At 69.8% G+C, this 225,983-nt stretch carries 206 protein-coding genes, 4 tRNA genes and 1 pseudogene (1 of these 211 only partly in view); 101 read left to right on the top strand and 110 right to left on the bottom strand.

The annotated features are described in order from the left end of the window. Nucleotides 1–438 precede the first annotated feature (438 nt). Together ITJ57_RS05820 and ITJ57_RS05815 are read left to right on the top strand one after the other, a co-directional pair. Complete coding sequence (locus ITJ57_RS05820) at nt 439–2,031, top strand: DEAD/DEAH box helicase (RefSeq protein WP_194669259.1); 1,593 nt, start codon at nt 439–441, stop codon at nt 2,029–2,031. 107 nt (nt 2,032–2,138) lie between these two features. After that, nucleotides 2,139–2,633 (top strand): GNAT family N-acetyltransferase, encoded by a 495-nt coding sequence (locus ITJ57_RS05815; RefSeq protein ID WP_194669258.1) that lies wholly within the window; start codon nt 2,139–2,141, stop codon nt 2,631–2,633. Nucleotides 2,634–2,698: 65 nt separating this feature from the next. Here ITJ57_RS05815 and ITJ57_RS05810 read toward each other — a convergent pair whose 3' ends face one another. After that, nucleotides 2,699–3,268, bottom strand: coding sequence for an NUDIX hydrolase family protein (locus ITJ57_RS05810; RefSeq protein WP_056008317.1), 570 nt, complete (start codon nt 3,266–3,268; stop codon nt 2,699–2,701). Between the two features lie 150 nt (nt 3,269–3,418). On the opposite strand from ITJ57_RS05810, the gene ITJ57_RS05805 reads away from it, so the two are divergent. Both ITJ57_RS05805 and ITJ57_RS05800 read left to right on the top strand, forming a co-directional pair. Beyond that, nucleotides 3,419–8,257, top strand: coding sequence for an ATP-dependent helicase (locus tag ITJ57_RS05805; RefSeq protein ID WP_194669257.1), 4,839 nt, complete (start codon nt 3,419–3,421; stop codon nt 8,255–8,257). Between the two features lie 80 nt (nt 8,258–8,337). Continuing rightward, the gene (locus tag ITJ57_RS05800) at nt 8,338–9,111 is read left to right on the top strand and encodes an Fpg/Nei family DNA glycosylase (protein WP_194669256.1); all 774 of its coding nucleotides are present in this window, start codon (nt 8,338–8,340) and stop codon (nt 9,109–9,111) included. Nucleotides 9,112–9,118: 7 nt separating this feature from the next. Here the strand turns inward: ITJ57_RS05800 and ITJ57_RS05795 are convergent, their stop codons facing one another. Beyond that, nucleotides 9,119–9,772: a TMEM175 family protein gene (locus ITJ57_RS05795; RefSeq protein ID WP_194669255.1), complete on the bottom strand. Its 654-nt coding sequence runs from the start codon at nt 9,770–9,772 to the stop codon at nt 9,119–9,121. A 2-nt stretch (nt 9,773–9,774) separates the two neighbouring features. Continuing rightward, nucleotides 9,775–10,677, bottom strand: coding sequence for a hypothetical protein (locus ITJ57_RS05790; RefSeq protein WP_194669254.1), 903 nt, complete (start codon nt 10,675–10,677; stop codon nt 9,775–9,777). 73 nt (nt 10,678–10,750) lie between these two features. Between ITJ57_RS05790 and ITJ57_RS05785 the strand changes: the two genes are divergently transcribed. Further along, nucleotides 10,751–12,355, top strand: coding sequence for an AMP-binding protein (locus ITJ57_RS05785; RefSeq protein ID WP_370582218.1), 1,605 nt, complete (start codon nt 10,751–10,753; stop codon nt 12,353–12,355). A 147-nt stretch (nt 12,356–12,502) separates the two neighbouring features. On the opposite strand, the gene ITJ57_RS05780 is transcribed toward ITJ57_RS05785, so the two are convergent. From ITJ57_RS05780 to ITJ57_RS05765, 4 genes are all read right to left on the bottom strand, one after another. After that, the gene (locus ITJ57_RS05780; protein ID WP_194669253.1) at nt 12,503–13,492 is read right to left on the bottom strand and encodes an SDR family oxidoreductase; all 990 of its coding nucleotides are present in this window, start codon (nt 13,490–13,492) and stop codon (nt 12,503–12,505) included. Nucleotides 13,493–13,520: 28 nt separating this feature from the next. After that, nucleotides 13,521–13,694: a hypothetical protein gene (locus ITJ57_RS05775; RefSeq protein ID WP_194669252.1), complete on the bottom strand. Its 174-nt coding sequence runs from the start codon at nt 13,692–13,694 to the stop codon at nt 13,521–13,523. 68 nt (nt 13,695–13,762) lie between these two features. Further along, a complete protein-coding gene (locus tag ITJ57_RS05770) occupies nt 13,763–14,596 on the bottom strand; it encodes an SDR family NAD(P)-dependent oxidoreductase (protein ID WP_194669251.1) in 834 nt (277 codons plus the stop codon). Next, nucleotides 14,593–14,952 (bottom strand): hypothetical protein, encoded by a 360-nt coding sequence (locus ITJ57_RS05765; RefSeq protein WP_056778890.1) that lies wholly within the window; start codon nt 14,950–14,952, stop codon nt 14,593–14,595. The genes ITJ57_RS05770 and ITJ57_RS05765 overlap by 4 nt, the downstream gene beginning before the upstream one ends. A 369-nt stretch (nt 14,953–15,321) precedes the next feature. Between ITJ57_RS05765 and ITJ57_RS05760 the strand changes: the two genes are divergently transcribed. The 9 genes from ITJ57_RS05760 to ITJ57_RS05720 all read left to right on the top strand — a co-directional run bounded on the left by ITJ57_RS05760 (nt 15,322) and on the right by ITJ57_RS05720 (nt 24,514). After that, nucleotides 15,322–15,915 (top strand): GtrA family protein, encoded by a 594-nt coding sequence (locus ITJ57_RS05760; RefSeq protein ID WP_194669250.1) that lies wholly within the window; start codon nt 15,322–15,324, stop codon nt 15,913–15,915. Continuing rightward, complete coding sequence (locus ITJ57_RS05755) at nt 15,915–17,435, top strand: glycosyltransferase family 2 protein (RefSeq protein ID WP_194669249.1); 1,521 nt, start codon at nt 15,915–15,917, stop codon at nt 17,433–17,435. Before ITJ57_RS05760 ends, ITJ57_RS05755 begins: the two co-directional genes overlap by 1 nt. Further along, the gene (locus ITJ57_RS05750) at nt 17,432–19,462 is read left to right on the top strand and encodes a glycosyltransferase family 39 protein (protein ID WP_194669248.1); all 2,031 of its coding nucleotides are present in this window, start codon (nt 17,432–17,434) and stop codon (nt 19,460–19,462) included. Before ITJ57_RS05755 ends, ITJ57_RS05750 begins: the two co-directional genes overlap by 4 nt. Before the next feature lie 80 nt (nt 19,463–19,542). Next, on the top strand, nt 19,543–20,391 hold the full coding sequence (locus ITJ57_RS05745; protein WP_056008349.1) for a DUF4397 domain-containing protein: 849 nt from the start codon (nt 19,543–19,545) through the stop codon (nt 20,389–20,391). Between the two features lie 2 nt (nt 20,392–20,393). Further along, nucleotides 20,394–21,569 (top strand): glycosyl hydrolase family 8, encoded by a 1,176-nt coding sequence (locus tag ITJ57_RS05740; RefSeq protein ID WP_194669247.1) that lies wholly within the window; start codon nt 20,394–20,396, stop codon nt 21,567–21,569. Further along, entirely contained in the window at nt 21,566–22,237 is a 672-nt protein-coding gene (locus ITJ57_RS05735) for a class F sortase (RefSeq protein ID WP_194669246.1), read from the top strand. The genes ITJ57_RS05740 and ITJ57_RS05735 overlap by 4 nt, the downstream gene beginning before the upstream one ends. A gap of 97 nt (nt 22,238–22,334) precedes the next feature. Beyond that, entirely contained in the window at nt 22,335–23,102 is a 768-nt protein-coding gene (locus tag ITJ57_RS05730; RefSeq protein WP_194669245.1) for a polyprenol monophosphomannose synthase, read from the top strand. A 74-nt stretch (nt 23,103–23,176) separates the two neighbouring features. Beyond that, nucleotides 23,177–24,160, top strand: a complete 984-nt coding sequence (locus tag ITJ57_RS05725; protein WP_194669244.1) for an SDR family NAD(P)-dependent oxidoreductase — start codon at nt 23,177–23,179, stop codon at nt 24,158–24,160. Between the two features lie 114 nt (nt 24,161–24,274). Further along, nucleotides 24,275–24,514 (top strand): hypothetical protein, encoded by a 240-nt coding sequence (locus ITJ57_RS05720; protein ID WP_194669243.1) that lies wholly within the window; start codon nt 24,275–24,277, stop codon nt 24,512–24,514. Between the two features lie 110 nt (nt 24,515–24,624). Here the strand turns inward: ITJ57_RS05720 and ITJ57_RS05715 are convergent, their stop codons facing one another. Both ITJ57_RS05715 and ITJ57_RS05710 read right to left on the bottom strand, forming a co-directional pair. After that, nucleotides 24,625–26,361: a sodium:proton antiporter gene (locus ITJ57_RS05715; protein ID WP_194669242.1), complete on the bottom strand. Its 1,737-nt coding sequence runs from the start codon at nt 26,359–26,361 to the stop codon at nt 24,625–24,627. A gap of 65 nt (nt 26,362–26,426) precedes the next feature. Next, nucleotides 26,427–30,062 (bottom strand): DEAD/DEAH box helicase, encoded by a 3,636-nt coding sequence (locus ITJ57_RS05710; RefSeq protein WP_194669241.1) that lies wholly within the window; start codon nt 30,060–30,062, stop codon nt 26,427–26,429. A 109-nt stretch (nt 30,063–30,171) separates the two neighbouring features. Here ITJ57_RS05710 and ITJ57_RS05705 point away from each other — a divergent pair, with 109 nt between their 5' ends. The 4 genes from ITJ57_RS05705 to ITJ57_RS05690 all read left to right on the top strand — a co-directional run bounded on the left by ITJ57_RS05705 (nt 30,172) and on the right by ITJ57_RS05690 (nt 33,004). Beyond that, the gene (locus ITJ57_RS05705; RefSeq protein WP_194669240.1) at nt 30,172–31,665 is read left to right on the top strand and encodes an SDR family NAD(P)-dependent oxidoreductase; all 1,494 of its coding nucleotides are present in this window, start codon (nt 30,172–30,174) and stop codon (nt 31,663–31,665) included. A 33-nt stretch (nt 31,666–31,698) separates the two neighbouring features. Next, nucleotides 31,699–31,950 (top strand): ferrous iron transport protein A, encoded by a 252-nt coding sequence (locus tag ITJ57_RS05700; protein ID WP_194669239.1) that lies wholly within the window; start codon nt 31,699–31,701, stop codon nt 31,948–31,950. Between the two features lie 9 nt (nt 31,951–31,959). After that, nucleotides 31,960–32,265, top strand: coding sequence for a hypothetical protein (locus ITJ57_RS05695; protein WP_194669238.1), 306 nt, complete (start codon nt 31,960–31,962; stop codon nt 32,263–32,265). A gap of 76 nt (nt 32,266–32,341) precedes the next feature. Then, a complete protein-coding gene (locus tag ITJ57_RS05690) occupies nt 32,342–33,004 on the top strand; it encodes a pentapeptide repeat-containing protein (RefSeq protein ID WP_194669237.1) in 663 nt (220 codons plus the stop codon). Nucleotides 33,005–33,205: 201 nt separating this feature from the next. Here the strand turns inward: ITJ57_RS05690 and ITJ57_RS05685 are convergent, their stop codons facing one another. From ITJ57_RS05685 to ITJ57_RS05640, 10 genes are all read right to left on the bottom strand, one after another. Further along, nucleotides 33,206–34,489 (bottom strand): FAD-binding protein, encoded by a 1,284-nt coding sequence (locus ITJ57_RS05685; RefSeq protein WP_194669236.1) that lies wholly within the window; start codon nt 34,487–34,489, stop codon nt 33,206–33,208. A 56-nt stretch (nt 34,490–34,545) separates the two neighbouring features. Then, nucleotides 34,546–34,902 carry a DUF6804 family protein gene (locus tag ITJ57_RS05680; protein ID WP_194669235.1) on the bottom strand — a complete coding sequence of 119 codons (357 nt, stop codon included), beginning with the start codon at nt 34,900–34,902 and terminating at the stop codon, nt 34,546–34,548. Nucleotides 34,903–34,952: 50 nt separating this feature from the next. After that, nucleotides 34,953–35,444 carry an SRPBCC family protein gene (locus tag ITJ57_RS05675; RefSeq protein WP_194669234.1) on the bottom strand — a complete coding sequence of 164 codons (492 nt, stop codon included), beginning with the start codon at nt 35,442–35,444 and terminating at the stop codon, nt 34,953–34,955. 16 nt (nt 35,445–35,460) lie between these two features. Beyond that, nucleotides 35,461–35,709 (bottom strand): DUF1653 domain-containing protein, encoded by a 249-nt coding sequence (locus ITJ57_RS05670; protein WP_194669233.1) that lies wholly within the window; start codon nt 35,707–35,709, stop codon nt 35,461–35,463. A 9-nt stretch (nt 35,710–35,718) separates the two neighbouring features. Continuing rightward, nucleotides 35,719–36,321, bottom strand: coding sequence for a GNAT family N-acetyltransferase (locus ITJ57_RS05665; RefSeq protein ID WP_370582215.1), 603 nt, complete (start codon nt 36,319–36,321; stop codon nt 35,719–35,721). A 42-nt stretch (nt 36,322–36,363) separates the two neighbouring features. Beyond that, nucleotides 36,364–37,329: a nuclear transport factor 2 family protein gene (locus ITJ57_RS05660; protein WP_194669231.1), complete on the bottom strand. Its 966-nt coding sequence runs from the start codon at nt 37,327–37,329 to the stop codon at nt 36,364–36,366. A gap of 115 nt (nt 37,330–37,444) precedes the next feature. After that, complete coding sequence (locus ITJ57_RS05655) at nt 37,445–37,642, bottom strand: hypothetical protein (protein WP_194669230.1); 198 nt, start codon at nt 37,640–37,642, stop codon at nt 37,445–37,447. A 1,365-nt stretch (nt 37,643–39,007) separates the two neighbouring features. Beyond that, nucleotides 39,008–39,490: a hypothetical protein gene (locus tag ITJ57_RS05650; protein ID WP_194669229.1), complete on the bottom strand. Its 483-nt coding sequence runs from the start codon at nt 39,488–39,490 to the stop codon at nt 39,008–39,010. Nucleotides 39,491–39,561: 71 nt separating this feature from the next. Then, nucleotides 39,562–40,440 (bottom strand): hypothetical protein, encoded by an 879-nt coding sequence (locus ITJ57_RS05645; protein WP_194669228.1) that lies wholly within the window; start codon nt 40,438–40,440, stop codon nt 39,562–39,564. A 75-nt stretch (nt 40,441–40,515) separates the two neighbouring features. After that, complete coding sequence (locus ITJ57_RS05640) at nt 40,516–41,607, bottom strand: site-specific integrase (protein WP_194669227.1); 1,092 nt, start codon at nt 41,605–41,607, stop codon at nt 40,516–40,518. 288 nt (nt 41,608–41,895) lie between these two features. On the opposite strand from ITJ57_RS05640, the gene ITJ57_RS05635 reads away from it, so the two are divergent. The 5 genes from ITJ57_RS05635 to ITJ57_RS05615 all read left to right on the top strand — a co-directional run bounded on the left by ITJ57_RS05635 (nt 41,896) and on the right by ITJ57_RS05615 (nt 46,883). Beyond that, complete coding sequence (locus ITJ57_RS05635) at nt 41,896–42,123, top strand: AlpA family transcriptional regulator (protein ID WP_194669226.1); 228 nt, start codon at nt 41,896–41,898, stop codon at nt 42,121–42,123. Between the two features lie 14 nt (nt 42,124–42,137). Continuing rightward, nucleotides 42,138–43,931 (top strand): RNA helicase, encoded by a 1,794-nt coding sequence (locus tag ITJ57_RS05630; protein ID WP_194669225.1) that lies wholly within the window; start codon nt 42,138–42,140, stop codon nt 43,929–43,931. A gap of 348 nt (nt 43,932–44,279) precedes the next feature. Further along, nucleotides 44,280–45,476 carry a plasmid recombination protein gene (locus ITJ57_RS05625; RefSeq protein ID WP_194669224.1) on the top strand — a complete coding sequence of 399 codons (1,197 nt, stop codon included), beginning with the start codon at nt 44,280–44,282 and terminating at the stop codon, nt 45,474–45,476. Nucleotides 45,477–45,822: 346 nt separating this feature from the next. Beyond that, nucleotides 45,823–46,491 carry a hypothetical protein gene (locus tag ITJ57_RS05620; protein ID WP_194669223.1) on the top strand — a complete coding sequence of 223 codons (669 nt, stop codon included), beginning with the start codon at nt 45,823–45,825 and terminating at the stop codon, nt 46,489–46,491. Nucleotides 46,492–46,550: 59 nt separating this feature from the next. Continuing rightward, nucleotides 46,551–46,883 carry a hypothetical protein gene (locus tag ITJ57_RS05615; RefSeq protein ID WP_194669222.1) on the top strand — a complete coding sequence of 111 codons (333 nt, stop codon included), beginning with the start codon at nt 46,551–46,553 and terminating at the stop codon, nt 46,881–46,883. Nucleotides 46,884–46,960: 77 nt separating this feature from the next. Here ITJ57_RS05615 and ITJ57_RS05610 read toward each other — a convergent pair whose 3' ends face one another. From ITJ57_RS05610 to ITJ57_RS05595, 4 genes are all read right to left on the bottom strand, one after another. Beyond that, nucleotides 46,961–49,180 (bottom strand): ATP-binding protein, encoded by a 2,220-nt coding sequence (locus ITJ57_RS05610; RefSeq protein WP_194669221.1) that lies wholly within the window; start codon nt 49,178–49,180, stop codon nt 46,961–46,963. A gap of 99 nt (nt 49,181–49,279) precedes the next feature. Continuing rightward, nucleotides 49,280–50,008: a GIY-YIG nuclease family protein gene (locus ITJ57_RS05605; RefSeq protein ID WP_228506511.1), complete on the bottom strand. Its 729-nt coding sequence runs from the start codon at nt 50,006–50,008 to the stop codon at nt 49,280–49,282. A 55-nt stretch (nt 50,009–50,063) separates the two neighbouring features. Next, nucleotides 50,064–51,227 (bottom strand): DNA cytosine methyltransferase, encoded by a 1,164-nt coding sequence (locus ITJ57_RS05600; protein ID WP_370582213.1) that lies wholly within the window; start codon nt 51,225–51,227, stop codon nt 50,064–50,066. A 187-nt stretch (nt 51,228–51,414) separates the two neighbouring features. Further along, nucleotides 51,415–51,504: transfer RNA gene (locus ITJ57_RS05595), tRNA-Ser, on the bottom strand. A 108-nt stretch (nt 51,505–51,612) separates the two neighbouring features. On the opposite strand from ITJ57_RS05595, the gene radA reads away from it, so the two are divergent. Then, on the top strand, nt 51,613–52,989 hold the full coding sequence (radA, locus tag ITJ57_RS05590) for a DNA repair protein RadA (protein ID WP_194669218.1): 1,377 nt from the start codon (nt 51,613–51,615) through the stop codon (nt 52,987–52,989). A gap of 189 nt (nt 52,990–53,178) precedes the next feature. Here the strand turns inward: radA and ITJ57_RS05585 are convergent, their stop codons facing one another. From ITJ57_RS05585 to ITJ57_RS05565, 5 genes are all read right to left on the bottom strand, one after another. Next, nucleotides 53,179–53,583, bottom strand: a complete 405-nt coding sequence (locus ITJ57_RS05585) for an SseB family protein (RefSeq protein ID WP_194669217.1) — start codon at nt 53,581–53,583, stop codon at nt 53,179–53,181. Between the two features lie 58 nt (nt 53,584–53,641). Continuing rightward, a complete protein-coding gene (locus tag ITJ57_RS05580; RefSeq protein ID WP_194669216.1) occupies nt 53,642–54,313 on the bottom strand; it encodes a hypothetical protein in 672 nt (223 codons plus the stop codon). Nucleotides 54,314–54,424: 111 nt separating this feature from the next. Then, on the bottom strand, nt 54,425–59,350 hold the full coding sequence (locus ITJ57_RS05575; RefSeq protein ID WP_194669215.1) for an ExeM/NucH family extracellular endonuclease: 4,926 nt from the start codon (nt 59,348–59,350) through the stop codon (nt 54,425–54,427). Nucleotides 59,351–59,610: 260 nt separating this feature from the next. Next, complete coding sequence (locus ITJ57_RS05570; RefSeq protein ID WP_056914186.1) at nt 59,611–60,129, bottom strand: amino-acid N-acetyltransferase; 519 nt, start codon at nt 60,127–60,129, stop codon at nt 59,611–59,613. Nucleotides 60,130–60,207: 78 nt separating this feature from the next. Continuing rightward, nucleotides 60,208–61,584, bottom strand: coding sequence for a glucose-6-phosphate dehydrogenase (locus ITJ57_RS05565; protein ID WP_194669214.1), 1,377 nt, complete (start codon nt 61,582–61,584; stop codon nt 60,208–60,210). Between the two features lie 82 nt (nt 61,585–61,666). Between ITJ57_RS05565 and ITJ57_RS05560 the strand changes: the two genes are divergently transcribed. Then, nucleotides 61,667–62,593 carry a Ppx/GppA phosphatase family protein gene (locus ITJ57_RS05560; RefSeq protein ID WP_194670315.1) on the top strand — a complete coding sequence of 309 codons (927 nt, stop codon included), beginning with the start codon at nt 61,667–61,669 and terminating at the stop codon, nt 62,591–62,593. A 62-nt stretch (nt 62,594–62,655) separates the two neighbouring features. Here the strand turns inward: ITJ57_RS05560 and ITJ57_RS05555 are convergent, their stop codons facing one another. From ITJ57_RS05555 to lysS, 6 genes are all read right to left on the bottom strand, one after another. Continuing rightward, nucleotides 62,656–65,184, bottom strand: coding sequence for an ATP-dependent Clp protease ATP-binding subunit (locus tag ITJ57_RS05555; protein WP_194669213.1), 2,529 nt, complete (start codon nt 65,182–65,184; stop codon nt 62,656–62,658). 172 nt (nt 65,185–65,356) lie between these two features. Next, nucleotides 65,357–66,490, bottom strand: coding sequence for a hypothetical protein (locus tag ITJ57_RS05550; protein WP_194669212.1), 1,134 nt, complete (start codon nt 66,488–66,490; stop codon nt 65,357–65,359). A gap of 187 nt (nt 66,491–66,677) precedes the next feature. After that, on the bottom strand, nt 66,678–68,147 hold the full coding sequence (gene cls, locus ITJ57_RS05545) for a cardiolipin synthase (protein ID WP_194669211.1): 1,470 nt from the start codon (nt 68,145–68,147) through the stop codon (nt 66,678–66,680). A gap of 77 nt (nt 68,148–68,224) precedes the next feature. After that, on the bottom strand, nt 68,225–68,422 hold the full coding sequence (locus ITJ57_RS05540; RefSeq protein ID WP_370582211.1) for a hypothetical protein: 198 nt from the start codon (nt 68,420–68,422) through the stop codon (nt 68,225–68,227). Between the two features lie 98 nt (nt 68,423–68,520). Then, entirely contained in the window at nt 68,521–68,667 is a 147-nt protein-coding gene (locus ITJ57_RS05535; protein WP_153303387.1) for a hypothetical protein, read from the bottom strand. A 42-nt stretch (nt 68,668–68,709) separates the two neighbouring features. Continuing rightward, nucleotides 68,710–70,230, bottom strand: a complete 1,521-nt coding sequence (gene lysS / locus ITJ57_RS05530; RefSeq protein ID WP_194669210.1) for a lysine--tRNA ligase — start codon at nt 70,228–70,230, stop codon at nt 68,710–68,712. Nucleotides 70,231–70,448: 218 nt separating this feature from the next. Here lysS and ITJ57_RS05525 point away from each other — a divergent pair, with 218 nt between their 5' ends. Beyond that, entirely contained in the window at nt 70,449–70,955 is a 507-nt protein-coding gene (locus tag ITJ57_RS05525) for a DoxX family protein (RefSeq protein ID WP_194669209.1), read from the top strand. 85 nt (nt 70,956–71,040) lie between these two features. On the opposite strand, the gene ITJ57_RS05520 is transcribed toward ITJ57_RS05525, so the two are convergent. From ITJ57_RS05520 to tilS, 11 genes are all read right to left on the bottom strand, one after another. After that, nucleotides 71,041–71,754 (bottom strand): Rossmann-like and DUF2520 domain-containing protein, encoded by a 714-nt coding sequence (locus ITJ57_RS05520; RefSeq protein ID WP_056008421.1) that lies wholly within the window; start codon nt 71,752–71,754, stop codon nt 71,041–71,043. After that, nucleotides 71,751–73,553, bottom strand: coding sequence for a PH domain-containing protein (locus ITJ57_RS05515; RefSeq protein ID WP_194669208.1), 1,803 nt, complete (start codon nt 73,551–73,553; stop codon nt 71,751–71,753). Before ITJ57_RS05515 ends, ITJ57_RS05520 begins: the two co-directional genes overlap by 4 nt. Continuing rightward, nucleotides 73,550–74,161: a PH domain-containing protein gene (locus tag ITJ57_RS05510; protein ID WP_194669207.1), complete on the bottom strand. Its 612-nt coding sequence runs from the start codon at nt 74,159–74,161 to the stop codon at nt 73,550–73,552. The genes ITJ57_RS05515 and ITJ57_RS05510 overlap by 4 nt, the downstream gene beginning before the upstream one ends. After that, on the bottom strand, nt 74,121–74,600 hold the full coding sequence (locus tag ITJ57_RS05505) for a DUF3180 domain-containing protein (protein WP_194669206.1): 480 nt from the start codon (nt 74,598–74,600) through the stop codon (nt 74,121–74,123). The genes ITJ57_RS05510 and ITJ57_RS05505 overlap by 41 nt, the downstream gene beginning before the upstream one ends. Further along, a complete protein-coding gene (folK, locus tag ITJ57_RS05500) occupies nt 74,597–75,094 on the bottom strand; it encodes a 2-amino-4-hydroxy-6-hydroxymethyldihydropteridine diphosphokinase (RefSeq protein ID WP_370582210.1) in 498 nt (165 codons plus the stop codon). Before folK ends, ITJ57_RS05505 begins: the two co-directional genes overlap by 4 nt. A gap of 62 nt (nt 75,095–75,156) precedes the next feature. Beyond that, on the bottom strand, nt 75,157–75,546 hold the full coding sequence (folB, locus tag ITJ57_RS05495; RefSeq protein ID WP_194669204.1) for a dihydroneopterin aldolase: 390 nt from the start codon (nt 75,544–75,546) through the stop codon (nt 75,157–75,159). Beyond that, entirely contained in the window at nt 75,539–76,330 is a 792-nt protein-coding gene (folP, locus tag ITJ57_RS05490) for a dihydropteroate synthase (protein ID WP_194670313.1), read from the bottom strand. The genes folB and folP overlap by 8 nt, the downstream gene beginning before the upstream one ends. A 70-nt stretch (nt 76,331–76,400) precedes the next feature. After that, on the bottom strand, nt 76,401–77,063 hold the full coding sequence (gene folE, locus ITJ57_RS05485; protein ID WP_194669203.1) for a GTP cyclohydrolase I FolE: 663 nt from the start codon (nt 77,061–77,063) through the stop codon (nt 76,401–76,403). A gap of 5 nt (nt 77,064–77,068) precedes the next feature. Continuing rightward, nucleotides 77,069–79,081: an ATP-dependent zinc metalloprotease FtsH gene (gene ftsH, locus ITJ57_RS05480; RefSeq protein WP_194669202.1), complete on the bottom strand. Its 2,013-nt coding sequence runs from the start codon at nt 79,079–79,081 to the stop codon at nt 77,069–77,071. Nucleotides 79,082–79,234: 153 nt separating this feature from the next. Further along, nucleotides 79,235–79,786, bottom strand: a complete 552-nt coding sequence (hpt, locus tag ITJ57_RS05475; protein WP_056008438.1) for a hypoxanthine phosphoribosyltransferase — start codon at nt 79,784–79,786, stop codon at nt 79,235–79,237. Between the two features lie 62 nt (nt 79,787–79,848). Continuing rightward, a complete protein-coding gene (gene tilS / locus ITJ57_RS05470; RefSeq protein WP_370582208.1) occupies nt 79,849–80,856 on the bottom strand; it encodes a tRNA lysidine(34) synthetase TilS in 1,008 nt (335 codons plus the stop codon). A 129-nt stretch (nt 80,857–80,985) separates the two neighbouring features. Between tilS and ITJ57_RS05465 the strand changes: the two genes are divergently transcribed. Then, nucleotides 80,986–81,477 carry an inorganic diphosphatase gene (locus tag ITJ57_RS05465; RefSeq protein ID WP_056008441.1) on the top strand — a complete coding sequence of 164 codons (492 nt, stop codon included), beginning with the start codon at nt 80,986–80,988 and terminating at the stop codon, nt 81,475–81,477. Between the two features lie 106 nt (nt 81,478–81,583). On the opposite strand, the gene ITJ57_RS05460 is transcribed toward ITJ57_RS05465, so the two are convergent. Further along, nucleotides 81,584–82,879: a M23 family metallopeptidase gene (locus ITJ57_RS05460; protein WP_228506510.1), complete on the bottom strand. Its 1,296-nt coding sequence runs from the start codon at nt 82,877–82,879 to the stop codon at nt 81,584–81,586. A gap of 289 nt (nt 82,880–83,168) precedes the next feature. On the opposite strand from ITJ57_RS05460, the gene ITJ57_RS05455 reads away from it, so the two are divergent. The 9 genes and pseudogenes from ITJ57_RS05455 to ITJ57_RS05415 all read left to right on the top strand — a co-directional run bounded on the left by ITJ57_RS05455 (nt 83,169) and on the right by ITJ57_RS05415 (nt 88,280). Next, a tRNA-Glu gene (locus ITJ57_RS05455) sits at nt 83,169–83,244 on the top strand. A gap of 117 nt (nt 83,245–83,361) precedes the next feature. Further along, nucleotides 83,362–83,435 (top strand) — tRNA-Asp (locus tag ITJ57_RS05450). Nucleotides 83,436–83,513: 78 nt separating this feature from the next. After that, nucleotides 83,514–83,586, top strand: a tRNA-Phe gene (locus ITJ57_RS05445). A 256-nt stretch (nt 83,587–83,842) separates the two neighbouring features. Continuing rightward, complete coding sequence (locus ITJ57_RS05440; RefSeq protein WP_194669200.1) at nt 83,843–84,223, top strand: hypothetical protein; 381 nt, start codon at nt 83,843–83,845, stop codon at nt 84,221–84,223. 221 nt (nt 84,224–84,444) lie between these two features. Further along, entirely contained in the window at nt 84,445–85,776 is a 1,332-nt protein-coding gene (locus ITJ57_RS05435; protein WP_194669199.1) for an HNH endonuclease signature motif containing protein, read from the top strand. 557 nt (nt 85,777–86,333) lie between these two features. Continuing rightward, nucleotides 86,334–86,792: a hypothetical protein gene (locus ITJ57_RS05430; protein WP_194669198.1), complete on the top strand. Its 459-nt coding sequence runs from the start codon at nt 86,334–86,336 to the stop codon at nt 86,790–86,792. A gap of 63 nt (nt 86,793–86,855) precedes the next feature. After that, on the top strand, nt 86,856–87,455 hold the full coding sequence (locus tag ITJ57_RS05425) for a TetR/AcrR family transcriptional regulator (RefSeq protein WP_194669197.1): 600 nt from the start codon (nt 86,856–86,858) through the stop codon (nt 87,453–87,455). After that, nucleotides 87,452–87,862 (top strand): annotated as a pseudogene (locus tag ITJ57_RS19305) (arsenate reductase ArsC); the annotation flags it as partial. The gene ITJ57_RS05425 and the pseudogene ITJ57_RS19305, both read left to right, overlap by 4 nt. A gap of 277 nt (nt 87,863–88,139) precedes the next feature. Then, on the top strand, nt 88,140–88,280 hold the full coding sequence (locus tag ITJ57_RS05415) for a hypothetical protein (protein ID WP_194669195.1): 141 nt from the start codon (nt 88,140–88,142) through the stop codon (nt 88,278–88,280). Between the two features lie 26 nt (nt 88,281–88,306). Here ITJ57_RS05415 and ITJ57_RS05410 read toward each other — a convergent pair whose 3' ends face one another. From ITJ57_RS05410 to ITJ57_RS05390, 5 genes are read right to left on the bottom strand one after another with little or no spacing between them, the layout of a single operon-like run. Further along, entirely contained in the window at nt 88,307–89,068 is a 762-nt protein-coding gene (locus tag ITJ57_RS05410; protein ID WP_194669194.1) for a GH25 family lysozyme, read from the bottom strand. A gap of 34 nt (nt 89,069–89,102) precedes the next feature. Next, entirely contained in the window at nt 89,103–90,185 is a 1,083-nt protein-coding gene (locus ITJ57_RS05405; protein WP_194669193.1) for a sulfate/molybdate ABC transporter ATP-binding protein, read from the bottom strand. Further along, nucleotides 90,182–91,024, bottom strand: coding sequence for an ABC transporter permease (locus ITJ57_RS05400; RefSeq protein ID WP_194669192.1), 843 nt, complete (start codon nt 91,022–91,024; stop codon nt 90,182–90,184). Before ITJ57_RS05400 ends, ITJ57_RS05405 begins: the two co-directional genes overlap by 4 nt. A gap of 4 nt (nt 91,025–91,028) precedes the next feature. After that, nucleotides 91,029–91,844 carry a molybdate ABC transporter substrate-binding protein gene (modA, locus tag ITJ57_RS05395; protein WP_194669191.1) on the bottom strand — a complete coding sequence of 272 codons (816 nt, stop codon included), beginning with the start codon at nt 91,842–91,844 and terminating at the stop codon, nt 91,029–91,031. Next, nucleotides 91,841–92,245 (bottom strand): molybdopterin-binding protein, encoded by a 405-nt coding sequence (locus ITJ57_RS05390; RefSeq protein ID WP_194669190.1) that lies wholly within the window; start codon nt 92,243–92,245, stop codon nt 91,841–91,843. Before ITJ57_RS05390 ends, modA begins: the two co-directional genes overlap by 4 nt. 126 nt (nt 92,246–92,371) lie before the next feature. On the opposite strand from ITJ57_RS05390, the gene ITJ57_RS05385 reads away from it, so the two are divergent. Further along, nucleotides 92,372–93,019 (top strand): SGNH/GDSL hydrolase family protein, encoded by a 648-nt coding sequence (locus tag ITJ57_RS05385; protein ID WP_194669189.1) that lies wholly within the window; start codon nt 92,372–92,374, stop codon nt 93,017–93,019. 27 nt (nt 93,020–93,046) lie between these two features. On the opposite strand, the gene ITJ57_RS05380 is transcribed toward ITJ57_RS05385, so the two are convergent. Next, nucleotides 93,047–94,345 carry a M23 family metallopeptidase gene (locus tag ITJ57_RS05380; RefSeq protein WP_194669188.1) on the bottom strand — a complete coding sequence of 433 codons (1,299 nt, stop codon included), beginning with the start codon at nt 94,343–94,345 and terminating at the stop codon, nt 93,047–93,049. A 63-nt stretch (nt 94,346–94,408) separates the two neighbouring features. Beyond that, nucleotides 94,409–95,662, bottom strand: a complete 1,254-nt coding sequence (gene coaBC, locus ITJ57_RS05375) for a bifunctional phosphopantothenoylcysteine decarboxylase/phosphopantothenate--cysteine ligase CoaBC (RefSeq protein ID WP_194669187.1) — start codon at nt 95,660–95,662, stop codon at nt 94,409–94,411. 80 nt (nt 95,663–95,742) lie between these two features. On the opposite strand from coaBC, the gene ITJ57_RS05370 reads away from it, so the two are divergent. From ITJ57_RS05370 to ITJ57_RS05360, 3 genes are all read left to right on the top strand, one after another. Continuing rightward, a complete protein-coding gene (locus ITJ57_RS05370) occupies nt 95,743–96,492 on the top strand; it encodes an NRDE family protein (RefSeq protein ID WP_194669186.1) in 750 nt (249 codons plus the stop codon). Between the two features lie 86 nt (nt 96,493–96,578). Further along, nucleotides 96,579–97,484, top strand: a complete 906-nt coding sequence (locus tag ITJ57_RS05365) for a LysR substrate-binding domain-containing protein (protein WP_194669185.1) — start codon at nt 96,579–96,581, stop codon at nt 97,482–97,484. 204 nt (nt 97,485–97,688) lie between these two features. Next, nucleotides 97,689–98,678: an MBL fold metallo-hydrolase gene (locus tag ITJ57_RS05360; RefSeq protein WP_194669184.1), complete on the top strand. Its 990-nt coding sequence runs from the start codon at nt 97,689–97,691 to the stop codon at nt 98,676–98,678. A 9-nt stretch (nt 98,679–98,687) separates the two neighbouring features. On the opposite strand, the gene ITJ57_RS05355 is transcribed toward ITJ57_RS05360, so the two are convergent. From ITJ57_RS05355 to ITJ57_RS05340, 4 genes are all read right to left on the bottom strand, one after another. Then, nucleotides 98,688–99,164 carry a hypothetical protein gene (locus tag ITJ57_RS05355; protein WP_194669183.1) on the bottom strand — a complete coding sequence of 159 codons (477 nt, stop codon included), beginning with the start codon at nt 99,162–99,164 and terminating at the stop codon, nt 98,688–98,690. A 145-nt stretch (nt 99,165–99,309) separates the two neighbouring features. Beyond that, nucleotides 99,310–99,825 carry a DUF427 domain-containing protein gene (locus ITJ57_RS05350; protein ID WP_194669182.1) on the bottom strand — a complete coding sequence of 172 codons (516 nt, stop codon included), beginning with the start codon at nt 99,823–99,825 and terminating at the stop codon, nt 99,310–99,312. Nucleotides 99,826–99,876: 51 nt separating this feature from the next. After that, entirely contained in the window at nt 99,877–100,275 is a 399-nt protein-coding gene (locus tag ITJ57_RS05345; protein ID WP_194669181.1) for a hypothetical protein, read from the bottom strand. Between the two features lie 91 nt (nt 100,276–100,366). After that, on the bottom strand, nt 100,367–100,975 hold the full coding sequence (locus ITJ57_RS05340; protein ID WP_056008494.1) for a helix-turn-helix transcriptional regulator: 609 nt from the start codon (nt 100,973–100,975) through the stop codon (nt 100,367–100,369). A 107-nt stretch (nt 100,976–101,082) separates the two neighbouring features. Here ITJ57_RS05340 and ITJ57_RS05335 point away from each other — a divergent pair, with 107 nt between their 5' ends. Both ITJ57_RS05335 and ITJ57_RS05330 read left to right on the top strand, forming a co-directional pair. Beyond that, nucleotides 101,083–102,069, top strand: a complete 987-nt coding sequence (locus tag ITJ57_RS05335; protein WP_194669180.1) for an NAD(P)/FAD-dependent oxidoreductase — start codon at nt 101,083–101,085, stop codon at nt 102,067–102,069. 90 nt (nt 102,070–102,159) lie between these two features. Beyond that, complete coding sequence (locus tag ITJ57_RS05330; RefSeq protein ID WP_194669179.1) at nt 102,160–102,534, top strand: iron chaperone; 375 nt, start codon at nt 102,160–102,162, stop codon at nt 102,532–102,534. 24 nt (nt 102,535–102,558) lie between these two features. On the opposite strand, the gene ITJ57_RS05325 is transcribed toward ITJ57_RS05330, so the two are convergent. From ITJ57_RS05325 to ITJ57_RS05310, 4 genes are all read right to left on the bottom strand, one after another. After that, nucleotides 102,559–103,743, bottom strand: a complete 1,185-nt coding sequence (locus ITJ57_RS05325; RefSeq protein ID WP_194669178.1) for an SLC13 family permease — start codon at nt 103,741–103,743, stop codon at nt 102,559–102,561. A gap of 100 nt (nt 103,744–103,843) precedes the next feature. Further along, nucleotides 103,844–104,221 (bottom strand): DUF1801 domain-containing protein, encoded by a 378-nt coding sequence (locus tag ITJ57_RS05320; protein ID WP_194669177.1) that lies wholly within the window; start codon nt 104,219–104,221, stop codon nt 103,844–103,846. A gap of 4 nt (nt 104,222–104,225) precedes the next feature. After that, entirely contained in the window at nt 104,226–105,545 is a 1,320-nt protein-coding gene (locus ITJ57_RS05315; RefSeq protein ID WP_194669176.1) for an NlpC/P60 family protein, read from the bottom strand. A gap of 336 nt (nt 105,546–105,881) precedes the next feature. Continuing rightward, the gene (locus tag ITJ57_RS05310) at nt 105,882–106,367 is read right to left on the bottom strand and encodes a MarR family winged helix-turn-helix transcriptional regulator (protein WP_228506508.1); all 486 of its coding nucleotides are present in this window, start codon (nt 106,365–106,367) and stop codon (nt 105,882–105,884) included. A 486-nt stretch (nt 106,368–106,853) separates the two neighbouring features. Here ITJ57_RS05310 and ITJ57_RS05305 point away from each other — a divergent pair, with 486 nt between their 5' ends. From ITJ57_RS05305 to ITJ57_RS05285, 5 genes are all read left to right on the top strand, one after another. Then, nucleotides 106,854–108,398, top strand: a complete 1,545-nt coding sequence (locus ITJ57_RS05305) for a sugar transferase (protein WP_228506506.1) — start codon at nt 106,854–106,856, stop codon at nt 108,396–108,398. Nucleotides 108,399–108,882: 484 nt separating this feature from the next. Beyond that, nucleotides 108,883–110,151: a glycosyltransferase gene (locus tag ITJ57_RS05300; protein WP_194669175.1), complete on the top strand. Its 1,269-nt coding sequence runs from the start codon at nt 108,883–108,885 to the stop codon at nt 110,149–110,151. Then, a complete protein-coding gene (locus ITJ57_RS05295) occupies nt 110,148–110,918 on the top strand; it encodes a CDP-alcohol phosphatidyltransferase family protein (protein ID WP_194669174.1) in 771 nt (256 codons plus the stop codon). Before ITJ57_RS05300 ends, ITJ57_RS05295 begins: the two co-directional genes overlap by 4 nt. Before the next feature lie 123 nt (nt 110,919–111,041). Then, nucleotides 111,042–111,509 carry an adenylyltransferase/cytidyltransferase family protein gene (locus ITJ57_RS05290; protein WP_194669173.1) on the top strand — a complete coding sequence of 156 codons (468 nt, stop codon included), beginning with the start codon at nt 111,042–111,044 and terminating at the stop codon, nt 111,507–111,509. Nucleotides 111,510–111,612: 103 nt separating this feature from the next. Continuing rightward, nucleotides 111,613–112,335 (top strand): polysaccharide deacetylase family protein, encoded by a 723-nt coding sequence (locus ITJ57_RS05285; RefSeq protein WP_194669172.1) that lies wholly within the window; start codon nt 111,613–111,615, stop codon nt 112,333–112,335. Between the two features lie 93 nt (nt 112,336–112,428). On the opposite strand, the gene pip is transcribed toward ITJ57_RS05285, so the two are convergent. Both pip and ITJ57_RS05275 read right to left on the bottom strand, forming a co-directional pair. Further along, nucleotides 112,429–113,388 (bottom strand): prolyl aminopeptidase, encoded by a 960-nt coding sequence (pip, locus tag ITJ57_RS05280; RefSeq protein ID WP_056008522.1) that lies wholly within the window; start codon nt 113,386–113,388, stop codon nt 112,429–112,431. Nucleotides 113,389–113,493: 105 nt separating this feature from the next. Then, nucleotides 113,494–114,381, bottom strand: coding sequence for a neutral zinc metallopeptidase (locus ITJ57_RS05275; RefSeq protein WP_194669171.1), 888 nt, complete (start codon nt 114,379–114,381; stop codon nt 113,494–113,496). Nucleotides 114,382–114,634: 253 nt separating this feature from the next. Here ITJ57_RS05275 and ITJ57_RS05270 point away from each other — a divergent pair, with 253 nt between their 5' ends. Beyond that, a complete protein-coding gene (locus ITJ57_RS05270) occupies nt 114,635–115,609 on the top strand; it encodes a DUF6492 family protein (protein ID WP_194669170.1) in 975 nt (324 codons plus the stop codon). Between the two features lie 5 nt (nt 115,610–115,614). Here the strand turns inward: ITJ57_RS05270 and ITJ57_RS05265 are convergent, their stop codons facing one another. After that, nucleotides 115,615–116,253, bottom strand: a complete 639-nt coding sequence (locus ITJ57_RS05265) for a hypothetical protein (protein WP_194669169.1) — start codon at nt 116,251–116,253, stop codon at nt 115,615–115,617. Nucleotides 116,254–116,344: 91 nt separating this feature from the next. On the opposite strand from ITJ57_RS05265, the gene ITJ57_RS05260 reads away from it, so the two are divergent. Genes ITJ57_RS05260 through ITJ57_RS05250 form a run of 3 tightly spaced genes read left to right on the top strand, consistent with a single transcriptional unit; the run spans nt 116,345 to nt 120,375 of the window. Then, nucleotides 116,345–117,736 (top strand): polysaccharide biosynthesis tyrosine autokinase, encoded by a 1,392-nt coding sequence (locus ITJ57_RS05260; protein WP_194669168.1) that lies wholly within the window; start codon nt 116,345–116,347, stop codon nt 117,734–117,736. Nucleotides 117,737–117,739: 3 nt separating this feature from the next. Beyond that, the gene (locus ITJ57_RS05255; protein WP_194669167.1) at nt 117,740–119,071 is read left to right on the top strand and encodes a hypothetical protein; all 1,332 of its coding nucleotides are present in this window, start codon (nt 117,740–117,742) and stop codon (nt 119,069–119,071) included. Continuing rightward, complete coding sequence (locus ITJ57_RS05250) at nt 119,068–120,375, top strand: oligosaccharide flippase family protein (protein WP_194669166.1); 1,308 nt, start codon at nt 119,068–119,070, stop codon at nt 120,373–120,375. Before ITJ57_RS05255 ends, ITJ57_RS05250 begins: the two co-directional genes overlap by 4 nt. Here ITJ57_RS05250 and ITJ57_RS19740 read toward each other — a convergent pair. From ITJ57_RS19740 to ITJ57_RS05230, 4 genes are all read right to left on the bottom strand, one after another. Continuing rightward, nucleotides 120,329–121,411: a glycosyltransferase gene (locus ITJ57_RS19740; RefSeq protein ID WP_194669165.1), complete on the bottom strand. Its 1,083-nt coding sequence runs from the start codon at nt 121,409–121,411 to the stop codon at nt 120,329–120,331. The two genes, ITJ57_RS05250 and ITJ57_RS19740, sit on opposite strands and share 47 nt — an antisense overlap. A gap of 5 nt (nt 121,412–121,416) precedes the next feature. Further along, nucleotides 121,417–127,164: a LamG domain-containing protein gene (locus ITJ57_RS05240; RefSeq protein WP_194669164.1), complete on the bottom strand. Its 5,748-nt coding sequence runs from the start codon at nt 127,162–127,164 to the stop codon at nt 121,417–121,419. Nucleotides 127,165–127,376: 212 nt separating this feature from the next. Next, entirely contained in the window at nt 127,377–127,985 is a 609-nt protein-coding gene (locus ITJ57_RS05235) for a hypothetical protein (protein ID WP_194669163.1), read from the bottom strand. After that, nucleotides 127,982–128,962 (bottom strand): glycosyltransferase, encoded by a 981-nt coding sequence (locus ITJ57_RS05230; protein WP_228506809.1) that lies wholly within the window; start codon nt 128,960–128,962, stop codon nt 127,982–127,984. Before ITJ57_RS05230 ends, ITJ57_RS05235 begins: the two co-directional genes overlap by 4 nt. Before the next feature lie 86 nt (nt 128,963–129,048). Between ITJ57_RS05230 and ITJ57_RS05225 the strand changes: the two genes are divergently transcribed. The 3 genes from ITJ57_RS05225 (at nt 129,049) to ITJ57_RS05215 (ending at nt 132,239) form a co-directional block, all read left to right on the top strand. Beyond that, nucleotides 129,049–130,149 carry a glycosyltransferase gene (locus ITJ57_RS05225; protein WP_194669161.1) on the top strand — a complete coding sequence of 367 codons (1,101 nt, stop codon included), beginning with the start codon at nt 129,049–129,051 and terminating at the stop codon, nt 130,147–130,149. A gap of 76 nt (nt 130,150–130,225) precedes the next feature. Then, a complete protein-coding gene (locus tag ITJ57_RS05220; protein ID WP_194669160.1) occupies nt 130,226–131,272 on the top strand; it encodes a glycosyl transferase in 1,047 nt (348 codons plus the stop codon). A 19-nt stretch (nt 131,273–131,291) separates the two neighbouring features. Then, nucleotides 131,292–132,239, top strand: a complete 948-nt coding sequence (locus ITJ57_RS05215) for a glycosyltransferase family 2 protein (protein WP_194669159.1) — start codon at nt 131,292–131,294, stop codon at nt 132,237–132,239. A gap of 54 nt (nt 132,240–132,293) precedes the next feature. Here ITJ57_RS05215 and glf read toward each other — a convergent pair whose 3' ends face one another. The 3 genes from glf to recQ all read right to left on the bottom strand — a co-directional run bounded on the left by glf (nt 132,294) and on the right by recQ (nt 137,800). Continuing rightward, complete coding sequence (gene glf, locus ITJ57_RS05210) at nt 132,294–133,460, bottom strand: UDP-galactopyranose mutase (protein WP_194669158.1); 1,167 nt, start codon at nt 133,458–133,460, stop codon at nt 132,294–132,296. Nucleotides 133,461–133,553: 93 nt separating this feature from the next. Further along, nucleotides 133,554–135,635, bottom strand: a complete 2,082-nt coding sequence (locus ITJ57_RS05205) for an acyl-CoA dehydrogenase (RefSeq protein WP_194669157.1) — start codon at nt 135,633–135,635, stop codon at nt 133,554–133,556. A 161-nt stretch (nt 135,636–135,796) separates the two neighbouring features. Continuing rightward, a complete protein-coding gene (recQ, locus tag ITJ57_RS05200) occupies nt 135,797–137,800 on the bottom strand; it encodes a DNA helicase RecQ (RefSeq protein WP_194669156.1) in 2,004 nt (667 codons plus the stop codon). 210 nt (nt 137,801–138,010) lie between these two features. On the opposite strand from recQ, the gene ITJ57_RS05195 reads away from it, so the two are divergent. From ITJ57_RS05195 to ITJ57_RS05185, 3 genes are all read left to right on the top strand, one after another. After that, a complete protein-coding gene (locus ITJ57_RS05195; RefSeq protein ID WP_056008590.1) occupies nt 138,011–138,667 on the top strand; it encodes a fasciclin domain-containing protein in 657 nt (218 codons plus the stop codon). 139 nt (nt 138,668–138,806) lie between these two features. Next, nucleotides 138,807–139,418, top strand: coding sequence for a hypothetical protein (locus ITJ57_RS05190; RefSeq protein ID WP_194669155.1), 612 nt, complete (start codon nt 138,807–138,809; stop codon nt 139,416–139,418). A 214-nt stretch (nt 139,419–139,632) separates the two neighbouring features. Further along, complete coding sequence (locus ITJ57_RS05185) at nt 139,633–141,711, top strand: cytochrome c oxidase assembly protein (protein ID WP_194669154.1); 2,079 nt, start codon at nt 139,633–139,635, stop codon at nt 141,709–141,711. Nucleotides 141,712–141,774: 63 nt separating this feature from the next. Here the strand turns inward: ITJ57_RS05185 and ITJ57_RS05180 are convergent, their stop codons facing one another. From ITJ57_RS05180 to ITJ57_RS05160, 5 genes are all read right to left on the bottom strand, one after another. Beyond that, nucleotides 141,775–142,461, bottom strand: coding sequence for a copper resistance protein CopC (locus ITJ57_RS05180; RefSeq protein WP_194669153.1), 687 nt, complete (start codon nt 142,459–142,461; stop codon nt 141,775–141,777). Further along, nucleotides 142,461–143,228: a YcnI family protein gene (locus tag ITJ57_RS05175; RefSeq protein WP_194669152.1), complete on the bottom strand. Its 768-nt coding sequence runs from the start codon at nt 143,226–143,228 to the stop codon at nt 142,461–142,463. Before ITJ57_RS05175 ends, ITJ57_RS05180 begins: the two co-directional genes overlap by 1 nt. Nucleotides 143,229–143,372: 144 nt before the next feature. Further along, the gene (locus tag ITJ57_RS05170) at nt 143,373–143,987 is read right to left on the bottom strand and encodes a hypothetical protein (RefSeq protein WP_194669151.1); all 615 of its coding nucleotides are present in this window, start codon (nt 143,985–143,987) and stop codon (nt 143,373–143,375) included. A 142-nt stretch (nt 143,988–144,129) separates the two neighbouring features. After that, nucleotides 144,130–144,564: a hypothetical protein gene (locus ITJ57_RS05165; RefSeq protein ID WP_194669150.1), complete on the bottom strand. Its 435-nt coding sequence runs from the start codon at nt 144,562–144,564 to the stop codon at nt 144,130–144,132. 47 nt (nt 144,565–144,611) lie between these two features. Next, a complete protein-coding gene (locus ITJ57_RS05160; protein ID WP_194669149.1) occupies nt 144,612–145,730 on the bottom strand; it encodes an AI-2E family transporter in 1,119 nt (372 codons plus the stop codon). 117 nt (nt 145,731–145,847) lie between these two features. On the opposite strand from ITJ57_RS05160, the gene ITJ57_RS05155 reads away from it, so the two are divergent. The 4 genes from ITJ57_RS05155 (at nt 145,848) to ITJ57_RS05140 (ending at nt 150,072) form a co-directional block, all read left to right on the top strand. Further along, nucleotides 145,848–146,798, top strand: coding sequence for a pirin family protein (locus tag ITJ57_RS05155; RefSeq protein ID WP_194669148.1), 951 nt, complete (start codon nt 145,848–145,850; stop codon nt 146,796–146,798). Nucleotides 146,799–146,911: 113 nt separating this feature from the next. Further along, nucleotides 146,912–147,493 carry an ECF transporter S component gene (locus ITJ57_RS05150; protein WP_194669147.1) on the top strand — a complete coding sequence of 194 codons (582 nt, stop codon included), beginning with the start codon at nt 146,912–146,914 and terminating at the stop codon, nt 147,491–147,493. A 45-nt stretch (nt 147,494–147,538) separates the two neighbouring features. Then, nucleotides 147,539–149,242 carry an ABC transporter ATP-binding protein gene (locus tag ITJ57_RS05145; RefSeq protein ID WP_370582205.1) on the top strand — a complete coding sequence of 568 codons (1,704 nt, stop codon included), beginning with the start codon at nt 147,539–147,541 and terminating at the stop codon, nt 149,240–149,242. Continuing rightward, entirely contained in the window at nt 149,239–150,072 is an 834-nt protein-coding gene (locus tag ITJ57_RS05140; protein ID WP_194669145.1) for an energy-coupling factor transporter transmembrane component T, read from the top strand. Before ITJ57_RS05145 ends, ITJ57_RS05140 begins: the two co-directional genes overlap by 4 nt. A 45-nt stretch (nt 150,073–150,117) precedes the next feature. Here the strand turns inward: ITJ57_RS05140 and ITJ57_RS05135 are convergent, their stop codons facing one another. After that, the gene (locus ITJ57_RS05135; protein ID WP_194669144.1) at nt 150,118–150,597 is read right to left on the bottom strand and encodes a GNAT family N-acetyltransferase; all 480 of its coding nucleotides are present in this window, start codon (nt 150,595–150,597) and stop codon (nt 150,118–150,120) included. Nucleotides 150,598–150,660: 63 nt separating this feature from the next. On the opposite strand from ITJ57_RS05135, the gene ITJ57_RS05130 reads away from it, so the two are divergent. Continuing rightward, on the top strand, nt 150,661–151,752 hold the full coding sequence (locus ITJ57_RS05130; protein ID WP_194669143.1) for an Rv2578c family radical SAM protein: 1,092 nt from the start codon (nt 150,661–150,663) through the stop codon (nt 151,750–151,752). 68 nt (nt 151,753–151,820) lie between these two features. On the opposite strand, the gene ITJ57_RS05125 is transcribed toward ITJ57_RS05130, so the two are convergent. After that, nucleotides 151,821–152,240, bottom strand: coding sequence for a GNAT family acetyltransferase (locus ITJ57_RS05125; protein ID WP_194669142.1), 420 nt, complete (start codon nt 152,238–152,240; stop codon nt 151,821–151,823). 98 nt (nt 152,241–152,338) lie between these two features. On the opposite strand from ITJ57_RS05125, the gene ITJ57_RS05120 reads away from it, so the two are divergent. Continuing rightward, nucleotides 152,339–153,856 (top strand): carboxylesterase/lipase family protein, encoded by a 1,518-nt coding sequence (locus tag ITJ57_RS05120; protein ID WP_194669141.1) that lies wholly within the window; start codon nt 152,339–152,341, stop codon nt 153,854–153,856. Between the two features lie 97 nt (nt 153,857–153,953). Here the strand turns inward: ITJ57_RS05120 and ITJ57_RS05115 are convergent, their stop codons facing one another. After that, nucleotides 153,954–156,356 (bottom strand): DEAD/DEAH box helicase, encoded by a 2,403-nt coding sequence (locus ITJ57_RS05115; protein ID WP_194669140.1) that lies wholly within the window; start codon nt 156,354–156,356, stop codon nt 153,954–153,956. A gap of 305 nt (nt 156,357–156,661) precedes the next feature. Here ITJ57_RS05115 and ITJ57_RS05110 point away from each other — a divergent pair, with 305 nt between their 5' ends. Continuing rightward, complete coding sequence (locus tag ITJ57_RS05110; RefSeq protein ID WP_194669139.1) at nt 156,662–158,437, top strand: glycoside hydrolase family 15 protein; 1,776 nt, start codon at nt 156,662–156,664, stop codon at nt 158,435–158,437. Between the two features lie 15 nt (nt 158,438–158,452). On the opposite strand, the gene ITJ57_RS05105 is transcribed toward ITJ57_RS05110, so the two are convergent. Then, nucleotides 158,453–158,938, bottom strand: coding sequence for an NUDIX domain-containing protein (locus ITJ57_RS05105; RefSeq protein ID WP_194669138.1), 486 nt, complete (start codon nt 158,936–158,938; stop codon nt 158,453–158,455). A 64-nt stretch (nt 158,939–159,002) separates the two neighbouring features. Here ITJ57_RS05105 and ITJ57_RS05100 point away from each other — a divergent pair, with 64 nt between their 5' ends. After that, nucleotides 159,003–159,617 carry an antibiotic biosynthesis monooxygenase gene (locus ITJ57_RS05100; RefSeq protein ID WP_194669137.1) on the top strand — a complete coding sequence of 205 codons (615 nt, stop codon included), beginning with the start codon at nt 159,003–159,005 and terminating at the stop codon, nt 159,615–159,617. Between the two features lie 31 nt (nt 159,618–159,648). On the opposite strand, the gene ITJ57_RS05095 is transcribed toward ITJ57_RS05100, so the two are convergent. Then, nucleotides 159,649–160,611, bottom strand: a complete 963-nt coding sequence (locus ITJ57_RS05095; RefSeq protein WP_194669136.1) for an AraC family transcriptional regulator — start codon at nt 160,609–160,611, stop codon at nt 159,649–159,651. Between the two features lie 99 nt (nt 160,612–160,710). Here ITJ57_RS05095 and ITJ57_RS05090 point away from each other — a divergent pair, with 99 nt between their 5' ends. Next, nucleotides 160,711–161,193 (top strand): pilus assembly protein CpaE, encoded by a 483-nt coding sequence (locus ITJ57_RS05090; RefSeq protein ID WP_194669135.1) that lies wholly within the window; start codon nt 160,711–160,713, stop codon nt 161,191–161,193. Between the two features lie 44 nt (nt 161,194–161,237). Here ITJ57_RS05090 and ITJ57_RS05085 read toward each other — a convergent pair whose 3' ends face one another. Next, complete coding sequence (locus ITJ57_RS05085; protein ID WP_194669134.1) at nt 161,238–161,990, bottom strand: IclR family transcriptional regulator; 753 nt, start codon at nt 161,988–161,990, stop codon at nt 161,238–161,240. Between the two features lie 135 nt (nt 161,991–162,125). Between ITJ57_RS05085 and hutH the strand changes: the two genes are divergently transcribed. After that, nucleotides 162,126–163,751, top strand: coding sequence for a histidine ammonia-lyase (gene hutH / locus ITJ57_RS05080; RefSeq protein WP_194670309.1), 1,626 nt, complete (start codon nt 162,126–162,128; stop codon nt 163,749–163,751). 40 nt (nt 163,752–163,791) lie between these two features. Here the strand turns inward: hutH and ITJ57_RS05075 are convergent, their stop codons facing one another. Then, nucleotides 163,792–167,808 carry an efflux RND transporter permease subunit gene (locus ITJ57_RS05075; protein ID WP_194669133.1) on the bottom strand — a complete coding sequence of 1,339 codons (4,017 nt, stop codon included), beginning with the start codon at nt 167,806–167,808 and terminating at the stop codon, nt 163,792–163,794. Nucleotides 167,809–167,950: 142 nt separating this feature from the next. Next, entirely contained in the window at nt 167,951–169,393 is a 1,443-nt protein-coding gene (locus ITJ57_RS05070; RefSeq protein ID WP_194669132.1) for a PLP-dependent aminotransferase family protein, read from the bottom strand. Nucleotides 169,394–169,456: 63 nt separating this feature from the next. Here ITJ57_RS05070 and ITJ57_RS05065 point away from each other — a divergent pair, with 63 nt between their 5' ends. Further along, complete coding sequence (locus ITJ57_RS05065) at nt 169,457–170,116, top strand: YitT family protein (RefSeq protein WP_194669131.1); 660 nt, start codon at nt 169,457–169,459, stop codon at nt 170,114–170,116. Nucleotides 170,117–170,301: 185 nt separating this feature from the next. On the opposite strand, the gene ITJ57_RS05060 is transcribed toward ITJ57_RS05065, so the two are convergent. Beyond that, entirely contained in the window at nt 170,302–171,624 is a 1,323-nt protein-coding gene (locus tag ITJ57_RS05060; protein ID WP_194669130.1) for a cation:dicarboxylate symporter family transporter, read from the bottom strand. A gap of 217 nt (nt 171,625–171,841) precedes the next feature. Here ITJ57_RS05060 and ITJ57_RS05055 point away from each other — a divergent pair, with 217 nt between their 5' ends. From ITJ57_RS05055 to ITJ57_RS05030, 6 genes are all read left to right on the top strand, one after another. Then, nucleotides 171,842–173,485, top strand: a complete 1,644-nt coding sequence (locus ITJ57_RS05055) for a sensor histidine kinase (RefSeq protein WP_228506497.1) — start codon at nt 171,842–171,844, stop codon at nt 173,483–173,485. Next, the gene (locus ITJ57_RS05050; RefSeq protein WP_194669128.1) at nt 173,482–174,189 is read left to right on the top strand and encodes a response regulator; all 708 of its coding nucleotides are present in this window, start codon (nt 173,482–173,484) and stop codon (nt 174,187–174,189) included. The genes ITJ57_RS05055 and ITJ57_RS05050 overlap by 4 nt, the downstream gene beginning before the upstream one ends. A gap of 103 nt (nt 174,190–174,292) precedes the next feature. After that, on the top strand, nt 174,293–174,529 hold the full coding sequence (locus ITJ57_RS05045; protein WP_194669127.1) for a hypothetical protein: 237 nt from the start codon (nt 174,293–174,295) through the stop codon (nt 174,527–174,529). A gap of 69 nt (nt 174,530–174,598) precedes the next feature. Beyond that, entirely contained in the window at nt 174,599–175,240 is a 642-nt protein-coding gene (locus ITJ57_RS05040) for a hypothetical protein (protein ID WP_194669126.1), read from the top strand. Nucleotides 175,241–175,369: 129 nt separating this feature from the next. Continuing rightward, complete coding sequence (locus ITJ57_RS05035; RefSeq protein ID WP_194669125.1) at nt 175,370–176,221, top strand: DUF4097 family beta strand repeat-containing protein; 852 nt, start codon at nt 175,370–175,372, stop codon at nt 176,219–176,221. Further along, nucleotides 176,218–176,850: a PadR family transcriptional regulator gene (locus ITJ57_RS05030; protein ID WP_194669124.1), complete on the top strand. Its 633-nt coding sequence runs from the start codon at nt 176,218–176,220 to the stop codon at nt 176,848–176,850. Before ITJ57_RS05035 ends, ITJ57_RS05030 begins: the two co-directional genes overlap by 4 nt. A 63-nt stretch (nt 176,851–176,913) precedes the next feature. Here ITJ57_RS05030 and ITJ57_RS19295 read toward each other — a convergent pair whose 3' ends face one another. After that, the gene (locus tag ITJ57_RS19295) at nt 176,914–177,420 is read right to left on the bottom strand and encodes a septum formation family protein (protein WP_370582201.1); all 507 of its coding nucleotides are present in this window, start codon (nt 177,418–177,420) and stop codon (nt 176,914–176,916) included. A gap of 261 nt (nt 177,421–177,681) precedes the next feature. Between ITJ57_RS19295 and ITJ57_RS05020 the strand changes: the two genes are divergently transcribed. Further along, a complete protein-coding gene (locus ITJ57_RS05020) occupies nt 177,682–179,685 on the top strand; it encodes an APC family permease (protein WP_228506495.1) in 2,004 nt (667 codons plus the stop codon). Nucleotides 179,686–179,738: 53 nt separating this feature from the next. Next, entirely contained in the window at nt 179,739–180,026 is a 288-nt protein-coding gene (locus tag ITJ57_RS05015) for a hypothetical protein (RefSeq protein WP_194669122.1), read from the top strand. Nucleotides 180,027–180,036: 10 nt separating this feature from the next. Here the strand turns inward: ITJ57_RS05015 and crcB are convergent, their stop codons facing one another. Genes crcB through ITJ57_RS04995 form a run of 4 tightly spaced genes read right to left on the bottom strand, consistent with a single transcriptional unit; the run spans nt 180,037 to nt 181,994 of the window. Continuing rightward, the gene (gene crcB, locus ITJ57_RS05010) at nt 180,037–180,417 is read right to left on the bottom strand and encodes a fluoride efflux transporter CrcB (protein ID WP_194669121.1); all 381 of its coding nucleotides are present in this window, start codon (nt 180,415–180,417) and stop codon (nt 180,037–180,039) included. Beyond that, entirely contained in the window at nt 180,414–180,884 is a 471-nt protein-coding gene (locus tag ITJ57_RS05005; protein WP_194669120.1) for a CrcB family protein, read from the bottom strand. Before ITJ57_RS05005 ends, crcB begins: the two co-directional genes overlap by 4 nt. Further along, a complete protein-coding gene (locus ITJ57_RS05000) occupies nt 180,881–181,405 on the bottom strand; it encodes a universal stress protein (protein ID WP_194669119.1) in 525 nt (174 codons plus the stop codon). The genes ITJ57_RS05005 and ITJ57_RS05000 overlap by 4 nt, the downstream gene beginning before the upstream one ends. A gap of 4 nt (nt 181,406–181,409) precedes the next feature. Then, nucleotides 181,410–181,994: an HhH-GPD-type base excision DNA repair protein gene (locus ITJ57_RS04995; RefSeq protein ID WP_194670307.1), complete on the bottom strand. Its 585-nt coding sequence runs from the start codon at nt 181,992–181,994 to the stop codon at nt 181,410–181,412. Nucleotides 181,995–182,201: 207 nt separating this feature from the next. Between ITJ57_RS04995 and ITJ57_RS04990 the strand changes: the two genes are divergently transcribed. Both ITJ57_RS04990 and ITJ57_RS04985 read left to right on the top strand, forming a co-directional pair. After that, nucleotides 182,202–182,417 (top strand): DUF3073 domain-containing protein, encoded by a 216-nt coding sequence (locus ITJ57_RS04990; protein WP_056008702.1) that lies wholly within the window; start codon nt 182,202–182,204, stop codon nt 182,415–182,417. A gap of 120 nt (nt 182,418–182,537) precedes the next feature. Beyond that, on the top strand, nt 182,538–183,728 hold the full coding sequence (locus tag ITJ57_RS04985) for a 2TM domain-containing protein (RefSeq protein ID WP_194669118.1): 1,191 nt from the start codon (nt 182,538–182,540) through the stop codon (nt 183,726–183,728). 78 nt (nt 183,729–183,806) lie between these two features. Here ITJ57_RS04985 and purF read toward each other — a convergent pair whose 3' ends face one another. The 3 genes from purF to ITJ57_RS04970 form a co-directional block, all read right to left on the bottom strand. Continuing rightward, nucleotides 183,807–185,264, bottom strand: a complete 1,458-nt coding sequence (purF, locus tag ITJ57_RS04980) for an amidophosphoribosyltransferase (protein ID WP_056008709.1) — start codon at nt 185,262–185,264, stop codon at nt 183,807–183,809. A gap of 73 nt (nt 185,265–185,337) precedes the next feature. Then, nucleotides 185,338–186,456 carry a phosphoribosylformylglycinamidine cyclo-ligase gene (gene purM, locus ITJ57_RS04975; RefSeq protein ID WP_194669117.1) on the bottom strand — a complete coding sequence of 373 codons (1,119 nt, stop codon included), beginning with the start codon at nt 186,454–186,456 and terminating at the stop codon, nt 185,338–185,340. Beyond that, nucleotides 186,453–186,911, bottom strand: a complete 459-nt coding sequence (locus ITJ57_RS04970) for a hypothetical protein (RefSeq protein WP_194669116.1) — start codon at nt 186,909–186,911, stop codon at nt 186,453–186,455. The genes purM and ITJ57_RS04970 overlap by 4 nt, the downstream gene beginning before the upstream one ends. Before the next feature lie 83 nt (nt 186,912–186,994). On the opposite strand from ITJ57_RS04970, the gene zapE reads away from it, so the two are divergent. Continuing rightward, nucleotides 186,995–188,140 carry an AFG1/ZapE family ATPase gene (zapE, locus tag ITJ57_RS04965; RefSeq protein ID WP_194669115.1) on the top strand — a complete coding sequence of 382 codons (1,146 nt, stop codon included), beginning with the start codon at nt 186,995–186,997 and terminating at the stop codon, nt 188,138–188,140. Between the two features lie 33 nt (nt 188,141–188,173). On the opposite strand, the gene ITJ57_RS04960 is transcribed toward zapE, so the two are convergent. Further along, entirely contained in the window at nt 188,174–189,232 is a 1,059-nt protein-coding gene (locus ITJ57_RS04960; RefSeq protein WP_370582198.1) for a glycosyltransferase family 2 protein, read from the bottom strand. Between the two features lie 57 nt (nt 189,233–189,289). Next, the gene (locus ITJ57_RS04955) at nt 189,290–189,655 is read right to left on the bottom strand and encodes a sterol carrier family protein (protein ID WP_194669114.1); all 366 of its coding nucleotides are present in this window, start codon (nt 189,653–189,655) and stop codon (nt 189,290–189,292) included. A gap of 38 nt (nt 189,656–189,693) precedes the next feature. Between ITJ57_RS04955 and purD the strand changes: the two genes are divergently transcribed. Genes purD through ITJ57_RS04935 form a run of 4 tightly spaced genes read left to right on the top strand, consistent with a single transcriptional unit; the run spans nt 189,694 to nt 192,832 of the window. Next, nucleotides 189,694–190,959, top strand: coding sequence for a phosphoribosylamine--glycine ligase (gene purD / locus ITJ57_RS04950; protein WP_194669113.1), 1,266 nt, complete (start codon nt 189,694–189,696; stop codon nt 190,957–190,959). A gap of 19 nt (nt 190,960–190,978) precedes the next feature. Further along, entirely contained in the window at nt 190,979–191,830 is an 852-nt protein-coding gene (locus ITJ57_RS04945) for an alpha/beta fold hydrolase (RefSeq protein WP_194669112.1), read from the top strand. Nucleotides 191,831–191,882: 52 nt separating this feature from the next. Continuing rightward, entirely contained in the window at nt 191,883–192,332 is a 450-nt protein-coding gene (locus ITJ57_RS04940) for an MSMEG_6728 family protein (protein ID WP_194669111.1), read from the top strand. Next, the gene (locus tag ITJ57_RS04935) at nt 192,332–192,832 is read left to right on the top strand and encodes a 2'-5' RNA ligase family protein (RefSeq protein ID WP_194669110.1); all 501 of its coding nucleotides are present in this window, start codon (nt 192,332–192,334) and stop codon (nt 192,830–192,832) included. The genes ITJ57_RS04940 and ITJ57_RS04935 overlap by 1 nt, the downstream gene beginning before the upstream one ends. 28 nt (nt 192,833–192,860) lie before the next feature. Here the strand turns inward: ITJ57_RS04935 and ITJ57_RS04930 are convergent, their stop codons facing one another. Both ITJ57_RS04930 and ITJ57_RS19610 read right to left on the bottom strand, forming a co-directional pair. Continuing rightward, the gene (locus tag ITJ57_RS04930) at nt 192,861–194,432 is read right to left on the bottom strand and encodes a DHA2 family efflux MFS transporter permease subunit (RefSeq protein ID WP_194669109.1); all 1,572 of its coding nucleotides are present in this window, start codon (nt 194,430–194,432) and stop codon (nt 192,861–192,863) included. A gap of 62 nt (nt 194,433–194,494) precedes the next feature. After that, nucleotides 194,495–194,620 (bottom strand): hypothetical protein, encoded by a 126-nt coding sequence (locus ITJ57_RS19610; RefSeq protein ID WP_255515303.1) that lies wholly within the window; start codon nt 194,618–194,620, stop codon nt 194,495–194,497. A 43-nt stretch (nt 194,621–194,663) separates the two neighbouring features. On the opposite strand from ITJ57_RS19610, the gene ITJ57_RS04925 reads away from it, so the two are divergent. Next, complete coding sequence (locus ITJ57_RS04925) at nt 194,664–195,608, top strand: phosphoribosylaminoimidazolesuccinocarboxamide synthase (RefSeq protein ID WP_194669108.1); 945 nt, start codon at nt 194,664–194,666, stop codon at nt 195,606–195,608. 2 nt (nt 195,609–195,610) lie between these two features. On the opposite strand, the gene ITJ57_RS04920 is transcribed toward ITJ57_RS04925, so the two are convergent. Both ITJ57_RS04920 and ITJ57_RS04915 read right to left on the bottom strand, forming a co-directional pair. Continuing rightward, entirely contained in the window at nt 195,611–196,315 is a 705-nt protein-coding gene (locus ITJ57_RS04920; RefSeq protein ID WP_194669107.1) for a hypothetical protein, read from the bottom strand. A gap of 181 nt (nt 196,316–196,496) precedes the next feature. Further along, a complete protein-coding gene (locus ITJ57_RS04915; protein ID WP_194669106.1) occupies nt 196,497–197,624 on the bottom strand; it encodes an alcohol dehydrogenase catalytic domain-containing protein in 1,128 nt (375 codons plus the stop codon). 189 nt (nt 197,625–197,813) lie between these two features. Here ITJ57_RS04915 and ITJ57_RS04910 point away from each other — a divergent pair, with 189 nt between their 5' ends. Beyond that, a complete protein-coding gene (locus tag ITJ57_RS04910) occupies nt 197,814–198,962 on the top strand; it encodes an alpha/beta hydrolase (protein WP_194669105.1) in 1,149 nt (382 codons plus the stop codon). A 20-nt stretch (nt 198,963–198,982) separates the two neighbouring features. Here the strand turns inward: ITJ57_RS04910 and ITJ57_RS04905 are convergent, their stop codons facing one another. Further along, on the bottom strand, nt 198,983–200,554 hold the full coding sequence (locus tag ITJ57_RS04905; protein WP_194669104.1) for a PucR family transcriptional regulator: 1,572 nt from the start codon (nt 200,552–200,554) through the stop codon (nt 198,983–198,985). A gap of 158 nt (nt 200,555–200,712) precedes the next feature. Between ITJ57_RS04905 and gabT the strand changes: the two genes are divergently transcribed. The 11 genes from gabT to ITJ57_RS04850 all read left to right on the top strand — a co-directional run bounded on the left by gabT (nt 200,713) and on the right by ITJ57_RS04850 (nt 214,405). Then, on the top strand, nt 200,713–202,074 hold the full coding sequence (gene gabT, locus ITJ57_RS04900) for a 4-aminobutyrate--2-oxoglutarate transaminase (RefSeq protein ID WP_194669103.1): 1,362 nt from the start codon (nt 200,713–200,715) through the stop codon (nt 202,072–202,074). A 177-nt stretch (nt 202,075–202,251) separates the two neighbouring features. Continuing rightward, nucleotides 202,252–203,718, top strand: a complete 1,467-nt coding sequence (locus tag ITJ57_RS04895) for an NAD-dependent succinate-semialdehyde dehydrogenase (RefSeq protein ID WP_194669102.1) — start codon at nt 202,252–202,254, stop codon at nt 203,716–203,718. A gap of 281 nt (nt 203,719–203,999) precedes the next feature. Next, nucleotides 204,000–205,358 (top strand): NAD(P)/FAD-dependent oxidoreductase, encoded by a 1,359-nt coding sequence (locus ITJ57_RS04890; protein WP_194669101.1) that lies wholly within the window; start codon nt 204,000–204,002, stop codon nt 205,356–205,358. Nucleotides 205,359–205,621: 263 nt separating this feature from the next. Next, on the top strand, nt 205,622–206,518 hold the full coding sequence (locus tag ITJ57_RS04885) for a universal stress protein (protein ID WP_194669100.1): 897 nt from the start codon (nt 205,622–205,624) through the stop codon (nt 206,516–206,518). Further along, on the top strand, nt 206,515–208,092 hold the full coding sequence (locus ITJ57_RS04880; RefSeq protein WP_194669099.1) for an APC family permease: 1,578 nt from the start codon (nt 206,515–206,517) through the stop codon (nt 208,090–208,092). Before ITJ57_RS04885 ends, ITJ57_RS04880 begins: the two co-directional genes overlap by 4 nt. 104 nt (nt 208,093–208,196) lie before the next feature. Further along, entirely contained in the window at nt 208,197–208,457 is a 261-nt protein-coding gene (purS, locus tag ITJ57_RS04875) for a phosphoribosylformylglycinamidine synthase subunit PurS (protein ID WP_194669098.1), read from the top strand. Then, entirely contained in the window at nt 208,454–209,155 is a 702-nt protein-coding gene (gene purQ / locus ITJ57_RS04870; RefSeq protein ID WP_194669097.1) for a phosphoribosylformylglycinamidine synthase subunit PurQ, read from the top strand. Before purS ends, purQ begins: the two co-directional genes overlap by 4 nt. Nucleotides 209,156–209,348: 193 nt before the next feature. Further along, a complete protein-coding gene (locus ITJ57_RS04865) occupies nt 209,349–210,056 on the top strand; it encodes a FadR/GntR family transcriptional regulator (protein WP_194669096.1) in 708 nt (235 codons plus the stop codon). 564 nt (nt 210,057–210,620) lie between these two features. Further along, nucleotides 210,621–212,054, top strand: coding sequence for an HNH endonuclease signature motif containing protein (locus ITJ57_RS04860; protein WP_194669095.1), 1,434 nt, complete (start codon nt 210,621–210,623; stop codon nt 212,052–212,054). A gap of 160 nt (nt 212,055–212,214) precedes the next feature. Continuing rightward, the gene (locus tag ITJ57_RS19665) at nt 212,215–213,102 is read left to right on the top strand and encodes an NAD(P)-dependent oxidoreductase (protein WP_194669094.1); all 888 of its coding nucleotides are present in this window, start codon (nt 212,215–212,217) and stop codon (nt 213,100–213,102) included. A 49-nt stretch (nt 213,103–213,151) separates the two neighbouring features. Continuing rightward, on the top strand, nt 213,152–214,405 hold the full coding sequence (locus tag ITJ57_RS04850) for a four-carbon acid sugar kinase family protein (protein WP_194669093.1): 1,254 nt from the start codon (nt 213,152–213,154) through the stop codon (nt 214,403–214,405). Here the strand turns inward: ITJ57_RS04850 and ITJ57_RS04845 are convergent. After that, on the bottom strand, nt 214,402–214,773 hold the full coding sequence (locus ITJ57_RS04845) for a helix-turn-helix domain-containing protein (RefSeq protein WP_194669092.1): 372 nt from the start codon (nt 214,771–214,773) through the stop codon (nt 214,402–214,404). The two genes, ITJ57_RS04850 and ITJ57_RS04845, sit on opposite strands and share 4 nt — an antisense overlap. 114 nt (nt 214,774–214,887) lie before the next feature. Here ITJ57_RS04845 and ITJ57_RS04840 point away from each other — a divergent pair, with 114 nt between their 5' ends. Continuing rightward, nucleotides 214,888–215,745, top strand: a complete 858-nt coding sequence (locus tag ITJ57_RS04840; RefSeq protein WP_194669091.1) for an SDR family oxidoreductase — start codon at nt 214,888–214,890, stop codon at nt 215,743–215,745. A gap of 125 nt (nt 215,746–215,870) precedes the next feature. Here ITJ57_RS04840 and ITJ57_RS04835 read toward each other — a convergent pair whose 3' ends face one another. The 6 genes from ITJ57_RS04835 to ITJ57_RS04810 form a co-directional block, all read right to left on the bottom strand. Further along, entirely contained in the window at nt 215,871–216,089 is a 219-nt protein-coding gene (locus tag ITJ57_RS04835) for a hypothetical protein (protein WP_194669090.1), read from the bottom strand. A gap of 143 nt (nt 216,090–216,232) precedes the next feature. After that, nucleotides 216,233–216,856 carry a hypothetical protein gene (locus ITJ57_RS04830; RefSeq protein WP_194669089.1) on the bottom strand — a complete coding sequence of 208 codons (624 nt, stop codon included), beginning with the start codon at nt 216,854–216,856 and terminating at the stop codon, nt 216,233–216,235. Beyond that, complete coding sequence (locus ITJ57_RS04825) at nt 216,853–217,461, bottom strand: DUF6286 domain-containing protein (RefSeq protein WP_194669088.1); 609 nt, start codon at nt 217,459–217,461, stop codon at nt 216,853–216,855. Before ITJ57_RS04825 ends, ITJ57_RS04830 begins: the two co-directional genes overlap by 4 nt. After that, nucleotides 217,458–217,871: a hypothetical protein gene (locus ITJ57_RS04820; protein WP_194669087.1), complete on the bottom strand. Its 414-nt coding sequence runs from the start codon at nt 217,869–217,871 to the stop codon at nt 217,458–217,460. Before ITJ57_RS04820 ends, ITJ57_RS04825 begins: the two co-directional genes overlap by 4 nt. After that, nucleotides 217,868–218,059: a DUF2273 domain-containing protein gene (locus ITJ57_RS04815; RefSeq protein WP_056008790.1), complete on the bottom strand. Its 192-nt coding sequence runs from the start codon at nt 218,057–218,059 to the stop codon at nt 217,868–217,870. The genes ITJ57_RS04820 and ITJ57_RS04815 overlap by 4 nt, the downstream gene beginning before the upstream one ends. Continuing rightward, on the bottom strand, nt 218,056–218,514 hold the full coding sequence (locus tag ITJ57_RS04810) for an Asp23/Gls24 family envelope stress response protein (RefSeq protein ID WP_056008793.1): 459 nt from the start codon (nt 218,512–218,514) through the stop codon (nt 218,056–218,058). The genes ITJ57_RS04815 and ITJ57_RS04810 overlap by 4 nt, the downstream gene beginning before the upstream one ends. 241 nt (nt 218,515–218,755) lie before the next feature. Here ITJ57_RS04810 and purL point away from each other — a divergent pair, with 241 nt between their 5' ends. Further along, nucleotides 218,756–221,089 carry a phosphoribosylformylglycinamidine synthase subunit PurL gene (purL, locus tag ITJ57_RS04805; RefSeq protein ID WP_194669086.1) on the top strand — a complete coding sequence of 778 codons (2,334 nt, stop codon included), beginning with the start codon at nt 218,756–218,758 and terminating at the stop codon, nt 221,087–221,089. 214 nt (nt 221,090–221,303) lie between these two features. On the opposite strand, the gene ITJ57_RS04800 is transcribed toward purL, so the two are convergent. Then, nucleotides 221,304–221,747 (bottom strand): FCD domain-containing protein, encoded by a 444-nt coding sequence (locus ITJ57_RS04800; protein ID WP_194669085.1) that lies wholly within the window; start codon nt 221,745–221,747, stop codon nt 221,304–221,306. Nucleotides 221,748–222,077: 330 nt separating this feature from the next. Between ITJ57_RS04800 and ITJ57_RS04795 the strand changes: the two genes are divergently transcribed. Beyond that, the gene (locus ITJ57_RS04795; RefSeq protein ID WP_194669084.1) at nt 222,078–222,764 is read left to right on the top strand and encodes a GntR family transcriptional regulator; all 687 of its coding nucleotides are present in this window, start codon (nt 222,078–222,080) and stop codon (nt 222,762–222,764) included. Nucleotides 222,765–222,872: 108 nt separating this feature from the next. Then, nucleotides 222,873–223,538, top strand: coding sequence for a nicotinamide riboside transporter PnuC (gene pnuC, locus ITJ57_RS04790; RefSeq protein ID WP_194669083.1), 666 nt, complete (start codon nt 222,873–222,875; stop codon nt 223,536–223,538). Here the strand turns inward: pnuC and ITJ57_RS04785 are convergent. Together ITJ57_RS04785 and ITJ57_RS04780 are read right to left on the bottom strand one after the other, a co-directional pair. Then, nucleotides 223,469–224,803, bottom strand: coding sequence for a cell wall metabolism sensor histidine kinase WalK (locus tag ITJ57_RS04785; RefSeq protein WP_194669082.1), 1,335 nt, complete (start codon nt 224,801–224,803; stop codon nt 223,469–223,471). The genes pnuC and ITJ57_RS04785 overlap by 70 nt on opposite strands. Next, a complete protein-coding gene (locus tag ITJ57_RS04780) occupies nt 224,803–225,465 on the bottom strand; it encodes a response regulator transcription factor (protein ID WP_194669081.1) in 663 nt (220 codons plus the stop codon). The genes ITJ57_RS04785 and ITJ57_RS04780 overlap by 1 nt, the downstream gene beginning before the upstream one ends. A 203-nt stretch (nt 225,466–225,668) precedes the next feature. Here ITJ57_RS04780 and ITJ57_RS04775 point away from each other — a divergent pair, with 203 nt between their 5' ends. Further along, nucleotides 225,669–225,983, top strand: the 5' portion of a protein-coding gene (locus ITJ57_RS04775; protein ID WP_194669080.1) for a hypothetical protein. 210 nt of this gene lie beyond the right edge of the window; 315 of the gene's 525 nt are visible here — the first part of the coding sequence; its start codon is at nt 225,669–225,671; its stop codon lies beyond the right edge, outside the window.

The raw sequence follows: 225,983 nt of genomic DNA, 5'->3' as shown, positions 1-225,983 counted from the left end.
ACACATTACTCACCCGGTCCAGCGGACTGTCAAGCACCGACGACCGATCCCAGGAGATGGAAACACCGCCGTAACGAGCGCCACTCAGCGAGTGCGGAGCCTCATGCGCTAGGGTTGGACCACTTGCGTTCGATCGCACCATCCGGTGCGGGGTTCGCTTGCGTCGTAGAACGCTCCCTCTCTCCCCTACATGGCATCCCAGCGGTGCATGCCAGGGTCGATGACACTTCATACGGCGAACGGATGCGCGACCCTGCGCCTTCGCCACCTCCCACCAGCGACGACGCCGACGGAAGCACGCCGTATCACCCATGCGATCACTCGCGTGGGCGATGCAGCCCGTGAGGAATCACGACGGCCGTGCCCGCCACTGCAGCACTTGTGCGCCCGGCAGCCGTCATCGAAGCTCGTGGCCGTGCCTGAAAGAGACACACACCCATGACCGAAGCAGCACCCATCACCTTCGACGCCCTCGGCGTCCCGGCACCACTCGTCGCCTCCCTCGCGAAGGACGGCAAGACGAGCGCGTTCCCCATCCAGATCGACACGCTCCCCGACACCCTCGGCGGACGCGACGTCCTCGGCCGCGGCAAGACCGGCTCCGGCAAGACCCTCGCGTTCAGCATCCCGATGGTCGCCCGGCTCGGCGGCGCACTCGCCGGCGGCAAGCGTCGCCCGGGTCGCCCGCTCGGGCTGGTCCTCGCGCCGACGCGTGAACTCGCCACCCAGATCGCGGCGGTCATGCAGCCGCTCGCCGACGCCTACTCCCTGAAGACCACCACGATCTTCGGCGGCGTCTCCCAGAAGCGTCAGGAAGAGGCCCTCCGCGCCGGCGTCGACATCGTCATCGCCTGCCCCGGCCGCCTCGAAGACCTCATGAAGCAGGGCTTCGTCAACCTCGACGCCGTGGAGATCACCGTCCTCGACGAGGCCGACCACATGGCCGACCTCGGCTTCCTGCCGGTCGTCACGCGCATCCTCGACAAGACGCCTCGCGGCGGACAGCGTCTGCTGTTCTCGGCGACGCTCGACAACGGCGTGGACAAGCTCGTCCGCAAGTTCCTCCAGAACGAGGTGCTCCACTCGGTGGACGAGGCGAACTCGCCCGTCGCCGCCATGACGCACCACGTCTTCACGACCCCCTCGGTCGAGTCGAAGAAGGACCTGATCCAGGCCCTCGCCTCCGGCAGCGGCCGTCGCATCCTCTTCATGCGCACGAAGCACCACGCGAAGAAGCTCGCGAAGCAGCTCACCGACTCCGGCATCCCCGCCGTCGACCTGCACGGCAACCTCTCGCAGGTGGCTCGCGACCGCAACCTCGCCGCGTTCAGCGCCGGGACCGCCAAGGTCCTCGTCGCCACCGACGTCGCCGCCCGTGGTGTGCACGTCGACGACGTCGAGCTCGTCATCCACGTCGACCCGCCGACCGAGCACAAGGCGTACCTGCACCGCTCGGGCCGCACCGCTCGTGCGGGCAGCGCCGGTGACGTCGTCACCCTCGCGATCCCCGGCCAGATGGACGACCTGAAGAAGCTCCTCCGCAAGGCCGAGATCAACGTCACCCCGCAGGCGGTCACCGCGACCTCCCCGGCGGTCCTCGAGCTCATCGGCGACGTCGCCGCCTACGTGAAGCCGGCGCCCCGCGCAGCCGTGCAGCCGCAGGGTGGTGGCGGCGGTGGTCGCTCGCAGGGCGCCAACGCGCAGCGCAAGCGCGCCGCGCGCGACGGCAACGGCCTCGGCAACGGTCACCGCGACCGCGATGGCGCCCGTGCCGGCGCGAGCCGCGACGGCGCACCCCGTGAGGGCGGCCAGGGCGGCGGCGGTCGTCGTGGCGGTCGTCCCGCCGGCGGTCAGGGTGGCCAGGGTGGTCAGCGCTCCGGCGCCGGCCGTTCCGGTGGCGCCCGCGCCGGTGCCGGTGCAGCCACCGGTGGCAGCCGGACCCACTACAGCACCGGCTACGCCGCGAACTCGGGCGCTCCGGCGGAGTCCTCGCGTCCGCGCACGAACCGTCGCGCGTCCAGCAGCAACTAGCGGCGACCCGCTCGATCGAAGCGCCGTCCACCTCCGGGTGGGCGGCGCTTCGCCGTTCCCATGGCCCCGATTTCGCCGGACGGGTGCTGTCGGGATACGGTTCCACCATGAACGCCACCGCAGTCGTCCGCCCGATCCGAGACGTCGACGCCGAGTCCTTGGGGCGCGTGCACGCCACCGCCTGGCACGAGACCTACGACCACCTGATCAGCTCCGCCACCCTCGCGAACCTCTCCCCTCGCCGCATGGCCGAGCTGTGGACCCACTGGGCCGCGCAGGGTCCCGAATACACGCACTTCGCCGCGCTCGTCGACGGCGAGATCGTCGGGTTCTCGGGTTCAGGCCCCGGCCGCGACGAGGACATGCCGCGCGAACGCGAGCTGTACTTCATCTACCTGCTCGACGCCTGGCACGGCACGGGCATCGGGCAGCAGCTCTTCGACGCCGCGATCCCCGACGGCCAGCCCGCCTACCTGTGGGTCGCGGCGGACAACCCGCGCGCGCACCGTTTCTACGAGCGCAACGGGTTCCACGCCGACGGCGCGGCGCGCACCGAGCCGTTCCTCGGCGAGACCATCGACGAGGTCCGCCTCACCCGCTGACCCCGCCCGGCCCTGAGCCGGCCCCGGTCCCTGAGCCGGCCCCGGTCCCTGAGCCTGTCGAAGGGCTAGCGCAGCCGGCCGACGGAGGCGAGGGCCGCGCGCAGCAGGGCGCCGCGGCCGCCCTCCATCTCGGCGGCGATCGCATCGGACGACGCCGCCTCGGGGGTCATCCAGGTGAGCTCGAGGGCGTCCTGACGCGGCTCGCACGTCCCCGTCACCGGCACGACGTACGCGAGCGCGACGGCGTGCTGCCGGTCGTCGGAGTACGGCGAGAGCCCGGGGAGCGGGAAGTACTCGGCCACCTGGAACGGCACGGGCGACGCCGGGAGCAGCGGGAACGCCATGGGACCGAGGTCCTTCTCGAGGTGGCGGAAGAGCGCGTCGCGGATGGTCTCGCCGTACATGACACGACCGGAGACGAGCGTGCGCGTCATCTCGCCGAGGGCGGTGGCCCGCAGCAACACTCCGACCTCGGTCACGACGCCGAAGCCGTCGACCCGGACGGGCACGGCCTCCACATAGAGCAGCGGGAGGCGGCGTCGGATCTCCTCGAGTTCGACGTCCGACAGCCAGCCCGGATTGGAATTGCCGGGGAGATCGGGTTCCGGGTTGGGATCTGGGGTGCGAACGCTCATAGCTCCTTCATACCGCATGGAGCCGAACGGCGATCCAGGCGGGCGGCGGTTCGACGCGGCGTCCCCCGGTCGATCCCGCGATCATAGGGGCCCCGCCCACCGGACGCGACGCAGGTCGCGGTGTCGGTGGTGTGCTGGATGATGGAACCCATGACCGAGGTGCTCGAGCGCTTCTCCCCCGCCACGCGCGACTGGTTCGAGGGGGCGTTCGTCGCGCCAACGCCGGCTCAGGCGGGTGCGTGGGAGGCGATCTCGCGGGGTGCCAACGCCCTCGTCGTCGCGCCGACCGGGTCGGGCAAGACCCTGTCGGCCTTCCTGTGGTCGATCGACCGCCTGCTGTCCGAGGCGATCGCGGAACACGGGGCGAAGCGGCGGACGGGCGTGCCGCTCAGCGGGCTCGAGGCCGACGAGGCGGAGGCTGCTGCCGCCCAGCGCGACCGCTCGCGCGGCACCCGCGTCCTCTACATCTCCCCGCTGAAGGCGCTCGGGGTCGACGTCGAGCGCAACCTCCGCACCCCGCTCGTGGGCATCGCCCAGGCGGCACGACGCCTCGGCACCGAACCGCCGACGATCAGCGTCGGGGTCCGCTCCGGCGACACCCCGTCGGCCGACCGCCGGGCCATGGCCAAAGAGCCGCCCGACATCCTCATCACCACGCCCGAGTCCCTGTTCCTCATGCTCACGAGCGCGGCCCGGGAGACCCTCCGCACGGTCGACACCGTCATCATCGACGAGATCCACGCCGTCGCCTCGACGAAGCGCGGCGCGCATCTCGCGGTCTCGCTGGAGCGGCTCGACGCCATGCTCGACAAGCCCGTGCAGCGCATCGGGCTCTCGGCCACCGTGCGCCCCGCCGAGGAGGTCGCGCGGTTCCTCGGCGGCCGGGCTCCGGTGGAGATCGTCTCGCCGCCGGCGGCGAAGACCTTCGACCTCCGGGTCGTGGTCCCCGTCGACGACATGACCGACCCCGACGCCGGCATGCGGACACCGGGCGAGCCAGACGACGACGGCAGTGGCGGCGGCTTCACCGGCTACACCCCGAACAGCGACGGCGGTGGCGAGGACCGCGTGGGCAGCATCTGGCCGCACGTCGAGGAGGCCATCGTCGACCGCGTGCTCGCGCACCGCTCCACGATCGTCTTCGCCAACTCGCGGCGGCTCGCCGAGCGCCTCACCGCACGACTCAACGAGATCAACGAGGCCCGGCTCAGCGAGAGCGCCCTCGTGACGCCGGGCGCCGGGCGCCCGCCCGCCCAGCTCATGGCGCAGAGCGGCCAGACCCGCGGCTCGGCGAGCGTGGCGGCCGCAGCGGCCCGCCCCGCCACGGAGGCGAGCGACGACGACATCCCGCTGCTCGCCCGAGCCCACCACGGCTCCGTCTCGAAGGAGCAGCGCGCCGGCATCGAGGAGGACCTCAAATCCGGTCGGCTGCGGTGCGTCGTCGCGACCTCCAGCCTCGAGCTCGGCATCGACATGGGCGAGGTCGACCTCGTCATCCAGGTGGAGTCCCCGCCGAGCGTCGCCAGCGGCCTGCAGCGCGTCGGACGCGCCGGCCACCAGGTGGGCGAGGTCTCGCGGGGTGTCCTGTTCCCGAAGCACCGGGCCGACCTCATCAGCACCACGGTCGCGACGGAGCGGATGGAGGCCGGGCTCATCGAGGCGATCGAGGTCCCGTCGAACCCGCTCGACATCCTCGCGCAGCAGACGGTCGCGGCGGTCGCACTCGACGAGCTCGGCGTGGAGGACTGGTTCGAGACCGTCAAGCGCAGTGCTCCGTTCGCCTCCTTGCCCCGTTCGGCCTTCGAGGCGACGCTCGACCTCCTGGCCGGCCGCTACCCCTCCGACGCCTTCGCCGAGCTGCGCCCGCGCATCGTCTGGGATCGTGACGCCGGGGTCCTGACGGGTCGGCCGGGGGCCCAGCGCCTCGCGGTCACGAGCGGTGGCACCATTCCGGACCGCGGCCTCTTCGGCGTGTTCATGGTCGGCGAGTCCGGTGCCGGGGCCCGCGTCGGCGAGCTCGACGAGGAGATGGTCTACGAGTCCCGCGTCGGCGACGTCTTCGCCCTCGGTGCGACGAGCTGGCGCATCCAGGAGATCACCCACGACCGCGTGCTCGTGACCCCCGCGTTCGGCCAGCCGGGGCGGCTGCCGTTCTGGAAGGGCGACGGCATCGGCCGACCCGCCGAACTCGGTCGTGCCATCGGCGCGTTCGTCCGCGAGCTCGACACCACGGGAACCGGGTCGACCCCACGCCTGGAGGCTGCGGGACTCGACGAACGGGCCATCAGCAACCTCGTCGCCTACGTCCGTGAACAACGCGAAGCGACGGGCGTCGTCCCGAACGACACCACGCTCGTCGTCGAGCGCTCGCGCGACGAACTCGGCGACTGGCGGGTCATCCTCCACTCCCCCTACGGGCTCCGCGTGCACGCGCCATGGGCGCTCGCGGTCGGTGCCCGGGTGCAGGAGCGGCTCGGCGTCGACGGCTCGGCGGTGGCGAGTGACGACGGCATCATCGTCCGATTGCCCGACACCGAGAGCGAGCCGCCGGGAGCCGAACTCTTCGTCTTCGAACCGGAGGAGCTCGACGCCCTCGTGACGCAGGAGGTCGGCGGGTCCGCCCTGTTCGCCTCCCGGTTCCGCGAGTGCGCCGCGCGTGCCCTCCTGCTCCCCAACTACTCGCCGCAGAAGCGCTCGCCCCTCTGGCAGCAACGCCAGCGCTCGGCTCAGCTGCTCGAGGTCGCCAAGCAGTACCCGACCTTCCCGATCATCCTCGAGACGCTGCGCGAGTGCCTGCAGGACGTCTACGACCTCCCGGCCCTCGACCAGCTCGCGCGCGAGCTGCAGTCACGCGCGATCCGCATCGTCGAGACCACGACCGATCAGCCGTCGCCCTACGCCCGGTCCCTGCTCTTCGGCTACGTCGGCGCGTTCATGTACGAGGGCGACAGCCCGCTCGCCGAGCGCCGGGCTGCGGCTCTCGCGGTCGACAGCACGATGCTCGGCGAGTTGCTCGGGCGGGTGGAGCTCCGCGAACTCCTCGACCCCGGTGTCATCGAACAGACCGCCCTCGAACTGCAACGACTCGACCCGGAGCGACGACTCAAGGGGGTCGAGGGGGTCGCCGACGCGCTGCGCATGCTCGGTCCGCTCACCGTGGACGAGATCGCGGCCCGCACGACGTTCGACGGGGTCGCCGTGTCGACCGACGGCGAGGCGAGCCGCGGTGACGACCCGGACGCCTGGGTCCCCGACCCGGCGCGCTCCGCCGCAGCCGTCGCGGAGCTCGAACGCACGAAGCGCGTCATCCGCGTCCCGATAGCCGGGGAGGAACGCTTCGCCGCCATCGAGGACGCCGGCCGTCTCCGCGACGCCCTCGGAACGCCCTTGCCCATCGGCGTACCGGTGGCGTTCACGGAGCCGGTCACCGATCCGCTCGGTGACCTCCTCGCCCGGTACGCCCGCACCCACGGCCCGTTCACGACCGGACAGGCCGCCAGGCGGTTCGGGCTCGGGACGGCGGTCGTCCAGCACACCCTCGCGCGCCTCGCCGACGCCGGACGCGTGGTCAAGGGCGAGTTCCTCCCCGCCGGCCGGCAGCAGTCGGGCGACGACGCCGACCGCGGCCCGACCGACGCCACCGAGTGGTGCGACGCCGGCGTCCTCCGCAAGCTGCGCATCCGCTCGCTCGCCGCGCTCCGCCACGAGGTCGAGCCCGTCGAGCAGCAGGCCTTCGCCCGCTTCCTGCCCGTGTGGCAGCACCTCGGTGGAACGCTCCGCGGGGTCGACGGCGTCGCGACGGTCATCGACCAGCTCGCCGGCGCGCCCATCCCGGCCTCGGCCTGGGAGTCGCTCATCCTGCCCTCGCGGGTGGCCGACTACAGCCCGGCCATGCTCGACGAACTCACCGCGACGGGGGAGGTCGTGTGGTCGGGCAGCGGCTCCATCCCCGGCAACGACGGCTGGGTGGCGCTCCATCTCGCCGACACGGCGCCGCTCACCCTGCCACTGACGCCCACCCCGCACACGCCGGACGCCCTGCAGACGGAGCTGCTCGCGACGCTCGGCGGGGGTGGCGCGTACTTCTTCCGGCAGCTCGCGGAATCGGTCGGGTCGACGGACGACAAGCTCCTCGTCGACGCCCTCTGGGAACTCGTGTGGGCAGGGCTGGTGACCAATGACACCTTCTCCCCGCTGCGCACCCTCGTCGGGTCCGGAGGCGGTACCTCGGCCCACCGGGTGCAGCGGCAGACCCCGCGCGCGAAGCTGTACCGCGGACGCAACCTGCAGCGCCCATCGATGTCCACGCGCGCGAGCCAGACCCTCGGCGGCCGGTGGTCGATCCTGCCGCTCGCCGAGCAGGACGCCACCATCCGGGCCGTCGCGACCGGCGAGACCCTGCTGGAGCGCTACGGCGTCGTCACCCGGGGTTCGGTGGTGGCCGAAGGTGTCGTCGGCGGATTCGCCCTCGCCTACCGGGTGCTGAAGCAGTTCGAGGAGAACGGCCGCTGCCGACGCGGGTACTTCGTGGAGCGCCTCGGGGGTGCCCAGTTCGCCTCCTCGGGCACGGTGGACCGCCTGCGGAGCTTCATCCGCACCGACGACGACCCACCGCTCGCCGCCGTGACGCTCGCCGCGACCGACCCCGCGAACCCGTACGGTGCCGCGCTCGGTTGGCCCAGCCAGGAGGTCACCGGCGTGAAGCACCGGCCGGGGCGGAAGGCCGGCGCGCTCATCGTCCTCGTCGACGGTGCGCCCGTATACTACCTCGAGCGGGGTGGCAAGACCGCACTGGTGTTCACGGAGGACGAGGACCAGCTCCGCGCGGGTGCACGGTCTCTCGCGTCGACGGTGACGGCGGGGCGCATCGAGAAGCTCGGGATCGAGCAGGTGAACGGCACCTTCGTCCTCGGCACGCCGACGGGCCACGCCCTGCGCGAGGCCGGATTCGTCGAGACGCCGCGCGGATTGCGGCTTCGGCGTGGCTGAACCGCGGTGGCTCGTCGCCGCCACGGGTTGCGCCGGACACCGTGCCGGTGGCACCGTAGCCGGAACGGACGGAGCGGTTCATGCCAGAGGGTGACACGGTCTTCCAGGCCGCGCATCGGTTGCGACAGGCGCTGGCCGGCGAGGTCGTCTCCGGCTTCGACCTCCGCGTCCCCGCCTTCGCGACCGTCGACCTCCGCGGCGAGGTGGTCCACGACGTCATCCCGCGCGGCAAGCACCTCCTGCACCACATCGGCGACCACACCCTCCACACCCACCTGAAGATGGAGGGGCTGTGGCACGTCTACCAGCCGGGCGAGCACTGGCGGCGCCCGGCGTGGAAGGCGCGCGCGATCGTGTCGACCGAGCACTGGGTGACGGTCGGGTTCGAGCTCGGCCTCGTCGAGGTCTTCCCGTCCCGCGAGGACGAGGAGCGGTTCGGCTGGCTCGGCCCGGATCTCCTCGGGCCGGATTGGGACGAGGCTCGCGCCATCCGGAACCTCGAGGCCGACGGGCGCGAGATCCACGTCGCGCTCCTCGATCAGCGCAATCTGGCAGGGCTCGGCAACGAGTACGTCAACGAGCTGTGCTTCATCCGCGGCGTGCTGCCCACGAGACCGAGCGCCGAGGTCGACCTCCCGGGCGCCGTCCGGCTCGGCTACCGCCTCATCAACGCGAACCGCGACCGCCGCAACCGGGTCACGACGGGCGACACGAGGCCGGGCCGGAAGACGTGGGTGTACGGACGCGACGGCCAGCGCTGTCTGCGCTGCGGGACCCGGATCCAGCGCGGCAAACTCGGTGCAGACCCGACGGCGCTCCGCGACACCTACTGGTGTCCCCACTGCCAGACCTGACCCCTGCTCAGTCGCCGCGGTGCCGCCGACCGCCGACCCAGCCGAGCGGGATCGACAGCAGGAGCAGGAACAGCGCTTGCGTGCCGAGCCCCGGCACCGTCGCGGCGAGGATGAAGGCGAGCAGCATGAGCCCGGTCGGCGCCCAGACGAGCGCCCAGGGCCGGGGCGGCATCGCCGCGGCCTCCTCGCTGAGCAGCCCGTCCCGCTGGATCACCAGCTGTTGGAGTCGCACCGCGATCATCGACACGAGCATCGTCGCGATGTACAGCATGGGGGCGCCTCGGTCGTTCCCCGAGGAGTCGAAGAGGAGCACCGTCGGCAGCGGCAGGAAGACGATGCCGGCCAGCCAGACGAAGTTGAGCGACACGAGCCGCTTCGAGTAGCCGACGGTCCGCTCGAAGATCCGGTGGTGGTCGCGCCAGAAGTTCGCGATGACGACGAAGCTCAGGGCGGCCGCGGCCAGCCCCGTCCAGTTCTCGGCGAGGAACGCGGCCACGGGACCGCCTCCGTACTCCTGCGCCAGGTCGACGAGCGGCAGGATGATGAGCGTGATGGCGATCGCGACGACGGCGTCGCTGAAGTTGACGACGCGATCGAGACCACGTTCCGTCGTCGGGCCGTGGTGAGGGACCCTCGGTGCGCCGTCTCCGTCGTCGGCCATGGTCAGCTCACGTCCGCGTCGTCCGTCGCGGTCCCCTGCACCATCTCGACCCACCGGGCCAGGAAGGCCGCGCCGGCCTCGTCGTGGATGAGCGTCGGGTGGGTCAGGATCGGGTACGGCTTCTCCGGGACGCCGTCGGCGGGCCGCACGTCGACGTGCGCGACCGTGTAACCGTGTTCGAAGAGCCAGTCGGCCATCGCGTAGTCGCTGCGGGAGTCCCCGACCGTCCGCCAGGCGAGCGGAAGCGCACCGCCGTCGGCTTCGAGGAGTTCGAGCGCCCGCCGAGCCCCGAGGTCCTTCCCGAGCCGCACCGACTCGATGTCGGTGGAGATGATGGTCGGGTCGATCCGGTATTGGACGAGGCCGGCGTCGTCGGGGTAGCGGCCGGGCGCGTGGTCGACCCCGAACCCGCGACGGGCGAGTTCGGCTCGGGCGTCGTCGTCGAAGTGCTTCCGCACGACCGCGTAGTCCGCCGCCGGCACCTCCACGTGCTGTTCGACGGAGACCATCGCGCGCTTCGTGTGGTCGAAGAAGACCGTCTCCGCGTACCGTTCGTCGACGAGGCGCTCGATGGCGGCCCCGTACCCGTCGGGCATCGCCACCTCCTCGTCGAGCTGCAGCTCGTCGACGCCGGCCGCGGAGAACCCGAACCAGACGGCGCCCTTCTCGCAGATGCCGTAGAGCCGGACGTCGTCGTCGAGCCCGGCGGCGAGCAGCGGCGGGACGACGACCGCCCGGAGGAACGCGTCGCTGCGGCCGGTGTTGAAGGCGATCGGGATGCCGGCGTTCGCGAGGGTCGCGAGGTCCTGAGCGATGCTCGGGACGTTGATCGTCCGCGTGATGGGACTGGCGATGGGGCCGTCGACGTCGAGCAGGAGACCGAGGATGGGGCGGGGCGCGTTCACGGGTCTCAGCCTAACGAGCACCCGGCGTGAGTAGACTCACTCCACCATCACCGGTGTTCGAAGGAGATCACTCGTGTTCACCAGCCCGCATCCCGACGTCGAGATCCCCGATCTGAGCGTCTACGACACCCTGTTCGGCGGCATCGCCTCGAGCGACCTCGATCGCGTCGCCCTCCGGGACGGCACGACCGGCGCCGAGACGAGTTACCGGCAGCTCATCTCGCAGATCAACGCGCTGGCCGGTGCCCTCGCGGCGGCCGGGATCGGCATCGGGGACGTCGTCGCCCTCCACGCCCCGAACATCCCCGCCTTCGCGACCGTGTTCCACGGGATCCTCCGTGCCGGAGCGACGGCGACGACGGTGAACGGCCTCTACAACGCGGAGGAGATCGAGGCACAGCTCCGTGATGCCGGCGCGACGATGGTGTTCACCGTCTCCGCCCTCCTGCCGCAGGCGTGGGCTGCGGCGAGCGCCTGCGACATCCCCTCCGACCGCGTCGTCGTCCTCGACGGTGCAAAGGGGCACGCCTCGCTCAGCGATCTCCTCATCCGTCGACTCCCCGCACCGGACGTGTCCTTCGACCCGGCGACGCACGTGGCGGTGCTGCCCTACTCGTCCGGCACGACCGGCCGACCGAAGGGGGTGATGCTGTCGCACCGGAACCTCGTGGCGAACGTGCGGCAGTCGATCCCGCAGCTCGGGATGCAGCCAGATGACCGGATCCTCGCGGTCCTCCCGTTCTTCCACATCTACGGCATGACGGTGCTGCTGAACCTCGCCCTCGCGTGCCGGGCCTCCCTCGTCACCATGCCACGGTTCGACCTCGCGGAGTTCCTCCGGATCATCCAGGACTTCCGGTGCAGCTACGTGTTCATCGCCCCGCCGATCGCGGTCGCGCTCGCGAAGCATCCACTCGTCGACGAGTTCGACCTGTCGAGCGTCCACACGATCTTCTCCGGTGCAGCACCGTTGGACGCGACGCTCGGACGGGCGGTCGAGGAGCGCCTCGACTGCCGGCTGCGGCAGGGGTACGGCATGACCGAGCTCAGCCCGGTGAGTCATGCGATCGCCTTCCAGGCGGAGGGCGTCTCCCTCGACAGCGTCGGGACGAGCCTGCCCAACATGCGGTGCCGGATCGTCGACCCGGAGACCGGGGTGGAGGTCGAGTACCCCGCGGCCGGGTCGGACGAGGAGAGCGCACCCGGCGAGCTGCTGTGCGCCGGGCCGAACGTCATGCTCGGGTACCTCGGCAACGAGGAGGCCACGCGCGCGACGCTCGAGGATGACGGCTTCCTCCACACCGGCGACATCGCGACCGTCCGTGGCGACGGCACCGTTCGCATCATCGAGCGGTTGAAGGAGCTCATCAAGTACCACGGCTACCAGGTGGCGCCCGCGGAGCTCGAAGCGTTGCTGCTCGGACATCCGGCGATCGCCGACGCCGCCGTCATCGGGGTCTCCGACGAGGACGGCCAGGAGGTGCCGAAGGCCTTCATCGTCCCGCAGGCCGGGCAGGACGTGACCGGGGAGGCACTCATGGCGTGGGTCGCGGAGCGCGTCGCCCCGCACAAGAAGATCCGCCGGGTGGAGGTCGTCGACGTCATCCCGAAGTCGGCCTCCGGCAAGATCCTCCGGAAGGACCTCCGCGCTGCGGAAGCACTTCGACAGGCTCAGTGACCGCGCTTCGACCACCTCGGTCCCTGAGCGACCACCCCGGTCCCTGAGCTTGTCGAAGGGCGCACTTCGACAAGCTCAGTGACCGGTGACGGCTCGGTGACCGGTGGCGACTCAGTGACCGGTGGCGACTCAGTGACCGGTGGCGACTCAGTGACCGGTGGCGGCGACCATCCGGTCGAAGGCGGCGTCGAGCTCCGGGTCGGCCGGCTGCCACTGCGGGTTCGCGTCGTGGAACGCGACCATCTCGGCCGCGCCGTCCCAGAACGGGATCGACGGGCGGAACTCGGGCACGAGGCTCCGGATCCGGGTGTTGTCGAAGATCATCGGGAACGCCTTGTCGCCGAGGAGCGTCGGGCCGAGCGCCGGGTGGATCTCGTCGATGAGGTCGGACGGGACGTGCACGATCTGTGCCTCCACCCCGGCCGCGTCGGCGATCCATCGGGTGATGTCGTTCCAGCTCGGCGCGTGGTCACCGGTGATGTGGAAGGCCTCACCGAGCACGTCGCGGCGGCCGAGGAGCCCGACGAACCCGACGGCGAAGTCGTCCGTGTGCGTGATGGTCCAGAGGGTCGTCCCGTCGCCGTGCACGACGACGGGCTTGCCGGCGCGCATGCGGTCGAGGTCCGTGCGGCGGCCCATGGTGGGGATGAGCGTGCGGTCGTAGGTGTGGGACGGCCGGACGACCGTGGCCGGGAACCCCTGCTCGCGGTAGGCGTGGACGAGGACGTCCTCGCAGGAGATCTTGTCGCGCGCGTACTGGGAAAACGGGTTGCGGAGCGGGGTCGACTCGACCACGGGGAGGCGCTGTGGCGGCTTCTGGTACGCCGAGGCGGAGCTGATGAACACGTACTGACCGATGCGTCCGGCGAACCGGTCGATGTCGGCCTGCACGTGCTCCGGCGTGAAGGCCGTGAACTGCGCGACGACGTCGAACTCGCGGGAGCCGAGGACCTCGGTGACGGCGTCCGTGTCGCGGATGTCCGCACGGAGGAGTTCGACCTCCTCGGGGAGCGGGCGGACGTGGGACAGCCCGCGGTTCAGGACCGTCACGTGGTGGCCGAGCGACACGGCTCTGGCGACGGACGCCGAGGAGATGATGCCGCTGCCGCCGATGAACAGGATGCGCTTCGTCGTCATGGCGTCCATCCTCGCGCACGAGGGCCGGTCAGCGCTCGCGCTTGACGAACGCCATGGTGGCCACGACGAGGGCGAGCATGACGCCGGATACGAGCCCCCACACGACCGGCGCTTCAGGCCCGAGGATCAGGAGCATGAGCACCGCGGCGATCGCGAGGACCCCGGCGACGGCGAGGGCCACCGTCCATTCGTTCCATCGCATCCCCTCAGCCTAGGCTGCCGGTCGGCGGGACGCCGAGCCGCGGGGCAGCCGGCTGCCGAGGAGTCAGGTCAGTGGTGCTCGGCGAGCAGCTCCTCGGTCCGCTCCCACAGGCGTCGCGCGAGGTCGACATCGGCAGCGAGCTTGTTGGCCCGCGCAGGCTTCCGCTTCACGAAGTAGCCGCCCGACGCCCAGTCGATGCCCGGCTGGCTCTCGGCCAACCAGAACAGGGTGTCGGCGCCCTCCTCGGGGGTGTTCAGGAGGTGGCGGCCGAGCGGCGTCGCGTACAGGAGTCGCATCGCGCCGTCCGGTGAGCTGGAGAAGTTCGTGGAGATGACGCCGGGGTGGAACGCGGCCGCGGACAGCCCTCGCGAGCCGTAGCGGCGGTCGAGCTCCTTGGTGAAGAGGATCTGCGCGAGCTTCGCGTTGCCGTACGCGCGCGTCGGTGAGTAGGACCGCTCGGCGTCGAGGTCGTCGAGGTCCAGCTTCCCGAAGAGGCGGTTGGCGACGCTCGAGGTGTTGATGACGGTCGCGTCCGACTCGATGAGGCGGTCGAGCAACAGGTGGGTCAGGAGGGCCGGAGCCAGGTAGTTGATCTGGAACGTCTGCTCGTGGCCGTCCGTCGTGACCCGACGGTCGGCGCCGAAGATGCCGCCGGCGTTGTTGGCGAGGACGTCGATGCGCGGGTAGCGCTCGAGGAGCTGCTCGGCGAGGAGGCGGACCTGCGCCAGCTCCGCGAAGTCGCAGATGAACGACGCCGCCCCGACCCGTTCGGCGACGGCGGCGGTCTTCTCAGGCGACCGGCCGACCACGACGACCTGTTCCCCGGCTTCCGTCAGGGCCTTCGCTGCTGCAGCGCCGATCCCGTCACTCGCCCCGGTGAGGACGATCACCCGGTCGCTCACGCGGAGGACTTCCGGGGCCGAGGCTCGTTCACGGGCGCCGGTCTCGTCGGCATCGCCTCGGGGACCTCGCGACCGATGGCCAGGTCACCCGTCTTGTTGGCCTCCTGCATCATCGACTCGAGCCAGCTGCGGTTGAGTTCCGGACGCTGCTCCTGGTCGAACTCGAACTGCAGGGAGATCGACGGGTGCACCCAGATCGTCACGCGTCCACCACCGGTCTCGAGCGAACGGGGCCAGGAGATCGTGAACGACTCGTTGCGACGCAGTTTCATCACGGCGATCGACTTGACGTGCGCGAGCATCCGGTCGTCGAGTTCGAGCTCCCGCGACGAGCTCCCGTAGATCAGCTTTCCCACCAGATGTCTCCCTCTGTGCCGGTCGTCCTCGCGCACCCGCGGATCCGGGCCACACGACGCCCGAGCACGACGGGCGTTGTCCCCATCGTAGGCGACCGGGTGATCGCCGTCGTGCCGGTTGACGGGCTGGCGACAGCCCAGTTCAGGGGACCAGGGTGTTGCCCCCCGAGGCCTCGCGAGTACGTCGACTTCCCTGGAAAATCAAGGAATTTCGGTCCTGTTTCGTGGACCTGGCAAAGCTCTGGGCGTCGGCGTCCACGACCAAACCACGGTTCGCGACGAGCCCGAACGGCGTGCATGACCGTGAAGCCCGAATCTTCCGTCGTGCACCCGAGCAAGTCGTCCCTCCCCGAACGATCCGTCGCTCCCATGGCGCGTCCCCGCCGTGCACGCCAGCCGTTGCGTCTCCCCAAGCTCGTCTCCCAGCTGGCCACCTTCGGCCTCGTCGGCGGCACCGCGTTCGTCGTGGACGTCGGCGTGTACAACCTCCTCCGGTTCACCGTGCTCGACGACAAGCCGATCGGCGCGAAGGTGATCTCCGTCGCCGTCGCCACGATCGTCGCGTGGCTCGGCAACCGGGCGTTGACGTTCCGGACCGAGCACCGCCGCGGGGTGTGGAAGGAGGGTGCGTTGTTCGCCCTCATGAACGTCCTCGGCCTCGGGATCGCTGCGGGATGCCTGTTCGTCTCGCACTACGTCCTCGGCTACACGACCGCCCTCGCCGACAACATCGCCGGGAACGGTGTCGGGCTCGTCCTCGGGATGGTGTTCCGGTTCCTCGCCTACCGGTACGTCGTCTTCCGGCCCGCCCAGTCGGCGAGCAGCCGCAGGCACCACGCCGCGACACCGACGACGCCCGAGCACCCGACGGCCGCGGAGACACCCGCCCCGGCCGCCCGAGCCACGCCCGCTCGCCGATCCGCACCGACCCATGCCCTGCCGACCTCTGGAGGCCTGTCCTGATGGCACCCGTCCTCGCACCGCTCATCGGAGCGCTCACCCATGCGTCCGTCCGCCCGTTCGCCAGCGCGGACGAACCCGCTCCCCTGCTCACCCCGCAGCCCACGGCACCAGCGGAACCACTGCCGAACCGCGGCACCCTCGTGGACCCGACGGCGGTCGCCGATCCCGGTTCCTGGAGCGTCGGCGAATGGCTCGGCTATGGAACCCTGCTGCTGTTCGCCGCAGCGCTGACGATCATCGCGGTCACGACGCTCTACTGGATGCTCCACGCCTGGCGCTCGACCGGCCACCTGAAGAACACGGGCTTCGCAGCGGTCCCGCTGCCCGCGAAGCACTCCTTCACCCTGCTCGTCCCCGGCCGGCACGAGGAGGAGGTCATGGGCCAGACGCTCGACCGCCTCGCCGAACAGGACCACCCCGATTTCGAGATCATCGCGATCGTCGGCCATGACGACCCGGGGACCGAGCGCGTCGTCCGCGAGGCCGCCGCTCGGCACCCCGAGCTGATCAAGGTCGTCGTCGACGACAGCGTGCCGAAGAACAAGCCGAAGGCCCTCAACCGCGCCCTGCAGATCGCCCGCGGCGACGTCGTGGGCGTGTTCGACGCCGAGGACGAGGTGCATCCGCGCCTGCTCACCCTCGTCGACTCCCGCTTCACCGAGAGCGGTGCCGACGTCGTGCAGGGCGGCGTGCAGCTCATGAACTTCCAGTCCAGCTGGTGGTCGCTGCGGAACGTGCTCGAGTACTACTTCTGGTTCCGGTCCCGGCTGCACTTCCACGCGAACTCGCGCTTCATCCCGCTCGGCGGCAACACCGTGTTCGTGAAGAAGACCTGGCTCGACTGGTCGGAGGGCTGGGACGACGGCTGCCTCGCCGAGGACTGCGAGCTCGGCGTCCGGCTCTCGAGCGCCGGCGCGACGGTCGTCGTCGCCTACAGCCCGGAGGTCGTCACCCGTGAGGAGACGCCCGGCACCCTGAAGTCCCTGTACAAGCAGCGCACGCGCTGGAACCAGGGCTTCCTGCAGGTGCTGAAGAAGGGCGAGTGGCGGAAGCTGCCGACCTTCCGTCAGCGGATGTTCGCCCGGTACCTGCTGTCGATGCCGTTCCTCCAGGCGGCGACCGGACTCCTCATCCCCGTCTCAGTCCTCCTCGTGCTGTTCGCGAAGGTGCCCGCCCCGATCGCGCTGCTGACGTTCATCCCGCTCGCGCCGACGATCGTCACCCTCGCGGTGGAGGCCTCCGGGCTCGGCGAGTTCGGTCGCCTCTACGGTCAGAAGGTCCGCCTCCGCGACTACGCCCGGCTGATCCTCGGCACGTTCCCGTACCAGATCTTCCTCGGCGCAGCAGCCGTCCGCTCCGTCTTCCGCGAGTGGAAGGGCGACCACTCCTGGGAGAAGACCGAGCACACCGGCGCCCACCGCAGCGACGAGGTCACAGAGGCGACCGAAGCCGCACCTGTCGCCGTCGACCTGCCCGACCGCGCACCCGAGCTCGCCCTCCAGAACGGAGCAACCCGATGACCGGCATCCTCGAACGCCCGGCCGCCCCGGGCCGACCGCAACTTCACCTGGAGAGCGACCGCCTCGGTTGGCTCGCCTCCGGGCCTCCGCCCCAGCGAGGCCCAGGCATCGTGCGCCGCTGGCTCTCGCGCCACGGTCGCACCCTGGCCTTCCTCCTCCCCGTGCTCGCCATCGCCGCCGTCGTGCAGGCGATGAACCTGGGCGGATCCCCGCAGCGCATCGACGACGAGGGCACCTACACCGCCCAGGCGTGGAGCGTGCTGAAGCTCGGTGAGCTCGCGCACTACACCTACTGGTACGACCACCCGCCGCTCGGCTGGCTGCAGATCGCGGCATACACCGGGCTGACCGGCGCGTTCGACCGCTACGACATCGCCGTGATCGCGGCGCGTGAAGCCATGCTGGTCGCGACGCTCATCGCCGTCGTCCTCGTGTGGGTCCTCGCCCGCCGCCTGCACCTCAGCCGGGCGATGGCCGCCGTCGCCGCGCTGGTGTTCGCGATCTCACCGCTCGCCGTGCAGTTCCACCGCACCGTCTACCTCGACAACGTCGCGGTGCCGTGGCTCCTCGGCGCCTTCGTCCTCGCCACCAGCCGCAAGCACCAGCTCGTCGGCTTCGCCGGGTCCGCTGCCGCGTTCGGTATCGCCGTGCTGAGCAAGGAGACCTTCCTGCTCGCCCTGCCCTTCCTCGCCTGGACCATGTGGCGCGCGGCCCGCACGGCGACCCGGCGGTACACGCTGCCGGTCGCCGCGACCATCGTCGTCGTCATCGGCTTCACCTACGTGCTCTTCGCCGCCATCAAGGGCGAACTCTTCCCGGGCCCCGACCGGGTGAGCCTCCTCGGCGGCGTCTTCTTCCAGCTGGGATCGCGCGTCGCGAGCGGCTCGCTGTTCGACCCCGAAAGCCTGTCGGCCAAGACGCTCGGCATGTGGTGGCAGTTGGATGCGGCACTCCTCATCGCTGGAGCGGCCGCTGCGATCGCCGGACTGGTCATCTCGCGGCTGCGCGTCATCGCCGCGATGACCGTCTTCCTCGGCCTCTTCATGCTGCGTCCGGGCGGATACCTGCCCGTGCCGTACGTCATCATGCTGCTGCCGTTCATGACGATCCTCATCATGGGGGTGACCGGGGTGGCCGTCCGTCGACTCCGTCGGCGCTCCGCGGTCGAGGCCGGTGCATCGCGCCATCGCCGCATCGGAGGACGCGCTGCGGGCGCGGTCTGGATCGCCGGCGTGCTCGCGGCAGCCGTCGTCGCCGTCCCGAACACCGCGACCCAGCTCCGCGGATTCCTCCTCGCTGACCTCGACAAGCCCGTCCGGCAGGCCCAGCAGTGGGTGCAGACGAACGTGCCCCAGGAGTCCCGGGTGATCGTCGACGACGCGATGTGGGTCGACCTCGTCGAGAGCGGCTTCGACCGCGACAACGTCATCTGGTACTACAAGATGGACACCGACTCGGCCGTACAGGCCAAGTCGCCGAACGGCTGGCGCGACGCCGACTACATCGTCACCACCGACTCGATGCGGACGTTCCCGACGACGTTCCCCGAGGTGAAGGGTGCGATCGACAACTCCGAACTCGTCGCGACCTTCGGCTCCGGAACGCAGGCCGTCGAGGTCCGTCGCATCGACGCCGACGGCCTCGACGCCGCAGCGGAGCGGGCGGCCGGACGCACGGCGGCTCGGGCGGCGCTCGGTGCGCAGCTCCTGCAGAACCCCGCGCTGAGTGTCTCGGCCGAGGCGGCGCAGACGCTCAGCGACGGTCAGCTCGACTCCCGCGCCCTGCTCGCCCTCGGACAGGTGCTCGCCACGACGCCGGTCCGGCTCGAGAGCACCCCGGTGCTGGACGGCGAGACCGGAGACGTTCGCCGGACCATGGTGCTCCGCACCGGTGACGAGGCGGGCGACAGCCGCCTGGCCGATTCGATCCGGTCGATCCAGGGCGAGTACGCGGCCGACCAGGTCGAGCAGACGGCCGCGGGCGTCCGCGTCACCTACTCCGTCGTCGAACCCGACGTCGTCCGCTGACCACCCACCCGAGCCCCGGCTCCCGCCGGACATCCGAACCGACCGAACCCCCGAACCACCCGAACAACAGGAGTTCCACCATGCGAACCACCACCACGAGGCGAATCGCCCTCAGCGGCCTTGCCGCCGTCGCGACGGCAGCACTCATCGGCTTCGGCACCACCGCGGCGAACGCCGCCACCACCGACGCGTCCGGCGGCGGCTGGATCCGCGTCGGCCACCTCTCCGCCGACACGAAGTCCGTCGACGTGAAGCTGTCGGCGCTCTCCGGGGGTGCCGCCGTCTTCGAACTCGACGACGTCGCCTACGGACAGGTCTCGCCGTACACCGATCTCGCCGCAGGCACCTACGTGGTGTCGATGGTGCCCGCCGGGTCACCGGACAGCACGAAGCCGGTCATCAGCACCAACGTGACCATCACGGCCGGTGAGGCGGCGACCGTCGCCGCCTACGGTCCCAACAAGGACCTCCAGACGAAGGTGTTCGAGGACGACCTCACCGGTCCGACCGAGGGTGCGGCGCGCATCCGGCTCATCCAGGCGTCGACCGACGTCAAGAGCGTCGACGTCAGCACCTCGACCGGCATGCCCATCGCGAAGGGCGCCACCACCGGCACGGCGACCGACTACGCCAGCGTCCCCGCCGGCCCGTGGGATCTCAAACTGACCGGCGGCAAGCAGGCGGCCGAAGCCTCCGTGAACCTCGCACCCGGCACCGTGAGCACGCTCTTCGTGCTCGACAACGCAGCCGGCGGCGTCACCCTCATGCCCGTCCTCGACAGCTCCGCCGCCGGGAACGCGCCCGAAGGGCCGGTCGAGACCGGTGGCGGCGGGCTCGCGAAGGACTCGTCGGCGCTGCAGAGCGTGTTCGACGACCTCGACGCGAAGCTCGTGCGGCTCGTGCAGGAGATCGGGACGGCGGCGAGCTGAGTATGAGCGCCAAGAAGACGATCGGCGTCGCGGTGACGGCGGTCGCCGCGGTCGCCGCCGCCGCCGTGATCGCCTCGCTGGCCACCGGGTTCCCGGCGAACCTCCCAGGGCCACCGGCGGCGTCGCCCGGCGCCGTCGAGGCGGGCAGCGGTCCGCAGCCGACCGCGGAGGACCGCTCGGCCACCCAGGCCGCCGAGGCGTTCCTCGCGGACTGGGTGGACGACGGCCGGGTCGTGCGCCGCGACCAGGGCGACGACACCGTGAGCGAGGGTCAGGCCTACGGGCTGCTCATCGCTGCGGGCGTCGGCGACGAGCAGGCGTTCACCGGGATCTGGGACTGGACCGAGGCGAACCTGCAGCGACCGGACGGACTGCTCGCCTGGCGGTGGAGTGACGGCGAGGTCGTCGACGCGGAACCCGCCAGCGACGGGGACCTCGATGCCGCCCGTGCCCTCGTCATCGCCGGGAAGCGCTTCGACGAGCCACGGTTCACCGACGCGGGCGTCAAGCTCGCCGGGGTGATCGCGGACCGCATGACCGTCGAGACCGCCGCGGGTCGCATCCTGCTGCCCGGCACCTGGGCCGCGGCGACCGAACCCTACGCGTACAACCCGTCGTACGCCTCCCCCGTCGCCTTCTCGGTGCTGGGCGCGGCGACGGGCGATCCCCGATGGGCCGAACTGCAGGCCGGTTCCGCCGCGGTCACGTCCGCCCTGCTCGACGAGAGCCCGCTCCCACCGGACTGGGCACAGGTGCACGCCGACGGCACGGTCGACGCGATGCCCGGTGCCGCCGGGACGGGTCAGAGCGTCCGCTACGGCTACGACGCGGCCAGACTCCCCATCCGCTACGCCGAGTCCTGCATCCCTGCCGACCAGGCGACGGCCGCTCGACTCGTCTCGACCCTGGCACGCTCGAAGGAGCTGCGCGCGGAGACCGACCTCGGTGGTTCGCCGCTGACCTCCGACCAGCACCCGCTCGCCCTCGAGGCCCGGGCAGCCGCGCGCGCCGCGGTGGGCAACCTGCCGGAGGCGGCGGACGACCTGCGGGCGGCAGACGTGCTCGCGCAGGAGGTGCCGAGCTACTTCGGTGCCGCCTGGGCCGCCCTCGCCCCCATGATGCTCACGACCGACGACCTCGACGGCTGCCCGCCACTCACGAACGGAGCCACCTCATGACCAGGGCACCACGCGCGAGGATCAGTGCGCTCGCCGTCGCCGGAGCGCTCATCACGGCACTCGCCCTCTCGGCGTGCGGCACCACGCACTCCGGGCAGACGCCGTCGTCACCGAACGCCGCCGACGGGCCGCTCACCTCCTCGGAGGCGACCGACCGCGGGGCCGCCGGGGCCAAACAGGACCCGGCGACCCAGGCGCCGACCGCCGACGTCAGCGCCCTGAGCGTCAGCCGCGTGCAGATCCCGTCGATCGGCGTCGACGCGGCGGTCGAACCGCTCGAACGCGATGCGTCCGGTGTGCTCCTGCCACCCGTCGAGTGGGAGGACGCCGGGTGGTACCGCGCCGGCGTCCTGCCCGGCCAGGTGGGGCCGGCGGTGATCGCCGGGCATCTCGACACGACCCTCCGCGAGGCGGTCTTCGTCCACCTCAAACAGCTCGTCGCGGGCGACCAGGTGACGGTGACGATGTCCGACGGCTCGACCGTCACCTACGCGGTGGACCGAGCGATCGACGTCGAGAAGAAGACCTTCCCGACCGAGGAGGTCTACGGACCGACGCCTGATGCGCAACTGCGGCTCATCACCTGCAACGGCCCCTTCGACGACGCGGCGGACACCTACGCCAACAACTACGTCGTCTTCGCCTCGCTCGTGGGCAAGACCCCGTAAGCCCTCCTCCGGTCCCCGATCCCCTCCCTCCGGTCCCTGAGCCTGTCGAGGGGCCGCTCCGCTCCGAACCACTCCAACCGACCCGAAAGGAACCGACGTGAACCGCTCCCTCGTCGTCATCCCCACCTACAACGAACTCGACAACCTGCAGCCGATCGTCAACCGGACGCTGGCCGTTCCGGGGGTCGACATCCTCGTCGTCGACGACTCGTCGCCGGACGGCACCGGCTTCCTCGCCGAGCAGCTCGCCGCGCAGCACCAGCAGGTGCACGTGTTCCACCGAGCCGTGAAGGACGGGTTGGGCGGCGCGTACCTCGCCGGGTTCGCCTGGGCGCTCGCCCGCGGGTACGAGGTCATCGTCGAGATGGACGCGGACGGCTCCCACCACCCCGAGGACCTCCCGAGACTGATCGCGCTGCTCGACGAGCACGACCTCGCCCTCGGCTCGCGCTGGGTCCCCGGTGGCGTCGTCGAGAACTGGCCCGCCCACCGGCTCGCGCTGAGCCGCGGCGGCAACCTCTACACGCGTCTGGCCCTCGGCATCGGTGTCGCCGACGCGACGGGCGGGTTCCGCGCGTTCCGGAGCGAGGCGCTGCGCCGGATCGACCTCGCCGACGTGGCGTCCCAGGGATACTGCTTCCAGGTCGAGCTCCTCTGGCGGGCGTTGCAGCGCGGCCTGCGGGTCGTGGAGACACCCATCGTCTTCACCGAGCGCGTGTCCGGTGAGTCGAAGATGAGCGGCGGCATCGTGTCGGAATCGCTGAAGAAGGTCACGATGTGGGGCGCGCGTCGCCGCCTGCAGGAGCTCCGCGCGCTGCTGCACGGTCACCCGCTCCCCTCCGTGCGCGTGCTGTCCACCCGCTGAGCGGTGCCGATACCTGCACATGTTCCCAGGTCCACCCGGTTCCCCCGTCGTCGCCTGCGTCGTACCGTGAGGGCATGACCACTCCCACGCGCACCCCGCAGCATCCCATCGACTCCGGCTTCGGCCACTCGAGCACCGCTACGGAGGTGCTCGAGGGCATCGACCTCTCGGGCAAGCTCGCCATCGTCACCGGTGGCTACTCCGGCATCGGTCGCGAGGCCGTCCGCGCCCTGGTGGACGCCGGCGCCCAGGTGATCGTCCCGGCCCGACGCCCGGACACCGCCCGCGAGGAACTCGCCGGCATCGACGGTGTGGAGGTCGACGAACTCGACCTCGCCGACCTCGCCAGTGTCGAGGCCTTCGCGGAGCGCTTCCTGGCGAGTGGTCGTAGCATCGACCTGGTCATCACCAACGCCGGCGTCATGGCCGCTCCCGAGACGCGCGTCGGCCCCGGCTGGGAGCTCCAGTTCGCGACGAACCACCTCGGGCACTTCGCGCTCGTCAACCGCCTCTGGCCCGCCATCGTGAAGGGCGGCTCCTCGCGGGTCGTCGCGCTGTCCTCGAGTGGCCACAAGCGCTCGGGCATCCGCTGGGACGACGTCCAGTTCGAGCACGGTTACGACAAGTGGGAGGCGTACGGGCAGGCGAAGACCGCCAACGCGCTCTTCGCGCTCCAGCTCGACGCGCTCGGCGCCGAGGAGGGCGTCCGCGCGTTCTCGGTCCACCCGGGTGGCATCCTCACGCCGCTGCAGCGTCACCTGCCGCGCGAGGAGATGATGGCGCTCGGCTGGGTCGACGCCGACGGCAAGCTCCTCGTCTCCGGATTCAAGTCACCCGAGCAGGGTGCCGCGACCGAGGTTTGGGCGGCGACCTCACCGTCCCTCGAGGGCCTCGGCGGCGTGTTCTGCGAGGACTGCGACATCGCCGGCCCGGCCGACGCCGCCGTGTCCCCGGCCTCGGGCGTCGCCGACCACGCGACCGACCCGGACGAGGCCGCCCGACTCTGGGCGCTCTCCGCTGACCTCACCAGCGTGGACGCTTTCGCCACCCGCGCCTGAGCGGGCGGCACCACCCCTTGCACCCACCCGCCCACGGACCTACCGTGAGAGCGGATCAGCGCGACGATGCGCGAGACAGAGTCCGTCCCAGGCGGATCTCGGAAGGAGCACCCCATGAGTGACCAGAACGCCGACATCAACAACCCGGGTCCGCACGACGAGGCCGTCGACGACGCGGCAGCCGAGCGCGTGGCATCGACGACGAACCCCGGCCCGGACGTCCGTGCCGACGACCCTGCGGCGAGCGGCGAGGCCGACATCACGAACCCCGGTTCGGAGGCCGAGCGCGACGCCGCCGCCGAGCGCGAGGCGGAGCGCGTCGCGGACGTCACCAACCCCGGCCCGCACAGCTGAACCACTCGGTTCACAACTCAGGACGCAACCGGCGTGTCCGCCCCGACGTCTGGTTCGGTGTGCCGACCCGCCGGGCGGCGCCTGAGTTGTGGACCGGCACCGACCGCCGGCTAGTGGTCGGCCCGCGGCGGGCGCAGCCGGGTCTCCTCGATGTCGAGCATGGTCTGCGCCTCCGCGAGGATCCGCGACGGGTACGCACCGCGCGCCCGGGCGTCGAGCAGCCGCTCGCGTTCGGCCTGCACGACGGCGAGCCGCAGCTGCCGGTAGAGCCGGTGCGGGGTCTCGGCGTGCGTCTCGCTCGGTGAGACCGACTCCCGCGAGCGCTCCCAGGCGGCCTCGGCCCGGAGGAAGGTGGACTGTCGGACCCGTTCGAGCAGGTCGGGGTCGATCTCCTCCTCGATGCCGACGGACGTGGCCGGATCCTCCAGCACGGTGATCCCCGCGTAGCTGATCTCGTCGAGCAGGGTCGCGAGCTGGCGGCGGTCCTCCGACTCGTCGATCCCCTGCACGCGCAGCAGTCGGATGAGCCAGGGCAGCGTGCCGCCTTGGACGACGAGCGTGACCACGGCGACCGTGAACGCGATGAGGACGAGCTGTTCGCGGTACGGCGTGTTCTCCGGGAGCGACTGCGCGGCGGCGAGGGTCACCACACCCCGCATCCCCGACCAGCTGAGGATGACCCCGCCGCGCCAGTCGATCTGTTCCTGTCGCAGCTGCTCGAGGTCGGCGCGCTGCCGCTCGTAGGCCCGTTCGCGGCGGCGTCGGCGATGCCATCGACGGTTCTGTCTCGGGAACCGTTCCGAGTAGCCCATCGACAGCCACCGTTGCAGCGTCTGGCGTTCCGCCCAGCGTTCCCGGGCGCGGAGTCCGAGGACGAGCGGGCCGACCCAGAGGAACCGCAGTGCGATGAGCGCGGCCGTCGCGACCAGGCCGATCCCGATGGAGTCCTCGACCGACAGGATCTCGGCGTCGACGGCACCGATGAGCGTGCGGATCTCGAGTCCGATGAGCAGGAAGACCGCGTTCTCGAGGAGGAACTGGATGGTCCGCCAGTTGATGCGGTCGCTGATCCGCGCCTGCGCCGAGAACGCGGCTGAACTCGCATGCCCCGTGTAGAGGCCGGCGACGACCACCGCGAGCACGCCCGAGCCGCCGAGCGCCTCCGTCGGCATGAACGCCACGAACGGGACGGCGATGGAGATCGCCGTGTCGAGGACCGAGTCGTTGAGCTTCGACCGCAGCCAGACCGTCGCATACCCGGCGATGAACCCGATGATGATCGCGAGCACGACCGCGTAGAGGAAGTCGCCGACGGTCGCCCACGGCGTGAGCAGGCCGCCCGCAGCCGCCGCACTGGCCGAACGCAGCAGCACGAGCGCGGTCGCGTCGTTCACGAGGCCCTCCCCCTCGAGGACCGTCAGGAGTCGCGGTGGGAGCCCGAGTCGGCGCCCGATGGAGGTCGCGGCGACGGCGTCGGGCGGGCTGATGATCGCACCGAGGGCGATGGCGGCAGCGAGGTTGAGGTCGGGCAGCAGGCTGAAGAGGAGGAACCCGGCACCGAACGCCGTGACGATGACGAGGACCACGGACAGGCTCGTGATCGTCGCGAGGTTGCGGCGGAAGTCCATGATGGGCACGCTGATCGCCGCTGCGTAGAGGATGGGCGGGAGCACGACGTCGAGCACGAGTTCCGGCTCGACCTCGATCTCCGGGACACCGGGGAGGTAGGAGAGGCCGACGCCGACGATCACGAGGATGATGGGCGCGGCGACCCCGAGCTTGCGGGAGAAGGCCGCGACGGCCACGATCACGGCGATGCCGACGACTGCATACACCCCGAGTTCCATACGCTTCAGGCTATCGCCCGAGTCGCCCGACGCACTCCCCGCAACCGTTGGTCAGCGGCCGACAATCACTCCAGGAGACCTCGGATGTCCTCTGCGGTGAGGGCCTGACTGAACACCGCGTCGTCGTCGAGGACGGCGGCGAACAGCTCCGACTTCTTCGCCTGGAGCGCCATCACCTTCTCCTCGATCGTGTCGGCGGCGACCAGCCGGTAGACCATGACGTTCTGCTGCTGGCCGATGCGGTGCGTGCGGTCGATCGCCTGCGCCTCGGCCGCGGGGTTCCACCAGGGGTCGAGCAGGAAGACGTAGTCCGCCTCGGTCAGGTTCAGACCGAAGCCACCCGCCTTCAGGCTGATCAGGAAGACCGGGGCGTCGCCCTGGCGGAACCGGTCGATGACCTCGCCGCGTCGACGCGTGGACCCGTCGAGGTACTCGTAGGCGATGCCCTGCTCCTCGAGCCGACGCGCGGCGATGCCGAGGAACGACGTGAACTGGCTGAAGATGAGCGCGCGGTGCCCCTCGGCGACGACGTCGTCGAGCTGCTCGAGCAGGGCGTCGAGCTTGCTCGACGGGATGCCCGCGTGCTCTTCGGCGTCGATGAGGCTCGCGTCGAGGCTCAGCATGCGCAACAGGGTGAGCGACCGGAACACGATGAACCGGTTGCGGTCGAGGTCGTCGACGAGGCCGAGGAGCTTCTGCCGTTCCCGCTGCAGCACGAGGTCGTAGAGCTTCCGGTGCGCCGGTGCGAGTTCGATGCGGAGCACCTGCTCCTGCTTCGGCGGGAGCTCCGGTGCCACCAGCTCCTTCGTCCGGCGCATGAGCAGCGGACGGATGCGTCGTCGGAGCGTCTGGAGACGGCTCGAGTCGAGCCCCTTGCCGATCGGCTTGACGTAGTGCTCCGTGAACCGCGAGGCGGAGGCGAAGAGACCCGGCGCGACGATCGACAACAGCGACCACAGTTCCATGAGGGTGTTCTCGATCGGCGTGCCCGTGATGGCGAGCTTGAACGGCGCACGGAGGTCGACCGCGCAGTCGTGCAGCTTGGCCCGATGGTTCTTGACGAACTGGGCCTCGTCGAGGATGAGCCCCGACCAGTCGCTCGCCTGGTACGCCGAGGCGTCGAGCCGGAACAGCGCGTAGCTGGTGACCACGACGTCGGCACCGTCCGCGAGTTCCGCGATGGACGCACTGCCCTTCGCCTGCGTCGCGGTGATGCTGCGGACGACGAGACCCGGGACGAATCGGGCGGCTTCGGCGACCCAGTTGGACACCACCGAGGTGGGCGCGACCACGAGGAACGGCGGCGTCGGAGCACCGGTCGTCTCGCGGGCATGGGCGACGAGGGCGAGGGTCTGCAGCGTCTTGCCGAGACCCATGTCGTCGGCGAGGATGCCGCCGAGGCCGTGCTCCCAGAGGAACGCGAGCCAGCGGAACCCGTCGAGTTGGTAGGGGCGGAGCTCCGCCTGCAGCCCGGCCGGCAGCGGGGTGTCCGGCACGGCGTCGATGGCGTTCAGCCCGGCCGCGGCCTCACGCCAGGAGACGGCCTGCTCGGTCTCGTCGGCGAGGTCCTCGAAGTCGGCCCAGAGGCTCGCCTGGTAGCGACTGATGCTCGGTTTCGTCTCCCATTCGGTGAGCGCGGCAGCCTCGGTGAGCAGCTCACGCAGGCGGTCGAACGCGGGGTGTTCGAGCGAGAGGTAGGTGTGGTCGACCATGAGCAGCTTCGTGCGGCCCTTCGACAGCGCCTTGAAGAGCGGTTCGAAGGGGATGCTGTAGTCGCCGATGTGGATGACGATCCCGAGGTCGAACCAGTCGCGCTGCTCGGTCTCCACGGTCGTGACCGAGATGTGCGGGGTCCCGGTGAGCTCCGTGTACTCCGGGCGTTCGCCGACGATCTCGACGAGAACGTCGTCGAGCGACTCGAGCACCGGGAGGGCCCGTTCGGTGACGAGCGCCGCGTCGAACTCCTTCAGCTGTTGCGCTCGGGGCGGCCAGATGCTGGGCGTGATGAGCTCGTCGAGTGCTCCGGCGGTGATCGCGCGTCGCTCCGGCTCAGCAGCTGCGGCGAGGGCGGCACCGACGCGTTCGAGGATCGATCGTTCGGCCCGTTCGTCGCGGAGGACGTCCCCGCCGTTCCCGGAACCGGACGACACCGAACCGGTCGACGCGGTGCCGGTGTCCGCGACCGTCGCCGGCATCGATCGACCTGCGGCGAGCGCCGAGGACGTCCCACCGATCGGGACGCGTTGTGCCGGAGCGTACTGCCAGGCCCAGGCGAGCCGGAGGGACTGCTTCGGCTCGAAGGAGGCGGTGAGCACGAGCACGGGCGGCACGATCTCCGGGAGCACGACCGCGCCGTCGGTCGAGCTGAGCTCGATCGTCCGGCGGAGTCGGGGCACGTAGTGCTCCAGGAACTCCGGCACCTCGGCCGCTGGCACGAGGACGGGCTCGCCCGGGCCGAGCAACCCCCGCGCTTCGTCGGACGACGGTTCCGCGAGTGGCGCGAGGACGATCGCCTGCCGCGGCTCCAAGGAGTAGTGGTACAGGCCGTGGTCGCCGATGGCGCCGCTCGTGGAGGCGTCGACGTCCGTGCCGTCGATCGTCACGACCGGGCGGAGGACGACTCCACCCTCGGCATGTGCGGCGTCCAGCCGGATGGCGGCGGTGCCACCGAGGGCGACCGTGCCCTTGCGCGTGCCGACGAGTTCGATGCCGAGCTGTTCCGCCTCCTCGAGGAGATGCCAGAGGACCGGGCTGCCGAAGTCGTCGATGACGAGCCAGTCCGCGTCGCCCGCTCCGGCGAACGCCCCGGCCGGTGGACGGGTCGCGCGCAGGAGCGCCTGGAACTGGGTGAACCACTGCTGGTGCGCCGGGTCGAGCGCCAGGCGGTGGCCCTGGTGCGTGAACGACGTCCAGGAGATCGTCGATTTGACGAAGCCGCCCCCGACCTTCCGGACGACCGGTCGGACGGCGATGCGGCGCGGGTGCCGTGGGTCGGGCGGACCGTCGGCCGTACGGGACGTCGGGCCGCGCCAGCGCTCGGCCGTGCGCGGGATGCTCTCCTGGACCTCGAACTGCAGGCCCATCGCGGTGGGTGCGACGGCGCGACCGCCCTCGCCCGTGAGGGAGTCGAGGCGGTTGCGCCAGGTGGGTGGTTCCGGGGGTGTCGGTGGACTCGGCGCCCATCGCGCGGGGCGCTGGCCGACGGCCGGACGCCATGCCTCGGGCAGGGCTTCGAGCTCGTCGTCCGCGTACATCGGGCGATGCTCGGCCGGCTCGTCGAGGACGGGGTCGTTGATCGGCGCGGTCCACCGCCGGTCGGAACGCCAGGACGCTTCCCGCTCCGCAGGCGGCCGTTGTGGAGCCACCCAGCGGTCGGAGCGGCCCTCGGCACGGAGGTGGGCCGCGTTGCTCTGGAGCAGGGTGGCGACGATGTGCTTGCAGTCACCGCGCAAGGGGCACGAACAGGCACTGCCTTCGATGCGTGCGATCCCGCCGGAGTCGTCTCCGAGGTCGATGATGCACGCATAGGGGATGTCGGTCGATCCTTCGACGATCCCGTGCACCCGGCGCTTGTCCGCGTTCCAGTCCACCGACGTCACGCGGCCGTCCCTCGCGTATCCGCGCCCGCGATCGAACGCCACCCGGCCGACGAGTCTGACGAGGTCGGCCACGTCGACGAGTGGTGCGGGATCGGGGGTCACTGCCCCATGGTCTCACGCACGCCGGACACCGCCCTCCGTCCCCTGGATCCGGTGACGGAGGCGCCGGCCCGCGGACCGGTGGAGCGCGCTCGGCTCGTAGAATGAAGCAATGACCTCCCTCCCCCACGACGAGCCGACGAGCCCTACGACCGGCGACGACGCGGGCATCGATCCCTCCGATCTCGAGGTCACCCTCCGCGTCCTCCAGCACATGGCGACGATGGACGAGGAGCACCCCGACTATCTCCAGGTCCGTCGTGCCACCGCCAAGATGTTCAAGGCGGTCAAGAAGGAACGCCGTCTCGACCGCCGCGCCCGGATCGCGGACGCCGACCGCGCGGTGATCGCCGCGACCGCGACCGGTGCGCCCGACCGCATCGACGACGAGACGCGGGGCATCCCGCTCGCGACCACGACCACCGCACCGACGGCCGGCGAGCTCCTCGTGCCGCGCAACTGCTACATCTGCAAGCAGCCCTACACGACGGTCGACGCGTTCTACCATCAGCTCTGCCCGCAGTGCGCCGCCATGAGCCACGCGAAGCGCGACGCCCGCACCGACCTCACGGGCAAGCGCGCCCTGCTGACCGGTGGTCGCGCCAAGATCGGCATGTACATCGCGCTACGGCTCCTGCGCGACGGCGCCCACACCACGATCACGACCCGCTTCCCGCGCGACGCCGTCCGCCGGTTCAGCGCCCTCCCCGACAGCGGCGACTGGTTGCACCGCCTGCGCGTCGTCGGCATCGACCTCCGCGACCCGGCCCAGGTCATCGCGCTCGCGGACTCCGTCGCCGAGCAGGGGCCACTCGACATCCTCATCAACAACGCCGCCCAGACCGTGCGCCGCACGAAGGGCGCCTACCAGCCGCTCGTCGACGCGGAGCTCGCGCCGCTGCCCGACGGCCCGCTGCCCGAGCTGGTCACCTTCGGCCACACGAACGACGCGCACCCCTTGTCACTCGCGGCGTCGGTCTCGGCGCACCCGATCCTCGCTGCCGCCGCGGCGAAGGCCGACGCACTCACCGAAGCCGCGATGACCGCCGGATCGTCGTCGCTCGAGCGGCTCGCCGCCGGGACCGCGATCGACGCGGGCGGACTCGTGCCCGACGTCGACCACAGCAACAGCTGGGTGCAGAACGTCGACCAGGTGGAGCCGATCGAGATGCTCGAGGTCCAGCTCGCGAACGCCACCGCCCCGTTCATCCTCATCAGCCGTCTCCGTGCGTCGATGGCGGCGTCGGACTTCGACCACACCTACGTGGTGAACGTCTCCGCGATGGAGGGCGTCTTCGGTCGCGGCTACAAGGGACCCGGCCACCCGCACACGAACATGGCGAAGGCGGCGCTCAACATGCTCACCCGCACGAGCGCACGTGAGATGTTCGAGACCGACGGGATCCTCATGACGAGTGTCGACACGGGGTGGATCACCGACGAGCGACCGCACCCCACCAAGGTCCGGTTGGCCGAGGAGGGCTTCCATGCCCCGCTCGACCTCGTCGACGGTGCGGCCCGCGTCTACGACCCGATCGTCCGCGGCGAGGCCGGCGAGCACCTGTTCGGTGTCTTCCTCAAGGACTACCGCCCGAGCTCCTGGTGAGGTCCAGGTGAGCGTCTGGTCGGCAGCGACGCGATGATCGGTCCGGCCGCCGTCCGGTTCCTCCACGACGCACCGCTCGGCACCCGTGTCGTCGTCCGCTACCGGCTGCCCGAGGGGTCGGAGGCAGGGGCGACCGACGCACTCGGTGAGCTCGTCGAGCGGACGCCCGAGAGCAGCACGATCGAGACCAGACGCGGATCGGTCACAGTCCCGGACGCCGACGTCGTCGCGGCGAAGGCCGTCCCTCCCGCACCGGCGCCCCGCGGACATCGCCGCTCGCCCTAGGCTGAGCGGATGAGCACCGAGGCTTCCGAGGACACCGTGCCGATGCCGGACCGGATCGAGGTCACGCTCCGTCGCCCCTGGTACGGCGCGCTGCAGCGTCCGACGGTGGTGTTCGACGGGCGCGGGCAGCCGGCGCAGTGGGGCACCGGCAGCTGGCGGATCACCGGCACCGAGGTGTCGTTCGAGGTCTTCCTCTTCAACCGCATGTGGCGGTACGGAGCCGCCAGCACCACGGTCACCGCGGGGGTCGACACCTCGCTCGTCTACCGCGCTCCCCTGCTCCCGTTCCTGCCGGGTCGGTTCACAACGAGCTGAGCAACCGCCCCGAGGGGCGTCGGTGGCCCCGCTTAGGCTGGTCCTCGACCCTCAGGCATCAGCATCGGAGCACGACATGGCGAAACGCACGGGAACGACCGCACCACGACTCGACCCGGTCCGGCTCATCGGGCTGACGGACGGCGAGGAACGCGACCTCGAGGCCCACGACGCCGTCGAGGGCCTGCGGTTCGCCGACCTCGACCTGTCGCACCGCGACCTCTCGGGCATCACCATCTCGGAGTCGTCGCTCTCGGGGATCACTGCCGATCAGACGGACTTCCGTGCGGCGTCGTTCCTCGACACCCGACTCGAACGGTGGGACGCGCCCATCCTGCTGGCTCCTCGGAGTCGGCTGCGCGACGTGGAGCTCGACGGCTCTCGGGTCGGGTCTGCGGACTGCTACGACGCGAACTGGCAGTCCGTGCGGGTCAGCGGGTGCAAGCTCGGGTTCGTGAACCTGCGCGGTGCCGTGCTGCAGGACGTCCTCTTCGAGGGCTGCACGATCGACGAGCTCGACCTCGCGGACGCGACGGCCACGCGGGTCCGGTTCGTCGACTGCACGCTCAACAGCCTCGACGTCACACGGGCGAAGCTCGCCGACGTCGACCTCCGCACCCTCGAGCTGCGGCGGATCGCCGGGGTCGAATATCTGCGGGGCGCGACGATGACGCCGTTCCAGGTCGGTGAGCTCGCGGCGATGTTCGCCGAGCAGTTCGGTATCCGAGTCGAGGACTGAGCTTCGGGGTTGCGCCAGCGCGGTGCGCTGACGTCACCGCGGGTCTGGCGAGTGAGCGCGGGCCTCCGGAGACCCGCGCTCACGCGCGTGCCTCGCGCCCACGCCGGTTCCCCCGCGCTCACGCCAGCGCACCGCGCTGACACCCGATGACCCGCGCTCGCGTCAGCGCACCGCGCTGGCGTCCGACACCATCGGAGCCGACTACCGGGGCAGACGCACCCCGATGCGTTCGAGGTGCGCGTTCGTGAAGGTACCGGCGGGGTCCAACCGCTCGAACAGGTCCCTGGCGTCGGCGAGCCGCGGCGTGACCTCGGCGATCCGTTCGGCGGTCAGGAGGTTGAGCTTGCCCCAGTGCGGGCGGGCACCGAACGGCGCGAGGGCCTCCTCGATCGCGGGCAGCACCCCGCGCACCTCGTCGGGCAGGTTCCGCCAGGTGAAGTGCACGGCGAGCATGTCGCGGTGGTAGGCGCCACTCAGCCAGAGCTTGTCCGGCGCTGCGGTGCGCAGTTCGGTCACGAGGAGCAGCGGGGCGATGCGATCGCCGAGCGCGCGCAGGGCCGTGATCGCCGCGGGACCGTCGGCGCGATCGATGAAGTACTCGGTCTGGATCTCGTCGCCGTTGCTCGGTGTCGACTCGAGTCGGAAGTGCGGCAGTCGCTCCCACCAGTCGCCGGGCACCCCGCCCTGCAGGGTGAGGTTGGCGGGGTCCGTCTCGACGAGGTTGCCGGTGGTCAGAACGTCGCGCGGCACCCCGAGCCACGACTCCGGGACGACGGGGATCGTGTCGTCACTGGCCGACAGCCGGGTCTTCCACCAGATCTGCTCGATGGTGTCGCCGAGCCAGTTCGTGAAGATGCTCACGCTGTACGCACCACCGGTGACGCCGTCGAAGTCAGCGAGGACCGCGTCCCACGGCACATCGCGGTAGACGTCCTGGCGCACCCGGTAGGCGGGCTGAACGTCGACGGTGACCCGGACGACGATGCCGTACGCACCGAGACCGATGACGAGGCCGTCGAACCCCGGGTCGCCGCGACGGACGTGGACGAGTTCGCCGATGGCGTCGACGTATTCGAGACCGCTCACGGCGGAGGAGAGGATGCCGTTGTCATTGCCGGAACCGTGGGTGCCGGTCGCGATCGCGCCGCCGATGGAGATGTGCGGGAGCGACCCCATGTTGTGGAAGGCGAGGCCGTGTTGGGCGAGCCACGCGGCGGCGATGCCGTAGCGGGTGCCGGCGCCGATCGTGACGGAGCCGGCCGCTTCGTCGAACACCGGGTCCGCGGGGATGTCGATCACGGTGATGAGCGTGCCGTCGGAGTCGGCCAGGTCGGTGAAGGAGTGGCGGGTGCCGAGGGCGCGGACGCGCGTGCCGTTGCGGGCCGCGTCCGCCACCAGGGTGCGGACCTCGTCGATCGACGTGGCGTTCACGATCCGCGGCGCTGCGAAGGTGTGTGTGCCGGCCCAGTTGCGTTCAAGCGTCATGAGCGCAAGCTTGCCAGAGCGAGGACGACCCGCCGGCGTTCCCGAAACATTTCCGCTCAGGTGGCGGGTGGGGTGGCGGCGTGCTTGTTCTCGAGGAGGATGCCGACGGCGACGAGGACGACACCGCCGAGGAACTGGGCGATGACCCAGGGGATGCCGCTGAAGGGGAACGGGATGACAGGGTTCCAGACGATCGCGACGAGCAGGGTCGGGATCATCCAGAGCGGCTGCTTCGCCTGCCACGCGAACACGGCCATGATGAGCGCGAGGATGCTCACGACGAACCGGACGATCGTGAACGCGTCGAGTTCGAGCAGCGCGAGTCCGAGCATGAGCGCGACCGCCCCCAGGATGCCCGGGATGAGCGCCGGACGGAGGGCGAAGGGTGCGGGTGCTGGGGTCGGACTGGGCATCCCCCGAGTTTACGCGGAGGGAGGCGGTGTCGGCCGTCGGGTCGCGCTCCTCACGCCTGCTCGACGAGCGTGGCGAGTTGCTCGGTGACGATCCCCCACCCGGCATGGAAACCGAGCTCCAGGTGGTGGTCGCGTTGCGCGATGTCACGGTGGAGCGCGGTCGCCCGGTACCGGGTGCCGTCGGGGTGGTCCTCCATCTCGATGACCGCCGTGATGAACGGGTCCTCGGCGGGCCGCCATCCCGCGACGAGCGCCGTCGTCCACACGAGGCGCTGCTCGGGGACGACCTCGAGGACACAGCCGGTGATCTGCGGGACGAACGCTTCCCCGTCCTCACTGAACTCCGTGCGGAACGACCCGCCCGGCCTCAGCTCGAGGTCGAGGACCCGGCACACCGAAGGCGCGGGCACCCACCAACGGCCGAGTGTCGCAGCGTCGGTCCACGCCGCCCAGACGATCGACCGCGGGGCGCGGATGATCCGCTCGACCAGGAGGTCTCGGGCGTCGGCGGGTTCGGGTTGCGGATCGGAAGTCTCGTCCATGGGTGGTCCTCCTCGTTCAGTCGCTGACGCGGGCGAAGCGCGGGCCGTTGTAGCCGTCGCGCGAGACGGGTTCGACGAACATCGCGAGCGGTCGCACCCAGGACGTCGGCGGGGTCGTCGTCGTCCGGTAGAAGACGTACGGCTCCTCCGTCTCGCTGTGACGCCCGACGCCGATCACCTCGTACAACGCACCCTTGAAGTGCCGGTACGTGCCGGGTTCGACGCCGAAGGCCTCGTCAGAACCGGTGGTCGTGTCGTCGCTCATGCCGCGATTCTAGCCAGCGGGCGTCGCGGAGGAAGGGACATGGAGGTCCCGCTGGTACTGCCTGCACACGTACACCCGGGCGAAGCGGGACCTCACTTCGGCTTCGCGCTCGATCCCGACGTGCACGAACGCCGACACGGGATTACTGAAGCCGGGCGGGGTGACGAAGCCGTCGGCGTCGTCACCGTCTGACAGGTGGACGTGCAGGTACCGGTCCTGTTCGGTGAACCCCATCCGTCGATACCACGCGTTGGCAGCCGGGTCCTCTCTGGTCCAGGCGTCGAGACTGCTGACGCCGCTGCCGCTCAGTCGCGCGAGCGCAGCATCCAGGAGTCCCGTTGCGATGCCGCCGTCCTGGTGGTCCGGATGCACGGCTACGGTGTCGATCGTCGCCTCGGCGCCGTCGACACGGACGTCGAGCAGCCCCACCACGCACTGCTCGGCGTCCACGGCGACGAGGCCGAACGACGGCTCCGACAGCTGAGGACGATGTTGCCAGACGTCGTCGTAGTACTGCGTGGAGAGGAACGCCAGCACACGACAGCGCAGCCAGCCCGTCTCGTCAGCTGGTGAGAACGCGCGGATGGTGACGTCGTTCGGGTGGGTGGTCACGATGCCGTCCATCGTAGGCGCGCCGCCCGCCCGCGGCCAGGCTCAGCCGGCGGTCGGCACGACGTCCCAGTGCTCGCGGATGAGCTTGTCGTCGACGCGGAAGAGGTCCGCCGCGAGGATCGGGGCATCCGACTTCGCTCCGACGCTCTGCGAGAAGGTCCAGACGATGTCGCCGTCGCTGAGCGAGATGACCGACTCTTGCGGCGGGAAGGTGGAGGGTCCGGAGAAGAACGACTTGAGCGCCGCCGTGCCGTTCGGTGCGACCGGGTTGTGCTGCAGGTACGCGGGGTCGAACGCCTTGTCGAGGATGGAGACGTCCTGATCGCGGAAGAGGGTGTTGTACGCACTCACGGCGAAGGTGCGGTTCTGCTCCTCCTGCTCCTCCGACGGTGCGACGGCGGGCTTCGGCGGGTTGTAGAGGTCACTGAACATCGTGTTGGTGTTGCCGCTCGCCGGGGTGCCCGTTGCGATGGGCTGATCGAAGGACCATCGTTCGACCACGGCTCCGTCGCGGAGACGGAACAGGTCGACGGCTGCCTCGCCGGTCCGCTCGTCGGCCGGATCGGAGGCGACCTGGTAGTGCACGGCGACGAGGTCACCGTCGGCAGCCGTGTGCTTGACGACCGCCTGCGCCCCGGGGACGCGACCCCGGTCGGCGGTGAACTCGCTGAGCAACCCGCCCGGCCCGGCCTTCTGCCCCGAACCGTGCGCGACGGCGTCGGCCGCGACCAGCTTGTCTGCCGTGGCCACCGCCTTCGAGGAGGCGGGGTCCGGAAACGCGTCCGTGTACAGCTTGAGGACGGCGGCGAGGTTCTTCTGCTCGGTCTGGGAATCCGCGCGGTCGCCCATCGCGCCGCCGTCGTCGCGGCCGTTCGTCGCCGACGAAGCGGACGACGAGGGGTCGGCGGTGGCCGCCGAGGTGGCTTGGCAGCCGGCGAGCATCGCGACGCCGGCGAGGACGACGGCGGTGCGGGCGAACGGAACGAGGACGGCGCGTGATCTGGTCATGACTTCACTGTGCGACGCGGTGCTGTGCCTCAGATGAGGCGTCCCTGGGCGAAGCTGGGAATCGGTGTTTTTCAGTTCGGCGACGGGCGAGCAGCGGACCGCTCTCCAGCGATCGTCAGCCGAGTGGCCCGCGCCCGCGATCGATCTGAGCCTGGATGTCCCGCAGTGCTGCAGCCGCTTCTGGGTCGGTCGCCTGCAGGTGCGGATCCGCCGACCGCGGGTGGGAACTCCTCCGCGACACCACGGCGAGCACGACGGCGACAGCGACACCGACACCTCCTGCGAGCGCCAACAACATCGATCCGGTCACCATCAGCACACCTCCTCGATCGCTCTCAGCCTGCCACGGAAGGTCCGAGAACGCACGGAATCGAGAGCGAATCAGGGACCGAAATGCGAGTGCCAAGGAGACGGGCAACGGGGTCTGGGTGGTGCGCGGAGACGATCGGAGCGGCCCGCCGCGGTGAAGCGCTGGCAACGAAGAAGCCCCCTCCGTCCCGGTGTTGCTCGGGTGGAGGGGGCTTCTGCTGGCGGTACCGGTGGGATTTGAACCCACTGCCGGAGGCAGACGCCGCCTGGAGCCGGCCTTGGAACACCGATTTTCACGCACATTTTCCCGCGAGTATGCACGGCTGCACTCACTTGCTCACATGCACTCCTGCACCAAAACGCACCACGGATTGCGATCAACACCTACCGGTTCCGGCGAGTAGAGAATCCAAAAAGAGCGCCGAGGAGAAAACTGGCAAGCGCGCACAGCGATAACGAAACGCGCTCCCTGGTCGTCGACGTGAAGCTAGCGTCCTCGGTCCGCCTACTCCTGACGACCGCGGCAGTCTCATAGCGCCGGCCAGTCCGGGCCAGCGGTCCGGACCCTCCCAGTGGGGTTGTCCGTCCGCCATCTGTCGCCGCCTCGGGCTCCTCCATCTGCAACACGCCAACAGTCGAGGGCGGTACGTCGCCAACGACGCTCGTCGACGGGCTTGCGTCAGACAGACCTTCATCCGACTGCGGCTGGGTGGCACCGTCTACGTCGTCGTTTCCGCTCTGCTCCTGATGTCGCGGGTGCTCCCCTACTGCCCCGTCATCTGCAGCGCCACAAAGCGGTCGCCTCCCACATGGCGAGGCGGCGAGGGTCGCGAAGAACGCAATCAAGACCGCGAAGCCCGCCGTCAGGAAGTTACGCAAAATCAGCGGTCCTGGATCACTCCTGACCGTCTGAGGATCTACCACCACCAGTGGAATGATCAGGGCGGCAAGACCGGCAAGTAGTAACCCGACGAGCACGAATACGTCTGCACGGACCGTTGGGGTAGATCTCGGAGCGCGTACGAACGAGACTCCCGCCAGCGTGGCCGCCACGCCCGCGGCCGGCAGAAATGCGGGCGCTAACTGCCAATCCTCGCGCGGAGCATTGACGACGAGCAACAATGCGACCAACGCATTAATGCCCGAGAGCGCATAGGCCCATGCAGGCGAGACGCTTCCATCTTTCTCTGTACATCCCACTTCGCTGACCCCCGATTGTAAGAGTATTGGCGTACCAACCCTAAGAGGCAGGTCGCCTCGTCCAGTCTGCGCTCCCAGGCCCTTAGACCTTGGCAGACTCCACCAGCGCTTGCTCGGAGCGTCTACGTGGTTGTGAGCTGTCGCACTGCTGTGCAACAGACCCATTGTTTTACGCTCGAATCTTCAGCACAGTCCGCGCGGCTAGGACGAAAGCACGCTCGGCTTCCCTCAGCGCCTCATAGTCACTGGCCTCGAATGCAGCCTGCATGGCATCCGCGTGTTCCGAAACGGACGTTGGCCCGAGGATGACGAGCGGCGCGAGAGTCTCAGCCACCGTAATGTACAGCTGGTCCGATTCTGCCAGGAGCGCCACCAGCTCAGGGCTGTCCATCTTCATTCCCTTTTGTTGTGCGAGCTTCATGGACTTGGAGTGAATCAGCTGAAACCCCTTCATTAGGGCGAAAGCTTTCACGAACGCTTCGTAACGGTGCGCGGACACCCAACGATTGTGCTCGCGCCGCCCCTGGATTCCAGCGCCGATGAAACCAGCCAAAATGGTCACCCCAGCACCGCCAAAGATCGACAATAGCGCGAGCGCCGTACTGTCAATCGCGGCGGCCGAATCTGAGGCAAGAGCGATGTGCATGTGCATGGTGCCATTCTGCCGTGTCGAGGGTTCCTCGCACGAGGAGCGCGGGCGTAGGATAGGAAGCAGAGTTCCGGCTACGTACGCGGGGAAGGTACCGGCCGCTCCCCATTCACCATCGCTTTCGTTACACGGAGCATTGCGATCGCACGTAGCGTCATGACTTGAGCAGCAGTCGCCGTCGATGTGATCCACGCCGGATCGCCAGTCAGACGCCCCCTGACCTCATGAGCTCCCTCAGCATCACCAGAGTCTGCGGTTTGTAGGAACTCATGCGCGACCAGACCGCGCATAAACGACGGGTGGGTCAGTCCGCTCGTAAACTTCCATGCACCGACAAGGAGCGATGAGGAGTTCACGTTAAATAGGTCACCCGCTTCGTCCACAACCTTCTCCCAACCGGGAAGCCCTCGTTCATACTCAGCCCATTCGATGCCCGATGCGTCGGCAACCCGCCTCATCTGACGCCTCGTTTCTCTCGCGCCTTTGGCATTCACACGCTTCATGGACTCTCTTGCACTCGCCTGCTGTGACGCACTGGCCGCCACAATGAACGACTTTTCGTAGGCGAGTTCGTCCTGGGTAGCCTGCAGACGCCGAAGCACCCGCTCTCTCCGAGCGGGCGGACGCATCACCCAGAGCGCCGTACAGGCAGATTCGATCGCCGTTCGCGCAAGCGGATAAGTAGCCACCAACGGTATTGCAAGACCGCGAGGCGTCGACACCAGGTGCTCTATGCCAACGCAAGCGTCCACAGCCTGCGCAAGACAATACTGCACATACTGACCGATCGAAAGCGACCCTGTCGCTATATCGTCTGCGGCTCGAATCGACTCTCTGAGCGGCTTCACTTCATAAGCGCGCTCGTATGCCCTGGGGAGTTCTTGAATCTTGCCAACCAGCTGCGAGAGCTCGAGACCCCACTCGTCTTCAGTGCGTATCGCGTTTTCCGCCATTTCCGCTTCCATCGACCTTTTAATCCAAACCTTGAGTTCTGCACTGTCTGGTGGCGCACCGCCACGAGAGACGGATCAGAGTTGCTCAGCACGCTGACGGCTCAGCGCATCTGTCACGTTGTCCAGATCGTCAGGAAACAGCGCAGCGTAGGTGTCCAGAGTGACCTTCGCAGACTTATGACCGAGCATGCGCTGCACTACCTTGACATTAGCGCCCGCACTGATCGCGAGCGAAGCGGCGGTATGACGCAGGTCATGCGGCGTGATCCGACGGAAGTGTGGATCGACGTCCATGCAGCGCTTGACCGCTCTCGCAAACCAGCCGTTGTACGCGTGGCCCGGTCGGAGAAAAGTACCATCGTCTGCGGTCCAAACTAGATCGTCGGGTGCCTTGTTCTTGCATGCCGCAGCCACCTCGGTGTCGAGGAAATCGGGGTAGGCGACTGTCCGCCGTTCATGGGACTTTACACTCCCTAAGATCTGCCGATAATTGACTTCCGCGACCGCCTCTCGGATGTTCACGCGCCTCCGCACAAGATCGATGTTGCGCACGCGGAGCGCAGTCGCCTCTCCCCATCTGAGCCCGGTGTAGGCCAGGAAGCGGACTACGCTCGACTCCCTCGCCGCACCGGCGAGCTCCTCCACCTGCGCATGCGTGAGGAACACCTCGTCGGGAATCGGCTTTTTCTTGATCGTGATCCCCCGCGACGGGTTCTTTGTGACGCGGTTGTCCTCGATCGCATCGTCGAAGATGCCAGCGAGGAGATCTCGTGCTCGCGCGACTGTCGTATGCGATCGCGTCTCACCAAGTCGCGTGAGCCACGCCTCGACCTGCCGTTTGGTCACTGCGCCAACGGCGTATCCTCCCCACTCCGGCAGCACGTGCACCCGCCAGGCACTCTCAACCGAGTGATGACTGCTGGGGGTCACCTTGGTCTTATGGCGCGCAATCCACTCGGCGCCCAGTTGCGCGATCGTGGCCCTAGCGTCCGCCCGATCCACATACGATCCCTTGAGCTTCGAGACCTCCACGGTCGCGAGGTGAGCCTCGGCGTCACGCTTCAGCTTGAAGCCCCGGTCGTGACCACGTGAGCCGTCTGGCTTCGTGTACCAGACCTCGTAGAGCCGGCCCTTGGTCTTGGTCTCGTACGACTTGACCGTGCCCATAGATCTCCCGTGGGTATGAATTGGCGTGAACAATTGTGAGCTTAGTCGGCGTCTCGTGCTACATTGTGGGCAGCCCGAATTGAAGGGTCAGAAGATGCCGCACTACGGGGCGGCGGAGCTTCCTTCGCTAGGAAGCGTCACGTTGGAGAACAGGTCCGCATAGCGGGTGACTCGAACGCTGGCTTCGAAGAGCGGACAGCACAAGATGTGCACGCACGCCAGATACGGAACGGCTACACGACCAGGCGGATGCGGTCCCCATGAGAGCGAACTCATGAGGACTTTTCTATGCCCGCCAACTCTCCCGCCAGTACCTCTCTGCTCGATGCGCTTGTAGCCCCCGCGACGCTCGCCGAGCGTCTTGGAACGACCGAGCGCAGCCTGAGCGAATGGCGCATCAAAGGCCGAGGCCCGAAGTTCATCCGCGTCGGTCGCGGTGTCCGGTATCGCCCAGAAGCTGTCGATGCCTGGCTGCTGTCGCAGGAACACACGAGCACCTCTGAGGAGGTGCGTTGATGTCCGATGCAAACGTGAGCGACAAGACCCTTCCCGCAGAAACTCCCGTTTCTCCCGTCGCAGCCGCCCAGCAGACGCAAAAACCGCATGAATACGCTGCAGAACCGGCGGGGGGCCTCCTTGGGTCCCCCCGCCCAGAAACTCCCGTTTCTCCCGTTACTCCCGCAGCCACCCGTGTAGCGGATACTCAACTCGAAGCTGTTCGCACCTTCTTCGAGGCCGCGAAGGCTGCCGAGACAGATAGCCAGATAAAGCGCGCGTCGTTGTCGGCGACAGTGTTCTCGATCATGCAGTACGAGGTGCACCCCGACACAGGCGAGGCGATGATCACCCAGGCCCAGATCGACCAGGGCCTATCGATGGACTCGATCAAGCGGTACGCCTACGCATGGCACGACCTCGACCGATTCGACGCACAAGAGGCTGCAGAGCAACAAGGCAAGGGGCGCCAGGTCGCCGCCGGAGCGTTGAAACCTCGCCATGTCCACCTCGTCGTTCAGTGCGACCATGACTACACGATTCGGCAGATCTCCAACTGGTTCATGGTGCCGGCGGCCAGAGTGAAGATGCCGCGAGAGTTCGCGCAGGCGGAGGGCCGGAAGTCCTACCTAGGCAACGGCGCGCGCGAGAAGGCGTTCTTCGACCTCTGCCAGTACCTCACCCACGAAGGCAGTAAGCAGCGGCAGAAGCACCAGTATGACCGCGCGACCGTGGTTGCCAATTTTGACTTCGGCGCGGAGCTCGACGATCACATGGCGTCGCGCGCGCCTGGCAGCAAGAGCAACGACCAGAAGCAGCTGGATTCGTTGATGCTCGCGACCATGCACGGCGAGATCACCCTGCGGGAACTCCGTCGCGACTACCCGATCTACTACGGCAGGTATATTGACCGTTTCACGAAGTGGCGAGGCGATTTCCTCCACCACCAACCCGCACCGCCGTATCGCATCTGCTTCTACTTCGAGGGCCAGGGCGGTGTGGGGAAGGATCTGCTGGCGAAGGCACTCGCCCGCACATTGGTCCCTGGTGACTGGGTGCCAGGCGTGCACGATCCCTTCTTCACTATCGGCGGCGAGAACGTGACCTGGCAGGGCTACGACGGCCAGCCTGTCGTCATCTTCGAGGAGGCCCGCGTCGAGAACCTCATCCATTCGATGGGGCGCAAGGAACTGTTCACGTTCATGAATCCGTTTCCGGAGAAGCAGTCGATGAATGTGAAGTACGGCTCGACTCAGCCCGTCAACACGATCACCATCTTCACCGGCCCAGATCCTTACGACGTGTTCCTCGACGGGCTAGCGGGTGAGTACGTCGACAAGGCTGGGATCCAGCACAAGGCGGAGAACAAGGCTCAGTCGCGCCGGCGAGTGCCGTTCGTCATCCCGGTCCGCGAGGGTGAGTTCGACCTGCTGGTCAACAAGGGGTTCGCGGACAACACCAGAGAGTTCCACGAGTACTACGCGTACAGAAACCTCCGTCAGAACATCGAACAGGTGCAGATTCGACTCAAGGGCATCTCCGACGCGCCCCGCCGCATCGAGACGCATCTGGCGATTGAGGCGCATCAGGTCGCTCCGATCAAGGATCAGTTCGAGAAGGTGCTGGCCGCGAAGTCATCCATCGACGAGTACCCACAGTCGTTGATCTTGGAGTTCGCAGAGCTCGGAAAGCCGATTCCTGAAGAGGAGATCGCTCAGCGCGCCCTCGAGTCCCAGCGCAAAGCGGCGTTGGCAGCCGCGGCCGAGGAAGCCCGCCACGCTCGCACCTGGGGCATTGGACATGAGGAGGTGACCACTCATGTCGCGTGACGTCATCGCGGAAGCGGATGGCTGCTTCGACGCTCAGCGTCCGGCAGCCGCCGACCCATCACGCGTCCAGCGCGATGGGTCGCTCGGACGCCCGCCAGGGCGTTCCCGACGGGCGGAGCACGGAGGCGCCCCGCAGGGCACCAGGAACTTTGAGGAGCGCAGCGATCGCAAAGTGTATGGGGCTACACCTTCGACTACCGCGAAGGAGACAACCACCCTCCCGAAGGCACACAGGGGTGGTTGGCTCCTTTGCGGTAGTCGAAGCCCCTCGGGAGAGCCGCCGGAGGCCCAGCGTGGTGCCGCGTCGAAGACGGGGCACCACGCTGGACGCGCTGAGAGGAGGGCCGCATGAGCTACACGATGACCTTCGACGCGTCCCACAAGGTGGGACGTTCCGGCTCGCACGCACGAAGCTTCTTCCGCCACATCGCGCGCGATGCCGATCTGGCCGCCGGCTTCACGTTCACGCACAGCAACAAGAACATCGTCCCGTCGCGCACATCCTCCAACTTCACACGGGTCAACGATGGAGCGGGTGGCTTCCGCGAGCTCGTGTCCGTCGACGGCGAGGCTCCATCTCAGGAACTCGAGAACTACCTCGAGGAACGTCTCGCGTCGGTGAAGAAACCTCTTCGCAAAGACGCCGTCGTGATGCGAGGTCTCATCCTGCAGCTCGACCCGAAGTGGTTCGATGACCACAATCCAAGCTGGCGCGAGGATGGCCTGAACGAGGAGGCAGCCGCCCACACCGTCGCATCACTCAACTGGGTCAGCCAGGAGTTCGGCGCCAGCAACATCGTCGGCTTCTCTCTTCATCTGGACGAGTACAACCCCCAGCTGCAGGTGATGTTCACCCCCGTCACCAAGGACGGGCGCCTCGCCCAGAAGGAGTTCTTCAAGGGTCCACAAGACCTCAGGCGTCAACATGCAGAGCTGCGCCAACACATGGCCGAGGCAGGCTACGACGTCGAGCACAAAGTCACGGAACGATCGACGGAACACCTCAGCAGCAGTGAGTTCCAGGCGAAGACAGATCGAATTCGCTACGCCCTGCAGGATGTCGAGACGAAGAAGACGACATACGAGAGCATGACGATCGGCCTCGGGAAGAGAGCTGCGGCCCTCGACGGACGCGAAACCAGCATCGTTCTGCAGGAGCAACAGGTGGCCGCGGCCCGTGAGGAGGCGAGGCTGGCTAGCCTGGCCGCAGAAGCGTCCATGACCGCGGCGCAGACGGCGCAGCACGCGGCCCGACGCGCGAAAGAGGAGGCCGAGCGCGAGCGCGAGAGCCTTCGCACCACGAATGCGCGGCTGGAGTCCATCCCGCCGGACGTGGAGCGGTGGCTCGATAAGGCGAGATTCGGCGGGAAGCCGGCGCGCGACTACTTCAATGAAGCTGCAGCCCAAGCTCGCGCCACTCGCGCTGAGGTGGGGCGTCTCATCGAAGGTGACGGAGCCTTGGGCTCTCCGAGTCGCCGCACGCCGCAGGCTGGGAAGTGGCCAGGCGGCGGTCCGACCGCGCCCAGCGCAGGGCCATCTTTGTGATGAAGGACCAGCAGGTCTGAGAGGAGGGCAGCCGCGGGCCAGCTGATGGTCAGCGCTGTGACACGAGGCGGACCGCATCAGTTCCTGTGGTCCAGCAGCTGGCCGTTAGGTGGTCGGTTGCTGGACCACCCGCCAAAGAGCGGGTCGGGAGTCTGCGAGTATCCCGAGAGCTGAAACAAACCGAGAGCAGGTGCTGTCTCAAAACCGCCGCACCTAGAGGTCGCCGAGCCTGCTCGGAAACGAGCAGATTCGTTCAGCGGCTGACACTTCGGCTGGCGCAAGACGCTGCTTCAGAGAGACTAACCCCACGGTTGCATTCATCCCGCAGTCCCGCCACGCTGGCGCCATGTGTACTCCCGAAGTCCCCGACGACTCCCGAAACACAGAGGTTTCTGAGACGTACAGCTATCGAGCCTCCGACAAGTCCGTGAGACAGCTTGCGGATGCCGTCGCCCGACTCGGCGCTGACGGCCAGTTCATGGTGGACGCGCTCATCGAGACGGTGCTCTCGCTGCGGCCCATCACAAAAAGCACCATGGCGGAGGGCCGGAAGGCCTTCCTCGTCGAGTCCGGCGTGTTCACAGTCGAGAGCTTGGCGGCCACGACCGCGAAAGTAGCCAGGGGATCGCTGGCTCGCCGCAGCATTGAGACCGAGATCTCGCTGCTCGTTCGCACGCTATCCCTGGAAGACACGTGTGCATATCTCAAGTGGGAAGCGGACGCCGTGCTTCGGGCTGTCGCCGATGGCCGTCTATACGCACTCGAGATCGCCGGCCGACCACGATTCCCAGACTGGCAGTTTCACAGGCCATCGCCCGACGGCTTGTTACCCCACTTAGCCGAACTGATCGCTCTGGTCTCCGCTCGTTGGACGCACTATGCGGTCTGCGGATTCATGGGGACGAGTCATTCGAGTCTTGTCGCAGAGGGCCCCATGCGACCCGCCGAGTTCATCATCCGCACGGGCGACTTCGACAGAGTGCGGCGCGCCATCGAAGTATCTGACTTTGAGTGACCTGTTCGTCGCTGACGATGCAGCGTCGGGCCCTCCACCGATAGTTAGGAATCAACGAAATGGAAATGAACACATGGATGGGCCCGGCAGGTAGGCCCGTGCAAGACCCAGACAAGTGGGAGCCCTCTCACGAGGAGTGGATCATCGAGGTGGCCAAGTGCGCAACGGACCGCCGCGCAGCACTGACAGAGGGGCACGACCCGCGTTGGGAGTCGCTCTCCACACCGCAGCGTGAGTATCTGGAGCAGGCCGCAGATGACTTCCTGCACGCCTATCAGCAGGCCCAGGTCAACTTTCTGCGATACCAGAGGGATGGCCCGCTGGAGCGTCGCGAGTATGTCGACGGTGCCCTCCGTCAGATAGCCAATCCATGGCAGCCTGGGCGCCGCTGACTAGTTCCTCGCTGCTCGGGCTGAGAGCTGGCCGTGCCCGAGTACCCTTCGCATGACAGCCGTTGACGACAACAAAGTCACACGGAGCTGGGCGCATCCGTTTGGGGCACTGGGTCGACAGCAGGAGGAGCAGGTACAGCCGTCACATCGGCAGTCTCTTCGGCCGCTGATTCGGTGGCATCCTCGTTCAGCGCCTCGGTGGCCACTTCATCCGCCTCGTCAGGGTCTTCGGGCTCGTCGACAGGTGGGTCCAGAGAGGCAAGCACCTTCGCCAGATCGCCCTGCTTCTCTGCCAAGACGGTCTCGTACTCCACATATTGACGTCGCGCGTTAGCGAGCATCTCGTCGTAATAGAAGACGCGCCCGTTGATACCGTCCAGACGATCGGCAATGGTCTCTTCTGCTGTCTTCTTACCGATCGGCCCCGGGTTCATTGGCTGGCCGAGCACGAAGATCACCTCAACGTTCGATCCATTCGAGGGCATCCCCTGCTTCTCAAGCACGTCCCGCGTGGCTTCCCAGTACTTTGCTCCTTGTGTGAAGAGCTCGTCCAGCGTCGTCTTCCGGCCGTAGCGCTTGAGCTCCACGATCAGGTGTGAGCCGGCGGCACTCTGGTACTTGATGTCGATTCGCCCCTGCGCCTTATTCTCTTCCTCCGAGGGCTCGAAAACGTCGCCACGGATTCGCTTCAGGCTCTTCTCCATCTCAGGATTCGCAGTCGGATGCTCCCAGGACGGGTCGAGTAGCCACATGTTCTCGAACAGATGCTCCTGCAGAGCACGTTCCTTGTCGTCATCGTTGATGAGACGCTCGAGTTGCTCGATGGCCGCGATACGAGACCGGAGAATCTGAGCGTAGAGCGCATCTTCGAGCGTGCGCTGCGACGCTAGGACAGGGAGGATGTCGTCGACCGTGACTGCATCGACGAATTCGTTAAGTTGGGCCGTCGTCGCATCTAGCGCGACACGTTCGAAGCCAAGAATTCCAGCCCGGAAGAGCTCGCGCCGAGGAGATTCATCCTCAAACGGTAAGGCAGCGATGGTCTGGATCAGTTTCTGCGCTGCCTGGCGATGGCTGGCCGGTCGCTCATCCACCCAGGCGTGTACCTCTGGATAGGACTGCATCAGACCTTTGAACTTGTCGATCGGGCGCTGCGCGGTCCACTGGCGTTCCGCCTCCAAGAAGCGTTCGCGGAGCACGGTTCTTAGAAGGGTGACACGCTCATCGTCCTCAATGAGTCGCTGCCGATCGCTCGTAGCGATGTCGGGAGTCTCCTCCCCGTCGAGGTCGAGGAACTCGGCGGTAATCTGGCCAGTCACGTAGCTTCCGAACAGTTTGTTGAAGTGTAGCTGGTCCAGAATTCCTTCCTGGATTGGACGTTTGCGAGCAAGGATAATGATGTTTCGTAGGGACTCGCGCTCATCCTCCTCGTCTTGAAGATCGTTCGGCGTTGCAACTGAGCCGAACCAGCCGCTGAGTCGCCAACCTCGCTTTTCATCTACGAGGCCGTCAAGTTCCCATCGCCGCTTCACGGCCGGAGTTTGGGTGGCCGGAATAGGGGACGCCCCGAGCGACCAGAAGTACTCTATTCGGGCCAGATCCTCGCGGTCGTCAAAACCGACGCGCTCGCCATTGATTACGATCGCGAAGCGATCGGCCGCTGCTGGATCAAAGCTGAGAACGTCGAACCTGCGGGCAATGCGGCGTCGCAAGGCCCGGATCGTCACACCCGCCCGCTTCGTGTTCAAATTGGTCAGAGTCAATCTGGTGCCGTGCGGCGGGAGATCTGCTGGCACCTCCACTGGCTCTGGATGGTAAGCGATGCCTCCCGCTATCGCGGTCTCGAGGCTTACTCGATCGATTCGAAAGGCTTCTGGCTGCATGTCCTTCTTGCGCGTTGCAACGACGATGTCGTTCGCCAGAGAGAAAACGGAGAGTTTGCCGATACCCTTGCGCCCCATGAACGGGCGCCTGTGTTCGCTCGACCGGAGTCCCTCGTTGCCAGGCTCGCGTTTCTGGTAGCCCACCTTCAAATACCGGCCGTTGACGTCATCCAGGCTCATACCTGAACCATCGTCTTCGATGACGATGGAACCCGCGTCCTGGCTCCACGTGATGCTGATCTTGTTCGCGTCGGCGTCCCAAGCGTTCGCGACAACCTCGGACAGAACGGCGGCGGCGTTGCTGTATAAGTTGATGCCCAGAGATTGGAGGACGGCGAGGTCAACCTTCATCTCGAAGCGCTCGGCGTCAGCGTTTGTCGGTGTCGCTGATTCGGTCGGTTCCGCAGATTCCATCTGTTCCCCTATCGTCTTGGGCGAGGTCCGCGGGACCGAACCAGCCATCGTCCTTGCTGATGCTAGGGCGTTATCGGGTCGACGTAACGGGAGCTGACCCTAATTCGCGTCCACCTGATCTTCGTCGTCGTCGCTAAACTCAGCCATCACATTGCCAACGAGCTCATGGACGTCGATCGCCGCTGGCGCTGGGCGCGCTCGGCCTTCAGCGAAAGCGAGGCGCGCCGCCGCGAGGTCTGCTAGCCGGACGGCTTGTATGACGATGACTCGACGTAGTCCAGCCGATACTTCACCACGTTCGTGGGCAACAGCCGCGACCCGGGCTAGCGTTTCAGCCCGTCTGGCGATACGAACGTCCGGATGCTCACGCTCCTCACGGAGTTCGGCAGGCACCAGCGGAAAGCGGTATGAGGGTGGAAGTTCGATTCGCGGTGAGACCGGCGGGATCTTCTCATTCAGGATCGCGTGATACTTGGATCCGTCGATCGCCGCCAGATAGACGGAGTACTCGAGCGCGTCCAAAGCGGCTGTCTTCGCTGCCTTCGCCAACTGGCGTGAGCCCTCCGCAGGGTATAACTCGATCTCGGCCACTTCAAACGGGTCGAGGATGCGATAGGCCAATGTGTCAGAGCGCTGGCCAGTCAGGTGCCGCCCAATCCGAGTGCCGAACGTCTCCCAAGTCTGCCCGACGTAGATGGGCTCTCCGTCATAGTCGTAGAAGGCGTAGACACCGATGCACTGCCCTAGCTTCTTTCCCGACTCAGCATCCACAGTTGCCATGGCCGCGCGCAGCAGCCCACGAAACTTCTGCACGAAGCTCGTCGGCATCGACCTCTTGGCCGGTGGCGTCTGATCGGGATCGTTGTAAGAAGCGATCCCCCGACTAGCCACGAGCGCTCGCAACTCCAGAGACCGCGACGTCAAGTTGGCCGCGAACGAGCGGCATGAGGTAGTTTTCGGCAAGCCAGCTCACAGCGGGAACGGCCACTGCATCTCCGAAAGCGAAGAGCGCCTGATTGGTGCGAGCAGCCGAGAGATCGTAGTCGCCGGCTCCCATGAGGCGAGCGTACTCGAGAGGCGTCATCCATCTGACTTGGAGCCGTCTGTTCCCGAGTTTCACTACGGCTTGCTTTGACGAACCTCCGCGCGCTGTGCGCAGACACCCAGAAATATCGTCTGGTCTCACCTCCCATACGGGCACGCCATTTCGAGTCCGCCGGTAGGCCGTTCTGTACTTCACACCCGGGCTCCGGCGCATCGCAGCGATGCGCTCAAGCTGCACTGGAGCGAGGGAGTTCACGAAGGCTTCCGTGCGCTCAGCACCCCACCACCGTTCGTCACCAACAGGCATTGCTTCTACGAGTTCTCCAAACCCCTCGAGCAGAGGTGCCGGAGGGGCGGGAAGAGCTGCTCGGTGCGTCCGCAGAGTTGGGTCGCCGTAGACGGCTTGGAGCCAGTCTGGCCGCAACTCGCTGTTCGGTTCGGCCGTGTCCATTGGAGGGTTCAGGGCACCTACGAGGAAAAGCCGGGGACGTGACTGTGGGATGAACCGCCTCGCGTCGATAGCGAGAACGTCTACGGAGTAACCAAGATCGTTGAATGCACGAACCGCGGCCGCAAGGTCATCTCCGCCGTGAGAGGTAGCGAGCCCCACCACATTCTCGAGAACCGCGACCTCGGGTCGGTCCTCGCCCAGCTCCTCAAGCAGACGAATGTACTGCCAGAAGGCGTTAGATTCGCCCGCCCGTAGCCCGCCACGCGAGCCGGCGAGAGATAGGTCAGTGCAAGGGGACGACCCCCACGCCAAGGACGCATCGCGTGGGAGGTCGCTGACGCTCACTTGGCTGATGTCACCGAGGGCAAACTTGTGGTCGCCCGACTCGTCGTCGAAGTGGTTTCGGTAGAGGTCCCATTTGTCTTGCTCGTAGTCATTCGCCCACGCCACGCGAAATCCACCTCGCTCGAGGCCGATCCGCGCAAGCCCGATGCCGGCGAAAAACTCCAACACTTTGGGCCGGGCGGAGTTCAGTTTCACGATGTCTGGCACGCTTGAAAGCATAACCGCGGACACTGTCAGAGCATGCCGGCACGGCGGCCAAGCGCACTCCGGGACGACTCTGCCAGGAGCCCCATCGAGGAGTTGTCGAGACCGGTATCGCGATGAACTCGCACCACGCATGCACCACAGCCCCAAAACAAAAGAAGAAAACCCCCGGCTAACCAGGGGTTTTCTATGGCGGTACCGGTGGGATTTGAACCCACGGTGCTCTTTCAAGCACACAACTTTTCGAGAGTTGCACCTTCGGCCGCTCGGACACGGTACCGGGGTCGAGTGTAATAGAAGACGAGCGCCGACGCGAATTGAGCGAGACCCTCCTCCACAGGCGGCGCGGAGGGCAGGCGGTGTCGGCGGCCACGCCTAGGCTGGCCGCATGGCCAAGGCACACTCCCCTGCATTCCGCTGCACCGAATGCGGCTGGACCACCGCCAAGTGGGCCGGCCGGTGCGGCGAATGCCAGCAGTGGGGAACGGTCGTCGAGGCGACGGCCCCCACCGGCGTGCTCGGCAAGTTGACCCCGATCCGCGCGACCGACGAGCGCGCCGCCCGCCCCATCACCGAGGCCCGCTCCGACGAAGCGCCACGGTGGTCGAGCGGGATCGCCGAATTCGACCGCGTCCTCGGCGGCGGCATCGTCCCGGGCGCAGCCATCCTGCTGTCCGGCGAGCCGGGTGTCGGCAAGTCGACCCTGCTCCTCGAGGTCGCGTCACGCGCCGCGAAGACCGGCGCCCGCGTGCTCTACGTGAGCGCCGAGGAGTCGGTCAGCCAGGTGCGCCTCCGAGCCGAACGCACCGGCGCCCTCCACGACGACCTGTACCTCGCCTCCGAGACCGACCTCGCCACCATCCTCGGCCACATCGACCAGGTCGAGCCGAAGCTCCTCATCGTCGACTCTGTGCAGACGGTCTCCTCCTCGCAGTCCGACGGCCTCGCCGGGCAACCCGGTCAGGTCCGCGAGGTCTCGGCCGTCCTCACCCGCATCGCCAAGGAGCGCGACCTCCCGATCCTCCTCGTCGGCCACGTCACCAAAGACGGCTCGATCGCAGGCCCCCGCCTCCTCGAACACCTCGTCGACGTCGTCTGCCAGTTCGAGGGCGACCGCCACACCGCACTCCGCTTCCTCCGTGCGCAGAAGAACCGCTTCGGCGCGACCGACGAGGTCGGCTGTTTCGAGATGGCCGGCGACGGCATCGCCGAAGTCCCCGACCCGAGCGCCCTCTTCCTCAGCCAGAACGAACCCGTGGCCGGCACCTGCGTCACCATCGTCATGGAAGGCCGCCGCGCCCTCCCCGTCGAGGTCCAGGCGCTCATCAACAAGACGCAGGCACCGAACCCGCGGCGGGTCACCAACGGCGTCGACCCGTCACGCGTGGCGATGATCCTGGCCGTCCTCCACGGGCGCTACTCCTACGACCTCAGCGACCACGACGTCTACATCTCCACGGTCGGCGGCGTGAAGATCACCGAACCGGCGGCCGACCTCGCGATCGCCCTCGCCCTCGTCTCCGTCATCCGCGACCTCGCCCTCCCCCGCGACCTCGCGGCCTACGGCGAGATCAGCCTGAGCGGCGAAGTGCGCCCGGTGAGCGTCGCGAAGCAGCGCGGTTCCGAAGGCAACCGGCTCGGCTACAAGCTGCTGCTCAACTCCGACGTCAGCAACGACCTCAAATCGGTGCTCGGGATCGCTAAGACGGCGGCCGAAGCCGCACGGCCCGCCCGACGCGAACGGGAGCTCGACGCAGCCTTCTGAGCCGACCGCCCGCACCTGATCCACGAACCAGGATCGGGGTGTGCTGTTCACAACTCCTGCGAACTGGTCCCGCAAGGTCCCAGACCGGGACCTGTCCACGTTCGGACGACGACGTGCAGGAGTTGTGAACCGCGGACGCCGCCGAGAGCAAGACCCGCGATCAGGATCGAGCTCTTCGGCCGCCCGCGCCTACTCCGTCGGCGCCTCGAGTTCGAGGACGCGCAGCAGCTCCTCCGGCGACGCCTGCAGCGAGTGCGGACCGGCGACGTCGAAGAGCACCGTCTCGATGTCGTCACCGTAGGTGCGGAGGAAGCTCGCGAGCCACGCGCCGTCGTGCAAGCCGACGTAGGGCGGCAGGGCGGCCGGCTTGTTCTTCGCGTCGGAGAAGAGGAGCAGTGCGAGCCTCGCGGTCTCCGGTTGCCGGAACATCCAGACCTCGCCGGTCTCCGTCGGCTTGTCGGGATTGCCCGGCTTCATGAGCGGGACGACAAACCGCCCGTTGCGCAACGCGAGTGCCACCGCCACCATGTCGCCGGCGGCGAGGGCCGCGGCCAAGGGCTCGGAACGGAACTCGGGTCGCTTCTGCTTCGCCATGCCTCCATTGTCGCAGGCCGGTGCCGGGCGACTGGGTGGCCCCGCGAGCCCCCTCGGCTCAGTTCAGGAGGAACTGCGCGCTGTCGGCGGAGGCGAACCCACCGATGGAGGTGTTGAGGTGGTACGACGCACCGGCTGCCGGCACCGGATCGCGCGGCGCATCGCAGGTGTCAGGGGCGGACCGCGTGCGGTCCCAGGTGATCGGCGGGTTCGACGAGACCGTCTTGCCCGGCTCCAGGAGCACCTGCTGGTCGCTCGGCGCCGTCTGGCAGTCGGTGGACGTCCAGTACGGTTCGTCACCACTGGAGACGGTGAACACCTGCTGGCTCGTGCCGGCGTTCATCGTGCAGACGGCCGAACCCGTGTTCGTCACGCTCAGCGACAGCTGGGGCAGCTCCCCCGCCGCGAAGCTCGTGCCGTTGACGACCGCCTCGACCCGGATCTGATCCGCGGTGCACGCAGCCGCAGAACCGGGGTCCGTGGTCGCGGCCTCGTCGATCGGCGCGGTGGTCGACGTGTCGGGCGCAGCGCTTGCGACCGGCGGCGCGGACGCCGACGGGGTCGGTGACGACGACGAGGCAGCGGGCTCGGCACCGGAACCCGATGCCAGCCGGACGATCAGCACGACGACCAGGATGACGACGGCGAGGAGGACACCGAACACGATCAGCCTGCGTCGCCAGTAGACGGCGGGCCGCTCCGGTCCGCGGGGATTCGTGAGGCTCGACATGCTCACAGATTAAGTGCAGTCGCGCGGAAACGCCCGATGCCCCGCCGTCGGTGCGGACCGTGGTCCGACCGATGACGGGGCATCGGGATGGTGCTGACGTGTCGCGAGCGCCTAGAGCTGCTGCGCCGAGCGACGACGGGCGATCACGAGCGCGAGACCACCGACGAGGAGCAGTGCGGCGAGCGCCGCGTTCCCCCACGGCTCGGCACCGGTGTTGCTCAGGCTGCCGTCCTGGCTCCCGCCGGCCGTACCGGAACCGCTGCCGGTTCCGCCACCCGCACCGGGCTGGGTGCCCGGGTCGGTGCCGGGGTCGACCGCCGCGGCCTGCACGACGATGTCCTGCCAGCCGATGACGTTCCCGTCGGCGTCCTGGACGACCAGGCGGTGCGCACCGACCGGGGCGTCCTCAGGCACGGTGACCTGCACGTTGCCGTCCGCGTCGACCTGCACGAGGCCGTCGCTGACGAGGATCGGCTCGGAGTGCAGCCAGACGCTCACCCAGGTGCCGGCGTACTCCTTGCCGACGTGGATCGTGGCGAGCTTGCCGATGATGAAGTCGGTGATCGCCTTGATGAGGTCCTTGAGCGCCTGGATGAGTGCCGAGTCCGGAGCGGGCGTCGGCGGCGTGACCACCGGCGGCGTAGCGACCGTGAGCGGCACCGTCAGCGTGGTGCCCGACTCGAGTGCCGTGAGGCGGACCGTCGCCGCACCGTCAGCGGTACCAGCCGGCAGCGTGAACGACACCGTTGCGGCACCGGCGCTGACCGGGACCGTTCCGACGGCTGCACCGTTGACCTCGATGGCGAGCGAGGTGTTCACCGGGCTGCCCGTGGAGGTCAGGTCGAGCTTCGCGACGTCGAACGTGACCTTCCCGCCGGCAGCGATCGCCGCGGTCGGTACGTTCGTGACCTGCACGCTCTGGCGGGCGAAGTCCGGAGCGACCGGGCTGTTCGCGGTGAGATACGAGACCCACGCGTCGCGGTCGACGAGACCGGAGTCGCGCGTGTCGGTGCCGTTCGCGAACTCTCGGAAGTTGTCGCCGCCCTGCAGCAGGAAGCTGAAGGAGCCGATCCGGTAGCTCTTCGCCGGGTCGATCGGCGCACCGTTCACCGTGATGCTCGTGATGCGCTCGCCCTGGGCCTTCGTCGGGTCGAAGGTGTACTGCACGTTCGACGACAGGCCGAGCTGCAGGTACGGACGAGACGGCACGTTCCCGGCCGCGTCGAGCTGCCACTGCTGCTCGAGCACCGTCTTGAACTGGGCACCCGTGAGCGAGGTCGTCCACAGGTTGTTGAGGAACGGCAGCACCGCGTTCGCCTCGGCGTACGTGATGTCACCGGCGAGGATCTCCTCACGCATGCCGCCCGGGTTGACGATGCCGATGTCGGCCCCGCCGCGGTCCGCGCTCGAGAGCGAGGCCCGGAGGGAGTCGGCGACGAGGGCACCGAGCGTGGACTCCGCACCGCGGTCGTCCTTCACCCCGTTGTTGAACGCGCGGGTGATGTCGGCCTTCGCCTCACCGATCTTCCGGTTGCCGATCTCCGCCGCGACCGCGAGGGCCTTGTCGGTGATCGTCTTGACCGTCGCGACGGCCGGGTACTGCTTGACGAGGTCGGCTTCGGCCACGGTGGTGCGCGCGACGTTCTTCGCCGTGTAGGCGGTGACGTCACCCGAGGCGCGGTCGACGGTCAGCGTGATCTGGCCGATGAACTCGCCGTAGCTACCGGTCTGGAGCACGGGGCGGGTCTTGCCGGTGACACCGGGGACCGGAGCGTCCCACGCGTACTGCTTGTGCGTGTGACCGGTGAAGATCGCGTCGACCTCGGCGCTCGTCGTGGTGACGATCGAGGTGAAGGCGCTCTGCTCGGCGAGCTCCTGCTCGAGGGTCGCGCCGTCCGGCGTGCCGGCTCCAGCGCCCTCGTGGTACTCGGCGACGATGACGTCGGCCTCACCGTTGGACTCGTCGCCGTCGCTGAGCTGGGCCGCGACGCGGTTCACGGCCTCGACCGGGTCCCCGAAGTCGAGGTCGGCGATGCCTGCGGGCGACACGAGCGTCGGCGTCTCCTGCGTGATGGCACCGACGATGGCGACCTTCACCCCGTCGATGTCGAGGATCGTGTACTCCTTGAGCGCGGGCTGCTTCGTGCCCTTCTCGTAGACGTTGGCGCCGAGGTACGGCCAGGCCGCGTTCTTCCCGTCGGCCATGACGCGGTCGACGAGGTCGCCGTAGCCCTGGTCGAACTCGTGGTTGCCGACCGCGGAGGCCTTCAGTCCGAGCGCGTTGAGCACGTCGATCGTCGGCTGGTCCTGCTGCGACGACGAGGCGAAGAGCGAGGCGCCGATGTTGTCTCCGGCGGAGATGAACGCCGTCTGGTCGGGCGCGAACATCGACTTCAGCTGCTCGATCGTGCCGGCGAACTTCGTCGTGTTGGCGTCGATCCGACCGTGGAAGTCGTTGATGTTGAGCAGGTTGACGGTCGCGGACTCGCTCGCGTCGGCGCTGATGCCGACGATCACGGGGTCGTGGTCACTCGAACGGAACATGTCCGGCACGTTGAAATCGGTCACGTTCGCGTTGTACCGCGAGTACTCGAGGGCGATCGACTCGACCGAGTTGATGTTCCACACGTCGGCGCCGGTGACGCTCTGGTCGGCCTCCGGCGACGCGAAGATGTGGTCGAGGGATCCGACCGCGCCGTCGTAGGCGTAGGTGTACTCGCCGGTCTTCGCCTCCTGGCTGAGGTAGCCGGCGTCGCGGAGCACGTCCAGCGGGTCCTCGGCGTCGTAGGAGTTGAAGTCACCGACGAGGAAGACCTTCTTCGTTCCGATGTCCTTCGAGACCGTGTCGGCGAAGGTCACGAGGGCCTTGGCCTGACGCGTACGGTCGCCGGTGAAGGCGCCCTGACCGGTGTTGGCGTTGTCGCCCGTCGCGGCCTTCGAGGTGCTCTTCGACTTGAAGTGGTTCGCGATCACGAGGAACGTCGCCGCGTCGTCCGCGCCCTTCGGCTTGAACGCCTGGGCGTCGGGCTCGCGGGCGTTGTCGAAGGCGGGCTCGTCGAGCAGGATGCGCGACTCCCCGACCGTCTCGACGGTGGCGGACTTGTAGATGAACGCCGTGCGGATGACGTCCTCGTCCGCGGGGACCTTCGCAGGCGACGGGACGAACGTCCAGGTGCCCTCACCGGCGGCGGCGTTGAGGGCCGCCGTCAGGGTCTTCAGGGCGTCGTCGCGGTCGAGACCGATCGACGCGGAGTTCTGGATCTCCTCGAGCGAGACGACGTCGGCGTCCAGCGCGTTGATCGCCGAGACGATCTTCGCCTGCTGACGCGCGAGGCTCTCGGCCGTGGCCGCTCCGCGCACGCCGCACCCGGCGGCGTCGGAGTCGTCGACGGTCGTCTTGCCGCCCTCACGATCGGTGTAGAAGGTGCAGCCGGTGCGCGAGTCACCGGTGGTGGCGAAGTAGTTCAGCACGTTGAAGGTCGCGAGCGAGACGTCGCCGCCGACCCCGCGAGGCGAGGTGGTGCGCGTGTTCTCGAACGTCGCCGGCTGCGCCTCGGCCGCGTTGGCGCCGGTCAGGTGCTGCGTGGGCTGGAACTTCCAGTTGCTGTTGCGGAAGTCGAAGACGACCGGCGCGGTGAACGCGACGGCTGCACCGACACGGACCGGTGCGGTGGTCGAGACGTACGGGAGCGGGATGCCGGTGTTCTCCGCCTTCGAGAAGTCGACGGTGGAGCCGTCGTCGAGGACGACCTTCTCCGCCGGGACCCGGGCAGCGGCAGCGAGGGCCTCGGCGGACCCGGGCTTGCCGAGCACGGTCGGGGTGACGAACGGGCTGTCCGAAGCGGCCAGGCCGACCTCGCCGTAGCGGTTGGTGGCGTAGGTGTCGGTGACCGTGTAGTCGCCGGCGGGAGCCAGCAGCATGCCTTCGAGGCGCTCGCGCTCCTCGTCGGTGGCCGGGAAGGCGACCGTCGCCGCGGTCGGGGCCGTGACCCCGGTCGCGTCGAGGGGGGTGACCGCGGCGGCGTCGGTGACCTTCAGCTGCGTGAGGCCGTAGTACTCGTCCACCACGCCGGTGACCTGCACGTACTGTCCGACAGTGACGGAACCGACGGTGGCCGGCGAGTAGACGAAGACACCGTCCGACGCGAGGTGGGTCGCCGGGTCGATCGCGCCGCCGGTCCCCTCGGTCTGGAGGTAGTACCCGTTGAAGCCGCCCGTGGGGAAGCTGGCGGTGACGAAGCCCTTCGTGGTCACCGTCTGGCCGACCATCGTGCTCGCGGCCGCAGTGCCCTGGATCTCGGCGATCGTCGCGACGCCGGGCTCGGCCGGGGTGGTCGGGTCGGTGGGCTCGGGGCTCGGCTCCGGGTCGGGGGTCGGCTCCGGGTCGACGGGGGTGTCGCCGGCGCTGTTCTGCGGGGTCACCGTGTCGCTGAGGCCGAAGTCCGCAGCGTTGCTATCGGTGTCGGCGAAGTCGGTGCGCACGATCGACTGCGGCACGGCGTTGCCCGACGGCGACGGGGACGCGGCCGTCTCGAAGGTGTTCGAGGTGCCGTAGCCGAGGAGGTCGACGATGGTCGGGTCGGCGACGACGGAACCGGTCGGCAACGTCACGGCGGCCGTCGAGGCGACGAGCGCGAGCGTGCCGTTCTGCCCCTGCGGGCTCAGGGAGCTCGTCACGTCCGGGGTCGGCAGCGCGACACCGTTGGCGCCGTTCGACGATCCGGAGACGAGGTAGTACCCGCCGGCTGCGATGGAGCCGGTGAGCGGGACCACGGTGGACGAGGCGCCGACACCGTCGAGCTTCCGGTACTGGATGGACCAGCCGCTGACGTCGACGGGCGTCGCGCCGGGGTTGTACAGCTCGACGAACTTGTTCAGGTAGGGCGCGTTGGCGCTCCCACCCGAGAGGTAGGCCTCGTTGATGACGACACCGAGGCCGTCCGTCGAGGCGAGTGCGGGTGTCGCCACGAGCGGTGCGGCGACGAGCCCGGCAAGGGCGGCGAAGGCGGACAGCCTCCACGGGTGTTTGAACGACATGTGGCTCCGAATCGAGGGCCGTCCTCGTTCGGGGCGCGCGACAACGCACCCCCCATTCGAGGCACAGACGATGGGTAGTGCCTCACAAGCTAACCGACATGCGTGACGGAAGACCACCGGAAATGTGAACGGCACGTAAACCCGGGCGTGCTCATTCGAGCAGGCTTCATCCGGTCGAGATCGGCGAAATACCCGATCAGCAAGAGGTTGTGAACGGTCTCATCGCCTCTGCGGCGTACACCCAACCTTCAAGCGGTGGTTCAAAGCAGCTTGAGCATCCGGGTGTTACCGAGCGTATTGGGCTTCACCCGCGCGAGGTCGAGGAACTCGGCCACACCCTCGTCCGAGGAGCGCACGAGCTGCGCGTAGACCTCCGGTGGGACGATCTCCTCGCCGATCTCCTGATAGCCGTGCCGCGTGAAGAAGCCGGTCTCGAACGTCAGGCAGAACAGGCGACGGAGGCCGAGCTCGATCGCGTCGTGCTCGAGGCGCTCGACGAGCGCGTGGCCGACACCGGTACCGAGGTGGTCGGCCGAGACGGCGAGCGTGCGGACCTCGCCGAGGTCCTCCCAGATGACGTGGAGGGCGCCGCATCCGATGAGCTCGCCGTCCGCCGTCTCAGCGACGCGGAACTCCTGGACCGCCTCGTAGAAGACGACGTCGTCCTTGCCGAGGAGGATGCGTTGCTGCACGAGCGGCTCGACGAGCTGCTGGATGCGGCGGACGTCACCGGTGCGGGCGCGACGGACGGTGTATCCCTGCGGAGCCTGCTCGACCATCTCGCCTCCCAGCGTCAGAACCTCCGAGAAGTCTACTGACGCCAGCGCGGTGCTCCCGACCGGGCGCGGGTCTCCGGCTCAGTGCCAGGACCTCGGGCCCGCCGTGCCGGCCGCATAGGTGTCGATCGCCACCTCGTCCTTGCGCCACGCCTTCAGGACCGGCGCGACGATCCGCCAGCATTGCTCCGCGACGTCGCCCCGCACCGACAGGGTCGGGTCGCCCTCGAGGATGCTCGACAGGACCTCGCCGTACGCACTGAGCTGCCCGGCCTGGAGCTCCGCGTGCAGAGCGACGGGGTCGAGCTCGAACGGGTCGTCCTCGCCGTTGATCATCAGGTCGAGGTCGAGCGACGCCGGCTTCAGGCCGATGCGGAGCCGCGCCGGGGTCTTCATGCCGTGCAGGCCGGACGGAAGGTGCGGCACCGGCTTGAAGGTGAAGACGATCTCCTGCCGTGTCCCGGACAACGCCTTCCCGGAGCGCAGGACGAACGGCACGCCAGCCCAGCGCCAGTTGTCGATCGCCAGGGTCATCTCGGCGAGTGTCTCCGTGTGGTGAGACGGGTCCACGCCCTGCTCGTCGATGTAGGCGGGCAGCTTGCGGTCGCCGATCGTGCCGGCGCCGTATCGCGCCCGCCGACTCTCCGTGCCGTTCGCCTTCCACGGTCGGGTCGCTCGCAGCACCTGGGCCATGCCGCCGCGCAGATCCTCGGCGTCGACGCTCGCCGGTGGCTCCATGGCGGCGAACGCGAGAACGAGGAGCAGGTGGCTCTGGATCATGTCGATCAGGGCGCCCGCGCGATCGTAGTACCCGGCGCGACCCTCGAGCGCCAGCTGCTCGTCGAAGACGATGTCCACGCGTTCGACGTTGTCGGCCGAGAGGAGCGGTTCGAAGATGCGGTTCGCGAAGCGCAGGCCCAACAGGTTGAGCACCGTCGACTTGCCGAGGAAGTGGTCGACGCGGAACACCTGCTCCTCCGGCACCAGGTGCTGGAGCAGGCGGTTGAGCGACCGGGCGGAGGCGTAGTCGGTCCCGAACGGCTTCTCCAGGGCGAGCATGATGCCCTTCGGGAGTTCGAGCTTCCGCAGCGCCTTGCAGGCGAGCAGCGTGACGGCGGGCGGCAGCGCGAAGTACAGCGCGACGTTCGGGCCGGCGGCCTCGAGGACCCGCTCGAGCGACGCGGGGTCGGAGACGTCGCCCTGCAGGTAGGTGGTCTGCTTGACAATCTCCTCGGCCAGTTTCGAGGGGGCGTCGGCGAAGGAGGTCGCGACCCGCTTGCGCCAGGCTTCGTCGGTCGACTCCGAGCGATCCACCCCGATCAGTCGTACCGCCTCGCCGCGCGGCGACGCGAGGAGTGAGGCGAGCCCTGGCAGCAGGAGTCGTGCCGTCAGGTCTCCCCCGGCGCCGAGGATGACGAGCGTGCGAGGGGCTGTGGCTTCGGAGGTGGCGGCGGTCATGCCGCGATCCTACGGGGTGCGGTCGATCGTCTGCGCGACCTTGCGCGCCGTCGGCGATGCCCCGGCCCGCTACGGTGAGGGCATGCGACTCGGAGTCCTCGACGTGGGATCGAACACCGTCCACCTGCTCATCGTGGACGCCCACCCCGGCGCTCGCCCCATCCCCCAGTCGTCACACAAGTCGGTCCTGCGGCTCATGCGGTATCTCCTGCCGGATGGCTCCATCAGCGAGGAGGGCGTCTCCGTCATCCTCGAGTCGATCGGCGCGGCGGCGGCGATCGCCCGGGAGAGCGGCCTCGACGAGCTGCTCTCGATGGCGACCTCCGCCATCCGCGAGGCCACCAACGGACCCGAGGTCCTCGCCCTGGTCGAAGCACGGACGGGCATCGCGCTCCAGGTGCTGTCCGGGGACGACGAGGCCAAACTCACCTTCCTCGCCGTCCGCCGCTGGTACGGCTGGTCAGCCGGCGAGATGTTGCTGCTCGACATCGGCGGCGGATCCCTCGAGATCGCCGCCGGCGGCGACGAGGTCCCCGACGTCGCCATCTCCCTCCCGCTGGGTGCCGGGCGGTCCACCGTCGGGTTCCTCCACGACGACCCGCCGACCGCGGCCCAGCAGGAGGCGCTCAGGCTGCACGCCCGCCAGGTGCTCGCGGACGCCCTGCCGGCCTTCGCCGCCGAACCCGACGCGCATCACGTCGTCGGGTCGTCGAAGACCATCCGCTCCCTGGCGCGGCTCGCCGGCTCGGTCGCCGACGGCATCGGCGGCACCGAACGGTCCCTGCTGCGCCGCAGCCAGCTCGACGATTGGATCCCGCGGCTCGCGAGGATTCCGGCCGAGGCACGCCCTGCACTCCCGGGCATCACCGCCGACCGCACCTTCCAGATCGTCGCCGGCGGGATCGTGCTCTCCGAGGCGATGGCCGCCTTCCGCGTGCGCGAGCTCGACGTCTCCCCCTGGGCCCTCCGAGAGGGCATCATCCTCCGCTACCTCGACCGCCTCGGCTGACCGCCGCCGACACGACGAAGGCCCCCACTCCGCGGAGTGGGGGCCTTCGGTGGTGCTGGTGACTACTCGCCCGTGATCGCGAGGTCCGGCGTGGCCGAACCCGTCCCGAGCGCCGCCTGCGAGTTCACGCCGGCACCGACGGACTCACCGCGTGCCGAGGTCGTGAACGCGAACGCGCCGTCCACGAAGTCGACGTGCACGTGGTCGCCCGCGTTCAGCTCGCCGTGGAGGATCTGCTCACTGAGCTGGTCCTCGACCTCGCGCTGCATGGCACGACGCAGCGGACGCGCACCGAGGGTGGGGTCGAACCCGACCTCGATGAGCCGCTCCTTCGCGGGGAGCGTGAGCTCGATCGTCATGTCGCGGTCGAGCAGACGCTCTGACAGGCGCTTCGTGAACAGGTCCACGATCTGCAGGAGCTCCGGCTTCGACAGCTGCGGGAACACGATGATGTCGTCGACGCGGTTGAGGAACTCGGGCTTGAAGTGCTTCTTCAGCTCCTCGTTCACCTTGCCGCGCATGATGTCGTACCCGGTCGAGGCGTTGCCCTCGATCTGGAAGCCGACGGGGCCACCGGCGATGTCGCGAGCACCGAGGTTGGTGGTCATGATGATGACGGTGTTCTTGAAGTCGACGACACGACCCTGGCCATCGGTCAACCGGCCCTCTTCCAGGATCTGGAGGAGCGAGTTGAAGATGTCGGGGTGCGCCTTCTCGATCTCGTCGAAGAGCACGACGCTGAAGGGCTTGCGGCGCACCTTCTCGGTGAGCTGGCCGCCCTCTTCGAAGCCGACGAACCCGGGAGGAGCACCGAACAGTCGCGAGACCGTGTGCTTCTCGCCGTACTCCGACATGTCGAGCGAGATGAGCGCGCCCTCGTCGTCGAAGAGGAACTCGGCGAGCGCCTTGGCCAGCTCGGTCTTACCGACACCCGTGGGGCCGGCGAAGATGAACGAACCGGACGGACGCTTCGGGTCCTTCAGGCCGGCACGGGTGCGTCGGATGGTCTTCGAGAGGGCCGAGATGGCCTCCTCCTGACCGATGACGCGCTGGTGCAGGGCCTTCTCCATGAAGACGAGCCGCGAGGACTCCTCCTCCGTGAGCTTGAACACGGGGATGCCGGTCGCCTGGGCGAGCACCTCCGCGATCAGACCCTCGTCGACCTCGGCGGTGGTCTTGACGTCGCCGCTCCGCCACTGCTTCTCGAGACGCAGACGCTCGCCGAGGAGGTTCTTCTCCTCGTCGCGGAGCGAAGCGGCCTTCTCGAAGTCCTGCTCCTCGATCGCCGTCTCCTTGGCCTCGCGGACGCCGGCGATCTTGTCGTCGAACTCGCGGAGCTCCGGCGGGCTGGACAGGATCGACAGGCGCAGGCGTGCGCCGGCCTCGTCGATCAGGTCGATGGCCTTGTCGGGCAGGAAGCGGTCGGAGATGTAACGGTCCGCCAGGTTCGCGGCCGAGACGAGCGCACCGTCGGTGATGGACACCTTGTGGTGGGCCTCGTAGCGGTCGCGCAGCCCCTTGAGGATGTTGATCGTGTGGGGCAGCGACGGCTCCATGACCTGGATCGGCTGGAACCGGCGCTCGAGTGCGGCGTCCTTCTCGAAGTGCTTGCGGTACTCGTCGAGCGTGGTGGCACCGATGGTCTGGAGCTCACCGCGTGCGAGCAGCGGCTTGAGGATGGACGCTGCGTCGATCGCGCCTTCAGCGGCACCGGCACCCACGAGGGTGTGGATCTCGTCGATGAAGACGATGATGTCGCCGCGGGTGCGGATCTCCTTGGTGACCTTCTTCAGGCGCTCCTCGAAGTCACCGCGGTAGCGGCTTCCGGCGATGAGCGAGCCGAGGTCGAGCGAGTACAGCTGCTTGTCCTTCAGCGTCTCGGGGACGTCGCCCTTGACGATCGCCTGGGCGAGGCCCTCGACGACCGCGGTCTTACCGACGCCGGGCTCACCGATCAGGACCGGATTGTTCTTGGAACGACGGGAGAGGATCTGCATGACCCGCTCCATCTCCTTGTCGCGACCGATGACCGGGTCGAGCTTGTTGTCGCGCGCGGCCTGGGTGAGGTTGCGACCGAACTGGTCGAGGATCTGGGATCCGCCCTGGGCCTGCTGCTCACTCTGGTTGCCACCGACGGGCGCGGCTTCCTTGCCCTGGTAGCCGGAGAGCAGCTGGATGACCTGCTGGCGCACCCGGTTGAGGTCGGCGCCGAGCTTGACGAGGACCTGGGCGGCGACGCCCTCACCCTCGCGGATGAGGCCGAGCAGGATGTGCTCCGTGCCGATGTAGTTGTGGCCGAGCTGCAGCGCTTCGCGCAGGCTCAGCTCCAGCACCTTCTTGGCGCGCGGCGTGAACGGGATGTGTCCCGTCGGCTGCTGCTGGCCGGTGCCGATGATGTCGGTGACCTGCTCGCGCACGGCATCCAGGGAGATCCCGAGGGACTCGAGCGCCTTGGCGGCCACTCCTTCGCCCTCGTGGATGAGGCCGAGCAGGATGTGCTCGGTCCCGATGTAGTTGTGGTTGAGCATCTTGGCCTCTTCCTGGGCCAGGACGACGACACGACGCGCACGGTCGGTGAATCTCTCGAACATGATCACTCTCCTCCGGCACCGGGCAGGGTGGTGATGCCGTTAGTAGGAGCGTAACGACCACCGCAGCTCTCATCGCCCCTGTTCGCCGTGGGCGTGATGCCGGGGGTCCGGGAACGCCGCAGCGCACGTGCACCTGGCACGTGCGCTGCGGGGTGGACCGATCGCGGGTCGCTCAGACGGGGAACCGGACGGTCGCGGCGAGCGCACCACCGCCGGGGACGTCTTCGGCTCGGACGGCGAGGATCCTGGCGTCCGACAGGAGCGCCCGTCGGAGGATCTCGTCGATCACGCCGTAGTTCGAGGCGTCGGCCTCGTCGTCGAGCGTGACGACACCGGTGGCCTCGTCGACCGTGCCGGGCAGGTTGGTGTCGATGTCGACGAACAGGGTGTCGACGGCGTTCGCTGTCGCGGCGCGTGCCACGTCGCCCAGGTCGGTCACCGCGCGTCCGTTCGACGCCCGGGTACCGAACTCCTCGCAGAGCGCGTGGAGCTCGGCCGCGTACAGCTCGTCGAGGATCGGTCGTGCCGCGGCGGCGAGCTGTTCGTCGGAGCGTTCCTGCTGGTTGCCCTCGATCTCGGGCTTCACCAGCTGCTTGCAGGTGCTCACCGAGCGGAAGATCCCCGTCATCGGTTCGGCACCCGCGAGGATGAGCGGTTCCTTCGAGTTCGCGAGGATCGGCGCGAGGGCCTTGTCGATGATCTGCGCGTACTCCTGCATGCGGATCTTCTGCCCCTCGGACCCCTGGATGCGTCCGAGCTGTTCCCGGCCGTTCGAGCCCCGCCCACGGATGGAGTCGACGTGCGCGGCAGCCGCGACGTCCTCGGGGATGTCCAGCTCGATGCTCGTCGCCGGCAGGTCGCGGGCGACCGCCACGAGCCTGACCCCGCTCTGCGCCAGGGCCAGCACGTAGGCGGACTGCGGGAAGGTGAGCGCCCGCATGAGCGGCTTGATGTAGAAACGGTCCGACACCTCGGTGCACGAGCGCAGCACGTTGGGTACGCGGAAGTACCGTGTCGTCGACGGGCTGACGAAGATGGCCAGGCTCGAGGACAGGTACCGGAGGAAGTCCGGGTCCTCGAGGAGGCGGTCGATCTCGTCGGTGAACCGCCCGACCGCGGCACGGTCCGCTCCCGCCGCAGCCAGCTGCTCCGCCGCCTGTTTGACCTGGTTCTTCAGGTCGAGCCGGATGTGGCTCGTGTCCGCGGGGTTGGTGCTCGTCTCGAGGTAGATCGACACGCTCGACGCTTCTCGGGCGTTCGCGAGCTCGACGATGTCGGAGCGGGTCGGAATATCGGTGTGGTGCACTGATGCCTCCTTCGATCGCGTCAGGCGAAGGGTCGACCGGGAGCAGGCGACGCCGTCGTGGGCCTGACTTGCCCCCAGTATAGGGACGCGGTAGCCGCACGGCCCTGGCGGATTCGCCGGGGATTCGGAGGCGGAGCGGACGTCGTCGGACTCGCTCGGCGCACCCGGCGCCGGGCCGCGCTGGCCGCTACTGGAGCGCCGAGGTGAGCCGCGCGAGGTTGTCGAGGACGGTCGAGCGCAGCGGCTGCTTGAGCCACTCGGCGAGCGTCAGCTCCTTGCTGATCTCGCGGTACCCGTCCTCCACGGCACGCATCTCCCGGACGAACTCCCGCCCGCGGACCATGAGTGACACCTCCAGGTTGAGACCGAAGGACCGCATGTCCATGTTGCTCGAGCCGATGACCGCGACATCGTCGTCGATCGTGAAGTGCTTGGCGTGCAGGATGTACGGCGCCGGGTACTGGAAGATCCGCACCCCGGCCCGCAGGAGCGCCTCGTAGTACGAGCGCTGCGCGTGCCACACCACCGCCTGGTCGCCGATCTCCGACACGAACAGATCGACCGGGACCCCGCGCTGCACGGCGGTCGTGACGGCGGCGAGCAACGACTCGTCGGGGACGAAGTACGGACTCGTGATCACGATCCGCCGTTGCGCCGCGTAGATGAGCGCGAGGAAGAGCTTGAGGTTGTTGTCGCCGTCGAACCCGGGCCCGCTCGGCACCACCTGCAGCTCCAGGTCGCCGACCGGGCGGGCGTCGAGCAGCCCGACCTCCTGCGACAGCACGTCGCCCGTCTCGCTGTACCAGTCGCTCAGGAAGATCGTGTTGATGCCGGCGACCCCCGGACCCTCCACCCGGGTCATGAGTTCCTGCCATTGGAGCCCGCGTTTGATGTTGCCAGGCTTGTTGTAGCTCCGGTCGATCATGTTCTGCGACCCCATGTACGCGACGGCGCCGTCGACGATCACCATCTTGCGGTGGTTCCGGAGGTCGGGACGTTGGAACTTCCCCTTGAAGGGCTGGAGCGGCAGCATGAGCGCCCACTGCGCCCCCATCGCCGTGAGCCGCTGCAGCGTGTGCTTGTAGTCGGGGGTCCGCCAACTCGCGAAGTGGTCGAGCAGCACCCGGACGGTGACGCCGCGCTCGATCGCGCGTTCCAGCGCGTCGAAGAACGGCTTCGTCGTCCGATCGCAGGTGAGGATGTAGAACTCGACGTGCACGAAGTGCTGCGCACGGTCGACGTCGCCGGCCATCGCGTGGAGCGAGGCCTCGTAGTCGCCGATGAGGCTCGCGGCGTTCCCGCCCTGGAGCGGCATCGAGCCGAGGTTGCGGTTGAGCGTCACCACCGAGCGGAACCACGCCGGCGCGTTCGAGGTCAGGTTCGCCTTGACGAGGTCGCGGGTCGTCTGACGGATGTACACGTTGATGTCGTACTGCTTCCGCCGGCGCACCCGCGGCAGCTTCGGGTTGCCGATGAGCAGGAAGACGATCACCCCGAGGTAGGGGATGAGGAAGATGGCGAGCAGCCAGGCCATTCCGGCGGTCGGGCGCCGGTTGCGCGGGACGACGATGACCGCGATGACACGGATGATGAAGTCCAGGACGAGGGCGGTGATGCCCAGCCAGTTCCAGGAGAACTCGATCGTCATGTCGCCCATCCGCTCACGTGCCGAGGCTCCAGCCTACTGACCGCCCCGGACTGCGGGCATGCGACACCGCGGCGTCGGACGGGCGTTCAGACCTCGCGGGGGGCCGTTGGATCGGCCGGGGGCAGACCCAGCTTGGCCCGCTGCTCCGCCTCGACCTGCGCGTACGCCTTACGCTCGTTGCGGTCGGAGCGCAGGATGGCGCGCATCACGACCCAGAAGATGACGCCGACGACCACGGTGGGCAGCAGCGACCAGAGCGCATTCAGCCAGTAGTCCTCGATCACCCGTCAATCGTACCGCCCTTCGACAGGCGCATGGACCGGAAGGGCGGGTCGCTCAGGAACCACCCTTCGACAGGCTCAGGAACCGCCCTTCGACAGGCTCAGGAACCACCCGCGAGGGCGCCCCAGAGGCCGCTCACGACGAGGTACAGGCCGATGCCGCCCACCACGATCCAGATCGTGATCCGTGCCGTCGTCGGTCCTTGCTTCTTCGGGTCCTGGTGGTCGCCCGGGTCCATCATGCTCATCGTCGCGCCTGACTGTTCGTGGTCGTGCTGCCGGGTGGGCCGCTACTTGACCAGGGGGAAGAGGATCGTCTCGCGGATGCCGAGACCGGTGAGCGCCATGAGGAGGCGGTCGATGCCCATGCCCATGCCACCCGAGGGCGGCATGCCGAACTCGAGAGCGCGCAGGAACTCCTCGTCGAGACGCATCGCCTCGACGTCGCCCTGCGCGGCGAGCTTCGCCTGCTCGATGAACCGCTCGCGTTGGACGACCGGGTCGACGAGCTCGGAGTAGCCGGTCGCCAGTTCGAAGCCGCGGACGTAGAGGTCCCACTTCTCGACGGCGCCCTCGACGGAACGGTGCGCCCGGACGAGGGGGCTCGTGTCGACCGGGAAGTCCATCACGAAGGTCGGGCGCTCGAGCCCGCCCTTCACGAAGTGCTCCCACAGCTCCTCGACATACTTGCCGTGGATGGGGTGGGGCACCTCGACCCCCTCGCGCTCCGCGAGGGCCTTGAGCTCCTCGATCGGGGTCTGCGGGGTGATCTCCACACCGGCTGCGGCGGAGAGGCTCTCGAACATCGAGATGCGGTCCCAGTCGCCGCCGAGGTCGAACTCGGTGCCGTCCGCCCAGGTGACGACATGGCTGCCGCTCGTGGCCAGTGCGGCGTTCTGGATGAGTGTCTGGGTGAGGTCGGCCATGGTGCCGTAGTCGCCGTAGGCCTCGTACGCCTCGAGCATCGCGAACTCCGGGCTGTGCGTGGAGTCGGCGCCCTCGTTGCGGAAGTTGCGGTTGATCTCGTAGACGTGGTCGATCCCGCCGACGACGGCACGCTTCAGGTAGAGCTCCGGAGCGATGCGCAGGTAGAGCTCGGTGTCGAACGCGTTCGAGTGCGTGACGAACGGCCGGGCCGACGCCCCGCCGTGCATGACCTGGAGCATGGGCGTCTCGACCTCGACGAAGTCGCGCTCCGTGAACGTCTGGCGGAGGCTCGCGACGGTCTTCGCCCGGTCGAGCACGTTCTTGCGCGCCTGGTCGCGGGCGATGAGATCGAGGTATCGGCTGCGGACCCGGGTCTCCTCGTTCAGCTCGTTGTGGAGGTTCGGCATCGGGAGGATCGCCTTGGCGGCGATGGTCCACTCGGCCACCATGATCGACAGCTCCCCACGGCGGCTGGAGATGACCTCGCCGGAGACGAAGACGTGGTCGCCGAGGTCGACGAGCTCCTTCCACGCGGCGAGCTGCTCGTCGCCGACGCTCGCGAGGCTCACCATGGCCTGGATGCGGCTGCCGTCGCCCGATTGCAGGCTCGCGAAGCAGAGCTTGCCGGTGTTGCGCAGGTGCACCACCCGCCCGGCGACACCGACAGTCACGCCGGTGGCCTCGTCGGGCTGCAGCTCGCCGTAGCGGGCGCGCACGGCCGGGATGGTGTCCGTGATGGGCAGGGTGACCGGGTAGGCGCCACCGGCACCGGAGGTCGCCTCGTCGATGAGGCGCTGGCGCTTCGCGAGGCGGACGGCCTTCTGCTCGGAGAGCTCTGCCTGCTCTGCTGCGTCGTCGATCGGCTCTGGCGTCGTGTCAGTCATGCGGTGCGATTCTCCTCGTGCGGTCACTGGAGTTTACCGGGGACCGCGCTCGGCCTGCGCGCACGGCGGGTTTCCTATGAACCCGCTATCGACGGCCTGACAAGGGTCTCGAAGAACCGTTCCGAGCACCCCGTCGCGCCCGCGGCCCGTGCTTGGCTCGGAGGCCAGGAGTCCCGATCGGGGGCACCGACGCCGGAAACGAACTCGAAAGGCTCGTCATGACGACGCTCTCCGACCACCAGCACACCGACGATCAGCACACCGACCGCCGCGACGCCACCGTCGTCCCACCGGTACCGGCCTCGGCCGCCGCCGCTCGGCACTCCGTCGGCCTCGACGCCGGACTCGTCCTCCTCCGCGTGGTCCTCGGCGTGGTCTTCATCGCGCACGGGCTGCAGAAGTTCCTCGTCGACACCATCCCGGGCGTCGCCGCGGGCTTCGGCGGGATGGGCATCCCGCTCCCCGACGTGACCGCGGTCGTCGTCGCCGGACTCGAGCTCGTGGGTGGACTCCTGCTCATCGTCGGACTCGGCACCCGCGTCATCGGCGCGCTCCTCGCCGTGACCATGGCGGTAGCCCTGGTCCTCGTGCACCTGCCGGCCGGCTTCTCCGCCGCCGAGGGTGGATTCGAGTACGTCATGGTGCTCGGCGTCGCAGCCCTCGCGGTCGCCCTCACGGGCCCAGGTCGGTTCGCGGTCGACGCGCTCATCCGCCGTCGCCGCTAACCCCGGCGCCACGACGTCGCCCGCTCCGTCGGGCGCGACCACGGCCGCTCGCTCGCCCTCCCCGGGCGTGTGAGCGGCCGCGCAGCTAGAGCAACTCGTCGACGTCGGGCGTCGTGGCGCCGCGCAGGGCCTCGTCCACCGATGACCGGACGAGCGAGGAGAGGAAGCCGCCGGCGTTCTCGATCCCGATCTCCTGGAGGAGTCCCGTCGCCTGCTGCACGACGGCCCGAGAGAAGCTCGCAGCCGTCTCGACCGCCTCGGCGTACGCCTCACGATCGGCCTCGGCGATGATCACCGGTTCCGCGCCCATCTCCACGACCAGCGCCTGGCCGATCGGTTGGACGGGTGCCGGAGCAGTGACCGCGAAGGACGTCTCGTGCAGGCGGGCGAGGTCGAGGCTCGTCCCCGTGAACACCATCGCCGGGTGCAACGCCAACGGGATGGCGCCCGCGCGCGCGGCCGGAGCGAGGACCGCGGTGCCGAAGCGGGCGGAGGTGTGCGCCACGAGCTGACCCGGCTGCCACGCACCCACCGCCGCGAGCCCCTCGACCAGCGACGCGAGTTGCTCGTCCGGCACGGCGATCACGACGAGTTCGCTCCGCTCGACGACCTCGGTCGGATCGAGCACGGGGACGTCCGGCAACAGGGCGTTCGCGCGGTCGAGACTCTCCTCGGACACCGCGGTGATGCCGACGATCGCGTGTCCGGCGCCACCGAGGGCTGCCCCGATGACCGGGCCGACCCGACCGCTGCCGATGATCCCGACACCGAGGCGGGCATTCCGTCGGTCGGCGCTCACCGCATCGTCCCATCGCCCTCGGCCGCCGCTGGCCCGGCGAAGGGCTCGCGCGGTCCCGCGGCCTCCGGCATCGCCACGCCCTCCGGCTGTGCCGACGGTTCCTGAAGGTACGGGGCCGTCACCGGCTCGTCGCCGGGCCGGTGTTCGGGGTCGAAGCTCGCCCACCGGTGACTCCGGTCGGTCGCCTGCGCGACCACGATCGCCTCGGAGGCCGCCTCGAACATGCGAACCGCCTCGTCCCGCGCCATGGCCGGGAGCTTCGCGACCACCGGACCGGGCACCGTGTGCGCGGTCGCGGAGGCCAGGTCGAGTGCCCGCAGAAGCGGCCCCTGGTTGATCCGAATGCTCTGCAGCCGGGCGAGCGGCAGGATGTGGAGCTTCCGCCAGACGACCCCCTGCCGGAAGAGCAGCATCCCGTCCCGCAGTGCATAGCCGGTGCGCCGCCATGAGAACCAGTTGATCCACATCGAGCGTCGGGGCGACCCGACGAACCCGACGCCGTCACGCGTCGAGAGGGCGGACTGCAGTGGCGCCCAGGCGCTGCCGTCGATACGACCCGCGAGCATCAGCTCCACGACCTGGGCGGCGTCGACGAGCGACCCGACCGGCAGCACCGTGTTGTTGCTCGCACCGCGGGCGGCCTGCTCGAGCGAGAGACCGGCCTTGTTGATCCGGACCTTCCACCAGCCGAAGGGACGCCAGATGATCGGCTGCGACACCTCGATCGCGTGGATGCGACCCGGGGGGATGGTGTCGTTCGTCGTCGAGAACAGTCCGAACCCGACGCGCACGCCCGAGGGGGTCGCGGCGATGCTGTAGCGGAGCGACTTCGTCACGCTCGACCAGATGTAGGCGCCGAGGCTCAACACCATCGGCACCAGCCAGAACCAGGCCCAGTCGAGACCGTTCACGAGCAGGACGACCCCGACGACGACCGAGATCAGGACGATGACGGTGAAGGGACTCACCACGGTCGAGCCGACGAGGCGCCAGAGGGTCAGCCGTACGACCGAATCCGGCACCGCCTCCTGGGGGTCCAGTTCCGGCGAGATGAAGTCGTCCACCCGCTCGGTGACGAACCGTGAGACGCCACCACCGTCCGTCGTGACGGCCTCGCCCTCCGGCAGGTTCGGATCGACCGGGCCCGCTGCCGGTCGCTGCTGTCGCTCGGCGAGCTTCACGCCGCTCGCGAGGGTGAGCACGTCGCGGCGCAGGCCGTCGGCGTCTGCCGTGTAGAGGTACTCGAGCTTGACGTTCGCGTCCTGCCCGGCGACGCTCACGTTGATGCGGGAGGCGCCGATGAGCCGGGCCAGCAGCGGCTTCTCGATGGAGACGCCCTGAATACGGTCGAGCTTGGCCTTGCGGTTCGTGCGGAAGAGGATGCCGCTGCGGACCTCGACCGCCTCGTCCGTCACGCGGAAGGTGTGCATGCGCCACGAGAACCAGAACACGGCGATGATCACGATGAGCCCGACGGCGATCGCGAGGAGCACCCAGCCGACGAACCCGTGGTTCAGGATGTAGTCGATCGGGTCGGTCGGCTGCTCCATGCCCGGCGCCGGGATGAAGAACTCGATGAGGCGCTCGCGCAGGTTGGCGATGACGATGCCGAGGATGGCGACGAACGCGATGCCGCCGCGGAGCAGAGGTGTCGCCGGGTGCAGGCGGTGCCACTGTCCGTCGACCAGGCTCTGCCCGGCGACGCGCGGCACGATCGCCTCAGCGGTCGGTTTGACGCGTGGCCCGGCCGCGGGCACCTCGAACCGGGGTGGCGGTCCCTGTGGCTGCTGCTCGCTCACAGGCCGGTCCGCCGGCTCTCCGCCACGGCGACCAGGTGATCGCGCAGTCCCTCCGCCTCGGCCTCGGGCAGCCCGTTGATCACCACGCCGGTGGAGGCGGAGGCTGTCACGAACTTGAGGTCGGCCAGGCCGAACGCACGAGAGAGCGGCCCGCGGTTGATGTCGACGAGCTGCATGCGGCCGTACGGGACGGCGACGAAGCGCTGCCACATGATCCCCCGGCGGAACAGGAGGTCGTCAGCGCGGAGCTGGTAGCCGATGGCCCGGATCCGACGGGGGATGAACGCCGCGGTGATCAGCGAGATGACCGCGAAGGCGGCGAACGGCCACCAGATCCACGTCCAGTCCCAGACGAGCGCGACGAACACGACCGCCGCGGTGATGATGAGGAGCCCGGCACCCTCCGAGATGAACTCGATGGCGATGAGTTTGCGGCTCACCCGCCGCCATTCGACGTCAGGGAGGTCCAGCCGGTGCCCGACGGGGGCGGAGGAGTCAGTGTGCGCGACCTCCGGGGCCGGCGTCTCCTCGAGCGGCGTGTCGATCAGCGGCCGCTCGATGAGCGGTTCAGGTGTGGGACGGGGCTCCCCCGGGTGCGGCGTCGTCATCATCATCCTTCGGAACGGTGCAGAACCACTCGGCCACCAGAGCGGCGACGACGAGCGCGACGGATCCCACGATGGACGCGATCACCAGCCACAACGAGCCTAGCGCGGGCAGGATCGGGCGGGTCAGGAGGAAGAGCAGGATACCGACGGTGGCACCGGCCACGAGGGCACCCGCGTGGCTCGACGCCTTCGCGAGGGCGGCAACGCGCATCGCCCGGAACGGGTCGATCCGTCGGGTCGCGTGCCCGGTCGTGCTGCGCCGGATCGGCCAGGACAGGGCGATGAGGATGATGGCGACGGCGACGAGTGAGATCGTGAGGGTGACGGGCGGGATGATCGAGGCACGCCCGGCGGACACCGACGCCACCTCGATGAGGAACCCGAAGACGACGCCGACCCCGGCGAGGACGATGAGCGGTGTCGCGGTGGTGCGTCTCACGGCTGTGCTCCGTCGTCAGGGACCACGGATCCGTCCTTGGCGGCGGCCAGGGTGTCGAGGCGACCGACACCGGGCAACGTCGCATCGGGGTCGAGCAACAGCCACGGTACGACGACGAAGCCGCGCTCGGCGGCACGCGGGTGCGGGACCGTGAGGCGGTCGTCGTCGATCGTCTCGTCGTCGTAGGCGAGGAGGTCGAGGTCGAGCGTCCGGTCGCCCCAGCGCTCCTCACGGACGCGGCCGTGGGCCAGCTCGATCCGCTGGAGTTCGTCGAGGAGCTCGAGCGGCCGGAGCCGGGTCCGGACGATGGCGACACCGTTCAGGTACGCGGGTGCCGACTCGTCGACACCCGACGGCTTGACGGCAGCGCTCGAGACGAGCGGCGAGGGCCGGACCTCGAGCACGCCGTCGACGGCGGCGAGGTCTTCGCACGCCTGAGCGATCGTCGCGCGGCGATTCCCGAGGTTCGCCCCGAGGGCGACGACGGCCTGCACTGCGCGTGGCTTCGGGGGCCCCGGGCGTCGTGCCGGGTCGTGGATTGGGGTGCGCGACACCATCAGTCGGCCTGCCCGGTCTCTGCGCGGTCGGCGGCGGTGCGCTCGATCGTCACGGCCACGTCCGCGAACGGCACCGTGATCGGGGCGCTCGGTTTGTGCAGGGTGACCCGCACGGCCTCCGCGCGCGGATTCGACAGCACGACGGCGGCGATGCGCTCCGCGACCGTCTCGATGAGGTCCACCGGGTCGCGTTCCACGGCGGCGACGACGGCTTCCGCCAGCTCCCCGTAGTGCATGGTCGCGCCGAGCTCGTCGCCGCCGGCCGCCGGACGGAGGTCGAGGGTGACCGTCACGTCGATGACGAACTCCTGCCCCGCCTCGCGCTCGAAGTCGAAGACGCCGTGATGGGCGAAGGCCCGCAGGCCGGTGAGGGTGATCGAATCAGTCATCTGCTCCACCTTGCCATGCGTCGAGGGTGTCGAGGGCGAGTCTCGTGGCGGCGACGTCGTGCACGCGGACGCCCCAGGCACCGGCTTGGACCGCCAGGACGCTCACCACGGCACTTGGGAGGTCACGATCGGTCATCGGGGCGCCATCCGGCAGGAGCGCACCGAGGAACCGCTTGCGCGAGGCGCCGACGAGCACCGGATAGCCGAGCTCGAGCAGCAGATCGAGGCGCGAGAGGATACGCCAGTTGTGCTCGGTGTGCTTCGAGAAGCCGAGCCCGGGATCGACGACGATCCGCTGTGGATCGACGCCCTGACCGAGCAGGGTCGACACGCGGTCGTCGAGTTCGCGCGCGACGTCGAACGCCGCGTCCGTGTACGAGGCTCGGCTCGCCATGTCCACCGAGTGCCCGCGCCAGTGGCTGATGACGCAGTCGAGGCCGGACGCGGCCATGAACGCCGGCATCCGGTCGTCCGCGAGCCCGCCCGAAACGTCGTTGATGATCGACGCGCCGGCGTCGGCCGCCGCCCGAGCGGTCTCGGCGCTCATGGTGTCGATGCTCACCCGCACCCCGGCCGACGCCAGCGCCGACACGACGGGTGCGACCCGGTGCTGTTCCTCGCGGGTGTCGACCCGCGCGGCGCCCGGCCGCGTGGACTCGCCACCGACGTCGATGACGGTGGCACCGGCCGCGACGAGCTCGAGGCCGTGCGCGACGGCGTCGTCGACGTCGAAGTAGCGGCCGCCGTCGCTGAAGGAGTCGGGCGTGACGTTGACGACGCCCATGATCTCAGGGTTCGTGGTCGTGTGCCGGCTGTCTGCGGGGACGGCGTGCCCGTCGTCGCTCGTCACCGGATCACCGGGCCTGTTCGGCGGCGGTGCCGATCAGCTGCATGAGTTCGGCCCGCGCGGCAGGATCCGCGAGGGCGCCGCGGCTGGCGATCGTGACGGTGGTGCTCGTCAGCTGACGCGAGCCGCGCATGGACACGCAGCCATGCGCCGCCTCGAGCACGACGAGGACGCCGCGTGGGGCGAGTCGCTCCTCGAGGACGTCCGCGATCTGCTCGCTCAGGCGCTCCTGCACCTGCGGGCGGGACGCGATCGTGTCGACCACCTTCGGCAGTGCGCCCAGCCCGATGACGCGTTCGTCGGGGAGGTAGGCGATGTGCGCCGTGCCGAGGAACGGCAGCAGATGGTGCTCGCACACGGAACGGAAGGCGATGTCGCGGACGAGCACGGCGTCGCTCGTCGCACCCTCCTCGATGGGGATGGTGCGAGCCAGGTGCTCGCCGGCGTCCTGGCCGATGCCGCTGAAGAACTCCGCATACGCGTCGGCGACGCGCGTCGGGGTGTCGGCCAGGCCGTCGCGGGCCGGATCCTCGCCGATCGCGTCGAGGATCTCCAGGACGGCCGCGGCGATCCGCGCGCGGTCCACGGACGGCCGCGAGGCCGAGCCTGGATCAGACTCGGCCTGCGCGGCTCCGACCGCGGCGTTCGCGGGGTGCTCGCCGGGTGTCATGCGAGCTAGGCGGTCGCCGGTCGCGGCTTCGTGGCGCGGGTGCGCTTCGGCTTCACGGGCACCTCCGGCTCGGAGCTCACGCCGCCGTCTGCCGCCCCCGAGTCGATGGGCGCGGTGAACGTCGTCGAACCGACGGCGGAACCGGAGCCGACCGGGCGCTTCTTGCTGGACAGCCAGACCGGACGCGGCGGGAGCTTCTTGACGTCCTTGAAGATCTCGGCCAGCTGCAGGTGGTCGAGGGTCTCCTTCTCCATCAGCTCGGCGGCCAGGCGGTCGAGGACGGCGCGGTTGGTGGTGATGACCTGCCAAGCCTCGTCGTGCGCGGCCTCGATGAGCTCACGGACCTGGGCGTCGACGCGCTGCGCGATCTCCTCGGAGTAGTCGCGCTGGTGGCCCATGTCGCGACCGAGGAACATCTCACCGGAGGACTGGCCGAGCTTGACGGCGCCGACATCGGTCGTCATGCCGTACTCGGTGACCATCTTGCGGGCGATGCCGGTGGCCTTCTCGATGTCGTTCGAGGCGCCGGTGGTCGGGTCGTGGAAGACGAGCTCCTCGGCGACGCGGCCGCCCATCGCGTAGGCGAGCTGGTCGAGCAGCTCGTTGCGCGTGACGGAGTACTTGTCCTCGAGCGGGAGCACCATCGTGTAGCCGAGGGCGCGGCCACGGGGCAGGATCGTGACCTTCGTGACGGGGTCGGTGTTGTTCATCGCCGCTGCCGCGAGGGCGTGACCACCCTCGTGGTACGCCGTGATGAGCTTCTCCTGCTCACGCATGACGCGGGTGCGTCGCTGCGGCCCGGCGATGACGCGGTCGATGGCCTCGTCGAGTGCACGGTTGTCGATGAGCTGCGCGTTCGAACGCGCGGTCAGCAGCGCCGCCTCGTTGAGGACGTTGGCGAGGTCGGCACCGGTGAAGCCGGGCGACTTGCGGGCGACGACCTCGAGGTCGACGCTCGCGGCCAGGGGCTTGCCCTTGCCGTGCACTTCGAGGATCCGCTTGCGGCCGGCGAGGTCCGGGGCGTCGACGCCGATCTGGCGGTCGAAGCGACCGGGACGCAGAAGCGCGGGGTCGAGGATGTCGGGACGGTTCGTCGCGGCGATGAGGATCACGTTGGTCTTGACGTCGAAGCCGTCCATCTCCACCAGGAGCTGGTTGAGGGTCTGCTCGCGCTCGTCGTGACCGCCGCCCATGCCGGCACCACGGTGACGACCGACGGCGTCGATCTCGTCGACGAAGATGATCGCCGGCGAGTTCTCCTTGGCCTGCTGGAAGAGGTCCCGGACGCGGCTCGCGCCGACACCGACGAACATCTCGACGAAGTCGGAACCGGAGATCGAGTAGAACGGGACGCCTGCCTCACCGGCGACGGCGCGGGCGAGCAGGGTCTTGCCGGTTCCGGGAGGGCCATAGAGCAGCACACCCTTCGGGATTCGAGCACCGACAGCCTGGAACTTCGCGGGCTCCTTGAGGAAGTCCTTGATCTCCTCGAGCTCCTCGATGGCCTCGTCAGCCCCGGCGACGTCGTCGAAGGTGACCTTCGGCGACTCCTTGGAGACGAGCTTCGCCTTCGACTTGCCGAACTGCATGACCTTGTTGCCGCCGCCCTGCATGCCGGACAGCATGAGCCAGAAGAACACACCGATGAGGAGCAGCGGCAGCAGGAGACCGAGCATCGACAGCAGCCAGCTCGGCTGCGGGACCTTGTCGTTGTACCCACCGGAGGGGTCCGCGGCGTCGACGGCCTCGACCACGTCGGCAGCACGAGCGCCGACGTAGTAGAACTGCACCTGCTTGCCGAACTCGTCGTCCGCCTTCGTCAGCGTGAGGTCGACGCGCTGGTCGCCGTCCGTGATGACGGCCTCCTTGACCTGCCCCTTCTCGAGGAAGGCCAGGCCTTCCTGGGTGGAGACCTCACGGAAGCCGTTCATGCTCATCAGGCTGATGCCGATCCAGAAGACCAGAGCAGCGATGATGAGGTACGGGATGGGACCCTTGAAGAGGCGCTTGACGTTCATAGTTGAGAGGCCGGGACTGGCCCGTTCCCTTTCTGCAGGAGGGGTCGACGGGCGGAGCCGCGTCGGAAATCAGGCTACCCCCTCGCTGCTGGATGCCTCCCCCATGTTTGCCATGGGCTTAACGAGTGATCCAGGCGAGGTTCGTCGCTCGCCTCAGGCGTAGACGTGGGGTGCGAGCACGCCGACGTCGCGGAGGTTGCGGTACTTCTCGTCGAAGTCGAGACCGTATCCGACGACGAAGTCGTTCGGGATGTCGAAACCGACGTACTTGCACTCGACGTGGACCTTCGCGGCCTCCGGCTTGCGGAGGAGCGCGCAGACCTCGATCGAGGCTGCGCCGCGCGAGGCGAAGTTCTCGAGCAGCCAGGAGAGGGTGAGTCCGGAGTCGATGATGTCCTCGACGATCAGGACGTGACGGTTCGTGAGGTCGGCGTCGAGGTCCTTGCGGATCTGCACGACACCGCTCGACTTCGTGCCGGCGCCGTAGGAGCTGACGGCCATCCAGTCCATGGACAGCGGGATGCGGAGTTCGCGCGCCAGGTCGGCCATGACCATGACCGCGCCCTTCAGGACGCCCACGAGCAGGACGTCCTTCCCGGCGTAGTCGACCTCGATCCGGCGGGCGAGTTCGGCGAGCTTGTCGCGGATCTCCTGCTCGGTGACGAGGATGGTCGTGAGGTCGTCCGAAATGTCGCTCTGCTCCATGCGTCGAGTGTATGCGAGATGACTTGGACGCCGGTGCGCGCCACCTCCTCGCGGGGCCGCCTTCAGCTCGCGGAGAACACGATGCGGCCGTCGCGGCGCATGGCCCGACAGCCGGGCAGATCGATCGGGCCCTGCCCTGTCCAGTCGGTCACGAGCCGCGCGACCTCGATCGTCTGGGTCCGTGAGAGGGCGACCCCGAACTCGCTCTGCACGATGTACCGGATGACGCGCTGCCGGAGCGCGGCGGGGTTCGCGGCGAGCGCCGCCGTACTGACGGAGATCCCGGCCTCGGCATGCTCGACGATCTCTTCGATGGTCTCCTCGATCATCTCTTCGAAGGCCTCGGCGTCCTCCCGCATGGCATCCGCCGTGCGGGCGAGCGCCTCCGCGATGCCCGGTCCGAGTTCGCTCTCGAGCACGGGGAGCACCCGCTCGCGCACCCGGACGCGCGTGTAGGCGGCGTCCGTGTTGTGCGGATCGTTCCAGGGGCTCAGGTCCAGCGCCGCACACGCCTCTCGGGTCTGCGCACGGCGGACGCCGAGGAGGGGGCGGACGAGGGTGCCACTGACCGGCGACATCCCCTGCAGGCTGCCGGCGCCGGATCCGCGGGCGAGCCCGAGGAGTACCGTCTCGGCCTGGTCGTCGAGCGTGTGTGCGAGCAAGACGGCCGACGCCCCGGCCTCGACGCGTGCGCCCTCGAGCGCCGCGTACCGGGCGTCGCGGGCCGCCGCCTCCGGGCCGCCGTCGGAACCGACCTCGACCCTCCGGACGCGCACCGGGTCGAGACCCAGCTGCCTCGCCTGGTCCGCGGCTCGTGCGGCGACGGTCGCGGAGTCCTCCTGCAGGCCGTGGTCGACGACGACGGCACCGGCCCGCAACCCGAGCTTCGGCGCCTCGAACGCGGTCGCAGCGGCGAGCGCGAGTGAGTCCGCCCCACCACTCAGGGCGACGAGGAGGTCCGCCTCGCCCTCAGCCCGGGATCCGGCCGCAGGCCACCGACCGATCGCGTCGCGGACCGCCTTCCGTAACACGGCGACGGACGGGTGGAGCGGAGGTCGGACGTCGTTCACCCGCACCACGCTATTGCACGACGGCGGCCGCGCCCCGGCACCGGTGGCTCCTGGGCGCATCGGTTAGGGTTGGTCCTCGTCGGCGACCGTGCCGATTCCACGACATCCAACCTCGCAAGGAGCAGGCTTATGGCCGAGTACGACGCCGTCATCGAGATCCCGCGGGGCAGCCGCAACAAGTACGAGATCGACCACGAGACCGGTCGGGTCTTCCTCGACCGCGTGCTGTTCACGAGCTTCGTCTACCCCACCGACTACGGCTTCTTCGAGAACACCCTCGGCGAGGACGGCGACCCGGTCGACGTGCTGGTCCTCCTCGACTTCCCGACGTTCCCGGGCGTCGGCATCAAGGTCCGTCCGGTCGGCGTGCTGCACATGACCGACGACGGTGGCGGGGACGACAAGGTCATCGCCGTGCAGTACAAGGACCCGCGCTGGGCGCACATCCAGGACCTGAACGACATCCCGCAGGCGACGCGCGACGAGATCGAGCACTTCTTCGTCCACTACAAGGACACCGAGCCCGGCAAGTGGGCTCGCATCGACGGCTGGGGCGACGCCGCCGCGGCCGAGAAGATCATCCTCGCGGGCTTCGAGAAGCTCAAGGCGGAGGGTCACTGACCCCCTGAGGCCCAGCCTCACCCCGTATGACGAAGCGGCCGACACCCGAGGGTGCCGGCCGCTTCGTCGTGCGGAGTGCCGCGATCAGCCGAGCGGTGCGCCGCGATCAGCCGAGCGGTGCGCCGCGGTCGGCCATGAACGGCTGTGCGTCGATCGCGTTGCCGTTGATGCGGACCTCGAAGTGCAGGTGGCAGCCGGTTGAGGCACCGGTCGTGCCGACGTAGGCGATGACCTGCCCGGCGGAGACCTGGTAGCCGACACCGACCTGGATGCCGCCGTCCACGATGTGCGCGTAGCCGGTCGAGACACCCGAGCCGTGATCGATGAGGATGAAGTTGCCGTAGGTGCCGTACCACCCGGCGTAGGTCACCGTGCCGGAGGTCGCCGCGTAGATCGGGATCCCGCACCCGCCCGCGATGTCCGTACCCCGGTGGAAGCTGCCTGAACTGCCGCCGCCGGTGGAGATCGGGTCGCGATACCCGTAGGTGCCGGAGATGCTGCCGGATGCCGGGATGGCCCAGCCCTGGCTGCTGAGCTGACCGCCGTCGGCGCTCTGCCCTCGGGCGGCCGCCTCCGCTGCGGCTTTCGCCTTCGCCGCGGCGACGCCGGCCTCGTAGTCCTGGACCGTCTTCGCCGTCGTGTCCTGCAACGCCGTCAACTGGGCGTTGAGCGTGACGATGAGTTCCTGGTTCTGCTCCAGCTTCGCCGCTGCAGCGGATGCCGCCTCCTGCGCGGCCTGCATGGCGACCTGCGCGGCCTGCCGCAGCGACTCGCGTTCGTCACGGGCGACGCCGGCCTGCTCACCGAGTGCGGCTGCGGTGTTCCGTGCGGCGACAGCCTGCTCGTAGACACCGTTGCTGTGCTCGGCGACCTGGTTCATGTTGCCGAGCTTCGACAGCAGGTCGGTCGCGCCCTTGCTCTCCCCGTCGAGGAAGAGGCTCAGGCTGAGGTCTGCACCGCCGGAGCGGTACAGCTGGGAGGCGACCCGACCGGCCTGCTTGGTCGCCGTGTCGGCTTCGGTGGTCTTCGCGTCGGCCTGGGCCTGGATCGCGGTCGCACGGGCGTCAGCCTCGAAGAACGCCTCTTCAGCCGCCTGGAACTCGGTTCCGCGCTTCTCGGCCTCGTCCTGGGCCACCTGCAGTTCGTCCTGCAACTGGACGATGAAGTTCTTGATGTTCGTGACCTCGGCGGCCTTCGCAGCCTCATTGCCCTTCGCCGCCTGGACGTCGTCCCACGAGGGGTAGTCGGCTGCCGAGGCGGGTCCCGCGATGCCGAAGGACCCGACGATCGCGAGGGACATCACGACCGCGGCGGCGAGGCGTCCGCGCCAACGGGCGGAGGACACCGTCCCGGCGGTCGTCGTCCGGCCTCGGCGCGAGGCACCGGGAAGTCTCTTGCTCATGAAGTACGGCCCATCTCGGTTCGCTGCAGTCACATCGGTCACATCTGTACCACTGTCCACGGTACTCCCGAAGGGGTGGGGACAGCCCTCGGACACCCCGCCCGACAGCCGAGCGGGCATGGTGCCACGCCCGAGGCTAACCCCGCCCATGTGCGGCTCAGCGGTCATTCGGCGCCTGTCGCGAGATCCGGCGTCGACCGCGAAACGGGGTCGTGGGAACCCGATTTTGGATTCCGGGGTTTCATCCGTATGCTTGTCGCTCGGTAGTCATGAAGCTTCAGGGCTTCGCGGCCCTATCGTTTAGCGGCCTAGGACACCGCCCTTTCACGGCGGCAGCACGGGTTCGAATCCCGTTGGGGTCACCACCGACTACTGGAAAAACAGCCGCTCAGATTCAGGTATAGTGAGTCTGCGCGACTGCGAGAAGCACTGAGCAACACCAGCATCACCGCAGTTCTTATCATCACCAATTCAACATGTATGGCCCTGTAGCGCAGTTGGTTAGCGTGCCGCCCTGTCACGGCGGAGGTCGCGGGTTCAAGTCCCGTCAGGGTCGCAAAAGGTCGGAAGCCCTCTCGCAAGGGAGGGCTTCTGCTTTTGAGACATCGTCGCCGTTCGTGCAGCTGATGTACTCGGCTCTGTAGCTCAGTTGGTAGAGCGCACGACTGAAAATCGTGAGGTCACGGGATCGACGCCCGTCGGAGCCACGGAACCCCCACCTAGCTTCTACATGGTGGGGGTTCTTTTTTTTGCCCGGCCGGCTGCCCGGCCCGCCCAGGCCCAGCACGATTTGCCACGCCCGTCCACGGTGACCAGACTCGCAGCGTGGACTCGGGACCGTCACGCCGAACGATCAGCCGCGCGCAGCGAGCGACCGTCCGTGGAGCGCACCGGTTGGCGGCTTCCGTCCTCGGCGCCCTGCTGAGCACCTCGCTCGTCTCGTGCTCCGATACGCGATACGGGATGTCTGCTGACGAAGCGGTCGGCACGTGGCGCAGCGGAGACACCTGGCTCGAGCTGGCTGACGATGGAACCTTCGACGCCACCGCCTGGCCCTCGGAGGTGCAGTGCGGAGACGACGACCCACGCGAGAACGACGTCATCGACTTCTCCGGAACGTGGGTCGTGGACAACGAGGGAACCAACCGGGACCTCGTCCTGCGGCCCGACGACGGCGCCTGCGAGCGGTCATCGATCACCTCCAGCGTGCGGAGCGACAACGATCTCGCTCGCCTGTGCGTCCACCCCCGCGGGTCCCTGTCCGGCCCGGCCGAGAACTTCTTCACCCTCTATCAGGGTGATCCGCCGGAGATCGAGGATCCGGATCGCTGCCTGAACTACTGACCCGCCCAAGCTCAGCGGACCTCTCACCCTTCCGGTCCCTGAGCAACCCTCCGCCGGTCCCTGAGCTTGTCGAAGGGCACACGAGCACCCCGGTCCCTGAGCTTGTCGAAGGGCACACGAGCACCCCGATCCCTGAGCTTGTCGAAGGGTGCACGGAGATGCGTCCACCAACGCGGATACTCCGCATCTGGAATGTCAGTGGTCCATGGTGGACTTGTTCCATGACCGAGAGCACCACTTCCGCAGTTCGAGCTGGCGACGAGTACGCCGCGCAGCTCGCGGAGTTCTCGGACGAGTATGCGGAGATCTGTCGGCAGCAGGCTGTACTGGCCGCTCGGGCGGCGCGACTCTTGGCCCGGTCCGCGGCGTATGCCGACGCCCTCGCCGACTCCGTGGTCCCGGCCGTGTACCCGCCCGCGGAACGGCAGGCGCTCTCCCGCCGGTCCACTTGTGCGGCGCTCGCGATGGCGACGCGGACGCCTGAGCAGACGGTTCAGCGTGCGACGAACGACGCGGAACGTCTCGTGAATGAAGCCCCGGCCGTGCTCGCCTCGCTTGAGGCTGGCCGCATCTCGGCCCGGCATGCGCAGACGATCATCGATCAACTCTGCGACGTGCCGGCCGCGGGTCGGGCGGCGTTCCTGGAGGCGGCGTTGCCGGTTGCGGAGGAAACGACCAACGCGAACCTCCGCAAGCGCGCCCGTGTCCTCCGCGAACGACTCCACCCCGAGTCGATCACCGCTCGCACAATCCGCTCGGAGGCCGACCGTCGGGTGGAGTTCGAGCCCGCCGCCGACGGCATGGCGTGGGTACACCTGTTCACCACCGCACCCATCGCGCAGGGCATCGTCGAACGGGTCGAGGCAGCGGCTGCCGAATCACGCAAGGCCGGCGATGCTCGCACCTGCGGACAGCTGCAGGCCGACGCCCTCGCAGCGCTAGCCCTCGCCGGAGTGACGCCGGAAGACGTGATGTCGAACCGGGTGCTCCCACACCCGATCGAGGTCCAGGAGCACATCAAGCCGACCGTGCAGATTACCGTCCCGGCGCTGAGCATGGCCGGCGTCTCCGACGCACCCGCCACCCTCGACGGGTACGGTCCGATCGACCCGGAGACCGCCGCCCGGCTCGCGGTCAACGCGCCGAGCTTGACCCGGATCCTCGTCCAGCCGGAAACCGGCGCCGTGCTCTCCGTCGGGCGGAAGCAGTATCGCGTTCCCGCCGATTTGCAGCGGGCGGTGCGCCTGCGGGACGGCACCTGCCGCGCACCGGGCTGCGGGAGGCGCGCGCGAGCCTGCGATCTCGATCACTCGGTCGCGTGGGAAGACGGAGGGACAACGGACGTCGGCAATCTCGCGTGCTTGTGTCGACATCACCACCGCATGAAGCACCTCCCGGGCTGGAACCTCGAACACGGGCCGGTGGGGTCCTCGACTGGACGACACCCGACGGGAAACATCATCGGACGGAACCCGATCCCGCACCGTTCTGACCACCTCCGGTCCCCGAGCGTGTCGGAGGGTTCTTCGTGGGCACTTCGACAAGCTCAGTGACCGCGAACGGTCCACCGGACACACTCCGCGTCCGCAGCGTCTCGAAGGATTCCTCGTGGGCACTTCGACAAGCTCAGTGACCGGGAACGGTCCACCCGACACACTCCGGGTCCGCAGCGTCTCGAAGGGTCCTCGTGCGCACTTCGACAACCTCAGTGACCGCGAACGGTCCACCGGACACACGCCGGTCCCGCAGCGTCCCCAACGGTTCTGCGTGAGCACTTCGACAAGCTCAGTGACCGGGAGCGGTTCACCGGACACACTCCGCGTCCGCAGCGTCTCGAAGGATTCCTCGTGAGCACTTCGACAAGCTCAGTGACCGCGAACGGTCCACCGGACACACTCCGCGTCCGCAGCGTCTCCAAGGGTTCCTCGTGAGCCCTTCGACAAGCTCAAGGACCAGGCGCGGTCAAGCGGACGCGCTTCGGTCCCTGAGCTTGTCGAAGGGCAGTCGGGGTGCGCCCGCTCGGTGCGCGCAAGGACCGTGCCCGACTGACATCGTGCACCTCCATCCGCAAGCCCCCGACATCCAGGTTCGATCGAGACAGACTGGTGGCATGAGTTCTGCAGACGACCGCACCACCGACGGACCCGACAACGCCCACCGAGTTCCCGACGGCGTCGACAACGCGACCGTGGAGGCGGTCGGCAAGGTGACCGAGGCCCTCGAGGTGGTGGAGCAGGCACGCGGCATGCTCTACGGCTTCCACCGCCTCACCGGCAAGGCGGACCTCGCGCTGGGCGAAGCCGCGGACGCGCTCCGCGACGCCGGGCAGACCGAGCTCGCCGACCGCATCGACCGTGAACTCGTCGGGCGGAACGTCATCGACGGTCGCTGGACGTTCCAGATCGTCGAGGACTACGACGGCAACTACTGGGAGCCGTTCCGCACGCTCGAGGCACAGGTGCGCGACGAACTCGCTGGCGGGCGCCGCCACCTCGCGGAGGCCGCCATGAAGGAGGACCGCCGCACCCACGGTGCACCCCACCACGAGGCGACACCACCCACCGTCTGACGCCACCCCGGAGGCGCCAGAGGCAGACCGGCGCGCCCACCGCAAGCCGTTAGGCTCGATCCGATGACCGACACACCTGTCTCCCGGACGAAGTTCTCCCGCCAGCTGGTGATCGTCGGAGCCGCCGAGTTCGCCGACGCGCACGGAGCCGACGCACTCACGCTCGCCGCCCTGGCCCGGCACCTGGACACCTCGGCGCCCGCGCTCCTCAAGCACGTGCGGAGCACCGAAGACCTCCGAGCCGCCGTCGCGTCACTCGCGCTGGCCCACCTCGCCAGCAGCATCGACATCGCGACGAGTGGCCTCGGCGGAACGCGAGCGCTCACCGCGCTGGCCGACACCTACCGTCGCTTCGCCCTCGCCTACCCTGGCCGGTACACCCTCGCCTTCTCGACGACCGACGCCCGGACCGCCGCGGGCGACCCCGCCGACCGGGAACTCGTCCTCCTCGTCGAACGGACCCTCGCGGGACGCGGGCTCGACAGCGTCGCGATGACCGACGCCGGCAGGATCGTCCGCGCGGCCCTCCACGGCTTCGTGTCCCTCGAGCTCGTCGACGGCTTCACCCGCGGTGCCGAGCCCGGCGCGAGCTACGCTGTCCTCGTCGAGCTGCTCGACCGTTCGTCCGCGCTCGGATCACCCCACCTCCAGGAGACGCCATGACCATCGACCCGACCACGCCGACGACACCGACCGTCCTCTTCGTCTGCGTGCACAACGCCGGACGCTCCCAGATGGCGGCCGGCTTCCTCGGGGCGCTCGCCGGCGACCGGGTCGAGGTGCTCTCCGCGGGCAGTGAACCCAAAGACCGCATCAACCAGGTCGCCGTCGAGGCGATGGCGGAGCACGGCATCGACATCACGGCCGCCGTCCCGCGCATCCTCACCACGGAAGCGGTGCGGGCGTCGGACGCGGTGATCACCATGGGCTGTGGCGACGCCTGCCCGATCTTCCCCGGCAAGCGCTACGAGGACTGGGAGCTCGAGGACCCCGCCGGGCAGGGGATCGACGCCGTCCGTCGCATCCGCGACGACATCGAGGAGCGCATCGCCGCACTGTTCGTGGAGCTGACACCCGCCGAGACGTCGGAGTTCCCGGCCGCGATCGGATCGGTCGCCGGCAGGGCGCTGTCCGCACACGGGTTCACCCGATTCGAGCAGCTCACCAGGGTCTCCCCTGCGGTGCTGCTGCGGATCCACGGCGTCGGCCCGACGGCCATCGACGTCCTGACCGCCGAACTCGAAGCCCGCTCGCTCGCCTTCGCCTCCTGAGCGCGATCGTCGGCAGGCGCCCGACGTCGGCTCGCAACCCCATTGCTCTGCGCGACAGCCGTCGTATCGTGGTCGTATGAGCAAGCACGCAGCGAACGACGACCGCATCCCCGAGGACACGGAGACCACCGAGGACTCCATCGAGCAGGAGGTCGACGGCGAGGACACGTTCCTCCCCGTCGCCGAGCCGACCACCGGCCCCGCACCCGCCCCGTAAGCCGAGGCGCCATCGGACGCCGCGGCTCAGGGGCCGACGAGCGCTCGGAGGTCGTCCAGGGAGCCGTCGAAGACGTTCACGTCGATGAACTCCTCCTTGCCGCGGTATCCGGCCAGGCGTTCCCGGCTCGTGTACTGCCAGAGGTCCCACGCCCGCCCGTCCGACAGGACCGGTGGGGTGACGACGGAGCGGATCCAGAGCGGGTTCCGCTCGTACGCACCCGCGAGGAACGCGTCGTAATACCGCATGGTCGCGTAGATGATCGGCGGCTGCCCGTAGTGCTCCTCGAGCGCCGCGAGGAGCGGGTCGAGGACGGCGGCGACCCGCTCAGCGCTCGGTGGCGTCCGACAGTAGTCGGCGTAGCACTCGAGATCGATGGTGATCGGCAACGCCCCTGCGGTGACGGGGACGGTGTCGAAGATGTTCTGGGCCTGTGTCTCGGCCGGGCTGTCGAAGCTCAGGAAGTGGTACGCCCCGATCAGCAAGCCGGTCTCGTCGGCAGCCCGCTGCGCACCCGCCCAGTTCGCGGCGAACCGTTCGTCCTGATCGCCTGATCCCTCGGTCGCCTTCATGATCGCGAAGTCGATGCGCTGGGCCGCGAGGACGTCCCAGTCGATCTCGCCCTGATACGAGGAGACGTCGACCCCTCGCACCGCGTACGAGGCCGCCAGGATGGCGTTCGGCCGCACGAGCCCCATGGCGACGAGCGCCGCGCAGATCCCGCCGATCGCAAGCGTGCCGGCCGCCCCGACGACGAGCGGCCACCAGCGTCTCCAGAATCGGTTCATCGACTCACTGTGTCACGTCTCGGTCGGTCACGGCTCATCGCGGGTAGAGGACCACCGCCCGCGGGTCGACGACGACGTCCACGACATCACCGGTGGACCACCCGGCCGAGGCGAGCTCCCGCACGGTGACGTCGGCCGAGAGGAGCTTGGTGCGGAGCCGGACGACGTCGCCACGGGGTTCGAGGTCGGTGATCACCGCCCGGACGGCGTCACCGCCCGGAGCCCCGTCTGCATCGAACACCTCCACCCGCGAGGGCCGGAACGCGCAGGCGACGGGCGCGCCCAGCGGGATGGGGTCCGCATCGACGGCCGAGTCGACCGCGACCTCCGTCCCGTCGGCCAGCCGGAGCCCGCTCCGCGTCCGCACCCCCGTCAGCAGGTTCAGGCCGGCGAGGTCCGCGGTGAACGCCGTCCGCGGCCGCTCGAGCACCTCCGACGTCGGCCCCTGCTCCACGATGCGCCCGTCGTCGAGCACGACGACCCGGTCGGCCAGGGTGTACGCGTCGAGTACCTCGTGGGTCACGAGCAGGGTCGTGCGTCCGCGCAGCTGTTCACGGAGCATCCGCCGCAGCGGTGGGGCGACCGAGGCGTCGAGCGCGGCCATCGGTTCGTCGAGGAGGAGCAGGGCGGGATCCGGCGCGAGCGCGCGTGCGAGCGCCACCCGTTGCGCCTGACCGCCGGACAGCTCAGCGGGCCGACGGTCCTCGAGGTGGGACGCCTCCACCGATGCCAACCTCCGCCTGGCGATGTCCCGTGCCTCGCCACGCGACGCCCCGGCGACGAGCGGACCGTAGGCGACATTGTCGAGCACGGTCCGGTGCGGGAAGAGCAGCGCCTCCTGCGCGAGCAGCGAGACGCCTCGTCGGTGCGGCGGGAGCCAGCGCCCATGGCCGCCCTCATCCACCCGGAACAGCTCGCGATCGCCGAGCGTCGCCTGCCCGGTGTCCGGCCGCAGCAGTCCCGCGAGGACGCCGAGCAGCGTGGACTTGCCGGCGCCGTTCGGGCCGAGCACGGCGACGGTCTCGCCTGGCGCGAGTTCGATCGCGACCTCCCAATCGCGGGCGCCCACGGTCGCCCGCAGGCTGAGCGCCGACCCGCCATACTCCGCCGGGATCATCGCTCGGCTCCCACAGCGGGTCGCGACGACGGACGTCGCCCACGAGCCGGACCTCGTGCCACTGCTCCACGGGCGCCGGCGACCCCGACGACGAGCACGGCGACCACGACGAGGACGAGCGACAGGGCGACCGCCGCGTCCGGATCAGTCTCGCGCTGCAGGTAGATCTCGAGCGGGAGGGTACGGGTCACGCCCTGCAGACTCCCCGCGAAGGTGAGGGTGGCACCGAACTCGCCGAGCGCACGCGCGAACGAGAGGATGGCGCCGGAGACGATGGCGGGCGCGAGGAGCGGCAGCGTGATCGTCCGGAACACCGTGGTCGGCCGCGCCCCGAGCGTCGCCGCGACCGCCTCGTAGCGCGCGCCGCTCGTGCGGATCGCACCCTCGAGACTCAGGACGAGGAACGGCAGGGCGACGAAGGTCTGGGCGAGAACCACAGCGGTCGTGGAGAACGCGATGCTGAGCCCGGCGTCGGCCAGCGCCGGGCCGAGCAGGCCGAGCCGGCCGAAGGTGTAGAGCAGGGCGATGCCGCCGACGACCGGCGGCAGCACGAGCGGGAGGAGGACGAGCGACCGCAGGAGCCGCTGGCCCGGGAACCGCGTGCGGGCGAGGACGAGTGCGAGCGGCACGCCGAACAGGATGCACAGTGCCGTCGCGATGAGCGAGGTCCGCAGACTCAAGCCGAGCGCCGCGATCGACGACTCCGAGGTGACGAGGGCGCCGAAGTCGGCCCAGTCGACCCGCAGCACGATCGCGACGAGCGGGAGCAGCACGAACGCCGCTCCGATCGCCGCGATCACGACGACCCAGCGGGGCACCCCCGAGCCCGGGTTCCTCATGCGGTCACGGGGCGCCGAAGCCGGCATCGGCGAGCACGCGCTGCCCGTCGGCGCTCACGACGAAGGCGGCGAAGGCCGCCGCGAGTGCGGGGTTCGCGCTCCCGGCGAGCGGCGCGGTCGGGTAGGTGTTGACGGCCTTCGACGATTCGTCGAAGGCGATGCCCCGCACCGCATCGCCCGCCGCGATCACGTCCGTCACATAGACCAACCCGGCATCGGCCTCCCCCGAGGTCACCTTGCCGAGGACGTCGGTGACCGACGACTCCTCACTGACCGGGCTGAGCGCGACGCCCGTGGCGTCCTCGACGGCGACCGTCGCCGCGCCGCACGGCACCTGCGGCGCGCACACGACCGTCTTGACGCCCGGACGGGCGAGGTCGGCGAAGGTCTCGACCTCGGCAGGGTTCGACGGGGGGACGGCGATCTGCAGGACGTTGGTCGCGAAGTCGACCGGGTCGCCCTCGACGAGGTCGGCATCGATCAGCTTCGCCATGTTCTTCTCGTCCGCTGAGGCGAAGACGTCCCCGGGAGCACCGTTCGTGAGCTGCGTGACGAGGTCGGACGACCCGGCGAAGGTGAGCTCGACGCTCGTGCCGGGGTGCGCCTGTTCGAAGTCCTCCGCGAGCGTCGTGAAGCTCGTCTTGAGGGATGCGGCGGCGTACACCGTGATGGAACCGCTGAGGTCGTGGGCCGTGGAGGAGCCGGTCGGGGTGGCCGCGGGCGCGGGCGCGGCGCAGGCGGATGCCGCGAGCAGGATCCCGACGCCGAGCGCCACGGCGCTGAGCAGTCGGACGGATCGAAGGAATGCGGTGCGGTTCATGAGCTCGCCTTCGGGGTCTCGATGAGGACCGTCGTGGCCTTCACGACCGCGATGGCCGTGGAGCCGAGTTCGAGGCCGAGTTCGCGCACGGCCTCACTGCTCATGAGCGACACCACGCGGTGCGGCCCGCACTGCAGTTCCACCTGCGCCATGACCGTGTCCATCGTGATGTCCGTGACGATGCCGACGAAGCGGTTCCGGGCGGAGCGTCCGATTTCCGAGGGGTCGACGGGGAGGACGGCGTTCTGCCGGGCGAGCTGCGCGAGCGACAGGCCGTCGACGACCGCGCGGCCGGCGTCGTCCTTCGCGCTCACGAGCGCGCCCTGGTCGATCCAGCGGCGGACGGTGTCGTCACTGACCCCGAGGAACAGGGCGGCGTCTCGGATACGGATCTGCGGCATGGAGTCAGGTTAGTCCACGCATCCGCGTCTGATCGCCCTAGTCTCGACCGCATCCGCGTACACGCTTGCCGACGGCGGACGCATTTGACCACCCCTCCGCGATGACGCCCGTTCCGAAGCACCCGTATGAGATCACGACTGCTCGCCGCCGCCGCGGTGCTCGCCCTGGCCGCCGGGCTCACCGGATGCGCCCAGTCCGACGACGACGGCCCGGTCGTCGCCTTCTACGGAGACTCCTACACGCTCGGCACCGGTGCGAGCGACCCGGCGAACCGGTGGTCGACGGTGGTCAGCGAAGAACGAGGATGGCGCGAGTTCAACCCGAGCGTGAACGGCCTGGGCTTCATCAACCACCGCGACCGCTTCGGCGACGACAGCGGCGATCTGCCCTCACTCATCATCGCCGAACGCCCCGAGATCGTCTTCGTGACGATGGGGCTCAACGACGCCTTCAGCTTCGACCGCTCGGCGGATCGGATCCACGAGCAGATCGACACCGACCTGCACCGCCTGCGCGACGCCCTGCCGGACGCCCGCTTCATCGTCGTCGAGCCCTTCTGGTACACGGACGAGCGCCCGGCGGCGATCGAGACGATCATCGGCTGGGTGGCCGACGCTGCGGGCGAGATCGACGCGGACACCGTCCCCGGAGCGTCGCACTGGATCGAGGGGCACCCGGAGTGGATGGCCGCAGACGGGCTGCACCCGAACGACGACGGCTACGCCGAGATGGCGCGCCGCATGGACGCGGAGCTCGAACGCCTCGGCCTCTGAGGCGACGCCTCCAGGCGGACCCGCCGCTCAGCCCAGGCGGATGCCCCGGTCCGCCATGAACGGCACCGCGTCGACGCGGGAGCCGCCGATCCTGACCTCGAAGTGCACGTGGCAGCCGCTGGAGGCACCCGTCGAGCCGACCAGGGAGATGTTCTGACCCGCGGACACCGACTGGCCTTCGCCGACGAGGATGCTGCTGTTGTGCGCATACCCGGTCATGACTCCGCCGCCGTGGTCGATGAGGACCCAGTTGCCGTAGGTCCCGAGCCACCCCGCGTAGACCACCTGGCCGGCGTTGGCGGCGTAGACCGCGCGACCGCACCCGGCTCCGATGTCCGTCCCGGAGTGGAACGCGTTGACGCCCGGCACGGGCCGCCCCGGTCGTGGTCCGTAGTTGTCGGTGATCCGGCCTGAGATCGGCAGCGCCCAGCCCTGACCGCCGACCGCACCGGAGCTTGCTCCACCACCGCCACCGCCACCACCACCGGCGTTCGCCGCGGCGTTCGCCGCGGCTTCGGCGGCGACCCTGGCCGCTTCGGCGGCCGCCACGGCCGCAGCAGCCGCAGCAGCAGCCGCCGCGCGCACCTCCTCGCCCTTGCGGTAGTCGGCCTCCGTGGCGGCGCGGTTCTCCTTGAGGACGATGAGCTGAGCCTCGAGCGTGGCGAGGTACTCCTGCTGGTCGGCCACGGCGGTCTCGGCGTCTGCTCGGGCCGCGACCGCGTCACCGAGGGCGGTCTCGGCCGCCGCCGCGAGGTCGCCGAGCGCGGCTTCGGCGATGGTGGCCTGCTCGGTGAGGAGCGAGGCGGTGTTCGCGTCCGTCTTCGCGCGGTCGTAGGTGCCGTCCGTCGACTCGCTGAGCTTCGAGATCGTGCTCAGCCGGCCGAGGAGCGCCTCCGGTTCGTTGTCCAGGAAGGCAGCGGTCGAGAGGTCGATGTTCCCCGACCGCAACCACGCCGCGACGAGCGCACCCGCCTGCCGCTTGGACGTCTCCGCGACGGTCGTCGCGGCGACGGCCTGCTCGCGGAGCGACACCGCACGGTAGCTGGCCTCGTCGACGGCGAGCTGCGCCGCCTCGTACTCGTCCGCACGCAACACCGCTTCGGCCTCGGCGAGCGCGGCGGCGTTCTTGAGCTCCTGGACGAGGCCTTCGATCTGGACGATGGCCGACTGCTTCGACGTCTCGCTCGACCGGGCCGCCTCGACGTCCTCCCAGCTGGGGTACTCCACCGCCGCAGCGGGTTGCGCGAGTCCCAGTGAGAGGACGATGACTCCGGCCAGGGTCGCGGCGATGGATGCGCGACGGCGCGCGGGACGGAGACGTGGCATAGTGCCCATGGTGCCAGTGGTGAGCCCCGTTCGGGGGAGGCTCGCCCATGGAGGTAGGCGGGTTCAGCGGCGGGCGAGGACGAGGTCGAGCAGGCGGTCGGCGACGGCGCGCTTCGAGCCGGACGCCTCGCCGACCAGCTCGCCCTCCCGATCGATCACGAGGACCTCGTTGTCGGGTGTGCCGAAGCCGTCGGTCCAACCGACGCGGTTGAGGACCAGGAGGTCGGCTCCCTTCCGCGCGATCTTCGCCCGGCCGAGGGCGAGGAGCTCGTCGCGGTCGGATGCGGTCTCGGCCGCGAAGCCGACGATGACGCGACCCGGGACGGCCGCCTCGGCGAGCCCCGCCAGGACGTCCGGGTTGCGCACCAGTCGCAGGGTCAGTTCGTCGCCGGTGTCGTCCTTCTTGATCTTGCGCTCGGCGATCTCGGCTGCCCGGTAGTCGGCGACGGCCGCCGCCATCACCACGAGGCTCGCCTGCTCCGCCGCTTCGTCCATCGCGGTGGCGAGTTCCGCGGCGGTCCCGACGGGGACGACCCTGAGGCCCGCGACGCCGGCCGCCTCGGCCGCGACGTCCGTGTCGAGGTGCGCCGCGACGAGCACGACCTCGGCGCCGCGGGCGACCGCCGCCTGCGCGATGGCCAACCCCTGCCGGCCGCTCGACCGGTTGCCGAGGAATCGCACCGGATCGAGCGGTTCCCGCGTGCCGCCCGCCGAGACGACGACGCGGTCGCCGCGGAGGTCACCGGCACCATCCCGACCTTGCAGGAGTGCGAGGCCCGCCGCCACGATGTCCTCCGGCTCGCTCATCCGCCCCGGTCCCTCGTCGCCGCCGGTGAGCGCACCGGTCTCCGGTCCGATGCAGGCGACCCCGCGCGAGCGCAGGAGTGCGACGTTCGCCGTCGTGGCCGGGTGCTGCCACATCTCGGTGTGCATCGCCGGGGCGATCAGGACGGGAGCCCGACTGGCGAGGATGGTGGTGCCGAGGAGGTCGTCGGACAACCCCGCCGCGAGCTTCGCCAGCGTGTTGGCCGTCGTCGGAGCGACCACGATGAGGTCGGCCCGCTGCCCGAGCGCGACGTGCCTGACCTCGGCGACGCCGTCGTACAGCGAGGTGGTGACCGGGTTCCGGCTGATCGCCTCCAGGGTCGGCAGCCCGACGAACCGCAGGGCGCTCTCGGTCGGGACCACGTGGACGTCGTGCCCGGCACGCACGAAACCGCGCACCACGCCGACCGCCTTGTAGGCCGCGATGCCGCCCGTGATGCCGACGACGACGGTACGGCGGTGCGCCCCGGGTGATGCGTCCTGCGTGGTCATCTCGTCTCCTCACCACCGGCGCTCCGGCGCGCGGTCCTCGTCTAGTCTGTCCTAGTCCGACCGGCCGAGGAGGAACGCGCGTGTGCACCGTCATCATCGACTTCGAGCCGGGGCGCCCGTGGCCGATCGCCGTGCTCGGGCTCCGCGACGAGCAGCCGGGACGCGCCTGGGATCCGCCCGGCTCCTGGTGGCCCGCGCTCGGTGACGGGGTCCGCGGCATCCACGACCGGGAGGCGGGTGGCGCCTGGTTGGCGACGAACGTCGACGCCGACGGCGGACCGCGGGCGGCGGTCGTGTTGAACCGACGCGAGGACCTCCCCATGCCGGCGAGCGGTTGGGTCTCGCGCGGGGTGCTCCCCCTGCAGGCGGTGACGACCGGGGTCGACGGCTCCGACGGCCGGAGCGCCCGCTCGTGGAACCTCGTCGAGCTCCGACCCGACCGCGTCGAGGTGACGAGCTGGGACGGCACGTCGCTCCGCTCGGTCGAGGTGCCACCCGGCTTGCACGTCGTGACCCATGAGGGCCCCGACCACCTCGACGTCCCCCGGGTCCGCCGGTGGCGGCCGGACTTCGCCGACAGCCCGGCGCCGACCGGCCCACTCGACGGCGCCACGGCCGCGTCGTGGGAACCCTGGTTGCAGACGCTGCGATCGACGACACGCGTGCCTGCCGATGCCGACGAAGCGGTCGTCCGGATCGACGACCATGACGGCCTCCGACTGGCATCGCTCTCCGTCACCGCCCTGTCGGTCGGCCCGCACGGACCGGTGCTGCGGAACGCCAGGCTCACCGAACCGGGCCGACTCCCCGACACCTTCGTCTGGGAGTGACGCGGGGCCCTCGGACGAGCCACGGGCCCCCGATCGGACTGGCGGGCGTGTGGAGCGCCCCCAAGCGCGCTCGATACTGTTGCACCATGGCCCTGAACCCCGTGCGACTGCGACTGCTCGAGGCCTTCGACCGCCTCGGCACGATCCGTGCGGTCGGCCGCGAGCTCGACCTGAGCCCCTCGACGGTCTCCCAGCAGCTCTCCGTCCTCGAATCGGAGACCGGCGCCGCCCTACTGGAACGACGAGGCCGGACCCTCGCGCTGACACCGACCGGAGCACTGCTCGTGGAACGCGCCAGGGCGCTCCTCGCGCAGATGGACGCGATCGAGGTGGAACTGGCCGAGGTCGAGTCCGAGCCCTCCGGACGCTTCCGCATCGCCGGCTTCGCGAGCGTCATCGCCCCGGTCCTCATCCCGGCCGCTCGTGCTTTGGCCCAGCAGTACCCGCGACTCGAGGTCGAACTCATCGAGGTCGAACCGCACGAGAGCACCACGGCCGTCCAACGCGGCACCTGCGACGTCGTCATCACGGTCGATCAGGAGGACGGTTTCCTCCTCGACCCCTCGGTGCACAGCGTGCCGCTCACCACGGATCCGCTCCTGCTCATCGCACCGCTCGACCACCCACTCGCCGGACGCGAGGTGGTGTCGTTCGCCGAACTGCAGGCTGAATCGTGGGCCCTCGACGCCCCGGGCACCTACCTCGGCGAACTCGTCCCACTGCTGTGCCGACGCTCGGGCTTCGAACCCCGGGTGGTCGGACGCTTCACGAGCTACGAGGTCGTCATCGACCACGTAGCGGCCGGGCTGTCCGTCGCCGTCCTCCCCGACATCGCGATCGGGTCGCGTGCCGACGTCGTCCGCAAGCCGATCTCCGGGATGAGCGAGCGGAAGATCATCGCGACGGCGCGGAAGGGCTCACTGCAGCGTTCCGCTGTCGCCGCGGCGCTCGCAGCCATCCAGCGGGCGACGGACGAGGCCGTCGCGCGCTGAGCTCGGCAGGCGAGCGGTCAGCCGTGGTAGCCCGACTTGGCCATCGCGACGAGCGCGCCGACCATGCCGATGCCGCCGAGGACGGTGATGAGGGCGATCACGCCGATGAGAATGTCGTTGACGGTCATGCACCCATCGTACTGAACCTCGCGGAAGCCACGACTAGGGTTGGTCCGTCCCCCGAACAGCACCCGGAGCACCCCCATGATCACCTCGTCGAGCGAATCGCAGGCCGCCGCCTTCCGCGAAGGACGGACGCCGCCGACGGAACAGCTCGATGCCGACACGGTCGTCATCGCCGTTCCGACCACCGATCCCGGCAACCCCTTCACCCTCTGCTCGGTGCTCTTCGGCACGGACGGGCGCGCCATCGTCGTCGACCCCGGAACCGACACCCCTGAGGGTCGGGAGCACCTGCTGCGCGAGCTCCGCGACGTCGGCGTCACCACCCTCACCGGCATCGTGGTGACCCATCTCCACCCCGACCACCTCGGCCTGGCCGGTGTCCTGCGGGAAGAGCTGGCCGCGCCCGTCCTCATGCACCGGCTCGAGGACGAGGCCGCCGGTTCGACGCCACCCGGCCCGGCCGAGCTGGCTGCAGCACTGGACGCCTGGGGCGTCCCGGCCGATGACACGACCGTGCGCCCCTGGAGCGAGGACGCCGCCGCCCCGGCCGGCCACCTCGGCGACACCCGTGCCGACCGGACGCTCGAGGACGGCGAGCTGCTGGCGCTCCCCGGTCGCATGATCCGTGTCATCCACACGCCGGGTCACACCACCGGGCACCTCACCCTGCGCGATGAGGACCGCGGCTACCTCTTCACCGGCGACCACGTCCTCCCCACGATCTTCTCTGGCCTCGGACTCGGCGCGCGGACGGCCGAGAACCCGGTGACCGCCTACCTGTCCTCGCTCGACCGCGTCCGTGAGTACGACGGCGACCAGGTGATCCCGGGACACGGCTTCCGCTTCACCGGCCTCGCCGAGCGGTGCGACGAGTTGGCGGCGCACCACCTGCGCCGGGCGGACGAGGTGCGGTCGGTCCTGGCCGACGACCCGGAAGCGGACGTCTGGACCATCGCCTCGCGCATCGGCTGGTCCGCCGGATGGGACGCGCTGACGGGACTCCTGCGGGTGTCCGCGTTGACACAGACCGACTGGCATCGGGCACGGCTCCTGCAGCTCGCCCACTGACGGCAACCCTCACCCGCCGCGGACACCTCGACGAGCCAAGGCACGCTCGAAGGCGTACAGCCCTCCGCCCGCCGCGCCACCGGCGGCGAGGACGGCGAAGACGACCACCCCGATCGTCGAGCCGAGTCCGATGGGCGCCGCGATGAGGCCGCCGACGACCGAGACGAGCACGGCAGCACCACCGCCGGCGATCCAGGCCCGACGGAGCGGCCCGCGTTCGCCCCAGTGGTCCAGCACGCCGAGCGCCAGCAGCGCCCCCACCGCCCCGACGGCGGCGAGCATCCCCCCGACGAGCCCGCCGACGAGCACGGCGATCCCACCGAGGTCGGCCGGGTGCGCGGAGACGGTCCCGACCGCTTCGAACAGTTCCGCACCGGCGGCGAGGACCGCGCCGACGACCGCGCCGGCACTCACGGCGAGCCCGAACAGTGGGACGACGCGCAGGAGGGACCACCCCGGATCGACCGCTTCACCGAATGCGTCCATGGCTCCGACCGCCTCCTGCACCCGAGCCTCGTCGTCGAGGCGTCCTGGCGCTCAGCGTGGCACGGGGTCAGCCCTCCACCCAGCCATTGCACGGCGGGTGGGACGGGTGTAGGAGCAGGCGAGGCGGGAGTCCGAGGAGGACGTTTTACCAGCCCATGGTGCCAGGGGCGCCCTTGAACGGTCCGATGATCCCCGGCGTGATCCATCCGCCGTAGAAGTCGCCCTCCTGGGCGTGCACGCGGACGCCGTCGACCTCGCAGGCCTCCATGCGCCCCGGGTAGACGGCGATCATGCCGAACAGGGGCGCGTAGCCCGAGCGCGGGTCCGGGTAGGTCCAGGCGGCCGCGGGCGCGACCTCGTCGCCCACCCGCACGTCGAGGTAGTGGGCCTCGCCCTTGAACTCGCACATGGTCGTGCCGTCGATGGGCACGAGGACGCCCGGCGTGAAGTCGGCTGCCGGCACGTAGTACACGGGCGGGTGACTCGTCTCGAGGACGCGGACCGCCGACGTCGACTCCGCGATGACGGTTCCGCCGAACCGGATGACGACGCGTTCGTCGCGTGGCTCGACCCGGGGCGGGCGCGGGTACTCCCAGACGGACTCCTCACCGGGTCCGGGCTGGACGGGGACGGGTCGGCGGGAGCGAGAGGAGTCGGGCATCGTTCCACTCTGCCCGGTCCACCTGAGCGCCGACCGCGAATCGGACGCCGCTCAGGTCTGCGGTGCCGGTCGGCGCAGCACCGACCACAACAGCCACCCACCCGCCACGGCGTATGACACCAGGAGGAGCACCACGGCCGTCCCGCCGAGGTCGAGGACGACCGGGATCACGGGCGAGCCGCCGAGCCCGGCGTCGGTCGTACTCCAGTTGGCCGTCAGCAGGGCCAGCACGATGAGGACGACCCCGGTGGCGAGGAGCGGGCCGGCGGTGGCCCACACCTTCTGGCGCGTGGTCCAGGCGCGTGCCCGCCAGAGCATGACCATGCCGGCCACCCAGCCGACGAACGGGACGACGAGCCCGCCGAGCATGACGACGAGCGCGGTCGCGACGGCGAACCCTCGGCGTTCGAGCAGCTGCTCGGCGAACGGACGGTCGTCGGATGCGCTCATCGGTTCTCCTGCTCGTCGGGCGGCCCGTGGACCGTCGGCCTCAGCCTGCCATGTCCGGACGGATCCGTGCGGCGGAGAACGGCGTGACGCGTCAGCGGGCCTCGGTCGACCTCGCCCGGACGTGCATGCGTTCGCCCTGCTTGCCGAACAGGCTGAGGAACTCGACCGCTCCGGCCTCAGCCCGCCCGAACCAGTGCGGCACCCGAGTGTCGAACTCGACGACCTCGCCCGCAGTGAGGACGAGATCCTGATCGCCGAGCAACAGGCGGAGCCGGCCGTTCAAGACGTAGAGCCACTCGTAGCCCTCGTGCACCTGCTGCGTTCCGGGGGTCTGCGGCCCAGGTCCGCCGTGGATGATGCTCTTGAACGCGTGCAAGCCTCCCGGCCGGCGGGTGAGCGGCACGATCGTCTGGCCGTGGCGCTGGACGGGTTTCAGATGCACGCGGGGGTCACCGGTCTGCGGGGCGCCGACGAGGTCGTCCAGCGGGACCTGGTGCGCCTTCGCGAGCGGCAGGAGCAGTTCGAGGTTGGGGCGGCGCTGTCCGGACTCGAGCCGGGACAGGGTGGAGACCGAGATACCCGTCTCGGCGGAGAGCGCCGCGAGGGTGGTGCCCCGGTGCTGCCGGATCGCGCGGAGGCGCGGCCCGACCGCGTCCAGCACCCCGTCGATCGATCGCTGCTCCTCGTGTCCATGCGCCATGGGTCGATTCTCCCGGGCCGTTGCCGTTCCGGCAAAGTTTCTTGCCAGTTCAGCACACCGCGACGCACGCTGGACCCCGCACCGACCCTCGACCGAACGGAACGATCATGACCACCCCAGCCACCCGCCCGTCTGCCACCGCACCGGCCGCCACCGAGCTCGTCGACGCGATCATCGTCGGCGGCGGCGCGGCCGGACTCAGCGCCGCCCTCATGCTGGGCCGCTCGCGTCGCTCCGTCATCGTCGTGGACGGAGGCCGGCCGCGGAACGCCCCGGCCGACGGCGTCCACGGCTTCCTGTCGCGCGACGGCATCCCCCCTCGGGAACTCGTCCGCCTCGGGCGCGCGGAGGTCACCGCCTACGGGGTCCTGGTCGTCGACGCCCAGGTCCGCACCGCCGTCCGCGACGCCGACGGATTCGTCCTGACGACGACGGACGGCGCGACCCTCCGCGGTCGACGACTCCTCATCGCCACCGGCACGGCCGACGAACTGCCGGCCATCCCGGGGCTCCGGGAGCGCTACGGACGTGACGCCCTCCACTGCCCGTACTGCCACGGTTGGGAGGTGCAGGACCAGATGATCGGCATCCTCGGCACGGACGCCCAGGCGGCTGCGCACCAGGCCCAGCTGTTCCGCCAGCTGAGCGAGCGGGTCGTCGTCCTCCGCAACACCGCCGAGGCGTTCAGCCCCGAGCAGGAGGCCGCATTCGCCGCACGAGGCATCGAGGTCATCGACGGCCTCGTGGAGCGGCTCGAGGTCGAGGACGACCGGCTCGTGGGCGTCCGCCTCGCCGACGGCCGGACGATCCCGGTCGACGCGCTCGCGGTGGCACCGGTCGCCCGGGTGCACGCAGACGCCTTCGCAGAGCTCGGCGTGCAGACGCAACCGCACCCGGCCGGAGCGCACTACGGCGACGCGATCGGGGTCGACGCGATGGGCGCCACCGCGGTCCCCGGCGTGTGGGCGGCCGGGGACGTCACCAGTCTGCGTCCCCAGGTCGTGCAGGCGGCGGCCGCCGGAGCGATGGCGGGAGCGGCCATGAACGCCGACCTCGTGCAGGACGACGTGCGCCGCGCCCTCGCGAAGCGGTAGAACCACCACTGTCGCACCGGCGACGGACATGGGACGATGACGGCACGGGACGAGTGGTCCCGTGCCGTCCGAAGCCTGGGGAGGACGCACATGCCTGGTACACCGAGCACCATCGACGACTACCTGGCCGCGCTGCCGACCGACCCCGCCGACGCCATCGAGGAGATCCGTCTCCGCGTGCACCGGATCGTCCCGGAGATCACCGAGGCCATCCGGTACGGCATGCCGACCTTCATGCTCGACGACCGCTACCTGCTCTACCTCGGCGCGTGGAAGCACCACATCGCGCTCTACTCGATCCCACCGTTCGACGAACCGCTCCAGTCGGCCGTCGCCGACTACCGCGCGGCGAAGGACACGCTCCAGTTCCCGTTCAGTCGGCCGATCCCCTTCGAGCTCATCGATCGGATCGTCACCGAGCTGCTGGCCCGCCGCCGCGCCGCCGACGCCCGCCACGAGCACTGAGGACCCGGCCTCGGCCCGGCTCGCTCAGCCTTGCGCCAGCCACAGCCCGACGGTCGCGAGGGCGACCGTCGACGGCGCGACCACGAACCCGAGCGCGATGAAGCGTCCCCAGCCGAACTGGACGTCCGCCGCCTGCAACCGGCTGTGCCAGAGCAGGGTCGCGAGGGCCGCCCACGGCGTGATGAGCGCCCCGGCGTTCACGCCGATGAGCAGGGCGGCGAACCGGACCGGGTCGCCGGCCACCGGCTCGAGCGCGAGGTAGGCCGGCAGGTTGTCGACGAGGTTCGCGCTGGCCATGCCGACTCCGGCCAGCTGCAGGAGGGCGGGAAGCGAATCCCCCGTCCCGGCGATCGACGCGAGCAGACGCGCCAGCCCCATCGCGTGGGCGGCCTCGACGACGAGGAAGAGCCCGGACGCGAGGAGGAGGAGCTGCCAGGGGACGAGCGCCGGTCGGAGCGCCCGCGGACGCCTGACGAGGAACACGACCACCAGCACCACGGCCGCCCCGAGCGCCGACATCCACACCGGGATCCCGGACACCAGCAGCGGCAGCAACACGAGCACGACGAGCCCGGAGACCCACAGCAGCACGCGATCGTCGTCGCTCGCCTCGACGTCCACCGTGTACCGGCCGGTGAGCTGCCGGCGGTAGACGATCGCGAGGACGACGCACGGGACGACGACCGCGATGATCGCCGGTACGACGAGGAGCCCGGCGAAGCCTCCCGGCCCCAGTGGACCGCCGCCTGAGGCCGCCGAGGCCTCGTCGATCGCGTGCTCGGCGAGCAGGTTCGTGAGGTTCGACACCGGCAGCAGCAACGACGCCGTGCACGCCAGCCACACGGTGGTGAGCGCGAAGGGCACCGGCGAGAGTCCCGCGTGCCGGGCGAGCGTGATCACGACCGGCGTCAGCAGGACGGCCGTCGTGTCGAGCGACAGGAACACGGTGCTGAGCGTGGCCAGCGCGACGACGAGCACCCACAGCAACCAGGTGCTCCCCCGGCCCCACCGCACGAGGCGCGAGGCGACGAGGGTGAACAGTCCCGCATCCGCGGCGAGTTCGGCGACGACGGTGATCGCGACGACGAACAGGAGGATCGGCCACACGCGATCCGCGATACCGAGCGCCTCGCTCCCCGGGAGGACACCGGTGAGGACCGCGATCGCCCCGATGACGAGCAGCACGACGCCGAGCACGGCACTGCGCACGGGCGCCTCCTTCAGGACGGGTGGGTCGGCGTGCTGTCGCTCGCTCGGCAGTCGATCATACGTCGGCGGATCCAGCGCACAGGGCACCGCACGGCACCGCTCAGGCGCGCACCCAGCGTCCGATCAGCTCGAGGAGCGCGGCCTCGGCGTCGGCCGCCGCCTCGACGCTCGAGAAGGTCACGACACCGCGGTCGGGCGCCGCCCAGACGACGAGACCGGACGGGTCCTCGAACCGGAACCGGTCGGCGTCGGCCCGACGCTGCACGCCCCGGTGGAGCACGATGCGGATCCGGTTCGCCGGGTGCAGCGCGAAGGTCACGCGGTCCTCGCCGGCGTAGACGAAGCTCGGCGCCTTCCACTTCAGGTGCTCCGAGAACCCCTCGTCGGAGGCCATGACGGCCTCGCGCAAGCGCACGACCGCCGGTTTCAGCTGATGCGAGAGGGAGTCGAGATAGGCGTCGACCTCGGCGGAGGTCATGGGGTCAACCCGTCGGGCGACCGACGTACGCCGCGACGTCGCCGGATCCCCAGATCGAGCCGACACGCGTGCCGGCCCGTTCGTTGGCCGCCTCGACGATCTGCCCGTTCCCGAGGTAGATCGCCACGTGGTAGTAGTCGTAGCCGCTCGACCAGAAGATGAGGTCGCCGCGCTGCTTCTGGCTGTAGGGCACGAGGCGTCCCTGCGACTGCATCGTGTAGTACTGGTTGGTCGCCGAGTGGGTACCGATGCCACTGCCGTATGCGGCCCGGGTGAGGCCGGAGCAGTCCCAGACGTCGGGGCCGGAGCCGCCGAGCTGGTAGCCCTTACCGACCTGCGCGAGCGCGAAGGCGATCGCCGACTCGACGCCGGCGGAGTTCGGCGGCGCGACCGGGCTGCCCCCGCCACCACCGCTGGAGGCACCGCCACCACCACCACCACCACCACTGCTCGAGCCGCCGCCACCCGACGACCCACCGTTCGAGGCCGGGGGCGTGTTCGCCGCTGCGGCCGCCGCTGCGGCCGCCGCAGCGGCTGCAGCCTCAGCCGCCTGACGGGCGGACTCACCGGCCGCGTAGCCGCGCTCGGTCTCGGCCGTGGTGTTCTTCAGGGAGGCGAGCTGCGCGTACAGCTGCTCGGCCTGCTGCTCCTGCGCGGCGACCGCGGCCGATGCGGCAGCCGAAGCGCTCTCCGCCTCGTCGTACTTCGTCTGCGCCTCGCCCTCGAGTCGCTCGCGTTCGGTCTTCGCGACCTCCGCCTGGTCGGTGAGCCCGGACGCCGCATTGCGGTCCGTGACCGCCTCGGCGTAGCTCGCGGCGTTGCGCTCGCCGAGCTTGTCCATGACGGACAGCCGCGAGAGGAGGTCGTCGGACTTCCCCGCGCCGAGGACGAGGTCGAGCGAGACGTCTCCGCCACCGCCTCGGGAGAGCTGTGCGATGAGCGCGCCGGCACGCTGCTTCGACACCTTCGCGGCCGCCGCAGCGGCGTCGGCCTGCGCCTGCAGGGCGGACTCGCGGGCGGTCGCCTCGGTCACGGCGTCCTGCGCCTGCCGGTAGGACTCAGCGGCGATCTGCGCCGTGCGGAATGCGGCGTCGGACTGCTCCTGGAGCGAGGTGATGAGCGCCGTGATGTTCGTGATCTCGGCGGCTTTCGCAGACTCGCTCGACTTCGCCGCCTCGACGTCCGCCCAACTCGGGTAGTCGTCCGCGTGGGCCGGCAGCACACCGAGGGTGAGTGAGGCGGTGACGACGCCGACGGAGACGGCCATCGCCAGCCAGGGACGGCGGCGGCCGTGCTGCGCACCGGGCGTTCGTGCGGGGGTCATCATTCTCCAGTCCGACGACACGATCGCTCCGACACCGGCGGGTCGCGGTCGACATCGTGTCACAACAGTCACAATAGAAACTTTGATCACACTAGCCACTCTCGTCCCGCAGCACCAGCTCGAATACCCCCGGACTGGGGGCGCGGGTGTGTCGGCGGCCCGCCCGGGCTCGGTGGGATCGCGTCACGAAAGTTCCTCGGAGCACTTCGACAAGCTCAGTGACCGGGGAAGGAAGCTCAGCGACCGGGAGAAGGAAGCTCAGCGACCGGGAGAAGGAAGCTCAGTGACCGGGAGAAGGAAGCTCAGCGACCGGAGCAGGCACGCCGGGCGAACGGGTCAGGCGGGTTCGACGTCCTCGGGCGACCAGCGGGAGGACTCGCCCGAGCGGATGATCGCGAGCAGCTGCGAGCGCAGCGCCGACTCGTCCGGTAGCTCGGGGAAGACGTCGGCTTCCAGCCGGTGGGCTGCGAGCCAGGCTTCGTCTCCCGCCGCGGTCCGGCTCACCACGTGCCGTCGGCGGTCGTCGGCGGCCGCGATGCGCTCGATCAGTCCGGCGCGTTCCAGTCGATCGAGCGTGCGCGACATCGTCTGGTTCTGCACGCGCGCTCGTCGGGCGAGGTCCTTCTGGCTCGCCGGCCCGCTGTCCAGGAGGTGCAGGACGATGAGGCCGGCGTGCGTGACGCCGATGCCGTCCAGGGCCTGTTGCCAGGTGTGCTCGATGAGGCGCGCGGCGGTCGACAGGAGGCGCCCGGTGGGCCAATCCGCCATCGGATCGCGAGCGGCGTCGGCGACCACGCCATCGGTCGCGCGTGCTCCATCCATGGCACCAATGTAGTGCCCGAGCCTCGGAGGAGGCCTCCACCAGCCGCCGCAACGACCCGGGGCACGCGTGCTGTCCCCCAATCCACCGCTTGTGGGGCGAGCGACGAAGTCCGTCGCCGGGAGGTCGATCCACGACGGAATCGCGCGTGACACCCCTGCCTCACCCCCAGAATTGGGGGCCGCCGACCCCCTGGAGTGGGGGATCCGCCGATGACCCCCGCTTCCTACAGTTGAGGGATATCCAAGGGGGACGGTCATCCCGATCGACATCGTCGATCGGTCGTGGGGACACGAACGACGTCGCGTTCTCCGCGGGCGGCCCGAACCGCCCGTGCGCTCCGCGCACCCGAACCACACCCGAACCCACAAGTGGATAGCAGCCCCCATGACGACGTACCCGAACCGCCGTCGGTCCTTCCGACAGACCCGCCCGCGCACCCGAACCGCGGTCTCCGTCCTGCAGCGTGCACCGCGAGGGCACGACGCATGAGCGCCGAACTCTCCGAAAGCGCGTTCCCGATGACCGGCCCGATCGCGACGCCGGTCACGCTGGGCCGACGCCGAGCGTCCGCGATCCGCGCCGAGTCCTCACCCGCCGCCGTCACCTCGCTCACCCAGCGGGAGTGGTCGAAGCGCTACCGCCGCTGGCTCGTCCTCACCGACAGCGCCATCGCCCTCTTCGCCGTCTCCGCGGCCTTCGTCGTGCGGTTCGGCGACGAGCCCGTCGGCCCGGAGGCCCAGCAGCTCTACGTCCTGCTGTCCGGCCTCATCGTGGTCGTCTGGCTCGCCTTCCTCGGGTTCACGAGGACCCGCGACAGCCGCATCATCGGCTCCGGCGTCACCGAGTACAAGCGGGTCGTCAACGCCAGCGCGTTCGCGTTCGGCATCCTCGCGATCGCGTTCCTCATCGCCAAGGTCGACATCGCGCGCGGCTACTTCATCCTCGCCCTGCCGGCAGGGACCCTCGCCCTCCTCGCCTCCCGATGGATGTGGCGTCGGTGGCTGCTCAGCCGTCGCCGCGTCGGGGAGTACACGGCACGGACGGTCGTCGTCGGCCGCCGCGACGACGTCGACTACGTCCTCCAACAGGTCGCCAAACAGCACAGCATGAGCTACACCGTCGTCGGTGCGGCCATCACCGACGAGGAGACCGCCGAGCCGTTCTCGAGCCGAGGCCGATCCGTCCCCGTCATCGCCCACGTCGACGGCGTCGCCCAGGCTGCCGCGAACCTCACCGCCGACGCCGTCATCATCGCCGGTCCCGTCGACGGTGGCAGTGACTACATCCGCCGCCTCGGTTGGGACCTCGAGGGGACGGCGACCGAGCTCGTCCTCGCCGCGCGCCTCACCGACGTCGCCGGCCCCCGCATCCACTTCCGCCCCGTCGAGGAGCTGCCGCTCATCCACGTGGAGATCCCGCAGTTCGAGGGCGGCCACCACATCATGAAGCGCGCCCTCGACGTCGGCCTCACGAGCCTCGGCCTGCTGCTCATCTCCCCCGTGCTGGCGCTCCTCGCGCTCGCGATCAAGCTCGACAGCCCAGGCCCGGTCCTCTTCCGCCAGGAGCGTGTGGGGCGCAACGGTGAACGGTTCACGATGTTCAAGTTCCGGTCGATGATCACCGACGCCGAAGCCGCGCTGCCCGCTCTGATGGCGCAGAGCGAGGGCAACGGTGTGCTGTTCAAGATGAAGAACGACCCGCGGGTGACGCGGGTGGGCCGCATCCTCCGCAAGTACTCGCTCGACGAGTTCCCCCAGCTCTGGAACATCCTCACGGGTGACATGAGCCTCGTGGGCCCGCGCCCGCCGCTCGCGAGCGAGGTCGCCGAGTACGAGAAGGACGTCCACCGTCGCCTCCACATCAAGCCAGGGCTCACGGGCATGTGGCAGGTCTCGGGACGCTCCGACCTGAGCTGGGACGAGAGCGTCCGACTGGACCTCTACTACGTGGAGAACTGGTCGATCACCGGCGACCTCATGATCATGTGGCAGACCGTCAAGGTGGTCCTGAAACCGGTCGGCGCGTACTGATGCGAGGACTTCTGTCGGTGATGCCCCCAAAGCGAGGGGTGTCCTGCAAAAAGAGGACAAAACTCCTTCCGGAGGGGACAACACCGCGCTACAGTCGTCACCATCACCGCGAACCGGTGAGTCGTTCGACACCCGAAACACCCGAACCCGTCGACACGATTCACCAGGTCAATGACGCCGCTCGCGCGCACGAACCCGATCGTGCATCGAGATCCGTGACGCTTACCCGAGCGACGCGAGCATCGACGCCGTCCGCCCCCGAAGGCGGACACCACCGGGCCGTGAGCGTGAGCCGTGACATCGTCGCCGTGCACCGGAACCCGACCGAGCACGCGATACCCGAACACCGGCGTCCGAGACGCCGGACAGCAGCAGCGGCGCACACCCGAACCCCGTGGGCCGGCAGCGACATCATGAGAGACCCGAACTCAGCCATGACCACCACCCTGCAGTCCGTCGCGCGATCCGCCGCGGCCACCACCCGATGAGGGCCCCGAAGCGCAGGAGCGTCGCGCACGGCCGCCAGGCCGACGGCACGCTCCGGATCGCGATGGTGGGCACCCGTGGTGTCCCCGCCGCCTACGGCGGGTTCGAGACGGCCGTCGAGGAGATCGGCAGCCGGCTCGCCGCCCGCGGCCACGACGTCACCGTCTTCTGCCGTCGCACCGCCGCCGACCAGCCGGACGAGCACCTGGGGATGCGCCTCGTGCACCTGCCCGCCGTCCGCAAGAAGGTGTTGGAGACGCTCAGCCACACCGCCCTGTCGGTACTGAACATGGCCGTCACGAGACGCCACGACGTCGCCTTCGTCTTCAACGCCGCGAACGCACCCTTCGTCCCCGTCATCCGTGCCAAGGGGGTCCCGACCGCCGTGCACGTGGACGGGCTCGAATGGAAGCGCGCGAAGTGGAGCGGTTCCGGCAAGCGGTACTACCGCTGGGCCGAGGAGCGTTCCGTCCGCACCGCCGACGCGCTCATCGCCGACGCGGCGGGGATCGCCGACTACTACGAGCAGCAGTTCGGAGTCCCGACCGAACTCCTCACCTACGGCGCGAAGATCCTCGAGCAGCCCCGCACCGACCTCCTCGGCTCAGGAGCCGGCGTCGAGGCTGGCGCCTTCCACCTCGTGGTCGCCCGGTTCGAACCGGAGAACCACGTCGACCTGATCGTCGAGGGCTACCTCGCGAGCAACGCCCGTCACCCCCTCGTCGTCGTGGGGTCTGCACCGTACGGCGCCGAGCACAGCGAGCGCATCGCGACGCTCGCGGCGAGCGACCCGCGCGTGCACCTGCTCGGTGGCGTCTGGGACCAGGAACTCCTCGACCAGCTCTACGCCGGTGCGCTCACCTACGTCCACGGCCACTCCGTCGGCGGGACGAACCCGTCGCTGCTGCGCGCCATGGGCGCCGGCACGGCCGTGATCGGCTTCGACTCCGTGTTCAACCACGAGGTCGTCGGCGGCTCCGGCACCTTCTTCGCCACGACCGACGAGGTCGCACGCTGCATCGAACGCGCCGAACAGGACGAGGCCGCCACCGCCGCCGTCGGAGCAGCCCTCCAGGCGCGTGCCGCCGAGGTCTACCGCTGGGACGACATCGCCGACGGTTACGAGGCGCTCGCCATGCGCCTCGCCGACGGCGCGACGATCCACGGCACCGGACGCTTCTCCCGCCTCCCCATCGACTGGAACCCGAAACCGGTCGCACACACCACACCGACACGCATCACCGAGACCACCGGAGGCTTGGCATGACCCGAATCACTGCCGACACCCGTTCGATCCCCGAGTCCTACGCCGACATCGTCGCCCGCCTCGCCGGCGCGCAGAAGAAGCGTGCGGCGGGAGCTCCCGCCTACTCGATCTACGTGAACCGCAAGGCCGGCCGCTACCTCGCCGCCGGTGCCTACAAGGTGGGGCTCACCCCGAACCTCGTCACCGCCATCAGCGCCGTGTTCACCTTCTCCGGGATCGCGATGCTGCTCCTCCTCCCCTTGGAGTGGTGGTCCGGCGTCGCCGTCTGGCTCGCACTCGCGATCGGGTACGCCTTCGACTCCGCGGACGGCCAGGTCGCCAGGCTGCGTGGCGGCGGTTCGGCCAGCGGCGAGTGGCTCGACCACGTCGTCGACGCCACGAAGATCTCGACCCTGCACCTCGCGGTCCTCATCACCGCGTACCGCGGGTTCGATCTCCCGACGCCCGAGATGCTGCTCATCCCGATCGGCTACTGCATCGTCGGCGCCGTGTCGTTCTTCGCGATGATCCTCAACGACCAGCTCAAGCAGGCCTACGGGTATCCGACCTCCACCGCTGAGGGCAAGAGCACGCCTCTGCGCTCGCTCCTCGTCATCCCGACCGACTACGGCTTCCTCTGCATGGTCTTCCTCCTGCTGGGCGCGCCGTACCTCTTCTTCGCCGCCTACACCCTCATGTTCGTCGCGAACGCCGGGCACCTGCTCCTCGCCTCGATCAAGTGGTTCCGCGACATGACGCGACTGGACGCCGCCCGCGTCGACGCGTGACCAGCCCCCGAACAGGCGGCACCCGAAGGTGGACTCTCGCTGGAGACCACCCGTCCCTAGGCTCACAACAGGCTCATCGTGGCGCCGCACATCGCCGTCCGATCGAGGAGAGGAACACCCGACATGTATGAACGAGGCACTGGACGTGTCGGCTACGCCGCCGGAGCATTCGACCTGTTCCACGTCGGTCACCTGAACATCCTCCGGCACGCGAAGAGCGCCTGCGACTACCTCGTCGCCGGGGTCGTCTCGGACGAGCTGCTCCGCACCCGCAAGCGCATCGAGCCCATCGTGCCGCTGACGGAGCGGCTCGAGATCGTCCGCCACATCGGCTTCGTCGACGAGGCGGTCGAGGAGACCTGGGACGACAAGCTGCAGGCGTGGGACGCGCTGCGGTTCGACATCTTCTTCAAGGGTGACGACTGGCGCGGCACCGCCGAAGGGCTCCGCCTCGAAGCGGAGTTCGCGAAGGTGGGTGTCGAGGTCGTCTACTTCCCGTACACGATGAGCACCTCGAGCACCGCGCTCCGACGCGCACTCGCCCAGCTCGACGAGCAGCGCGAGCTCGACGCCACGCTCGTCCAGGCCTGAGTCCTCCTGCACGAGCGCCGGTTTCCGGCCAGCAGCCCCACGCTCCCCATCCGCAGCGCATCGAGGTACTGTTGGACGGATCGACACACGGGGCGGTGGACACATGACGAAGGCTCGGCAGGCACTGCTGGCACGCCTCACCGGCTCACTGCCCGTCCACGGTTCCATCGTCGGGGTCGCCACCGAGGAGCGCACGGTCGTCATGACCTATGGCGACGGCCCGAGCCCCGACGGCACGCCTGGCGTGCTGGACGCCCTCGCAGCGGCCGGCGCCACCGCGACCTTCTTCGTGCTCGTCGGACGGGCCAGGAAGCACCCCGAACTGCTTCACCGCATCGTGGCCGAGGGACATGAACTCGCCCTCCACGGTGACGACCACGTCCGCCTCACCGACTTCCCCGAGGAGGTCGCCTACCGGCGGACGCTCGCCGCGAAGCAGGAGCTCGAGCATCTGGGCGGACAGCGGATCGAGTGGTTCCGGCCGCCGTACGGCGCGCAGAGCATCGAGACCTGGCAGGCGGTCAAACGGGCCGGCCTCCAGACGGTGCTGTGGACCGCGACCGCGTGGGACGTCAAAGACGTCGGCGAACACGAGCGCGTCGCCCACGCCGTCCGCCACTGCCACCAGGGGTCGATCCTGCTCGCGCACGACGGTTTCGCCGGCCCTGCCGACGGTGTCGACGACGGCCCGGAGCCCGACGTCGACCGCGGTGCGCTCGCGGAGGAGCTCCTCAGCGGCTTCGCCCGCGAGGGTCTCGTCGGCCGCTCGCTCGGCGAGGCGCTGCGCGGCGGCAAGGCCGTGCGCCGCGCCCGCTTCACGGAGTAGCGGCGCTCCGGCCCCAGTCCCTGAGCCTGTCGAAGGGCGTCCCCGAGCCCGACGCGGTCCCTGAGCCTGTCGAAGGGCGTCGACGGGAGCCGCTCAGTCCTTCGCGAAGCGGTCGGTCGCGTCGATGAGCGCCGACAGGATGCCCGGCTCGTCGAACGCGTGCCCGGCGTCGGGGACGATCGTGAACTCGGCCTCGGGCCATGCCCGGTGCAGGTCCCACGCGGTGAAGACCGGGGTGCACATGTCGTAGCGACCCTGGACGATCACGCCGGGCACGCCTGCGAGCTTGTCGGCGTCGCGGATGAGCTGGCCGGGTTCGAACCAACCACGGTTGGTGAAGAAGTGGTTCTCGATGCGTGCGAACGCGACGGCGAACCGTGGGTCCGTGAAGCGTGCGACGGTCTCGGCCTGCGGGAGCAGCGTGATCGTCGATGACTCCCAGCGCGACCAGGCGACCGCCGCCGGACCGTGCACGGCCGGGTCCTCGTCGAACAGGCGCCGGTGGTAGGCCTCGATGAGCCGACGGCGCTCCTCCACGGGGATCGGCTCGAGGTACCCCTCCCAGAGGTCGGGGAAGACGGCTGCCGCGCCGCCCTCGTAGAACCAGTCGAGCTCCTCGTCGCGCAGGGTGAAGATGCCACGGAGGACGAGCTCGGTCACGCGCTTCGTGTGCTTCTGGGCGTACGCGAGCGCGAGCGTGGAGCCCCAGGACCCGCCGAACACCATCCAGCGCTTGATCTTCAGCGCCTTCCGCAGCGTCTCGAGGTCGGCGACGAGGTGCCAGGTGGTGTTCGTGGACAGGTCGGCGGCGGGATCGCTCGCGTGCGGGGTGCTTCGGCCGCAGCCGCGCTGGTCGACGAGGACGATCCGGTACCGCTTCGGGTCGAAGAGGCGACGGTGGACGGGGCTCGTGCCACCGCCGGGTCCACCGTGCAGGAAGACGACGGGCTTCCCGTCGGGGTTGCCGGAGGTCTCCCAGTACAGCGACTGTCCGTCGCCGACGTCGAGCATGCCGGTCTCGTACGGCTCGATCTCGGGATACGGCTCGCCCATGGTCCTGTCCTTCCTCGGTGCGCGCTCGACGCGTCGCACTGGTCGTTCTAGCATGGCGTGGATCGTCCGGCCGGGGGCGCCACCACACCGTTCCCCCAGGTGTCGTCAGAGCTGGTCGGCCGACACCGAGAAGGTGTCGCAGGCGGCCGGACCGCCGTTGTACCCGGTCATGAACCAGCGCTGGCGTTGCTCGGCCGAACCGTGCGTCCACGCTTCCGGGTTCACCTGGCCGGTCGCCGCCTCCTGGATGCGGTCGTCGCCCACCGCGGCCGCGGCGCTCAGCGCGTCGTCGATCTCCTGCTGCGTCACGGGCTTCAGGAAGGCGACACCCTTGGCGTCCTCGGTGTCGGACGCCGCCGCCACCCAGGCGCCGGCGAAACAGTCGGCCTGGACCTCGATGCGCACGGAGTCGGACGCCGGCCCGGTGCCGCTGCGGTCGGCGCGATCCATCACGCCGGTGAGCGCCTGGATGTGGTGGCCCCACTCGTGGGCGACGACGTACATCTCCGCGAGCGGGCCACCCGAGGCGCCGAAGCGGTCGCGCAGCTCGCTGTAGAAGCTCGTGTCGATGTAGATGGTCTGGTCCGGCGGGCAGTAGAACGGGCCGGTGGCACTCGAGGCGGCGCCGCAGCCGGTGTTCGTCTGCTGGTCGAAGATGATGAAGTCAGCCGGCGAGGTGTAGTCCACGCCGAGCGCGGGGAGTTCCTCCGACCAGTAGTCGTCGAGTGAGGAGTAGGCGCCGCCCATCCGGCAGTCGACGTTCGCGTTCGCGTCGGCGCCCGTCTGGCACTCCTCGGAGAGGAGGGTCTCCTCCTGCGATCCGCCGCCGACTCCCCCGCCGCCGAGGAGGCCCGAGACGTCGACGCCGAGGAACTGGGAGATGAGCGCGATGACGATGACCCCCACCGCGCCGCCGCCGACGGCGATGCCGGTGGTCTTGCCCCGGCGCTTGACCTTGTTCCCGCTGATGTCGGCGTTGTCGTTGAACGTCATGTCCGCACCCTACAACCCGGCGCATCGTCGCGGCCACGGCTTGCGGCGCCGCCGACGGGGGTCCGTCGGGGTGACGCCCCCCACTTGTTGTCCCCCCTGATCTGGGGCTACAAGGCGCTTGTCCGGCCCCATACGCTGAACATGTTCAACAGCCGCTGTCCCGCCCACCCGACCCGAATCCGGTGGGCGCGACAGGGCGGAACCACCACCCGACGCCGATCTGACGGCCTGATCTCCGGAACGAGCGGACGCAGTGAACACCAAGCCCTCACCGGACGCCGTCACCCTCGTGACGGTCGTCTTCGAGCCGGAGTTCGACCTGCTGCGCCTCCAGGCCCGATCCCTCGCCCGGTACGTCGACCAGGCACTCGTCGCGCGGATCCTCGTCATCGACAACTCCGCCGCTGGCCTTCGCACCGGGGCGCGTCGTCACCTGACCGCGGCCTACGGCCCCCTCGCCTCCAAGCTCGAGATCGTCCGCCCGGACGACCTCGTCAGGGGGCCGACGGCGGCGAGCGGTTGGCGCGCGCAGCAGGCCCTGAAGCTCCTCATCGCAGACCGCGTCGAGACCGACTGGTACCTCGTCCTCGACGCCAAGACCGTGTTCATCCATCCGACGGCCGCGGGCGACCTCTTCGCCTCGGACGGCCGCCCCAGCGGCGGGGTGCACTCCTACGCGCAGCACCCGCTGCAGCCGCAGCTGCGCACCGTGCTCGCCTACAGCGGGCTCGACGCCGACACCCTCGTCGCCGGCTTCACCTCGACCGCCACCCCGTTCTTGCTGTCGACCTCGGCCGTCAGGACGCTCGTCGCCGACCTCGGCTCACGCCACCCGCAGGGCTTCTCCGCCGAGTTCGAACGCGCCGGCCTCACCGAGTTCTTCGTGTACACCGCAGCGCGGCTCGCGAACGGCGAGACGCTGCGCGACGTCGCCTCCGGCGAACCGCTGGAGAGCCCGACCGTCTGGCCGCGGCACCGCACCGGCGCACAGGTCCGTGCGATCCTCGACGAGGCGATGGCGTCCTCCACGACCACCGTCGCCGTCCACCGCACCGCCCTCGCCCGAATGGACCGCGACGGCGTGCTCGCCGTCGCGCGGTTCTGGGTCGCCCGCGGACTCTTCCCGAGCACGGCCGCGGCAGTGCGGTTCATTGCGGTCTACCGCGCCAGGTACTACCCGGCGATGGTCCTCCGACGGCTCCGCGCCCGGCGAGGACGGGCATCGTGACTGCGTCAGCGCGGCGTGAGCGCCGTGAGCACCCCGATGTCGCGCACCAGGACGGCGGTGAGCTCGTCGACGGCCTGCAACACGTCTCCGTGCCGGGCTCCGCGATCCGTGTGCGCGTCGAGGACGTCGAGACCGTCGGTCACCCGACGCGTCGACCGGCTGAACTTCGGCCCGTCGCCGAGCAGGCCACGGCGACCGTTCAGCACGGCGGCGACCGCGGCGACCGGATCCGCAGTGGCGGCGAGGACGTCGAGTTCCGCGACGGAGGGCTCGAGCGAGAGCAGTCCGACCGCTTCCACGAGGGTGAACGTCTTCGCACGGGCGGACGGCGTGATGGCGCCGACGGAACCGCGCGCGGCCGTGGTCATCGTCAGGATCAGGCCCGCGTCATCGATGCGCTGCGCATCCAGCTGCGCCGCGACGTGCTTCGCGGCGAACGCGGCTCCGTCCGCGGGCATGAGCCGGCGGTACACCTCGGCGCAGATCTTCGCCCCGGACACCGTCTCGGTGCCGGCACTGTCCACGCGCAGACCTTCGACGCCGAACGCGGCCGGGAGTTCGTGCTGCAGACGGAACTCGGCCAGCGGCGACCGGCACACGTTCGCACGGCAGACGGCGAGAACGCCGGTTGAAACAATCGACAATCCAGCCTCCTGAGAACCGCACCGAGTATAGCAACGCGGCGCTCGGAGCCCATCGACACGACCATTCATCCTTGACCACGGGGGACCCGAAATGACCTTGCACGAGTACGTCCAGACCCTTCGCAAGTACTGGGTCCTCATCGCCGTCCTGGTGGTCGTCGGATGCGCGACGGGCTACGTCGTCGCGAAGACCCAGGTGCCGATGTTCCGCTCGACGAGCAGCGTGCTGCTCTCGGCCGAGCGCGGCGAGAGCACCTCGGAACTCGCCCAGGGGTCGAACTACGTGCAGAGCCTCGTCCAGACCTACGCACTGCTCGCCGAGTCGAACCTCGTCCTGCAGCCCGTCGTCGACGAGCTCGACCTCGACACCACGGTCGCGCGGCTCAGCAAGTCCGTCTCGGCGGACTCACCACTCAACACCGCGATCATCGAGATCTCCGTCGTCGACTCCGACCCGAGCCGCGCCAAGCAGATCAACGACTCCGTCGTCGCATCACTGTCGAGCGCGGTCGCCGACGTCTCCCCCCAGGACGACCAGGACCAGCCGACGGTGCGCCTCACGAGCATCAACTCCGCGACGCTCCCCAACGCGCAGTTCTCGCCGAGCTCGACCCTGTACGCCGCCGTCGGTGGGGCCATCGCCCTGCTCCTCGGGATCGTGTTCGCGTTCGTTCGACGCGCGCTGTCCACCCGCATCACCGACGGAGCGGACGTCGCCCACGACACGGCGGCGCCCATCCTCGGCGAGATCTCCGAAGCGCGCCGCGGAGCACCGGTCCTGGTGTCGCTGCGCACGAACCCGCAGGGGCTCGTCGCTGAGTCGTTCCGCACCTTGTCCGCCAACCTCCGGTTCGCAAGCATCGACCGCCCCATCCGGTCCGTCGTCGTGACCTCGGCACAGCCCGACGAGGGCAAGAGCTCGGTCGCGATCGGTCTCGCCCAGCAGCACGCCGAGTCCGGCCAGCGGGTGCTGCTCATCGACGCCGACCTCCGCCACCCCACCGTCGCGACGTACACGCAGCTCGACGGCACGGTCGGTCTGACGTCCGTCCTCCTCGGTCAGCACGACCTGCAGGACGCCGTGCAGTCGTGGGGCTCCGACACCCTCGACGTCCTCACCGCCGGCACGACGCCCCCGAACCCGAGCCAGCTGCTCAGCTCGTCGAGCATGCGCCTGCTGCTCGAGCAGGCGTCCTCCGACTACGACCTCGTCGTCATCGACTCGGCGCCCATCATCACCGTGACCGACTCGCTGTGGCTCGGCAACATGGCCGACGGCATGCTCATCGTCGTGCGCGAACGGTTCACCCGGCACCGCCACCTCGCGAAGGCCGTGTCCGCGGTCGAGGGCGCACGGGCAGAGCTCGTCGGCGTCGTGCTCAACCGCGTCAAGCGCGGGGACCGCAACAGCAAGTACTACACCTCGGAGGTCGAATCGGTCTCGAGCGTCCGTCGCGCCGTCGCCGAGCGCCTCGGTCGCTGAGCCGTGACGACCATCCCAGCGGCGCTGCGCGGCGGACCCGGGCAGGGGCTCACGCCCCGCCGGGCCGACCCCGACCGTGGCCGCCGGGCGCTCGAGTTCGCGGTCGCCGCCGCCCTGTGCGTCGCGATCGGCATGCGGTACCCGCGCTACGACGACATCCTCTTCGCCGCCGCCGCCAGCGCGATCATCGCCCCGCTCTGGCTGAGCACCCTCCGCCGGTACCAGGGCGCCGCGACCATGCTGCTCCTCGGGCTCCTGGCGATCGTGTCCGGTCTGCTCATCACCGGGTTCGCCGCCGGCGACCACGTGGTCTCGAGCTACCTCGCCACCATGAACTCGGCGAGGATCGCCGGCATCCTGTTGTCCGTCGGCGCGCTGCTCTGGGCACGGAGCATCATCGGGACGCCTCGCATGGCCTCGCTGTACGGGCTGGGGATGGTGTTCGGTCTGCCGTTCGGTGCGTCGTTCGAGACCAACCCGTGGAAGTTCGGGCTGTCCGTCCCGATCGCGATCCTCCTCCTCGGCCTGTCCTGGTGGGCCGGTCGCCGATGGCTCGACATCGTGCTCCTGATCGCCCTCAGCCTCATCAGCGCCGCCAACGACTCGCGGTCGGCGGCGGCCATGTTCCTCATGGCGGCGGCCATTATCACCATGCAGCGCATCCCGGTCGCGCGTGGCCGCGCGCACGCCTGGTGGGCGCTCGGCCGGATGGCGATCGTCGGCTACCTCGTGTTCCTCCTCGCGCAGGCCGCGATCCTCGAGGGGTACCTCGGGACGAGTACGGAAGAGCGCTCGGAGGCCCAGATCGAAGCCTCCGGCTCACTCATCCTCGGAGGCCGACCGGAGCTCGGCGCGACGGTCTCGCTCCTCCTCCACCAACCGGGCGGCTACGGCTCCGGCAGCGCACCGTCGATGACGGACGTGCTGGTCGCGAAGTCGGGCATGAGCTCCCTCGGCTACGACCCCAACAACGGGTACGTCGAGCGGTACATGTTCTCCCCGGGCTTCGAGGTGCACTCGATCATCGGCGACGTCTGGATCCTGTTCGGCGTCGTCGGCCTGGTGTGGCTCCTCGTCACCGTCGGCTTCGCCCTGTTCGGCGTCTCCTCCCGGCTGACCGACCGTCGCATCAGCGGCCTCGAGCTGTTCCTCGGCATCCGCACCGTGTGGGACCTCTTCTTCAGTCCGTTGCCGAGCTCCCTGGTGACGATGACCCTCTTCTTCGCCGTCGTCCTGGTGAACCGCGCCAGGGCGACGCCTCCTGCATCCCGCTCGGCCGGTGACCGGCCCGCCGGCCCACCGCTCCCCTTCACCCCGCTTGGATCCCCGTCGTGAACACCGTCAAGTCGGTCGGCGCAAAAGCCGTCACCATGCTCATCGCGCTCATCTGCGGCCTCACGACGACCCGGCTCATCATCGCCGACGCCGGAGTGCACGAATACGCGCTCTACACCCTCGTCGTCGCCCTCCCCGGGCTGGTGTCGTTCGCGGACCTCGGCTCAGGGGCCGTGCTCGTGAACCGCATCGCCACGACCGACCACCCGCGCGACGACCCGACCCTCACGGCGCAGGTGACCACCGTCGGACGGATCATGCTCACCTTCGCCGCGGTGCTGATGGCGGTGAACACCGTCTTCCTCCTCGCCGGTGTGTGGCCGGCGTTCCTCGGTGACGCCGGCGACATCCCCGGCTCCTCGCTCGCGGCGTTCCTGGCGATCACCGTCTTCTGCTGCAGCATCCCGCTGGGCATCTGGACGCGCATCCTCCTCGGCCTGCAGCGGAACCACATCATCATCATGATCCAGGGCGTGCAGTCCCCCCTGACGCTCCTCCTCATCTGGCTCGCGCTCACGATCGGCCCCGAGACCCTGCATCCGTACCTCGCGCTCGGCTCGCTGCTGGCGGCCGCGGGCGTCGCGCTCACCGGCTTCCTCCTCGCGCGTCGGTTCACGAGTCCACTCATCGGCACCGCTGCCCGGCGCATCCCCTTCGTCAAGCGGCATCCCGGCGTCCGCGTCATGGACATGGGCTGGCCCATGCTCGCCCAGCTCCTCGCCACGCCCCTGTCGATGCAGTCCCAGCGGTTCGTGCTGGCGCAGTTCGTGTCCGCTGCCGCATTGGCGCAGTACGCGATGGCCGGCCAGTTCTTCTTCGCCCTGCAGGGCCTGGTCAGCGCCGCGGGCCTGACCCTCTGGCCGCGCTACGCGAAGGCGCGCGCGAGCGGGAACCCGACGACCGGGCCGTTCCTCCTGGCCGCGTGCTTCGCGGGCGGCGTGCTGCTGTTCACGGGTGCCATGGTCGTCGCCGGTCCGTGGGTGTTCGGCTTCATCTCCGGAGGCAAGGTGGAGGTCCCGGTGGAGATCGTGCTCGCCTTCGGCGTGATGGTCGCCGCCCAGGCAGCGCTCTACCCCCTCGGCATGTTCATGATGGACACCGCCGGGGTCCGGTTCCAGGTCGCACCGACCCTGCTCATGGCCGCGGTGTCGGTGGCCCTCGCCTTCGCGCTGACCCCGACGCTCGGTGCCGTCGGCCCGATGCTCGGCAACGCGCTGGCCGTGACGCTCGGGCAGATCCTGCCGTACTCGCTGCGGATCAGGCGTCTCGGACGCGCGACGGAAGCTCCGCCAGCGCCTCGGTGACCCGGCGCCAGTAGGCGGCGGTCGTGTACTGACGCTCCTGGAACGCGGCGGCGAGGCGCTCGGACCGTCGTCGGCGTTCCTCGGGGTCGTCGAGCAGCGAGGAGATCGCCGTGGCGAGGGCCTCGGGGTCCTCTGCGGGGACGAAGAGCACCTCGTCGTCGGAGAAGTAGGCGTCCAATCCACCGGCCCGTGTGGCGACGGCCGCCCCACCGGCGGCCGCGAGCTCGAGCAGCGTGGTGATGCCGCTCGCGTGCAGGTTGGGGGTGACGCTCACGACGGTGACCTCGGCCGAGCGGTAGAGCGACACGAGCTCGGCGACGGTCGTGGTCGGGCGCGTCTCGACGGCATCGTGGTCCGCGAGGATCTTCTTGTTGGACGCGATCCGCAGCGACGGGGCGCCGAGGAGCCGGTGCGCCTGCTCGAGCGTGCGCCAGTCCCTGGCGCGGTCGTTCCCGACGGACAGGAGCCGTGGTGCCGGCTCCGCGTCATCCGTCGGCGAGGTGGCCGCGAAGACCGAGGAGACGCCGAAGGGGACGTAGCGGTGGCGACCGGACGGGACGAGGGCCCGCCCCGCCTCCGCGTTCGGTTCGGCGTTCGCGACGAAGAGGTCGACCCGGGCGAGGGCGAACCGCATGATGCGCTGCAGCCACCGGGGGTGCTTCGACCACTCCGCGAACAGCCAGATGGTCTGCCCGACGAGCACCGGTCGCCTGATCCCGAGGAGCCGGAACACCAGTCCGGCACCGAGGTACTCGACCTCGCTGTGGCAGTACACGTACTCGGACCGCCGCAGGTCGCGGAGGTGCGAGAGCGCCTGGCCGACGTCGAAGACCAGGAGGCGCTTCGACAGTCTCGAGAGCCGAGCCGCGAACCCGTTCGGGTCGCCACCGCCCAGGACGCTGAAGTGCCAGCCGCCCGGGACGTGGTTGGCCCCGTACGGCGCCCGGTCCGGTGCCGCTCCGGCCTCGTACCGGGACGCGTAGTCCTCGGTACGAAGCTCGGAGGCGACGAGGATGGTCAGGTGTGGAAGGGGCACGCTCCCTATTCTCCCGTGACCTTGAACGAGTCCACGGAGAGCGTGGTCGTGCCGTTGCTGTTGGCGCCCGTGACGTAGGTGATGACACCGACGGCTCCCGGAGCCTGCATGGCCGTGGTGGCGTCTGTCGCGCTCAGCTGCCACGCGGCCGGTTCGGTCTCCGCGTCACGCCACACCTTGGCCTGCACCGTGGTCGGTCCAGCTCCGGTGACGGAGAGCGTCACGTGGAGCTTCTGACCGGCGACGTACGCGCCGCCCGGGAGGACGAAGCTGTCGGCCAGCGGCGTCTCGTCCCGGAGGATGTAGACGCGGATGAGGCCGGCGGCATCGAGGCGGACACGGGTGGAGTAGACCGAGTTGCCGATCTTCCGTCCGGCGATGGTCACCGTGTGTGCGCCGCCCGCAGGGGCCTTGTCGACGGAGAACGTCGTCTCGACGAGCGCGTCGCGGACCGACACCCCGGCCAGGACCGCGCTGCGCGTCTCGGTGGCGTTCGCCGTGATCTTCCCGACGCCGTTCGCGACGCTGTAGCTCGTCGCCGGTCCGGTGGTGCTCCACGCGCCACCCTCCTCGGCGGCTCCCCAGCCGTTCGCCGCCTGGCGGTTGTCGAAGTCGTCGAGAGCGACGGGCTCCTCCGCTGCCGGCGGGTCGACCGGCGGCTCCACGGGCGGGTCGACCGGCGGGTCGACGGGCGGCAGGACCGGCGGCACCGGTGCCGAGACCGTCGCGGTCTGCTGACTCGTGTGGGTCCCGCCGCGGTTGTCCGTGACGGTGAGGGTCACCGGGTAGGCACCGGCGGCGGCGTAGGCGTGCGTCGCCGTGGCTCCGGTCGCCGTCGCGCCGTCCCCGAAGGTCCAGGAGTAGGACGCGATGGAGCCGTCGCTGTCGGAACTCGTCGAGCCGTCGAACGTCACCGAGAGGTCGGTGGCCGCCATCGTGAACGCGGAGACCGGGTTCACGTTCGCCGGCGGCGCCGGGGGCGTGACCGGGGTGGCCGTGGCCGAGGCGACGGAGGTGAACTGCTCGATGCGGAGCTTCGCGGTCGCCGACGCCGAGGAGTTCGACAGGTAGGAGATGAGTCCGATCTGACCGGTCGCCTGCATCGTCGCATCCGTGTCCGTGCCGCTCAGCTGCCAGGCGGTGGGCTCGGTCGTGCCGGTCTTCCACACCTTCGCACCCAGCGTGGTCGGGCTCGTGCCGGACGCCTTGACGGAAATCGTCAGACGGTCACCCGGTGCGTACACGATGTCGAGCAGCTTCGAGTCGACGATCTGGGTCTCGTTCTTCAAGAGGTAGAGACGGACCTGACCGTTTGCCTCCCAGCGCACCCGGGCGGTGTACGCGTTGGCTCCGACCTGTCGGCCGATCACCGCCACGTAGTAGCCAGGACCCGTGCGGTCCACGGAGAACGAGACGGTCGTGACCGCATCGTCGAACTTCGCACCGAGGCGGGCGGCGCGGGTGTCGAGCTTCGCGAAGTTCACGATGCCCGAGCCGTCGCCGACGCTGTAGGTCGTCGCCGCGCCCTGGAGCGCCCACGAACCGCCGACCGGAGCCGAGCCCCAGCCGCTGGCGCTGGTGCGCTCGAAGTCGTCCTGGGCGAGCACGGTCGCCGTCGGGGCCGCCGCGACGGTCACCGATCGGGTCGCCGTCGCCGTCCCGCCGCGGTTGTCGGTCACGGTCAGGACGACCGAGTAGGTCCCCGCCGCCGCGTAGCTGTGCTGGGCGGTCGCACCGGTTCCGGTGGTCCCGTCACCGAACGCCCAGGCGTAGGAGGCGATCGAACCGTCGGTGTCGGTCGACGCGGATCCGTCGAACGACGCGACGAGCAGGTTCGCCGAGGAGGTGAACGACGCCGTCGGTGCCACGTTGGGTGCCGGGGCGACGGTGACGGTCTGCGAGGTGATCGCGGTACCGGCACGGTCGTCGGTCACCGTGAGCGTGATCGTGTAGGTGCCGGCGGCCGCGTAGCTGTGGCTCGCGGTCTTGCCGGTCCCCGTCGTCGTGTCGCCGAAGTCCCAGGCGTAGCCCGTGATGGATCCGTCGGCGTCGGTGGAGCTCGCGGCGTCGACCGACACGGTCAGCAGGTTCTTCGACTGCGTGAAGGCCGCGGTCGGCAGCTGGTTCGGCGGCAGGGCCGTCGCAACCTGCTGCGTGGAGGTGGCCGACGCGCCCCGATTGTCGGTGACCGTGAGCGTCACCGTGAAGGAACCGGCGGTCGCGTAGGTGTGGGACGCGGTCGCACCGACCCCGCTCGTGCCGTCGCCGAAGTTCCAGGCGTAGGAGGCGATGGTGCCGTCCGGGTCGGCCGAGGAGGAGGCGTCGACGGAGAGCGCCAGGTCCGCGACCGAGGCGGAGAAGATCGCGGCGGGCGCCACGTTGGGCGCGACGACCGTCACCTGTTCGGTGCGCGTCGTGGACGCACCGAGGTCGTCGGTCACCGTGAGCTTCACGGCGTAGCTGCCGGCGGCGCCGTAGGTGTGCGTCGCGGTCACCCCGCTGCCCGTCGTGCCGTCGCCGAAGTCCCAGGCGTAGGAGGCGATCGTCCCGTCGGAGTCCGTCGAGCCGGTGGCGTCGAAGGTCGCGCCGAGGTCGCTCGGCGTCGCCGTGAACGCGGCGGTCGGCAGGGCGTTGACACGGCCGATCTTCCCGAGCGAGTAGTGGTCGCTGATCTGCGCGGGCGTCAACGTCTTGCCGTACACGGCGAACTCGTCGAGCGAACCGCGGAACCAGTTGTCACCGCCCCACGTGCTGTCACCACCGATGCGCCAGTAGCCGGTGTAGTCCTGCGCGTTCGTCTCCGTGCCGGAGGCGACGAGGGAACCGTCGACGTACAGCTGCATGCCGGTGCTCGACTGCTCGGCGACCACGTGGTGCCAGGTGTTGTCGTTGTAGGAGGACGGCGACGACACGATGACCGTATTGCCGGTGTAGACACCGAAGTTCAGTCGTCCGTCAGGCGTCATGTAGACGTGGCGGTCGTAGTTGTTCGAGGTGCCGTCGGTCGAGCGGTTGCCGAAGCCGATGAGCTTGCCGCCGCTCGTCGTGTCCGTCTTGAACCAGGTCTCGACCGCATAGTTGCGCGGGTTCGAGAAGGTCTTGTCGCTGCCGACGCCGGAGTTGCCGTTCGGCGAGAACGTCGCGGCGGTGTTGGTGACGCCGGAGAGCGCGCCCGGAGCCTGCTTCGAGACGTCACCCCAGTAGGTGCCGGTGTTCCCGAGGGGTCCCGAGTCGGCGGCCTTCGGACCGGTCGACTCGTTCAGCCGCCAGTAGAGGTCTGGGTCGAGGGCGAAGACCGCTTGACCGTAGGTGTCCGCCGGGGCGGCCGGCACCGTGGAGATACGGCCCGAGGCGACCCAGTGCGCGTCGATCGTCGCCCGGTTGAGCACCGTCGGGTAGACCGCGACGTCGGAGATGCTGCCGTCGAGGTAGGAGGAACCGACACCCGGCCATCCGCCGATGTTGTCGCCGCCGACCCTCCAGTAGCCGGAGTAGTCCTGCCCGGTCGTGGTGTCGGCCCTGCTCGCGACCTTCTTGCCGTCGAGCGAGAGGGTCATGCCGTCGGCGCCCATCGAGGCGACCACGTGGTGCCACTGGCCGTCGTTGAAGCCGGCCGCCGACTGGACGGTCCGCACCGATCCCGGGTACACGCCGAAGACGACGCTTCCGGAGGTGTCGAGGTAGACCTGGCGGTCGTAGCTCCCGGAGTTGCCCGTCTTGGCGTTGCCGTAGCCGACGATCTTGCCGCCCTGCGTGCTGCTGGACTTGAACCACGCCTCGACACTGAAGGTGTTGGGCGCAGGCTGCGCGAGGTTCGACGCCGCGAAGGAGGAGGAGGTGCCCCCGAAGGACGTCGCCGTGTTGGCCTGGGCGAGGTTCGGACCGGAGACGGCACGCGCCGAGGGCGACGCCAGCGTCAGGTCGTTCCCGGAAGCCCAGTCGTAGGCGCTCGTCCCGGAGGACTCACCGAGCGGCCAGTAGTTCGACGGGGCCGCGTCGAGCACGGCACCGTTGTAGGAGCTGAAGGAGTTCCCGCCAGTGGCGGTCGCCGGCACCCAGGTGCTCGTCTGCGTGGAGTTACCCCACGGGTCGATCGCCTTGACGCGGTAGTTGTAGGTCTGGCCGGCCGTCACGTTCGTGTCCGTGAACAGCATCGCCGGTTGGGTCCAGAAGTTCGAGCTCTCGGTCGTCGTGTAGATCGGGACTGAGGTGCCCTTGTCCTGACGGAAGATCTGGTAGGTCAGCGTCGCGTCGTCGGGGTCGTAGTTGGCGGGCCAGCTGAGGCGGACCTGCCCCGCGCGGAAGGACAGCGCGTTGAGCTTCCAGTTGTCGCCCCAGACCTCGGGTGCCCGCTTGTTGGGGGCCTTGTCGCGGGTCGCGAAGCGGACGAGTCCCTGCTGCTTCGCGCCGGAGACGCCGAGGAACTCACCGGCGTAGAGGACGTAGTCCCCAGCGCCGACGACGCTCCAACCGGCCTGGTACAGCTGCGTCTTGGTACCGGTCTGCCACGTCGGGTACCACTGCAGGAGCGAGGGCGACGGGTTGCCGGTGAAGTTGCGGTAGCCGTGGACGTCCGGCGTGATCGTGCCGGTGGCGTTGGGGCTGAAGGCGAGCGAGTGGTGGAACACCCACGGGTCGGGCTGGGGGAAACCGCCGATGTTGCCGCAGTAGTGCGCGTGGCTCGCGGTGTAGACGATGTCCTTGACGACGTCGACCGAGTAGGTGTCGCCGTGGCAGTCGGCCATCCACTGCATCGTGCCGTCCGACCAGGAGGCCTTGAACGTGCCCTCGAAGTCGTCGAGCGTCTTGTCACCGTAGAAGTCGTAGCCGGTGCCGTAGACGGAGGTGCCGTCGGACGCGAGCGAGTAGATCGCCGAGTTCTCGCCACCGTTGTGGATGACGCTGTTCACCCCGAACGGCATGGTCGCTCCGGTGACGGCGTCGACTGCGGAGAGGCCGCGGCCGGGGCTCGTGGAGCCGTTGGTGGAGGTGAACGAGCCGCCGATGACGAGCTTGCCGCCGTCGGGCGAGACGACGAGCGCGCGGACGCCCCAGCCACCCTGGAGGTCGACGGCGAAGGGCAGCAGGGCGCCGGTGGAGGCGCTGACCGCGGCCACCTTCGTGCGGGTGGCGCCGCCGACGCTCGTGAACTCACCACCGATGTAGACGGTGGAGTTGGTCGCCTTGACGGACATGACCTTGCCGTTGACGACCGGTGCGAAGCTGGAGATCAGCGCGCCGGTCGCGGTGTCGAACGCTGCGACGCGGTTCCGGGTCACGCCGTTGATCGTCGTGAACGTGCCGCCGACGTAGAGCCGGGAGCCGTCGGGCGACACGGCGAGGCTGTTCACCGGCCCGTTCGCGCTCGGGTTCCAAGACGTCATGACACCGGTCGAGATCGTGTAGGCCATCAGGTTCTTGCGGTCGACGGTGTTGACCCCCGCTGCCGCGCCTGCCGGACGGGCCTTCGCGAAGTCACCGCCGACGAAGACGGTGTTGCCGGCGACGGCCTGGCCCCACGCGACCCCGTCCATCTGCGCGGTCGGCAGGGCGTCCGCGGCGACGGTGGTCGGCAGCGGGGTGGCAGCGGCGGCCGCGGGTTCGGCCGCGACGGCGGCCGTCGGCATCGAGACCAGGGTGCCGCCGACGACGGCGGCGGTCGCGAGCGCGGTCAGGACGACGCGACCGAGTCGTCGGAGCGCGGGGGCGGCAGCGTCATCGGACGCACCGCGGGCTGCAGGCAGGCTGGACAATGTGGTTCCTCGTAATCCGTAACAAAGCACGATTCGTTAGCGGAAACACGACAACCCGAACTGCGTGTACCCAGGGTGGATACTATGGCTCAGCTCACGGCCCGGCCAAGGGCCTGAGCACCCCCAAAGGTGGTGCCACACCGACGGGGGTCACCACCCCTGGGCGCTGACACCCGTCGTTGTGACCCGTGCGTGCTCGCGGACTCGGCGGCTCAGAAGCCCGTCGAAGCGTCGCCCTGGAACACGAACGCGGGCTGTCCGGCCGCGTAGTCGACGGTGATCGTCACGTCTCCCCGGGCGTCCTCCGGGATGGTGAAGAGGAAGACCGCGTCCTGCGATTCACCGGGACCGACGGTGCCGCTGAACGGCTTGCCGCCCGGCTTGACGAGCGTGCCCGCGGGCTCGCGATCGGCACCGGAGTATCCGTTGACCACGGTGAGGGCGGTGTCGAGCGGTGTCGTGGACCCGTTGGTCAGGCGGACGGTGACCCGGATCGCCGGACCGCCGACGTCGCCGGCTCCGACGGCCTCGCCGTCGACGGACTCGATCGAGACGATCGACGCCGAGAGCCCGCTGGGGGCCGAAACGGGCTCGTCGAGGGGCGCCGGGGGGAACTCGGGCAGCACTTCGGCGGCCCCACCGTCCGTCGGGCTCGCGCTCGGCGTCGAAGCGGCGCTCGGGGTCAGCGTCGTGGTGGGGCTGGCACCGGGCCCGGGTGCGGCTGCCGGCCGGACGACGAGGAGCACGATGACCACGACCACGATGACCGCGACGGCGGCGATGCCTCCGATGATCCATCCACGGCGGACGACGGGGCTCATGCGGTCTCCTCTTCGGGCAGGGCGACCGGCGTTCCGGCGCTGACCCCACCATAGGGCCCGGTGGCGGCGCGCTTCACGAGGGCGCGACCGTCGCGGTGGCCGCGCCAAGCCGAGCCGAGTGGGGCGACGGGGTGCAGGAACTGGCGACGCCCGCCCCGCAACAGGATCTGCCACGACGCCCGCGGCGAGCCGCGCAACCAGCGCCGACGCAGCTCCTCGTCCAGATGGACCGCGGCGAACCGCAGGCGGTTGACGACGTTGTAGTAGTAGTACGTCGGCGACTTCGCGCGGCTGCCACCGGTGCCGTCGTCATGGGTGCCACCCTCGTCGTGGAGCGCGACAGCCTCCGGCAGGAAGACGATCGAACCGCCGGCGTCCAGCACACGCTTGCTGAGGTCGACGTCTTCCCAGTACAGGAAGTAGTCCTCGTCGAACCCGCCGACGGTACGCCAGAGCGTCGCGCTCAGCACGAGGCACGCACCGCTCAGCCACGGCATCCACGGCCCGGGGTCGTCGGACGGCGCGGTGCTGGTGAGGGAACGCATCGCCCCGGAGTGCATCGACAGGAGGTGACCGCTCGACCACGGTCGGCCGTCAGGGCGGCGCACGGTCGGGCCGACGAGCGCGAGCGGGTCCTGGCGGGCGCGGTCGACGAGCAGCGCGGTCGCCTCCGCACCGATGCTCGCGTCGGGGTTGAGGAGCATGAGCGTCGTCGTCGTCTCCTCCTCGAGCGCGGCGGCGACGCCCGCGTTGACCCCGCCGCCGAAGCCGAGGTTGCTCGACGGGTAGACCGCGGTCCAACCGCGCTCGGCGACGAGCCGCTCGACCGCCTGGCGCTCCGCGGTGGAGGTCGGGTTGTGGACGACGACGATGAGCGCCTCGGGCAGTTCGTGCTCCACGGCGACCAGGTGCTCGGCGAGCAGGGCGGACGAACCGTAGTCGACGACCACGATCGCCAGGCCGTCACCGCGATACATCGGGTCCACCGCACACCTCCGCGCCGGCGACTCGGGACGTCTGCCGACTGGCGGTAGTATATGGCGACCGACGGGAAGGCGATGCTGTGAGAGTCCTCTTCGACGGCTACTGGTGGGTGCACGGCCCCGGGGCGAACCGGACGGTGCAGCGGGAGTTCATCCTCGCCTGGAGCGAGGCCTTCCCCGCCGACGAACTCGTCGTCGCCCTGCGTCGCAAGCACGCCGGCGACCGCGTCGACGATCTGCCGGAGGGCGTCGAGACGGTCGAAACGCGGCTCTGGCCCCAGGCGGTGTCGAACGCCGTCGAACTCCCCCGCCTCGCCCGACGCGTGGGAGCGGAGGCGGTCGTCGCCCACAACTACGCACCGGCGAGCGGCCGTAACCTGACCTTCATCCACGATGTGATGTTCCAGGAGCACCCGGAGTGGTTCAGTCGTGCGGAACGCGCCTACTTCTCGCTCATGCCCGTGCTCGCCAGGCGGGCCACCCTGCTCGCGACCTCGACGAGCACCGAGGCCGCTCGGATCCGGCGCCTCAACCCGCGCCTCCCCCGGGCGACGGCGGTCGGCCTCGCCGTGGGCAACGACCTGGAATCGCTCGAACAGCGGGCCCCCGCGAGTGTCGCCGGCCTCGAGGCTTTCGCGGTCACCGTGGGACGCCTGAACATCCGCAAGAACCTCGCGGCCTCGATCGAGGCCGCCGCCTCCGCCGAGGTCATCACCCCCGAGCAGCCGCTGCTCATCGTCGGCGGCTCCCTGCATTCCGGGGTCGAGACCGCCCTCACCCCCGCCGCGAGCGCAGCGGTCGAGCGCGGCGAGGCCCGCTTCCTCGGGCACGTGACCGATGCGGAGCTCGCCTGGTTGTACGCGCACGCCGCACTCGTCACCAACCTCTCCCTCGACGAGGGGTTCGGTCTCCCACCGATCGAAGCCGCGCGGTTCGGCGCACCGCTCCTCGTGAGCGACATCCCGGTCTTCCGCGAGACGGTGGGTTCCGTCGCACACTTCGTCGATCCGCTGGCGACGCCTGGGGTGCTCGGCTCGGCGATCGACGCCGCCTGGGGTCGCCCTGGAACGGCCGACGCGTACGAGGCGCTCCGCGAACGGTACGACTGGACGGAGGTCGTGGCCGGGCTCCGCGCCGCCCTCGTGCCCGCGTCGCACACCGACGACGGCGCGGCCCGCTAGGCTTACCCAGCAGTGCCCAGGCCGACCCGAATCCGGCCGAGAGCGCGCACCCGACCGCCCCTTCTCCCGGCAGGAGATGCCGTTGTCCCGTCGACTCCGCGTCATGCAGGCGTACCAGCGCCTGCGTCCCACGACCAATCCGTACATCGTGCAGCTCGACCGCGCCCTCGGGTCCACGGCCGGGATGGAGCATCTGCGGTTCACCTGGCGGCGAGCGCTGCTCGGACGCTACGACGTGCTGCACCTGCACTGGCCGGAGACCCGCCTCGGTGGGTCGAACCAGGTGAAGGCGATCGGCAACCAGCTGCGCTTCGCCCTCCTGCTGGTACGACTCCGGCTGTCGCGGATCGCGGTGGTGCGGACCGTCCACAACGTCGAACTGCCGCAGGACATCACCCGTATCCAGCGGGCGCTCCTCGTCGCGCTCGAGCGGGCGACGACCCTCCGCATCGTCATCAACGAGACCACCACGCTCCCGGCCGACCAGCCCGTCGAGACCATCCTCCACGGCCACTACCGGGATTGGTTCGCCGAGTTCCCCGCGTCGGAAGCGACGCCGGGCCGGTTCGGGTACGCGGGGTTGATCCGCCGGTACAAGGGCGTCGAGCACCTCGTCACGACCTTCCGCGAACTCGCCGCGCGCGGTCGCGCAGTAAGCCTGACCGTCGGCGGGCGTCCCTCGACGACCGAGCTGGCCGAGACGATCACGGAGCTCGCGGCCGACGACGACCGCATCCGTCTCGAGCTCCACTTCCTGAGCGACGCCGAACTCGTGACGATCATGACGAGCGCCGAGCTGGTCGTGCTGCCGTACCGGTTCATGCACAACTCCGGCGGAACGCTCGCAGCCCTCTCCCTCGACCGGCCGGTGCTCATCCCGGCGAACGAAACCAATGCCGCACTCGCCGCCGAAGTCGGGCCGGGATGGATCCACACCTACGAGGGCGAACTGACCGCTGACGACCTCGACCGGACGCTGACCCTGGTGCAGGCAGGCGATCGCTCCGCGCAGCCGGATCTGTCAGCCCGTGACTGGGCCGATGCCGGAACGCGTCACCTCGCCGCGTTCGGCCGGGCCGCCACGCTGCGCCGTGCGACGGGACGGAACCGTCGTGGTCGCTGAGCATCCGTCGGCTCGGCGGGTGACCGTCGCCGTCCCGACCTTCCACCGCAACGCGGAGCTCCGCCGGCTGCTCGCGGCGCTGCTGCCACAGCTCGCCGAAACGGCCGCGGGCGGGGAGTGGGACGCCGAGGTGCTCGTGATCGACAACGACCCGGCCGGTGGCGGTCGCGCGGTCGCCGAGGAGCTGTCGCCGTCCGCTGACGGCCGGTTGCGCTACGTCCTGGAGGGCACCCCGGGCCTCGCCGCGGTGCGGAACCGGGCCCTCGACGAAGCGGACGGGCGACTGCTCGTCTTCCTGGACGACGACGAGGAGCCGGCACCGGACTGGCTGGGCACGATGCTCGCGATGTGGGCCCATCATGGATCGGCGGCGGTGTTCGGCCGCGTCGTCTCCGTCTTCGAAATGGAGCGGGACGCCTGGCTCGTGGCCGGGCGGGCGTTCATCCGTCCCGCGCACCGCACCGGGGACCGCCTGCCCGCCGTCGCGACCAACAACCTGCTGCTCGACCTCGACGTCGTCCGACGGCTCGGCCTGCGCTTCGACACCCGACTCGCCTTCAGCGGTGGTGAGGACTCGCTGTTCACCACCCAGCTCACCCGCGGCGGCGGCACGATCCTCTGGTGCGACGAGGCCGTCGTCTACGAGCACGTGCCACAGGATCGGCTAAACCGCCGTTGGATCCTCACCCGGGCGTACCGCAACGGCACCGTCGAGGAGACCGTCGCGCGGCTCGCGGGATCAGGGCCCGCCCACGCGATCCGCGTGCGACTGCAGTACCTTCTCGGCGGGGTCGTCCGCGTCGTCGGTGGCAGCGGGCGGGTCCTGCTCGGGCGCGTCACCGGCAAGCTCACCCACGTCGCGCGTGGTGAGCGGGCAGTGGCCAGGGGGGCCGGCATGGTCGCAGGCGCGGCCGGCTTCGTCTACCAGGAGTACGCGAAACGTACCGCGGCCCGGCGCTCAGCCTGACCCGCTCCGACCGACCGGACCACGCCGGTCGTCGGACGGGTTCGGCCGCGCGGACTACTCCGCGAGCTCCCGCAGTCGTGGTGCGAGCTGGTTGTCGAACATCGTGAGCGCCGAGGCGATCGCCATGTGCATGTCGAGGTACTTGTAGGTGCCCAGCCGGCCGCCGAAGAACACGTCCGGTTCGAACGCCTGCGCCTCGCGGTACCGCGCCAGCTGTTCCCGGTCGGTCGGGGTGTTCACCGGGTAGTACGGCTCGTCGTCGGCGGTGGCCATGCGTGAGAACTCCCGCACGATGACCGTCTTGTCGTCCGGGTAGCTGTCACGCTCGGGGTGGAAGTGCCGGAACTCGAGGATGCGGGTGAACTCGTCCTCGGCGTCGGCGTAGTTCATGACCGAGGTGCCCTGGTAGTCGCCGACCGGGTGCACCTCCTGCTCGAAGTCGAGCGTGCGCCAGCCGAGCCGGCCGTGGAGGTAGTCGAAGTAGCGGTCGACCGGCCCGGTGTAGACGACGGGCACCCCCTCCGGAGTGTTCCCGCGATGGATCGGCTGGGTCTCGTCGAAGAAATCGGTGTCGAGACGCACCTCGATGTTCGGGTGGTCCACCATCTTCGTCAGCCACGCCGTGTAGCCGTCCGTCGGCAGGCCCTCGTAGGTGTCGTTGAAGTACCGGTTGTCGTAGCTGTACCGGACGGGCAGGCGCGAGATGATGTCGGCCGGCAGCTCGCGTGGATCGGTCTGCCACTGCTTCTGCGTGTACCCGGCGATGAACGCCTCGTAGAGGGGACGGCCGATGAGCGAGACCCCGCGCTCCTCGAGGTTGGTCGCCTCGGTGCCGGCGGCTGCGTCGGCCTGGCTGCGGATGAGTTCCCGCGCCTCCGTGGGCGAGTACGCCGCCTGGAAGAACTGGTTGATCGTGCCGAGGTTGATCGGCATCGGGAAGACGACACCCTGGTGCTTCGTGTACACGCGGTGCACGTAGGGCGTGAACGTCGTGAACCGGTTCACGTACTCCCACACCCGCTCGTTCGAGGTGTGGAACAGGTGCGCGCCGTAGCGGTGCACCTCGATGCCGGTCTCGGGCTCCGTCTCGCTGTAGGCGTTGCCGCCGATGTGCGAGCGGCGATCGATGATGAGGACCTGCAGCCCGAGCTCGTTCGCAGCGCGTTCCGCGATCGTCAAGCCGAACAGTCCGGCCCCAACCACGATCAGATCAGCCGTCATGCCACTGCCCTCCACTCGGCACACCGTCGGGTCGATGAGCACTCCGCCCAGCGTATCGGAAGCACCTATCCCCGCTTCGGGGGATACCGCTGATCAGCGCTGCTTCTTGGAGAGCGTCTTCTCGTCGATCGGAGCATCACCCGAGGCACGACGCGCGGCGAAGTAGTCGGCGGCCTCCTGCTGGCGCTGCGCCTCCTGGCCGGTCGCGATGGGCGCCCGCACATGCTCGGGAGCGAACCCGAAGGCCTCGACCAGGTCGAGGGCGTGCGGACGGAGCCGCGCGATGAGGCGGTCGACGTAGGCGCTGACGGCCTGACCACGCTGCGGCGAGAGCCGACCGTGGATGAGGTACCAGGCGAGGTGCTTCTCGATGAGCGAGAGCCCGAAGAGATCGTGCACCCACGTCATGACCTGCTTCGTGCCCTGGTCCTCGATCTGCTCGACACCCTCGGTGAACGCCTCCCACTGCAGCAGTTCACCGTGCGCGCGTGCCGCCTCGATGAGTTCGTTCTGGTGCGCGTTGAAGAGGTCGGACGCGGCCTGCTTCGACAGCTTGTTGGCGCCGCGCAGCTTGGTCGCGACCTCGGCGATCATCGACTCGACCCGCTCCGTCAGCAGCTCGCGCTGCACGTTCGTGTCGCGCAGCTGGCTCACGGAACGCGCGGTGGACCCGAAATCCTTCACCGTCTGCGCGAGGCTCCGCAGCCCACTGTTGTGCACGGCGCGGTCGGTCGCCTGCTCGACCACGTAGCGCGCGAGCGCCCCGGCGTCGACCTTCGCGAACTTGCGGCTGTAGTCGGTGAGGAGGCGCTTGGCGACGAGCTGCAGGAGCACGTTGTTGTCGCCCTCGAAGGTCGCGTAGACGTCGAGGTCGGCACGCAGACCCGTGAGACGGTTCTCGGCGAGGAAGCCGTTGCCGCCGCACGCCTCGCGCGCCTCCTGCAGGGTGTCGAGCGCGTGCCAGGTCGAGAGGGGCTTGAGCGCCGCCGCGAGCGTCTCGAGGTCCTGACGGTCCTCGTCGGAGTCGGCCTTCCCGCTGAAGACCTCGTCGAACTTCACGAGCAGCCGGTCGTGAGCGAAGATCTGCGCGTACGTCGTCGCGAGACGAGGCAGGAGGCGGCGCTGGTGGCGCTGGTAGTCGAGGATGACCTCCTCCTGCGTGTCGCTGCCCGCGTTGAACTGGCGGCGCTCGCTGCCGTAGGTGATGGCGATCTGCAGCGCGAGGGCGGAGGCGGACGTGGCGGCGCCGTCGAGCGACACCCGGCCCTGGACGAGCGTGCCGAGCATGGTGAAGAAGCGACGCCCGGGGCTCGCGATCGGCGAGGAGTACGTGCCGTCCTCGGCGACGTCGCCGTAGCGGTTGAGCAGGTTGGTCCGTGGGACGCGCACGCCGGTGAAGTGCAAGCGACCGTTGTCGATGCCGTTCAGGCCGCCCTTCAGCCCGTCGTCCTCGCCGCCGATCCCGGGCAGGAAGGCACCCTCGTCGTCGCGGATGGGGACGTAGAAGCAGTGGACGCCGTGGTTCACGCCGTTCGTGATGAGCTGGGCGAAGAGCGTCGCCGCCTTACCGTGGACGGCCGCATTGCCGAGGTAGTCCTTCCACGCCGCGCGGAACGGGGTGTCGATGACGAACTCCTGCGTCTCGGGGTCGTACGTCGCCGTCGTGGCGATGGACGCCACGTCGGAGCCGTGGCCGGATTCGGTCATCGCGAAGGCGCCGGGGACGTCGAGGTTCATCGCCCCTGGCAGGAACGCGTCGTGGTGCGGCTCGGTGCCGAGGTGCAGGATCGCGGCGCCGAAGAGGCCCCACTGGACGCCGGACTTGATCTGGAGCGACGGGTCCGCGAGGACGAGCTCCTCGAACCCGGCGATGTTGCCGCCGTGATCGTCGGCGCCGCCGAGACGCGTCGGGAAGGCCTTGAGCACCTGACCGTTCTCGACGAGCAGCTTCAGCTGGTGGAACACGCGGTCGCGGTGGTCGTCCATCGACTGCCCCTCGATGCGCTGCATCTCCGGGCGGGCGGCGAGCGCGCGGGAGGCGAGGCGCGCCTCCGGCCATGACCCGAGAAGCTGGTGCGCGAGCGCCGGGACGTCGAGCCGCGCATTCGATGGCGCCACCTCGACCGTCGCTGCCGTCGTACCGCTGACGCTCGTCCGGATCGCTGTGTCGACCATCCCTGTGCCCTGCCTTTCACCCATGAAAACCTCCCACAATGGTAGGACTGTCATAAGGAAGCCCGAAAGCACCTGTGGGATGTGGACAAGGGGCTACCCCATCGTGGCGGACGTGCTTGGCCATGCCCCACAGCTGTCGCAGGAAGCTCCCAGGGCGTGGCTCAGCTGTTCGCGGACACGACCTCGACGAGCGCCGCACCGTAGGCGTCGAGCTTCTTCGCACCGATGCCGCTGATGCCGTCGAGCTCGCCGAGCGAGGTGGGTTTGGCCGACGCGACCGCCCGCAGCGTGGCGTCACCGAAGACGATGTACGCGGGGACGCCCTGCTCCTTCGCGACGCCGGCCCGCCAGGCACGGAGCGCCTGGAAGAGCTCGGCGGCGGCCGGCTCCAGCTCCGCGTTCGCGCCCGCCGACCGGGAGGACGACCGAGAGGAGGACCGGGCAGCGCGTTCCGGCTCGCGCCGCATGGCGACCGGCCTGCTGCCGGCGAGCACCTCCGCGCTCCCCTCCGTGAGCCCGAGCGTGCCGTACTCACCGACGGTGGCCAGCAGGTCCCGCGCGAGGAGTTGCCGGACGACGCCGCGCCACTCCTGGTCGCTGAGGTCTTCGCCGATGCCGAAGGTCGCGAGCTCGTCGTGCCGCTGCTGGGCGACCCGGTCGGTGCGCTTGCCGCGGAGGATGTCGATGATCTGGCCAGCACCGAAGGACTGGTTGCGCTCGCGCTTCAGCCGCACGATCGTGGAGAGGAGCTTCTGCGCGGGGACGGTGCCGTCCCAGGTGACCGGCGGTTCGAGGCAGGTGTCGCAGTTGCCGCACGGGGTCGAGGGCTGGCCGAAGTACCGCAGCAGGTTGACCCGACGGCAGTCGACCGTCTCACAGAGCGCCAGCATGGCGTCGAGGTGCGCGCTGAGGTTGCGCTGGTGGGCGAGGTCGCCCGGCGACTCCGCGATCATGCGACGCTGCTGCACGACGTCCTGGAGGCCGTACGCGAGCCAGGCGATGGACGGCTCGCCGTCGCGGCCCGCGCGCCCCGTCTCCTGGTAGTAGCCCTCGACGCTCTTCGGGAGGTCGACGTGGGCGACGAACCGGACGTCGGGCTTGTCGATGCCCATGCCGAACGCGATGGTCGCGACGACCACGACACCGTCCTCGCGGAGGAAGCGGGACTGCGCGGCGGCGCGGACCGAGGCGTCGAGTCCGGCGTGGTACGCGACCGCGTCCACGCCGTTGTCGCGGAGGAGCTGGGCCGTCTGCTCGACCGTCTTGCGGCTCAGGCAGTACACGATCCCGGCGGTGCCCGCCGGCTGCTCCTTCACGAACGCGACGAGCTGCTTGCGGACCTCGTTCTTGCCCACGATGCGGTACTGGATGTTCGGGCGGTCGAAGCTCGAGACGAAGTGCTTCGCCTCACCGAGGTGGAGGCGCTGGGTGATCTCCTGGTGCGTCGCGTCGGTGGCGGTCGCGGTGAGGGCGATCCGCGGGACGTCGGGCCAGCGTTCGGCCAGCTCGCCGAGCATGAGGTAGTCGGGGCGGAAGTCGTGCCCCCACTGCGACACACAGTGCGCCTCGTCGATGGCGAGGAGCGCGATGGTGCCCTGCCCGAGGAAGCGGCGGGTGGCCTCGGAGCTCAGCCGCTCCGGCGCGACGTAGAGGAGGTCGAGCTCGCCGGCGAGATACGCCTGCTCGACCCGCGAGCGCTCCGCGGGATCCTGCGTGGAGTTGAGGAAGGCGGCGCGCACGCCGACCGCGAGGAGCGCGTCGACCTGGTCCTGCATGAGCGCGATGAGCGGCGACACGACGATGCCCGTGCCCGGCCGGAGCAGCGCGGGGATCTGGTAGCAGAGGCTCTTGCCGCCACCCGTCGGCATGAGCACGACCGCGTCGCCACCGCCGGCGACCTGCTCGATGATCTGCTGCTGCTCGCCGCGGAAGGCGTCGTACCCGAAGACGGTGTGCAAGGCCTCCTGCGCCGTGGCGAACTTCTGGCCTGCGGCGCGCGCGGCGACCGGGGTCGCCGGACGCGGTGCAGCCGGAGCGGCCGTGGACGGCGCCGCGCCCCAGCTGACCCCTCCGCCGAGGTAGGCGTCGTCGGGCGGGGGTGCGTCGAAGTCGTCGGGAGCGTCCGCGTCGTCCGGGATCCAGTCGGGTTCGGTGCTCCAGCTCATCCGTCGATCGTAGCCGCCACAGCCGACATCGCCGCGCGAGCCTCCACAGCGGTCAGGACGGAAAGTTCGTCCCTCTTAATGCCCATGGGTCGTCGAGGCCGGATCCGAAGATTTTCCAAACCACCCCTGTGGGGGCTCCGAAGTGTCATCGAGGGCCGGTTCTGAGAGGCACTCGAACAGCCGGTCCAAACCTCATCAAAGGAGAATCACATGCGTACCATCAAGCGGAACCACATGGCAGTGCTCGCGCTCGCCGCCGTCGCGACCTTCGGCCTCGCAGCCTGTTCCAGCGGCTCCAGCTCGGACAGCGGGTCCTCCATGGAGCCCAGCTCCGCACCCACCGAGTCCATGGCTGCAGATCCCGCAGCGGACCTCGTCGGCTCGGGCTGCGCCGCCTACGCTGATGCTGTCCCGGACGGTGCAGGCTCCGTCGCCGGCATGTCGGCCGACCCGGTCGCCGTCGCCGCATCGAACAACCCGCTGCTGACCACGCTCACCGCTGCGGTCTCCGGCCAGCTGAACCCCGACGTCAACCTCGTCGACACGCTGAACGGCTCCGAGTTCACCGTCTTCGCTCCGGTCGACGACGCGTTCAAGAAGATCGACGCCGCGACCATCGACAGCCTCAAGACGCCTGAGGGCGCCGCGACGCTGACGTCGATCCTCACCTACCACGTGATCCCCGGCCAGATCGCGCCGTCGGACATCGATGGCGACCAGACCACCGTCGAGGGTGGAACCGTCAAGGTCGAGGGCTCGGGTGACAACATCACCGTCAACGGTGCCAAGGTCATCTGCGGTGGCGTCAAGACCGCCAACGCGACCGTGTACCTCATCGACTCGGTCCTGATGCCGCCGGCCAAGTAGCCGACCGCGGGTTCACCCGCACGCATCACCAGCGACACCCGCAGCCCCGTCATCCGCACCGGATGGCGGGGCTGCTTCGTCGATTCCGGGGCCGACCGTCGGCGACACCGTGCCACCGCTCGTCTGTGAGAATGGACCCATGCCGTCAGACCGCTCCGACCGCGTCCTCCGCGGCTCGAGCGCGGCGGTGTTCGCGACCTTCATCGCGCTGCTGTCGCACGTCGCGGGCGGGGGCCAGGTCCCGGGTGCGCTCGGCGTCGTCGTCCCACTCGTCCTCTCCACGGCGGCCTGCGTCCTCCTCGCCGGTCGGCGTCTGACCCTCCTGCGGACCACGCTCTCGGTCGTCGTCAGCCAGGTGCTGTTCCACACCCTGTTCGTACTCGGCACCGCACCGCGAACGGCTCAGCACCCTGGATCCATGGCGCACGGCACGCACGGATCCGCCGCCACGGTCGACCTCGTCGCCGGCGCGACCACGAGCCACCACACCGACGTCGGCATGTGGTCCGCCCACCTCGCCGCCGGTCTCGTGACCATCGCCGCCTTCCAGCGCGCGGGCACGCTCCTCTCGGCCCTCGCCGCCGTGCGGGAGTTCGTGCTCGTCCGCCTCGTCCGCAGGGCACTGACGGACGCGCCGCCGACGCGCCCGACGCGCGTCCAGACGGCGACCGAGCCCCGCCTGGCGCACCCGCTCGGCTTCCACCCGGAGACGACCGCCCTGCGCGGTCCGCCGCTCACGACCATCCGCTGAGCACGCGGTCCGGCCGGACCACACCGATCCCGGTCGACCGCCCCACACCGCGGGTCGTCCCACCGCGCTCCGACGTCCGGAGCGCCGCGCGACCCGTCTCCCCATTCCCATCGCTCGACCACGGTCCCCGCCGACCCGTCGAGCGGCCAGTGCTGCGGCGGCGACGCGTCCCGAGGGACGAACACGCCGACCCCGCAGGAAAGGAGCCACCACCGTGGCCGAACCCCGCACCTCCTCCCCACCGGACGACGACCTCGCGGTCGCACCGAACCGCTCCCCCGGCCTGGCACCGATCCGGGCACCGGAGGCGATCATGCTCGCATCCGTGCCGGTCGCCGTCGCCGTCACCCTGCTCGCGCTCGTCGGCACCGGGGCGTTCTCGACCGGGACCCTGCTCTCCGACCCCGGTGTCGTGGTCACGAGGGGGCTCCCGATCGCGCGCGTGATCCACGACGCGGCGGCGGCGGTGACGATCGGGCTCCTGACCGCCGCGACGTTCCTCCTGCCGGGGCAACGGATCGTTCCCGGCATCGTCTCGTTCTCGCAGGCCAAGGCCATCCGCTGGGCGGCCTGGTCGTCGGCCGTCTGGTTGGCCGCCGGTATCGCGGTCCTCGTGTTCACGGCCGCCAACTCCATCGGCGTCCCTGTGTCGTCGCCCACCTTCGCCAACACCTTCCTCTTCTACGCGACACAGCTCGAACTCGGCCAGACGCTCCTCGCCTCGCTCGGCTGCGTGCTCGTCGTCGGCTGCATCCTGGTGCTCGCCCGCCGTCTCGCCTGGGTCGCCGCGGCGAACGCGATCGCGGTCTTCGCACTGTTGCCGCTCTCGCTGTCCGGACACGCGGCCGGTTCCGACGAACACGGCAACGCGGTGAACTCGCTCGCCGTCCACCTCATCGGCGTCACCGCCTGGGCGGGCGGCCTCGTCGCGGTGATCCTGTTGCGCCGTGCGGTCGGGAACGAGATCGGGGTCGTGGTCGCGCGCTACTCGGTGCTGGCCGGCTGGGCGTTCGGGGCGGTGGCCTTCTCCGGTGTCGTGAACGCCTCGCTGCGTCTGGCCGGACCGTCCGACCTCCTGACCCCCTACGGGCTCCTCGTCGTGGCCAAGACGGTGGCGCTCGTGCTCCTCGGTTGTGCAGGCGTCTGGCACCGACGTCGCCTCATCCCCCGGCTGCTGCGTCCAGGCGGTGACCCGGGGGCCTTCATCCGCCTCGCGGTGGGCGAAGTCGTCGTCATGGCCGTGACGATGGGCGTCTCCGTCGCGCTGTCCCGCAGCCAACCGCCCGTTTCGCAGGAGCCCGTCGCCGACGACGTCCGACGCCGCCTCCTGGGGTTCGAGTACCCACCGCCCGTGACGCCGCTCCGGATGTTCACCGAGTGGCATGTGGACTGGATGTGGGCCGGTATCGCAGCCGTCGGCGCCGGATGGTACCTGTGGGCGTTCCTGCGGCTCAGACGGCGCGGTGACGCGTGGCCGGTGACCCGACTGGTCGCCTGGCTGCTCGGCTGCGTCGCACTGCTGTACGCCACGAGTGGTGGCCTCGCCGCCTATGGCCAGATCCACTTCAGCACCCACATGCTGCAGCACATGGCGCTCATGATGATCGTGCCGCCGCTCCTCGTGCTCGGTGGCCCGGTCCTCCTCGCGCTCCGGACCCTGCCGGCCCGGACGGACGGCGGGCGGGGGCTCCGCGAGTGGATCCTCGCCGTCGTGCACTCGCGCTACCTGAGCCTCCTCTCGAAGCCCGCCGTCGCGGGCGTCCTGTTCGCCGGCAGCCTCGTGGTGTTCTACTACACCGGCTGGTTCGAGTGGGCGATGATCGCGCACCAGGGGCACGTCCTCATGACCGTGCACTTCCTCGCCACCGGGTACCTGTTCTTCTGGGTACTGATCGGCGTCGACCCCGGCCCGAACCGGCCCGCGTTCCCGTTCCGGCTCATCCTGCTGCTCGCGACCCTGGCGTTCCACGCCTTCTTCGGCCTGGCGATCATGTCGAGCTCGACCGTGCTCGCCGCCGACTGGTGGACGGCGCTCGGGTACACCGACACCGCCGCGCTCCTCGCCGACCAGGGCGTCGGCGGCGGCATCGCCTGGAGCGTCGGCGAGGTGCCGGCGGTGCTCGTCGCGCTCATCGTCGTCTCGCAGTGGGTCCAGAGTGACGAGCGCGCCGCGAAACGCTACGACCGCCGGGCGGAGCGGGACGGTGACGCCGAACTCGGCGACTACAACGCCCGTCTGGCGCGCATCAACCAGCAGGACGAGCGTTCGAGCGAGGACCGCGAGCACTCCTGAGCCGGACGACGACGGCCCCGCCGGCAGTGGATGCCGGCGGGGCCGTCGTGGTGAGGAGGACGATCAGGAGGCGGGAGGACCGTTCGAGCCGGAACCGCCAGGCGCCGAGGTCGGGTCGTCCAGCTCCGGCTTGCGACGGGTCACGAGGAGCACGCCGATGCCGGCCACGAGGACGACACCGATCGCGCCGACCACCCACCAGACGTCGCCGCTGAGACCACCGGCGGCCGGAGTCGCGGTGTCGCTGTCGCCCGCGCCACCCGCAGCCGACGACGGTCCGACGGACGAGGCACCGCTCGTCGCGCACGCCGGCTCAGAGCTGCCGGCGGCGAGCTCCTGCCCCTCGGCCGGTGCCCACTGGAAGGTGTAGCTCCCCGACAACGGGTGTCCGTCCGTCGACACGAGCTGCCACACGACCGTGTACTCCCCGGCCTCGCCGAGCTGCATCGGCATGACGAGCGCCGGTCCGTTGACCGCGGCACACGCCGTGCCGTACTGGAGCTTTTCGTCGCCGGGCCCGGTCACCTGGATCTGATTGGACTGACCCGCCTCGCCGAGGTCGAGCAGGTTGTCGTTCGTCGTGATGACGACCTGCTCCGGCTGCTCGGTGACCGTCGATCCCTCGGCGGGGCTCGTCGACACGATGGTGTTGTGCGCTGCAGCCGGACCGGCGACGGCGAACACCGCCGCCGCCGCGAGGAACGCGGTGGCGACGGATCCGACGAGGCGGCGGCGACGGGCCGTCGTCATCAGGCCTGGCGCTTCGCGTCGGACGCCGCGCGACGCGCGGACGCGGCGATCACGACGCCGGCTGCACCGACGACGAGCCCGGCGATACCGAGCACGCGTCCCAGCACATCGGTGGTGCCGGCATCCGAGGCCGCAGCGGCCTCGGTGTGGTCGCCGTCGCCGTCGTCGTCCATGGCGGCCCCACCGTGGTGGTCGCCGGCTTCCGCGGCGGTGACGACGACGACGGGTGCGGGCGACTCGAGGTCGTCCTCGGTCTGCCCCTTCTCTGCGACCTGCGTCCACTCCGTCTGGCCGGCCTCACACGTCTGCGTCACCGGGAACACGAGGGTCTTCCCCTCCGCGTCGGCGGGCAGCTGGACCTGGAAGGAGACCGTGTCGCGGTAGCCGTCGGCGAGTGGCGTCTTGGCCGTGTAGACGACCGTGCCGACCCGCTCGGCGAGCTGCTCGCCGTGGCTGTCGGTGATGGGCTTCGCGAGCGGGGCCATCTGCTTGTCGATGGTCCAGTTCGGGTTGACCGTCGGCGTCACCGCGTTGATCTCCTCGGGGATCTCGAAGGAGAGGCTCGTGGTGGGTGAGCCGTCGCAGCCGTGACCGACGGCGAAACTCAGCACCGTGTAGGAGCCGGCGGCGGTCGAGGTGGGCGTGACGCTCACGTGGGCGCTGGCGGCGAGCGGCGCTCCCACGGCGAGGAGTGCTCCGGCGCCGATGGCGATCGCACCGAGGGCGGCGGGCTTGCGGAAGGCGGAGCGGGGGGTCGTTGCGTTCATGATGTCCTGTCGACTGCTCCGCGGCGTCCAGCCTGCGGAGACGGATGGGGCGACGCCTGAGCGGGCGCGCCGATGGGTGCTGCGATGCGGATGGCCGACCACGCCGCGCACAGCACCCGTCCGTGTCGGACGGTGGCGCGGCGGTCAGGCGGTGGCGAACGCCGGAGGACCGCGGTGACGCAGGTGGAGCAGGACGACGCCGAGGTTGCGCGGGCGCTCGTTGACGCGGACCCACTGCACCCGCCGAGGCGCCGGCACGAGGTGGACCGGCGCGACGCGGCGGGCGAGCACCCGGACCGTCAAGGCCGCGAGCGCGGCGCGGGTCGCGCGTTCGGCGAAGAGGATGGCGGTGATCGTGGCGACGGCGGCGACGAGGTGGGCGACCCACATGGCGGTGGCGCCATGGCTGTGCATCGCGATGCCGCCGCCGACCGCCAGCTCGACGACCTGGTGCCGGTGCCACGAGCCGGCGCCGGATCCGCCGCTCGAGGTCACCGAGGCGCTGACGGTGCTCGGGACGAGGGTGAAGAGCGCGTGGTAGCCGAGCTGGCTCACGAGCACGGAGGCGATGACTCCCGGGACGGTCATGCGTCGGCCGGCGAGCAGCACGCAGACGAGGACGGCGAAGGTGCCGCCCACGAGGAGCACGAACGCGGACGGTGCCGCGGCTCCGCCGATCGTGTGCGAGAGTGCGGCGGCGAAGGTGGCGAAGGCGGCTGCGGCGGTGCCGCGGGCGACTCGAGCCCACCGTTCCGTCATGCCAGGCCTCCGGGAGAACGAGCGGACCAGGTGTCGACGCTCGGACTCCCCAGACTACCCGAGCACCGGTCGCCCTTCGACCTGGTCAGGACCGCGGTGGGGATGGCGCCTGGGCCCGTCGAAGGGTGGAGCGCGCTCGCCCTCAGGCGGCGTCGGCCACGAACAGCAGGACGATCGACGCGACGGAGCAGACCACGCCGATGCCGAAGCTCACCCAGAACAGCAGCCGGAGGGCCTTCGCATGGTCGGCGCTCCGCGTGAACCGGGCGCGCGACGGCTCGCGTCGGGCGTAGAAGACATTCGGTTCCTCCGGGTCGCGGAGCGCGTCGAACTCCGCATCGGAGACGGGACGGGAGTACAGCTCCGCGGCCTCCGTCATCCAGCGGACCTCCCGGCCGGCCGGCCCCTCCGGGCGCTCAGGATCGACCGGTCCGTCGACGATGACGCCGTGCGTCTCGATCCAGCTGCCGTCCGCCGCCCTGGCGATGAGCATGGCGAGGAGCACGACGACGGCGCATCCGAAGCCGATCCAGGTGAAGACCTCGAACACGAGGCCGAGGAGGTCGTGGGTGTCCACGCTCACATGCTATCCGGCGACTCCGGGTGCGCCGGCGACCGCTCGACTCAGACCGACTCCGGGCGCTTCTGTCGCATGGGTTCCGCCGGCTGGTCCGGACCGTTCCAGACGCCGACGATGCCCCAGGCGACCGCGGCGATCGGGACGGCGAGGACCGCCCCGACGATGCCGCCGAGGATGGTGCCGGCGGTCAGGGCGAGGAGCACGACGAGGGCGTGCAACTTGAGCGAGCGTGCCATGACGACGGGCTGCAGGAAGTTGCCCTCGAGCTGGTTCACGAGCACGACGATGCCGACGACGATGAGGGCGGCGACCGGACCGTTGGCGACGAGCGCGACGAGCGCCGCGAGGATGCCCGCTGCGGTCGCGCCGACGATCGGGATGAAGGCGGTGAGGAACACGATGACGCTGAGCGGCAGCGCGAGCGGGACGCCGATGATCGCGAGGCCGATGCCGATGCCGATCGCATCGACGGCCGCGATCGTGGCGGTGCCCCGCACGTAGCCGCCGAGCGTGTCGACCGTCTTGCCGCCGATGCGCTTGGCGCGGTCGTACGCGGCACCGGTGAAGGGACGGAGCAGGAACTCCCAGAGCCGCGGCCCGTCCTTGAGGAAGAAGAACAGCACGACGATCATGAGGACGAGCCCGGTGAGGAAGCTCGCCGTCGCCGAGACCCCGGCGAGCGCCCCGCTGCCGAACTGGCTCGAGGTGAGGAAGTCGACCGCGGTCTGCTTGGCGTCCTCGATCTGCTTCTCGTCGATGTCGAAGGGCAGGGTGCCGATCCAGTCCTGCAGCTGCCCGAAGCCCTTGGAGGCGGAGTCGACGAGGTCGTCCCACTGGCTGCGGACGGCCCAGACGATGAGCCAGCCGATGCCGCCGAGGACGACGAGGATCGAGACGAGGGCGATCCAGGTGGCGAGGATCGACGGGAGGCCCTTCGAGCGCATCCACCGCATGAGCGGGTAGATCGCTGACGCGAGGATGAGGGCGATGACGACGGGGATCATCACGAGGGAGAGCTGGGTCAGCGCGAAGACGATGAGCGCGGCGACGGCGACGATCGCGAGCGTCTGGACGCTGCGGGTGGCGAGGGTGCCGATGCGGTCGTGCCAGAGTCCTCTGGCGAGCGGCTCGGGCGTACCGTCGTGCTTGTCGAACAGGCCCATGGGATCCCCAATCTCGGGAGCGACGGGACCAGAGCGGCCCCGTCGCCCAGTCAAGCACGTCGGCGAGGACCGCGGCAGACCGAGCGGAGTAGCGTTGGCCGTGATAAGGAGGCGCTCATGACGAGACTCGACGCCGATCCGGTACCCAGCGTCTGCCACGCGCCCGACGGCTCTGGCACGCGGCTGCTCGAGGCGCGCGAGGTCCCCCTCGGCGGCGTCCGAGGCCTGAGCGTCCACCGCACCCTCCCCCAGCGCGAACTGCCGATGATCGGCGCCTGGTGCTTCCTCGACCGCTTCGACGAGGACCGCGCACGGATGCGGGTCCTGCCACACCCGCACACCGGCCTCCAGACCGTGACCTGGCCGCTGGCCGGCGACATCCGGCACCGCGACAGCGTCGGCAGCGACGTGGTGGTCCGCCCGGGTGAGCTGAACCTCATGACGAGCGGCGTCGGGGTCTCCCACTCCGAGTTCTCCGTCGGCGAGGAGGAGGACGAGATGCACGGTCTCCAGCTCTGGGTCGCGCTCCCCGAGCACGCCTCCTCGGTTCCGGCGGCGTTCGAACAGCACCGGGACCTGCCCGTCCACATCGTTCCCGGTCTCAGCGCGACGGTCCTCGTCGGCACGCTCGGTGGCGCGACATCCACCGCGACCGTGCACTCACCGCTCCTCGGCGCCGACGTCGTCCTCGACCCCGGTGCAGCGGTGACCCTGCCGGTCGACCCTGCCTTCGAGCACGGTGTCCTCGTGATCGACGGTGCGCTCGAGGTGGCCGGCATCGCCATCGCCTCCGGCCCGCTGCTCTACCTCGAGCCGGGTCGCGACCACCTCAGCCTGAGCAGCGGCAGCGGTGCCCGATTCGTCCTCCTCGGTGGAACACCGTTCCCGGAGAAGCTCGTCATGTGGTGGAACTTCGTCGGTCGGAGCCACGAGGACATCGAGACCGCCCGAGCGGATTGGGAGGCCGGGTCGCCGAGGTTCGGCTCGGTGGCCGGTCACGGGGCCGAGCGCATCCCGGCTCCCCCACTGCCGAACGTCCGGCTGACCCCGCGTCGGCGCTCGATCTGATCCCTTCCGGACGGCGCTCACCGTCCCGATCCGGACCACATCCGTCGGCCGTCCGCCCGACCAAGGGAGGATAGGCTGTCCTCAGGAGATCGGCTGCTCGTGAAGGTGGGCTCATGCAACGTCTGAGTACGCGACTGCTGCTGACCTGCGCCGCGATCGGCGTCGGGGGCGGCCTCGTCTTCGTCGTCTCCGGGTACGTCGGCGGCACGATCTCCGCCACCGCGCCGGTGCTCTACGGCCTCATCATCGGCGTGTACTTCCTGCCGGGCGTCGTCGCGCAGGCGCTGTTGCACCGAGGCGGCGTGGCACTCATGACCGGCCTCACCGCCGGCCTCGTCTCCGCCGCGTTCAGCCCGCAGTGGTTCTTCCGCTACTTCGGCACGGGGCTCGCCATCGGCCTCCTCCAGGAGATCCCCTTCGCCGTGTCCCGGTACCGCGTGTGGCGCTCGTGGGTGTTCTACCTCGCCGCCGGGATCGCCGGGATCGTGTTCGCCGCCTCGGTGCTCGTCATCTTGGGCATCGACCACTTCACCCCGGTCGCACAGGCCGTCTACATCGCCCTGTTCGTGCTCAGCCCGATCGCGTTCACCGCAGCCGGACGCGGTGTGGCCGCAGCGCTCGCCAGAGCAGGGGTCGGGCGTTCCATCGCCAAGCCGGTGCAGCGCGGCCGCGGATCCGTCGACACGCGGGCCTGAGTGGACGTCGCTCCACCGGCGCAGCCCGCCACCCTGGTCCGAGGGGTGCGCATCCGTCATGACGACCGGGAGCGGTGGACCCCCGACGACGTCTCGTTCGGGATCGCCCCGGGCGAGGTGGTGCTGCTCCTCGGACCGAGCGGGTCCGGGAAGTCGACGCTCGCGCTCGCCCTCAACGGCCTCATCCCCCACGCGCTCCCCGCCGAACTCGAGGGCACCGTGGTCACCGCCGGCCTCGACACCGCGGATGCGACCGTCGCCCAGCTGAGCGAGCACGTGTCGATGGTCTTCCAGGATCCGGACGCCCAGATCGTCACCGGTTCGGTGCTCGACGAGGTGTGTTTCGGACCGGAGAACCTCCTGCTCCCCGTCGAGGAGGTCCTCGCCAGGGCAGAGCGCGCGCTGCGGCAGGTCGGGCTCTGGGAACGGCGGACCGAGAATCCCGACCGCCTCTCGGGTGGAGGTCGGCAGCGCCTCGCCATCGCCTGCGCCCTGGCCATGGGCGGCGAGCTGCTCGTCCTCGACGAACCGACCGCCAACCTCGATCCGGCGGGCATCGAGGAGGTCTACGCAGCGCTCCGATCCCTCGTCTCCGCGCCGGACGGTTCCCGGGGTGACCACGCGATCCTGCTCGTCGAGCACAACCTCGACGCCGCCATCGACCTCGTCGACCGCGTCGTCGTCCTCGACCGCGAAGGACGTCTCCGGTTCGACGGGCCGACTCGCGAGGTCCTCGTCGGCCACGTCAGCGAGCTCCTCGAGATGGGCGTCTGGCTGCCGGTCGCCACCCTCGCGGCCCTGCGCCTCCAGGAGACGGGCGTCCCTCTGCCGAGCCTCCCCCTGACGCCCGACGAGCTGACCGCCGCCCTCGACGCGATCGAGCTCTCGGCACCCCCGACCGCCGTCGCGGCACCCGTCGGCGCCGATCGGTCCGTCGCCGTGCGCGTCGACCGTCTCAGCGTCGAGCGCGGCAGGGGGCGGCACCGGACCCCGATCCTGCACGAGGTGAGCCTCGAGGTCGGCACCGGCGACTTCCTCGCCGTCATCGGCACGAACGGCGCCGGCAAGACGACCCTGCTCCAGGCGATCGCGGGCGTCGTCCAGCCCCCTCGAGGCCGCATCGACGTCGGCGGGGTCGACCCCGGCCGGAGCGACGTGCGGACGGTCGCCGCGCACATCGGGTTCGTCTTCCAGAACCCCGAGCACCAGTTCATCACCCACACCGTCCACGACGAACTCGCGCACGGCCTGCGGATCCGGGGCGTCGACGAGCCGGAGGTCGAGCATCGCGTCACCGAGCTGCTGCGCCGCTTCGGGCTCGAGTCGGCGCGTGAGGTGCACCCGTTCCTCCTGTCGGGTGGCCAGAAGCGGCGGTTGTCCGTCGGGAGCGCGCTCATCACCGGAGCCCCGGTGCTCGCGCTCGACGAGCCGACGTTCGGGCAGGACCGCGCGCGAGCGAACGAACTCCTCGCCCTGCTCGCCGAGCTCAACACCCAGGGCACGACGGTCATCGTCGTGACCCACGACCTCCAGCTCGTCGCTGACCACGCCACCCACGTCGCCGTGATGGCCGACGGGCGGCTCCTGGCCCATGGCCAGACCGGCGCCATCCTCGCCGACGACGACCTCATCCAGCGAGCCGGCCTTCGTCCGCCGCCGCTCGCAAGAGCCATGCGCGCGTTGGAACACCACCCCGAGTGGCGGCATCTCTCGCGGCTCGCCGATCTGCCAGGGACGGACCTCCCGTGAGCGCGGCGTCGATCGACCCGTACGCGACGAACGCGACGAACCCGGCGAACCGGTTCCTGTACCGCTTGAACCCGCTCGCGAAACTCGGTGCGCCCCTCCCGGTGATGGCGGTCCTCGCGTTCACGAGGGACCTCCTGACGCCGACGCTCTGCATCGCCCTCGCCGTCGTGATCATCCTCGTCGGCGCTCGACTGACGAAGGCGGTCGCGCTCCTCCTGTTCGTCGGGCTCCCGGTCGTCGTGGGGATCATGTCGTTCAGCTTCGGCCTGTGGACCGACCCGGGCAAGGTCGACCAGTCCATCCTCCTCTTCCAGATCGGCGACTACCGATTCTTCCTCGGGGCGCTGCTCGTCGGACTCGCGACGGCGCTGCGACTGGCGAGCCTGCTCGTGCTGGCGCTCATCGGCGGGCTCACCTCAACCGGACGGGACGTGGTCCGCGCGATGATCCAGCAGCTGCACGTGCCGTACCGGATCGGGTACACGGCGCTCGCGGCCTACCGGTTCGTGCCACGGTTCGGCCACGAACTCGAGGTCATCCGTTCGGCGCACCGCGTGCGCGGGATGGCCGAGGGGCGCGGCCCGATCGCCGCCGTTCGCCGCACGGCCGGGTACGTCGTACCCCTGCTCGCCGGTGCGATCCGGCACGCGGAGCGGGTCGCCCTCGCCATGGACTCACGCGCCTTCGGGGCCCATGAGACGCGAACGGAGCGGTATCGTGTCCCGTTCCGCGCGCGCGACTGGATCTTCATGGTCCTCTTCTGGCTCGTGAGCGCCACCATCGTGTGGTGGAGTCTCACCGCCGGCCCTGGCCCGGTCACGCACGGGTGAACCATTGAGCACCGGGACCAGAACGTCCCGTGGACAGCTCAGCTCTCAGGGGCCGAGCTCGCCTGCGAAGAAGACCATCGAACCGGAGCGTTCCACCTCGGTGAGACCCGCCTTCTCGAGGACGCGCTGCGACGCGACGTTCGCGATGTCGGTGTCGGCGATCGCCCGCGACGCGCCGTTCGAGCTCGCGACGGCGAGGGCCGCGACGACGACCTCCGTCGCCAGCCCGACACCACGGGCCGCCGGGATGAGGCCGTAGCCGAATTCGATCGCACCGGAGCTGTCGGGCGGGCCGAAGAAGCCGAACCCTCCGACGGCCAGTCCCGCGGCGTCGCGGACGAGGTAGAGCGTGAACACCGGATCGTGGTCGGTCGACCGGGCATGGGTTCGGAGTGGACCCAGTTCGTCGGCGAGCGGATACTCCGGATGCCACGCATCGCCATGCCACTCGTCACGCTCGACGATCCGTCGCGCCAGTGCTGGGGAGATGGGTTCGAGCGTCGTCCGTGCGGTGTGGATCATCATCGATGTCAGTCTCTCATCGTCTCGGGCGACGTCAGACGATCGAACGTATGTTCTAATGGTTGCATGCGGTGGAGCGGACAGGAACTCGGAGTCGAAGCGACGTCGGCGCTGCCCGGCCTCGCCAAGTTGAACAACCTCGTGCGCAGCGTCCAGACGCCGGAGTTCGCCGGGATCACCTTCCACGAGGTGCTCGCGAAGTCGGCCCTCAACCGGGTTCCCGGACAGTCGGTGATGCCGTTCGGATGGACGATCAACCCCTACCGGGGATGCTCGCATGCCTGCGTGTACTGCTTCGCCCGGCCGAGCCATGGCTATCTCGACCTCGATGCGGGCAAGGACTTCGACTCGCAGCTCATCGTGAAGGTGAACGTCGCCGAGGTCCTGCAGAAGGAGCTCGCGAAGGCCAGTTGGGGGCGGCACCCGGTGGCGCTCGGGACGAACACCGACCCGTATCAGCGGGCCGAGGGCAAGTACCGGCTCATGCCCGGCATCATCAACGCCCTCGCCGACTCCGGGACGCCGTTCTCCATCCTCACGAAGGGCACGCTGCTCCGGCGCGACCTGCCGCTGCTCGCCGAGGTCGCCCAGCGCGTGCCCGTCGACCTCGCCATGTCGATCGCCATCTTCGACGACGAACTGCAGCAGTCGATCGAACCCGGCACCCCGACGGCGGCGGCCCGACTCTCGACCGTCCGCGCGGCGAGCGATCTCGGGTTCGACGTCGGGGTGTTCATGATGCCGATCCTCCCCTACCTCACGGACACCGTCGAGCACCTCGACCTCGCCCTGTCGCGCATCCGGGAGGCCGGTGCGAGCACGGTCCTGTTCTCGACGCTGTACCTGAAAGCCGGCGTCAAACCCTGGTTCATGCAGTGGCTGGCGAAGGAGCACCCCGAGCTCATCGACCGGTACACCTCGATGTACGCCGACGGCGTCTACGCCCCGAAGGAGTACCGGAAGTGGCTCGCGGCCCGCATCCGGCCGATGATCCGCGACCACGGGCTCGAGCGAGGAACCGAGGACCCTGCCACCGGAGGCGTCCGCTCGTCGGCGCTCGGCATGCTGCGCGACGGGTACGGGGAGCGGGCCGAACTGCGCAAGCGCGCACCGGAATTCGTCACCACCGGCCTCCAGGTCCAACCGACCCTGTTCTGAGCCGTTCATTCGCCCATTTGCGGGCGAGCGAACGCCCATTCGCCCGAATATGGGCGACTGAACCGACGTCAGACGTCGGGGATGAGTCGCTTGCTGAGGAGAGCGACCTCGTCGATGCCGTACCCGAGCGCCTCGTAGAACCCGATCACCCGGTCGTTGCCAGTGCGGACCATAAGGTTGATCTTGGGGCACCCGAGCTCGATGAGCAGACGCTCGGCCTCCTCCATGAGGACGCGTCCGAGCCCGTTGCCCTGCTGGTCCGGCGACACCGCGAGGTAGTGCACCCAGCCACGGTGGCCGTCGTACCCGACCATCGCCGTTCCGACGACGGCGCCGGCCTCCTCAGCGACGAGGAACAGTTCCGGCTGCGTCGTCAGCTTGCGCTCGATGTCCGCCACGGGGTCGTTCCATGGTCGGGTGAGACCGGCCTCGTGCCAGAGGGCGATGACGGCGTCGGTGTCGGATCGGGTGAACGGACGGATCTGCATCGATCCAGTCTCGCGCACCGCCTCTCGCCCGATGCACAGGCACGCCTGCGAGCGCCGTCGATACAGTTGGTCACCCGAGCATCGACGAACGGACCCGAATGAGCATCGAGCCTGCGCTGGAACCGACCCTGCCGAACGGCGGATCGACACCCGTCACCGTGCACACGGGGAGCGGCCCCGTCACCGGACGCACCGAGGCGGGGGTCTCCCGGTTCCTCGGCATCCCGTATGCGGCGGCACCGTTCGGCGACGACCGGTTCCGGCTCCCCCAGCCCGTCGAACCGTGGGACGAGCCACGTGACGCGACCCGGCCCGGCGCCACCGCGCCACAGGCCCCGTACTCCGGCGCGGTCGGCGAGCTCTTCTCCACGGTCACGGTGCCCGGGAACGAGATCCTGAACGTCAACGTGTGGGCACCGGCCGGGGCTGCGGACGGGGCTGCGGACGGGGCGCTCCCGGTGATGGTGTGGATCCACGGCGGCTCGTTCGTCCATGGCTCGAACGCCCTCGACTCCTACGACGGCACCGCGTTCGCCCGTGACGGGATCGTCTTCGTGTCCGTCAACTACCGCCTCGGTTCGGAGGGGTTCTCAGTGCTCGACGATGTGCCACTGAACCTCGGCATCGCGGACCAGCTGGCCGGGTTGACGTGGGTGCAGGACGAGATCGCGCGCTTCGGCGGCGACCCCGACCAGGTGACGGTGTTCGGCGAGTCGGCTGGTGGAGCCTCGGTCGCGACGCTCCTCGCGCACCCGGACGCTGCGGCGGTCATGCGGCGGGCGATCGTCCAGAGCGGTCCGCTCGAGGCGCAGACGCGCGAGCGCGCCGGTCGCATCACCAAGCTCATGGCGAAGGACCTGGGCGTCCCGGCGACGCGCGCCGGGTTCCGGCGCATTCCGCCCGAGGGGCTCGTGGCCGCCCAGGAGCGGGTCATGGCGGGCGGCAACCCGCTGAACGGCGGCGCGGGGTTCGCTCTCGCAACGGACGGCGCGCTCGTCCCGAGCAGCCCGATCGACGCCCTGCTCGCGGGGCAGGCGGCGGGTATCCCCGTCCTGATCGGCAGCACCACCGAGGAGTACCGGTTGTGGCTCGTGCCGGCCGGGCTCCTGCCCACGATCAAGCGCGTCCATCTGCTGGCGGCACGCCTGAAGCTCGGCATCTCCGCGGCGACGGTCCGAACGTTCCGCCGGAACCGCCCGAAGGCGTCCACCGGTGAGATCCTGGGTGCGATCGCGACCGACGTCCTGCTGCGCGTCCCGCTGAACCGGGTGGCCGACGCCCGGGCCGCAGCCGGAGCGGACACCTGGGTGTACGAGTTCGCCTGGCGGAGTCCCGTCGGCGAAGACGGTAATGGGGCGCTCGGAGCCGCGCACGCGATGGAGATCGGCTTCGTGTTCGACCGGATCGACTCCCCGGAGTCGGTTCGGATGGCCGGGCGTGACGCACCGCAGTCCCTCGCGACCGCGATGCACGACGCCTGGGTCGCGTTCGCGACGACCGGCGATCCCGGGTGGCAGCGGTGGGACACCACGCGGCCGGTCCGGACCTTCGACGGGGTCGACGACGCCGTCGTCCTCGCGCCGCGCGACGACGAGCGCGCCGCGCTCACGCGGTAGCGGTCCCCTGGCGGCGGTCGGCGCCGCAGACCGCCTACCGGACACGCAGAACGCCCGCCGAGTGTGAGCCCGACGGGCGTTCTGTTGCAGTGAAGGACTACGCGGTGGCGATGTCCTCGACGAGCTGGTCGCCGGGGGCTGCATCGTCGAACGCGGCCTCGATCTCGGCACGGTCGAGCATCTCCGTCATCCGACGGCGACGGGCCTTCGGGATGATCGTCACGACACGACCGATCTTGCCGGCACGACCGGTACGACCGGCGCGGTGCAGGTACGTCTTGTACTCGTCCGGGGCGTCGGCCTGGACGACGAGCGTGATGTCGTCGACGTGGATGCCGCGGGCGGCGACGTCGGTCGCCACGAGCACGTTGACCCGACCGGAGGTGAGCTTCTCCAGGTTGCGCGTGCGGCGCGCCTGGTTGAGGTCACCGTGGAGCGAGACGGCGGGGATGCCCGCCATACCCAGCTGCTCCGCGAGACGCTCGGCGTACGCACGGGTGCGAGCGAACACGAGGGTCTTCTCGGTGCGGTTCACGAGCTCCTCGATCAGGCGGTCCTTGCCCTTGTGCTCCACCACGAGGACGCGGTGGTCGATGGTCGAGGACGCCTGGTCCTCGCCCGCGACCTCGTGCACCGACGGGTTCGGAAGGAACTCGTTGACGAGGGCTGCGACACCCTTGTCGAGGGTGGCGGAGAAGAGCAGCTTCTGGCCGTCGGGCGAGGTGCGACGCAGGATGCGCTGCACCGGCTCGAGGAACCCGAGGTCGCACATGTGGTCGGCCTCGTCGAGGACGGTCACGGTGACCTGCGAGAGGTCGAGGCGACCCTGCTCGATGAGGTCCTCGATGCGGCCGGGGGTGCCGACGATGATGTCGACGCCACGCTGCAGCGCACCGACCTGGCGACCCTGCGGGACACCGCCGTAGATCTGCGTGGTGAACAGGCCGACGGCGCGAGCGATGGGCTGCACGGTGCGGTCGATCTGGAGCGCGAGCTCACGGGTCGGGGCGAGGATCAGCGCGCGGGGCTTGCGACCCGGCTTGCGGTTCTTGGCGCCACCGTTCTCCATGAGCTTCTCGACGAGCGGGGCACCGAACGCGATGGTCTTGCCGGAGCCGGTGCGGCCACGCCCGAGCACATCGCGACCCGCGATGACGTCCGGGATGGTCGCCGCCTGGATCGGGAACGGGCTGGCAGCGCCGAGTTCGGCGAGCGCCCGGACGATGTTGCCACCGAGGCCGAGGCTCTCGAAGGTCACACCCTCGACGTCGGCGGCCTGGATGGCGTCGGCCTCGAGGCGCTCGAGCACCACGTCGTCCTGGGGCGTGTACGACCCGGCGTCGCGCTTCGGGTAGTAGTCGCTGCCGCGGCTCGCGTCGGAGGTGCCGCGGTCGTCGAAGCTGCGCTTCGGACGGTCGTCGAACGAACGCTTGGGGCGGTCGTCGTACGAACGGGCCGGACGCTCCTCGAAGCTGCGCTTCGGACGGTCGTCGTACGAACGTGCGGGTCGATCGGTGCGGTTCGCCTGGCGGGGGTCTCCCTGGCGCGCGGGGCGGTCGCCGTAGGACGGACGCTCGGTGCGGTCACCGTACGAGGGACGCTCGGTGCGGTCGCCACCACGGTTGCCTGCGGGACGCTCGGCGCGGTCACCGTAGGACGGACGCTCGGAGCGCTCACCACGGTTGTAGGACGGACGCTCAGTGCGGTCGCCATACGACGGACGCTCGGTCCGCTCGCCACGGTTGTAGGACGGACGCTCAGTGCGGTCGCCGTAGGACGGACGTTCGGAGCGCTCGCCACGGTTGTACGCGGGGCGCTCGTTGCGGTCGCCACCACGGTTGTACGCCGGACGCTCGTTGCGGTCGCCGTACGACGGGCGCTCCGTGCGCTCACCGCGGTTGTACGCGGGGCGCTCATTGCGGTCGCCGTAGGACGGACGCTCGGTGCGCTCACCGCGGTTGTACGCAGGACGTTCATTGCGGTCACCGCCACGGTTGTACGCAGGACGCTCATTGCGGTCGCCACCACGGTTGTACGCCGGACGCTCGTTCCGGTCACCGTACGACGGACGCTCGGTCCGCTCACCGCGGTTGTACGCAGGACGCTCATTGCGGTCGCCACCACGGTTGTACGCCGGACGCTCGTTGCGGTCACCGTACGACGGACGCTCCGTGCGCTCACCGCGGTTGTAGGCGGGACGCTCGTTGCGGTCGCCTCCACGGTTGTACGCAGGACGCTCGTTCCGGTCGCCACGGGGTGCACGGTCGCCGCGTTCCTCCGACTCGAAGCGGGCGGCGCGCTCGGCGCGCTCGTCGGCGTTCCAACGGGACTTCTGCGGCGCTCCACCGGCGTCGGGACGGTACCCGCGGTGGCCTTCGCTCTTGCTGCCGGACTTCGCGCCGGGACGTGAGCCGAAGGGCCGCTTGTTCTCGCCGTACTTGGACTTGGGGTCGAAGTTCTTGGCCGGGCGTTTGCCGGCGGGGGTGTTGTTCTTGGGCATGGAGAAATTGCTTTCCGGGTTATTACTCGTTCGCATGAACGACCTGCATGACTCACACAGCGCCATCCGAAACCTCGGCTGCGCTGCGGCATGCTCATACCCGGGCGATCAATGGCCGGGACCGTTCACATCGTGTGTGTGTTCGCGGAGTTCTCTCCGACGAAACCGGCCCACCAGACTGACATAACCCTCCGCGGTACAAACGCGGTGTCTAGAGCCGACTTCGCTACATTACCTGATCGACCCTGAGAAGTCACGGGGCATCGCTCCCAGGCGCTCCCGACGTGGCGTGGCAGCATGGGGTCATGCCCAGCCCCATCGAGGACTACGCCCTCATCGGCGATTGCCACACCGCAGCACTCGTCTCGACGGAGGGCAGCATCGACTGGCTCTGCCTCCCCCGCTTCGACTCCGCCTCCATGTTCGGCGCTCTGCTCGGCACCGAGGACCACGGCCGGTGGAGTGTCCGCCCGGCCGCTCCGGACGCCCGGGCGACCCGCCGCTACCTCGACGACACCTTCGTCCTCGAGACCACCTGGACGACGGGCGACGGCGAGATCCGCGTCACGGACGTCATGCCGCACGGGGATCGACGAGCCGACGTCATCCGCCGGATCGAGGGCGTCCGCGGCACCGTCAGCGTCGACGTCGACGTCCGCATCCGCTTCGGATACGCCGACGCGGTGCCGTGGGTCCGTCAGTTGCCCGACCGCTCCGGCATCGTCGCGGTCGCCGGTCCTGACGCGGTCGTCCTCCGCGGGGTGCGCCTGACCGCCTCCGACCACGCCCACTCGGCGTCCATCCAGGTATCCGCCGGCGACACCGTCGACCTGACGCTCACCTGGTACCCCTCGCACCGGGACGTGCCGGAGCCCGTCGACGTCGGCCGACGGATCGACCACACGGCCGACTGGTGGCGGGACTGGGCCGCCCGCTGCGACCCGGCCGCCGAATACGAGGAGGCGGTGGTCCGCTCGCTGCTGGTGCTCCGGGCCCTCACGCACGAGGACACCGGCGGCATCGTCGCGGCCGCGACCACGAGCCTGCCCGAGTCGTTCGGCGGGGTCCGCAACTGGGACTACCGCTACGTCTGGCTGCGCGACGCGTCCCTGACCCTCGAAGCCCTCATGCAACACGGGTTCACCGAGGAGGCGCACGACTGGCGGGGGTGGCTGCTGCGCGCGATCGCCGGCGACCCGAACGACCTGCAGATCATGTACGGCCTCGCGGGTGAACGCCATCTCGTCGAGGAGGAGCTCGACAGCCTGCCCGGGTACCTCGGTGCCGCACCCGTGCGCGTCGGCAACGGCGCCTACACGCAGTACCAGGGCGACGTGTTCGGTTCGGTCATGATCGCCCTCGACGAGGCACGCTCGGTGGGGCTCGCCGAGGACGACTTCTCGTGGAGCCTGCAGCGTGCGCTGCTCGGCGAGCTGGAGGAGCACTGGAACCGTCCGGACCGCGGCATCTGGGAGGTCCGTGGCGAGGAGCAGCACTTCACCCACTCGCGGGCGATGATCTGGGCGGCGCTCGACCGCGGCGTCAGAGCGGTCCGGGAGCACGGCCTCGACGGTCCCGTCAAGCGCTGGGAGGCCCTCCGAGAGACCCTGCGGGAGACCATCGAACGCGAGAACGTCGACCACGCCCGCGGGTGCTACGTGCAGCACGCCGGGACGACGGAGGTCGACGCGTCGCTCCTCGTCCTCGCGCAGATCGGATACGTCGCGCCGGACGACCCACGGATGCTCAAGACGGTCGCGGCCATCGAGGAGGACCTCCTGCAGGACGGTCTCCTCCTCCGCTACCGGACCACCAGCGGCGTCGACGGACTCCCCGGCGAGGAGCACCCGTTCCTGGCGTGCTCGTTCTGGCTTGTCCAGCAGTACGCGAGCTCCGGACGGCTGGACGACGCCCGGACGCTGATGGACCGCCTGCTGTCGTTCCGCAACGACCTGGGTCTCCTGTCCGAGGAGTACGACGTGCAGGAGGGCAGGCAGGTCGGCAACACCCCGCAGGCGCTGTCGCACCTCGGACTCGTCCGCGCAGCCGACGCCATCGCCGCCGCCGCCGCCGCGCGCTGACCGGCCGTCGACGGCTCAGCGCACGAAGTGGGCCTCCGGGGTGTCGGAGGCCGCGAGGGCGATCCTGGTGCGGAAGTTCTGCGAGACCTCGGCCGGCAGCGCATCGAGCGGGAACCACCGCGCCTCGGAGTTCTCGCCGTCCGCCGGGTAGGGCTCACCGGACTCGTACCGGCAGCGGAACACGAGGTCGATGTACTGGGTGATGTCGCCGTTCTCGTAGACGTTCTGCGGGAGCACCTGCACCTGCGACAGCCGCTCGGCGACGGCGACCACCGCGGCCTCCTCGAGCACCTCGCGTTCGGCGGCGACCGCGGGCTCCTCCCCCGGGTCGATGATCCCGGTGACGGGCGTCCAGGCACCGTTGTCGGCTCGCCGGACGAGCAGCACCTCGGCGCCCGGTGTCCCGAGCCCGCGGAGGACGACGGCGGTCACCCCAGTCAACCAGAGCGGCGCGTGACCGATCCGCTCGCGGAGGGCCAGTACGAAGTCAGGAGTCGCCATGCCTCGACTCTACGGCGCACGACCGGGACACGAGATCGAAACACGAGTGCGGTCTACTGGAGGGATGGAACACGATCCCATCACCGTCTCGATCGAGCGACGCGTCAACCCGGCGTCGATCTCCGAGGCCACCATCTGGGTCCAGGCGGGCATCAACCTCGCCAACCGCTACCCCGGCTTCCTCGGCTCCGGCTGGGTGCGAGCGGGGGCCGAGAGCGACATCTGGTACATGCTCTACCGCTTCGCCGACGAGCAGACCCTCACCGACTGGGAGGAGTCGAAGGAGCGCGCCTGGTGGTTGTCGAGCGGGCGGGAGTTCATGGAGCAGTCACGGGTGGAGCGGCGCAGCGGGATCGAGGGGTGGTTCGACGCGCCGGAGGGCATCCTGCGCGTCGAGGAGGCCGAACGGTCGAACGATCCCGACCCCGTGCCACCCGCGCCCCCGCGGTGGAAGCAGGCGGTGAGCATCTGGCTGGGGTTCTTCCCCCTGAACCTCGTCTTCACGCTCCTGGTGACGGGTCTCGTCCCCGGATGGGAACCGCTCGGCGTCTTCCTGCACGTCCTCATCTCGACACTCATCCTCACGCCGATCATGACCTACTGGCTCCTGCCGCTCGTCACGAGGATGCTCCGTCCGTGGCTGACGGCCCCGCGTCGGGATCGTCGTCCCGCGAGCTGACCGCCGAGGCCACCGGACCGGCCCGCGTCGGTCAGGAGCCGCCCGCCGTCGACTGCTCCCGCACCTGCGTCGGACTGAAGCCGGTGTGCGCCACGACCGCGCGACGGAGGTGCGCCTGCGAGTGGTACCCGCAGCGGGCTGCGACCTCCGCGATCGACAACGTCCGGTGGTCGGGGTCCGAGAGGAGCGCGAGGGCGAGCTGGAGTCGGCGTTCGGCGATCTCGCCGGCGGCGCTCGTGCCCGAGCCCTCGAACACCCGTTGCAGGGACCGGGTCGACATGTTGAAGCGGCGCGCGAGCGTCTCCGGTCGCAGCTCGCGCTCCGCGAACGAGACGGCGATGTGCTCCATGATCCGCAACCGGATCGGGACACGTCCGGCGTCGGTGTCCGCCTGGAAGAGGTCGTTCTCGGCGTACAGCGTGGCGAGCATCGTGTCGATCACGCGACACAGGCGCAGCTGTGCGGCACCACCGATCGGCTCGAAACCGGAGACGACCTCGTCGAAGAAGGCGGCGATCGCCCGCAACAGCGGTGACGGGGCGAGCGCCCCGAACGGCGTCGGCGTGATACCCAGGCGACGCAGCGCGCGCAGCGGGACGAAGACGTGCAGGTAGGTGGCCTGCTCGTCGACGGTCGTGCGGTAGACCTCCTCCGACACGGCGAGCGCGCCGCCGCCGGGATGCAGATCGAGCTGTTGCCGACCGTGGATCAGACTCACCGCGCCGTCGGTGAGGAGGACGATCATCGCGACCGGCTCCTCCGATCCGGCGGCGTCGAGGACGTCGAAGGTGCCGGGACCGACGCGATTGCGGTGGACCACGTAGTCACCGAGCGCCACGGCGTCGATGGTCATGGAGAAGTGGTCCGGGTCGCCGTCGACGAAGCGGATGGCGCCGGAGGCCTCCTGCATGCCCGCCGCACCCGAGAGCCGGGTGGTCGTGACGCGTCCGCGCGCAGGACAACGCGCCGGCTGGCGGTCATCGTGCTCGGGCATCATCGGACCCTTCGGACAGGACACCCACCCTCGCAGAGCGAACCCTCCGAATCGAGGGGTTGCGGGTTCCGTCGGACCGTGGTCGGCGATACTGGACGGATGATCTCCGCTGAACTCGCCAGAGCGCTCCGTACCGCCGGTCTCCGCTGGACGCCCGAACCCGGCGACCGCTTCACCATCGACGGTGGCGAGCTCGCCGGCGACGTCTTCACCGTGAGCGAGATGACCGTCGAAGTGCACGAGCACCCCGGTGGGCGCAGCTTCGGCTTCAACGGCACGACCGAGTGGGCGCTCGACTCGGTCGACCAGGAGGAGACGCTCTGGCTTCCCTCGGAGCACCAGTTGCGTGCCCTGCTGCGCGGATCGTTCCGGTCCCTCGAGCGGGCGGTGTCCGTGCCGAACCCCGCCGATGCGGAGCAGACCCTCGACGAGGAGCTCGACGTCCTCCTGTCCCTCGGCGACGCCGAGGCGTACACGGTCGTCGTCGAGCTCGGCGGCGAGCTGCGTCGGTTCAGTGCGGCGACCGCTCCCGACGCCTACGCGACCGCGTTGCTCGAACTCATCCTGCGCTCCGTCGACTGACGCCGAGGGAGGCGGTCCGCCCCGGGTCCGATCCGACCGGCTGGTCAGCGACCGCGGATGCGACGGGAGAGCTCGGCGGCGGCCGGCCCGATCTCCTTCGCCAACCACGCCGGATCCGGCCCGTCGTCCGCGTCGTAGGTGACGGCGATCGCCGCAGCCGGCCATCCGGTGTGGTCACGGACGACCACCCCCACACTCGCGAGGCCGACCGTCACACCGCCCTCCTCCCGCGCGAAGCCGTCCTGGGCCGTCCGGGCGAGGAGCTGACGCAGCTCCCGGTACCGTTTGGGGCCGTGGCCGGTGCGGTCGACGAACGCCGCCTGGTCGGGGAACAACGCACGCAGCTGGCCAGGCGGCAGCGCGGCAAGGATCGCGCAACCGCTCGCGGTGAGGTGGGCAGGCAACCGGACTCCCACCTCGGTGACGAGGTGCGGCCGCCGAGGAGCCCGTTCCTCGACGATGTACAGCACGTCACGACCGTGCAGCACCGCGAGGTGGGCGCTCTCGCCGAGGCGATCGACCAGCTCCGCCAACAGCGGTCGGCAGAGCATGCTGAGCGGTTCCTGCCTGGCGTAGCCGCCGGAGAGTTCGAAGGCCGCGACCCCCAGTCCGTAGCGGCGGGCCTCCGGCAGATGGACGACGAAGCCGTGCTCCTGCAGCACGCCGAGCAGGTGGTAGACCGTCGATCGCGGGAGGCCGAGCGCCGACGCGATGGCCGCGGCGGGGAGCGGACCACGGGCCGCCGCGAGGTGGCTCAGCACGCGCAGGGTGGCGTCCGCTGCCGGTACCTGACTCATGGCCCGCTCCTCCCCCGCCCGCGCGCCCTGGCGTGGCTCCATGCTGCGCCGTGCCGGGCGTCTGGCATCCCAGACACGGACGACTCTACGCGCACCGCCCCACCAGGCCCACGGGTGTTGCATCGGAGGATGGACATGCACCCAGGCACGACGGAGACACCCGACGGTTCGACGGCACCCGACGGTTCGACGGCACCCGGCGGGGTTCGGCTGGAGGGGCGCGACCGGCCCGTCCTCCTCGGCGCAGGGCCGTTGTCGATCGACGACGTCGTCGCGATCGCGCGGCACGGCGCCGTGATCGACCTCGACGAAGCGGCACTCGATGGCGTCGCGGCATCCCGTCGGATCGTCGAGGCTTTGGCATCCGATCCGGAGCCCCACTACGGCATCTCCACCGGCTTCGGCGCACTCGCGACCACGTTCATCGACCCCGACCGCCGGGCGCAGTTGCAGGCCAGCCTCGTCCGTTCGCATGCGGCGGGCAGCGGCGAACCCGTCGAAGCGGAGGTCGTGCGTTCGCTGATGACGCTGCGGCTCTCCACCCTCATGACGGGTCGGACGGGCGTCCGCGTCGACACCGTCCGCGCGTACGCGGCGATGCTGAACGCCGGCATCACCCCGGTGGTCCGCGAGTACGGGTCGCTCGGATGCTCCGGTGACCTCGCGCCCCTCGCGCACGCCGCCCTCGCACTGATGGGCGAGGGTGAGGTCGTCGACGCCGCCGGGGCGCACCGTCCGGCCGGGGAGGCGTTGGCCGACGCGGGGCTCACGCCGGTGCGGCTCGCCGAGAAGGAGGGGCTGGCGCTCATCAACGGCACCGACGGCATGCTCGGCATGCTGGCCTTGGCCGTGCACGACCTCAGGATGCTGTTGCAGACCGCCGATGTGGCCGCGGCGATGAGCGTCGAGGGCCTGCTCGGCACGGACGCGGTGTTCGCCGCCGACCTCCAGGCGCTGCGCCCGCAGGCGGGTCAGGCCGACAGCGCCGCGAACCTGCGCCTGATGCTCGACGGCTCGCCGATCGTAGCCAGTCACCGCGGCCCGGAATGCACCCGGGTGCAGGACGCGTACTCGCTGCGTTGTGCCCCGCAGGTGCACGGTGCCGCGCGCGACACGGTCGCCCATGCGGAGCTGATCGCCGGGCGTGAGCTCGCGAGCGCCGTCGACAATCCGGTGCTGACGGTGGACGGGCGGGTCGAGTCGAACGGGAACTTCCATGGCGCGCCGGTCGCCTACGTGCTGGACTTCCTGGCGATCGTCGTAGCCGACGTCGCCTCCATGTCGGAGCGCCGCACGGACCGGTTCCTCGACCGTTCGCGCAGCAACGGCTTGCCGCCGTTCCTGGCGCACGAGGTCGGGGTCGACTCCGGTCTGATGATCGCGCAGTACACAGCGGCGGGCATCGTGAGCGAGCTGAAACGTCTGGCGCATCCAGCATCCGTGGACTCGATTCCGTCGTCCGCCATGCAGGAGGACCACGTGTCGATGGGGTGGGCTGCGGCGCGGAAGCTGCGTCGGGCGATCGACGGCTTGGGCCGTGTGCTCGCGATCGAGGTCATGACCGCTGCACGGGGTCTCGAGTTGCGGGCGCCGCTCCGTCCGGGCACCGGTACCGGCGCTGTGGTCCGGCGGGTCCGGGCGGACGTCGCGGGTGCAGGACCCGACCGCTTCCTGTCACCCGAGATCGAAGCTGTCGTCGCCCTGGTGCAGGCCGGATCCGTCGTTACAGCGGCGACGGAGGCGGTGGGCCCCCTGCACTGAGCCGGGAGAGCTCAGCGCAGGGCGCTCACGCCGGTTGGCTTCACGGCCACTGGGCGCGACGGCGCTTGGGCCGCTGCGGTCCGTCGGACGACGGCGCGTCGGGAGACGGGGCGTCCGTGGCCGACGGCTCGTCTGCGGACGGAGCATCCGTGGAGGGCGCCTCAGACGCCTGCTCGTCGGCGATCGGTGCCGCTTCGGTCGTCGGCTGCCCCGCAGCGGTCGCCTCCGGATCCGTCAGCGCCTCAGCGTCCGTCGACGGCGCAGCGTCCACCGACGGCTCAGCGTCCGTCGACGGCGCAGCGTCCACAGACGGCTCAGCGTCCCTCGACGGCTCAGCGTCCGTCGACGGCTCTACGTCAGCGGGCCGATCCACCTGGGTGGTCGACCCTGTGTCCGCGATGGGTGCGGCGTCCGTCGGCGCACCGTCGGCGACGTGTTCTCCGTGGTGAGGCGCCTCGGCCGCTGTCGCCTCGGTGATGGCGCCCGGCAGGGTGATGGCGCCCGGCAGGGTGATCGCTTCGGTCCGTGGGAGCTCGTCGCCGGTAGCGACGTGTGCTCCGTGCACCTCGTGGGCCGTGGATGCCGTCGGCTCGCCCGCGTCCGCGGTCGCGCCCTCGTCGATCGATTCGGTGCCTGTGCCCGGCCTGGCCGTTTCGACCGTCTCGGTCGTCCCGGCAGTGTCGGTCGGCGCCGTCACATCGGTCGGCGCCGTCACCTCGGTCGGACCGGTCGTGACCGTCGACACGGTCGATTCGCTCGATCCGGTCTCCGTCGTGGCCGGGCGCTCTGCTGCATCGACGCTGCCGACACCGGCGCCGACGAACGCGGGCTCCTCGACCGGCGCCGTCGCCCGCGGGCCTTCGATCGCGGCCACGGAACGCGCCCGAGGCTTCTCTGCCGCTGCGCGGCGGAGCTCACGACGCTCGCGGAAGCCCTCGACGAGGTTGTAGAGCGACGGCAACACGACGAGGGTCAGCACCGTCGAGGAGACGAGACCACCGATGACGACGATCGCGAGCGGCTGGGAGATGAACCCGCCGTGACCGGTGAGCCCCATGGCCATCGGCGTGAGCGCGAAGATCGTCGCGAGTGCCGTCATGAGGATCGGACGCAGTCTGCGGGCGGCGCCGTGCTCGACCGCCGCAGCGACGGTCATGCCCCGGCGACGGTACTGGTTCACGAGGTCCACGAGCACGATCGCGTTGGTCACGACGATGCCGATGAGCATCAGCACGCCGATGATCGAGGGGACGCCCAGCGGGATGCCGGTGATGATCTGGAGTCCGATCGCGCCCGTCGCGGCGAACGGGACCGACACGAGCAGCTCGAGCGGCTGACGCAGCGAGCGGAACGTCGCCACCATGACCACGTACACGATCAGGATGGCGGCCAGGAGCGCCAGGCCGAGCTGGCCGAACGCGTCGCTCTGCGAGGCCGTGACACCGCCGAGGGTGGCTGTGGTGCCAGCCGGCAGCTTGACGTCGTCGATGGCGTTCTGGACTTCGGCGCTCGCCGTGCCGAGGTTGTCGCTCGACGGCGTCGCGCTGACGGTCGCCGAACGCAGCCCCTTCACGGTCGAGATGCTCGACGGGCCGTCGACCTGGGAGACTGTGGCGAGGGCGTCGAGGCGGCGTGGACCGGTGGCCGTGGGCACCTGCGTGGCGGCGAGCGCGTCGACGGTCGTCGGCGGGTCCTGTGCGTCGAGGTAGATGGTGAGAGTGGTGTCGTCGATGACGATGGAACCCACGGTCGTCGGCTGCATGAGCTGGGAGATGTAGGCGCCGAGGGCGACCTCGCTGTACCCGGCGGCGGCAGCGGCGTCGCGGTCGACCGCCACCTGGACGAAGGGTCGCGACTCGCTCAGGTTGCTCGTGACCTGGTCGACGCCGTCGAGCCCGGTGACCGCGTCCTGGATCGCGTCGGCGGCCTCGGCCAGGTCGCTCTGCCGGGCGGAGGTGATGTCGATCTCGATGTCGCTTGAGCCGCCGAAGCCCGCCGAGGCCGCGACCTCGATCTCGCCGACGTCGTCGAGACCGGCCAAGTCCTTGCGGACCGTCTTCTGCAGCGCCGTCTGGTCGGCGCCCTCGGACGTCGTGATGGAGTAGGTGATGGCCCCGCCGCCACCGCCCGAGAATGCGTCGCGCACCGAGCTGCCGCTCGATCCGATCGACAGCTGGACGGTGTCGATGCCGTCGATGTCGCGCAGCTTGGTCTCGACCTGCTCAGCCGCGGCGTCCTGGGCGTCGAGACTCGTGCCCACCGGCAGGGTCTGGGTGACGGTCAGCGTGTTCTGGCCCGAGTCTCCCAGGAAGTTCGTCTTCATGAAGGGGATGAGCGCGGAGGTACCGAGGAGGACCACCGCTGAGAGCACCAGTGTGGTGACCGAGTGCTTGAGCGTCCAGTGGATGATCGGCAGGTAGCCCTTCTGGAGCCGCGAGGGCGTCTCCAGGTCGTCCTCGTCCTGCACGCTGACGCGGCGCTCGCGTCGGCTCCGGACGGACCCGGCCGATACCGCCGGTGCCTCCTCCTCCGCGGCGGCCGCGGCCGCCCGCTTGGCCTTCGGGGCGCGGAGGAACCAGTACGCGAGCACCGGCACGATGGTCAGTGCGACGAGCAACGATGCGAGCAGGGCGATCGTCACCGTGAGGGCGAATGGCCGGAACAGCTCGCCGGTCACGTCGCCGACGAACGCGATCGGAAGGAACACGGCCACGGTGGTGACGGTCGAGGCGGTGATCGCGCCGGCCACCTCCTGCACGGCGCTCAGGATCGACGCGACGCGCTGCGGCCCGGTGCGGTTGTCTCCGAACGAGAGGTGCCGCTTGATGTTCTCGATCACGACGATGGAGTCGTCGACCACGCGCCCGATCGCGATCGTCAGTGCACCGAGGGTGAGGATGTTGAGGGAGTACTCGGCGACCTGGAGCCCGATGAAGGTGATGAGCACCGAGGTCGGGATGGAGATCGCGGTCACGATCGTGGCCCGGACGTCGAGGAGGAAGACGAGGATGATCAGCACGGCGAAGACGAGACCGAGGAGGCCTTCCGTCGTGAGCGCTTCGATCGACTGCTCGATGTAGGGGGCCTGGTCGAACACGACGGTGAGTTTCGCGTCGGTGCCGATGGTCCGTTCGAGTTCGGGCAGGATGTCGCGCACGCCCTGCGAGACCTCGACGGTGTTCGCGGCGGGCAGTTTCGTGACGGCGATCGTCAGTGCCGGCTCGCCGTCGACCCGAGAGATCGAGGTGATCGGGTCGTCCGTCAGCGCGACGGTCGCGACGTCGCCGATGGTGAGCACGGAACCGTCGGCGGCGAACGAGCCCGTGATGGGCAGGGCGGCGATGTCGTCGACGGAGGTGAGCTTCGTGCCCGTCTGCACGGAGAAGGTCTTGTCGTCCTCCGTGATGTCGCCCGCGGGCTGGAGGGAGCCGTTCTGCTGCAGCGTAGTGCCGATGACCCGGCTCGTCTGCCCGGCGAGGGCCAACTTCGCGTCGTCGGGGGTGATCGTCACCCGCTTGCCCACCTCGCCGACGATCGCGGCGTCGCGCACACCCTCCACGTCCTTCAGGTCGGGGACGACCGAGCTCGACAGCACCTCGGCCAGACCGTCCTGGTCGGCCGCGCCGGAGACGGCGATCTGGATCACCGGGAGGTCGTCGATGCTGCCACTGACCACCTGCGGATCGACCGTGTCGGGCAGGGTCGACTTGATGCGGTTGATCGCCTGCGTGATCTTCTGTTCGGCGGTGGCGAGATCCGTTCCGTAGGTGAAGGTCGCGGAGATGAGGCTCGTGTTCGTGCTCGACGTCGCCGAGGTCGACTCGATGCCGGGCACCCCCTGGATCGCCGTCTCGATCGGCGTCGAGACGTCGTCGTTGACGACCTCGGGCGCAGCACCCGGGTAGCTCGTGATGATCGCGAGCTGCGGGAACTGGACCGATGGGATGAGTTCCTGTTTGAGACCGCTCACTGCGAGGACGCCGAACACGGCGGCCACGATGGTGACGAGCGCGATCAACGCGCGGTTCTTCATGCTGAGGACGGAGAGCAGATGCACGGAGCCGCTTTCGGTTGATGCGAGAGGTGCCGACTCTGCAAGTATGTCACCGCAGAACGCTTCGACCGCGGTCTCGCACAGGCGGTGGACACGGGGGGCGTCCGCGTGTCCTGGGGAGCGATCTCGTGCTCTCGACGACGGGTCAGACCACGTCTTCGAGGTAGTCCAGAGCGGGGACGTGGCCGAACATGGCCGAGTTCCACGTCTCGGTCAACAGCTCGACCGCCTGCTCGGTCTGCGCCCACGGATAGCTGATCGGGATGCGCAGATAGCGCTCGAACGCACCGTCGATGCCGAACCGTGGTCCCGCGACGATGACGAGCCCGTGACCGCGAGCCGCGAGCGAGAGCTGCGAAGACGCCGCCTCACCGAGGTTCACCCACGTGGCGATGCCGCCGTCGACGCGCGGTACCGTCCAGTCCGGCAGTCGTTCGGCCAGCAGGTCGACGAGACGATCGCGGGTCTCGCCGAGTGCCTGGCCACGTCGCGCGACGATGCCGTCCATCGCCGGCAGCAACTGCTGGACCGTCAGCTGGTCGAGGATCGGCGTGCCGAGGTCACCCAGCGACCGCGCCGAGACGAGCTTCCTGATCGTGCCCCGCTCAGCCCGGATCCACCCGATGCGCAGGCCGCCCCAGATCGTCTTGCCGACGGACCCGATCGTGACGATCGACGCCGGCGCACCCGCGAGCGCGGCGAACGGGGTGCCGTCGAGCCCCTCGTCCGTGGGCCGGTCGATGTCGAGTTCGGCCGTGGTCTCGTCGATGACGAGCACCGTCCCGTGGCGCTGGGCAGCCGCCGCGACGCGTCGACGGGTCTCGAGCGGCATCGAAGCGCCGGTGGGGTTGTGGAAGTCGGGCATGAGGTAGGCCATGGCCGGGCTGGTGCGCTCGAACCACTGCTCGAGTTCGCGGACGTCCCAGCCGGTCTCCGACGAGACCGTGGCCGCACCGAGCCGGGCTCCTGCCGCCCGGAGCGCCTCGTAGGCGTGCGGGTAGCTCGGCATCTCGACGAGGACGCGGTCGCCGCGACTCAGCAGGGTGCGGGCGATGAGGGCGATGGCGTGCTGCGCGCCGACGGTCACCATGATCTCGTCGGGGTCGGTGGGCAGGCCGCGAGCCGTGTAGCGGTCGGCGATCGCCTGCCGGAGCTCCGGCATGCCGACGAGGTCGTAGTCGAAGTCGTGCATGTAGCGCGGGAGGTCGGCGGCGGCGGCCTGGACCGCGTCGATGATCTCCGGGCACGGCGGGACGGCGGCCTTGCTGAAGTCGAGGAACCCGCCCTGCGGCACGGGGGCCAGCGAGACCGGCGCGGACGGCAGGAGGGTGACACTGCCCGAGCCGCGGATGCTGCGGAGATACCCCGCTTCCCGCAGCTCCCGATAGGCGGCGGTCACCGTGGTACGGCTCAACCCGAGCCGCTCGGCCAACTCGCGCTCGGCGGGAAGCCGGGTGCCGACGGGGATGCGGCCGTCGAGGACGAGGAGGCGGATGCGGTCCGCGAGACCGCGGTATGCGGGCGCAGCGCTCTTCCACTGCCCGAGCAGGGCGGCGAGTGAGCGTGCGCTCAGGGTGATGGAGGCCATTGAACCACGATAGCCAGATTGGCCTCTAGCGCCAAAGCCAATCGTGGAATTGGATTGTCCACCATGACCCGTCGTGTGCTCCAACTCCTCATCGGCCTCTTCCTGTACGGCATCGCCATCGCCATGATCGTGCGCGGAGCCGTCGGCGTGGCCCCCTGGGACGTCCTCACCCAGGGGCTCAACCTGCGCACCGGCCTGACCTTCGGGCTCATCACGATCATCGTCGGCGGTGTCGTGCTCCTCGCCTGGATCCCGCTGAAGCAGCGCCCCGGTGTCGGCACCGTCCTCAACGTCCTCCTCGTCGGGCCTTCGGCCGACATCGGGCTGGCCCTCATCCCCGCCGACCTCGACCTGTGGGCACGCATCCTCCTCTTCGCCGGTGGACTCCTGCTGCTCGGCGTCGCCTCCGGGCTGTACATCGGCGGCAACTTCGGCCCCGGCCCGCGCGACGGCCTCATGACCGGCATCCACCGGGTGACCGGCTGGCCCATCTGGGTCGGGCGCACGGGCGTCGAGGTGGTGGTCCTCGGCGTCGGCTGGCTCCTCGGCGGCAACGTCGGCATCGGAACGGTGCTCTTCGCCGTCCTCATCGGGCCGATCTGCGGCTACACGATCCCGCTGTTCCGGATCGCGCCGAGCACCGCGCGCCCCGCAGCCGGTGAGGCGACACTCGAGGGCGACACCCCGCCGTCGAAGCCGATCGTCGACTCACCGGCGAACTAGCCCTTCGACAGGCTCAGGGACCGGAGGCGAACTCAGGGACCGGGAAGCGAACTCAGGCTCAGGGACCGGGAGGCGACCTCAGGGGCCGGAGGCGAACTCAGGGACCGGGAAGCGAACTCAGGCTCCGGGACGCGGACAGGCTCAGGGTCCGGTGCTCCGGTCCCTGAGCCTGTCGACGGGCGCGATCAGCGCTTCGCCACCGCCACCGCACCCGTGTGGTCGTCCACGCTCATCGTCGCCTCGTCGAACCGCGACCGACCGGCGAGCACCTCGACGACCTGCGCACGGTCGACCTCCTTCACCCAGGTGCCGATGATGATCGTGGCGACCGCGTTGCCGGTGAAGTTCGTGAGGGCGCGTGCCTCCGACATGAAGCGGTCGATCCCGACGATGAGGCCGACGCCGTCAACGAGGTCGGGACGGTTCGCCTGGAGGCCGCCGGCGAGGGTCGCGAGCCCGGCACCGGTGACGCCGGCCGCACCCTTCGACGCGATGATCATGAACGCGAGCAGGGAGATCTGCTCGCCGAGGTTCATCGGCACCCCCATGACGTCGGCGATGAAGATCGACGCCATCGTCAGGTAGATCGCGGTGCCGTCGAGGTTGAAGGAGTAGCCGGTCGGGACGGTGATGCCGACGACGGGCTTCGAGACGCCGAGGTGCTCCATCTTCGCGATGAGCCGTGGCAGGGCGGCCTCCGAGGAGGAGGTACCGACGATGAGCAGGTACTCACGGCCGAGGTATTTCATGAGCGCGAAGATGTTGAACCCGGTCGCGAGGCGCAGGACGCCACCGAGCACGACGACGATGAACACCGCACACGTGATGTAGAACGCGATCATGAGCGTCGCGAGCCCGACGAGCGCGCTGGCGCCGGCGGACCCGGTCACCGCGGCGATCGCACCGAAGGCCCCGATGGGCGCGATCCACATGATCATCGCGAGCACGCGGAACACGAGCGCCTGGATCAGCTTGATCCCGCGGAGGATCGGCTCGCCCGTCGCGCCCATCTTCTGCAGGCCGAACCCGACGAGCAGGGCGACGAACAGCACCTGGAGGATGTTGCCGCCCGTCAGCGACGACACGAGCGTGGTGGGGATGATGCCGAGGATGAACTCGGTGGTGCTCTTCGCCTCCCCCTCCACCTGGTAGCTCGTCTCAGCGAGGTTCAGACCGGCACCCGGCTGGATGAGGTTGCCGACGACGAGGCCGATCGCGAGGGCGAAGGTCGACATGACGATGAAGTAGAGCATCGCGAGGCCGCCGACCTTGCCGACCGTCGCGGCCTTGGCGATGGAGCCGACGCCGATCACGATGGTGCAGAAGATGACCGGGGCGATCATCATCTTGATGAGGGCGACGAACGCGTCGCCGACCGGCTTCAACCCCTTCGCGAACTCCGGGGCGGTGAGGCCGACGACGATGCCGGCGAGCACCGCGAGGATCACCGCGATGTAGAGGTAGTGGGTCTTGTCCAGCCGTTTGAGGGAGGAGAGCGTCATTGCCATTCCGGATCCGTTTCGTCGGTGTCGCGTCAGTGCGGCAGCGGGTGGTCGAGTGGCCCCACTCTGGGACCGATCGGCCGTCGCGCCCCGGTTGTGGTCGTAGTGACCGCTTGTGGTCGTACTGGTCGCCGCAGACGGCCGCGGCCGAGCCGACACCCCGCGATACTGGGAGGGTCGACGCGACGGAGCAGACGGAGGTGGCACGATGGCCGGTCGGTCCATGAGCATCGCCTCACGCCTCTTCCTCGTGCAGCTGGTCGCGGTCGTCGCCATGACCCTCGTCGCCGGTGTCCTGCTCTGGTTCCAGGCCCGCACCGAGACCGAGGAACGCGCCGTCGCGAAGTGCCTCGATGTCGCGAACGGCATCGCCGACAACCCGTTCGTCGTCGCCCAGGTCACGACCCGGCGCCCCCAGGACACCCTGCAGCCCTACGCCGAGGCGCTCATGCGCGACACCGGGGTCGACTTCGTCACGATCATGGCTCCCGACCGCACCCGCTACACGCATCGCGAGCGCGAGCAGATCGGGAAGCCGTTCATCGGCACCATCGCCCCGGCACTCGAGGGGCGCACCTTCACCGAGACGTACACGGGCACCCTCGGCCCTTCGGTGCGCGCCGTGGCACCCATCCGGGACGGTGACGGCACCGTCGTGGCACTGGTCGCCGCCGGGGTCACCGTGAGCAACGTGTCCGAGACCTTCGAGACGCGGGTGCCGTGGCTGCTCGGCACGGCACTGCTCGTCCTCGTCGTGGGCGGCATCGCCTCCTGGACGCTCCGCCGATACCTGTCGCGGGTCACCGGTTCCCGCGGCCCGGAGGACCTGGCGCGAATGTTCGACTACTACGAGTCCGTGCTCCACTCGGTCCGCGAGGGACTCGTCCTCGTCGACCGTCAACGGCGCCTGGTGCTCGTCAACGACCAGGCCGCCGAGCTCCTCGGGCTCCCGCTCGGCGACCGCTCCCCCGGTGCGGTCCCGGTGGACGAGTTGCCGATCGACGCCGGCCTGCGCGAGCTCCTCGGCAGCGGACGACAGGCGGTCGACGAGATCCACCTCACACAGGACCACGTGCTCGTGGTGAACCAGGAGTCGGCCGTCGGCCCGGACGACACCGGCGGCCCGCACCCGAGGGGCTGGGTGATGACGCTGCGCGACCACACGGAGATCGAGCACCTGAGCGGCGAGCTGGCGTCGATGCGCACCATGAGCGACGCCCTCCGCTCACAGACGCACGAGTTCGCGAACCGCCTGCACACGATCGTCTCGCTCATCGAACTGGATCGCCGCGACGAGGCGCTCGAACTCGCCGCCCAGGGTCTCGGAGCCAGCCAGCGCCTGACCGACCGGGTCCTCGCCGCCGAACAGGAGCCGGTGATCTCCGCCCTGCTGCTCGGGAAGACGGCGCAGGCCGCCGAGCAGGGGGTCGAGCTGCACCTGGAGAGCGACCCGGCACTCGGACGGGTCCGTGTGGATCCGGCGGTCGTCGTCACGATCCTCGGGAACCTCATCGACAACGCCATCGACGCGGCGTCCGGCGATCGCCCCTGGGTGGAGGTCTACCTCGGGCAGGGGTTGGCCGATCCGTCCGCGACGGACCAGACGGCCGGGACGGACGCGACGGAACTGGTGATCCAGGTGACCGACAGCGGTCCCGGGCTCGATCCCGAAGCGCTCGACCTCGCCTTCGTGCGCGGGTGGTCGACGAAGGAGCCCGGCCGGTACGGTCGCGGGTTCGGGCTGGCGCTCGTCCGGCAGGCCGTGACCCGGCTCGGTGGCACCATCGAGGTCGTGCGCGAACCGGCCTCGGCGTTCGTCGTGACCCTGCCGGCTGCCGTCGGCGTCCGGGACGAGGCGACGGCATGAGCGAGTCGATCCGCGTCCTGGTGGTCGAGGACGAACCCATCGCGCAGCAGGCCCACGCCGCCTACCTGCGCCGGGTGGACGGGTTCACCCTCGCCGGTGTCGCCGGGGACGCGGCCACCGCGATGCACCTGCTGCGGGCCGCGGACGCCCAGCGTTCGTCTGACGACCGCATCGACCTCGTCCTCCTGGACCTCAACCTGCCCGACGCGCACGGTCTCGAACTGTGCCGGCGCATCCGGACCGCGGGGATCGACGTCGACGTCATCGCGATCACGGCGGCGCGCGACCTGCGGATCGTGCGGGCGGCGGTGTCGGCCGGGGTCGTCCAGTACCTCATCAAGCCCTTCGCCTTTCCGGCGTTCGCCGACAAGCTCGAGGCGTACCGGACCTTCCGTCGCACGATGACCGCCGAGGGTGCCGTCGCGAGTCAGCACGAGGTCGACCTCACGCTCGCCACCCTGCGAGCGCCGTCGTCGCGGCCGCAACTGGCGAAGGGACTGTCGGAGGACACCCTCCGGCTGGTGTCCGAGTTGCTGCGGCAGGCGACCGAGCCCTTGTCCGCCAGTGAGGCGGCCACCGCCGGTTCGCTCTCGCGGGTGACGGCGCGACGGTACCTCGAATACCTCGCCGAGACGGGCGCGGTGGAGCGCTCACCGCGGTACGGCACCCCGGGGCGACCGGAGCTCGAGTACCGCTGGCGATGAGGCGGCATGGCTCCCGCCTCCGCCGCTCGGTGGAGTCGGCTGCACCGGAGCGCTCCGCCAGCCGACGGATGTCGGATGACGGCCCACTTCCTAAGCTCGGATCATGACCTCGCAGACGACCTCCTCATCCCGCTCCGCTCGACCCACCCGCATCGACCCGATCGTGATGAGCGCGATGACCGGCGCCGGTGTGGGCCTCGGGTTCGCCATCGCCCTCGCCGTCGCCGCGCTGCTCGACGTCCCCTTCGGCATCCCGCTCGCGATCGCCCTGCCCGTGGCGATGCTGCTCGCCGTCGGAGCGGCGATGCTGATCACCCGCCGACGCAACCGGCGCGTCTGACCCCTGGCTGGTCGCGCTGGTGTCGGTTAGCGTGGTGGGCATCGACCTGCCGACGACGGGAGCCACGCCATGACCCAGCGCAGCACCCGCAGACGATCGGTGCGTTCCGCCATCACGATCGTGGTCCTCACCGCCCTGTGCTCCGGTTGCGGCATCGGACGCCCGGCGGTGGTCCCGAACGACGTCGACGACGCTCGACTCATGCGGCTCGCCTCGGATCCCCTGCTCGCGGGCGGCGTCGTGCAGGAGGCGCACGCACCTGACACCTCGGCCAACGTCACGGTGCAGCGCGGCAGCGTGACGCGCGCCGACGAGTGGGAGGCACCGCTCGCCGACGATGGGACGGTGGTGCCGGGTGCGACCCTGGAGGAGGCCCGCTCGCTGCTCGAGACCGTTCGGGACGCCGGGTGGACACCCGTCGCCGTCTCGTGCTCCTTCGATCGCTCCGGTGAGCTCGGGGCGGCGCGTGTGTTCGCCGTGAAGGAGCTCGGTGACTTCACCGCGGCGTTCGAGTCGCACGTGTCCCTTCGGCTGACCGACCGTGTTGCCTACGCGCCCTTCCACGACGAGGACGCGGATCCCTGGCGGCCGACCGCCCCCATCGTGTCAGGCGACAGCTGCCTCGACACTGCGCCAGCTCCCGGCGAGGACGCCCCGCCTCCGGAGAACGTCCCGCTACCCGACGAGCTGAACATCTCGCGCTGGTACTGAGCGCAGCCGATCCCGGGGTCGACTCAGGGTGATCCCTGACGTTCCCGGGGTTGCCGCCCGACGGAACGCGATATATCGTGAGTTTCAGCTCAACGCGATATATCGCGTTCAATCGGAAGGAAGCGCACCATGGCACAGGAGAAGTGGATCATCGCCCCCGGCGAGAGCCGCATCATCGACCTCGAGCTCGTGAGGCGGCTGAAGGTCGGCCTCATCGGCGGCCAGGTCGACATCATCGGACACGACGAGCCCGGTGCACGCATCGAGGTCGGCGGCGTCACCGGCAAGGACCTCAAGATCACCATCGACGGCGACGTCGCGGAGATCGACCACCCGCAGCTGCGCTGGGACAACTTCCTCGAGGTCTTCTCGAACTTCGGTGCGAACCGCGCCACCGCCCAGGTCAGCGTGCTCGTCCCGCGCGACATCGCCCTCACGCTCGGCGTCGTGAGCGCCGGTGCCCTCGTCTCGGGGCTCACCGCCGACGTGAAGCTCAACACCGTCTCGGGCGACCTCGTGGCCGACCGCATGACCGGACGCCTCGACCTCAACTCGGTGAGCGGTGAGGTCACCGTCCAGCACCACACCGGCCGGATCAATGCCCACACCGTGTCCGGGGACGTCACCGTCTCGGGCGACATCACCAGGGCGTCCGTCGACGGCGTGTCCTCCGACCTCCTCCTCGACATCCACGGCGCCGCGGAGCAGCTCGACCTGAACACCGTGAGCGGCGCGATCACGGTCCGCCTCGACGACGACCTCGCCGCTCGCTACACGGCGAACTCCGTCGGCGGCCGCCTCGCCATCGACGGCGTCGTCCTCAAGGGACTGCGCGGCGGCGGCTACAACTCGCACACCGGCGCCCTGTCCGGCCAGTTCGCCGAGGTGCGCCTCAACACCGTCGGCGGTGCGGTCACCGTGCTCCGTCGTGCGACGGCCGAGCCCGCCACCGCGACGACCGGGAGCGAGGCCGGAGCATGAGCCCCGTCTTCGCGCACGGCAGTCTGCGCCTGTACCTGCTGAGCCTCCTCGAGGAGTCGCCCAAGCACGGATACGAGCTCATCCAGGCACTCACGGATCGGAGCGGCGGCACCTACAGTCCGAGCGCCGGCACCATCTACCCCCGCCTCGCGAAGCTCGAGGAGGAGGGCCTCGTCACCAAGACGAGCGACGGCCGGAAGACCGTCTACGAGATCACCGAGGCCGGCCGAGCGGAACTCGCGGCACGCGCCGGCGAACTCGACGGCATCGAGGACCAGCTCACCGACTCCGTGCGCCGGATCGCCGATGAGGTCCGGAGTGGGGTGACGGCGGCCATGAAGAGCCTCCGCGCCGATCTCGCCTCCGCGGCGCGTGAGGCGAAGCAGTCGTCGAAGCCCGGGCCGAGCTGGACGACCGCCTCCGAGGAGAGCGCCGACCAGAAGGTGCAGGGCCGCCTGGCGCTGCACGAGACGGACGTGTCGATCAACGAGTTCCGGCAGACCGTCCGCGCTGAGCTCCGCGATCACGTCGCACGCGGGGGTGTCCTCGACGAGGCGACCGTCTCCGCCCTGCGTGCCGACCTCGTCGCCGTCCGCGACCGCCTGCAGGAGCGACTCCGCAGCTCCTGACCATCGACGGACGACGAAGCGCCCGCCTCCGCATCGGGAGGCGGGCGCTTCGTCGTCCTCGCGTCAGCGCGCGGCGCCGGCGAGCGAGCCCGTGGTCGCGGCGGTGTCGAAGATCACGCAGGTGACGAGCCGGTCGTCCATCTCCTCCCAGCTGCCCTTCGTCGGCGTGTAGTAGTTGAACTCGAGCGTGGAGTCCTCGTAGGCGATCCCGGTGAACGGCTGGAACTGCGCGGAGCAGCCGTCGTCGGCCTGCTGCGTGACCGCCTCGTCACCCGGCCATTCGTCGCCGGTCAGCGTGACCTCGCCGTACACCTCGTACTGGTGGGGTTCGGAGCACGGCACGGTGGGCACCTCGGAGACCTCCTCCGAGGACGACTCGTCGTTCAGGCAGTCGCCGACGGAGAGCGTGAAGACGTCGGTGGTGCCCCCGCCGACGATCTCTCCGGACTGGGCGTCACGGGTCTCGGCCGGCTTCGAGAGGATGCCCTCGACGACACTGCAGCCGGAGAGCGTGAGGGCCGCGGCGAGGGAGGCGAGCGCGAGTGGGAGGAGACGACGGTGAGTGGTCACGATGAAGGTCCTTGCGGTGGGTGGTCGATCACGGGCGGCACTCCCGGCTCACAGCCAGGCAACAGCCGTCGATCAGGATATTGGTCGGCCATCCTGGCCCGCCACTCCCCCGCTCGATGAACACTGCGTCACGGTCGGGTGACGATGCCTGTCCATCCAGCTCATCTCCGCTTGACTCCCCTTGACGAAGGAGTAGTATCGCCGCTCGTGACAACTGAGGGTCGCGAGCCCGGGACAGAACCACGATCAGCAAAACGCTGGTTGATCGGGGACCCGCTGCCGACCGAGAACCTGGAGGGCCAGCTCCTCCCCAAGCGCCTCGCGCTGCCGATCTTCGCGAGCGACGCGCTGTCGAGTGTCGCGTACGCTCCGCAGGAACTCCTCATGATCCTGACCCTCGGCGGGCTCGCGTTCCTGAGCTTCGCGCCCTGGGTCGCCGCGTGCGTCGTGATCCTGCTGGTCGTGGTCGTCGCGAGCTACCGACAGCTCATCAAGGCGTACCCCTCGGGCGGTGGTGACTACGAGGTCGCGCACCGCAACCTCGGCGAGAAGGCCGGCCTCGTCGTCGCCTCGGCATTGCTCGTCGACTACGTCCTGACGGTCGCCGTGTCGGTCGCCTCCGGCGTCGACAACATCATCTCCGCGATCCCCGGGCTGAACCCGTGGCGCGTGGAGCTCGCGGTCGGCTTCGTGCTCGTGCTCATGGCCGTGAACCTCCGTGGCGTCCGCGAGTCCAGCAAGGCCTTCGCGATCCCCACCTACTTCTTCATCGCGAGCGTGCTCGTCATGATCGTCGCCGGGCTCGCGCGCACCTTCCTCGGTGACGCACCGGTCGCGTCGAGCGCCGAGTTCACGGTGCAGGGCGAGAGCCTCACGCAGGCCGCGTTCATCCTGCTCCTGCTCCGCGCCTTCTCCTCCGGCTGCTCCGCGCTCACCGGCGTCGAGGCGGTCTCGAACGGCGTCCCCGCGTTCCGACGTCCGCAGATCAAGAACGCGCAGAAGACCCTCGTCCTCATGGGCGGCGCAGCCATCGTGCTGTTCGTCGGACTCACCGCCCTCGCGCTCATCTCCCGCGTGCACTACGCCGAGAACGCCTGCCACCTCGAAGGCTTCGTGAACTGCGCGACCACGCCGCAGCCGAGTCTCATGGCGCAGGTCGCGACCGCGGTGTTCGGCGCGAACAGCATCCCGTTCTTCCTCATCCAGGCGGCGACCGCCTGCGTCCTCCTCCTCGCCGCGAACACCGCCTTCAACGGGTTCCCGCTCCTCGGATCCGTCCTCGCGCGCGACTCCTACGCCCCCAAGTCGCTCAACACCCGTGGCGACCGCCTCGTGTTCTCGAACGGCATGATCATCCTCGGGCTCGCCGCCTGCGCGATCCTCGTGGTCTACCAGGCCAACCTCACGCAGCTCATCCAGCTGTACATCATCGGGGTCTTCGTCTCGTTCACGCTCGGGCAGACCGGGATGGTGAAGCACTGGCTGCGCATGCTCCGGGAGGGCTGCGACAACCGGGGCTCCGTCTACCGCGGCCTCGCGATCAACGCGTTCGGCGCGCTCCTCACCGCGAGCGTCCTCATCGTCGTCACGATCACGAAGTTCACCCACGGCGCGTGGCTCGTCTTCGTGCTCATGCCGATCCTCTTCGTGCTCATGCTGGGCGTCAACCGCTACTACCGCGACGTCGAGAAGGAGGTCGAGGTCGACCCGACCACCACCTTCGGAGCGACGGGCGACCACGCGATCGTCCTCGTCGGCAAGATGCAGAAGCCGATCCTCAAAGCGCTCGACTACGCGATCGCGGCCAAGCACGACAGCCTCGAGGCCGTGCACATCTCGGTCGACCCCGAGTCCACGAAGGTGCTCGAGCAGCAGTGGATCGAGCAGAACATCCACGTGCCGCTCGTCATCCTCGAGTCGCCGTACCGCGAGTTCGCCATGCCGCTCGCGAAGTACATCAAGGCCCACCGCGCGGAGCACGGCTCCGAGGTCGTCACGGTCTACATGCCGCAGTACATCGTCGGCCACTGGTGGGAGAGCCTCCTCCACAACCGGCGGGCTTCACGGATCCGCAACCAGATCATGCTCGTGCACGGCGTCACCGTGGCCCTCGTGCCGTGGTTGCTCGACTCCTCGGAGCTCATCTACGGCCGCCGGTCCCGTCCGCTACCCGGACAGGAGCGACGCGGCGAGATCGTGCGCGTGAAGAAACCGATCGAGCGGAAGCCGCACATCGACCGCAACACGGGCCGCACCAGGACCTGAGGCGCGCATCCTCGCGGCCTCCCCGGTGCCCGACGAACTGACAGACTGAAGGCATGTTCACCTGGGGTCTCTCGCTGCTCTTCCTCGCGGCCGTGTTCGGCACCCTCTCGATGGCGCGACTCATCGCGACGAACCCCGACTCCCCCCTGCCGATGTGGCAGGGGCGGCCGCAGCGGCTCCCCCAGTTCACGATCATCCTGCGCGGACTCTCCGGCGGTCTCGGCGTGTTCGGCGTGTTCCTCCTGTGGTCGGAGATCGGGTTCTGGAGCATCCTCCTGCTCGTCGTCGCCCTCGGCATCCCGATCGTGCTCAACGTCCGGCACAACCGCCGGTTCGAGTGACGGGTGTCGCTCAGGCGACGAGCGAACCGACCCAGAAGCCGAGCAGAGCGGCGAGCACCGCGACGACCAGCATGCCGAGCGCGTTCACGACGCCCGCCCGTGTGTGCCCGTCCTGGAGCAGCCGGACCGTCTCGATGCTCGCGGTGCTGAACGTCGTGTAGCCGCCGAGCAGTCCACCGCCGAGGACGAGCCGCCAGCTGTCGTCGACGACCCCGCCGAGGGCGAGCGCGGTCACGAAGCCCAGGAGCAGCGATCCGGTGACGTTGATCACCGCGGTGCCCCATGGCGCCGCACCGCCGAGCCGTGAACGGATGACGCCGTCGACCACGAGCCTCGCCGCCGCACCGACGCCACCGGCCGCGGCGATCCCGAGGAACAGCAGCGGGGTCATGCGGCCTCGCCGCCGTCGGGCACCGGTCCGGCTGTCGTGCCCCGACCACGGGCCCGTCGGGCGAGGGCGATCCCGAGCGCGCTCGCGAGGACACCGAGCACCACGCTGCCGACCACGTACAGGACACCGACGACCGGCCGGCCGCCGAGCAGCAGGAGCCCGCTGTCAACTGCCAGGGCACTGTAGGTCGTGAACCCGCCGAGGACGCCGGTTCCGAGGAACAACCGCAGGTCGCGCCGCCGACCGACGTCGGGACCGCGCAGGAGCAAGGTCTCGAGGAGGACGCCGAGGAGGAACGCCCCGACGATGTTGATGCCGAGGATCGCGACGGGGACGCCGTCGACCGGCGGAACGGCGAGCGAGATGGCCTCCCGCGCGCCCGTGCCGATGGCACCGCCCAGCGCGACCATCGCCATGACGGCCGGTCGGAGATGCGGCGGGCGCGGGGTCGCAGCGCCTGCGGTCATTGCGGTTCGCCCAGGGACGCGTCCCACAACGGGTCCGCGGAAGAGCTCGGGGCGAGCGGGACCACGATCACCGGCCGAGCCTGGCGATGCGCGAGCGCGGCGGCCACGGAACCGGTGAGGAACTCGAGGATCCCCTTTCGCAGCCCGCGTTCCCGGGTACCGACGATGATCGCCCGGGCTCCGACCGAGTCCGCGAGCCGCCCGAGAGCTCGCGCCGGATCACCGGCCAGCTGGGTCAGCTCCCACGGCACCCCGAGGGGATCGAGCACGCGGTGCGCCGTGATCGCGATCCCCGGGTCGCCGGGCTCCGGGTCGAAATCGTGGAGATCGGCGTCGAAGGGCATCGAGGTGACGGACCCGTCGGCGTTCTCGACGACCACGAACCGGCTCGCGTCGACGTGGGCGAGCAGGAGCCGACAGCCGAACGCCTGCGCGAACGACGCCGCCTCGAGCAGGACGGTATCAGGCTGATGCGGTGTGACGCCGACGACCATCGCCGTACCCTGCTGCGGGGAGCTCATGTCCTCACTGCTCCTTGGCGCGCTTCGCCGCCGCCTTGGCCGCCTGCTTGACGGCTCGGACCTGCGCGAGCGACTCCGGGTCGACGATGTCGGCGACGGATCGCAGACTGCCGTCCTCGCCGTAGGGTTCCGACGCCTCGCGCCAGCCGTCGGCGCTCAGGCCGTAGCGCTTGCCGAGGAGCGCGAGGAAGATCCTCGCCTTCTGGTCGCCGAAGCCCGGCAGGGCCAGCAGGCGCGTGAGGACCTCCTGACCGTCCGGTCCGCCTCGGGTCCAGATCGCTTCGGCGTCGCCGTCCCACTGCTCGACGATCGCGGAGCACAGCTGCTGCACGCGCTTCGCCATCGAACCGGGGAAGCGGTGGACGGCCGGACTCGTCGAGAACACCGCGGCGAACGCCTCGGGATCGGTGTACGCGATGCTCGCAGCATCGAAGGAGCCGAGGCGGTCGCGGATCTTCAGCGGGCCGGCGAAGGCAGTCTCCATGGGGACCTGCTGGTCGAGGAGCATGCCGATGAGGAGGGCGAGCGGATCCGAGGACAGCAGTCGGTCGGCGTCCTGGTCTCCCGTGATGTGCAGGGTTCCGGTCATGCCACCATCGTCCCACCAGTCGTCGCGCAGGCCCACCCCCGGCGCGGCACGCCGTGCAGGCCGCCCGCCGAGCGGGTCCTCCCGCACGAGCGCTCCGGCCACGGGCAGCATGGTAAGCTGAACGCTAGTCTTTATCGTTCCCTGGTAGGCGAAAGCCCCGGACGCCCCGCAAGCGCGGCCGGTCAGAAAATCATGAGGGGGTCTCGCATGGGTCGTGGCCGTCAAAAGGCAAAGCACACGAAGATCGCTCGTGAGCTCAAGTCGTTCAGCCCGGACGTGAACTACAACGCGCTGGAGCGCGAGCTCACGGGACACTCCGCCGACGGCCCGAACACGGGTGTCGACGAGAGCTACGACGACGAGATCGCGAAGTGGGCTGAGTACGCCGACAAGTACGCCGACGGCGAGGCGAAGGGCGCGTAGTCGCGTCCTCCCCGTTCGTCGAGTGGCGTCCGTCGCCGGAGCCGTCGCCTGCAGCTGAGGGGTTTCTCCGACGACCCTGGGCAAATGGAGTTCTGACGAGGCGGAGACTAGCCTGGACGGATGAACACCGACGAGCTCCGTAGTGCCGCCAAGAAGCGCCTGAAGGCGCAACACGATTTCAAGCAGTTCCTCGCCGTCTGGGGTGCTGTCTCCGTCCTCCTCGTCGTCATCTGGCTCCTCACGGGCGCCTGGGGCTACTTCTGGCCGATCTGGCCGATCTTCGTGATGGGGATCGCGGTCCTGTTCGTCGGTCTCGACGCCTACGGGCCGTCCAAGCACATCACCGAGGATGCGATCGACGCCGAGGTCGCCCGTCTGGTCGACCGTCAGCAGCAGCGCGCCGCGGCACGTGCGGCCGCCGCCCAGCCCACGTACGAGCAGGGCCAGCAGTACACCGGCGGCCAGACCGCCGCTTACGACCCCTCCGTGTACCAGAACGGGCAGACCGTCCAGGCGCCCGCATACGACCCGACGCAGTACCAGCGCCAGACGGGCTCGTACGACACCGCGCAGTACCAGACCGGCCCGACGCCCGGATACGGCGCCCAGCCGTCGCCCGAATCGGCGACCCAGGCGTACACCGGCACCCAGCAGTACGGCACGCAGGAGCAGCCGTCGCCTGAGACCACCGCCACTGCCGTTCCGGCTCCGCCCCGGACCACCGAGCCGACGCCGACCGAGCAGTTCGCCGCCGTCTTCTCCGGCACCGGCCTGCCGACCGCAACGGACAACGCGCCGAGCGAACCGGCCGAGTCCATCGTCCTCGAGTCCACGGCCACCGGCGACACCGAGACGGTGACGGCGGCCGCCGACGAGACGCAGGCACGACTGGACGGTGAGACGCCGACCGATCACGTGTCCTCCGAGGGCACCACCGACGGCGCGAGCGACCGGGCGACGACGTCCGCCGCCGCGGCCCCTGCCGCGACGGTCAGTGCACCGCGGAAGACGACGACGCGCTCGACGGCCCCGAGGAAGCCCGCCGCCAAGGCCGCGACGGCCGCCGGCACCACGGTTCGGAAGACGAGCTCGACCCGCGCCTCCACCGGGACCGCCTCACCAAAGACAGCCGGAGCGAAGGCCCCCGCCGCGAAGGCCACGGGGACGAAGCGGACCACGTCCGCCTCCACCACGGACGGTACGCAGAAGGCCCCGGCGGCGAAGGCACCGGCGAAGCCGCGCACGACGAAGCCGAAGGTCACGCCGACCGATGCTCCGACGACGGCCACCGAGCCGGGCACGACCGAGTAACACCCGCGACACGACGACGGCGCGCGATCCCCACCGGGGTCGCGCGCCGTCGTCGTTCAGGTGCGGAAGGTCAGACGCTCAGGAGAGCTGCGAGCGCTCGACCCACTCGAGGTACTCCTCGGAGACGGTGCCCGTCACGTACTCCCCGGTGAAGCAGCTCATCTCCAGGTCGCTGATGCCGGACCCCTCGAGGATGGCGGCCTTCATGTCGGCGACCTCCTGGTAGATGAGGTTGTCGGCACCCAGCTCGCGCGCGATGTCGGGGATCTTCTTCCCGTGCGCGACGAGTTCCTGCCGAGACGGCATGTTGATGCCGTACACGTGCGGGTACCGGACGGGCGGGGCCGCGGAGGTGAACGTCACCTTGTTGGCACCGGCGAGCCGGGCCATGTCGACGATCTCTTTCGAGGTGGTCCCGCGGACGATCGAGTCGTCCACGATGAGGATGTTCTTGCCCTTGAACTCCGACCCCATGGCGTTGAGCTTCTGGCGCACGCTCTTCTTCCGCTGGGCCTGGCCCGGCATGATGAAGGTGCGGCCGACGTATCGGTTCTTGTAGAACCCCTCGCGGTACTCGATGCCGAGCTTCTGCGCCACCTGCATGGCCGCGGGCCGTGAGGAGTCGGGGATCGGCATGACCACGTCGATGTCGCCCATCGGCGTGTACTCGGCGATCGTGTCGGCGAGCCGGTTGCCGAGCCGCAGCCGTGCCTCGTAGACCGAGATGCCGTTCATGACCGAGTCGGGCCGCGCAAGGTAGACGTACTCGAAGGAGCACGGGACGAGCCGCGGGTTCTTGGCGCACTGGCGGGAGTAGAGCTCGCCGGAGGCGGTGATGAAGACGGCCTCGCCCGGGGCGATCTCGCGCACGGTCTCGTAGCCGCCGGCCTCGAGGACGAGCGACTCCGAGGCGACGACCCAGTCGTTCCCGACCAAGCCCGTCTGGCGCTTCCCGAGGATGAGCGGGCGGATGCCGAACGGGTCGCGGAAGGCGAGCAGCCCGTGGCCGGCGATGAGGGCGATCGTCGCGTAGGAGCCCTCGACGCGCTCGTGGACGTTCTCCACGGCGTTGAACACCTGGTCGGGGTCGAGGTCGAGGCCGCTGATCTGCCCCTGCAGCTCCGTCGCGAGGACGTTGAGGAGGAGTTCGGTGTCACTCGTGGAGTTCACGTGACGGCGGTCGACGTGGAACAGGTCCTTGCTGAGCTCACGCGTGTTCGTGAGGTTGCCGTTGTGGATGAGCGTGATGCCGTAGGGCGCGTTCACGTAGAACGGCTGCGCCTCGCTCTCGTTGGCGGCGTCGCCCTTCGTCGCGTAGCGCACGTGGCCGAGCCCCATGTTGCCGAGCAGCGAGCGCATGTCGCGCGTGCGGAAGGCTTCCCGCACCTGCCCCTTCGCCTTCACCATGTGGAAGGTGCTGCCGTCGGCGGTGGCGATACCGGTGGAGTCCTGACCGCGGTGCTGCAGGAGCAGGAGGCTGTCGTAGACCTGCTGGTTGGCAGGCTCGGTTGAGACGATGCCGACGATGCCGCACATGCGTGGGGACTCCTTGTGGTTCGTGCTGGGCGAGTGACGGAACGGAGGGAAGCGGGAACGTGCGGCGGTGGCGTCAGTCGCGGTAGGCGCCGACGAGGCGGACGGCGCCGCCGTCGACCCCCTTCGCGCCCTGCTCGAAGCCGGTGAGGTCGTGGGTGGCGGCGTCTGCACCGAGGTGCACGGTTCCGACCTGCCAGGTCGCGATGCCGTCGGCCTCGAGTGCGGTGGTGATGTCGGCGGCCAGGGCGGGCGACACGACGGCGAAGAACCCAACACCGAGGTTCCAGGTGCCTTCGCTGGACTCCAGCGTGGAGCCCGCGAGGTCACTCAGCGTGCGGAACACGGGAGCCGGGCTCCACGTGGAGCGATCGACCTCAGCCCAGGAGCCCTTCGGGAGGACGCGTGCGAGGTTCGCGGCGATGCCGCCGCCCGTGACATGGCTGAGCGAGTGCACACCGCCGGCGAACGCGGGGGCGTCGAGCAGGCGCAGGAGCGGGAGGGTGTAGAGACGCGTCGGTTCGAGGAGCGCCTCACCAAAGGTGGTGCCGAGCTCGTCGCTGTGGTCGCCGTAACCGACACCAGCCTGAGCCAGGATGTGGCGGACGAGGGAGAAGCCGTTGGAGTGCAGACCGGAGGACGCGAGGGCGAGGATGACGTCGCCGTCCTCCACCCGGTGCTCACCGAGGATCGCATCCGCTTCGACCGCTCCGGTGCAGGCTCCGGCGACGTCGTAGTCGTCGACCCCCAGGAGCCCCGGGTGCTCGGCCGTCTCGCCGCCGATGAGCGCGGTCCCGGTGTCGGAGCAGGCGCGGGCGATGCCCGACACGATCGAGGCGATGCGCTCGGGGTGCACCTTGCCGCAGGCGATGTAGTCGGTCATGAAGAGCGGCTTCGCGCCCACCACGACGATGTCGTCGACGACCATGCCGACGAGGTCCTGACCGATGGTGTCGTGCTTGTCGATCGCCTGCGCGATCGCGACCTTCGTGCCGACGCCGTCGGTGGAGGTCGCGAGCAGCGGGCGACGGAAGGACGTGAGCGCCGACGCGTCGAAGAGGCCGGCGAAGCCACCGAACCCACCGAAGACCTCGGGGCCGTGCGTCTTGGCGACGGCCGCCTTCATGAGGTCGACGGCGCGGTCACCGGCTGCGGTGTCGACACCGGCTTCCCGATAGGTGGTGGATGAGGTCATGACCGTCCTGAACCTTCTGCGGTGGGTGGATTCGGGGGGCCGGACTCACCTGGCTCGGCACTCGCGGAACCGGTCGGCTCCGCGTCTGCCGCGGGGGTTCCGGCTGGATGCACGTCAACTCTATCCGCTCGGACGATCCGCGTCCGTCGGGCCATCGAGCGGTCGATGAGCAGGCCGATCCCGAGGGCGGCGGCACCGAAGACCACGATGCACACGAGCAACAGGAAGCCGAAGACCTGGGTGAGCGAATAGTCGGGGCTCGTCGGGAACGCGAAGGTGAGGACGAGGGCCGCGATGATCCCCACGAAGGCCCCGATGACGAGGAACCGCCAGTAGCGGGGCGAGCGGCGGACGGCGACGGACCCCGAGGAGTACACGGTCGCTACCTCGGTGTCGGTGGCGGATTCGGAGGGGAGCTGAGCTTCCGGCGCTGGCTGCCCGGTGGCATCTGTCATGAGTCCATTCTCCCCCACGATCCCGGCCACCGTGAACCGTTGGTGAACGCCGGCCGACATCCGTCGGCGACTACGATCGAGCGGTGGACACGATCGAGACGACCGGGGCGATCCCGTCCGACGACGCGTCCGAACGGGATCTGCTCGCGGCGGTCGACGCCGCAGCCAGCGACGCCGGGTTCACGCTGGAGCCCGAACAGCTCGAGGTGGTGCGCCGGCTGGCGGCGCTGCCGATCGGCGGGGACGAGCCCGCCCACCTGTACCTCTGGGGTGCCGCCGGTCGCGGGAAGACCTGGCTGCTCGACACGTTCTTCGCCGCCCTGCCGACGCCGCGGAGACGACGGGTCCACTTCCACTCCTTCTTCCGCGGGCTGCACGCCTCGATCCATCGGCTCCGCACCGAGGCCGCCGACACCGCACGGGCGACGGGTGAACCGGGCGCCGGCTCCCGCGCGGCCGCCGGAGCGGTCGTGAACGCGGTCGAGCAGGCCGTCGACGAGCTGCTGGACGACGTCGACGTCGTGCTCTTCGACGAGTTCCACGTGCACGATCCGGGTGACGGCATGCTCATGATCCGACTCCTCGAGGCGCTGTTCGCTCGGCAGGTGACCCTGCTGACGAGTTCGAACTTCCGGCCTCAGGACCTCCTACCCGATCCGGTGTACCACCACCTCTTCGAGCCGGGCATCGCGATGATCGAGGCGAACATGACCGTGGTCGAGCTCGCGGGGTCGACGGATCACCGCCGTTCCTCCCCGATTCGGCGACGCGACGGCTTCGCCCGGGGCAGCTGGTCCGTCGCCGGCGAGGCCGCGGACGCCCACCTCGCCGCCGTCGGGCTCAACCGTCCCGGGCCCGACGAGGCGACGACGCTCGCGATCAGCGGGCACACCTTCCACGCGGCCGCCGCGGGCGACGGCACCGTCTGGTTCACCGGCGCGGAGCTCCTCGAGCGTCCGACCTCCGTCGGTGACTACCTCGCCTGGGCGGCGGACTACGACCGGTGGGTGCTCGACGCGCTGCCGGCGTCCCACGACCTCACCCGTGAGGCTCGCGCCCGGTTCGTGCACCTCGTCGACGCCCTCTGCGACCTCGGCGTCGAACTGCACGCCGTCGCGGCGACCGACCGGGAGACCTTCATCGCCGCTCCCGGGCTCGGTCGGGGTGGTTTCGCCCGCGACGCGGTCCGGACGCGCAGTCGGCTCGCTCTGCTCCGCGAGATCGGCTGAGCGCCCCTCGACCGCGGGCGAGCACGTGACGGGCTACTTGCGGCTGTGCTCCAGCGATCCGGCGCGCATGGCGGCCTCATCGTTCAGGTCGACGCGGGAGGCGACGTAGTAGCTGCTCCACTTCGCCACGTGGTACGCGGGGTTCATGACGAACCAGTACGCACGGCGCTTCCAGCCGTACTGCCGGTCACGGACGATCCGCTTCGCGTCGCGCAGGGCACCGACGACGGTGTACCCGATCTGCCGCGAGCGCCGCAGTCGAGCGACCGGTTTGCCGATCCGGCGGAGCGCCGTCGTCTCGTCGAAGATGCGCTTGCGGTACTCGTCGAGCGTGAGGTCGTTGGAGTGGATCACCCATCCGCGCGGCGCGTACGCCTTCCGCAGGCCCGCCGCGATGATGTCGGCGCCGAACGCCATGTCCTCCGAGTACGGCAGGTCGCGGTAGGGGATGTCGCCGAGCAGGAGGTCCCGCCGTGTGGCCGAGTTGACGTCGGAGTAGAACGCCAGGGCGTCGAGCAGGCCGCCGTTCCCGTCGGCGAAGCCGTCGTTCGCGAAGACCGTCGTCCCGAAGTCGGGCCCGAAGTTGTTGAAGACGTCGGTGATCTCGTACTTCAGCAGCGGGAAGCAGGTCGGGCGGGCGATCTGCTTGCCCATGACCGCGACGACGTCCATGCCATCGGGGTCGAGTGGCGCGGTGAGTTCGTGTAACCAACGGGAGTCGCCGGGGATCGCGTCGTGCGTCAGGTAGGCGACGTACTTCCCCCGCGCGAGCCGCGCAGCTAGCTGGCGGGTCCGGCCGTGACCGAACTCACTGTTCGGGATGATGTGCAGGCGGACGTCCGGGTGCGCGGCGACGATGTCGAGGGTGCGGTCGGTCGAACCGGAGTCGATCACCAGGGTCTCGAAGGTCCCGTCGTACTCCTGCCCCTCGATCGCGATGAGGATCTGCTCCAGGTACATCTCGCCGTTGTACGTGGGGATGACGATCGTCGCGTCGAGCGTCGTCTCCTCGACGGCGTGGACGGGATCGTGGGTGCCGAGAGGCTCGGCGTCGTCGGGACGGCTCGGCGAGGGATCGATGTTGGAGGTCACCGCACCAATGTACCCGGAGGCCACTGCAGGCGGCCCGGTGGTGGTCGGCGCCTCAGGTCAGCGCGGCAGGAGCAGGGGCACGAGACCGGAGAGGTCCGCCCGTTGCCCCGAGGCGTGGACCGTCCCTCCGGCCATCGCCGTCGCCCAGTCGATGCGACCGGAGGCGAGGGCGAGCCAGGTGGACGCGTCCATCTCGACGACGTTCGGCGGTGTTCCCCGGGTGTGGCGCGGGCCCTCGATGCACTGCACCGCTCCGAACGGCGGCACCCGCACCTCGACGGTGTTGCCCGGCGCCCGCTCGACGAGCAGCTCCAGCAGGTACCGCACCGCGGTCGCCGTGTCGGTGCGCGCCACGGGACCGTCACCGAGCGCCTGCTCGAGCGCGGCACGGCCGACGGCGTCCGTGATCCTGGGTCTGACCATGCATCCGAGGCTAGGGCATTGCGCCTTAAGCTAGACGGGTGAAGATCCTCGTCCTCGGTTCCGGTGCCCGCGAGCACGCCATCATCAAGGCTCTCCTTTCCGAAGAGGCGGGGCACCACATCATCGCCGCACCCGGCAACGCGGGGATCGCGGGCGACGTGACCGTGGTCGGCCTCGACCAGGAGAACCCGTCGATCGTGCGCGACTTCGCCCGCGACGAAGCGGTCGACCTCGTCGTCATCGGCCCGGAGGCGCCGCTCGTCGCCGGCGTGGCCGACAAGCTGCGCGCTGCCGGCATCCCGGTCTTCGGCCCCAACCGCTCCGCCGCCGCCCTCGAGGGCTCCAAGTCCTTCGCCAAGCGCATCATGGACGAAGCCGGAGTGCCCACGGGCCGCGCGGTCCGGGCGGAGGACCTCGACGCGGCGATCGCCGCCCTCGACGAGTTCGGCGCCCCCTACGTCGTCAAGGCCGACGGCCTCGCCGCCGGCAAGGGCGTCCTCGTCACCCACGACCGCGAAGCGGCCATCCAGCACGCGACCAACTGGCTCGGCTACGGCGGCATCCTCGTGGAGGAGTTCCTCGACGGCCAGGAGGTCTCCCTCTTCTTCATCACCGACGGAGAGACGGTCCTCCCCCTCTCCCCGGCACAGGACTACAAGCGCCTGCTCGACGGCGACGCCGGACCGAACACCGGCGGCATGGGCGCCTACTCGCCGCTGCCGTGGCTCGACAACCGCTTCGGCAGCGAGACCGCCTTCGTCCACGAGGTGCTCGAGACGGTCGCGGTGCCGGTCGTCCGTCAGCTGGCCTCTGAGGGCAACCCGTTCCAGGGGCTGCTCTACGCCGGCCTCATCCTCACCGAGCGCGGGATCCGGGTGATCGAGTTCAACGCCCGGTTCGGCGACCCCGAGACGCAGGTCGTCCTCCCCCGCCTGGTGACGCCGCTGTCGGCGCTCCTCCTCGGTTCGGCGACCGGCACCCTCGGTGAGCAGCCGCGCCCCGCGTTCGCCGAAGCCAGCGCGGTCACCGTGGTGCTCGCGAGCCAGAACTACCCGGAGACGCCGGTCACCGGACGCGGGATCACCGGGCTCGACGCCGCGGTCGCCGTGGAGGGCGTGCACCTGGTGCACGCAGCGACGGCGGACGTCGACGGCGGACTCGTCGCCACCGGCGGACGCGTGCTCAACGTGGTGGCGCTCGGGTCGACCTTCGCCGAAGCGCGGGGCCGGGCCTACGAGGCACTGTCGCGCATCGAGCTCGAGGGCGGGCAGTACCGCACCGACATCGCCGCCCGCGTCTCCTGACGCGACGACGACCGACACCATGCCGAGCCTCACGAGTCACGACGGCACGCGCCTGCACGTCGACCTCATCGGCGACGAGTCCCTCCCGCCGCTGGTCGTGCTCGCCGGCGGACCGGCGCGTCACCCGGTCTACCTCGGCGACCTCGGCGGCCTGAGCGCACGCCGGCGGCTCATCGTCCTCCACCAGCGCGGGGTCGGCGAGTCGGACGCCGGCCCGGCCGGGACGACGGCGACGTGGCCGGAACTCGCCGAGGACGTGGAAGCGGTCCGGCTGTGGTTGGGCCTCGACCGCTTCGAGCTGCTCGCCCACTCCGCCGGCACGCGGGTCGCGATCAGCTACGCCGCCCGGTACCCGCAGCACCTCGACCGTCTGTGCCTCGTCACCCCTCCGGCCACCTGGCTGGTGGACGCCGACGACGACAGCGCCGAGATCATCGCCCGGCACGCCGCTGCGGACTGGTACCAGGACTTCCTCGACGCGCTCCCCGCTCTGCTCGCCGCACCGGACTCGGCGACCGGCAACCGGCTCTTCCCCGCGGTCGCCCCCATCGCCTGGGGCGACTGGAACGAGACGGCGCAGGAGCACGAGCGACTGGGCGCCTGGCACCCGGTCGCCCAGGACGCCTTCGTCCACACGCCGACGCCCGACGAGGTCGAGGACCTCCGTGACGCGCTCCGTCACCTCGCCGCGCCCGTGCTCGTCGTCGCCGGATCCGAGGACGGCCTCACGGGACTCGCACCGGTCCTCGACCTCGCGAAGCGGTTCCCACTCGGGCAGGCGATCGTGCTCGACGGCTGCGGCCACTACCCCTGGGTCGAGCAGCCGCGGTCCTTCGGCGCCGCCGTGACCCCGTTCTTCCCCGCCGACTGAGGCCCGACCGCAAGCCCTGCCACCGAGAACCCGTCCGGTGTTGACTGGTGCGGTGCAGACGTTCCTTCCGTACCCCGACTTCCACGCCAGCGCCGAGGTCCTCGACGACAAGCGGTTGGGGAAACAGCGGGTGGAGACGCTGCAGGTCATGAAGGCGCTCATCGTCCCCGGCTACGGGTGGCAGCACCACCCGGTGACGGCGATGTGGCGCGGGTACCGCCCGGCGCTCATGGACTACCAGGTCGCCACCTGCGCGGTCTGGATGGCACGCGGCCATGCTGACACCTGTCTCGAGAAGACCCTGCTCGCGCTCGCCGACGCCCCGGAGGACCTCGAGGCCTACGAAGCGGACGAGTTCCCACTGCCACCGTGGCTCGGACGACCCGAGGTGCATCGCTCGCACCGGTCGAAGCTCCTCGCGAAGGCTCCGGAGTTCTACACGGAGGTGTTCCCCGACGACCCGGCGACGCTGGACTACGTCTGGCCGGTGGCGACGGACTGATGGTGCACAGCGTCGATCTGACCTTCGACGACGAACTCGATGAGGCCGTCCGAGTGCGGTGGCGTGCCCTGTCGGACCTCGGCCTGCCGAGCCTGTCGACGCATCAGGGCGCCAGCAACCGCCCGCACATCACCCTGCTCGCCGGGGAGAGACTGGACCTGCACGGGCGGCCGGCCTTCGAGCCGTTCACCGTCCGGCTCGGGGCGCCGCTGACCTTCCCGCGCCGATCGGGCGCGGTGCTCGCGCTCGGCGTCGTGCCGACCCTGGACCTCCTCGAGCTGCACCATCGGGTCGCCGCCGTGGTCGAGGGTGGGTTCGACCACACGCGACCGGGAGCCTGGACGCCGCACGTCACGCTCTCCCGACGCATCGTCACGGAGCAGACCGGAGCCGCGCTCGAGGCGCTGGCCTCGCTCGGACCGCTTCCGGACGGCGAGGTCCTCGGCCTCCGGTTCTGGAACGGCGACACCAGGACGGTCACGGAGCTCGATGCCCCCTGACCCGACCCGGTGCCGCCGCAGCGTCCGGCTACTCCGTCTCGACCCGCGCAGCCTCGGCGGCCGCAGCGGCTTGGCCGTGCTGGGTCTCGGGCGTCGACCACGCCGCAGCCTTCGGCTTCTGGAAGAACAGGACGATGATCGCACCGAGGAGGGCGAACCCCGCCGGGAGGAGCAGCGACTGCGACATCGCCGCGGTGAAGCCCGCATGCAGGGCCTCGGGGAGCTCCCCACCGGTCACCTCGCTCACGCCGCCGGTCGCCCCACCGGGAGCCGCCGGGAGTTCCGCCGCGAGTCGGCCCTGGATGAGGGCGGCGATGGCGGCGCTGCCGAGGACGGCACCGATCTGACGGGTGGTGTTGAAGACACCCGAGCCGGCGCCCGCCTGGTGCTGCGGCAGACCACGGGTGGTGAGGTTCGAGACCGGACCCCACATGAACCCGTTCGCCAGACCGAGGACGGCGCTCGGGAGCAGCAGCATGAGGATCGGCTGCTCGGGCGTCAGCAGGATCGAGTACCACCCGAGCGACAGAGCGAGCAGCAGGAGCCCGGCGAGCGCGAACCACTTCGGGTTCACGCGGTCGATGGCCCGACCGACGACCGGCGCCAGCCCGGCTGACAGGACGGCCATCGGGACGAGCATGAGCGCCGACTGCGTCGGCGTCAGCCCGCGCACCGTCTGGTAGAAGAACACGAGCGGCAGCGACAGGCTCGTCACCGTGAAGCCGATCGTCGAGATCGCGAGGTTGCCGACCGAGAAGTTGCGGTCGCGGAAGAGCGCCAGCGGGAGCAGCGGCTCGCCCTTCATGACGGCCTGCCAGACGACGAAGAGGGCCAGCACGACGACCCCCGCGATGATGAGGCTCCACACGGTGATCGGGCCGGCGATCGTCCCCCACTCGTAGCTCTGGCCCTCCTGGATGCCGAACACCAGCAGGAACATGCCGAGCCCGCTGAGCACGACGCCGAGGATGTCGAAGCGGTGCGGGTGCGTGGCGAGGGCGGGCACGTTGCGCCAGACCATGACGAACCCGACGATGCCGACGGGCACGTTGATGAAGAAGATCCACTCCCAACCGAAGCCGTCGACGAGCACCCCGCCGAGGATCGGGCCGACGAGGGTCGCGACACCGGCGGTCGCACCCCAGAGACCCATGGCCGCACCGCGGCGGTCGGGCGGGAAGATACGCGTGATGACGGCCATCGTCTGCGGGGTCATGAGCGCGGCACCGAGCCCCTGCACGACGCGCGCGACGATCAGCATCTCGATGGTGCCGGAGAACCCGCACCAGAGCGACGCGAGCGTGAAGACGACGAGGCCGACGAGGTAGAGGTTCTTCGGCCCGAAGCGGTCGCCGAGGCGGCCGGTGATGAGCAACGGCACCGCGTAGGCGAGCAGGTACGCGCTCGTCACCCAGATGACGTTGTTGATGTCGGTGTCGAGGCCGCGCATGATCGCTGGGTTCGCGACCGACACGATGGTGGTGTCGATGAGGATCATGAAGAAGCCGATGACCAGGGACCAGAGGGCCGGCCACGGCCGCACCGCTCCCGGGGTCGGACCGCTGACACCCTGCGGTGGCGTGGACGAGGAGGTGGACATGGTGTCTCTTTCTGCGGGGAGGAGGTCGCGCGGGCGCTGGCTGGTCAGGTGTCCCCGACCGTTCAGCCGGTTCCGGCGGAGGAGGTCGAGCGGAGGGTGGACACCGAAGGGGTGGCCGACTGCTCGTGGAGTGGGGCGACGGCACCCGGCACGTGCCAGCCGAGGGGGCGGGTGGAATATACGCCCATGCACCTACCCTCGCAAGCCGGCCGTCGGTCCCCCGGCTCGCCGATGCACGATACTGGTGGGGTGAGCGCATCCTCGGACACCAACGACTGGAACCACGTCTACTCGGGCAAGGTCCGGGACCTGTACGAACCGGCCGACGGCCCCGAGGACGTCCTGCTCGTCGTGGCGAGCGACCGCGTGAGCGCGTTCGACCACGTGCTCGAACCGGGCATCCCCGGCAAGGGCGAGCTCCTCACCAGCCTCAGCCTCTGGTGGTTCGACCAGCTGCGGAACGTGCCGAACCACCTCGTCCCCGACCACCGGCTCGACGACTCGGGCGTCGCGGTGTCGACCATTCCCGCAGCGTTCGCCGGTCGGGCGATGCTCGTCCGGAAGCTCGACATGTTCCCCGTCGAGTGCGTCGTGCGCGGCTACCTCACGGGCTCAGGTTGGAAGGAGTACGTCGCCAGCCGCACCGTCTGCGGCATTCCCCTGCCGGACGGCCTGCGTGACGGCGACCAGCTGCCGGAGCCGCTCTTCACGCCCGCGTACAAGGCGCCGCTCGGCGAGCACGACGAGAACATCTCGTTCAGTCGCATGGTCGAGCTCATCGGCGAGGACGACGCAGTCGCCCTGAAGGACCTGTCGCTCGAGATCTACCGGACGGCGTCGATCACCGCCGAACGCCACGGGGTGATCCTCGCCGACACGAAGTTCGAGTTCGGCCGGAACCCCGAGACCGGCGTCATCACGCTCGGCGACGAGGTGCTCACCTCCGACTCCAGCCGCTACTGGGATCGCGACGTCTACCTCGCCGGCGACGACCCGACCGAGCGGATGGCCAGCTTCGACAAGCAGATCGTGCGCGACTGGCTCGCCCACAACTGGGACCAGCACGACGAGGCGACCCCCACGCCACCGACCCTGCCGTCCGAGATCGTCACGCAGACCGCGGCACGGTACCGCGAACTCCTCGAGCGTTTGACCGGTCTCCCGGCCGCTCGCTGAGCTCAGAGCATCCGTCGACGGGCCCGGAGTCGCGCTCCGTCGGCCGCGATGGCCTGCGCGTCGGGCAGCGGCCCCTCCGGCACGATGACACCCATGAGTTGGGCCGTCTTCTCGAGCGCGTCTCGCGCGTCGTCGGCAGCGAGCCGCGCTTCAAGGAGGTCGCACTCGTCGTCGGCCCCCACCTCGCGTCGAGCCGCGCTGCGCTCCACGAGCTCGCGCTGCAACCGTTCGGCGGTGGCGTACATGCGGGTGAGCGTCCAGAGTGATGTCCAGGAGACGTCGTCGCTCAGGCCGATCAGGTGGTCGTTGAGCGGGTCGACCCAGCGCGACGGCTGGTGACCGCCGTCCAGCCGACGATGGTGGTTCCGCCGCTCGGCCCAGACGAGCAGGAGGACGGCGACGAGGATCACGCCGAGCAGTGCGCCGACGACGTCGAGTCCCGGGACCCATTCCGGGTCGAAGCCGGGGAGTGAGACGGACCGGGTCTCGTCGTGGACGAGCATCCACTCGACGAGCACACCCACGACCGCGCCGACGACGAAGCCGACCAGGAGGAGGAACGTGCCGAGGAGGATGGTGATCCGACGTCGGAGCTGGTGGACGCGCTCCTGACCCGCGGTGAGCTCGCCTCGTTCCGCGAATGGATCCACGACCATGAGGCGGCCACCCACCCGGACCACACCAGGGTGGCGAGTCGTGACCGTCATGGGGCGAGGATACCCCACAAGGTGGGTGATCCGGGGCGGTTTCGGGCCCGGAACCGGCGGGAATCCGCGGGAATGCAGCTGTGCTGGCCCCCGGAATGGGGGGCGCTCGAAGGGGTCACGTCGTGCGTCGGCGATGAATGGCCGACGCACCCTGCGATGCGCGGCTCTGACCGGTGGTGACTCAGGGTCGCACCCCGACCCGGGGGAACGCACCGGACGCTGCGGCGACGAGCGCCTCGTCGACGTCGTCCAGCGCGAACTCGGCACCGACGAGCTCGGCGAAGGGGTAGCGCCGCCAGGCGCCGGTCAGGAAGTCGACCGCTCGTTGCAGGTCACGTGGTCGGGAGTCGTGCACACCGCGCACGGTCAGGAGCCCGCGGACGATGCGCTCGACGTCGATACCGAGCGGCGCGCCGGGTGATTCGCTGCCCACGAGCACCGCCGTCCCGCCGATCGACAGGGCCTCGATCGCGGCGTCGACGCCGCTCGCCTCACCGGACACCTCGAGGGCGACCGGGAAGCCCTCGACACCCACCGCGAGACGCGCGAGGTCGAGATGCTCGGCCGCGCCGGCCGCCGGGTCGACGGTGGCGACCGCCCCGAAGCGCCCGGCGAGCGACCGACGAGCCGGGTCCGGGTCGCTCACCACGACGCGCGCGCCGGCGTCCGTCGCGATGGCCGTGACCGTGAGCCCGAGCATCCCCGCGCCGGTGACGAGGACCGCGGTTCCGGTCAGGTCGCGCCCAGCGGCGTCGAGTGCGGCGATCGCGGTGGCCGTCGCGCAGGAGGCGGGCGCGAAGACGGCGGCGGGCGGCGTCTCCCCGACGATCACGATGGCCGTCCCCTCCAGGAGTTCGACGTGGGTCGCGAACCCACCGCTCAACTCCCACCCGCGGTGCACGCGGTCGTGTCCGTACGTGGCGCGTCGGCGGCAGGTCTGCTGGAGGTCGGCGGAGCACCGGTCACAGACGCCGCAGCTCACGACGATCGACCACACGACGCGCATGCCGGCCACGAGGAGCGTGCCGTCCATCGCCGTCACCGGGCCGCCGACCGCGACGACACGACCGACCTGCTCATGCCCGAGGACGAGGGGCGTCGCCGCTTCACGGTGCCCGAGGACGGTGTGGACGTCGGAGCCGCACACCGTCGCGAGCTCCACCTCCACGAGCACGTCTCCCGACCCGAGCGTGACACCCGGGACCGCCATCGCCTGGTGCCGCGTGCCCGGCCCCTGCCAGACCATGGCGACGGGCGACGGCCGGACGAAGACGTCCTTGCCGACGTGAGCGGTGAGCGTCGTGTGCATGGTTCCCCCGTTGGCGTCCCCGCCACGCTACGAGTGGCACTCGAACGGGGCCGGGACGCCCGGTGAACAGCGGGTGAACCACCGGCGACGGATGCGACCGGCCGCCGCTCCGCCACCACTCGAACGGCTCGGGCCGCCGCCTCTAGACTGCTGTGACCCCACCGTCCCGACGACAGCAGGTGACCCGACATGCCCCTCGATCCCATCTTCGTGGAACGGGCGCGGACGCACCGCGCCTACCTCATCTCGAGTGTGCTCGAGCAGGCGAAGGCGTTCTTCCTCCGGCCGAAGACGACGACCGTGAGGCGGCCGCAGCCGACCCCGGGGACCACGCCGGAACCTGGCCGGCCGCAGGCGACGGCGAAGGCGACGGCGAAGACGACGGCGAAGGCCACCACGGCGGCCCCTCGCCGCAAGAAGACCCGCAAGCAGCACCGCAAGGCGGCCCTCAACTGGGACAAGAAGGAACTCGCCACGGTCGGTGTGCCGGGCCCGACCTTGCGCATCGAGGAGCACACCGTCGCCGTCACCGGGTTCCCCGACGTCCGTGTCCGGCTCTACTACCCGCCGACCTCGGACCAGGGGGCGCTGGTGCCCGCCGTCCTGTCCTGCTTCGGCGGGGCGTTCCGGATCGGCGGCATCGACTACCCGACGACCGACGCGGGCTTCCGGCGGCGGGCGGCGGACGCGGGCGTCGTGATCGCGGCCGTCGACTACGCGCTCGCGCCGGAACACCGGTACCCGACGCAACTCGAGCAGGCGCATGCGGCGCTCGAATGGCTCTTCGCCGAGGCGACGACACTCGGGATCGACGCCGAGCGCATCGCCGTCGCAGGCGTGTCGGCGGGCGGCAGCATCGCTGCGGCACTCACCCTGGTGAACCGTGAGCGCGGCCGGCGCCCGATCCGTCTCCAACTGCTCGAGGTGCCCGTCACCGACCTCACCGGAGGTCACATCGACCTCCGACCCGTCCGTGAGATGGGCATTCCGCGCTTCTTCGCGATCAAGGAGCTGCGGTCCGTGGCGAAGACGTACCTCCTCGACCGCCGTCAGGCGAAGGAGCCCCATGCGTCGCCGCTGCTCGCGCGCTCGCACGCCGGCCTCCCCCGGGCGGTCATCCTCACGGCCGAATACGACCCGCTGCGCGGCGACGGTGCGGCCTACCTCGCCGCCCTCCGTGCCGACGGCGTCGACGCGAGCGGTGTGCTGTACCTCGGCGCGACGCACGACACCCCGATCTTCGGCGGGGTGCTGCCGGCCGCGCGCCGCTGGCACGACGACGTCGTCACCGCCCTCCGTTCGCTCCACGAGGAGCACCCGGCGGCGGCGTCCGAGTAGCGGGCCGGACGCACCCCGACTCAGTCCCCTGCGCTGCCCACGCCCGCGCCGTCGAGACTCACGAGGGCGAGCCAGACCTCGATCCGTGCCGCGAAGGTGTCGAGCGGGCGCCCCAGCAGCCGCTCCACCCTGGTGATCCGGTTGCGCAGGGTGTGCCGATGGATCCCGAGGCGTTTCGCGGCCGGATCCCACTGCCCGTTGGCCTCGAGCCACTGCCGGAGACTCTCGACGAGTGCTGAGCCCTCCTCGCGATCGGCGAGCAGCACGGGCCCCAGGACGTCCTCGGCGATCGGACGTGACCGTGCAGCGTCGAGGAGACCGGTCATCCCGCCGACCGCGACCGCCCCGAACCGCTCGATCGGCTGCCCCTCGGCCATCGCCTGCGCGTGGGCCGACACCGCCTGCCCAGTGCCGAGGGCGAGGTCGGCGAGTCCGACGGCACGCGACAGCCCGAGGTGACGGCCGGGCGTGCCGCCGAACAGCCCCTCGAGCACGGCGTCCGTACCGGGAGCGTCGGACGCGAGCAGGGACAGTCGGCCATCGTGTTCCGCCACGAACAGGTCCCCGGTGGCGAGCGCCGCTGCGCGCTCGAGCTCGCTGAGCAGCGCATCACGGCCGTCCTCGGCGGCGGTCGCGACACCGACACGGACCGTGCCTGTCGGGAGGGGGGTCGCGAGGTCCTCCGCGACGGCCCTGGCGACGTCGGGCTCACCGGCGAGCAGCAACCGCCAGACGCCGACCCGCAACGACCGACCGGCCCGTCCGAGCGCCCCGCCCTGTTCCAGGGTGAGGCCGGTGATCGCGACGACGGAGGTCACGACGCCCTGGGCTGCTGCGTCGAGCGGGCCGGCGGCACCGCCGATCGCGAGCACCCCGCGGAGGTCTCCGCGGCGACCGAGCGTCTGGAGCGAGACCGTCCCGTTCGGGCTCGTGAAGGTCGCCCCCGAGCGTTGGCCGCGTCGGAGGAGCCCCTGCGCCTCCTCCGCGACCCGCTCGAGGAGGCGGTCTCCAACCCGGAGTCGCCCGCCGTCGGCAGCGGCGTCGGCGATGGTCGCGGCGTGGGCGTCGAGCAGCACCACCCAAGCGCCGAGCACACGGGCGAGCTCCGTCACGACCGCGGGCGAGGCGTCCGGGCGGAGCGCTGCGAAGGCGATGGACCGCTGCGCGGCGAGGGCCCAGGCGTCCCGCTCCCGGTCGGCTTCGGCGATGAGGTCGGCGGCATAACGGATGACTGCGATGAACGGGGTGCGGTAGGGCACCTCGAACAGCGGGACGCCCTGCTCGGCACAGGCCTGGGCGAGTTCCGACGGCGGGCCGGCGGTGATGACCTCGGTGCCGAACCCGAGGCCGGCGACTCCTGCCGCCGCGAGGCGGGCGACGTACGCCTCCACCTGCGTGGCGGACACCGCCGTACCGAACTGCGTCCCGGTCGTCAGGACGATCTGGTCCGCGATGAGGAACGGCGTCGGGTCCGGCAGGTCGGAGCTCGACACCCACGCCACCGGGCGGTCGAGCGACCCCGCCGTCCCGGCGACGACGAGCCGGAGGCCGAGGGCATGACGATCGAGGAGGTGCTGCAACGACGGGGCCACGGCGTGAGTCTACGTCGCGGTGCCAATCCGTCCAATGATGTCGGGCAATATCGACACGATGTCGAGTGTTCGGCGGACCGGCGCTGCCTAGCATGGCTGCATCACGAGCGGCCGACGTCGAGGAACGACGCCCGACCGCCAGATCGAACGGAGCATCGATGACGAGCACGAGCAGCGCCCCCACGACCGTCCTCGGCGGACCCTCGCTCCCCCAGGAGCGTCGTCTCGTCACCGCCATCCCCGGACCGATCTCCGAGGAGCTCATGGCCAGGAAGCACGCTGCGGTCGCGTCCGGTGTCGGAACCACGATGCCCGTCTTCGCAGCGAGCGCCGGCGGTGGCGTCCTCGTCGACGTCGACGGCAACTCGCTCATCGACCTCGGTTCCGGGATCGCCGTGACGGGTGTCGGCAACAGCAACCCGCGCGTGGTCGAAGCGGTGACCCGTCAGCTGCAGGAGTTCACCCACACCTGTTTCACGATCACCCCCTACGACTCCTACGTCGACGTCGCCGAAGCCCTGAACCGGCTGACCCCCGGCGACCACGCGAAGCGCACGGCGCTGTTCAACTCCGGCGCGGAAGCCGTCGAGAACGCCGTCAAGATCGCGCGCAGCCACACGAAGAAGCAGGCGGTCGTCGCGTTCGACCACGCCTACCACGGCCGCACCAACCTCACCATGGCCCTCACCGCGAAGTCGATGCCCTACAAGAGCGGCTTCGGGCCGTTCGCCTCCGAGGTGTACCGCGCACCCCTCTCCTACCCGTTCCGCGACGGAGGACTGTCCGGCGCCGAGGCGGCGCAGCGGGCGATCACGCAGATCGAGAAGCAGATCGGCGCGGACAACCTGGCGGCGATCATCATCGAACCCATCCAGGGCGAGGGCGGCTTCATCGTTCCGGCGGACGGCTTCCTCCCCGCCCTGCTCGACTGGGCCCGCGCGAACGACGTCGTCTTCATCGCCGACGAGGTGCAGACCGGGTTCGCCCGCACCGGTGCCATGTTCGCGTCCGAGCACTTCGGTGTCGTCCCGGACCTCATCATCACCGCCAAGGGCATCGCGGGCGGGTTGCCGCTCTCGGCCGTGACCGGCCGTGCCGACATCATGGACGCCCCGCACGCCGGCGGTCTCGGCGGCACCTACGGCGGGAACCCGCTCGCCTGCGTCGCCGCCCTCGCCGCCATCGAGGCGTACGAGGAGGACGACCTCGCCGCTGCGGCCCGCGCGATCGAGACCCGCATCGTCGAACGGTTCACCGATGCACAGGCGACCGACCCGCGCATCGGCGACATCCGCGGGCGCGGTGCCATGATGGCGGTCGAGTTCGTCGACCCCGCGACCTGCGAGCCGGATGCGACGCTCACCGCACGCGTCGCGAAGGCCTCGCACCAGGCCGGTGTGATCGTGCTCACCTGCGGCACCTACGGCAACGTGGTGCGGTTCCTCCCGCCGCTCACCATCCCGCTCGAGCTGCTCGACGAGGGACTCGACGTCGTGCTCGAGGCGCTCGCCACGAACTGACGCCCCACCCGTCGGCAGCGCTCCCCGAGCCTGTCGACGGGCGGAACGCCACGAGCCCGCTCCCCAGCACCCCCGGCGCCACGACGACATCGCAACCCCGCTCCCCGAGCTTGTCGGGGGGCACCCACGCTGAAACACTGTCACCGACGCCATCGACCCCAGCAAGGAGCTCCACCCATGACCGATGCACGCGAAACCGAACTGCTCAGCAAGGTCCCGAACGGCCTCTTCATCGGGGGCGTCTGGCGTGACGCGTCCGACGGCGGCACGCTCACCGTCAGCGACCCGTCCACGGGCGACGTCATCAAGACCATCGCCGACGCCTCCGTCGCCGACGGCACCGCCGCGCTCGACGCCGCCGTCGCCGCGCAGGACGAATGGGCGGCGACCGCACCCCGCACGCGATCGAACATCCTCAGGAAGGCGTTCGACCTCCTCCAGGAGCGTCGCGACGAGTTCGCTCTGCTCATGACGCTCGAGATGGGCAAGCCGCTCGCCGAGGCGAACGGCGAGGTCACCTACGGCGGTGAGTTCCTCCGCTGGTTCTCGGAGGAGGCCGTCCGCATCTCGGGTCGCTACGGTTCCAACCCCGAGGGCACCGGCATGATGACCGTCTCGCAGCACCCCGTCGGGCCCTGCTTCCTCATCACGCCGTGGAACTTCCCCCTCGCGATGGCGACCCGCAAGATCGCTCCGGCACTCGCCGCCGGGTGCACCGTCGTCGTGAAGCCGGCAGAGCTCACCCCGCTGACGACCCTGTACTTCGTGAAGCTGCTCGAGGACGCCGGTCTCCCGGCCGGGGTCGTGAACGTCATCACCACGGCCAGCTCCTCGGCCGTGTCCGCGCCGATCATCGCCGACCCGCGCCTCCGGAAGCTCAGCTTCACCGGCTCGACGCCGGTGGGCCAGAAGCTCATCGAGCAGTCGGCGAAGAACGTCCTCCGCACCTCCATGGAGCTCGGCGGCAACGCCCCGTTCGTGGTGTTCGAGGACGCCGACCTGGACAAGGCCGTGGACGGTGCGATGGCGGCGAAGTTCCGGAACATCGGACAGGCGTGCACGGCGGCGAACCGCTTCATCGTCCACCGCGACGTCGCCGACGAGTTCGCGAAGCGCGTCACCGAGCGGGTGCGGGCGTTCCGCATCGGCCGCGGCACCGAGGACGGCGTCACCATCGGCCCACTCATCGACGACCGGGCGGTCACGAAGGCGAAGACGCTCGTCGCCGACGCCGTCGGACGCGGCGCCGAGGTGCTCACCGGTGGCGAGGCCGTCGAGGGGGCCGGGACGTTCTTCCAGCCGACCGTCGTCACGGGCGTCGTCCCCGGGTCCGACATCCTCCGCGAGGAGATCTTCGGCCCGGTCCTCGCGATCGTCCCCTTCGACGACGAGGACGACGCCGTGCGCCTCGCGAATGACACCGAGTACGGCCTCGTCTCCTACGTCTTCACCACCGACCTCGCGCGCGGACAGCGCATGATCGGCAAGCTGGAGACCGGCATGATGGGCCTGAACGTCGGCGTCATCTCCAACGCGGCTGCACCGTTCGGCGGCATCAAGCAGTCCGGCATCGGCCGAGAGGGTGGACTCGAGGGCATCCACGAGTACCTGTACCCGAAGTACACGATGACCCCCATCGACTGACGGTCGCCGCCGCCGATCCGGCGGGTGACGACCGAAAGCGTCGCCGTCCGCCGGATCGACCGTCGAGATCGACACCGGAGGTTCCATCCGACGGCGCGAACCGCCATACTCGACTATCGACGCGGATCCCGACCAGGTCACCCACCCGCGCACCCCGGCCGCCAGCATCACCCGGTCCACCCGCACCACCCGTTCCCGTGCATCACCCGCACCGCCCCGGTCCCCGAGCACCATCCCGGTCCCTGAGCTTGTCGAAGGGCCATGAACAGGAAGACACCCTCATGAGCGCTATCGAACGCGACGTCGTCATCATCGGCGCCGGGGCCTCCGGGCTCACCGCCGCCACCAAGCTCCGCGCGGCTGGCCTGTCCGTCGCCGTCCTGGAGGCTCGCGACCGCGTGGGTGGTCGGCTGTGGACGAACCACATCGACGGCGCGATGCTGGAGCTCGGCGGCCAATGGGTCTCCCCCGACCAGACGGCGCTCCTCGCCACGCTCGACGAGCTGGGGCTCGACACCTACTCCCGCTACCGCGAGGGCGACAGCGTCTACGTCAACGCCGACGGCGTGCGGACCCGCTTCACCGGCGACATCTTCCCAGTGGCCGAGTCGACGGCCGCCGAGATGGAGCGTCTGATCACCCTCCTCGACGAGCTCGTGGAACAGGTCGGGGTCACCGAGCCGTGGGCGCACGAGCAGGCGACCGAGTACGACCGCATCTCCTGGAGCGCCTGGCTGGCGGAGCAGACCGACGACGTCGAAGCACGCGACAACATCGCCCTGTTCATCGCCGCCGCGATGCTCACGAAGCCCTCGCACTCCTTCTCGCTGCTGCAGGCACTGCTCATGGCGGCGTCGGCGGGCAGCTTCACCCACCTCGTCGAGGCGGACTTCATCCTCGACAAGCGGGTCGTCGGCGGCCTGCAGCAGGTCCCGATCAAGCTCGCCGAGGCCCTCGGCGACGACGTCCACCTGTCCTCCCCCGTCCGCCGACTCGAGTGGTCTGATACCGGCGTCTCCGCCGAGGCCGACAAGGTGACGGTCAACGCGCGCTACGCCATCGTCGCGGTCCCGCCGAACCTGTACTCGCGGATCGACTTCCAGCCGCCGCTGCCGCGACTCAGCCACCAGATGCACCAGCACATGTCACTCGGCCTCGTCATCAAGGTGCACGCGGTGTACGAGACGCCGTTCTGGCGCGAGGACGGGCTCTCCGCCACCGCGTTCAGCCCGTACGAGCTCGTCCACGAGGCGTACGACAACACCAACCACGAAGACCCACGCGGCACCCTCGTCGGGTTCGTCTCGGACGAACGCGCCGACGAAGTCTTCAAGCTGAGCGCCGAGGAGCGCCGAGAGCGCATCCTCACGTCCCTCTCCCACTACTACGGCGAGCAGGCGCTGTCGCCCGTCGTGTACTACGAGAGCGACTGGGGCAGCGAGGAGTGGACGCGCGGTGCCTACGCCGCGAGCTTCGACCTCGGCGGACTGTCCCGCTACGGTGCCATGCAGTCGACGCCCGTCGGACCGATCTACTGGTCGACGAGCGACCTCGCGGCCGAGGGGTACCAGCATGTCGACGGCGCGATCCGCAAGGGCGCCGACACCGCCGCGGCGATCATCGCCCACCACCAGGCGTAGCGTCTCCGACCACCTCGGTCCCTGAGCCTGTCGAAGGGCGCGCCCGCACCTCGACAGGCTCCCCGCCCACAGTCCGCTCCACCCGCCGTCCGGTCCCTGAGCTTGTCGAAGGGCCACCCCCGTCGATACCCTGCACCAACGAAACACCCGCACACCGCCGTGCATCCCGGTCCCGGTCCCTGTTCTTCGACCGACGGTTCCTGAGCTTGTCGAAGGCAGGAACCGCCATCACACGCTCGCACCCGATCGAAAGCGAACACCAGATGAGATACATCGTCGGCTACACCGACACCCCGGCCGGTCGGGATGCGCTCGCGCTCGGCATCAGGATCGCGAGGACGACGGGTGCCCGTCTCGACATCGTCCTCGTGCTCGCCAACGAGGAGCGTCCGACGATCACGCCGGCGGACCCCGGCTATGAACGGTTCCTCCGCGAGACCGCCGAACGCTGGCTCGCCGAGGCCTTGGACGCTATCCCGTCCGATGTCACGGCGAAGACCCACCTCGTGTACGACGAGTCGTTCGCCGAGGGCCTGCTGGAGGCCTCCCGCATCCTCGAGGGCGGTCTGATCATCATCGGCGCCGCCCGCGGCGGACTCCTCGGGCGGTTCACCCTCGGGAGCGTCGCGAACACCCTCCTGCACTCGGCGGTCGTTCCGGTCGCCCTCGCACCGGTCGGGAGCCGCGACCTCCTCGAGGCACAGCCGACCGGCGGCACGGTGAGTCGCATCACCTGCGCCATCGGCACCAGGGCCGGCGCACACCAGCTGCTCGACGCGGCGATCGTCGTCGCGAAGAACGCGGTCATCCCGCTCCGTCTCGTGTCGCTCGTCGCCCTCGACCAGCCGGAGGGTGCGGAGCACCCCGACGCGACCACCCGGGCCGAGGTACACGCGGCGGAGGTGCTCGCGTACGCGACCGAGCATCTGCCGTCCGACGTCGACGTCACCACGGAGATCGCTTCCGGCAGCCGCATCGAGGACGCCGTCGCCGGGCTCGACTGGAAGCCGGCGGAGATCGTCCTCGTCGGGTCCAGCCGGCTCGCCACTCCGAAGCACCTCTTCCTCGGCTCCACCGCAGCGAAGATGCTGCGCGAGCTGCCCGTACCCATGGTGGTCGTGCCCCGCGACTCCGTGCTGACCCTCGGAGACCCGACATGACTCCTCCCGAATCCACCCCGGCACGCGACGTCGCCCACCCCGAGACGACGGCGACCGGCGCCCTCTCCAAGAAGGGGCTCGGAGCCGGGACCGTCGGCCTCGTCGGCGCGATCGTCATCGGCATCTCGTGCATCGCCCCCGCGTACACCCTGACCGGAGCACTCGGCCCGACGGTCGCGGAGGTCGGCACCCACGTACCTGCGATCTTCCTCGTGGGCTTCATCCCGATGCTGCTCGTCGCCTTCGGCTATCGCGAGCTCAACAGCCGCATGCCCGACTCCGGCACCTCGTTCACCTGGGCGACGCGCGCGTTCGGCCCCTGGGTCGGCTGGATGGCCGGGTGGGGCCTCATCGCGGCGACGATCGTCGTGCTGTCGAACCTCGCCGGCATCGCGGTCGACTTCTTCTACCTGATGCTGTCGCAGATCTTCCAGAACCCCGACATCGCCGGCCTGACGTCGAACCCGTTCATCAACGTCATCACCTGTCTCGCGTTCATGCTCGGTGCGACGCTCATCTCCTATCGCGACATGCAGACGACGCAGAAGCTGCAGTACGTGCTCGTGGGCTTCCAACTCCTCGTCATGGTGCTGTTCGGCATCGTCGCGTTCGCGCATGTCGCGGGCGGCGACGCGTTCGACGCCCTGCCGATCTCGCTCGACTGGTTCAACCCGTTCGCGGTCGGCTCGTTCAGCGCGTTCGCCGCGGGCCTGTCGCTCTCGATCTTCATCTTCTGGGGTTGGGACGTCACCCTGACGATGAGCGAGGAGACGAAGGGGTCGAGTTCGACGCCCGGCAAGGCGGCCACCGCCACCGTCGTCATCATCGTCGTCCTGTACCTGTTCCTGTCGGTCGCCCTCATCAACTACGCCGGCGTCGGCGACGGGGAGTTCGGGCTCGGCAACGAGGACATCCAGGGCAACGTGTTCTTCTCGCTCGCCGGCCCCATCCTCGGGCCCCTGGCGATCCTCGTGTCGATCGCCGTGCTGTCGTCCTCGGCGGCCTCCCTGCAGTCGACCTTCGTCTCACCGGCGCGCACCCTGCTCGCCATGGGCCACTACGGCGCCTTGTCGCCGAAGTTCTCCAAGGTGCACCCGAAGTTCTTCACCCCCGGCTACGCCACGATCGTCTCCAGCGTCGTCGCCTCGGTGTTCTACGCGGTCATGCGGTTCATCTCCGAGGACGTGCTGTGGGACACCATCACCACGCTCGGCATGATGATCTGCTTCTACTACGGACTCACCGCGTTCGCGTGCGTCTGGTACTTCCGGAAGCAGTGGTTCTCGAGCGTGCGGAACTGCTTCTTCCAGTTCATCGCACCGCTCCTCGGTGGCCTCATCCTGGGCGTGCTGTTCTTCACGACCATCATCGAGAGCGCCGACCCGTCCTACGGTTCCGGGTCGAACATCGGTGGCGTCGGCCTCGTGTTCATCCTCGGCATGATCATCATCCTGGCGGGCATCGTCATCATGTTCATCCAGGCGAAGCTCCGTCCGGACTTCTTCCGCAACAAGACCCTCGCCCGTGGCATCGCGGGCGACGCGAACGAGGCGGACGCCGCGCTGCCCGAGTGACCGGTCGAGCCCGACACCCGTTCGATGCGCCGCATCGGACGGGTGTCGTTCGCTCGACGCTAGACTGTTCGCATCCCCGCCGCGTCGCAACGAAAGAGATCTCCGTGCCGACCATCGTCGTAGAAGTCATGCCGAAAGCCGAACTGCTGGACCCCCAGGGCAAGGCCGTCGCCGGCGCCCTCGCGCGTCTCGGCAAGAGCGAGTTCACCGATGTCCGCATCGGGAAGCGCTTCGAGCTCACGGTCGACGGCCCCATCACCGACGCGACGCGCGCGACGGTGCAGCAGATCGCCGACGACATCCTGTCGAACGCCGTGATCGAAGACGTCGTGGCGATCCACTACCCCGAGGGCCCCGAGGCATGACCACCCGCGTCGGCGTCATCACCTTCCCGGGTTCGCTCGACGACCGCGACGCGCAGCGCGCCGTCCGTATGGCCGATGCGGAGCCCGTCGCGCTCTGGCACGGCGACCACGACCTCAAGGGTGTCGACGCGGTGATCCTCCCCGGAGGCTTCAGCTACGGCGACTACCTGCGGGCCGGTGCGATCGCCGCCGTGTCGCCCATCATGACGGAACTCAAGGACGCGGCCGGGAAGGGCATGCCCATCCTCGGGATCTGCAACGGCTTCCAGATGCTCGTCGAGGCGCACCTCTTGCCCGGCGGCCTCATCCGGAACGCCCACCAGCAGTTCATCCGTCGCGACCAGCTGCTCACGGTCGAGAACGCCGACACCGCTTGGACCCACCAGTTCTCGAAGGGGCAGGAGATCACGATCCCCCTGAAGAACGCCGACGGTGGCTACATCGCCGACGCCGAGACGCTCAAGCGCGTCGAGGGCGAGGGGCTCGTCGCGTTCCGCTACGCCGGCGTCAACCCGAACGGCTCGCTCGACGACATCGCCGGCCTCACGAACCCGGCCGGCAACGTGGTGGGGCTCATGCCGCACCCCGAGCACGCCATCGAGCCGGGCTTCGGTCCCGACACCCCGCTCGCCATGCGTTCCGGTGTCGACGGTCTCGCCTTCTTCACCAGTGCGGTGCAGGCCCTCCAGGCCGTCTAGCCAGCAGACGTCGTCTCCACGCCCGTCCCGATCCGTCGGGGCGGGCGTGCTTGCGTCGACGAAGTGACTTCCGGTCCCCGACCCCCCTCCGGTCCCTGAACCCCTCCGGTCCCTGAACCCCTCCGGTCCCTGAGCCTGTCGAAGGGCACCACCGGCTACCATCGTCACTGGTCGGACCAATCGAGGGGGCAGCATGTCGGAGCCGCTCGAGGCGCTCGTCGGGAAGCTTGTGGAGCTGGCGACCCCCGAGCCGGGCACCACCGCTCGACGACTGCCACCGGAACGTGAACTCGGCGAAGCCCTGCAGATGAGCCGGGGAGCCCTTCGCGAGCAACTCGCCGTGCTCGAACGGCTCGGCTTCCTGCATCGCACCCAGGGCAGAGGCACGTACATCGACGCCCCCGGAGACGACTTCGTCCGCAGCTGGTTCACGATCTCCCGCCAGCTCGGGTACCTCACGGATGCGCAGTTCGCGCGGTCGCGGATGCTCCTCGAGGAGACCGTCGCGGAGGCCGCCGCCGGGTTGGTGAGTGACGAGCAGGTCGAGCTCCTGCGCGCAGACGTCGACCGGATGATCGCAGCGACGCTGGCCGAGGATCACGAGCAGGCGCTGGAGGCGGACGTGACCTTCCACACCCGGTTGAACTCGATCGTCGACGATCCGATCCTCCGGCTCATGCACGACGGGTTCAGCCATGTGCTGCGGGAGACGATCCGGCAGCGTCGCCTCCAGGCGGTCGAGGTGGAGCAGCCCGACGATCGTGGCATTCGACGGACGGACAGCGTGCACTACGCAGTGGTCGAGGCCCTGGCAGCGCGGGACGGCGAGGCCGCGCGGCGGGCGATGCATCAGCACTTCGAGGACTGGTTGCAGCTCGGCGTGGACGACCGCTTGGGCTGACCTGCTCGGTCCTCCGAACCGAGACCCGGTTCCGCTCACCGAGCTTGTCGAGGTGCCCACGGCAGACCTCCATCCAGCACACCGTCCCCTCCGAGCCGGTCGATGAGCCTCGAGTCTCGGCCCCCGAGCCTGTCGAAGGGCTGCTCGAGTCTCGGTCCCTGAGCCTGTCGAAGGGCTCCTCGAGTCTCGGCCCTGAGCCTGTCGAAGGGCTGCTCAAGTCTCGGTCCCTGAGCCTGTCGAAGGGCTGCTCAAGTCTCGGTCCCTGAGCTTGTCGAAGGGCTCCGTGAGGGCACTTCGACAAGCTCAGTGACCGGGAGAGCTGTGCGCCGGCGATGCCAGTCCCAGAGCCTCGCGCACCGCCTTCAGCGTTCGGCCCCGGAGCCTCGCGCACCGTCTCGGCGTTCGGCCCCAGAGCCTCGCGCACCGCCCCCGCGTTCGGCCCTAGAGCCTCGCGCACCGCCTTCGGTGTTCGGTCCCTGAGCTTGTCGAAGGGCACACGGAGAACTTCCGCAACCGTGACAGCTCAGCATCTGGAATGTCAGTGGTTCATGGTGGACTTGATCCATGACCGAGAGCACCTTTTCCGCAGTTCGAGCTGGCGATGAGTACGCCGCGCAGCTCGCGGAGTTCTCGGACGAGTACGCGGAGATCTGCCGGAAGCAGGCTGTACTGGCCGCGCGGGCGGCGCGACTCTTGGCCCGCTCGGCGGCCTACGCCGACGCCCTCGCCGACTCCGTCGTCCCGGCCGTGTACCCGCCGGCCGAACGCCGGGCCCTCTCCCGCCGCTCCACCTGTGCGGCGCTCGCCATGGCGACACGGACACCTGAGCAGACGGTCCAGCGGGCGACGAACGACGCCGAACGGCTCGTCAACGAGGCACCCGCCGTGCTCGCCTCGCTCGAGGATGGCCGTATCTCCGCCCGGCACGCCCAGACCATCATCGACCAACTCAGCGACGTGCCAACCGCCGGGCGGGGGGCGTTCCTGGAGGCGGTGTTGCCGGTCGCGGAGCAGCTGACCAACGCCAACCTCCGCAAGCGCGCCCGTGTCATCCGCGAACGACTCCACCCCGAGTCGATCACCGCCCGCACAATCCGCTCGGAGGCCGACCGTCGGGTGGAGTTCGAGCCCGCCGCCGACGGCATGGCGTGGGTACACCTGTTCACCACCGCACCCATCGCGCAGGGCATCGTCGAACGGGTCGAGGCAGCGGCTGCCGAATCACGCAAGGCCGGCGGTGCTCGCACCTGCGGACAGCTGCAGGCCGACGCCCTCGCAGCGCTAGCCCTCGCCGGAGTGACGCCGGAAGACGTGATGTCGAACCGGGTGCTCCCACACCCGATCGAGGTCCAGGAGCACATCAAGCCAACCGTGCAGATCACCGTCCCGGCTTTGAGCCTGGCCGGCGTCTCCGACGCACCCGCCACGCTCGACGGGTACGGTCCGATCGACCCCGAGACCGCAGCGCGCATCGCGGTCAACGCACCCTCCTTCACCCGAATCCTCGTCCAGCCGGAAACCGGAACCGTCCTCTCCGTGAGTCGCGACCAGTACCGAGTGCCCGCCGATCTCCAGCGCGCGGTGCGCCTGCGGGACGGCACCTGCCGCGCACCGGGCTGCGGGAGGCGCGCGCGGGCCTGCGACCTCGACCACTCACTCGCGTGGGAAGACGGCGGCACGACAGACGTCGGCAATCTCGCGTGCTTGTGCCGACATCACCACCGGATGAAGCACCTCCCGGGCTGGAACCTCGAGCACCGACCGAGCGGGGTCCTCGACTGGACGACACCCGACGGCAAACGCCATCGAACGGCACGGGCCCTGCGCCGTTCTGACCATCTCCGATCCCTGAGCTGCGCCGCACTGAGCCTGCCGAAGTGTCGGAGGGTTCTTCGTGGGCACGTCGACAAGCTCAGTGACCGAGGAGTTGTGTCCAGAACACTCTGGTCCCTGAGCTTGTCGAAGGGTTCTTCGTGGGCACGTCGACAGGCTCAGTGACCGGAAAGTTGTGTCCAGAACACTCTGGTCCCTGAGCTTGTCGAAGGGTTCCTCGTGGGCACTTCGACAAGCTCAGTGACCGGCGGAGGTGTGGCTCTGATGCTTGCCTCTGCACACCCCCGCCGGTACGATTGGTCCAACCAATCCCCTGGAGGACTCCATGGCATCGACGCCACAGCCCGCATCGACCATCACCTTCGTCGGCACCGGCGCGATCGGCCTCCCGATGGCCACCCAGCTCGCGGCGGCAGGACACCAGGTCACGGGCGTCGACCCCTTCCCCGCCGCTCGGGAACGCGCGTCCGCCGCCGGCGTCACCGCGGTCGGGTCGATCACCGAGGCGCCGCGTGCCGACACCGTCGTCGTCATGGTCGCCACACCCGATCAGCTCGCCGAACTCGTCGACATCGCCCTCGCCGAGACGGACGCCGCCGGCCAGACCTGGATCATCATGAGCACCGTCGGACCCGCCTCCGTCATCGACCAGGCAGCCCGCCTGGAAGCCGCGGGCGCAGCAGTCGTCGACGCCCCGGTCACCGGCGGCGTGGCACGCGCCAGCACCGGCGAGCTCACCATGTTCGTCTCCGGCTCCCCCTCCGCGACGGCCGCAGCCGCCGGGCCACTCGCCGCCCTCGGCACCGCCAGGATCGTCGGCGAGGCCATCGGTGACGGCCAGGCCATCAAGGTCGTGAACCAGCACCTCTGCGCCGTCCACATCGCCGCCGCCGCCGAGGCCCTGGCGCTGGCCTCCTCGCTCGGCCTCGACCCACAGGCCGTCCTCCCCCTCGTCGAGTCCGGCGCAGCCGCCTCCTGGATGCTGTCGGACCGCGGCCCCCGCATGCTGCAGGACACCGACGCACCGGTCATGAGCCGCGTCGACATCTTCGTGAAGGACACCGGCCTCGTCGCCGATGCGGCGAGCGCGGCAGGAGCCGCGACCCCCGTCCTCGACGCAGCGCGCGAACGCTTCCTCGCCGCAGCAGCATCCGGCCTCGGCGCACGCGATGACTCCCGGGTGATCGAGACCTACCAGGATGCCGACGCGTGAGCGGGCTCCGGACCGACACCGCACACCCAGCCGATCAGGAGGTCACCGCATGAAGACCCTCATCCTCGACGACGACCCCACGGGCACGCAGTCGGCGTCCGGCGTCGACGTGCTCCTCGAGTGGGACGCCGACCTCCTGGAGACCGCACTCGGATCCGCCGACGCCGTCTACCTGCTCACCAACACCCGCGCCGTCCCGGAGGACGAGGCCGTGTCGCTCCTCGAACGCACTCGTGACCAGGCGGCGGAGGCCGGGCGTCGTCTGGGAGAACGTATCCATGTCGTGCTCCGCGGCGACTCGACCCTGCGCGGGCATGTGTTCCCCGAGACCGCCGTCTTCACCGGGGACCGCAGCGTCATCGTGTTCGTCCCGGCCTTCCCGGAGGGTGGGCGCACGACGATCGACGGCACCCACTACGTCCGGATCGGTGACGAGACGCTGCCCGCCCACGAGACGGAGTACGCCCAGGACCCCGTGTTCCCGTTCCGCTCGGGACACCTGCCGGACTACGTGCGCGAACAGTCCGGGCGGGAGGCCGCCCACTTCGGCCTGGCGGGTCTCCGCGACGGTGCCACCGAGTTCCGTGCAGCGCTCCGTGACGCCGTTCCCGGCACGGTGCTCCTTCCGGACGCGGAGACCGGAGACGACGTCCGGATCATCGCGCAGGCCGTCACGGCGGCCTGGGCCGACGGAGCCGACGTGGTCGTCCGGTCTGCGTCACCCCTCGCGGCGGCCATAGCGGGCGTCGAGAGCGACGGCCTGCTGCCCTCGCCGCTCGTGTCAGAGCCCATCGCCGTGCTTCTCGTCTGCGGCTCCCACACCATCGGTGCGACGCGACAGCTCGCGCCCGTCGAGGCGGCGTTCGGCCCCGCCGAGACCGTCCCCACGAGCGACGCCCTCCAGGATCCGGTCGCCACCGGACGGGCCGTGGCGGAGGTCGCTCGACCGAGACTCGCCGCGACGGGGTTCGCCGCCATCTCGTCGGAGCGGGAACGGGACGCCGCGCACAACACGCTCGACCACGGCGAGCGCGTGATGATCGCGCTGACGTCGGCGACCGCCGCGCTCCGACGATCGGTGGAGGTCGTCGTGTCGAAGGGCGGCATCACCTCCGCCGAGGTCGCCCGGGTCGGGCTCGGTGCACGGCGCGCGCGGGTGCTCGGCCAGGTGCTGCCGGGCGTGAGCGTCTGGAGCGTGGTGACCCCGGAGGACGAGGAGAAGCTCTACGTCGTCGTGCCGGGCAACGTCGGCGATCCGTCGACCCTCGTCGACGTCCTTACGGCGCTCGGGCGGACCGCCTAACGACCGAGGATCTCCGACGCGTTCCCGTCGATCCACTCCATGAGCGGCATCAGGTGCTCGTTGAGGTCCCGGCCCCGGTCACTCAGGCTGTATTCGACCCGGGGCGGGATCTCGGGGTGGGCGACCCGGACGACGAGCCCGTCCTCCTCGAGGGTCCGCAGGGTCTGCGCGAGCATCTTCTCGCTGATGCCCTGGACCACCCGCCGCAACTCGCCCCAGCGATGGGTGCCGTCGGACAGGGCGAGCAGGACGAGCACACCCCACTTGCTCGTGACGTGGTCGAGCACCGTGCGCGACGGGCACGCCGCAGGCAGGATGCCGTCGGTGAATCCCGGGCGTCTTCCCAGCTGAACGGTTCCGCTTGTCATGGCACATTCCTTACGTCGAGGACAGTAGCTTACCTGAAAGTGGGTACTGCAGATCGGGAAGTAATGTGATGGCGAGCGGGTTCCTCCTCAGCGAACCCCAACGAAAGGACCATCATGTCTCTCGTCGTCACCGGAGCCACCGGCCACCTCGGCCACCTCGTCGTCGAGCACCTGCTCGCCCGTGGAACCGATCCCGCCTCCATCGTCGCCACCGGCCGCCGCACCGAGGCCCTCGCCGACCTCGCCGCACAGGGTGTGCGCACCGCGAAGGTCGACTTCGCCGACCCGGCGACCCTCGACGCCGCCCTCGAGGCCGGCGACACCGTCCTGCTCGTCTCCAGCAGCGAGGTCGGTCAGCGCGTCGCCCAGCACGCCAACGTCATCGACGCAGCTAAGCGCGCCGACGTCGCCCGCATCGTCTACACGAGTGCCTCGAAGGCCGACACCTCGCCCCTCATCCTCGCGCCGGAGCACAAAGCGACCGAGGAACTCATCCGCGCTTCCGGCGTCCCGTTCACCATCCTGCGCAACGGTTGGTACACGGAGAACTACGGCCAGGCCGTCGACCAGGCCAAGGCGACCGGATCCTTCGTCGGGAGCGTCGGCGACGGGCTGGTGTCGAGCGCTTCGCGCACCGACTACGCCGAAGCAGCGGCGGTGGTCCTCACGACCGACGGCCACGAGGGCGCCGTGTACGAGCTCTCCGGTGACGTCGCCTGGTCCCAGCCCGAGTTGGCCCAGGCGATCGGCGAGGTCATCGGCCGTGAGGTCGTGTACCAGGACCTCTCCCCCGAGGACCACACGAAGGCGCTGCTGGCCGCCGGTCTCGACGAGGGCACCGCAGGATTCGTGGTCGCGCTCGACGGCAACACCCGCGACGGCCTGCTCGGTGACACGAGCGGCGACCTCAGCCGCCTGATCGGTAGCCCGACGACGCCGCTGGTCGAGGGGCTCCGTCCGCTCGCCGGCTGATCTGCACCGCACCGACGCGAGAACGCCGTTCGCCCACCTGAGTCCAGGCGGGCGAACGGCGTTCTCGCGGTGACGGGCCGACGGGGCGGATGACCCGGGGCCTGCTCGACTCAGTGGAGCTCCGCTCAGTGGAGCTTCTTCTGGACTTCCTTCTGCGCCTTCGCCGTGGCCTTCTTCGCCTTCTTCACGGCCTGCTTGCGCGCCTTCTCGACGCGCGGGTCGTTCCAGAACTCTTCAGCGGCGTGCTTGATCTCGCGGTACCGCGTACGCCCGGCCTTCGCGCCGAGCGTGTAGGCGCCGAAGGCGATGAGGCCGACGATGATGAGGAGGATCTTCTTACCCATGGTGTTGCTCCCTCTCCCACGGATGCGCCGTGGGGCGTTCGACAGTGGCGGTGGTGCTCACTGCATTCTGCGATTCCCTGCTGCGGATCGCCCGATTCGGACGGGGGCTTGCAATTGCACCGCCGCGTCCGGAGCAGTGACGATCACTGCAGGACGCGTTTCGGTTTGGCGGCTCGGAAGCCGCCACCGACCTCGACGAGGACGGGGAGTTCGACGCCGAGGAGGCGGTCGAGCGATTCGACGGCCGAGCTGACGGTCTCCACCGCCGTCCGGGGCGAGACGCCGCGCCGGCAGGTCACCGCGACCTTGAGCGCCTGCGCCCGGTTCACGTCCCAAGCGGAGACGCGGACGGCCGAGAACGCCTCGGTGTCGTCGAGCGCATCGCCGAGGGCGTTGGCCGCGACGTCGGTCTCGAGCACGATGTCGCCGTGCTCCACGGTCGCGCGGTGCACGACACCGGACCGGCCACGGCCCTGGCGCAGGACGAACGAGATGAGCAGGGCGGCGACGATCACGAGCAGCACGATCCCGGCGATCGGGACGATGATCGAGGCCGTCCGACCGGCGTCCGTGCCCGGCACCGCCACGAACGGGTTCCAGGCGAACCAGCCGTCGATCGTGTCGAGCACGGCACCCCGGTTGTCGCGCCACCAGTCGGCGACGACGGGCACGGTGACGGCCGCGAGCGCCGCAGCCCCGAGGACGACCAGGACGAGTCCGATGATCAGGATGAACAGGCGGTTGAGTCCGCGGTTGGTGGAGTTCACTGTCCGACCTTCCCGTTCGACGAGATGGAGGTGGTCGCCCGGAGCGACGGCTGCAGCCCGAACGCGTCGAGGTCTGCTGCGACGGCGCGGTCGACCTCCGAGCGGTCGACGGGCAGACCGCTGGCCGGGGTGATGCGGATCGCCGCGGACCGTCGCCCGACCGCCACCGAGGTGCCGTCCGGGTGCGTGCCGGCCGCCGTCGAGGCGCGCTGTGCGAGGGCGGAGGCGATGACCTCGTCGTCGACGACCGCGAGGACGCGACCGGTCGACAAGAGGTGACGGTGTCGACGCCCGGGTCCGAGGGCGATCCCGAGGAGGAGCACGCCGAGGAGGAGCACGAGCGCACCCGCGACGCCGAGGATGACGGGCTGCGTGGTCGGCAGACTCGCGGCAGCGTTCGGGATCTCGCCCGGAGCGACGAGGAGCGGGCGGACGCCGATGAGGGCGAGGACCGTCTCGACGGCGATCCAGAGCGCGACGAGCACGAGGAGGACGGCGAGGAGGATCGCGGCCGTGGAACGCGGCGAGTGCAGTTCGCGGCGAGCTAGGCGGCGGAGCACCTTCGTCGGGCCGGCGGCCGGGGTCGTGGCTGCGGTGGCGGTCATGAGATCCGTCCTTCCTGGTCGATCTCCAGTCCGCTCACGCGGATGGAGACCCGGGAGACGTGCGAGCCGGACAACTGTTCGACGCGGGCGGCGATGGCCGTGGTGGCGGCTGAGACCCGCTCGACGATGGAACCCCCTGAACGCTGGAACGCCTCGGGAGTGGCCGAGACGCGCGCCAACGGGATCGCGCTCATCGGTGAGGTGACGATGAGCGCGAGCGCGCCCCGGTCGTCGGCGAGGTCGACCTTCACGCGTCCCGCCGGGACCCCGAGCGATTCGGCCGCGATGTTGACGGCGACGTGCTCGAGGGCCTTCGCGGTGATCCGCGTCCGGCCCGGCCCGCCGTGCGGGTGCACGACGGGCGCTTCGGCGACCGGGGTGACCCCGCGGTCGAGGACGGCGGTGGTCATGACGAGACGCGCTTCCCGCGGACGGCGTCGACGATCGCGTTCAGATCGGTCTGGCCGGTGACGATGCGGGCCACGAGGGCACCGATCCCCATCGCGACCGCGACGAACACGAACGCCCAGAACCCGAAGGCCACCCAGCTGAGGGCGAGGACGGCGCCGATCAGGATGCCGGTGTTGGTCGCGGTCACTGGACTCGCGCCTCAGCGTCCTGGTCCTCGTCCTCGGACGGGATGAAGACGTCACTGACGGTCACGTTGACCTCGGTGACCTCCATGCCGACGAACTGCTCGATCGCGCGGATGATCGAAGCGCGGACCTCGCCGGCGACGGCCTGCAGGTCGACCGGGTAGTCGGCGACGATCACGACGTCGACGGCGACCTGGGTCTCGCCGACCTCGACGCGGATGCCCTGCGACAGGTCGGAGGAGCCGATGGCGTCGCGGATGGCACCGAAGGCGCGGGCTGCACCGCCACCGAGGGCGTGCACGCCGCGGACCTCGCGGGCGGCGATGCCGGCGATCTTCGCGACCACACCGTTGTCGATCACCGTCTTGCCGTAGGTGTTCGCCTGGGTCGCCGCGTTGTTCTCACCGACGACACCCTTCGTGACGGTGGGCTTCGGGGAGGAGGTGGTGTTCGACATGGTGTTGCCCTTCCTGGTTCGTCTCGAGCGAGCGGTTGATCGCTTCGTTGGTGATAGGACGCAGCCATCACGCCGTTCGTCACGGTCCATCTCGAAGCTCGTGAAGCGACCCCGAATCCAGCACCACACCGTGACGAATCGGCCTCGACCTCCGACGCCCATCCGAGGATCTGTTCGTCACCGCGCGCCGCTAAGATTGGTGGGTCCGGCATCCCCCCTCTTCCTTTGGAGTCCTGCCCTCGTGACGACCACCACCCCCACCAGCTCCGCCGTCGCCGACACCGTCGAGAACGCGATCGCGACCCCGGATCGCGAGCAGCCGTACGGCGCGCTCGGTCTGAAGGCCGACGAGTACGCGAAGATCCGCGAGATCCTCGGCCGGCGCCCCACGAGTGGCGAACTCGCGATGTACTCCGTCATGTGGAGCGAGCACTGCTCGTACAAGTCCAGCAAGATCTACCTGCGTCAGTTCGGGCAGAAGGTCACGGACGACATGAAGAAGAACCTCATGGTCGGCATGGGCGAGAACGCGGGCGTCATCGACGTCGGTGAGGGCTGGGCCGTCACCTTCAAGGTGGAGAGCCACAACCACCCCTCCTACATCGAGCCCTTCCAGGGCGCGGCGACGGGCGTCGGCGGCATCGTCCGCGACATCATCTCGATGGGTGCACGTCCGGTCGCGATCATGGACCAGCTCCGCTTCGGCGACATCGACCACCCCGACACGGCGCGCGTCGTGCACGGCGTCACCGCCGGCATCTCCTCCTACGGCAACTGCCTCGGCCTGCCGAACATCGGCGGCGAGACCTACTTCGACAAGGTGTACCAGGGCAACCCGCTCGTCAACGCCCTGTCGGTCGGCGTCCTGCGTCACGAGGACCTCCGCCTCGCCAACGCCTCGGGCGTCGGCAACAAGATCGTCCTGTTCGGAGCCCGCACCGGTGGCGACGGCATCGGCGGCGCCTCCATCCTCGCGTCTGACTCCTTCGACGCCAACGGCCCGACGAAGCGACCGGCCGTCCAGGTCGGCGACCCGTTCGCTGAGAAGGTGCTCATCGAGTGCTGTCTCGAGCTGTACCGCGACAGCCTCGTCGAGGGCATCCAGGACCTCGGCGCCGCCGGGATCTCCTGCGCCACGAGTGAGCTCGCGGCCAACGGCGACGGCGGCATGTTCGTCGAGCTCTCGCACGTCCTCCTCCGCGATCCCTCGCTCACGCCCGAGGAGATCCTCATGTCGGAGTCGCAGGAGCGCATGATGGCCGTCGTCGAGCCGGGCAAGCTCGACGCCTTCCTCGCCGTCACCGACAAGTGGGACGTCGAGACCTCCGTGCTCGGCGAGGTCACCGACACCGGCCGCCTCGTCATCAACTGGCACGGCGAGGAGATCGTCAACGTCGACCCCTCGACGGTCGCGGTCGACGGCCCGGTCTACGAGCGTCCGGTCGCGTACCCCACGTGGATCGACGCCCTGCAGGCGGACTCGGCGGCGAGACTCCCCCGCACCGATGCTCCGGCCGAGCTCGAGCAGCAGTTCCGCGCCCTCCTCGGCTCTGCGAACCTGGCCGACAAGAGCTGGATCACCAACCAGTACGACTACTACGTCATGGGCAACACGGCGCTCTCCTTCCCCGACGACGGCGGCATGATCCGTGTCGACGAGGAGTCCGGTCTCGGCTTCGCGATCGCGACCGACGCCAACGGCCGCTACTGCCAGCTCGACCCCCGCCAGGGCGCGCAGCTCGCCCTCGCGGAGGCGTACCGCAACGTCGCCGTCACCGGCGCGGTGCCCGCAGCCGTCACCGACTGCCTGAACTTCGGTTCACCGGAGAACCCCGAGGTCATGTGGCAGTTCTCCGAGGCTGTCGCCGGCCTGTCGGACGCCTGCCTCGAACTCGGCGTGCCCGTCACGGGCGGCAACGTGTCGTTCTACAACCAGACGGGCGACGTCCCGATCTTCCCGACGCCCGTCGTCGGCGTGCTCGGCGTGATCGACGACGTCGCGCGCCGTATCCCGAGCGGCTGGCAGGACGAGGGCGACAACCTCTACCTGCTCGGCACCACGGCACTCGAACTCGACGGTTCCGCCTGGGCCGGCACGATCCACGACCACCTCGGCGGTCACCCGCCGAAGGTCGACCTCGCTGGCGAGAAGACGCTGGCCGAGCTGCTGCACGCCGCGGCGAAGGAGGGCCTCGTGTCCTCCGCGCACGACCTCTCCGATGGTGGTCTCGCTCAGGCGCTGGCCGAGAGCGTCATGCGCTTCGGCGTGGGCGCGCGCGTCTTCCTGGGCGAGGTGCTCAGCCGCGACGGCGTCGACCTCACCACGGCGCTCTTCTCGGAGTCCACGGGCCGCGTGCTCGTCTCCGTTCCGCGCGAGGACGACGTCAAGTTCCAGGGGCTGTGCGAGGGTCGCGGGTACCCCGTGCTCCGCATCGGCGTGACCGACGCTTCCGCCGTGGGCGAGGCGACCGAGCCCGCCCTCGAGATCCAGGACGTCCTGACCATGACGGTGTCCGAGCTGCGCCAGGTGTCGAAGAGCGTCCTGCCGCAGCGCTTCGGGCCGGTCATCGGCTGATCACCACCGGCTGATCCGAAGCCGTGATGCAGCCCCCGCGCCCGAAGGCGCGGGGGCTGTTCCGTCGGGTGGGCGGATACCCGAAACCCACCCACCCGACTCACCCACGGGCGCTCAGGCCGGGAACCCGAATGTCCGGGCCGGCGTCTCCGTGGGTGTGGTCGCAAGCGACTCCATCAGCATATCAGATGTTGGAATGCGTCCGAATCATGCGTCATGCAGGAGAAGCAGCCATGCCGAACAGGCGCTCGACGGCCAGTTCGGCCGCGATCGCGTCACCTTCGGCGACGGCACCACGAAGGATCGGGAAGTCGACGCCCAGCTCGGCCCAGTCCAGCCATTCGGTCTCGGCGGTAACCGACAGCTGCGGTGACAGGAGCGCGAGGGCGTCGCGGGCGGTAGTGACGAGGATGCGGTTCGGGCAGCAGGCCACGAGGTGGTCCATGAGAAGCCAGGAGCGTTCGGCGTAGGCGACGGGGTCGGCCTGGCCGATCACCTGCACGACCGCATCCATCTCGGCGACCAGCGAAGCGCGTTCGGCGTCGTCGAGTGTCGGGACAGTGACACGCGTCACCCCGCCGAGGAGCGCACCGAGCGTCTGGAACAGGTGGATCCGTCGAGGACGCACCCCGCCCGCGTCCGAACCTGCGACCGACATGGTTCCCGCCTTCCCGCGATGCCGGGGGAGCATCCGTGGGCGCCAGGATAGCAACAGCTCAGCCTCGGGCCGAGAGGAGCGGTGCCGACGGCGTGGGCCGCACCGGGTCGACGTGCCCGGACGACCACTCAGGCTGGATTGCGACGAAGCGAGAACGAGTACCGGGGCAGGAGTGGCAGGCTCGTCCTCGAGGGGAACATGCGTCACATATCTGTACAGATGTCGACGTTTTCCGGATGATTCACTACACATGAGGCGTGAAACTGTCCAACACACCTCGGATATCGGTATCCTGAACTGACCACATCCCAGCTCGACGATCGGAGACCCATGCCCGTGCCCAAGACCGTCGAGTCGAGCCCTCGGAAGCTGCTCCGCGACATCGTGTTCGACCAGCTGTTGACCGCCATCGAGGACGGCACGCTCGAGCCAGGGGAACGCCTGAACGACGAGGAACTCGAGAAGTGGTTGGGGGTGTCCCGCACCCCGATCCGCGAGGCCATCAGCAAGCTGGCCGACATCGGACTCGTCGAGACCGCCCCACAGCGGTACACGCGGGTCGCCAAGCCGACCTTGGAGCAGTACGCGGAGGCGCTGCGACTCCTCAACGGGTTCCACGAGCTCAGCGCCCGCTGGAGCATCCCGCATTTCACGGATGAGGACGTCGAGACGTTCCGTTCGCTCGGCGATGCCGTCCTGGCCGACATCGAGGCCCGCGACAAGCACGTCCTCCGGTCCTCCGCCGACTTCGCCGACTTCATGGTCGAGCGCTCCGGCAACTCCCTGCTGCAGCAGGTCGCCCGCCAGATGAACACGCGGGTGACGTACACCGCGCTGCCCACGATCGAGTTCTTCCAGTGGGACATCTTCGCCGCGTACGTCGCCGGCCTCGTCGACGCCGCCGAGGCGCGGAGTGCCGAGGACGCCGAGCGGGTCATGCGCACCCAGGCGAAGGCCACCGACGCCTTCCTCGAGCAGGTCGTCGCGGCCGGCGGCGGCGTCCCCGCCGGGAGCTGACCGCCTCACACCGTCACGGAGCCGCTTCCCGATCGGGGAGGCGGCTCCGCTCGTTGTACGGTGGACCGTCGGCCGCGTGGCCGCGGGTCGTCGGAACGGAGCACAGCAGTGGGATTCCTCCTCTGGCTCTTCGACGCGACCTTCACGATCGGCGACCAGGTGGTCCTCTGGCGTGAGGTCGTCGGCAACCTGTTCGGCCTGGCGAGCGCCCTCGGCGGTATGCGTCGCCGAGCCTGGGCCTGGCCCGTCGGGATCATCGGGAACGCCCTGCTGTTGACCGTCTTCCTCGGTGCCGTGTTCCACACGCCGAACCCGACGAACCTCCTCGGCCAAGCCGGCCGACAGCTCATGTTCATCGTCGTCTCGGTCTACGGCTGGGTGCAGTGGCGGCGCAACGAGCACGTCGAGACGGCGACCGGTCCGGTGTCGGTCATCAGGCCACGATGGGCCGGTACGCGAGTCCGCCTCGTGCTCGTCGCCCTGCTGGTGGGCGGGACACTCCTCCTGACGCCACTGTTCCGGGCGCTCGGCTCCTACGAACCGGTCTGGGCCGACGCCTGGATCTTCATGGGTTCCCTGCTCGCCACCTGGGGCATGGCGAAGCGCTGGGTCGAGTTCTGGCTCATCTGGGTGGCGGTGGACATCGTCGGGGTGCCGCTCCTGTTCGGGGCCGGATACTGGGTGTCGGCGTCCATGTACCTGTTCTACGGCGCGTTCACGCTCGCCGGCTTCTTCGTGTGGGCGCGCGGTGAACGGGTCGTGCCCGCCCGCTGACCAGCCGACCCGACGGCAGCGTCGGCACCGCGTGCCGGGAACGTGACGGTGACGACGAGGCCGCCCGAAGGCCGGGCGGCGAGGCGCAGCTCCGCGCCGTGGACCTCGACGATGCTCTCCACGATGGCGAGTCCGAGTCCCCGTGACCGCTCGGCGCCGCCCACGACACGGCCGCCGACGCGGTAGAACGGCTCCGTGAGCCGCGCGACGACCTCGGCCGGGAGGTGCGCGCCGGAGTTCTCGACCCGGAGCACCACGGCGCCCGCCGGTGTGCCCGCGCGGGCCAGTGACACGTGCACGAACCCGCCGTCGACATTGTGTCGGACGGCGTTCTGGACGAGGTTTCCGCACAGATGCTGCAGCATCCCGGCGTCGCCCAGGACGGAGCACTCCTCGAGATCGGTGGTGCACCGGAGACCACGGGCCACTGCGGCCGCAGACACCGCGGCGACGGCGTCCGCGACGATCTCGTCGAGCCCGACCTCCGCGGCCCCGAGTTCGGCGTGTCCGAGGTCGGCGAGGTCGAGGATGGCCTCCACGGTCCGGATGCTGCGCGTGTTCGTGTCGCGCAGGCGGGCGACGAGGTCACGGAACGTCGCCTCGCCGAGGTGCTCGTCCTGTGCGGCGACGTCGAGCATCGCCTGCGTCGTTGCGAGCGGCGTCCGCAACTCGTGCGAGGCGTTCGCGGCGAACCGCTGGTGGGCCTGGAACGACCGCTCGAGCCGCTCCAGCATGTGGTCGACGGTGTCGGAGAGGTCGGTGATCTCGTCGCGGGGTCCCGCGAGTGCGACCCGGTGGTCGAGCGAGCCGGCGGCCGCGCGCTGCGCCGCCCGGTTGATCTCCTGCAGTGGGCGGAGGAGTCGACCGGCCAGGATCCATCCGGCCCAGGCGCTGACCCCGGCCAGAACGATGAGGACGATGAGCGACCAGACGAGCAGGGTGTTCAGGATGTCGCCCTGATCGGAGACGACGAGGGCAGCGCCACCATCGGCCGAGGTCAGTCCCTCCGCCGGTCGGTAGGTGGCGGCGTCACCAGGACCGTCGGTCGGTGTCGCCGACTCGAGACGCGTCGCGCTACCGGTGCCCGCCGTCGCGCGGATCGAGGTGATCGCGTAGGTCGGGACGTACCGCATGAAGGTGTAGATGAGGACGAGCATGACGGACCCGGCGATCGTGAACAGCGCCGCGTAGGTGAGCGTCAGGCGGAGGCGGACGGTCAGGCGGCTGGGTCGGGTGACCCGGTCCGCGGCGGCGGTGCGGGGCATCAGTCACCCTCGATCCGGTACCCGACACCGGGAACCGTCGTGATCACCCACGGTCGGCCGAGGCGACGGCGGAGGTTCGAGATCGTCACGCGGATGGTGTTCGTGAAGGGGTCGACGTTCTCGTCCCACGCCTTCTCGAGGAGCGTCTCTGCGCTCACCACACCGCCGTCGGCGAGCAGCAGTTGCTCCAGGACGGCGAACTCCTTACGCGACAGCTTCACGTAGGTGCCGTCACGGAAGACCTCCCGTCGGAACGGGTCGAGCCGGACACCGGCGCGCTCGAGCACCGGCGGGCGGGACTCCGAGGTGCGGCGCGCCAGGGCTCGCAGCCGCGCGATGAGCTCGGGGAACTCGAACGGCTTCGCCAGGTAGTCGTCGGCGCCGAGCCCCAGTCCGGAGACGGTGTCGTCGAGTCGGCGGGCCGCGGTGAGCATCATGACGCGGACCTCGGGGTGTTCGGCGACGACCGTGCGGCAGACGTCGTCACCATGGGTGCCCGGCAGGTCGCGATCGAGGAGGATGACGTCGTAGTCGGTGATCGTGAGCGCTTCGAGCGCGGCATCACCGTCGAGCACGACGTCGGCGGCGATCGCGGCCTGCCGGAGGCCCGCACGGATCGCTTCGGCCAGGTAAACCTCGTCCTCGGCGATCAAGACGCGCATGAGGTTCCTTTCGATGGGGCGGATAGGCGGGTGGATGGGCGACCCGGCGAGCGTACGGACACCGATCGGGCATCCCCCGAATGTCGGTTACTCATCGTGCGCTGCGCGACGTTCCGAGAACGTCAACGTTTTCCTTGACGCCCAGGCAACGCGTCGCCGAGTGGACTGGTCGTCACCAGTCAGCACGCAACGAAGGAGCGACCATGTCCCTGAACACCACCACCACCCGCCGCCCCGCGGCCCGGATCGCGGCCTTGCTGGCCGTCCCGTTCCTCGTCGGATCGCTCGCCGCCTGCGCATCAGGCTCACCGGCATCCGAGTCTCCTTCCAAGACACCGTCGACCGTCCAGAGCTTCGAGGACTGGCAGGTCGCCTTCGCCTCCTGCATGCGCGACGAGGGGGTGGACCTGCCCGACCCCGGCAAGGACGGCTCAGGTGCCGCCATCAGCCTCGGCGACGCCGACCCGGAAGCCTTCACGGCCGCGTCCAAGACGTGCACCGACAAGCTCGGGGCCCCG

This window comes from Plantibacter sp. VKM Ac-2880 (assembly GCF_015351235.1).
In the GTDB taxonomy this organism is placed as follows: Bacteria; Actinomycetota; Actinomycetes; order Actinomycetales; family Microbacteriaceae; genus Plantibacter.
The sequence above is the reverse complement of the archived record's forward strand: the minus strand, read 5'-3'. Positions and strand labels throughout refer to the sequence as shown.

What these genes read in the sequence shown, in the direction of transcription:
- ITJ57_RS04910 (WP_194669105.1), top strand. Translation starts at nt 197,814, where the DNA reads ATGCCCCTCGATCCCATCTTCGTGGAACGGGCGCGGACGCACCGCGCC.
- ITJ57_RS05350 (WP_194669182.1), bottom strand. Translation starts at nt 99,825, where the DNA reads ATGCCCGACTCCTCTCGCTCCCGCCGACCCGTCCCCGTCCAGCCCGGA.
- cls (WP_194669211.1), bottom strand. Translation starts at nt 68,147, where the DNA reads ATGGGCGACATGACGATCGAGTTCTCCTGGAACTGGCTGGGCATCACC.
- ITJ57_RS04885 (WP_194669100.1), top strand. Translation starts at nt 205,622, where the DNA reads ATGAGATACATCGTCGGCTACACCGACACCCCGGCCGGTCGGGATGCG.
- ITJ57_RS05260 (WP_194669168.1), top strand. Translation starts at nt 116,345, where the DNA reads ATGACCTTGCACGAGTACGTCCAGACCCTTCGCAAGTACTGGGTCCTC.
- ITJ57_RS05130 (WP_194669143.1), top strand. Translation starts at nt 150,661, where the DNA reads ATGCGGTGGAGCGGACAGGAACTCGGAGTCGAAGCGACGTCGGCGCTG.
- folE (WP_194669203.1), bottom strand. Translation starts at nt 77,063, where the DNA reads ATGACACCCGGCGAGCACCCCGCGAACGCCGCGGTCGGAGCCGCGCAG.
- ITJ57_RS04800 (WP_194669085.1), bottom strand. Translation starts at nt 221,747, where the DNA reads ATGTCGGTCGCAGGTTCGGACGCGGGCGGGGTGCGTCCTCGACGGATC.
- ITJ57_RS05555 (WP_194669213.1), bottom strand. Translation starts at nt 65,184, where the DNA reads ATGTTCGAGAGATTCACCGACCGTGCGCGTCGTGTCGTCGTCCTGGCC.
- ITJ57_RS05575 (WP_194669215.1), bottom strand. Translation starts at nt 59,350, where the DNA reads ATGTCGTTCAAACACCCGTGGAGGCTGTCCGCCTTCGCCGCCCTTGCC.
- ITJ57_RS05125 (WP_194669142.1), bottom strand. Translation starts at nt 152,240, where the DNA reads ATGCAGATCCGTCCGTTCACCCGATCCGACACCGACGCCGTCATCGCC.
- ITJ57_RS04935 (WP_194669110.1), top strand. Translation starts at nt 192,332, where the DNA reads ATGGTGCACAGCGTCGATCTGACCTTCGACGACGAACTCGATGAGGCC.
- ITJ57_RS04780 (WP_194669081.1), bottom strand. Translation starts at nt 225,465, where the DNA reads ATGCGCGTCTTGATCGCCGAGGACGAGGTTTACCTGGCCGAAGCGATC.
- ITJ57_RS05365 (WP_194669185.1), top strand. Translation starts at nt 96,579, where the DNA reads ATGGCCCTGAACCCCGTGCGACTGCGACTGCTCGAGGCCTTCGACCGC.
- ITJ57_RS05625 (WP_194669224.1), top strand. Translation starts at nt 44,280, where the DNA reads ATGAGCTACACGATGACCTTCGACGCGTCCCACAAGGTGGGACGTTCC.
- ITJ57_RS05030 (WP_194669124.1), top strand. Translation starts at nt 176,218, where the DNA reads ATGAGCCCCGTCTTCGCGCACGGCAGTCTGCGCCTGTACCTGCTGAGC.
- ITJ57_RS05390 (WP_194669190.1), bottom strand. Translation starts at nt 92,245, where the DNA reads ATGCCGCAGATCCGTATCCGAGACGCCGCCCTGTTCCTCGGGGTCAGT.
- ITJ57_RS04880 (WP_194669099.1), top strand. Translation starts at nt 206,515, where the DNA reads ATGACTCCTCCCGAATCCACCCCGGCACGCGACGTCGCCCACCCCGAG.
- ITJ57_RS05065 (WP_194669131.1), top strand. Translation starts at nt 169,457, where the DNA reads ATGACCCGTCGTGTGCTCCAACTCCTCATCGGCCTCTTCCTGTACGGC.
- ITJ57_RS05070 (WP_194669132.1), bottom strand. Translation starts at nt 169,393, where the DNA reads ATGGCCTCCATCACCCTGAGCGCACGCTCACTCGCCGCCCTGCTCGGG.
- ITJ57_RS05605 (WP_228506511.1), bottom strand. Translation starts at nt 50,008, where the DNA reads ATGCCGACGAGCTTCGTGCAGAAGTTTCGTGGGCTGCTGCGCGCGGCC.
- ITJ57_RS04915 (WP_194669106.1), bottom strand. Translation starts at nt 197,624, where the DNA reads ATGCACACGACGCTCACCGCTCACGTCGGCAAGGACGTCTTCGTCCGG.
- ITJ57_RS04955 (WP_194669114.1), bottom strand. Translation starts at nt 189,655, where the DNA reads ATGGTCAGACCCAGGATCACGGACGCCGTCGGCCGTGCCGCGCTCGAG.
- ITJ57_RS05465 (WP_056008441.1), top strand. Translation starts at nt 80,986, where the DNA reads ATGGCCGAGTACGACGCCGTCATCGAGATCCCGCGGGGCAGCCGCAAC.
- purQ (WP_194669097.1), top strand. Translation starts at nt 208,454, where the DNA reads ATGACCACCCGCGTCGGCGTCATCACCTTCCCGGGTTCGCTCGACGAC.
- ITJ57_RS05635 (WP_194669226.1), top strand. Translation starts at nt 41,896, where the DNA reads ATGCCCGCCAACTCTCCCGCCAGTACCTCTCTGCTCGATGCGCTTGTA.
- ITJ57_RS05750 (WP_194669248.1), top strand. Translation starts at nt 17,432, where the DNA reads ATGACCGGCATCCTCGAACGCCCGGCCGCCCCGGGCCGACCGCAACTT.
- ITJ57_RS05705 (WP_194669240.1), top strand. Translation starts at nt 30,172, where the DNA reads ATGACCTCCCTCCCCCACGACGAGCCGACGAGCCCTACGACCGGCGAC.
- ITJ57_RS04865 (WP_194669096.1), top strand. Translation starts at nt 209,349, where the DNA reads ATGTCGGAGCCGCTCGAGGCGCTCGTCGGGAAGCTTGTGGAGCTGGCG.
- ITJ57_RS04895 (WP_194669102.1), top strand. Translation starts at nt 202,252, where the DNA reads ATGACCGATGCACGCGAAACCGAACTGCTCAGCAAGGTCCCGAACGGC.
- ITJ57_RS05345 (WP_194669181.1), bottom strand. Translation starts at nt 100,275, where the DNA reads ATGAGCGCATCCGACGACCGTCCGTTCGCCGAGCAGCTGCTCGAACGC.
- ITJ57_RS05585 (WP_194669217.1), bottom strand. Translation starts at nt 53,583, where the DNA reads ATGGCGAAGCAGAAGCGACCCGAGTTCCGTTCCGAGCCCTTGGCCGCG.
- gabT (WP_194669103.1), top strand. Translation starts at nt 200,713, where the DNA reads ATGACGAGCACGAGCAGCGCCCCCACGACCGTCCTCGGCGGACCCTCG.
- ITJ57_RS04945 (WP_194669112.1), top strand. Translation starts at nt 190,979, where the DNA reads ATGCCGAGCCTCACGAGTCACGACGGCACGCGCCTGCACGTCGACCTC.
- ITJ57_RS05195 (WP_056008590.1), top strand. Translation starts at nt 138,011, where the DNA reads ATGCGTACCATCAAGCGGAACCACATGGCAGTGCTCGCGCTCGCCGCC.
- ITJ57_RS04985 (WP_194669118.1), top strand. Translation starts at nt 182,538, where the DNA reads ATGAACACCGACGAGCTCCGTAGTGCCGCCAAGAAGCGCCTGAAGGCG.
- hutH (WP_194670309.1), top strand. Translation starts at nt 162,126, where the DNA reads ATGCACCCAGGCACGACGGAGACACCCGACGGTTCGACGGCACCCGAC.
- ITJ57_RS05680 (WP_194669235.1), bottom strand. Translation starts at nt 34,902, where the DNA reads ATGCCCAGTCCGACCCCAGCACCCGCACCCTTCGCCCTCCGTCCGGCG.
- ITJ57_RS05115 (WP_194669140.1), bottom strand. Translation starts at nt 156,356, where the DNA reads ATGCCCAAGAACAACACCCCCGCCGGCAAACGCCCGGCCAAGAACTTC.
- ITJ57_RS05640 (WP_194669227.1), bottom strand. Translation starts at nt 41,607, where the DNA reads ATGGGCACGGTCAAGTCGTACGAGACCAAGACCAAGGGCCGGCTCTAC.
- ITJ57_RS05655 (WP_194669230.1), bottom strand. Translation starts at nt 37,642, where the DNA reads ATGGTGACCGGATCGATGTTGTTGGCGCTCGCAGGAGGTGTCGGTGTC.
- recQ (WP_194669156.1), bottom strand. Translation starts at nt 137,800, where the DNA reads ATGAGCTGGAGCACCGAACCCGACTGGATCCCGGACGACGCGGACGCT.
- crcB (WP_194669121.1), bottom strand. Translation starts at nt 180,417, where the DNA reads ATGACCCCGCTGCTGTTCCTCGGGATCGCCGCGGCCGGTGGCGTCGGT.
- ITJ57_RS05410 (WP_194669194.1), bottom strand. Translation starts at nt 89,068, where the DNA reads ATGAACCGATTCTGGAGACGCTGGTGGCCGCTCGTCGTCGGGGCGGCC.
- ITJ57_RS05695 (WP_194669238.1), top strand. Translation starts at nt 31,960, where the DNA reads ATGAGCACCGAGGCTTCCGAGGACACCGTGCCGATGCCGGACCGGATC.
- ITJ57_RS05100 (WP_194669137.1), top strand. Translation starts at nt 159,003, where the DNA reads ATGGAACACGATCCCATCACCGTCTCGATCGAGCGACGCGTCAACCCG.
- ITJ57_RS05775 (WP_194669252.1), bottom strand. Translation starts at nt 13,694, where the DNA reads ATGCGATGGAACGAATGGACGGTGGCCCTCGCCGTCGCCGGGGTCCTC.
- ITJ57_RS05415 (WP_194669195.1), top strand. Translation starts at nt 88,140, where the DNA reads ATGAGCAAGCACGCAGCGAACGACGACCGCATCCCCGAGGACACGGAG.
- ITJ57_RS05285 (WP_194669172.1), top strand. Translation starts at nt 111,613, where the DNA reads ATGACGAAGGCTCGGCAGGCACTGCTGGCACGCCTCACCGGCTCACTG.
- ITJ57_RS04890 (WP_194669101.1), top strand. Translation starts at nt 204,000, where the DNA reads ATGAGCGCTATCGAACGCGACGTCGTCATCATCGGCGCCGGGGCCTCC.
- ITJ57_RS04995 (WP_194670307.1), bottom strand. Translation starts at nt 181,994, where the DNA reads ATGACCGGAACCCTGCACATCACGGGAGACCAGGACGCCGACCGACTG.
- ITJ57_RS05810 (WP_056008317.1), bottom strand. Translation starts at nt 3,268, where the DNA reads ATGAGCGTTCGCACCCCAGATCCCAACCCGGAACCCGATCTCCCCGGC.
- ITJ57_RS05690 (WP_194669237.1), top strand. Translation starts at nt 32,342, where the DNA reads ATGGCGAAACGCACGGGAACGACCGCACCACGACTCGACCCGGTCCGG.
- ITJ57_RS04920 (WP_194669107.1), bottom strand. Translation starts at nt 196,315, where the DNA reads ATGACGGTCACGACTCGCCACCCTGGTGTGGTCCGGGTGGGTGGCCGC.
- ITJ57_RS04970 (WP_194669116.1), bottom strand. Translation starts at nt 186,911, where the DNA reads ATGACAGATGCCACCGGGCAGCCAGCGCCGGAAGCTCAGCTCCCCTCC.
- ITJ57_RS05735 (WP_194669246.1), top strand. Translation starts at nt 21,566, where the DNA reads ATGACCAGGGCACCACGCGCGAGGATCAGTGCGCTCGCCGTCGCCGGA.
- ITJ57_RS05715 (WP_194669242.1), bottom strand. Translation starts at nt 26,361, where the DNA reads ATGGAACTCGGGGTGTATGCAGTCGTCGGCATCGCCGTGATCGTGGCC.
- ITJ57_RS05205 (WP_194669157.1), bottom strand. Translation starts at nt 135,635, where the DNA reads ATGGTCGACACAGCGATCCGGACGAGCGTCAGCGGTACGACGGCAGCG.
- ITJ57_RS05460 (WP_228506510.1), bottom strand. Translation starts at nt 82,879, where the DNA reads ATGAGCAAGAGACTTCCCGGTGCCTCGCGCCGAGGCCGGACGACGACC.
- ITJ57_RS05400 (WP_194669192.1), bottom strand. Translation starts at nt 91,024, where the DNA reads ATGAGGAACCCGGGCTCGGGGGTGCCCCGCTGGGTCGTCGTGATCGCG.
- ftsH (WP_194669202.1), bottom strand. Translation starts at nt 79,081, where the DNA reads ATGAACGTCAAGCGCCTCTTCAAGGGTCCCATCCCGTACCTCATCATC.
- purM (WP_194669117.1), bottom strand. Translation starts at nt 186,456, where the DNA reads ATGACCTCATCCACCACCTATCGGGAAGCCGGTGTCGACACCGCAGCC.
- ITJ57_RS05035 (WP_194669125.1), top strand. Translation starts at nt 175,370, where the DNA reads ATGGCACAGGAGAAGTGGATCATCGCCCCCGGCGAGAGCCGCATCATC.
- ITJ57_RS05105 (WP_194669138.1), bottom strand. Translation starts at nt 158,938, where the DNA reads ATGGCGACTCCTGACTTCGTACTGGCCCTCCGCGAGCGGATCGGTCAC.
- ITJ57_RS05220 (WP_194669160.1), top strand. Translation starts at nt 130,226, where the DNA reads ATGCCGTTGTCCCGTCGACTCCGCGTCATGCAGGCGTACCAGCGCCTG.
- ITJ57_RS04810 (WP_056008793.1), bottom strand. Translation starts at nt 218,514, where the DNA reads ATGTCGAACACCACCTCCTCCCCGAAGCCCACCGTCACGAAGGGTGTC.
- ITJ57_RS05170 (WP_194669151.1), bottom strand. Translation starts at nt 143,987, where the DNA reads ATGACGGAACGGTGGGCTCGAGTCGCCCGCGGCACCGCCGCAGCCGCC.
- ITJ57_RS05110 (WP_194669139.1), top strand. Translation starts at nt 156,662, where the DNA reads ATGCCCAGCCCCATCGAGGACTACGCCCTCATCGGCGATTGCCACACC.
- ITJ57_RS05755 (WP_194669249.1), top strand. Translation starts at nt 15,915, where the DNA reads ATGGCACCCGTCCTCGCACCGCTCATCGGAGCGCTCACCCATGCGTCC.
- ITJ57_RS05355 (WP_194669183.1), bottom strand. Translation starts at nt 99,164, where the DNA reads ATGGACGCATTCGGTGAAGCGGTCGATCCGGGGTGGTCCCTCCTGCGC.
- ITJ57_RS05060 (WP_194669130.1), bottom strand. Translation starts at nt 171,624, where the DNA reads ATGGCAATGACGCTCTCCTCCCTCAAACGGCTGGACAAGACCCACTAC.
- ITJ57_RS05425 (WP_194669197.1), top strand. Translation starts at nt 86,856, where the DNA reads ATGACCGACACACCTGTCTCCCGGACGAAGTTCTCCCGCCAGCTGGTG.
- ITJ57_RS05000 (WP_194669119.1), bottom strand. Translation starts at nt 181,405, where the DNA reads ATGAGCTCCCCGCAGCAGGGTACGGCGATGGTCGTCGGCGTCACACCG.
- ITJ57_RS05320 (WP_194669177.1), bottom strand. Translation starts at nt 104,221, where the DNA reads ATGACCTCCGCCGAGGTCGACGCCTATCTCGACTCCCTCTCGCATCAG.
- ITJ57_RS05440 (WP_194669200.1), top strand. Translation starts at nt 83,843, where the DNA reads ATGTCTGCTGACGAAGCGGTCGGCACGTGGCGCAGCGGAGACACCTGG.
- ITJ57_RS05275 (WP_194669171.1), bottom strand. Translation starts at nt 114,381, where the DNA reads ATGACGTTCAACGACAACGCCGACATCAGCGGGAACAAGGTCAAGCGC.
- coaBC (WP_194669187.1), bottom strand. Translation starts at nt 95,662, where the DNA reads ATGACCACGCAGGACGCATCACCCGGGGCGCACCGCCGTACCGTCGTC.
- folB (WP_194669204.1), bottom strand. Translation starts at nt 75,546, where the DNA reads ATGACTGATTCGATCACCCTCACCGGCCTGCGGGCCTTCGCCCATCAC.
- ITJ57_RS05155 (WP_194669148.1), top strand. Translation starts at nt 145,848, where the DNA reads ATGACGAGACTCGACGCCGATCCGGTACCCAGCGTCTGCCACGCGCCC.
- ITJ57_RS05315 (WP_194669176.1), bottom strand. Translation starts at nt 105,545, where the DNA reads ATGACCCCCGCACGAACGCCCGGTGCGCAGCACGGCCGCCGCCGTCCC.
- ITJ57_RS04925 (WP_194669108.1), top strand. Translation starts at nt 194,664, where the DNA reads ATGCACGATACTGGTGGGGTGAGCGCATCCTCGGACACCAACGACTGG.
- ITJ57_RS05645 (WP_194669228.1), bottom strand. Translation starts at nt 40,440, where the DNA reads ATGGCGGAAAACGCGATACGCACTGAAGACGAGTGGGGTCTCGAGCTC.
- ITJ57_RS05535 (WP_153303387.1), bottom strand. Translation starts at nt 68,667, where the DNA reads ATGAGCATGATGGACCCGGGCGACCACCAGGACCCGAAGAAGCAAGGA.
- ITJ57_RS05795 (WP_194669255.1), bottom strand. Translation starts at nt 9,772, where the DNA reads ATGGCCGACGACGGAGACGGCGCACCGAGGGTCCCTCACCACGGCCCG.
- ITJ57_RS05760 (WP_194669250.1), top strand. Translation starts at nt 15,322, where the DNA reads ATGGCGCGTCCCCGCCGTGCACGCCAGCCGTTGCGTCTCCCCAAGCTC.
- ITJ57_RS05180 (WP_194669153.1), bottom strand. Translation starts at nt 142,461, where the DNA reads ATGACGACGGCCCGTCGCCGCCGCCTCGTCGGATCCGTCGCCACCGCG.
- ITJ57_RS05190 (WP_194669155.1), top strand. Translation starts at nt 138,807, where the DNA reads ATGCCGTCAGACCGCTCCGACCGCGTCCTCCGCGGCTCGAGCGCGGCG.
- ITJ57_RS05005 (WP_194669120.1), bottom strand. Translation starts at nt 180,884, where the DNA reads ATGACCGCAGGCGCTGCGACCCCGCGCCCGCCGCATCTCCGACCGGCC.
- ITJ57_RS05335 (WP_194669180.1), top strand. Translation starts at nt 101,083, where the DNA reads ATGACCACCCCAGCCACCCGCCCGTCTGCCACCGCACCGGCCGCCACC.
- ITJ57_RS05160 (WP_194669149.1), bottom strand. Translation starts at nt 145,730, where the DNA reads ATGGGCCTGTTCGACAAGCACGACGGTACGCCCGAGCCGCTCGCCAGA.
- ITJ57_RS05015 (WP_194669122.1), top strand. Translation starts at nt 179,739, where the DNA reads ATGTTCACCTGGGGTCTCTCGCTGCTCTTCCTCGCGGCCGTGTTCGGC.
- ITJ57_RS05290 (WP_194669173.1), top strand. Translation starts at nt 111,042, where the DNA reads ATGTATGAACGAGGCACTGGACGTGTCGGCTACGCCGCCGGAGCATTC.
- ITJ57_RS05670 (WP_194669233.1), bottom strand. Translation starts at nt 35,709, where the DNA reads ATGAGCGACGACACGACCACCGGTTCTGACGAGGCCTTCGGCGTCGAA.
- ITJ57_RS05230 (WP_228506809.1), bottom strand. Translation starts at nt 128,962, where the DNA reads ATGTATCGCGGTGACGGCCTGGCGATCGTGGTCGTCGACTACGGTTCG.
- ITJ57_RS05085 (WP_194669134.1), bottom strand. Translation starts at nt 161,990, where the DNA reads ATGAGTCAGGTACCGGCAGCGGACGCCACCCTGCGCGTGCTGAGCCAC.
- ITJ57_RS05615 (WP_194669222.1), top strand. Translation starts at nt 46,551, where the DNA reads ATGGAAATGAACACATGGATGGGCCCGGCAGGTAGGCCCGTGCAAGAC.
- ITJ57_RS05620 (WP_194669223.1), top strand. Translation starts at nt 45,823, where the DNA reads ATGTGTACTCCCGAAGTCCCCGACGACTCCCGAAACACAGAGGTTTCT.
- ITJ57_RS05175 (WP_194669152.1), bottom strand. Translation starts at nt 143,228, where the DNA reads ATGAACGCAACGACCCCCCGCTCCGCCTTCCGCAAGCCCGCCGCCCTC.
- ITJ57_RS05560 (WP_194670315.1), top strand. Translation starts at nt 61,667, where the DNA reads ATGCGACTCGGAGTCCTCGACGTGGGATCGAACACCGTCCACCTGCTC.
- ITJ57_RS05055 (WP_228506497.1), top strand. Translation starts at nt 171,842, where the DNA reads ATGAGCATCGCCTCACGCCTCTTCCTCGTGCAGCTGGTCGCGGTCGTC.
- ITJ57_RS05675 (WP_194669234.1), bottom strand. Translation starts at nt 35,444, where the DNA reads ATGGACGAGACTTCCGATCCGCAACCCGAACCCGCCGACGCCCGAGAC.
- ITJ57_RS05120 (WP_194669141.1), top strand. Translation starts at nt 152,339, where the DNA reads ATGAGCATCGAGCCTGCGCTGGAACCGACCCTGCCGAACGGCGGATCG.
- ITJ57_RS05135 (WP_194669144.1), bottom strand. Translation starts at nt 150,597, where the DNA reads ATGATGATCCACACCGCACGGACGACGCTCGAACCCATCTCCCCAGCA.
- ITJ57_RS05430 (WP_194669198.1), top strand. Translation starts at nt 86,334, where the DNA reads ATGAGTTCTGCAGACGACCGCACCACCGACGGACCCGACAACGCCCAC.
- ITJ57_RS04860 (WP_194669095.1), top strand. Translation starts at nt 210,621, where the DNA reads ATGACCGAGAGCACCTTTTCCGCAGTTCGAGCTGGCGATGAGTACGCC.
- purF (WP_056008709.1), bottom strand. Translation starts at nt 185,264, where the DNA reads ATGTGCGGCATCGTCGGCATCGTCTCAACCGAGCCTGCCAACCAGCAG.
- ITJ57_RS05745 (WP_056008349.1), top strand. Translation starts at nt 19,543, where the DNA reads ATGCGAACCACCACCACGAGGCGAATCGCCCTCAGCGGCCTTGCCGCC.
- ITJ57_RS04785 (WP_194669082.1), bottom strand. Translation starts at nt 224,803, where the DNA reads ATGCCCCGCACCGCCGCCGCGGACCGGGTCACCCGACCCAGCCGCCTG.
- ITJ57_RS05380 (WP_194669188.1), bottom strand. Translation starts at nt 94,345, where the DNA reads ATGCCACGTCTCCGTCCCGCGCGCCGTCGCGCATCCATCGCCGCGACC.
- ITJ57_RS05095 (WP_194669136.1), bottom strand. Translation starts at nt 160,611, where the DNA reads ATGCCCGAGCACGATGACCGCCAGCCGGCGCGTTGTCCTGCGCGCGGA.
- ITJ57_RS04850 (WP_194669093.1), top strand. Translation starts at nt 213,152, where the DNA reads ATGAAGACCCTCATCCTCGACGACGACCCCACGGGCACGCAGTCGGCG.
- ITJ57_RS05360 (WP_194669184.1), top strand. Translation starts at nt 97,689, where the DNA reads ATGATCACCTCGTCGAGCGAATCGCAGGCCGCCGCCTTCCGCGAAGGA.
- ITJ57_RS04835 (WP_194669090.1), bottom strand. Translation starts at nt 216,089, where the DNA reads ATGGGTAAGAAGATCCTCCTCATCATCGTCGGCCTCATCGCCTTCGGC.
- ITJ57_RS05610 (WP_194669221.1), bottom strand. Translation starts at nt 49,180, where the DNA reads ATGGAATCTGCGGAACCGACCGAATCAGCGACACCGACAAACGCTGAC.
- hpt (WP_056008438.1), bottom strand. Translation starts at nt 79,786, where the DNA reads ATGGAGCAGAGCGACATTTCGGACGACCTCACGACCATCCTCGTCACC.
- ITJ57_RS04840 (WP_194669091.1), top strand. Translation starts at nt 214,888, where the DNA reads ATGTCTCTCGTCGTCACCGGAGCCACCGGCCACCTCGGCCACCTCGTC.
- ITJ57_RS05340 (WP_056008494.1), bottom strand. Translation starts at nt 100,975, where the DNA reads ATGGCGCATGGACACGAGGAGCAGCGATCGATCGACGGGGTGCTGGAC.
- ITJ57_RS04845 (WP_194669092.1), bottom strand. Translation starts at nt 214,773, where the DNA reads ATGACAAGCGGAACCGTTCAGCTGGGAAGACGCCCGGGATTCACCGAC.
- ITJ57_RS05150 (WP_194669147.1), top strand. Translation starts at nt 146,912, where the DNA reads ATGCAACGTCTGAGTACGCGACTGCTGCTGACCTGCGCCGCGATCGGC.
- ITJ57_RS05525 (WP_194669209.1), top strand. Translation starts at nt 70,449, where the DNA reads ATGACGACGCTCTCCGACCACCAGCACACCGACGATCAGCACACCGAC.
- radA (WP_194669218.1), top strand. Translation starts at nt 51,613, where the DNA reads ATGGCCAAGGCACACTCCCCTGCATTCCGCTGCACCGAATGCGGCTGG.
- ITJ57_RS05405 (WP_194669193.1), bottom strand. Translation starts at nt 90,185, where the DNA reads ATGATCCCGGCGGAGTATGGCGGGTCGGCGCTCAGCCTGCGGGCGACC.
- ITJ57_RS05660 (WP_194669231.1), bottom strand. Translation starts at nt 37,329, where the DNA reads ATGACCAGATCACGCGCCGTCCTCGTTCCGTTCGCCCGCACCGCCGTC.
- ITJ57_RS05725 (WP_194669244.1), top strand. Translation starts at nt 23,177, where the DNA reads ATGACCACTCCCACGCGCACCCCGCAGCATCCCATCGACTCCGGCTTC.
- ITJ57_RS05720 (WP_194669243.1), top strand. Translation starts at nt 24,275, where the DNA reads ATGAGTGACCAGAACGCCGACATCAACAACCCGGGTCCGCACGACGAG.
- ITJ57_RS05040 (WP_194669126.1), top strand. Translation starts at nt 174,599, where the DNA reads ATGACCCAGCGCAGCACCCGCAGACGATCGGTGCGTTCCGCCATCACG.
- ITJ57_RS19665 (WP_194669094.1), top strand. Translation starts at nt 212,215, where the DNA reads ATGGCATCGACGCCACAGCCCGCATCGACCATCACCTTCGTCGGCACC.
- ITJ57_RS05800 (WP_194669256.1), top strand. Translation starts at nt 8,338, where the DNA reads ATGCCAGAGGGTGACACGGTCTTCCAGGCCGCGCATCGGTTGCGACAG.
- ITJ57_RS05045 (WP_194669127.1), top strand. Translation starts at nt 174,293, where the DNA reads ATGACCTCGCAGACGACCTCCTCATCCCGCTCCGCTCGACCCACCCGC.
- ITJ57_RS05235 (WP_194669163.1), bottom strand. Translation starts at nt 127,985, where the DNA reads ATGAGCCCCGTCGTCCGCCGTGGATGGATCATCGGAGGCATCGCCGCC.
- ITJ57_RS05050 (WP_194669128.1), top strand. Translation starts at nt 173,482, where the DNA reads ATGAGCGAGTCGATCCGCGTCCTGGTGGTCGAGGACGAACCCATCGCG.
- ITJ57_RS05700 (WP_194669239.1), top strand. Translation starts at nt 31,699, where the DNA reads ATGATCGGTCCGGCCGCCGTCCGGTTCCTCCACGACGCACCGCTCGGC.
- ITJ57_RS05685 (WP_194669236.1), bottom strand. Translation starts at nt 34,489, where the DNA reads ATGACGCTTGAACGCAACTGGGCCGGCACACACACCTTCGCAGCGCCG.
- ITJ57_RS04820 (WP_194669087.1), bottom strand. Translation starts at nt 217,871, where the DNA reads ATGACCACCGCCGTCCTCGACCGCGGGGTCACCCCGGTCGCCGAAGCG.
- ITJ57_RS05580 (WP_194669216.1), bottom strand. Translation starts at nt 54,313, where the DNA reads ATGTCGAGCCTCACGAATCCCCGCGGACCGGAGCGGCCCGCCGTCTAC.
- ITJ57_RS05815 (WP_194669258.1), top strand. Translation starts at nt 2,139, where the DNA reads ATGAACGCCACCGCAGTCGTCCGCCCGATCCGAGACGTCGACGCCGAG.
- glf (WP_194669158.1), bottom strand. Translation starts at nt 133,460, where the DNA reads ATGACGGCTGATCTGATCGTGGTTGGGGCCGGACTGTTCGGCTTGACG.
- ITJ57_RS05330 (WP_194669179.1), top strand. Translation starts at nt 102,160, where the DNA reads ATGCCTGGTACACCGAGCACCATCGACGACTACCTGGCCGCGCTGCCG.
- ITJ57_RS05740 (WP_194669247.1), top strand. Translation starts at nt 20,394, where the DNA reads ATGAGCGCCAAGAAGACGATCGGCGTCGCGGTGACGGCGGTCGCCGCG.
- ITJ57_RS04795 (WP_194669084.1), top strand. Translation starts at nt 222,078, where the DNA reads ATGCCCGTGCCCAAGACCGTCGAGTCGAGCCCTCGGAAGCTGCTCCGC.
- ITJ57_RS05805 (WP_194669257.1), top strand. Translation starts at nt 3,419, where the DNA reads ATGACCGAGGTGCTCGAGCGCTTCTCCCCCGCCACGCGCGACTGGTTC.
- folP (WP_194670313.1), bottom strand. Translation starts at nt 76,330, where the DNA reads ATGGGCGTCGTCAACGTCACGCCCGACTCCTTCAGCGACGGCGGCCGC.
- ITJ57_RS05435 (WP_194669199.1), top strand. Translation starts at nt 84,445, where the DNA reads ATGACCGAGAGCACCACTTCCGCAGTTCGAGCTGGCGACGAGTACGCC.
- ITJ57_RS05295 (WP_194669174.1), top strand. Translation starts at nt 110,148, where the DNA reads ATGACCCGAATCACTGCCGACACCCGTTCGATCCCCGAGTCCTACGCC.
- lysS (WP_194669210.1), bottom strand. Translation starts at nt 70,230, where the DNA reads ATGACTGACACGACGCCAGAGCCGATCGACGACGCAGCAGAGCAGGCA.
- ITJ57_RS05570 (WP_056914186.1), bottom strand. Translation starts at nt 60,129, where the DNA reads ATGGTCGAGCAGGCTCCGCAGGGATACACCGTCCGTCGCGCCCGCACC.
- ITJ57_RS05385 (WP_194669189.1), top strand. Translation starts at nt 92,372, where the DNA reads ATGAGATCACGACTGCTCGCCGCCGCCGCGGTGCTCGCCCTGGCCGCC.
- ITJ57_RS05300 (WP_194669175.1), top strand. Translation starts at nt 108,883, where the DNA reads ATGAGGGCCCCGAAGCGCAGGAGCGTCGCGCACGGCCGCCAGGCCGAC.
- ITJ57_RS05310 (WP_228506508.1), bottom strand. Translation starts at nt 106,367, where the DNA reads ATGGATGGAGCACGCGCGACCGATGGCGTGGTCGCCGACGCCGCTCGC.
- ITJ57_RS05510 (WP_194669207.1), bottom strand. Translation starts at nt 74,161, where the DNA reads ATGACGACGCCGCACCCGGGGGAGCCCCGTCCCACACCTGAACCGCTC.
- ITJ57_RS04990 (WP_056008702.1), top strand. Translation starts at nt 182,202, where the DNA reads ATGGGTCGTGGCCGTCAAAAGGCAAAGCACACGAAGATCGCTCGTGAG.
- ITJ57_RS05820 (WP_194669259.1), top strand. Translation starts at nt 439, where the DNA reads ATGACCGAAGCAGCACCCATCACCTTCGACGCCCTCGGCGTCCCGGCA.
- ITJ57_RS04930 (WP_194669109.1), bottom strand. Translation starts at nt 194,432, where the DNA reads ATGTCCACCTCCTCGTCCACGCCACCGCAGGGTGTCAGCGGTCCGACC.
- ITJ57_RS05780 (WP_194669253.1), bottom strand. Translation starts at nt 13,492, where the DNA reads ATGACGACGAAGCGCATCCTGTTCATCGGCGGCAGCGGCATCATCTCC.
- ITJ57_RS04825 (WP_194669088.1), bottom strand. Translation starts at nt 217,461, where the DNA reads ATGACCGCCACCGCAGCCACGACCCCGGCCGCCGGCCCGACGAAGGTG.
- ITJ57_RS05305 (WP_228506506.1), top strand. Translation starts at nt 106,854, where the DNA reads ATGAGCGCCGAACTCTCCGAAAGCGCGTTCCCGATGACCGGCCCGATC.
- modA (WP_194669191.1), bottom strand. Translation starts at nt 91,844, where the DNA reads ATGAACCGCACCGCATTCCTTCGATCCGTCCGACTGCTCAGCGCCGTG.
- ITJ57_RS19610 (WP_255515303.1), bottom strand. Translation starts at nt 194,620, where the DNA reads ATGGGCGTATATTCCACCCGCCCCCTCGGCTGGCACGTGCCGGGTGCC.
- ITJ57_RS05565 (WP_194669214.1), bottom strand. Translation starts at nt 61,584, where the DNA reads ATGACCGCCGCCACCTCCGAAGCCACAGCCCCTCGCACGCTCGTCATC.
- ITJ57_RS05650 (WP_194669229.1), bottom strand. Translation starts at nt 39,490, where the DNA reads ATGCACATGCACATCGCTCTTGCCTCAGATTCGGCCGCCGCGATTGAC.
- ITJ57_RS05090 (WP_194669135.1), top strand. Translation starts at nt 160,711, where the DNA reads ATGATCTCCGCTGAACTCGCCAGAGCGCTCCGTACCGCCGGTCTCCGC.
- pip (WP_056008522.1), bottom strand. Translation starts at nt 113,388, where the DNA reads ATGGGCGAGCCGTATCCCGAGATCGAGCCGTACGAGACCGGCATGCTC.